Source organism: Listeria sp. Marseille-Q6474 (genome assembly GCF_946902005.1).
Lineage (GTDB): Bacteria > Bacillota > Bacilli > Lactobacillales > Listeriaceae > Listeria > Listeria innocua.
In genome coordinates, this window is sequence record NZ_CAMPPS010000001.1 from 519,044 (window position 1) to 749,729 (window position 230,686).

245 protein-coding genes, 1 tRNA gene, 4 pseudogenes and 3 riboswitches (2 of these 253 cut by a window edge) are annotated in these 230,686 nt (G+C 36.5%); of the genes and pseudogenes, 55 read left to right on the forward strand and 195 right to left on the reverse strand.

Going from position 1 to position 230,686, the window contains the following annotated elements; all coding sequences use genetic code 11:
- The 36 genes from eutH to pduA (OC533_RS02725) all read right to left on the reverse strand — a co-directional run.
- On the reverse strand, positions 1-993 hold the 5' portion of the coding sequence (gene eutH, locus OC533_RS02550) for an ethanolamine utilization protein EutH (RefSeq protein ID WP_003761804.1). Its footprint begins 129 nt before the window's first position; 993 of the gene's 1,122 nt are visible here — the first part of the coding sequence; the start codon lies at positions 991-993; its stop codon lies beyond the left edge, outside the window.
- A 15-nt stretch (positions 994-1,008) separates the two neighbouring features.
- Entirely contained in the window at positions 1,009-1,554 is a 546-nt protein-coding gene (locus OC533_RS02555) for an ethanolamine utilization microcompartment shell protein (RefSeq protein ID WP_003761802.1), read from the reverse strand.
- Positions 1,547-1,816: a EutN/CcmL family microcompartment protein gene (locus OC533_RS02560; RefSeq protein ID WP_003761800.1), complete on the reverse strand. Its 270-nt coding sequence runs from the start codon at positions 1,814-1,816 to the stop codon at positions 1,547-1,549. The genes OC533_RS02555 and OC533_RS02560 overlap by 8 nt, the downstream gene beginning before the upstream one ends.
- A 14-nt stretch (positions 1,817-1,830) precedes the next feature.
- Positions 1,831-2,403 carry a TIGR02536 family ethanolamine utilization protein gene (locus OC533_RS02565; protein ID WP_153648205.1) on the reverse strand — a complete coding sequence of 191 codons (573 nt, stop codon included), beginning with the start codon at positions 2,401-2,403 and terminating at the stop codon, positions 1,831-1,833.
- Positions 2,400-3,041, reverse strand: a complete 642-nt coding sequence (eutD, locus tag OC533_RS02570; RefSeq protein WP_262265220.1) for an ethanolamine utilization phosphate acetyltransferase EutD — start codon at positions 3,039-3,041, stop codon at positions 2,400-2,402. Before eutD ends, OC533_RS02565 begins: the two co-directional genes overlap by 4 nt.
- Before the next feature lie 12 nt (positions 3,042-3,053).
- Complete coding sequence (locus OC533_RS02575; protein ID WP_003761794.1) at positions 3,054-3,809, reverse strand: ethanolamine utilization cobalamin adenosyltransferase; 756 nt, start codon at positions 3,807-3,809, stop codon at positions 3,054-3,056.
- A gap of 165 nt (positions 3,810-3,974) precedes the next feature.
- Entirely contained in the window at positions 3,975-4,259 is a 285-nt protein-coding gene (locus OC533_RS02580) for a BMC domain-containing protein (protein WP_003719393.1), read from the reverse strand.
- Positions 4,260-4,290: 31 nt separating this feature from the next.
- Positions 4,291-5,751, reverse strand: a complete 1,461-nt coding sequence (locus OC533_RS02585; RefSeq protein ID WP_003761793.1) for an acetaldehyde dehydrogenase (acetylating) — start codon at positions 5,749-5,751, stop codon at positions 4,291-4,293.
- Positions 5,751-6,248 (reverse strand): BMC domain-containing protein, encoded by a 498-nt coding sequence (locus OC533_RS02590; protein WP_010990795.1) that lies wholly within the window; start codon positions 6,246-6,248, stop codon positions 5,751-5,753. The genes OC533_RS02585 and OC533_RS02590 overlap by 1 nt, the downstream gene beginning before the upstream one ends.
- A gap of 14 nt (positions 6,249-6,262) precedes the next feature.
- Positions 6,263-6,916 (reverse strand): ethanolamine utilization microcompartment protein EutL, encoded by a 654-nt coding sequence (eutL, locus tag OC533_RS02595; protein ID WP_003761789.1) that lies wholly within the window; start codon positions 6,914-6,916, stop codon positions 6,263-6,265.
- Between the two features lie 22 nt (positions 6,917-6,938).
- Positions 6,939-7,820: an ethanolamine ammonia-lyase subunit EutC gene (gene eutC, locus OC533_RS02600; protein WP_003761788.1), complete on the reverse strand. Its 882-nt coding sequence runs from the start codon at positions 7,818-7,820 to the stop codon at positions 6,939-6,941.
- A gap of 19 nt (positions 7,821-7,839) precedes the next feature.
- A complete protein-coding gene (locus OC533_RS02605) occupies positions 7,840-9,204 on the reverse strand; it encodes an ethanolamine ammonia-lyase subunit EutB (protein WP_003761786.1) in 1,365 nt (454 codons plus the stop codon).
- 41 nt (positions 9,205-9,245) lie between these two features.
- The gene (gene eutA / locus OC533_RS02610) at positions 9,246-10,667 is read right to left on the reverse strand and encodes an ethanolamine ammonia-lyase reactivating factor EutA (RefSeq protein WP_033533129.1); all 1,422 of its coding nucleotides are present in this window, start codon (positions 10,665-10,667) and stop codon (positions 9,246-9,248) included.
- A gap of 90 nt (positions 10,668-10,757) precedes the next feature.
- Complete coding sequence (locus tag OC533_RS02615; protein WP_003761781.1) at positions 10,758-12,215, reverse strand: sensor histidine kinase; 1,458 nt, start codon at positions 12,213-12,215, stop codon at positions 10,758-10,760.
- Positions 12,208-12,789, reverse strand: coding sequence for an ANTAR domain-containing response regulator (locus tag OC533_RS02620; protein WP_003724712.1), 582 nt, complete (start codon positions 12,787-12,789; stop codon positions 12,208-12,210). The genes OC533_RS02615 and OC533_RS02620 overlap by 8 nt, the downstream gene beginning before the upstream one ends.
- A 274-nt stretch (positions 12,790-13,063) precedes the next feature.
- Positions 13,064-14,203, reverse strand: a complete 1,140-nt coding sequence (locus OC533_RS02625; protein ID WP_003761778.1) for a 1-propanol dehydrogenase PduQ — start codon at positions 14,201-14,203, stop codon at positions 13,064-13,066.
- Between the two features lie 384 nt (positions 14,204-14,587).
- Positions 14,588-14,737, reverse strand: a riboswitch (adenosylcobalamin (AdoCbl) riboswitch).
- A 55-nt stretch (positions 14,738-14,792) separates the two neighbouring features.
- Positions 14,793-15,668 carry a propanediol utilization kinase PduX gene (locus OC533_RS02630; RefSeq protein WP_003766533.1) on the reverse strand — a complete coding sequence of 292 codons (876 nt, stop codon included), beginning with the start codon at positions 15,666-15,668 and terminating at the stop codon, positions 14,793-14,795.
- Entirely contained in the window at positions 15,658-16,743 is a 1,086-nt protein-coding gene (gene cobD, locus OC533_RS02635) for a threonine-phosphate decarboxylase CobD (protein ID WP_194323394.1), read from the reverse strand. The genes OC533_RS02630 and cobD overlap by 11 nt, the downstream gene beginning before the upstream one ends.
- 13 nt (positions 16,744-16,756) lie before the next feature.
- Positions 16,757-17,950 carry an acetate/propionate family kinase gene (locus OC533_RS02640; RefSeq protein ID WP_194323393.1) on the reverse strand — a complete coding sequence of 398 codons (1,194 nt, stop codon included), beginning with the start codon at positions 17,948-17,950 and terminating at the stop codon, positions 16,757-16,759.
- Positions 17,951-18,015: 65 nt separating this feature from the next.
- Complete coding sequence (locus OC533_RS02645) at positions 18,016-18,720, reverse strand: MIP/aquaporin family protein (RefSeq protein ID WP_003771449.1); 705 nt, start codon at positions 18,718-18,720, stop codon at positions 18,016-18,018.
- A 27-nt stretch (positions 18,721-18,747) separates the two neighbouring features.
- On the reverse strand, positions 18,748-19,866 hold the full coding sequence (locus OC533_RS02650; RefSeq protein WP_194323392.1) for a 1-propanol dehydrogenase PduQ: 1,119 nt from the start codon (positions 19,864-19,866) through the stop codon (positions 18,748-18,750).
- A gap of 15 nt (positions 19,867-19,881) precedes the next feature.
- Positions 19,882-21,291, reverse strand: a complete 1,410-nt coding sequence (locus OC533_RS02655; RefSeq protein WP_033533133.1) for an aldehyde dehydrogenase family protein — start codon at positions 21,289-21,291, stop codon at positions 19,882-19,884.
- A gap of 6 nt (positions 21,292-21,297) precedes the next feature.
- On the reverse strand, positions 21,298-22,293 hold the full coding sequence (locus tag OC533_RS02660; RefSeq protein ID WP_194323391.1) for a cob(I)yrinic acid a,c-diamide adenosyltransferase: 996 nt from the start codon (positions 22,291-22,293) through the stop codon (positions 21,298-21,300).
- A gap of 14 nt (positions 22,294-22,307) precedes the next feature.
- Positions 22,308-22,571, reverse strand: a complete 264-nt coding sequence (locus OC533_RS02665; RefSeq protein ID WP_010990786.1) for a EutN/CcmL family microcompartment protein — start codon at positions 22,569-22,571, stop codon at positions 22,308-22,310.
- Positions 22,572-22,575: 4 nt separating this feature from the next.
- On the reverse strand, positions 22,576-23,055 hold the full coding sequence (pduM, locus tag OC533_RS02670; protein ID WP_194323390.1) for a PduM family microcompartment protein: 480 nt from the start codon (positions 23,053-23,055) through the stop codon (positions 22,576-22,578).
- On the reverse strand, positions 23,052-23,891 hold the full coding sequence (gene eutJ, locus OC533_RS02675) for an ethanolamine utilization protein EutJ (protein WP_194323389.1): 840 nt from the start codon (positions 23,889-23,891) through the stop codon (positions 23,052-23,054). The genes pduM and eutJ overlap by 4 nt, the downstream gene beginning before the upstream one ends.
- Before the next feature lie 20 nt (positions 23,892-23,911).
- Positions 23,912-24,547: a phosphate propanoyltransferase gene (locus OC533_RS02680; RefSeq protein WP_160463941.1), complete on the reverse strand. Its 636-nt coding sequence runs from the start codon at positions 24,545-24,547 to the stop codon at positions 23,912-23,914.
- 3 nt (positions 24,548-24,550) lie between these two features.
- On the reverse strand, positions 24,551-24,826 hold the full coding sequence (gene pduA / locus OC533_RS02685; RefSeq protein ID WP_003719364.1) for a propanediol utilization microcompartment protein PduA: 276 nt from the start codon (positions 24,824-24,826) through the stop codon (positions 24,551-24,553).
- A 25-nt stretch (positions 24,827-24,851) separates the two neighbouring features.
- Positions 24,852-25,289 carry a BMC domain-containing protein gene (locus OC533_RS02690; RefSeq protein WP_185501593.1) on the reverse strand — a complete coding sequence of 146 codons (438 nt, stop codon included), beginning with the start codon at positions 25,287-25,289 and terminating at the stop codon, positions 24,852-24,854.
- A 12-nt stretch (positions 25,290-25,301) separates the two neighbouring features.
- A complete protein-coding gene (locus tag OC533_RS02695; RefSeq protein ID WP_003761750.1) occupies positions 25,302-25,649 on the reverse strand; it encodes a glycerol dehydratase reactivase beta/small subunit family protein in 348 nt (115 codons plus the stop codon).
- The gene (locus OC533_RS02700) at positions 25,646-27,466 is read right to left on the reverse strand and encodes a diol dehydratase reactivase subunit alpha (protein WP_194323388.1); all 1,821 of its coding nucleotides are present in this window, start codon (positions 27,464-27,466) and stop codon (positions 25,646-25,648) included. Before OC533_RS02700 ends, OC533_RS02695 begins: the two co-directional genes overlap by 4 nt.
- A gap of 44 nt (positions 27,467-27,510) precedes the next feature.
- A complete protein-coding gene (locus tag OC533_RS02705; RefSeq protein WP_194323387.1) occupies positions 27,511-28,023 on the reverse strand; it encodes a diol dehydratase small subunit in 513 nt (170 codons plus the stop codon).
- A 16-nt stretch (positions 28,024-28,039) separates the two neighbouring features.
- The gene (locus tag OC533_RS02710) at positions 28,040-28,699 is read right to left on the reverse strand and encodes a propanediol/glycerol family dehydratase medium subunit (RefSeq protein WP_194323386.1); all 660 of its coding nucleotides are present in this window, start codon (positions 28,697-28,699) and stop codon (positions 28,040-28,042) included.
- Positions 28,700-28,736: 37 nt separating this feature from the next.
- Positions 28,737-30,401, reverse strand: a complete 1,665-nt coding sequence (locus tag OC533_RS02715; RefSeq protein WP_033533138.1) for a propanediol/glycerol family dehydratase large subunit — start codon at positions 30,399-30,401, stop codon at positions 28,737-28,739.
- Positions 30,402-30,419: 18 nt separating this feature from the next.
- Positions 30,420-31,223, reverse strand: coding sequence for a propanediol utilization microcompartment protein PduB (gene pduB, locus OC533_RS02720; protein WP_003736321.1), 804 nt, complete (start codon positions 31,221-31,223; stop codon positions 30,420-30,422).
- Positions 31,216-31,503: a propanediol utilization microcompartment protein PduA gene (pduA, locus tag OC533_RS02725; RefSeq protein ID WP_003761739.1), complete on the reverse strand. Its 288-nt coding sequence runs from the start codon at positions 31,501-31,503 to the stop codon at positions 31,216-31,218. Before pduA (OC533_RS02725) ends, pduB begins: the two co-directional genes overlap by 8 nt.
- 301 nt (positions 31,504-31,804) lie before the next feature.
- Between pduA (OC533_RS02725) and OC533_RS02730 the strand changes: the two genes are divergently transcribed.
- Positions 31,805-32,689 carry a PocR ligand-binding domain-containing protein gene (locus OC533_RS02730; protein ID WP_194323385.1) on the forward strand — a complete coding sequence of 295 codons (885 nt, stop codon included), beginning with the start codon at positions 31,805-31,807 and terminating at the stop codon, positions 32,687-32,689.
- Positions 32,690-32,842: 153 nt separating this feature from the next.
- A riboswitch (cobalamin riboswitch) is annotated at positions 32,843-33,034 on the reverse strand.
- Between the two features lie 65 nt (positions 33,035-33,099).
- Here the strand turns inward: OC533_RS02730 and cobC are convergent.
- The 9 genes from cobC to OC533_RS02775 all read right to left on the reverse strand — a co-directional run bounded on the left by cobC (position 33,100) and on the right by OC533_RS02775 (position 39,190).
- On the reverse strand, positions 33,100-33,675 hold the full coding sequence (cobC, locus tag OC533_RS02735; protein ID WP_194323384.1) for an alpha-ribazole phosphatase: 576 nt from the start codon (positions 33,673-33,675) through the stop codon (positions 33,100-33,102).
- Positions 33,676-34,422, reverse strand: coding sequence for an adenosylcobinamide-GDP ribazoletransferase (gene cobS / locus OC533_RS02740; protein ID WP_194323383.1), 747 nt, complete (start codon positions 34,420-34,422; stop codon positions 33,676-33,678).
- Between the two features lies 1 nt (position 34,423).
- Positions 34,424-34,981, reverse strand: a complete 558-nt coding sequence (cobU, locus tag OC533_RS02745) for a bifunctional adenosylcobinamide kinase/adenosylcobinamide-phosphate guanylyltransferase (RefSeq protein WP_194323382.1) — start codon at positions 34,979-34,981, stop codon at positions 34,424-34,426.
- The gene (locus tag OC533_RS02750; protein ID WP_194321286.1) at positions 34,974-35,717 is read right to left on the reverse strand and encodes an alpha-L-fucosidase; all 744 of its coding nucleotides are present in this window, start codon (positions 35,715-35,717) and stop codon (positions 34,974-34,976) included. The genes cobU and OC533_RS02750 overlap by 8 nt, the downstream gene beginning before the upstream one ends.
- Positions 35,718-35,741: 24 nt before the next feature.
- On the reverse strand, positions 35,742-36,173 hold the full coding sequence (locus OC533_RS02755; protein WP_003721544.1) for a EutP/PduV family microcompartment system protein: 432 nt from the start codon (positions 36,171-36,173) through the stop codon (positions 35,742-35,744).
- 5 nt (positions 36,174-36,178) lie between these two features.
- Positions 36,179-36,529 carry an ethanolamine utilization microcompartment protein EutS gene (eutS, locus tag OC533_RS02760; RefSeq protein WP_003724686.1) on the reverse strand — a complete coding sequence of 117 codons (351 nt, stop codon included), beginning with the start codon at positions 36,527-36,529 and terminating at the stop codon, positions 36,179-36,181.
- 147 nt (positions 36,530-36,676) lie between these two features.
- A complete protein-coding gene (locus tag OC533_RS02765) occupies positions 36,677-37,231 on the reverse strand; it encodes a BMC domain-containing protein (RefSeq protein WP_003719346.1) in 555 nt (184 codons plus the stop codon).
- Complete coding sequence (locus OC533_RS02770; protein ID WP_194323546.1) at positions 37,228-38,592, reverse strand: 4Fe-4S dicluster domain-containing protein; 1,365 nt, start codon at positions 38,590-38,592, stop codon at positions 37,228-37,230. Before OC533_RS02770 ends, OC533_RS02765 begins: the two co-directional genes overlap by 4 nt.
- A gap of 118 nt (positions 38,593-38,710) precedes the next feature.
- Complete coding sequence (locus OC533_RS02775; RefSeq protein ID WP_003761726.1) at positions 38,711-39,190, reverse strand: bifunctional precorrin-2 dehydrogenase/sirohydrochlorin ferrochelatase; 480 nt, start codon at positions 39,188-39,190, stop codon at positions 38,711-38,713.
- A 91-nt stretch (positions 39,191-39,281) separates the two neighbouring features.
- On the opposite strand from OC533_RS02775, the gene OC533_RS02780 reads away from it, so the two are divergent.
- The 3 genes from OC533_RS02780 (at position 39,282) to OC533_RS02790 (ending at position 40,803) form a co-directional block, all read left to right on the forward strand.
- Positions 39,282-39,689, forward strand: coding sequence for a VOC family protein (locus tag OC533_RS02780; RefSeq protein ID WP_045554074.1), 408 nt, complete (start codon positions 39,282-39,284; stop codon positions 39,687-39,689).
- A 127-nt stretch (positions 39,690-39,816) separates the two neighbouring features.
- Positions 39,817-40,389: an ATP-dependent Clp protease proteolytic subunit gene (locus OC533_RS02785; RefSeq protein ID WP_003761722.1), complete on the forward strand. Its 573-nt coding sequence runs from the start codon at positions 39,817-39,819 to the stop codon at positions 40,387-40,389.
- A gap of 66 nt (positions 40,390-40,455) precedes the next feature.
- Positions 40,456-40,803 (forward strand): hypothetical protein, encoded by a 348-nt coding sequence (locus OC533_RS02790; RefSeq protein ID WP_194323381.1) that lies wholly within the window; start codon positions 40,456-40,458, stop codon positions 40,801-40,803.
- A gap of 34 nt (positions 40,804-40,837) precedes the next feature.
- On the opposite strand, the gene OC533_RS02795 is transcribed toward OC533_RS02790, so the two are convergent.
- From OC533_RS02795 to OC533_RS02805, 3 genes are all read right to left on the reverse strand, one after another.
- Entirely contained in the window at positions 40,838-42,337 is a 1,500-nt protein-coding gene (locus OC533_RS02795; RefSeq protein ID WP_194333872.1) for a leucine-rich repeat domain-containing protein, read from the reverse strand.
- A gap of 280 nt (positions 42,338-42,617) precedes the next feature.
- On the reverse strand, positions 42,618-42,908 hold the full coding sequence (locus OC533_RS02800) for a CPCC family cysteine-rich protein (RefSeq protein WP_194323379.1): 291 nt from the start codon (positions 42,906-42,908) through the stop codon (positions 42,618-42,620).
- Positions 42,905-43,375 carry a GNAT family N-acetyltransferase gene (locus OC533_RS02805; RefSeq protein ID WP_185501587.1) on the reverse strand — a complete coding sequence of 157 codons (471 nt, stop codon included), beginning with the start codon at positions 43,373-43,375 and terminating at the stop codon, positions 42,905-42,907. The genes OC533_RS02800 and OC533_RS02805 overlap by 4 nt, the downstream gene beginning before the upstream one ends.
- 112 nt (positions 43,376-43,487) lie before the next feature.
- On the opposite strand from OC533_RS02805, the gene OC533_RS02810 reads away from it, so the two are divergent.
- Entirely contained in the window at positions 43,488-44,072 is a 585-nt protein-coding gene (locus OC533_RS02810; protein ID WP_194323378.1) for a hypothetical protein, read from the forward strand.
- Between the two features lie 210 nt (positions 44,073-44,282).
- On the opposite strand, the gene OC533_RS02815 is transcribed toward OC533_RS02810, so the two are convergent.
- Together OC533_RS02815 and OC533_RS02820 are read right to left on the reverse strand one after the other, a co-directional pair.
- The gene (locus OC533_RS02815) at positions 44,283-45,929 is read right to left on the reverse strand and encodes an amino acid ABC transporter ATP-binding/permease protein (protein WP_194323377.1); all 1,647 of its coding nucleotides are present in this window, start codon (positions 45,927-45,929) and stop codon (positions 44,283-44,285) included.
- A gap of 1 nt (position 45,930) precedes the next feature.
- Positions 45,931-47,646 (reverse strand): ABC transporter ATP-binding protein/permease, encoded by a 1,716-nt coding sequence (locus OC533_RS02820; RefSeq protein WP_194323376.1) that lies wholly within the window; start codon positions 47,644-47,646, stop codon positions 45,931-45,933.
- 249 nt (positions 47,647-47,895) lie between these two features.
- Here OC533_RS02820 and OC533_RS02825 point away from each other — a divergent pair, with 249 nt between their 5' ends.
- From OC533_RS02825 to OC533_RS02835, 3 genes are read left to right on the forward strand one after another with little or no spacing between them, the layout of a single operon-like run.
- A complete protein-coding gene (locus OC533_RS02825) occupies positions 47,896-48,615 on the forward strand; it encodes a MerR family transcriptional regulator (RefSeq protein ID WP_194323375.1) in 720 nt (239 codons plus the stop codon).
- Complete coding sequence (locus OC533_RS02830; RefSeq protein WP_194323374.1) at positions 48,612-49,208, forward strand: GNAT family N-acetyltransferase; 597 nt, start codon at positions 48,612-48,614, stop codon at positions 49,206-49,208. Before OC533_RS02825 ends, OC533_RS02830 begins: the two co-directional genes overlap by 4 nt.
- Positions 49,181-50,203: an alpha/beta hydrolase family protein gene (locus tag OC533_RS02835; protein WP_194323373.1), complete on the forward strand. Its 1,023-nt coding sequence runs from the start codon at positions 49,181-49,183 to the stop codon at positions 50,201-50,203. The genes OC533_RS02830 and OC533_RS02835 overlap by 28 nt, the downstream gene beginning before the upstream one ends.
- 13 nt (positions 50,204-50,216) lie before the next feature.
- Here the strand turns inward: OC533_RS02835 and OC533_RS02840 are convergent, their stop codons facing one another.
- The 32 genes and pseudogenes from OC533_RS02840 to OC533_RS02995 all read right to left on the reverse strand — a co-directional run bounded on the left by OC533_RS02840 (position 50,217) and on the right by OC533_RS02995 (position 76,616).
- Positions 50,217-50,672, reverse strand: coding sequence for a MepB family protein (locus OC533_RS02840; RefSeq protein ID WP_194323372.1), 456 nt, complete (start codon positions 50,670-50,672; stop codon positions 50,217-50,219).
- On the reverse strand, positions 50,662-51,114 hold the full coding sequence (locus OC533_RS02845) for a GNAT family N-acetyltransferase (protein WP_194323371.1): 453 nt from the start codon (positions 51,112-51,114) through the stop codon (positions 50,662-50,664). Before OC533_RS02845 ends, OC533_RS02840 begins: the two co-directional genes overlap by 11 nt.
- A 29-nt stretch (positions 51,115-51,143) precedes the next feature.
- Positions 51,144-51,630 (reverse strand): annotated as a pseudogene (locus OC533_RS02850) (hypothetical protein).
- A 96-nt stretch (positions 51,631-51,726) separates the two neighbouring features.
- On the reverse strand, positions 51,727-52,029 hold the full coding sequence (locus tag OC533_RS02855; RefSeq protein WP_194323370.1) for a hypothetical protein: 303 nt from the start codon (positions 52,027-52,029) through the stop codon (positions 51,727-51,729).
- A 114-nt stretch (positions 52,030-52,143) separates the two neighbouring features.
- Entirely contained in the window at positions 52,144-52,647 is a 504-nt protein-coding gene (locus OC533_RS02860; RefSeq protein WP_070753322.1) for a DUF4274 domain-containing protein, read from the reverse strand.
- A gap of 37 nt (positions 52,648-52,684) precedes the next feature.
- A pseudogene (locus tag OC533_RS02865) lies at positions 52,685-53,019 on the reverse strand (hypothetical protein).
- A gap of 228 nt (positions 53,020-53,247) precedes the next feature.
- Positions 53,248-53,676, reverse strand: coding sequence for a hypothetical protein (locus tag OC533_RS02870; RefSeq protein WP_194323369.1), 429 nt, complete (start codon positions 53,674-53,676; stop codon positions 53,248-53,250).
- Positions 53,677-53,762: 86 nt separating this feature from the next.
- Positions 53,763-54,182, reverse strand: a complete 420-nt coding sequence (locus OC533_RS02875; protein WP_194323368.1) for a hypothetical protein — start codon at positions 54,180-54,182, stop codon at positions 53,763-53,765.
- Between the two features lie 36 nt (positions 54,183-54,218).
- The gene (locus OC533_RS02880) at positions 54,219-54,587 is read right to left on the reverse strand and encodes a hypothetical protein (protein WP_194323367.1); all 369 of its coding nucleotides are present in this window, start codon (positions 54,585-54,587) and stop codon (positions 54,219-54,221) included.
- An 11-nt stretch (positions 54,588-54,598) separates the two neighbouring features.
- A complete protein-coding gene (locus OC533_RS02885; protein ID WP_225365369.1) occupies positions 54,599-54,991 on the reverse strand; it encodes a hypothetical protein in 393 nt (130 codons plus the stop codon).
- 432 nt (positions 54,992-55,423) lie between these two features.
- Positions 55,424-55,987: pseudogene (locus OC533_RS02890) on the reverse strand (T7SS effector LXG polymorphic toxin); the annotation flags it as partial.
- Positions 55,984-56,340, reverse strand: a complete 357-nt coding sequence (locus OC533_RS02895) for a hypothetical protein (protein ID WP_194323365.1) — start codon at positions 56,338-56,340, stop codon at positions 55,984-55,986. The pseudogene OC533_RS02890 and the gene OC533_RS02895, both read right to left, overlap by 4 nt.
- Entirely contained in the window at positions 56,341-56,625 is a 285-nt protein-coding gene (locus OC533_RS02900) for a DUF3130 family protein (protein ID WP_194323364.1), read from the reverse strand.
- 819 nt (positions 56,626-57,444) lie between these two features.
- Positions 57,445-59,601, reverse strand: a complete 2,157-nt coding sequence (locus OC533_RS02905; RefSeq protein ID WP_194323363.1) for a DEAD/DEAH box helicase — start codon at positions 59,599-59,601, stop codon at positions 57,445-57,447.
- A gap of 1 nt (position 59,602) precedes the next feature.
- A complete protein-coding gene (locus tag OC533_RS02910; RefSeq protein WP_070229183.1) occupies positions 59,603-60,568 on the reverse strand; it encodes a DUF1837 domain-containing protein in 966 nt (321 codons plus the stop codon).
- 1,247 nt (positions 60,569-61,815) lie between these two features.
- The gene (locus OC533_RS02915; RefSeq protein WP_194322324.1) at positions 61,816-62,172 is read right to left on the reverse strand and encodes a VOC family protein; all 357 of its coding nucleotides are present in this window, start codon (positions 62,170-62,172) and stop codon (positions 61,816-61,818) included.
- A gap of 64 nt (positions 62,173-62,236) precedes the next feature.
- A complete protein-coding gene (locus OC533_RS02920) occupies positions 62,237-63,010 on the reverse strand; it encodes a helix-turn-helix domain-containing protein (RefSeq protein ID WP_194323362.1) in 774 nt (257 codons plus the stop codon).
- A gap of 177 nt (positions 63,011-63,187) precedes the next feature.
- Positions 63,188-63,505, reverse strand: a complete 318-nt coding sequence (gene llsX, locus OC533_RS02925; RefSeq protein WP_194323361.1) for a protein LlsX — start codon at positions 63,503-63,505, stop codon at positions 63,188-63,190.
- Positions 63,506-63,545: 40 nt separating this feature from the next.
- Complete coding sequence (locus OC533_RS02930; RefSeq protein WP_194323360.1) at positions 63,546-64,289, reverse strand: ABC transporter permease; 744 nt, start codon at positions 64,287-64,289, stop codon at positions 63,546-63,548.
- Complete coding sequence (locus OC533_RS02935; RefSeq protein WP_194323359.1) at positions 64,289-65,176, reverse strand: ATP-binding cassette domain-containing protein; 888 nt, start codon at positions 65,174-65,176, stop codon at positions 64,289-64,291. The genes OC533_RS02930 and OC533_RS02935 overlap by 1 nt, the downstream gene beginning before the upstream one ends.
- A gap of 91 nt (positions 65,177-65,267) precedes the next feature.
- Positions 65,268-65,363 (reverse strand): annotated as a pseudogene (gene llsA, locus OC533_RS02940) (listeriolysin S); the annotation flags it as partial.
- A gap of 311 nt (positions 65,364-65,674) precedes the next feature.
- On the reverse strand, positions 65,675-67,231 hold the full coding sequence (gene guaA, locus OC533_RS02945) for a glutamine-hydrolyzing GMP synthase (protein ID WP_185318478.1): 1,557 nt from the start codon (positions 67,229-67,231) through the stop codon (positions 65,675-65,677).
- Positions 67,232-67,359: 128 nt separating this feature from the next.
- Positions 67,360-67,764, reverse strand: a complete 405-nt coding sequence (locus tag OC533_RS02950; protein ID WP_045553399.1) for a PTS sugar transporter subunit IIB — start codon at positions 67,762-67,764, stop codon at positions 67,360-67,362.
- A gap of 60 nt (positions 67,765-67,824) precedes the next feature.
- Entirely contained in the window at positions 67,825-68,133 is a 309-nt protein-coding gene (locus tag OC533_RS02955) for a putative quinol monooxygenase (protein WP_003771336.1), read from the reverse strand.
- A 12-nt stretch (positions 68,134-68,145) separates the two neighbouring features.
- Positions 68,146-68,970: an ammonia-dependent NAD(+) synthetase gene (gene nadE / locus OC533_RS02960; RefSeq protein WP_185501312.1), complete on the reverse strand. Its 825-nt coding sequence runs from the start codon at positions 68,968-68,970 to the stop codon at positions 68,146-68,148.
- An 11-nt stretch (positions 68,971-68,981) separates the two neighbouring features.
- Positions 68,982-70,472, reverse strand: a complete 1,491-nt coding sequence (locus OC533_RS02965; protein WP_160463969.1) for a nicotinate phosphoribosyltransferase — start codon at positions 70,470-70,472, stop codon at positions 68,982-68,984.
- Positions 70,473-70,589: 117 nt separating this feature from the next.
- Positions 70,590-70,973, reverse strand: a complete 384-nt coding sequence (tagD, locus tag OC533_RS02970; RefSeq protein WP_003724631.1) for a glycerol-3-phosphate cytidylyltransferase — start codon at positions 70,971-70,973, stop codon at positions 70,590-70,592.
- Positions 70,974-71,037: 64 nt separating this feature from the next.
- On the reverse strand, positions 71,038-72,189 hold the full coding sequence (locus tag OC533_RS02975; RefSeq protein WP_194323358.1) for a CDP-glycerol glycerophosphotransferase family protein: 1,152 nt from the start codon (positions 72,187-72,189) through the stop codon (positions 71,038-71,040).
- A gap of 12 nt (positions 72,190-72,201) precedes the next feature.
- The gene (locus OC533_RS02980) at positions 72,202-73,356 is read right to left on the reverse strand and encodes a CDP-glycerol glycerophosphotransferase family protein (RefSeq protein WP_070753331.1); all 1,155 of its coding nucleotides are present in this window, start codon (positions 73,354-73,356) and stop codon (positions 72,202-72,204) included.
- Positions 73,356-74,744 carry a glycosyltransferase family 2 protein gene (locus tag OC533_RS02985; RefSeq protein ID WP_194323357.1) on the reverse strand — a complete coding sequence of 463 codons (1,389 nt, stop codon included), beginning with the start codon at positions 74,742-74,744 and terminating at the stop codon, positions 73,356-73,358. Before OC533_RS02985 ends, OC533_RS02980 begins: the two co-directional genes overlap by 1 nt.
- Positions 74,745-74,884: 140 nt before the next feature.
- On the reverse strand, positions 74,885-75,910 hold the full coding sequence (locus OC533_RS02990; RefSeq protein ID WP_003761653.1) for a ribitol-5-phosphate dehydrogenase: 1,026 nt from the start codon (positions 75,908-75,910) through the stop codon (positions 74,885-74,887).
- Complete coding sequence (locus tag OC533_RS02995) at positions 75,903-76,616, reverse strand: 2-C-methyl-D-erythritol 4-phosphate cytidylyltransferase (protein WP_003766398.1); 714 nt, start codon at positions 76,614-76,616, stop codon at positions 75,903-75,905. The genes OC533_RS02990 and OC533_RS02995 overlap by 8 nt, the downstream gene beginning before the upstream one ends.
- A 225-nt stretch (positions 76,617-76,841) precedes the next feature.
- On the opposite strand from OC533_RS02995, the gene galU reads away from it, so the two are divergent.
- Positions 76,842-77,729 carry a UTP--glucose-1-phosphate uridylyltransferase GalU gene (galU, locus tag OC533_RS03000; RefSeq protein WP_194323356.1) on the forward strand — a complete coding sequence of 296 codons (888 nt, stop codon included), beginning with the start codon at positions 76,842-76,844 and terminating at the stop codon, positions 77,727-77,729.
- A gap of 50 nt (positions 77,730-77,779) precedes the next feature.
- On the opposite strand, the gene OC533_RS03005 is transcribed toward galU, so the two are convergent.
- From OC533_RS03005 to OC533_RS03020, 4 genes are all read right to left on the reverse strand, one after another.
- Positions 77,780-78,790: a hypothetical protein gene (locus OC533_RS03005; protein ID WP_194323355.1), complete on the reverse strand. Its 1,011-nt coding sequence runs from the start codon at positions 78,788-78,790 to the stop codon at positions 77,780-77,782.
- Complete coding sequence (locus OC533_RS03010; RefSeq protein WP_160463972.1) at positions 78,787-81,111, reverse strand: CDP-glycerol:glycerophosphate glycerophosphotransferase; 2,325 nt, start codon at positions 81,109-81,111, stop codon at positions 78,787-78,789. Before OC533_RS03010 ends, OC533_RS03005 begins: the two co-directional genes overlap by 4 nt.
- Positions 81,112-81,198: 87 nt before the next feature.
- Complete coding sequence (locus tag OC533_RS03015; protein WP_153648230.1) at positions 81,199-83,289, reverse strand: glycosyltransferase family 39 protein; 2,091 nt, start codon at positions 83,287-83,289, stop codon at positions 81,199-81,201.
- Between the two features lie 5 nt (positions 83,290-83,294).
- Positions 83,295-84,284 (reverse strand): glycosyltransferase family 2 protein, encoded by a 990-nt coding sequence (locus OC533_RS03020; protein WP_112119756.1) that lies wholly within the window; start codon positions 84,282-84,284, stop codon positions 83,295-83,297.
- A 244-nt stretch (positions 84,285-84,528) separates the two neighbouring features.
- On the opposite strand from OC533_RS03020, the gene OC533_RS03025 reads away from it, so the two are divergent.
- Entirely contained in the window at positions 84,529-86,535 is a 2,007-nt protein-coding gene (locus OC533_RS03025) for a DUF6270 domain-containing protein (RefSeq protein WP_262265221.1), read from the forward strand.
- Between the two features lie 53 nt (positions 86,536-86,588).
- On the opposite strand, the gene OC533_RS03030 is transcribed toward OC533_RS03025, so the two are convergent.
- The 7 genes from OC533_RS03030 to OC533_RS03060 all read right to left on the reverse strand — a co-directional run bounded on the left by OC533_RS03030 (position 86,589) and on the right by OC533_RS03060 (position 97,623).
- Complete coding sequence (locus OC533_RS03030; protein WP_194323353.1) at positions 86,589-88,913, reverse strand: GW domain-containing glycosaminoglycan-binding protein; 2,325 nt, start codon at positions 88,911-88,913, stop codon at positions 86,589-86,591.
- 187 nt (positions 88,914-89,100) lie between these two features.
- Positions 89,101-90,108: a teichoic acids export ABC transporter ATP-binding subunit TagH gene (tagH, locus tag OC533_RS03035; protein ID WP_010990735.1), complete on the reverse strand. Its 1,008-nt coding sequence runs from the start codon at positions 90,106-90,108 to the stop codon at positions 89,101-89,103.
- Positions 90,109-90,120: 12 nt separating this feature from the next.
- Positions 90,121-90,924, reverse strand: coding sequence for an ABC transporter permease (locus OC533_RS03040; RefSeq protein ID WP_003761632.1), 804 nt, complete (start codon positions 90,922-90,924; stop codon positions 90,121-90,123).
- A gap of 281 nt (positions 90,925-91,205) precedes the next feature.
- Positions 91,206-92,099, reverse strand: a complete 894-nt coding sequence (locus tag OC533_RS03045; protein ID WP_070753338.1) for an ABC transporter substrate-binding protein — start codon at positions 92,097-92,099, stop codon at positions 91,206-91,208.
- A gap of 152 nt (positions 92,100-92,251) precedes the next feature.
- A complete protein-coding gene (locus OC533_RS03050; RefSeq protein ID WP_003761630.1) occupies positions 92,252-95,692 on the reverse strand; it encodes a pyruvate carboxylase in 3,441 nt (1,146 codons plus the stop codon).
- Between the two features lie 274 nt (positions 95,693-95,966).
- Positions 95,967-97,169: an FtsW/RodA/SpoVE family cell cycle protein gene (locus OC533_RS03055; protein WP_077957580.1), complete on the reverse strand. Its 1,203-nt coding sequence runs from the start codon at positions 97,167-97,169 to the stop codon at positions 95,967-95,969.
- Positions 97,170-97,341: 172 nt separating this feature from the next.
- Positions 97,342-97,623 (reverse strand): YlaN family protein, encoded by a 282-nt coding sequence (locus OC533_RS03060; RefSeq protein WP_003761623.1) that lies wholly within the window; start codon positions 97,621-97,623, stop codon positions 97,342-97,344.
- Between the two features lie 205 nt (positions 97,624-97,828).
- On the opposite strand from OC533_RS03060, the gene OC533_RS03065 reads away from it, so the two are divergent.
- Positions 97,829-98,059, forward strand: coding sequence for a YlaI family protein (locus OC533_RS03065; RefSeq protein ID WP_003761622.1), 231 nt, complete (start codon positions 97,829-97,831; stop codon positions 98,057-98,059).
- A 32-nt stretch (positions 98,060-98,091) separates the two neighbouring features.
- Here the strand turns inward: OC533_RS03065 and OC533_RS03070 are convergent, their stop codons facing one another.
- The 3 genes from OC533_RS03070 to OC533_RS03080 form a co-directional block, all read right to left on the reverse strand.
- On the reverse strand, positions 98,092-98,961 hold the full coding sequence (locus tag OC533_RS03070) for a DUF5068 domain-containing protein (protein WP_045554631.1): 870 nt from the start codon (positions 98,959-98,961) through the stop codon (positions 98,092-98,094).
- A 180-nt stretch (positions 98,962-99,141) separates the two neighbouring features.
- Positions 99,142-100,980, reverse strand: a complete 1,839-nt coding sequence (gene typA / locus OC533_RS03075; protein WP_003771308.1) for a translational GTPase TypA — start codon at positions 100,978-100,980, stop codon at positions 99,142-99,144.
- A 191-nt stretch (positions 100,981-101,171) separates the two neighbouring features.
- Positions 101,172-101,945 (reverse strand): inositol monophosphatase family protein, encoded by a 774-nt coding sequence (locus OC533_RS03080; protein ID WP_185354124.1) that lies wholly within the window; start codon positions 101,943-101,945, stop codon positions 101,172-101,174.
- A gap of 131 nt (positions 101,946-102,076) precedes the next feature.
- On the opposite strand from OC533_RS03080, the gene OC533_RS03085 reads away from it, so the two are divergent.
- Together OC533_RS03085 and OC533_RS03090 are read left to right on the forward strand one after the other, a co-directional pair.
- On the forward strand, positions 102,077-102,691 hold the full coding sequence (locus OC533_RS03085; RefSeq protein ID WP_194323352.1) for a YktB family protein: 615 nt from the start codon (positions 102,077-102,079) through the stop codon (positions 102,689-102,691).
- Between the two features lie 200 nt (positions 102,692-102,891).
- Complete coding sequence (locus OC533_RS03090; protein WP_003736222.1) at positions 102,892-103,836, forward strand: magnesium transporter CorA family protein; 945 nt, start codon at positions 102,892-102,894, stop codon at positions 103,834-103,836.
- Between the two features lie 50 nt (positions 103,837-103,886).
- Here the strand turns inward: OC533_RS03090 and OC533_RS03095 are convergent, their stop codons facing one another.
- From OC533_RS03095 to pdhA, 8 genes are all read right to left on the reverse strand, one after another.
- Positions 103,887-104,417 (reverse strand): DsbA family protein, encoded by a 531-nt coding sequence (locus OC533_RS03095; RefSeq protein WP_194322336.1) that lies wholly within the window; start codon positions 104,415-104,417, stop codon positions 103,887-103,889.
- A gap of 20 nt (positions 104,418-104,437) precedes the next feature.
- Positions 104,438-104,710 (reverse strand): UPF0223 family protein, encoded by a 273-nt coding sequence (locus tag OC533_RS03100; protein ID WP_003722685.1) that lies wholly within the window; start codon positions 104,708-104,710, stop codon positions 104,438-104,440.
- Positions 104,710-105,660 carry a malate dehydrogenase gene (locus OC533_RS03105; protein ID WP_194322337.1) on the reverse strand — a complete coding sequence of 317 codons (951 nt, stop codon included), beginning with the start codon at positions 105,658-105,660 and terminating at the stop codon, positions 104,710-104,712. The genes OC533_RS03100 and OC533_RS03105 overlap by 1 nt, the downstream gene beginning before the upstream one ends.
- Before the next feature lie 128 nt (positions 105,661-105,788).
- Positions 105,789-106,100 carry a hypothetical protein gene (locus OC533_RS03110; protein WP_003725567.1) on the reverse strand — a complete coding sequence of 104 codons (312 nt, stop codon included), beginning with the start codon at positions 106,098-106,100 and terminating at the stop codon, positions 105,789-105,791.
- A gap of 186 nt (positions 106,101-106,286) precedes the next feature.
- Complete coding sequence (lpdA, locus tag OC533_RS03115) at positions 106,287-107,690, reverse strand: dihydrolipoyl dehydrogenase (protein ID WP_003727021.1); 1,404 nt, start codon at positions 107,688-107,690, stop codon at positions 106,287-106,289.
- Between the two features lie 4 nt (positions 107,691-107,694).
- Positions 107,695-109,329 (reverse strand): dihydrolipoyllysine-residue acetyltransferase, encoded by a 1,635-nt coding sequence (locus OC533_RS03120; protein WP_003730099.1) that lies wholly within the window; start codon positions 109,327-109,329, stop codon positions 107,695-107,697.
- Between the two features lie 110 nt (positions 109,330-109,439).
- Positions 109,440-110,417 (reverse strand): alpha-ketoacid dehydrogenase subunit beta, encoded by a 978-nt coding sequence (locus OC533_RS03125; protein WP_003722680.1) that lies wholly within the window; start codon positions 110,415-110,417, stop codon positions 109,440-109,442.
- Between the two features lie 2 nt (positions 110,418-110,419).
- A complete protein-coding gene (pdhA, locus tag OC533_RS03130; RefSeq protein ID WP_003722679.1) occupies positions 110,420-111,535 on the reverse strand; it encodes a pyruvate dehydrogenase (acetyl-transferring) E1 component subunit alpha in 1,116 nt (371 codons plus the stop codon).
- Positions 111,536-112,368: 833 nt separating this feature from the next.
- On the opposite strand from pdhA, the gene def reads away from it, so the two are divergent.
- The gene (def, locus tag OC533_RS03135) at positions 112,369-112,920 is read left to right on the forward strand and encodes a peptide deformylase (RefSeq protein WP_003761600.1); all 552 of its coding nucleotides are present in this window, start codon (positions 112,369-112,371) and stop codon (positions 112,918-112,920) included.
- Between the two features lie 46 nt (positions 112,921-112,966).
- On the opposite strand, the gene OC533_RS03140 is transcribed toward def, so the two are convergent.
- The gene (locus OC533_RS03140; RefSeq protein WP_003761597.1) at positions 112,967-113,518 is read right to left on the reverse strand and encodes a flavin reductase family protein; all 552 of its coding nucleotides are present in this window, start codon (positions 113,516-113,518) and stop codon (positions 112,967-112,969) included.
- 136 nt (positions 113,519-113,654) lie between these two features.
- On the opposite strand from OC533_RS03140, the gene OC533_RS03145 reads away from it, so the two are divergent.
- Positions 113,655-114,653, forward strand: coding sequence for a ThiF family adenylyltransferase (locus tag OC533_RS03145; RefSeq protein ID WP_185570623.1), 999 nt, complete (start codon positions 113,655-113,657; stop codon positions 114,651-114,653).
- 11 nt (positions 114,654-114,664) lie between these two features.
- A complete protein-coding gene (locus OC533_RS03150) occupies positions 114,665-115,153 on the forward strand; it encodes a molybdenum cofactor biosynthesis protein B (protein WP_010990726.1) in 489 nt (162 codons plus the stop codon).
- A gap of 32 nt (positions 115,154-115,185) precedes the next feature.
- Here the strand turns inward: OC533_RS03150 and moaA are convergent, their stop codons facing one another.
- The 7 genes from moaA to modA form a co-directional block, all read right to left on the reverse strand.
- A complete protein-coding gene (gene moaA / locus OC533_RS03155; RefSeq protein ID WP_010990725.1) occupies positions 115,186-116,187 on the reverse strand; it encodes a GTP 3',8-cyclase MoaA in 1,002 nt (333 codons plus the stop codon).
- 28 nt (positions 116,188-116,215) lie between these two features.
- On the reverse strand, positions 116,216-116,698 hold the full coding sequence (moaC, locus tag OC533_RS03160; RefSeq protein WP_003761589.1) for a cyclic pyranopterin monophosphate synthase MoaC: 483 nt from the start codon (positions 116,696-116,698) through the stop codon (positions 116,216-116,218).
- Positions 116,699-116,710: 12 nt separating this feature from the next.
- A complete protein-coding gene (gene moaD, locus OC533_RS03165; protein WP_003761587.1) occupies positions 116,711-116,959 on the reverse strand; it encodes a molybdopterin converting factor subunit 1 in 249 nt (82 codons plus the stop codon).
- Positions 116,943-117,365, reverse strand: coding sequence for a molybdenum cofactor biosynthesis protein MoaE (locus tag OC533_RS03170; RefSeq protein ID WP_160463986.1), 423 nt, complete (start codon positions 117,363-117,365; stop codon positions 116,943-116,945). The genes moaD and OC533_RS03170 overlap by 17 nt, the downstream gene beginning before the upstream one ends.
- On the reverse strand, positions 117,362-117,847 hold the full coding sequence (gene mobB / locus OC533_RS03175) for a molybdopterin-guanine dinucleotide biosynthesis protein B (RefSeq protein ID WP_194323351.1): 486 nt from the start codon (positions 117,845-117,847) through the stop codon (positions 117,362-117,364). The genes OC533_RS03170 and mobB overlap by 4 nt, the downstream gene beginning before the upstream one ends.
- Positions 117,826-119,049, reverse strand: a complete 1,224-nt coding sequence (locus OC533_RS03180) for a molybdopterin molybdotransferase MoeA (RefSeq protein ID WP_194323350.1) — start codon at positions 119,047-119,049, stop codon at positions 117,826-117,828. The genes mobB and OC533_RS03180 overlap by 22 nt, the downstream gene beginning before the upstream one ends.
- A gap of 94 nt (positions 119,050-119,143) precedes the next feature.
- Positions 119,144-119,914, reverse strand: coding sequence for a molybdate ABC transporter substrate-binding protein (modA, locus tag OC533_RS03185; RefSeq protein WP_194323349.1), 771 nt, complete (start codon positions 119,912-119,914; stop codon positions 119,144-119,146).
- 107 nt (positions 119,915-120,021) lie between these two features.
- On the opposite strand from modA, the gene OC533_RS03190 reads away from it, so the two are divergent.
- The 4 genes from OC533_RS03190 (at position 120,022) to OC533_RS03205 (ending at position 122,790) form a co-directional block, all read left to right on the forward strand.
- Positions 120,022-120,693, forward strand: a complete 672-nt coding sequence (locus OC533_RS03190; protein WP_003761575.1) for a molybdate ABC transporter permease subunit — start codon at positions 120,022-120,024, stop codon at positions 120,691-120,693.
- Positions 120,694-120,695: 2 nt separating this feature from the next.
- A complete protein-coding gene (locus OC533_RS03195) occupies positions 120,696-121,358 on the forward strand; it encodes an ATP-binding cassette domain-containing protein (RefSeq protein WP_003771289.1) in 663 nt (220 codons plus the stop codon).
- Entirely contained in the window at positions 121,339-121,920 is a 582-nt protein-coding gene (locus OC533_RS03200; RefSeq protein ID WP_194323348.1) for a molybdenum cofactor guanylyltransferase, read from the forward strand. Before OC533_RS03195 ends, OC533_RS03200 begins: the two co-directional genes overlap by 20 nt.
- A 66-nt stretch (positions 121,921-121,986) precedes the next feature.
- The gene (locus tag OC533_RS03205; protein WP_194323347.1) at positions 121,987-122,790 is read left to right on the forward strand and encodes a DUF817 domain-containing protein; all 804 of its coding nucleotides are present in this window, start codon (positions 121,987-121,989) and stop codon (positions 122,788-122,790) included.
- 16 nt (positions 122,791-122,806) lie between these two features.
- On the opposite strand, the gene OC533_RS03210 is transcribed toward OC533_RS03205, so the two are convergent.
- Complete coding sequence (locus tag OC533_RS03210) at positions 122,807-123,577, reverse strand: Cof-type HAD-IIB family hydrolase (RefSeq protein WP_185333850.1); 771 nt, start codon at positions 123,575-123,577, stop codon at positions 122,807-122,809.
- A gap of 494 nt (positions 123,578-124,071) precedes the next feature.
- On the opposite strand from OC533_RS03210, the gene OC533_RS03215 reads away from it, so the two are divergent.
- The 3 genes from OC533_RS03215 to OC533_RS03225 all read left to right on the forward strand — a co-directional run bounded on the left by OC533_RS03215 (position 124,072) and on the right by OC533_RS03225 (position 127,029).
- On the forward strand, positions 124,072-124,281 hold the full coding sequence (locus tag OC533_RS03215; protein WP_003722652.1) for a DNA-dependent RNA polymerase subunit epsilon: 210 nt from the start codon (positions 124,072-124,074) through the stop codon (positions 124,279-124,281).
- Positions 124,282-124,287: 6 nt separating this feature from the next.
- A complete protein-coding gene (gene rnjA / locus OC533_RS03220; protein WP_003722651.1) occupies positions 124,288-125,955 on the forward strand; it encodes a ribonuclease J1 in 1,668 nt (555 codons plus the stop codon).
- 108 nt (positions 125,956-126,063) lie between these two features.
- Positions 126,064-127,029: an LCP family protein gene (locus OC533_RS03225; protein WP_033533186.1), complete on the forward strand. Its 966-nt coding sequence runs from the start codon at positions 126,064-126,066 to the stop codon at positions 127,027-127,029.
- A gap of 43 nt (positions 127,030-127,072) precedes the next feature.
- On the opposite strand, the gene OC533_RS03230 is transcribed toward OC533_RS03225, so the two are convergent.
- The 12 genes from OC533_RS03230 to OC533_RS03285 form a co-directional block, all read right to left on the reverse strand.
- A complete protein-coding gene (locus OC533_RS03230) occupies positions 127,073-127,924 on the reverse strand; it encodes an FUSC family protein (RefSeq protein ID WP_185570626.1) in 852 nt (283 codons plus the stop codon).
- On the reverse strand, positions 127,921-128,841 hold the full coding sequence (locus OC533_RS03235; RefSeq protein ID WP_045554619.1) for a hypothetical protein: 921 nt from the start codon (positions 128,839-128,841) through the stop codon (positions 127,921-127,923). Before OC533_RS03235 ends, OC533_RS03230 begins: the two co-directional genes overlap by 4 nt.
- Positions 128,842-128,985: 144 nt before the next feature.
- Entirely contained in the window at positions 128,986-129,645 is a 660-nt protein-coding gene (locus OC533_RS03240) for a potassium channel family protein (protein WP_003719245.1), read from the reverse strand.
- Between the two features lie 18 nt (positions 129,646-129,663).
- The gene (locus OC533_RS03245; protein ID WP_003736192.1) at positions 129,664-130,302 is read right to left on the reverse strand and encodes a response regulator; all 639 of its coding nucleotides are present in this window, start codon (positions 130,300-130,302) and stop codon (positions 129,664-129,666) included.
- On the reverse strand, positions 130,299-131,357 hold the full coding sequence (locus tag OC533_RS03250) for a sensor histidine kinase (RefSeq protein WP_003771280.1): 1,059 nt from the start codon (positions 131,355-131,357) through the stop codon (positions 130,299-130,301). Before OC533_RS03250 ends, OC533_RS03245 begins: the two co-directional genes overlap by 4 nt.
- Positions 131,354-132,067: a cell wall-active antibiotics response protein LiaF gene (gene liaF / locus OC533_RS03255; protein WP_003766328.1), complete on the reverse strand. Its 714-nt coding sequence runs from the start codon at positions 132,065-132,067 to the stop codon at positions 131,354-131,356. Before liaF ends, OC533_RS03250 begins: the two co-directional genes overlap by 4 nt.
- Before the next feature lie 135 nt (positions 132,068-132,202).
- On the reverse strand, positions 132,203-133,075 hold the full coding sequence (locus tag OC533_RS03260; protein WP_003761561.1) for a S1 RNA-binding domain-containing protein: 873 nt from the start codon (positions 133,073-133,075) through the stop codon (positions 132,203-132,205).
- 79 nt (positions 133,076-133,154) lie between these two features.
- Positions 133,155-133,850 (reverse strand): copper homeostasis protein CutC, encoded by a 696-nt coding sequence (locus OC533_RS03265; protein WP_185484285.1) that lies wholly within the window; start codon positions 133,848-133,850, stop codon positions 133,155-133,157.
- A gap of 112 nt (positions 133,851-133,962) precedes the next feature.
- Positions 133,963-134,454, reverse strand: a complete 492-nt coding sequence (locus tag OC533_RS03270) for a PTS glucose transporter subunit IIA (protein WP_033533190.1) — start codon at positions 134,452-134,454, stop codon at positions 133,963-133,965.
- Positions 134,455-134,568: 114 nt separating this feature from the next.
- Positions 134,569-135,471, reverse strand: a complete 903-nt coding sequence (locus OC533_RS03275; RefSeq protein ID WP_003761554.1) for a glycine betaine ABC transporter substrate-binding protein — start codon at positions 135,469-135,471, stop codon at positions 134,569-134,571.
- Positions 135,472-135,484: 13 nt separating this feature from the next.
- Positions 135,485-136,333, reverse strand: coding sequence for an ABC transporter permease (locus tag OC533_RS03280; protein WP_003771275.1), 849 nt, complete (start codon positions 136,331-136,333; stop codon positions 135,485-135,487).
- A complete protein-coding gene (locus OC533_RS03285; protein ID WP_010990716.1) occupies positions 136,326-137,519 on the reverse strand; it encodes a glycine betaine/L-proline ABC transporter ATP-binding protein in 1,194 nt (397 codons plus the stop codon). Before OC533_RS03285 ends, OC533_RS03280 begins: the two co-directional genes overlap by 8 nt.
- A gap of 370 nt (positions 137,520-137,889) precedes the next feature.
- On the opposite strand from OC533_RS03285, the gene OC533_RS03290 reads away from it, so the two are divergent.
- Complete coding sequence (locus OC533_RS03290) at positions 137,890-138,735, forward strand: mechanosensitive ion channel family protein (RefSeq protein WP_003740536.1); 846 nt, start codon at positions 137,890-137,892, stop codon at positions 138,733-138,735.
- Positions 138,736-138,779: 44 nt separating this feature from the next.
- On the opposite strand, the gene OC533_RS03295 is transcribed toward OC533_RS03290, so the two are convergent.
- The 6 genes from OC533_RS03295 to OC533_RS03320 form a co-directional block, all read right to left on the reverse strand.
- A complete protein-coding gene (locus OC533_RS03295; RefSeq protein ID WP_003771273.1) occupies positions 138,780-139,895 on the reverse strand; it encodes an N-acetyldiaminopimelate deacetylase in 1,116 nt (371 codons plus the stop codon).
- A 62-nt stretch (positions 139,896-139,957) separates the two neighbouring features.
- Positions 139,958-140,668, reverse strand: a complete 711-nt coding sequence (gene dapD / locus OC533_RS03300; RefSeq protein ID WP_003729819.1) for a 2,3,4,5-tetrahydropyridine-2,6-dicarboxylate N-acetyltransferase — start codon at positions 140,666-140,668, stop codon at positions 139,958-139,960.
- 47 nt (positions 140,669-140,715) lie between these two features.
- Positions 140,716-141,594 (reverse strand): LysR family transcriptional regulator, encoded by an 879-nt coding sequence (locus OC533_RS03305; protein WP_003761543.1) that lies wholly within the window; start codon positions 141,592-141,594, stop codon positions 140,716-140,718.
- Positions 141,591-142,043, reverse strand: a complete 453-nt coding sequence (cbpB, locus tag OC533_RS03310) for a cyclic-di-AMP-binding protein CbpB (protein ID WP_003761542.1) — start codon at positions 142,041-142,043, stop codon at positions 141,591-141,593. The genes OC533_RS03305 and cbpB overlap by 4 nt, the downstream gene beginning before the upstream one ends.
- A 215-nt stretch (positions 142,044-142,258) precedes the next feature.
- Positions 142,259-142,492 (reverse strand): YkuJ family protein, encoded by a 234-nt coding sequence (locus tag OC533_RS03315; protein ID WP_003719227.1) that lies wholly within the window; start codon positions 142,490-142,492, stop codon positions 142,259-142,261.
- Between the two features lie 312 nt (positions 142,493-142,804).
- Complete coding sequence (locus tag OC533_RS03320; RefSeq protein WP_003726553.1) at positions 142,805-143,026, reverse strand: hypothetical protein; 222 nt, start codon at positions 143,024-143,026, stop codon at positions 142,805-142,807.
- A gap of 219 nt (positions 143,027-143,245) precedes the next feature.
- Here OC533_RS03320 and OC533_RS03325 point away from each other — a divergent pair, with 219 nt between their 5' ends.
- Complete coding sequence (locus tag OC533_RS03325) at positions 143,246-144,391, forward strand: aminotransferase class I/II-fold pyridoxal phosphate-dependent enzyme (protein WP_003771263.1); 1,146 nt, start codon at positions 143,246-143,248, stop codon at positions 144,389-144,391.
- A 38-nt stretch (positions 144,392-144,429) separates the two neighbouring features.
- Here OC533_RS03325 and OC533_RS03330 read toward each other — a convergent pair whose 3' ends face one another.
- From OC533_RS03330 to OC533_RS03345, 4 genes are all read right to left on the reverse strand, one after another.
- Positions 144,430-145,290, reverse strand: a complete 861-nt coding sequence (locus OC533_RS03330; RefSeq protein ID WP_010990714.1) for an NAD(P)-dependent oxidoreductase — start codon at positions 145,288-145,290, stop codon at positions 144,430-144,432.
- A gap of 12 nt (positions 145,291-145,302) precedes the next feature.
- The gene (locus tag OC533_RS03335; protein ID WP_262265222.1) at positions 145,303-146,337 is read right to left on the reverse strand and encodes a YdcF family protein; all 1,035 of its coding nucleotides are present in this window, start codon (positions 146,335-146,337) and stop codon (positions 145,303-145,305) included.
- Between the two features lie 112 nt (positions 146,338-146,449).
- The gene (ptsP, locus tag OC533_RS03340; RefSeq protein ID WP_003761534.1) at positions 146,450-148,168 is read right to left on the reverse strand and encodes a phosphoenolpyruvate--protein phosphotransferase; all 1,719 of its coding nucleotides are present in this window, start codon (positions 148,166-148,168) and stop codon (positions 146,450-146,452) included.
- Positions 148,168-148,434, reverse strand: coding sequence for a phosphocarrier protein HPr (locus OC533_RS03345; protein ID WP_003719221.1), 267 nt, complete (start codon positions 148,432-148,434; stop codon positions 148,168-148,170). Before OC533_RS03345 ends, ptsP begins: the two co-directional genes overlap by 1 nt.
- Before the next feature lie 308 nt (positions 148,435-148,742).
- Between OC533_RS03345 and OC533_RS03350 the strand changes: the two genes are divergently transcribed.
- Positions 148,743-149,012, forward strand: a complete 270-nt coding sequence (locus OC533_RS03350) for a YkvS family protein (RefSeq protein ID WP_003771254.1) — start codon at positions 148,743-148,745, stop codon at positions 149,010-149,012.
- A 103-nt stretch (positions 149,013-149,115) separates the two neighbouring features.
- Complete coding sequence (locus OC533_RS03355) at positions 149,116-150,582, forward strand: phytoene desaturase family protein (protein WP_185562479.1); 1,467 nt, start codon at positions 149,116-149,118, stop codon at positions 150,580-150,582.
- A 12-nt stretch (positions 150,583-150,594) separates the two neighbouring features.
- Here the strand turns inward: OC533_RS03355 and OC533_RS03360 are convergent, their stop codons facing one another.
- Entirely contained in the window at positions 150,595-151,386 is a 792-nt protein-coding gene (locus OC533_RS03360; protein ID WP_003761527.1) for a membrane protein, read from the reverse strand.
- A 144-nt stretch (positions 151,387-151,530) separates the two neighbouring features.
- Here OC533_RS03360 and OC533_RS03365 point away from each other — a divergent pair, with 144 nt between their 5' ends.
- Together OC533_RS03365 and OC533_RS03370 are read left to right on the forward strand one after the other, a co-directional pair.
- On the forward strand, positions 151,531-152,142 hold the full coding sequence (locus OC533_RS03365; protein ID WP_003761525.1) for a CPBP family intramembrane glutamic endopeptidase: 612 nt from the start codon (positions 151,531-151,533) through the stop codon (positions 152,140-152,142).
- A gap of 166 nt (positions 152,143-152,308) precedes the next feature.
- Positions 152,309-154,483, forward strand: coding sequence for an ATP-dependent Clp protease ATP-binding subunit (locus tag OC533_RS03370; RefSeq protein WP_185504757.1), 2,175 nt, complete (start codon positions 152,309-152,311; stop codon positions 154,481-154,483).
- 15 nt (positions 154,484-154,498) lie between these two features.
- On the opposite strand, the gene OC533_RS03375 is transcribed toward OC533_RS03370, so the two are convergent.
- The gene (locus OC533_RS03375) at positions 154,499-154,978 is read right to left on the reverse strand and encodes a methylated-DNA--[protein]-cysteine S-methyltransferase (RefSeq protein ID WP_010990711.1); all 480 of its coding nucleotides are present in this window, start codon (positions 154,976-154,978) and stop codon (positions 154,499-154,501) included.
- Positions 154,979-155,165: 187 nt separating this feature from the next.
- Here OC533_RS03375 and OC533_RS03380 point away from each other — a divergent pair, with 187 nt between their 5' ends.
- Positions 155,166-156,197, forward strand: coding sequence for an acyltransferase family protein (locus OC533_RS03380; protein ID WP_033838059.1), 1,032 nt, complete (start codon positions 155,166-155,168; stop codon positions 156,195-156,197).
- Positions 156,198-156,226: 29 nt separating this feature from the next.
- Positions 156,227-156,595: a DUF4064 domain-containing protein gene (locus OC533_RS03385; RefSeq protein ID WP_003761515.1), complete on the forward strand. Its 369-nt coding sequence runs from the start codon at positions 156,227-156,229 to the stop codon at positions 156,593-156,595.
- An 81-nt stretch (positions 156,596-156,676) separates the two neighbouring features.
- Here OC533_RS03385 and OC533_RS03390 read toward each other — a convergent pair whose 3' ends face one another.
- The 12 genes from OC533_RS03390 to OC533_RS03445 all read right to left on the reverse strand — a co-directional run bounded on the left by OC533_RS03390 (position 156,677) and on the right by OC533_RS03445 (position 167,882).
- Positions 156,677-158,002 (reverse strand): TrkH family potassium uptake protein, encoded by a 1,326-nt coding sequence (locus tag OC533_RS03390; protein ID WP_072218577.1) that lies wholly within the window; start codon positions 158,000-158,002, stop codon positions 156,677-156,679.
- 52 nt (positions 158,003-158,054) lie between these two features.
- The gene (locus OC533_RS03395) at positions 158,055-158,822 is read right to left on the reverse strand and encodes a TerC family protein (RefSeq protein ID WP_003726449.1); all 768 of its coding nucleotides are present in this window, start codon (positions 158,820-158,822) and stop codon (positions 158,055-158,057) included.
- A gap of 101 nt (positions 158,823-158,923) precedes the next feature.
- Positions 158,924-159,691 (reverse strand): TerC family protein, encoded by a 768-nt coding sequence (locus tag OC533_RS03400; protein WP_003761503.1) that lies wholly within the window; start codon positions 159,689-159,691, stop codon positions 158,924-158,926.
- A 98-nt stretch (positions 159,692-159,789) separates the two neighbouring features.
- Positions 159,790-159,892: riboswitch (yybP-ykoY riboswitch) on the reverse strand.
- Between the two features lie 79 nt (positions 159,893-159,971).
- Positions 159,972-161,333 (reverse strand): MATE family efflux transporter, encoded by a 1,362-nt coding sequence (locus OC533_RS03405; protein ID WP_185538394.1) that lies wholly within the window; start codon positions 161,331-161,333, stop codon positions 159,972-159,974.
- Between the two features lie 52 nt (positions 161,334-161,385).
- On the reverse strand, positions 161,386-161,811 hold the full coding sequence (locus OC533_RS03410; protein ID WP_003761496.1) for a MarR family winged helix-turn-helix transcriptional regulator: 426 nt from the start codon (positions 161,809-161,811) through the stop codon (positions 161,386-161,388).
- Positions 161,812-161,918: 107 nt separating this feature from the next.
- Positions 161,919-163,487 (reverse strand): peptide chain release factor 3, encoded by a 1,569-nt coding sequence (locus OC533_RS03415; RefSeq protein ID WP_003727054.1) that lies wholly within the window; start codon positions 163,485-163,487, stop codon positions 161,919-161,921.
- 81 nt (positions 163,488-163,568) lie between these two features.
- On the reverse strand, positions 163,569-164,423 hold the full coding sequence (locus OC533_RS03420) for an ABC transporter permease (RefSeq protein WP_194323345.1): 855 nt from the start codon (positions 164,421-164,423) through the stop codon (positions 163,569-163,571).
- Positions 164,416-165,327, reverse strand: coding sequence for an ABC transporter ATP-binding protein (locus tag OC533_RS03425; protein ID WP_185590098.1), 912 nt, complete (start codon positions 165,325-165,327; stop codon positions 164,416-164,418). The genes OC533_RS03420 and OC533_RS03425 overlap by 8 nt, the downstream gene beginning before the upstream one ends.
- Positions 165,324-165,752 carry a DUF3021 family protein gene (locus OC533_RS03430; RefSeq protein WP_194322353.1) on the reverse strand — a complete coding sequence of 143 codons (429 nt, stop codon included), beginning with the start codon at positions 165,750-165,752 and terminating at the stop codon, positions 165,324-165,326. The genes OC533_RS03425 and OC533_RS03430 overlap by 4 nt, the downstream gene beginning before the upstream one ends.
- Positions 165,749-166,204: a LytTR family DNA-binding domain-containing protein gene (locus OC533_RS03435; RefSeq protein ID WP_185482512.1), complete on the reverse strand. Its 456-nt coding sequence runs from the start codon at positions 166,202-166,204 to the stop codon at positions 165,749-165,751. The genes OC533_RS03430 and OC533_RS03435 overlap by 4 nt, the downstream gene beginning before the upstream one ends.
- 136 nt (positions 166,205-166,340) lie before the next feature.
- Positions 166,341-166,817 carry a glutathione peroxidase gene (locus OC533_RS03440; protein WP_010990703.1) on the reverse strand — a complete coding sequence of 159 codons (477 nt, stop codon included), beginning with the start codon at positions 166,815-166,817 and terminating at the stop codon, positions 166,341-166,343.
- Between the two features lie 12 nt (positions 166,818-166,829).
- The gene (locus tag OC533_RS03445) at positions 166,830-167,882 is read right to left on the reverse strand and encodes a M42 family metallopeptidase (protein WP_010990702.1); all 1,053 of its coding nucleotides are present in this window, start codon (positions 167,880-167,882) and stop codon (positions 166,830-166,832) included.
- Positions 167,883-168,021: 139 nt separating this feature from the next.
- Here OC533_RS03445 and OC533_RS03450 point away from each other — a divergent pair, with 139 nt between their 5' ends.
- The gene (locus OC533_RS03450; protein ID WP_010990701.1) at positions 168,022-169,497 is read left to right on the forward strand and encodes an LM6179_1298 family efflux MFS transporter; all 1,476 of its coding nucleotides are present in this window, start codon (positions 168,022-168,024) and stop codon (positions 169,495-169,497) included.
- A gap of 36 nt (positions 169,498-169,533) precedes the next feature.
- On the opposite strand, the gene OC533_RS03455 is transcribed toward OC533_RS03450, so the two are convergent.
- The 3 genes from OC533_RS03455 to OC533_RS03465 form a co-directional block, all read right to left on the reverse strand.
- Positions 169,534-170,286, reverse strand: coding sequence for an ABC transporter permease (locus OC533_RS03455; protein WP_262265223.1), 753 nt, complete (start codon positions 170,284-170,286; stop codon positions 169,534-169,536).
- Complete coding sequence (locus OC533_RS03460) at positions 170,283-171,047, reverse strand: ABC transporter ATP-binding protein (protein WP_194323344.1); 765 nt, start codon at positions 171,045-171,047, stop codon at positions 170,283-170,285. Before OC533_RS03460 ends, OC533_RS03455 begins: the two co-directional genes overlap by 4 nt.
- Before the next feature lie 193 nt (positions 171,048-171,240).
- Entirely contained in the window at positions 171,241-172,260 is a 1,020-nt protein-coding gene (locus OC533_RS03465) for a branched-chain amino acid aminotransferase (protein WP_003761476.1), read from the reverse strand.
- Between the two features lie 218 nt (positions 172,261-172,478).
- Here OC533_RS03465 and OC533_RS03470 point away from each other — a divergent pair, with 218 nt between their 5' ends.
- Both OC533_RS03470 and OC533_RS03475 read left to right on the forward strand, forming a co-directional pair.
- Positions 172,479-173,228, forward strand: a complete 750-nt coding sequence (locus tag OC533_RS03470; RefSeq protein WP_003761475.1) for an alpha/beta hydrolase — start codon at positions 172,479-172,481, stop codon at positions 173,226-173,228.
- 16 nt (positions 173,229-173,244) lie between these two features.
- A complete protein-coding gene (locus tag OC533_RS03475; protein WP_003761473.1) occupies positions 173,245-173,682 on the forward strand; it encodes a GNAT family N-acetyltransferase in 438 nt (145 codons plus the stop codon).
- A gap of 35 nt (positions 173,683-173,717) precedes the next feature.
- Here the strand turns inward: OC533_RS03475 and rpiA are convergent, their stop codons facing one another.
- Entirely contained in the window at positions 173,718-174,392 is a 675-nt protein-coding gene (gene rpiA / locus OC533_RS03480) for a ribose 5-phosphate isomerase A (protein WP_194323343.1), read from the reverse strand.
- Between the two features lie 207 nt (positions 174,393-174,599).
- On the opposite strand from rpiA, the gene OC533_RS03485 reads away from it, so the two are divergent.
- The 5 genes from OC533_RS03485 to dltD are packed head-to-tail and all read left to right on the forward strand — an operon-like array spanning position 174,600 to position 179,032.
- Positions 174,600-174,746: a teichoic acid D-Ala incorporation-associated protein DltX gene (locus OC533_RS03485; RefSeq protein WP_003761469.1), complete on the forward strand. Its 147-nt coding sequence runs from the start codon at positions 174,600-174,602 to the stop codon at positions 174,744-174,746.
- Positions 174,747-174,783: 37 nt separating this feature from the next.
- The gene (gene dltA / locus OC533_RS03490) at positions 174,784-176,316 is read left to right on the forward strand and encodes a D-alanine--poly(phosphoribitol) ligase subunit DltA (protein WP_070753372.1); all 1,533 of its coding nucleotides are present in this window, start codon (positions 174,784-174,786) and stop codon (positions 176,314-176,316) included.
- A complete protein-coding gene (gene dltB / locus OC533_RS03495) occupies positions 176,313-177,497 on the forward strand; it encodes a D-alanyl-lipoteichoic acid biosynthesis protein DltB (RefSeq protein ID WP_045554605.1) in 1,185 nt (394 codons plus the stop codon). Before dltA ends, dltB begins: the two co-directional genes overlap by 4 nt.
- Positions 177,498-177,521: 24 nt before the next feature.
- Entirely contained in the window at positions 177,522-177,758 is a 237-nt protein-coding gene (dltC, locus tag OC533_RS03500) for a D-alanine--poly(phosphoribitol) ligase subunit DltC (protein ID WP_003761466.1), read from the forward strand.
- Positions 177,758-179,032 carry a D-alanyl-lipoteichoic acid biosynthesis protein DltD gene (gene dltD, locus OC533_RS03505; RefSeq protein ID WP_003771210.1) on the forward strand — a complete coding sequence of 425 codons (1,275 nt, stop codon included), beginning with the start codon at positions 177,758-177,760 and terminating at the stop codon, positions 179,030-179,032. The genes dltC and dltD overlap by 1 nt, the downstream gene beginning before the upstream one ends.
- Positions 179,033-179,063: 31 nt before the next feature.
- Here dltD and fabI read toward each other — a convergent pair whose 3' ends face one another.
- The 4 genes from fabI to OC533_RS03525 all read right to left on the reverse strand — a co-directional run bounded on the left by fabI (position 179,064) and on the right by OC533_RS03525 (position 182,333).
- Entirely contained in the window at positions 179,064-179,852 is a 789-nt protein-coding gene (gene fabI, locus OC533_RS03510) for an enoyl-ACP reductase FabI (protein WP_003761461.1), read from the reverse strand.
- Between the two features lie 77 nt (positions 179,853-179,929).
- Positions 179,930-180,820 carry an RluA family pseudouridine synthase gene (locus OC533_RS03515; protein WP_003761458.1) on the reverse strand — a complete coding sequence of 297 codons (891 nt, stop codon included), beginning with the start codon at positions 180,818-180,820 and terminating at the stop codon, positions 179,930-179,932.
- Between the two features lie 18 nt (positions 180,821-180,838).
- Positions 180,839-181,633 (reverse strand): NAD kinase, encoded by a 795-nt coding sequence (locus OC533_RS03520; RefSeq protein WP_194323342.1) that lies wholly within the window; start codon positions 181,631-181,633, stop codon positions 180,839-180,841.
- A 31-nt stretch (positions 181,634-181,664) separates the two neighbouring features.
- Positions 181,665-182,333, reverse strand: coding sequence for a GTP pyrophosphokinase family protein (locus OC533_RS03525; protein WP_003722788.1), 669 nt, complete (start codon positions 182,331-182,333; stop codon positions 181,665-181,667).
- A 158-nt stretch (positions 182,334-182,491) separates the two neighbouring features.
- Here OC533_RS03525 and OC533_RS03530 point away from each other — a divergent pair, with 158 nt between their 5' ends.
- The 3 genes from OC533_RS03530 (at position 182,492) to yjbH (ending at position 184,624) form a co-directional block, all read left to right on the forward strand.
- Positions 182,492-182,959, forward strand: a complete 468-nt coding sequence (locus OC533_RS03530) for a tetratricopeptide repeat protein (protein ID WP_194323545.1) — start codon at positions 182,492-182,494, stop codon at positions 182,957-182,959.
- Between the two features lie 16 nt (positions 182,960-182,975).
- Positions 182,976-183,560 (forward strand): CYTH domain-containing protein, encoded by a 585-nt coding sequence (locus OC533_RS03535; protein ID WP_112119729.1) that lies wholly within the window; start codon positions 182,976-182,978, stop codon positions 183,558-183,560.
- A 245-nt stretch (positions 183,561-183,805) separates the two neighbouring features.
- Entirely contained in the window at positions 183,806-184,624 is an 819-nt protein-coding gene (gene yjbH, locus OC533_RS03540) for a protease adaptor protein YjbH (protein WP_010990696.1), read from the forward strand.
- A 41-nt stretch (positions 184,625-184,665) separates the two neighbouring features.
- On the opposite strand, the gene htpX is transcribed toward yjbH, so the two are convergent.
- The 12 genes from htpX to OC533_RS03600 all read right to left on the reverse strand — a co-directional run bounded on the left by htpX (position 184,666) and on the right by OC533_RS03600 (position 194,628).
- A complete protein-coding gene (htpX, locus tag OC533_RS03545; RefSeq protein ID WP_003761442.1) occupies positions 184,666-185,580 on the reverse strand; it encodes a zinc metalloprotease HtpX in 915 nt (304 codons plus the stop codon).
- 22 nt (positions 185,581-185,602) lie between these two features.
- On the reverse strand, positions 185,603-186,160 hold the full coding sequence (locus OC533_RS03550) for a LemA family protein (RefSeq protein WP_003766234.1): 558 nt from the start codon (positions 186,158-186,160) through the stop codon (positions 185,603-185,605).
- Between the two features lie 82 nt (positions 186,161-186,242).
- Positions 186,243-187,469: a peptidase U32 family protein gene (locus tag OC533_RS03555; protein ID WP_003771203.1), complete on the reverse strand. Its 1,227-nt coding sequence runs from the start codon at positions 187,467-187,469 to the stop codon at positions 186,243-186,245.
- A gap of 13 nt (positions 187,470-187,482) precedes the next feature.
- Entirely contained in the window at positions 187,483-188,391 is a 909-nt protein-coding gene (locus tag OC533_RS03560) for a peptidase U32 family protein (RefSeq protein ID WP_185510377.1), read from the reverse strand.
- A gap of 113 nt (positions 188,392-188,504) precedes the next feature.
- Entirely contained in the window at positions 188,505-189,560 is a 1,056-nt protein-coding gene (locus OC533_RS03565) for a glycosyltransferase family 4 protein (RefSeq protein WP_262265224.1), read from the reverse strand.
- Positions 189,561-189,694: 134 nt separating this feature from the next.
- Positions 189,695-190,417, reverse strand: a complete 723-nt coding sequence (locus OC533_RS03570) for a GntR family transcriptional regulator (protein ID WP_003771201.1) — start codon at positions 190,415-190,417, stop codon at positions 189,695-189,697.
- Between the two features lie 15 nt (positions 190,418-190,432).
- Entirely contained in the window at positions 190,433-191,137 is a 705-nt protein-coding gene (nagB, locus tag OC533_RS03575; RefSeq protein ID WP_003761431.1) for a glucosamine-6-phosphate deaminase, read from the reverse strand.
- A gap of 15 nt (positions 191,138-191,152) precedes the next feature.
- Positions 191,153-192,286 carry an N-acetylglucosamine-6-phosphate deacetylase gene (gene nagA / locus OC533_RS03580; RefSeq protein ID WP_003761429.1) on the reverse strand — a complete coding sequence of 378 codons (1,134 nt, stop codon included), beginning with the start codon at positions 192,284-192,286 and terminating at the stop codon, positions 191,153-191,155.
- Positions 192,287-192,465: 179 nt separating this feature from the next.
- Positions 192,466-193,302, reverse strand: a complete 837-nt coding sequence (locus OC533_RS03585; RefSeq protein WP_070024630.1) for a PspA/IM30 family protein — start codon at positions 193,300-193,302, stop codon at positions 192,466-192,468.
- Positions 193,303-193,317: 15 nt separating this feature from the next.
- Positions 193,318-193,632, reverse strand: coding sequence for a hypothetical protein (locus tag OC533_RS03590; RefSeq protein ID WP_003761425.1), 315 nt, complete (start codon positions 193,630-193,632; stop codon positions 193,318-193,320).
- Between the two features lie 218 nt (positions 193,633-193,850).
- Positions 193,851-194,075, reverse strand: a complete 225-nt coding sequence (locus OC533_RS03595) for a hypothetical protein (RefSeq protein ID WP_003761424.1) — start codon at positions 194,073-194,075, stop codon at positions 193,851-193,853.
- Positions 194,076-194,169: 94 nt separating this feature from the next.
- Positions 194,170-194,628 (reverse strand): DUF4064 domain-containing protein, encoded by a 459-nt coding sequence (locus OC533_RS03600; protein WP_003761421.1) that lies wholly within the window; start codon positions 194,626-194,628, stop codon positions 194,170-194,172.
- 157 nt (positions 194,629-194,785) lie between these two features.
- Between OC533_RS03600 and OC533_RS03605 the strand changes: the two genes are divergently transcribed.
- Together OC533_RS03605 and OC533_RS03610 are read left to right on the forward strand one after the other, a co-directional pair.
- Complete coding sequence (locus tag OC533_RS03605) at positions 194,786-195,607, forward strand: alpha/beta hydrolase (RefSeq protein WP_185482518.1); 822 nt, start codon at positions 194,786-194,788, stop codon at positions 195,605-195,607.
- A 19-nt stretch (positions 195,608-195,626) separates the two neighbouring features.
- The gene (locus OC533_RS03610) at positions 195,627-196,529 is read left to right on the forward strand and encodes an alpha/beta hydrolase (protein ID WP_194323341.1); all 903 of its coding nucleotides are present in this window, start codon (positions 195,627-195,629) and stop codon (positions 196,527-196,529) included.
- 9 nt (positions 196,530-196,538) lie between these two features.
- On the opposite strand, the gene OC533_RS03615 is transcribed toward OC533_RS03610, so the two are convergent.
- Positions 196,539-197,585 (reverse strand): AI-2E family transporter, encoded by a 1,047-nt coding sequence (locus OC533_RS03615; protein WP_194323340.1) that lies wholly within the window; start codon positions 197,583-197,585, stop codon positions 196,539-196,541.
- A 121-nt stretch (positions 197,586-197,706) separates the two neighbouring features.
- Here OC533_RS03615 and OC533_RS03620 point away from each other — a divergent pair, with 121 nt between their 5' ends.
- Together OC533_RS03620 and OC533_RS03625 are read left to right on the forward strand one after the other, a co-directional pair.
- A complete protein-coding gene (locus OC533_RS03620; protein ID WP_010990690.1) occupies positions 197,707-198,396 on the forward strand; it encodes a FadR/GntR family transcriptional regulator in 690 nt (229 codons plus the stop codon).
- Positions 198,393-199,610 carry a CynX/NimT family MFS transporter gene (locus OC533_RS03625; protein ID WP_003771190.1) on the forward strand — a complete coding sequence of 406 codons (1,218 nt, stop codon included), beginning with the start codon at positions 198,393-198,395 and terminating at the stop codon, positions 199,608-199,610. Before OC533_RS03620 ends, OC533_RS03625 begins: the two co-directional genes overlap by 4 nt.
- A 198-nt stretch (positions 199,611-199,808) precedes the next feature.
- Here OC533_RS03625 and OC533_RS03630 read toward each other — a convergent pair whose 3' ends face one another.
- The 4 genes from OC533_RS03630 to fri all read right to left on the reverse strand — a co-directional run bounded on the left by OC533_RS03630 (position 199,809) and on the right by fri (position 202,298).
- Positions 199,809-200,036, reverse strand: coding sequence for a DUF3006 domain-containing protein (locus tag OC533_RS03630; RefSeq protein ID WP_003761410.1), 228 nt, complete (start codon positions 200,034-200,036; stop codon positions 199,809-199,811).
- A 9-nt stretch (positions 200,037-200,045) separates the two neighbouring features.
- Entirely contained in the window at positions 200,046-201,176 is a 1,131-nt protein-coding gene (locus OC533_RS03635) for an MBL fold metallo-hydrolase (protein ID WP_045554601.1), read from the reverse strand.
- Positions 201,177-201,290: 114 nt separating this feature from the next.
- On the reverse strand, positions 201,291-201,593 hold the full coding sequence (locus OC533_RS03640; RefSeq protein ID WP_003761406.1) for a HesB/YadR/YfhF family protein: 303 nt from the start codon (positions 201,591-201,593) through the stop codon (positions 201,291-201,293).
- 234 nt (positions 201,594-201,827) lie between these two features.
- Entirely contained in the window at positions 201,828-202,298 is a 471-nt protein-coding gene (gene fri / locus OC533_RS03645; protein ID WP_003761404.1) for a non-heme iron-binding ferritin Fri, read from the reverse strand.
- A 201-nt stretch (positions 202,299-202,499) separates the two neighbouring features.
- Between fri and OC533_RS03650 the strand changes: the two genes are divergently transcribed.
- The 5 genes from OC533_RS03650 to OC533_RS03670 all read left to right on the forward strand — a co-directional run bounded on the left by OC533_RS03650 (position 202,500) and on the right by OC533_RS03670 (position 206,832).
- On the forward strand, positions 202,500-204,305 hold the full coding sequence (locus OC533_RS03650; RefSeq protein ID WP_160464016.1) for an HSP90 family protein: 1,806 nt from the start codon (positions 202,500-202,502) through the stop codon (positions 204,303-204,305).
- A 10-nt stretch (positions 204,306-204,315) separates the two neighbouring features.
- A complete protein-coding gene (locus OC533_RS03655) occupies positions 204,316-205,278 on the forward strand; it encodes a hypothetical protein (RefSeq protein ID WP_194323338.1) in 963 nt (320 codons plus the stop codon).
- Between the two features lie 90 nt (positions 205,279-205,368).
- Positions 205,369-206,115: an SMI1/KNR4 family protein gene (locus OC533_RS03660; protein WP_262265225.1), complete on the forward strand. Its 747-nt coding sequence runs from the start codon at positions 205,369-205,371 to the stop codon at positions 206,113-206,115.
- 12 nt (positions 206,116-206,127) lie between these two features.
- The gene (locus tag OC533_RS03665; protein WP_003766197.1) at positions 206,128-206,586 is read left to right on the forward strand and encodes a low molecular weight protein-tyrosine-phosphatase; all 459 of its coding nucleotides are present in this window, start codon (positions 206,128-206,130) and stop codon (positions 206,584-206,586) included.
- Between the two features lie 84 nt (positions 206,587-206,670).
- Positions 206,671-206,832, forward strand: a complete 162-nt coding sequence (locus OC533_RS03670) for a lmo0937 family membrane protein (RefSeq protein WP_003761398.1) — start codon at positions 206,671-206,673, stop codon at positions 206,830-206,832.
- 51 nt (positions 206,833-206,883) lie between these two features.
- Here the strand turns inward: OC533_RS03670 and nfsA are convergent, their stop codons facing one another.
- The 4 genes from nfsA to OC533_RS03690 all read right to left on the reverse strand — a co-directional run bounded on the left by nfsA (position 206,884) and on the right by OC533_RS03690 (position 209,477).
- Positions 206,884-207,624 carry an oxygen-insensitive NADPH nitroreductase gene (gene nfsA, locus OC533_RS03675; protein ID WP_194323336.1) on the reverse strand — a complete coding sequence of 247 codons (741 nt, stop codon included), beginning with the start codon at positions 207,622-207,624 and terminating at the stop codon, positions 206,884-206,886.
- A gap of 12 nt (positions 207,625-207,636) precedes the next feature.
- Positions 207,637-208,146, reverse strand: coding sequence for a tRNA (uridine(34)/cytosine(34)/5-carboxymethylaminomethyluridine(34)-2'-O)-methyltransferase TrmL (gene trmL, locus OC533_RS03680; RefSeq protein ID WP_003766193.1), 510 nt, complete (start codon positions 208,144-208,146; stop codon positions 207,637-207,639).
- Positions 208,147-208,166: 20 nt separating this feature from the next.
- The gene (gene queG / locus OC533_RS03685; protein WP_041918370.1) at positions 208,167-209,306 is read right to left on the reverse strand and encodes a tRNA epoxyqueuosine(34) reductase QueG; all 1,140 of its coding nucleotides are present in this window, start codon (positions 209,304-209,306) and stop codon (positions 208,167-208,169) included.
- A 100-nt stretch (positions 209,307-209,406) separates the two neighbouring features.
- Positions 209,407-209,477 (reverse strand) — tRNA-Gly (locus tag OC533_RS03690).
- A gap of 222 nt (positions 209,478-209,699) precedes the next feature.
- Between OC533_RS03690 and OC533_RS03695 the strand changes: the two genes are divergently transcribed.
- The 3 genes from OC533_RS03695 (at position 209,700) to OC533_RS03705 (ending at position 211,534) form a co-directional block, all read left to right on the forward strand.
- Positions 209,700-209,843, forward strand: a complete 144-nt coding sequence (locus OC533_RS03695) for a hypothetical protein (RefSeq protein WP_171821150.1) — start codon at positions 209,700-209,702, stop codon at positions 209,841-209,843.
- 13 nt (positions 209,844-209,856) lie between these two features.
- Complete coding sequence (locus OC533_RS03700) at positions 209,857-210,804, forward strand: glycosyltransferase family 2 protein (RefSeq protein WP_003727083.1); 948 nt, start codon at positions 209,857-209,859, stop codon at positions 210,802-210,804.
- A gap of 124 nt (positions 210,805-210,928) precedes the next feature.
- Positions 210,929-211,534, forward strand: coding sequence for a TVP38/TMEM64 family protein (locus OC533_RS03705; RefSeq protein ID WP_003761391.1), 606 nt, complete (start codon positions 210,929-210,931; stop codon positions 211,532-211,534).
- 34 nt (positions 211,535-211,568) lie between these two features.
- Here the strand turns inward: OC533_RS03705 and lplA1 are convergent, their stop codons facing one another.
- The 4 genes from lplA1 to OC533_RS03725 form a co-directional block, all read right to left on the reverse strand.
- The gene (gene lplA1 / locus OC533_RS03710) at positions 211,569-212,564 is read right to left on the reverse strand and encodes a lipoate protein ligase LplA1 (RefSeq protein WP_194323335.1); all 996 of its coding nucleotides are present in this window, start codon (positions 212,562-212,564) and stop codon (positions 211,569-211,571) included.
- Positions 212,565-212,588: 24 nt separating this feature from the next.
- A complete protein-coding gene (locus OC533_RS03715; protein ID WP_194323334.1) occupies positions 212,589-213,320 on the reverse strand; it encodes an MBL fold metallo-hydrolase in 732 nt (243 codons plus the stop codon).
- A gap of 119 nt (positions 213,321-213,439) precedes the next feature.
- Positions 213,440-214,108: a class A sortase gene (locus tag OC533_RS03720; protein ID WP_010990684.1), complete on the reverse strand. Its 669-nt coding sequence runs from the start codon at positions 214,106-214,108 to the stop codon at positions 213,440-213,442.
- A 107-nt stretch (positions 214,109-214,215) separates the two neighbouring features.
- Complete coding sequence (locus OC533_RS03725) at positions 214,216-214,839, reverse strand: DNA-3-methyladenine glycosylase (protein ID WP_194323333.1); 624 nt, start codon at positions 214,837-214,839, stop codon at positions 214,216-214,218.
- A gap of 257 nt (positions 214,840-215,096) precedes the next feature.
- On the opposite strand from OC533_RS03725, the gene ltaS reads away from it, so the two are divergent.
- Complete coding sequence (ltaS, locus tag OC533_RS03730) at positions 215,097-217,058, forward strand: lipoteichoic acid synthase LtaS (protein ID WP_003761379.1); 1,962 nt, start codon at positions 215,097-215,099, stop codon at positions 217,056-217,058.
- Between the two features lie 31 nt (positions 217,059-217,089).
- Here ltaS and OC533_RS03735 read toward each other — a convergent pair whose 3' ends face one another.
- The 13 genes from OC533_RS03735 to OC533_RS03795 all read right to left on the reverse strand — a co-directional run.
- Positions 217,090-217,746 (reverse strand): TetR/AcrR family transcriptional regulator, encoded by a 657-nt coding sequence (locus tag OC533_RS03735; RefSeq protein ID WP_003761377.1) that lies wholly within the window; start codon positions 217,744-217,746, stop codon positions 217,090-217,092.
- A 19-nt stretch (positions 217,747-217,765) separates the two neighbouring features.
- Positions 217,766-218,881 (reverse strand): ABC transporter permease, encoded by a 1,116-nt coding sequence (locus OC533_RS03740; protein ID WP_003771171.1) that lies wholly within the window; start codon positions 218,879-218,881, stop codon positions 217,766-217,768.
- The gene (locus OC533_RS03745; protein ID WP_185482529.1) at positions 218,881-219,603 is read right to left on the reverse strand and encodes an ABC transporter ATP-binding protein; all 723 of its coding nucleotides are present in this window, start codon (positions 219,601-219,603) and stop codon (positions 218,881-218,883) included. The genes OC533_RS03740 and OC533_RS03745 overlap by 1 nt, the downstream gene beginning before the upstream one ends.
- Positions 219,604-219,718: 115 nt before the next feature.
- Positions 219,719-220,639: a type I pantothenate kinase gene (gene coaA / locus OC533_RS03750; protein WP_003761370.1), complete on the reverse strand. Its 921-nt coding sequence runs from the start codon at positions 220,637-220,639 to the stop codon at positions 219,719-219,721.
- Between the two features lie 88 nt (positions 220,640-220,727).
- On the reverse strand, positions 220,728-221,567 hold the full coding sequence (locus OC533_RS03755) for a TIGR03943 family putative permease subunit (protein WP_003771168.1): 840 nt from the start codon (positions 221,565-221,567) through the stop codon (positions 220,728-220,730).
- Between the two features lie 18 nt (positions 221,568-221,585).
- A complete protein-coding gene (locus tag OC533_RS03760) occupies positions 221,586-222,626 on the reverse strand; it encodes a permease (RefSeq protein ID WP_194323332.1) in 1,041 nt (346 codons plus the stop codon).
- A gap of 121 nt (positions 222,627-222,747) precedes the next feature.
- Complete coding sequence (locus OC533_RS03765) at positions 222,748-224,319, reverse strand: Vga family ABC-F type ribosomal protection protein (RefSeq protein WP_010990679.1); 1,572 nt, start codon at positions 224,317-224,319, stop codon at positions 222,748-222,750.
- A 290-nt stretch (positions 224,320-224,609) separates the two neighbouring features.
- Positions 224,610-226,508: a BglG family transcription antiterminator gene (locus OC533_RS03770; protein ID WP_185504739.1), complete on the reverse strand. Its 1,899-nt coding sequence runs from the start codon at positions 226,506-226,508 to the stop codon at positions 224,610-224,612.
- 72 nt (positions 226,509-226,580) lie between these two features.
- Positions 226,581-228,032: a glycoside hydrolase family 1 protein gene (locus OC533_RS03775; protein ID WP_003766167.1), complete on the reverse strand. Its 1,452-nt coding sequence runs from the start codon at positions 228,030-228,032 to the stop codon at positions 226,581-226,583.
- Positions 228,033-228,043: 11 nt separating this feature from the next.
- A complete protein-coding gene (locus OC533_RS03780; RefSeq protein ID WP_003761354.1) occupies positions 228,044-228,394 on the reverse strand; it encodes a PTS lactose/cellobiose transporter subunit IIA in 351 nt (116 codons plus the stop codon).
- 14 nt (positions 228,395-228,408) lie between these two features.
- Positions 228,409-229,677 carry a PTS sugar transporter subunit IIC gene (locus OC533_RS03785; protein ID WP_003761352.1) on the reverse strand — a complete coding sequence of 423 codons (1,269 nt, stop codon included), beginning with the start codon at positions 229,675-229,677 and terminating at the stop codon, positions 228,409-228,411.
- Between the two features lie 4 nt (positions 229,678-229,681).
- Complete coding sequence (locus OC533_RS03790) at positions 229,682-229,987, reverse strand: PTS sugar transporter subunit IIB (protein ID WP_003761350.1); 306 nt, start codon at positions 229,985-229,987, stop codon at positions 229,682-229,684.
- 141 nt (positions 229,988-230,128) lie between these two features.
- Positions 230,129-230,686: the end of an NAD-dependent succinate-semialdehyde dehydrogenase gene (locus OC533_RS03795; protein ID WP_194323331.1), read on the reverse strand. Its footprint extends 909 nt past the window's final position; the window shows 558 of its 1,467 coding nt (coding positions 910-1,467); its start codon lies off the right edge, out of view; the stop codon is at positions 230,129-230,131.

A 230,686-nucleotide genomic window follows, 5' to 3' on the forward strand; every position in this document is an offset into this window, starting at 1 on the left:
CATATCTTGGGCAACCCCAGCTGTGAAACCTAGATGATCCCCTAAAACAAAGGCCGCAGATACTGCAAAAGCAACGTTAATAATTTTACCGCGCTCATCCATATCTTTTAGCATTTGGAACATTGGGATACTATTTGCAAGTGTCGCAACCATACCTGCCGCTGCAACTTCATTCATACCAAGTAATTTACCCATTTTCATAAGTGGTTTGTTGAACACTTTCGTAATAACAAAAACTAAACAGAAAGCTCCTGCTAGAACTAGTGCGATACCACCAACGATTTCGATACCTTCGCCAATTGGTGCAATTCCTGGAATAATAGTTAATCCAGTAAGTTGTTGAATAGCTCCAGCCACAAGTCCGATAGTAGCAACAATTACTACCCCTTTTCCGAAAATCGTAAAGCCTTTAATCATGCCTTCTGGTTTGAACCAAAGACCTAACATAATAAGTACAGCTACAAGAAGAATTGGTACTAAGTTTTTGAAAATCATGATTGGTGAAAATCCAGCTACAAGACCACCGATTAAACAACCGATTGGAATCGTAATAATACCAGATAGTACACCAGTCGCTAGGTATTTATGGTCTTCTTTTTTAATAATTCCAAGTGCTACTGGAATCGTGAAAACAATTGTTGGTCCCATCATTGAGCCTAAAATAGCTCCTGCAAAAAGACCAGCGTCAGGCGTTAGCGCAAGTTCTTGAGCTAGCGCAAAACCACCCATATCATTCGCAAGTAAAGTTGTAGCAAACATTGCTGGGTCAGCCCCAAGCGCTGTATAAATTGGTACAACAATCGGGCTTAAAATTTTCGCTAAAACTGGTGCTAAAGTAATAATACCGACCATAGCTAGAGTTAGCGATCCCATTGCCATAATACCTTCTTCAAATTGTGCTCCTAAGCCAAATTTGTTACCGATAATTTTGTCAATGGCTCCTAGAATCATAAAGATTACCATTAAATAAATAATAATTTCATTAATGCTCAAAAGTGTTCCTCCATTCTATAGATAGCGTTTTAAAAGTTCATCAGGAGAAGGAATGACCGTATGATGTATCACCTTTTTTGGTTCTGCGGTTTCGATTAGAATCCGCATCCCTTCTTGAATAGCACTAACTTCCCCTGTAAAAACAGCCACAAATTTCCCACCAATCGAAGCACCGAGCGTCATTCGTTTTAAATGAATAGCTGATTTTTTTAGCGCTTCATTCACTGCGTTTAGCCCAGCACCCAATTGACTGATTTCGATAATTCCTACTGCATCAACATCAACTTTAGGGTGTTTATTGTTTAGAAAAGCAAGTAATTCTTCGTGCGCCATATGCAAAATATAAGAAGAAACATGAAATTTCCCTGCTTCTTCTTTTGCATCTTGCATCGCACTAGTAAGTTCACCGGAAGCACCTTGCAAAATAATCAAAAATTTACCAGGACATGTCGGACGAAAAGTAAATAAAGTTACATTGCCAGCTTTTAAAAAAACATCGGCCATTTCGTAACCTTTACTTATGCTCCTGAGTTCAAGAATACCTAAGGACTGTTCAGCCATAACGTTCTACCGAGTCGATAATGCCGACGATACACGCGTCCACTGGTATTGTATTATCCCCAGTAGATGCTCGTGCTGCGCTACCAGTTGTAACGAGCACGAGATCACCGTTTCCTGCTCCGGCATTATCAGCTGCCACTATGGAATGTCTTTTATCTTCCACTTCATCGGTACAAATCTCTACTAGTAGTAGTTTTAAACCATTCAGTTTTTCATCTTTTCTTGTCGCCCATAAACTCCCGGTAACTTTTCCAATTTGCATGCCGCTCTTCCTTCCTAACTTTCTTTAATGCTAATTCGGTTTTCCTGTAAATAATCTTTTGCAAGTGGTGTTAAGAAACTTCCCTCTGGCAAAATGAATTCGCTTTTATTCTTCGTGAGTTTAATCACATCTTGTTCGCTAATAACTTTGCTAGTTTTCACGGATTTCACCGGATTATCGATAAATTCTACGCCAAAACGAGCGAGTTTTTCTTCATATTCTTGAAGGAGCTGTCTGATACCATATTTAGCAGAACGTTTATAAGCATTTGCTTTAATTCCGCTTTTCATGATCCAAGTAGGACGTCCTTCTAAAAGATGATCTGTGATAAATTGTTCTTTTTTATTCATTGGTGCAAGCAAACTGATTCGAGCTAATTCAGCGATTTCCATTTCTTCTAATAATAAAATGTCACAGGTACGTTCAGAACGATCATAAAGCGAAACTTGATATTCTTTTTGATAACACTGTCTGAGAGTGTGTTCTGAATCTTGCCCCATGATAATCATTTTTTTATCTGGAAGTTGTAATCGTCTCATGACTTCCTCGGTGACGGCTTTTATTAGAGCTTCTATTTCCATACTCATTTTGCCTTTGTTTTCTTAATTATTTGACCTCGAATTCCCTTTTTAAAGCCGCATGCGTTGGCTTCGTCGTAATCAATATGCATATATGTAGCAAAATCAGGGCTAATTCGAACGACCACATCGTCAAAAATCAGTGGTCTGTCGCCATTAATTTTCACTTGAACAATTTCACTTTGTGTTATTTGTTGTTTTGCTGCATCTTCTGGCGTCATATGAATATGGCGTTTTGCAACAATAAGTCCTTCAGTTAATTGAACACTGTTTTTAGCAGATAAAAGTAAAATTCCTGGTGTCCCGGCTATGTCTCCACTTTCGCGGACTGGTGCTTTAATACCAAGTGCGGTACCGTCTGTAGCACTAATTTCTACTTGTGTTTTTTTACGGATTGGTCCAAGAATTACTACGTTATGAATCACGCTTTTTGGTCCAACAATGCTAATTCTTTCTTTACAAACATATTGACCTGGTTGAGATAGGTCACGGAAATGAGTAAGTTCATACCCAGGTCCAAAAAGTGCATCAACTGTCTCACGATCTAAATGGACGTGACGACCGGATGCTTCTACTTCTACGCCAGTTTCAAGTAATGCACGGCGAGTGACTTCTTCAATAAGGCTTGTTATTAACTCATTATTCATGAATAAGCCTCCTTACTTTTTATATTCACCAGTTCTTACGCGGAACATTAGTATCCAAAATAAACTGGATAACCGGTTGAGCGCTTGAATAATATCTGGTCTTTTTACCGAATAATCCGCTTCCTTAAATGCTGTAAAAGCAGTTAATTCCGTTTCACGAACCATCGTTCTTAATTTGTTTAACCGAATAACAGCATTCCCCATCGTATAATCAGGCATAAAATGCGTCATTTGGTAGTATTTTTTTGGATTATGACTACGTTCCCGCAGTTCTTTTTCGTCCATTCCAAGCAAATTAACTGTTTCGATTTGCTCGTTTAAAACTTCCGATCGTACAATATTTCTTACAAAGGTGAGGATTTCTTGTAAATCTTCCGCAAGATCTTTAAATTCACTAGCAACGGAACACTGGGTTTCCAGGATTTCAGCTTCAAGTGTATCTAATTTTCCGCGGAAAGCGATTTGAGGATGGTCTTTAAATACAAGCAAGTTGCCGCGTAAATGCGTCATATGTTCTGGCTTTTCATCTACTGAACCACCATAAATCGTTTGGAATTTTGCTCTAGTAGTTTCTTTTTTCACTGGCTCCACTACTACTTTTGTTTCTGAAATTTCATCAATATAATGAAGGTCGATTTTCTTTTCAGATAAAAAACTCTTAGCTGATGGAGTAATAATCGTTCCTTTTTTTATATCTAATTTTTTCTTTGTTTTTAAATCGGTGTGTAAGTAGGCTTTTCGTAACTCATCTTCTGTCAAAATAGCCAAAGAACCACATCCTTTTGTCCCATTTACAATTGGTGTTAGTAATGATGGGAAGCTTTGTCTTGCTTAAATCTGGTAAAAAGCGAAAGTTTTAGGCATTTTCCGAGTCTGATGGAACCCTTATGCCCTACGCTCACGCTTTTTCCTGATTTATGTTAGAAATTTTTCTTATTCAGCGCTTTTTGGTAGAATTGCGTCTACTTCGCTGTGTGGACGTGGAATTACGTGTACAGATAATAATTCACCAACGCGTTCAGCTGCTGCTGCGCCTGCATCTGTTGCTGCTTTAACTGCGCCAACATCACCGCGAACCATAACTGTTACTAGACCGCCACCAACTTGTTCTTTACCCATAAGTGTTACGTTAGCTGCTTTCACCATTGCGTCTGCTGCTTCTACTGCTCCTACTAAACCTTTTGTTTCGATCATACCTAATGCGTTTGCGTTTGCCATTTTAAAATTCCTCCAATTAGTGTTTTATTTTTTATTTTAATTCTGCTAAAACTTTTTCTACTAAACTTTGGATGAGTGCGTCTGCATCAACCGAAAGTTCAGGTGTTGCTTGGTTTTCTTCTTTACGAATGTCTTCTAACTCTAAAACGCCTGTAGCAATGCGACGAATGTTGAATAGATTTTCAGGTCCGATATTATCAGATGATGAACTTCCTCCAACTGCCCCACAACCAAGTGTTAAAGCAGGTACAAGATTTGTTGTTGCGCCAATTCCGCCAAGTGCTCCTGGTGTATTAACTAAGAGACGAGAAACTGGTTTTTTCAGTGCGAATTCGCGGATGATTTCTTTATCTTCAGAGTGGATGATTAAAGTATGTCCAGCTCCTTCGTGATAAAGAATATCCATGCTAAGTTCACAAGCTTCTTGCCAAGTTTCCGCTGTGTAGAAAGCCAAGATTGGTGCTAATTTTTCTCTTGAATAAGGGATTTTAGCGCCAACTTTTGTTTCTTCAGCGATAAGTACTCTTGCGTCAGCTGGAACAGTTAGGCCAGCAAGGTTAGCGATATGTTGCACGCTTTTACCTACGATTGCTGGGTTCATGGATCCATTTGGACGTAAAATGAATTTACCAAGTTGAACAGCTTCTGCATCTGATAAGAAGTGTGCTCCTTGTTTTCTAAATTCAGCAATGACAGCTTCTTTATTCACACGTTCCACAACGACCGATTGCTCAGATGCGCAAATTGTTCCGTTATCGAATGTTTTTGAATCAAGAATATGTTTTACTGCGCGAGGAATGTTAGCGCTGCGTTCGATAAATGCTGGGCCATTACCTGGTCCAACTCCAATTGCTGGAGTTCCAGATGAATAAGCGGCTTTTACCATAGCAGAACCACCTGTTGCAAGGATAACTGCTGTATCTTTGTGTTTCATCAGTTGATCTGTTCCTTGGATTGTTGGAACAGTCATACAGCTGATAGCGCCTTTTGGACAACCAGCTTTTTCTGCAGCTTCACTAATGATTCTTACTGTTTCAAGAATTGCTTTTAGTGCGTTTGGATGTGGAGAAAATACGATACTATTTCCTGCTTTAATCGAAATTAGTGTTTTGTAAATAACAGTGGATGTTGGGTTTGTTGATGGAATTAATCCTGCAACTACGCCTAGTGGAACTGCAACCTCCATTACTTTCTTTTCGTTATCTTCTTTTAACATACCAATGGTTTTCATATCTTTGATGTAATTGTAGACGTGCTTGGAGGCGAAGACGTTTTTAATTACTTTGTCTTGCCAAATTCCAAAACCAGTTTCTTCATGTGCCATTTTTGCGAGTTTTTCGCGAGCATCATAACCGGCATCAGCAATCGCTTTTACAATTGTATCAATTTGTTGTTGGCTCATTGCAGCAAGTTCTTTTTGTGCTTTGTTAGCTGATTCAATGAGGTTACGAACTTCTTGGATTGAGCGTAAATCTTTATCTTCTAGTGCCACTAGTTTTCACTCCTTCCATAAATATCTTTTAGTGCGTGAACAAGTTTATCCTTGTTCGCATATTTAATCTTGCTTTTTGGGATAGGCACATTATCTAATGTGTAAGCAAGTTTCCTTAAATCAATAACTTTCATTTCGCGAAGTTTCTTTTCCGTTTCATCTGTAGTTGTTTTTACTTCTACGACTTCTTGGATAACTTCTTTTGTTTCTTCTATTTCTTGCTCAGCTTTTACAAAGAGTGATTTCGTTTCTTCACTCATTCTTGCTATCACGTGACTAGAAATGAGGCAACCTAAGCTTTCTGTAGCTGCTTTTCCTGCTTCCACTGCTGCATTTACAGCACCAACATCGCCTGTTAATTCAACTGTTGTTAAGCCACCTTTAATGACTTCACATCTAATTAATTCAACATTTGCTGCTTTTAAACAAGTATCAGCCGCAACCACAGCACCAAGGAAACCAGTGACTTCAATTAAACCAAGTGCTTCATTTGGCATTTTTTAGCACCACCTTAATATTGAAGTGGATTTTCAGCCACATTTTCTACTGCCATTTTGAACGCATCACAAGCAGCTTTACATGCAGATTGACTACCTGTTAAAAGTGCTCCACCGAAGTTAGTTTCGGATGGTGGTCCGTAGAAAGTTCCAATTGTTACGTCTGCTGCTTTAAGAGCTGCATCTAGAGCATACATAGCTTCAAGTGGCGGTGCGATTAAGTAAGCAATCGCTTGTCCTTCTGCTACATTTGCTTCTTTTGAAAGGAAAGAACCTGTTCTTGATACACAATGTGCAAAGTAAGGTACGCTATCATCTTCATTTGCACTAACAAAGCTAGCACCATTTTCGATGAAGTCTACTGCAACTGAAAGGCCACTTTTTACTTCAGCTGGGCTTGGTCCGGCAATAATACCGATTACTTCACCAGCTAGTTTTGTGGATGCATTTCCAGCACCAGCATACATACTTTTCGCATAGACAACATCTACTTCTGCTGCTTTTGTTGCTTCATCAAGTGCTGTGTATGTAACATCATCACAATCAGATGTAATAATACCCAGACTTCTTTGATGCGGTTTTAAGTCAAGTTGTTTAAATAAACCATTGTCTACATTAGATACAACTTTGACGCTTAAAACGGATGCAGGTAATTTATCGTTTTTCATGAAGTTTCCTCCTCTAACAATTTTATTTTAAATCAATACCAGAACATTTTTTCTCAAGCATATTGTGAATTAATTCAGCAATATATGCGCCTGCTTCAACTGGTGGAGTTCCGCCGCTATGAATGTTAGAAATAACAGTACGACGAGCTTCTGGCATACCAACTGTTGGTTTATAAGCAATATAAGCACTCATAGATTCAGCAGTTACAAGACCCGGACGTTCGCCTACAAGTAAGCACACAACGTCAGCGCCAGTGATTTCGCCGATTTGATCCATGGATGGCACACGACAATGTTTTACAAAAATAATATTATCAAAGTCTAAGTTATACATTTTCAAACCTTGTTTAATAGAAGGTAAAATGTCTTTGATGTTTGCTTCAATTGCTGCAGAACTAAGTCCGTCACCGACAACGATTTGTAGTTTCGCGTTTTTCGTAGTATTCGCACGAATCACTTCCACCATTTCATCATCAAATTCACGACCTAAGTCTGGGCGAGTTAAGTATTCGTCTTTATCATGACATTTCGTATTTACTGGGATGAAGTTCATTTCTTTGACTAAATCCTCTGAAACGTAAGAGAACACGGAATCTTGTGCAACAGCATGGTCCGCACGGAAACGAAGAATTGTTTCTGTTTTATAACGCGGACCAGCGCGCCATAAACCAAGTCTTGCTGGGGTCATTTGTTTCATTTTCAAATAGCCTTCGCGGTCAGCTGGTTCTGGTACTAGTAATTGTTTTTTAATGTCAACTTCAGTAATATCCGGGATGCTACCTTCTGTTACAACTGTTTCAACTACAGATTTAGTTGGCGCAGCTGCTACTGTATCGGTTGTTTTACCACCGGACATTTCCGTTAAAATGCCTTCAATCATTTGTTTTAATTCTTGTTCGTTCATCGCTTAGTTCCTCCCTTCCTTATTTTAGGAAAATAGATGCATCTCCAGCACGGCTTGTTAATTTACCATTTTCACTGAAGCCCATTTTTTCCATCCACTGATCAAATTCTTTAATCGGTTTTAGACCAAATAATTCACGTAAAGTAGCTGTTTCATGGTAACCAGTTGTTTGGTAGTTAAGCATTACGTCATCACCATGAGGAATACCCATGATAAAGTTACATCCTGCTGCAGTTAGAAGCACGGATAAGTTTTCTACGTCGTTTTGGTCGGCTTTCATATGGTTGGTATAACAAACGTCACAACCCATAGAGATACCAGTTAATTTACCCATGAAGTGATCTTCTAGGCCGGCGCGAATTACTTGTTTGGAATCGTATAAATACTCAGGTCCGATAAATCCAACTACTGTATTCACTAGGAATGGATCAAATTTCTTCGCAAATCCATAACAACGAGCTTCCATTGTTACTTGGTCTACGCCGAAATGAGCGTCAGAAGAAAGCTCAGAACCTTGTCCTGTTTCAAAATACATAACGTTTGGTCCAGTTGCAGCACCACTTTGAAGAGCTAATTGTCTAGCTTCTTCAATCGTTGCTCCGTCAAAACCGAAAGCTGTATTTCCTTTTTCAGAACCTGCGATAGATTGGAATACAAGACCAGTTGGAGCGCCGCGACGCATTGCTTCCATTTGAGTCTTCACGTGCGCTAGTACACAAGTTTGTGTTGGCACATCCCATTTACTGCGGAATTCTTCAAATTTATTAAGTAAACGAACAACGCTATCAGTAGAATCATCTACTGGGTTAAGTCCGATTACCGCATCCCCAATACCGTAAGTTAATCCTTCCATTAAAGAAGCAAGGATACCATCAGGATCATCAGTTGGATGGTTTGGTTGTAGTCTAGCGGAGAAAGTTCCTGGAAGACCGATTGTTGTGTTCGCATGTGCGATAACACGAATTTTTTTCGCTCCATAAATTAAATCTAGGTTGGACATTAATTTTGTAACAGCAGCAATAATTTCTGATGTTAGGCCGCGTGCAACACGTTTAATGTCAGCATCTGTTGTTTTATGGTCTAAAATCCATTCCCGTAATTCTTCCACTGTCCAGTTTTTAATGGAATCATGGATACGTTCATTTACTTGGTCTTGAATAATACGGGTTACCTCATCTGTTTCATATGGGACAACCGGATTATTACGTAAATCTCCAAGCGTCATTTTAGAAAGCACCACTTTGGCAGCTACACGTTCTTCTGCAGATTCAGCAGCAACTCCGGCTAAACGGTCGCCCGATTTTTCTTCGTTTGCTTTTGCCAACACATCAGTGATGGATTTGAACTGGTATGTATGGCCGAATAAATTCGTTTTTAAAATCATTCGATAAATCCTCCTCTCAAAATTAAAGCTATTTATATGGATCAGTTAAAGACTAAGGTTTTTACTACTACTGGTAGCACTTTCCCGTCAGCAACTGGTTTTCCTATATCAATATAATCACCGTTATCGACTTTGACACTATCCAAACAAATCAGTGGATAGCCGGCTGGTAAATGCCCGAAAATACTTTGTCCGAGCGCTTTTGCCATGTCGTGCCAAGTAATGATAATTAGTGGGTGCCCAAGTGCAATCGGTTCTTTCATCCCCTCGCAAATGGCCTTTGCATATTCTGTTACTTGCTGGAAACTGGGGCTATTCTCCCCTTCAATTGCAAGTGCAATCCGTTCCATATCTTCATCTATTTTGAACCAGTTGAGTTTTTCCTTGATGACTTCTGCCATATTTTCATTTTCTTCTTGTTTGGCAAGTTTCAAAATAGGAATGTTTTTTACTGGGAAAATTTTCTCGGTATAAGTGATTGTGCTACCGCTAATTTCTGCTGTGTGTGAACCGGCTCCTACCACAGTTGCCCGTATGGTTTCGACAGATTCGATATACTTTTTTTCGGTCATCAAGCTAGATTCAGCTATTGACTTTCCGAGTAAAAGACCAATATCTCCGTATCTAAACGGATCACTTAAAGCACCAGTTGAAATACAATCAGCCACACCGCCTGAAAAAGAAATACATTCAATTTCAGCAAGGAATTTTAAGCCTTTATTCGTGATGATTGTTTCGTAAAAATCATTTGGAGCTCCAAGACCGACACTGTTTTTAAGTAACTCTACCATTTCACCTAGAATTGGTTGTAAATTTTCTGGCGAGGTCTTCTCACCTAGCGTGATTGGATAACCACGTTTTTCTATTAAAGCTTGAATTTTTGGGGCAATATAAGTGATTTTTCTAGTTTCACGGTCCACTTTGATTAACCGACCACCAATATCAAGGCATGCTGTATCAATAAGCTCGCCGCGATCAAATAGCGATAAATTTGTTGTCCCGCCACCTATATCCAGATTCACAACACAAGTACTATTTTCTTTAGAATAAGTGTGCGCACCTGCTCCTTTTCCAGCAATAATACTTTCTAAATCAGGTCCAGCTGTAGCAACGACAAAGTCTCCTGCAAAACCGCTCATCGCATCTAGAACGTTACTCGCATTATCTTTACGAGCCGTTTCACCTGTAATAATAACTGCCCCCATGCCGATTTCTTCTTTCTTAATCCCGGCATTCGCATATTCTTTCGTTACAAAATCACGAATTGCATCGACATCAATTAAATTATCAGCAAGAATCGGTGTAAAAAGAATCTCGCTTCTAAAAATGATTCGCTTATCTGAAATAACAATGCGCGGCACTGTGAAGCTTGATGCCATATTTTGAATTTCTAACTCGGATAAAATGAGTTGTGTTGTCGACGTACCAAGGTCAATCCCTACACTTAAAATCGTTTCCGTCAAAACCCTCACTCCTTTCTAGCAAAAAGAAAAAGCTTAAAGACAAATAACAGTATCGTTACTTGGCTTTAAGCTTCATCGCTTTTTTCATAGCTACTTCTTTGTAGCATGGATTGAATTGTATTTAAAATCGAACATTGTTTTAGTTCCATGTTCATTTGATTCAATTGTTACTTTACCTCGAAGTTTATCTTTGATGTAACTTTTGACAATGGAAAGTCCTAGGCTTTTTTCGGATACTTTTCGAACATTAAAGCCATGACCATTATCGCTTACTTCTGCGTGAATAATATTTTTTTCTTCTTTTATTTGTAGTAAAATTTCGCCTGATTCATTTGGATGGAAAGCATGATCATATGAATTTTGTAATAGTTCATTCATAACAAGCGCTAGTGCCACGGTTCGGTCACTATCCAAGTAAATCCGTTTATCAATATCCATTCTAACTGCAACTTGCGGACAATCGTTACAACATCTTTCAATATTATAGGCGACTGCTTCAATTACCATATATAAGTTGATTCCGTCTTCCATCTGCTTGGATAAAAGTTCATGTGTAGCTGCAATTGCAAGGATACGACTGACACTCTCATTCAAAACCTTCTGTGCTTCCACGCTTGTAGAACGTCTGCCTTGAATTCTCAGCAGTGAAACAACTGATTGTAAATTATTCTTCACACGATGATGAATTTCGCGAATTGCCACCGATTTTGAAACGATTTCTGCTTCTTTCACTTTAATATCCGTGACATCATGTAAGATAAGGATAAAACGACATTCTTGTTCATCCTCTTCTTTCACAAAAATTTGCTTCATAATAAAATAATTCCCGGCAATAACCACTTCTTTTTTTAATTGAACTGGCTGTTTTCCTGTTTCGATTTGATACATAATTGCATCAAACATCATCTGGTCGAGAGATAAATTATCATAATGCATTCCTTGGATATTTTCCATGTAGCCTAGTCGTTCATAGTACTGGTCAGCAGCGCAGTTTTTTTGTTGTAAAATACCGTTACGATCAAAAATCAAGATTGCGTCATCTAGTTGATCAGTAATAGAATCGGTTAATTTACTCATCGCGGAAAGTGTTGTAGAAACATCTCTATAAGCCGTTTCTTCGTTGTCAATCTCAAAATGAGCTTTAATTTCTGCACTAATATCATTTTCTAGAATAAGTACGGCAATGACTCGTTGTTTGTTGCGGATAGGATACACTTTTTGACGAATTAATACGTTTTCTTGTGTTTTTGCAAGCAAGTCGTTGGAGTTCATACCAGTTTCAAGAGTTCTGAGTACACCTGGTTCATTACTACGAAGAGCAGTTTCTCCAACTACATTGTTTTTATAAAGTGACTTGGTTGATTTTGGCGGCGTATGATGAATGACAAGTGCTTCACTAGTAAGTTTGTTATAAACATCAATGAAAACATCTACATCTTGATACATCGAAGACTCGCTTAACGATTTTGCAGTATGTATTAATTCATCAATATCATATTCTGCTAAGTCCGTATAGCGTAAACACATTTCTCGAATCGTCTTAGTCATCGCTCATCACAATCGTTTCTGCGATTTCCATCATTGGACAACGTTTATCCATGCTCAGATTACGAATCATGTTGTAGGCTTCTTCCTCTGTGATGTTGTTCTCAATCATAAGCACACCTTTAGCTTTTTCAATCACTTTGCGTTCTTCTAATTTTTTTGTGAGCTTTTCTAATTGCTGCTCTAGTTTTCTTGTTTCTCGCCCTTTGGCAATACTCATTTCAACTGTTGGGATTAAACTTTTTTCATCAAGTGGTTTTACTAGATAACCTAATGCTCCGAATCCTTTTGCTTTTTCAGTGTTTTTTGGATCACTAAATGCGGTTAATAAAATAATACCGCCAGCAAGGCCTTCAGAAATAATCCGTTTCCCTGCTTTTAAACCGTCTAAGAGTGGCATTTGAATGTCCATAATAACAAGATCTGGTTGATGGCTTTTACAAAGTTCGATTGCTTCAAAACCATCTGTCGCTTCCCCTACAACATTGTAGTTCGCTTCTTCCAATATGTCTCGGATATCCATTCTTGTAATAGGTTCATCATCGGCTATTACAATTCTTCCATTCATTCCTGTCACGTCCTCTTCTTCTGCTATTGATTGATTCGTAACAAAGCTCTACGAAATCACTCTATAGAAGCATATACTTGAGCGAAAGAGTTAAAGAGCTAGAGAAAAAATTCTCCCAGAAAATAGAAAGAGCCCCTTAAAAATATTGTGCAATATTTTTGAGGGAGCCCCGTTGCTCTGCTATATTTATTATTCCACACGTCTTTGTGCTCGGTTCTATTATAAAGTAGCATGAAAACGATGTCAATAGGTTATTTGTTTCCAGTTGTGAAATAAATAACTTTTAAGCCAACATTTTTTCGAGAATCGCACTAACATCTGTTTCTGTCGGTGTTCTTGGATTAGTTGCAGTACAACCATCATTCAGCGCACCTTCAGCGATTTGCGCGATATGCTCGTTTAAATCGGTACGACTAACACCACATTCAGATAATGTTGTTGGCATATTAAGTTTCTTTTGAAGTTGTTTAATAGCGTTAATTAAGCTGCGAACGCCAAGTCTTGTATTGGAAGCTGGCATTTTTAGTAATTTGGCAATTGCTGTATAACGTTCTGCAGCACGGTTATCTGGATTGTTACCAAAATCACTTGTTAATCCAGCATTATAACTAATAACATGTGGCAAAAGTAAAGTATTCATACGACCATGTGGAATTTTAAACTTAGCACCGGCTGTGTGAGCGATACCATGGTTTAAACCAAGCGAGGTAATATTAAATGCCATACCTGCTAAACAAGAAGCATTATGCATTTTTTCGCGTGCTTCAAGATCATTTCCGTCTTTATAAGCACGCTCCAAGTATGTGAATACTAATTGAATTACTTTTTCAGCCATTGCGTCCGAATAATCATTTGCTTTTGTGGAAACGTATGCTTCTAGCGCATGTGTGAGTACATCCATACCAGTGTCTGCTGTGATTGCAGGTGGGACAGATTTCACTAAATCCGCATCTAAAATCGCTTCATCCGGCAAAATAGCATCGGTAATAAGTGGATATTTAATTGCTTTTTCTTTATTCGTAATGACAGAAAAACTAGTAACTTCAGAACCAGTTCCACTTGTAGTTGGGATTACGATGAATGGCATTGCGCGCACCGTACCAAGTTTTTGACCAAAGAATTTCATCGCTTTCGCCGCATCAATCGCGGAACCACCACCGATAGCGATCATCAAGTTGGCATCACATTCGTTTAAAACTTCAATTCCAGCTACAACGTTTTCAATTGGCGGGTCAGGAATAATATCGCTAAAAATAGTATATGTATTCGACTTATCAATTTTTTCCGTGATAGCATTAATCATTCCTGAGCTCACCATAAATGGATCTGTTACGATGAAAATTTGTTTGTCTTTAAAATCCAGTAAACGATCTGTTGCTCCTTGGCCAATGTAAAGATCTGTTTTAAAACTAACTTTTTGCATGAGATTACCTCCTAATTTTTTAAAACTAAAAAAAGAAGCCTTGAGTAGAGAAATTTCCCCTTCCAACTCAAAGCTTCTTTGCTAAGTAAACAGTACGCCTTTGTACCGTAAAATATTTTATTTGTCCACTTTATTAAAAACCAAACACGTGGAAATGTCAAATCTTTTTTGTAAATAGGCAATGAAGATACGTTCCTTGTATCACTCTTTTCGTCGTTGAAAAGATCATTGCCCACCATAAAACTAAGCGGTGCACATCTTTGTGCGTATGGTGCTTGATAAAACGTAGCTTCGTCCAGCTTCTCGGCACCAAACCATTTACAGTGGGCTTATTTGTTTTAAAAACAAATAAAAAAGCCCCAGTGAGACAACTACACTGGAACCAAGAATTATACATGCTTTGCCTCGAAGCAGTATAACCAGTTAAAACAATTAGATAAAAGACCTGACTTAGAGTGTCTAACTCCTTACAGTGGCGGGACCGTGCTGGATTTTCACCAGACTTCCAGTATCTAACTGTTTGTATGAACGAATTCGTTTATCAAAGTTATTATAGCATAAATTAATCCGCTTGCAAGAAGAATTTGCTTTAAGAAATTATTTGAACCCCACCGCGCGCGAGCTCCCTAAAGTAATATCTGCTGTAAAAAGTGGTGACATAGCGTCGTTCTAATTCGAATAAAATTTCTAGCGGGTCTATCTTACCTAACTCATACAGTAAACCAACGACCGTCCCACTATGCGACACATTGATCCCTACTAGATTTAAACAACTCACCACTTCTAACAACTCATTCCAAAACGGTTTGGGTAAAATGATTTGATTGCTCGCTGCGCTAAGTGTGGCGGCTTTTCCAAGCAAGTTGATTGATTTTTGGGCTGCTGCTTGGTTGAAAAATTGCACAGCTTTGGCTAATTGTTGTTCATTTTCCAGCAATTGTTCATGGTGGTCTTCTTGCCGATATGTTGCAGTTTCCAAAACAGTAAGTGGTTCTAAGACAACGACGCCCAGTTTCGGCATCCAGTTAGAACTTTCAATCACGGACCCTTTTAAATGATCAAAAAGTGTGAGTGATTTAAAAATCGTGCTATCTGTTGGTTCTAGTTGCAAACAAAGCTTGGCAATTTCGGTTTCTGTTATCGGTTTATTTAACCATTTTGCTGTAGCGCCTATGGTTGCGGCAATATCAGCAGTAGAGCTTGCCATCCCTTTGGCGACCGGAATAGTCGATTTTACTAGTAACGATATAGGTGGACGTTCTTTTTTTGTCACGCCAAAATACTCGCAAGTTACCTCAAATGCGAGCCATGCTTTTGTATGACCTTGGCTGTTTTGTCCTGATTTATCGGATAAAGTTACTTCGGAATACCAGTTGATTGGGTATGAAATCAATTTTTCGCCGCCAGTAATAAACCCTTGCAAAAGTTCGCCACATGAAGCGGGACAAGTTGCTTTAATTTCCACTAAAAATCACCTCGAGCGCTCTTATAAGCTTGGTATTATCACATCTAGCTTTCACCGCAACTCGGTAATAATTTTCAGTGAGTCCACGGTAATTGGCACAACTGCGTATGAAAATCCCTTTTAGCAATAATTCTTTTCGTAAATCAAGCGGTGTTTCAAGATGGAAAAATATGTAGTTTACACTTGGGCGATACACGGTTAGTTCGCTAAACTTAGATAACTCTTGATATAAAAAATCTCGTTCAGCTGAAATCCAGTTGTATGTTTGAGTGATGTATTCTGTATCATTCAGCAATACTTGACCAGCCATATCGGCAAAAGTATTGATAGACCAAGGTTCACGCATTTGTAATAATGCTTCAGCTAGCAAATCATTTTTGGTCAACAAATAACCAAGTCTTAGCCCTGGAATTGCAAAAAATTTTGTAAATGCGCGGATAATTGCTAAATGTGGAAAGCTTTCTAAATAATTAATCATCGAAATTGTTTCATTGTCTTCTAAAAAATCCATAAACGCCTCATCAATGATTAAATATATGTTTCGTTCTTCACATAATTCTGCAATTTGAATCATTTCTTGCTGCGATATTAATTGTCCGGTTGGATTATTCGGGTTGCACAAACAAACCGCTTCAAGATCTGATTCGCGTTTAATCATTTCTAGTACCGTTTCCGCTGCAGCAAAATGAGTTTCTTTCGTTAATTCTGCATAAATAATTTCCGCATCAAAAAAAGCCCGTTCATATTCCGCAAAAGTAGGCGCAAGTAAGAGAACTTTTTGCGCCTTGGTTACTTTTGCGATTCCGAAAATCAGCTCAGTAGCACCGTTTCCAGGAATAACATTTGCTAAGTCAAGTTGATGAAACGAGGCAATACGCGCACGGAGCGCTAAGTAATCTGGTTCTGGATATTCCGCCAGTTTATCCAAATTCGCTGTTATCGTTTGTTTCAAACTAGCTGGAACGCCAAGTGGATTAATATTCGCACTAAAATCCAGAATCATTTCTTTGGTTAATCCATGTTGTTTTGCTAGTTCGTTATAGTTGCCACCGTGCATTGCCGTCGTTATTTTCACATCAAATCGCTCCTTAACTTATCGTTTGTTTTGTATATTTTTCTACATCTCGAGCAATCATTAGTTCTTCGTTTGTTGGAATAATGCATACTTTGACCGCTTCGTCATCATTGCTAATTATCATATCACCTGCATTATTTTTTGTCACATTACAAGTTACACCAAGGTAACTTAGTTGTTCTGTAACCATTTTACGAATTAATGGTGAGTTTTCACCAACTCCAGCTGTAAATAATAAAGCGTCGCAACCATTCATGGCAGAAGCATAAGCCCCAATATAATTACAGATCTGGCCAGTAAACATCCGGAGCGTTAGTAACGCACGCGAATTTCCTTCTTTCGCAGCAATTTCGATGTCTCTAAAATCACTTGAAATTCCGGATACACCAAGAACGCCAGATTCACTCGACATCATATGTGTCACTTCATCCAAGCTATAGCCTAATTCGTCAACTAAATAAGGGATGATTGTCGCGTCAATTGTACCAGAACGTGTTCCCATCATCAAGCCAGCATTTGGTGTAAAGCCCATGGAAGTATTCACTGACTTTCCAGCTTCAATCGCACAAATACTTGCCCCATTCCCTAAATGGCAAGAAATAATTTTTAATTTTTCTAAAGGTTTCTCGAGAACTTCTGCTGCTTTTCCAGCCACATATTTATGACTTGTTCCATGAAAACCGTATTTTCGAATATGATGTTTTTCATAAAGTTCATAAGGGAGCGCATATAAAAAGTTTTCTTCTGGAATCGTTTGATGGAAGGCCGTATCAAACACTGCAACCGAAACGGCATTTGGTAATAGTTCGCGGAATGTTTTAATGCCGATGATATTGGCTGGATTATGAAGCGGCGCAAGACTTGTGACATCTTCAATCCCCTTTACGACATCATCCGTTACAATACATGAAGAAACAAAAGCTTCTCCGCCGTGCGCAACACGATGTCCCACTCCTGTAATTTCATTTAGGTCTTTAATTACTTGGTGCTCCTTCAATTGCTCCAGTAGAATTTCCACTGCTTCTCCGTGATTATTTATCGCGCGAGTTTCCTTGATTTTTTCATTTTGAAAGGACATGTTGAATATGGCATCTGGTAAGCCGATTCTTTCAATTAAGCCCTTAACTAAGACTTCTTCTTCTGGCATCGTAAAAATTTGGAATTTCAGTGAAGAACTCCCTGCGTTTATCGCCATAATTTTGTGCATTTAGCTCAGTCCTTTCTCATTTTTAAAGGAGTAAACAAAGCCATTCTTGTTTACTCCATGCTTTTTTATAATAAAATGTTAAATAGTCCAATGGCTAAGAGACCGCCAATGATTGGTCCGACAATTGGAATCCAAGCGTAACGCCAGTCTGATCCACTTTTATTTGGTACTGGTAGTAAAAAGTAAGCAAGTCTTGGTCCTAAATCACGAGCTGGGTTAATCGCATAACCTGTCGTTGGTCCAAAGCTCATTCCGATAGCAACTACTAGAAAGCCAAGGATTAATGGATTTAAACCATCTGTGAAACTGTTCGCTCCAATCATAAGTAAACCAAAAATGAAAGCAAATGTTGCGATAATTTCACTGATTAAGTTGAAAGGTGTATTTCTAATCGCTGGTCCTGTGGAAAAAATACCATGTGTATCAATTTCTGGGGGAGTCGCTTTAAAATGCGGATAGTAGTGTAAAATAATAATCGATGCTCCGACAAATGCTCCGGCGATTTGGGCGATAATGTACGGAACTACAGCTGCCCAAGAGAATGAACCTCCAACTGCAAGCGCAATAGTTACTGCTGGATTTAAGTGCGCTCCGCTATATGCTCCAGCGACATAAATACCAATCATTACAGCAAAACCCCAACCAAATGTAACAACTACCCAGTTTGCACCTTGTGATAATGATTTATTTAATGTTAAACCTGCTAAAAGGCCATTACCAAACATAATAAGTACCATCGTTCCAATAAATTCCGCCAAATATGCTGACATAGTTTATCCTCCTTTTTAACGTAAAATCTAAATAATTTGTTCTAAAATTTCTTTTAGTTCTTGATGTGTCGGTGTCGTCGGACTTGTTGGCAAGCAAGCGTCTTTCAGTGCATTTGTTGCAATTTCGTCCATTTTTGCATAGACTTTTTCTTTTGCTACGCCAGCGTCAGTTAAGGTTCGTGGCATTTGCATGTGTTCCATCATTTGGACAATTCTTTCACGAAGCAGACGGACAGCGGTTTCATTGGAATCAGATCTAGAAGCCATTCCGCAAATCCTCGCCAATTCAGCATATTTTTGTTCGGTATCACGATTTTTGAAGGCGTTAAAACGAATGACCGCATCAAGTAATATCGCATTAGCTAGACCGTGCGGCACGTGGAACTGTGCACCTAGTTGATGCGCAATACTATGATTTAAACCAAGGTTGGCACAGTTAAAAGCCATCCCTGCCATGGTCGACGCATTATGCATTTTTTCACGGTTAGCTAAATTACGACCATCGTCATAACAGCTCGTTAAAAAGCGTAGCGTTAATTGCACACTTTTTTCACCTAATGCATCCGTATAATCACTCGCAGCTTTAGAAACATAAGCTTCAATCGCGTGTGTTAATACATCCATTCCAGTATTCGCTGTAATCGCTGGCGGCACTGTGACAACGAGTTGCGCGTCAAGAATAGCCATATCCGGAATAAGTTCATCTAGGAAAAGTGGATACTTAATTTTTGTCGTTGGATCAGTAATAACGGTAGCAGCTGTCACTTCAGATCCAGTGCCACTTGTAGTTGGAATCGCTATAAAAGTACTAATATTAATTTTTTCCAAGCGTTTTGCGAAGTAGTAAATTCCTTTTGCCGTATCAATTGCTGAGCCACCGCCAAAAGCGATCATGACTTGAGGCTGAATTTTACCTGCTTCACTAACACCACTAGCTACTTTTGAAATGGGTGGATCTGGAACTACATCGGTGAAAATATGCACATTATTAGATGCATCTAACTTCCCAATTAAACCTTGAAGTCCCTCTCCATCCGCCAAAAAACGATCACAAATAATCCAAACATTTTTATTTTTAATTTCTTTTAAAACTTGTAAACTATTCGTGCCAAAAGCTACTTTTGTTTTGATTTGAAAGCTATTCATTAACTTTGCCTCCTCTTAACGAATCGAAAAACCATCTGTTAAAACACAACGGCGGCGTCTAGCAAAATGACGTGCTGTAGTTGTTCCTTCTCCGGTAGGCGTGGCAATAGTGAAAGTAGTACTACCTTCTCCTCTAAAACCTAATCCAGCAAAGGAAGGACCATTTTTGACAAAGATGGAAGTTTGCATATCTCTTGCAGCTTTGTTTAATCTCGAGATATTTTGTGAATGCATTGTCGCTGTATGATGTAAGCCTTGTTCGAGTTCAATAGCTACTTCAAGGGCTTCGTCAAAATCAGGCACTCTTACAACTGGAACGATTGGCATTAATAGCTCTACTGTTGCAAATGGATGAGATTTCTCCGTTTCCACTATGATTAAACGCGGTGTAAAATCACAAGCTATTCCTGCTTCTTTTAAGATTTCAGTTGCACTTTTTCCGACTAATTTTTTATTAGTTACACCTTTATCGGTAACGGCTACTTTTTCTAATTTTTGAATATCACTTGGATTAGTAACATGAAGAGCACCATTTTTTTCCATTTGGAATAACAAGAAATCAGCAATGCTATCAACAGCTACCACACTTTTTTCAGCAATACATAAAATATTATGATCAAAAGAGGCACCGTCTACGATGTCAGCAGCCGCTTTTTCGATATTAGCTGTTTCGTCAACAATAGAAGGCGGGTTCCCTGCTCCTGCTCCAATCACTTTTTTACCTGATTGCATCGCTTGGAGAACAACGCCCGGACCACCTGTAATAACAAGTAGCGGTACTTTTGGATGATTCATCATTTCTTGAGCTGCTTGAATGGATGGTTTAGCCACCGTTACAATAAGGTTATCAATACCACAACTTTCGCGAACAATTGTGTTTAGCTTTTCAATCAACCACAGTGAAATGTTTTTTGCCCCTGGATGAGGACTATAAAAAACGGCATTTCCAGCTGCGAGCATACCGATTGAATTACAAATCAATGTTTCCGTTGGGTTTGTGCTCGGCGCTACTGCACCAATTACGCCATATGGAGAGAGTTCATACAGTGTCATACCGTTATCACCAGTAGCTACTTCTGTATATAAATCTTCTACCCCTGGTGTTTTTTCAATTGCTAACGTGTTTTTCAAAATTTTATCTGCCACATTACCCATTCCGGTTTCCGCAACTGCTCTTGTCGCAATTGTTTCAATTTCTGGATAAAGTGCTTCACGAATTGCTTTTACAACATTGCGGCGTTCTTCAAGTGATTTTTCTTTATAGCAATTCTGCGCTATAACTGCTGCTTGAACAGCCTCGTCAACTGTATCAAAAACGCCACTTTTCGCGCCTTGTGTAGTTGTTTTTGTTGGTACTTCTTTTTGTTCTGCTAATTTTTCTAAGAGAACTTTTTTTACCAGTTGTTCGAGTTCTAATGATTCCATACAGAATTACCCCTTCTCTATCATTGATAATGCTTTTTTTGCAATGTGGATATCTTCTTCCACTGATCCGCCACTAATTCCCATTCCACCAATAATCGCTCCATCTTTTCCGTAAATTGGAACGCCTCCGCCAAAAGTAACAATGTCACCATTTGTCAGTGTTTCTAATTGATAAAGTGGGGCTCCTGGCTGAACTGCTTCTGTTAAATTTTCTGTACTTGTTTTCATCGCTACGGCGGAATATGCTTTTTTCGTTGCTAGTTCTGCACTTACTAAGAGAGCGTGTTCCATTCGGTAATTAAATCTTGCATTTCCGTGCGCATCAACTATTGCAAGTGTGACTGGAACGCCGACTTCTTCTGAGACAACCTGCACCTGATGCATTAGTTTTTCACAAAATGAAAAAGATAAATCGCTCGTCGTACTAGGCTTTTGTTCTGCTTGCTCTAAGTACTTGGCAACAATTAGCTTAGTCGCTTTATCTAGCATCTGTCTAAAGTCTTCTTCTCGAGCAAGAATATACAAGAAATCAGATAAGCGATTGACGAATTTCAACAGCTCATTTCTAACTGCTGTTTGTTCTGAAAAACGAACTAATAATCGTTCCGCTCGTCTGGCTATCGTCCGCGCACTATGAAGAAACGCGCCGGCTTTACTTGAACCAGGAAGCACAAAACTATCAACTTTTGGCAACTTCAGAGTATAAGCATCAATAACTTTTTCAAGTTCGTTAATGTCATCTTCTGTAATGACAATTTTACTAACAAGCGCAGATTCATCTTCTGTTGCAAGCTCTGCACACACATAAAACAATTGGCGCTCAACGTTTCTAAGCAAAGCCTTGTTTTCATTTGAGGTTACGAATTTTTCTGCTACACTAATTTCGGCATTTAGCTCATCAAACGAACCATATGTTTCGACACGGTCATCATATTTTTTCACACGATTTCCATCAAATAGTGCAGTCGTTCCTTTATCGCCGGTTTTTGTATAAATACTCACGAGTTATTCACTCCTTACTTATCAAAACTATCGACAATTGCTATAATTGCCGAATCAATCGCACTATTTGGTTCTGCAAATACGCTCCTAGCCGCATTTCCACGAGCAACAAGCACATACTCCCCGATTCCAGCGCCAACAGAGTCACATGCCACTTCTTCTGAGCGCACATGTTCTCCGTTCGCATCAATTGGTTGTACAATCATTAATTTCTTGCCTGTAAGCGAATCTTCTTTTTTTGTCGAGACTACGCTTCCAGTAATTTTCGCCATAAACATAACGTCACTGCCTTTCCCGCACTGCAATATTATTTTTAGTTAAATATTCATTTGCAAGCGGTGTAATAAGCTGCTTTTTAAATTTGCAAAGAGTACTTCCGCTTGGGATTAATGCGCTATCACTGTAACAAATCACTTCAGAACTTGGATGAAAAAGCCTCTCACCAGCGCTTGTAAAAACTGGATAGACTAGCTGACTGAGCATTTTATAATCCAGCCAAGGTTCGCCGTTATCATACAGTTCAAGTTCAATTGTTACCCCGTATTCTGCTGCAGTTTCAAGCCAAATAGTAAGTGATTCTGCTTGATTCCCGCCCAGTATCCGCTCAAGAAAATGTTTGTTTACTTGGGTTAACCGAACTGTGCCATTTTCCATAAAAATCGCAACTGGATCGCGAGGCATTTTGCTAACAGCGATGACTGTTTTATTTGCGGCACGAAGTTTCAAGCGTTTAACAATGATTTCAACTAATTTTTCTATCATAAATTTCCGCTCCCTGAACTCATGGCAATACCAAGAGGCGTGACATACTGCGGATAATTAGGTTGAAAAACAGGCATCTTCAAATAGCTTTCAAACGTATCTTTGAACTGACTATAAGCAGAAGCTCCACCAACAATATAAAGCGGTTCTGAGGGAGATTTTTCGAGATGAACACGGGTAATTTCTGCCATTTTTTCAACCACTGGACGCATGACAGAAAAATGCTCGCTAGAATCTTTTTGCGCGCGCTTATTTTGTTCAGCTTCTTCTACAGAGACACCGTAATATCCTGCTAGAACAAGCGTCATATGCGTTCCTCCAGTTGGTTCATCTGCTGTGTAAATCACGGCACCATTTTTAAACACGCTAATTCCTGTTGTGCCACCACCAACATCTACAACTGCACCATCTTTTAAATCTAGTACTGCTGCAGCGGCTGTTGGCTCGTCAATTGTATAAAGTGCTTCCATTCCGGCGCTTTCTATCACGTTAGCAACTACTTTTTTGTTGTTCCCGACTGTACCAGGTGGGATAGCACCAGAAGCATGGGTCAAATTTATTCCAAGGCTTTTTTCTGCTCTATCTTTAAGTCGTTTGACAACTTCTACGGACTCGCGGTAATTAACTACAAGCCCATCGCGAACAGCGTCAGCAAATTCAAACGCTCCAAAAAGCGGAACATTATTTTCATCCAACACAACGAAAACAATCGAGGAAGTCCCTAAATCGACGCCAACTTTTACTTTTTGATTAGCTGAAATTTTTTGTTTGGTATCTTTATTCATTAGTGCTGCAAGCTGTTCCATCCGTTCGTTAGCTGTTTGTAAAATATCCATTTCCACACCTCCTTATCAGGTCACGACTTGATTATTTTTGCAAAGCTATCGCCAGCAATATCTGCCGCGTTTGCTTCATCTGTATCAATATGCATTTCTGGGATAAATTGATTATTCACCCGAATCGTACAATGGTTTAACACGAGACTACGTATTTCTGAACCTACTAGGACAGAAACTTCATCACCTTGTTTTACACCGTATTCATTCGCCACACTTTCTGGTAAATGGATATGACGTTTCGCAACAATTGCTCCTTTTGGTAAGAAGATTTCGCTATGTTTAGAAACGAGTTTGATCCCTGGTGTTCCTTCAATATCACCAGATACACGAATTGGAATATTCATCCCTAACATCCGTGCATCCGTTTTAGAAAGCTCTACTTGCGAAAATTTTCGAAGCGGACCTAAAATCCGAACCCGCTTTAACTCGCCTCTTTCTGAAACTACGGTGAGAGTTTGTTCAGCAGCAAATTCGCCAGGTTGCTTTAACCATTTTTTCACTTCAATAGGTTCATTTGGAAAAAGTTGGTTATAGTCTTTTTCTGTTAAATGAATGTGGCGGTTAGAGACTCCGATTGGAATCTCTGTCTCCGCGCCACCATATTTATCTGTTACGATTTTCTTAATTATTGCTTTTAATTCTTCTCTTTCCACGGCTTATAAACCTTTTGGTAGCAACGTTTCTACATCATTGTGTGGACGTGGGATAACGTGGATAGATTGTACTTCTCCAACATTACGAGCTGCTGCTGCGCCTGCATCTGTTGCTGCTTTTACTGCGCCAACATCACCGCGAACCATAACAGTTACAAGTCCTGAACCGATTTTTTCATAACCTACAAGCGATACATTTGCTGCTTTTACCATTGCGTCAGCTGCTTCAATTGCGCCAACAAGTCCTTTAGTTTCAATCATTCCTAGTGCGTTATTCATTATTATTTCCTCCTCAAAATTAGGTTTACTTTTCTTCTTCAAAATGAATACAATCTTGTCTTGGATCACCTTTTATCCGTGGACAAAGTGGATCATGACATAGATTGCAGGTCGCTTCTACCGGTGTTTCGGGTTCCGCGACTTCTTCTGTTTCAACAATCAATTCTGGTTCTTCTGGCACGATTTCTTCTTTAGGCCAAAATACTGTAAAAATCTCTTCCCCTGGTCGAGGAATGACTTTTTTCGCAATAAAGCTGTCTGAGGCTATTGCGGTTTGTTCTCCTGCTTCAAGAGCAGCATTGACGGCAGCAACATCTCCTTCCACTTTCACAGTAATCCAGCCAAAACCTTTTGCTTTTTCTGTGTCGACGATTTGGATGTTTGCTACTTTAGCCATTGTATCTGCTACAGTAATCGCTGAAGCAAGTCCTTTAATTTCAATAATTCCAATTGCTTGATGCATTCCTTCACCTCCTTATTTAAAAGGTACACCCTTGACAAGTCGCGCCGCATTCATTCCCATATTTCGTTGTTTTTCCAGGGTCGCTGCGCAAAAACGATATTCCGAAAATAGCGGCTGATCTGGCGGCAAATTACGATAATGAATCACTAAATGATCATTTTTGAGCGTAATTCCAACCAAAAGTGGCGAACTCGCTGAAGCTCGAAATGCGGCTTGCACTTCGTCTTTTAAAGGCATAATTTCTAATTCACATGGAATGCCTTCTTCTTCTATTCCAAATAATACTTGTTTAATACAGTCTGGATTCGCGCTTTGATCTGCATGAAAATAAATAGCTGGTTTATTTACAACCGGAATCATACATCAGCACCACCCGACAGAATTAATCCTGTTGCAACTGCATTTCTAGGTCCTTCTTGTCCGCGAATATTTCCCCGTCCCGCAACTAAGGAATAATGAGATAATGCATCTGTGATTAATTGCGGAATCTCAAAATCAAGGGCTGATCCTCCGACAATAACGACAAATGGAATATCACGAATGTTCCCAGTTGGGCTGACATATTTTAATGCACGGATCGTATTCGTTACAAAAACGCGCTCTTTAGCCGAACGACGAATTAATTTAATTTTTTCAATCGAAACGTCACCTGGAATTGGTACAAATCCATCTGGTTTTACAATCACTACTTTCGCAAAAACACTTGGGGAAAGCGGCGTATCGAAAAATTGAACCGTACCATCTTCATGGCGAATATGAAAAATGCTTTCGACTTTAGCAAGTGGATATTTTTTTATATCTTCTGCTAAATACCGATCTTCAAGGCCAATTTCTGACTGGATAATCATCGTTACCATATCACCTGCTCCAGCTAAATGAGTAGCAATGATTTCGCCTTTTCCATTTATGATTGAAGCATCTGTTGAACCTGCTCCTAAGTCTAAAATAGCAAGTGGTGTATTGGTTCCTGGGGTAGTAAGTGCCCCGAGGATCGCTGCCTCAGCTTCTGCCCCACCAATTTTGACCGTTACATTTAGCTCTTGTTCGATTTCTGAGGCAATCGCAGCCATTTGTAAATAATCACTTTTTACCATTGAGGCAATTCCAACAGCTTGCTCCATGGAAAATTCACCCGCCAGACCACCTTGAACATCTACTGGAACAAACGTATCTACAGCCAGCAAATCTTGAATAAAAATATCTGCCGGTAATTTATCAGTAAGTCCAGCCATGGTTTGTCGTACTTTTTCTAGCATGCCGCCGATATTTGTTCCCGGTTCGCCGCTTGCATTATCAAGTTTTGGCAGTGACATAATCGCTTGCATGATTTTCTCGGAACCTTCTGCTACATTTACACGCTGCGTTCTAGTTCCTGATTGAAGTTCAATATGTCCGGCTGGTATTGTTCTAGCTTTTACGTCGCCTTCTGGTGTTTTAATCACAACTGCTGAACGATTACCAATTAATGCTCGAGCTACGGGAATGATGTTCTTCGTTTCATCAGAACTCAAACGGAAGACTGTCGCAATACCATACGGATTAGAAATCGTTTCAATGACTTTACCAGGAGCTGCGACTTCAACAGCCGCTAACATATCAACTGGAACTTTATCAATAAAACCAACTTCATCTACAATCGGAATTTTATGGTTTAATCGATTATGAACGAGCACCCCGTCGTCTGCTTGAAGGATCGCAGCAGTTATTTGATAGCCAAGTTCGGTATAATCATTAATCTGCTGTGCGGCATCTTCAAAGTCAACCGTTTTTGGGATAATCACGATATAATCAGTATCTTTTGATTTAGAAGCCACTTCATCCAAATGTACTGTAATTCCTGAACCCATTCCAAGCCCACCTGGTGTTTTAGGATTATGCCCAATCATGGTAGACTCTGTGATAATTGTTTCAGTAATTGTTTCCATTGCTACATCACCAATCACGGGAGTCGCTTCATTAATACGAATTTCAGCTAAATCCGCAGTTGTTGCATTTACTTTTTCTAAAGCTAGTTTTAACGCTTTAAAAATCCCATGAAGATTTTGTTTTGTTCCTTTGATACCAGTTGTGTCTGTAATAGCGCTAGCAACAAACTCCGCATTATTTACCGAGTCGAGTATGGCAAGCGCCACTTCAGTTGTCGAGTTTCCGATATCAATACCTGCAATATACTTCATTCATTTCACCGCATTTCCTACATAATCATGAGCAAAGGTGAATTTTAATTATCGCCTTTTAATTTCTTACGCTCTTGATAAAGCTGTGCTGCTTCACGAACATAATTAGAACAAATTGTTGCTTGATACACATTTTCTAATTCATCCGCAATCGCAAGCAATTCTTCTCTTGAGGAACGGTAAGGACGCATCGCATTGTAAATTTCTAAAATACGCTCATCTGGAACAACGGTTAATTCTGCTGCACGTTCAAAGTTGTTCGCGAGTGTAGCACGTCCTGCATCTCTTGCTACTTGCGCTTGCATTTTAAGCGTCTCTGCTGTTACACGAACATCTTCAGGTTTAATTGTGCCATCTAGAACACTTTTTAGCGTAATATCATCCAAAGATTTAGATGAAGCTGTTTTTACAAGTTCTGGACGTTTCGTACCAAGTGGGTAGTCGTGTACAGTCAGTGAATCTCCGCTTGCTTTTTGAGAAGTGGTTGTTGTTACTGCACCACTATTTACTTCTTGTAAAATATTTCTAACCATATTTTCTAGTGCTTCTTGATTCATCATTCTCACCTCACTATTAATTTACTTGTAGTTCGACTGCATTTTTACCTTGAACAACATGTTTCGTTTCTTTGATATGAAGTAAAGCTGCTTTTGCTTGGAATTTTGGACGAGCCATTTGATCATTTACCATTGGGACTGGATTTGGTGATTCACCTTTTGCATATTTCGCAGCGTTTTTACCAATTGCCCGGTAAGTTTCTAGTGTGATTAGTGGTGCTTGTGGGAATAACTCTAGATTCGAAAGTGGTTGTAAATCCTTTTGGTGGATTAATGCTGTACCGCGCGACTGAATGCCGATACAAATACCAGAACCACTTAATTTATCGCCTTCTACTGCGACGAAAGCTATGTCAGAAGAACGGAATACACGAACAACGCGTGCTTTTAACCCTTCTTCTTCAATACCTGCAATCACTTCTCGTAAAATCTGTTTATGTGGAACGCCAACAATGTTTTTCGTTTGATATTTACCAAAAGCTGGTGCGACCGCAATGACAACTTCATCTTTTTGTCTTCCTGGTTTCGCATCCTCAACTTCTGTTAAAAAGCTCTCATCTGAAACTGCAACACTTGGCTGTTCTTTTTGGAAAGAAACTTTATCTTCTTTAAGCTGTAATTCATCTAGTACTTCTGAGATAATTCCGCGAAGCACTTTTTCGTTAATTTCAACCATGTCTCTTAATCCTCCTTTATAAAAAATGGGAAGTAGCTTAATCTAATTCGTTTGCATCAACTGCAACAGCAATATCTTTTAATTTTTCCCAGCGTTCGCCTTCTAAGCGATAACCAGTTCCTGGGCCTGCGTAATCATTTAAATCGTTGACGGAACTAATGACATTCCAGTCCTTATCAATGATGGCAGATGTATGAAGGAAGTCTCCAGATACGCGTTGTTTCAGCATGTTTAGTACGCTTTCGGCAACATCGTCAAATCCACCAGCAGATAACGCTTTAACAACATCCAGACCAGTCACACCGCGGTCCATCATTTCTGCTGCTGCTTTAATATCTTCTACCATGTTACGTTCTGGCATATCTTTACTTCCACGTGCATAGGTTGCTGCTTCTACTTCCTCATCCGTTACAGCAGGAAGACCTAATTTATCAAAAACAACTTGGATTACTCGTGCAGCTTTATTTCTAACCGCTACAACTTCTTCCTCCGTCACTGGCGTTAAACCACCATCTACTTTTAAGTCACGTTGTAAAATATTGTAATCATCAAAATCATCTGCATCAAAATTGGAACCCGCAAACATATTGTCATAGTTTGGAGTCGCACTATATCCAGAGGAAATGTAATCTGTTCCTGGTAAAAATTGCATTAGTAAACGAGCTGTACGACGAATATCCGAGTGAGAGAAAGTTTGGTCGTTACCAGAAGCTACTTCTAGATCTAACATAACGGCAATTAAATTCTCTGCAAGAACCGCTCTAATACCACTTGGTACGGCTCCCGGAATTCCGATACAACTAATCGACCCATTTTGTAACCCTTGAACACCAGCTGCTTTTGTAATAAAAATACAGCGCGATTCAAGATAAAGCATGGATTTTCCTTCTGCATAACCCATTTGAACCTCAGAACCAGTTCCAGATGTGAAACGCATTTTTAGACCGCGAGACGCATAAGCACTCGCCAAAATACCTTTGGACCAAGGTGTATCATCTCCGTCTGTAAATACAGGTTCAGTACCATAAACAGAAATCGTTTCCGCGTAACAAGTTAAACCACGCATACCAAGCTCTAATTCTGTTGCTTCTTCAAGAGAACATTGCGTTAATACGCCACCACGGCCAGTTTGCGAACCTACTAATAAGCTAAGCGCGTTAAAAGGTGCATAACGAACTACCGCAACGGTTGTTTCTTGCTCGTCAAAACCACGAATCGCTGCTTCTGCCGCATCTGCTGCAATTTGAACAGGATTATCACGCAAGTTTGTTACGTGGGCCTGGGTTGTTGGTGTTCTGCGAGAGCGCATTTTTTGCATCGACATCATCATTTCGACAACGTTCATTTGTGAAACTACTTCTACTATTTTTGCCGGTGTCATAGCTGTTGTAAGTAAAACGATTTTTTCCCGTGGTACATTTGGGTCGCAAAGCATGTTTGCAAGCTTCACAGAATCCATTTGCATAACTTCTTCTGCACGAGATAAATCGACGCCATATTTAGCGATGAAATGGTCAATTAAGTCAAAATCAGCTAATTTTTTACTATCCATTTCGACTACTTTCCCATTTTCTATTTTAATGCTTGGTTTTGGATCATTCGGGCTTTCCATTGCGATTAAGCCTTCTTCAATCCATTCTTTTACAAAACCATCTTGATTGACCGGGCGTTTTGCTAATTCTTCAAAGCGTTTTGATTTCATCAGTCGTTACCCTCCGTTCTAAATGTAGGATGGACGATCATTTTTCGGTTCATCCCCTAAAGCTCCAAGTAATTTTTTACCAATTTCACGTGCAGAAATAACTGCTTGACGAACTGCGCCAGAATCTCCAGAAATACAAAGAATCACTTCATTGGAGAAACTTGTTCCATCTGCTGGCGAAGAATATGCAACGACATCTACGTTAGCGGATTTCACCGCAGTATCAGCCATAACAACGCCAATCCCAGCCGGTGCACCAACCATAAGTCCGAATGCTTTACCTACTGGCGCGCCAAATGCAGTATTAAGTGCGTGGCTTGCGCGAGCAGTATATTGAAGTTCAATATGTCCTGCTTCATTACCGTATACATCTCCAAAAGTTTTATCTAATTCATTCAGTGCAACTTCCACTGCGCGTTTAACATCAGAAACATCATCACCACCAAAGATAATTAAAGAACCGTGACCTGCACCGCCTTTTGTATCACGTGGTAATTCGATTTTTACTACTTCTGTATTCGTTGCTTTTACAGCTTCATCTGCTGCCATAATATGTGGGCCTGCACCAGTACGGGCTCCTAAAATACCTATAGAACGGTAAGACTTCTCAAGCTTCATTGCTTCTAAAAGTTGTCCGTCTACATTCGCAATCACTAGGCCGATTGTATCTCCAATCGCTGTTCCTACAAACTCTGTTAATTGAACTGCTTTTTCACTCATTTGACGTGATCCTCCATCCTCTACTATTTTTTCCGGGGCATCATTGACCGTTTCCATTACCTGTTTTAGAATTTCGTCAATCAGTTTATTTTGCTCACTCATCTGACTTCACCCTCACTGGTAAAATTTCTTCCACATCAGTATGCGGACGAGGAATAACATGTGTACTCATTACGGTACCTACATTTCTTGCTGCTTCTGCCCCAGCGTCTGTTGCTGCTTTAACTGCACCTACATCCCCTCGAACCATCACAGTAACAAGACCGGATCCAATTTTTTCGTACCCTGTTAATGTTACGTTAGCTGATTTAACCATGGCGTCAGCGGCTTCAATGGCGCCGACTAGCCCTTTAGTTTCAACTAAGCCTAGTGCTTCTTGCATGGGTGTACCTCCTTCTCAAAATAAGTATTTTACTCTCTCAGTATATGCAATCTAATATATAAATAGTTGCCGCTTACAATATAAAAAAAGAAGACGCGAATCGTGTTTTAACACAATTTTGCGCCTTCAAAAAAATAAACGACAAAAAGCCATCCAGTAGAGCATGGTTTGGGCTTTCTACTATGAAATTAGTCTTAGCAATATATTGTTATCTTCATGGCAAGAAAATGTAAGCGCATTATAAATATGCTATACTAAGAACGACAGAAACACGCCAAGTATTGCCGAAAGGGGAATAGCTATGTTACTACAAACCAAAAGCAATGAAATGCTTCTTGAAAAAGTCATGGATGAGTTCTCAGCCGCTACTAGTCTAGCCTCAGTTGTTGTAGATATACACGGTACCGAAGTTTCAAGATTATGTAACTTTACTCCTTTTTGCCAACTCATTCGTTCTAATCCAAAATATCGCTCGCTTTGCCAAAAATGTGATATGTTTGGCGGGTTGGAAGCTTCTAAAACCGGAAAACCTTTAATTTATCGATGTCACGCTGGACTAACCGATTTTTCAGTTCCAATCGTCGTCGAAAATCAACTGAGCGGATTTTTACTCAGTGGCCAGGTTATTTGTGAAGAAAATAGTGAAGTTGGTAATATTCAAACAGAAGAAACTGATTGGAAAAACGATAAAGACCTAATTTCCGCGTTTCGCTCTGTCCCTGTTTTCAGCTCTAAAAAAATCAATTCTTCTGCCGAAATGCTTACAATTATCTCCCAGTATTACTTGAAATCTGAAATGGAAAAAAGCCGCGAAGAACAAAAACAAAAAATCGTCTTCCATCACAATAAACCAACACATCATGAAGATAATAAAGAAATTCGAAAAGCACTTAAGTATATTGAAAAAAATCTCAATCGTCCAATTACACTTGATGAAGTTGCAAGTCATGTATACCTTAGCTCTTATTACTTCAGTAAATTATTCAAAAAAGAAATGAATGTTAATTTTATCAATTATGTAAACCAAAAGAAAATGTCGCTCGCAAAAGATATGCTAAAAAATCCGCGTTGGTCGATTGATAATGTTGCTCGTAACTTAGGCTTCACCCAAACGAGTTATTTCTGCAAAGTCTTCCGAAAAGAGTTTGACATAACTCCAAAAGGCTACCGCGAAACCTTAAAATAAGCACTTTCCAAAGTCATATTCGATGATTATTTCAGAATATGACTTTTTTGCTGCCTAAAAAACAAAAAAACTTTCATCCATTATCGAATGAGAGTTTATGCACAGCAAATAAGCTATACTACCCGCATACGCTTTTTAGGACCCCGAAAAAGAGTTGCTTCCGTCTTATTTGGCGAGTATCCTGACTTGGCTTCATCCAACAATTGAACCTTCCCATACGTCAAAAACGCACAGTGGCTATTTTCAATTCTTGTCCACCTTACAGTTGCGGGGGCAGTTCCGGCTTCACACCGAATTCCTCTTTCAGAAATGCAAACACATTCCACCAACATAAGACCTATTTAACTACCTACATCTTACCACAAACAATTTACAAAAAAAGCGTTTTCACCTGAAACAACAAAAATCTACTATTGATTAGAAATAAGAAAACTTTGAGACTTATTGTCCCAGAGCGAATAGCAACCTTGCTTAAAATCGGCATCCCAAAATTGTGCTATTTTTTGATCTTGTAGAAAAAGTGCAATGGCGCGTAACACACCAAGATGCCCTACAAATAACACCGTATCGAGTTTCTGCCAGTTTTCCCATTCAGCCTTAAATGTAGCTATCACTCGCTCATAAAAAACCGGAAAACTTTCCCCATTTGGAAACGGAGCTGTTTGCCAGTTGCTACAATAGTCATCCCAGGCGACAGGAAACTTAGTACTAATTTCTTGGTATGTATATCCTTCAAAATCGCCAAAATTCATTTCATTAAATCCAGGAAAACGAATTGGCTTTCTGTTACTTAACAATGCTGCAGATTGATTTACTCGCATTAAATCACTGGTAACGACTAAGTCAAACGAGTAATCAATAAGTCTTTCTTGGAGTCGTTTCATTTGTCTTATACCATTTTCATTTAAAGCCACGTCCATTTGACCACAATATTTTTTTAGTGCGTTGCAGTCGGTTTCGCCGTGCCGGACAAAAATAAGTTGCAATTACATCAACCCCCAAATTAACACTAAACAAAATAGACACACAAGTTGTCCCATTTGCCCACCTGCACCAAGCGTATCCCCGTTCATTCCACCAATTCGCTTATATACAAATAACCGGTAAATAATCGTAAATACTAACACGCCAGCATAAGCAATTAGCCCAACATAAGAGAAAAACAACGCTAAAACAATGAGAACAATCCCTTGGGAAGTCATAATCGGCCACCAAGGAACACCTAGAAAAATAGAACCAAGCCCTTCTTTCGATCCTGCATAACTCATTTTTGCAAAAAGTAGCATTGTCACACCTTTTGCAACGATTGGTAAAACGAAAAATAACCCGCTAATCTGCTGTAGATTTGGAACAGAAAGAAATAAAGCGCCATAGAAAAGAAAATAAAAGCAAATCGCAATTACACCATTGGCACCAACACGACTATCTTTCATAATTTCTAGCATCCGCTCTTTTTTACGCGAAGAAAATAATCCGTCCGCTGTATCTGCAAGCGCATCAACATGGAATCCGCCTGTTATGATAACTTCTGCAAACAGTCCCGCGATAATCGCAACCGGCAAAGGCATAACAAGTGCTACTAAAGAAAAAACGAGCCAATTCCAAGCACCTATAACAACCCCAACAAACGGAAGAAGCGCGCTCCCTTTTTTCAAGTTAATCTCGTCCATATTTATTTGGATCGGTAGCGGAATTCGCGTAAAGAATTGAATTAATAAAATCAATGTTTTCATATTACTTCCACCTTTTCGGAATGCCGCTCACGACAAAATAAACTTCCTCTACTTCCATTGCAATTTGCTGATTAATACGACCAATAATATCTCGAAAGACGCGCGTTAACTTGTTTTCAGGTACAACCCCTAAGCCGATTTCGTTCGTAACAAAAATAAGTTTGGCTGAGGATTGCTCTCCTGCTTTTAAAATTGCTCGAACTTCCGATTGAATTCCCGCTTCTACTTCATCAGCAATCTCATTTGTCAACTCGCGCTCACCAAGCAACGAAAAAAATAAATTAGTTACTAACATCGTTACACAATCAAGCATTATTACATCATATTGATTTCCATGTTGCTCCAAATAAGTGGCAATCCCTTTAAACGCTTCAAAAGTATCCCAGTTCTCTGGACGGGTTGCTTGATGTTTTTTTATCCTAGCTTGAAACTCTGTATCATTTTGAAATGCAATTCCGGTCGCCACATATAAAACACGATCATATTTGGCAGCTTCTTTTTCAGCAAAATTACTTTTACCACTTCTAGCGCCACCAGTTACAAGCATCATTTCAGCCATGGTAATTCCTCAACTCTCCTAAACATTTAGCAGCTGGAAAGTTCTGCTCAAATGCCTTTACTTCACTTGCTTTAACCGCTACTAAAATAACCGAAGCCGGCCCAGCAGTTTTATTCATGGTCGCTTCATTAAAAACGCCACTGGCTTCGAAAACACAATCATTGAGCTGTGCTAAAGTATTGGCCTCATAAGCCATTCCTTTCGACCCAACCGGCACAACTTCAAGTACTCTACTATCAGAAACTAACTGTTTGACCAAATGATAATCTGGCATTTCCGTCATCCTCTGCAAAACTTCTGCTCCAACAATCGGTTCGCCAAATGCAAATAAGACCGCAGCTTCATGCACATTTATGAGCTTAAGTGCAGCTTTAGTCGCAAAACCAGTTACAAGAACGCCTACACTAGTTTGTGTTACGTTCATATTTTCTTCAGTACTACCATTTAATTCAATATGACCTAAATCAGCCTTAATAAGTTCATCTTTTAGACCTGCGATAACACGTTTACCGGTCGGCTCCATTTCCGCTCCGATAACATCACTCACAGCCACTACTACAGCACCTGAAGCAAGCATTTCTAATAGAGCAACTCTCAAGGTCAACCGAGCTGTCACTTCCGGCGCAACTCTTAAGCCATCATGCACTTTCTCACCAAACCCAGCACTAATATCACAGCTCGTCAAAATACAGCCACCAGGCACATCAATTACAGATAAATCCCTCACTTGAGGCATAAAATAACCCCCACTTAGTTAAAATTAATCTTCCAAATATGCCCGAAGCTCCTCTATTCCAGTTTCCTCTACCGAAGAAATATAAAAAATATGCTTCGCGCCAGCCATGCGTAATTCCCGCTCTGCTCGCTCGATGTCTTTGTCCGATTCCGCTAAATCCACTTTTGTAACAATCCCAATAACCGGTTTAGCAAAAATACTGGCAAACATCGGTGAAAACGTCTGCTTCTTCTCCGTTACACTTTGTAAAATCGCGATTACTGATGCATCAGCCGCAGTCACAGTGAGCGCACTGTAAAGTTGTCTATGCTGTACAAATTCGCCTGGTGTATCAATCATTTCTTGAAAATACTCCACAGCCTGTGTTTTTTTATATAAAATATCATATCCATGTAATTTCTGGCACAGCGTTGTTTTACCACAACCAACTGAACCCATTACCATCATTTTCTTCAAGTGACTCAGCTCCTAGTGATTTTTGGAATAGAAAAGTCCAAAATCTCATGTAATGAATAAACAACTTGTTGTAAAGCTGATTCAACAGAAGAAACATCACCAGTAAGTACAACGGACCCACTAAAACGATCAATAAAGCCAATTCGAACGTCACCTGATTTAGTTGCAATGTCACTCGCAATAATCGAAGCCTCACTTGGCGTAATCGTTAAAATTCCAATAGCACTTGCGCCTTCTTCTAATCCTAATTTTGTATAAATATCACGGTTTGGATTGGCGATTAAATGCGCCAGCGTCACCTGTTTTCCCGGTACATATTCTTGTATTACGCGTTCTTTATTATCATCAAAACTCATTTTCTTCACTCCTCATCTAGACAAACTATCTCAAAATAATCCTATCATATTTAAGCGCCACTATTTTGTCAGATTGTTCAAAAGGCACGCAACCACAGTCAGTGCGTACCTTTTTCAAAAACTCTATGACAATATATTGTTATCTTTTTAATAGATTAAACTCTCGAAAACTTCTTTACGAGGTCTTGGTATAACTACTTTATTAATTAAAAGTGCTTCCTCTTTAGCAGCTGCAAGTCCCGCTTCCACGGCCGCTTCACATGCTGCTGTATCACCAGTTAAAACAACGAAAGATTTACCAGCAATCCCCGTCGCCAACCGAATATCCATTAACTGAACATCTGCAGCTTTTACCGCGGCATCTGCAGCAATAATTGATCCTGAACAGGAATAATACTCCATAACACCAACTGCATTCATCTCATCTGGAACTTCCGTTTTGTTAATTGCTTTGATTACTTGGTCGGACACGCGAGGAATGACTAAGTTCCCAACGATATTTGCCGCACCAATCTTCGTTCCAGCTTCAATTGATTGGGCTACAGAATCTACTGTACCGGCAATTAAAATATAATACTTTCCAGGACAGCTTGCTTTAGCATAAATCAATTCGGAGTTGGCCGCTTTTAGCATTGTATCAACCGCCTCGATGCCTTTCGAAATACTATTTAATTCGAGAAATCCTAATGTATCCATTTTCATGACATCACCTTCTTAATATGAACTTGTTCTTCGGTTATACGAATAATTTGACCGTCAATACTTGCATGGATATTTGCCCCAAGAGCAGTATCAGGAATTTTCGCAATTAAATCGCCTTTTTTCACGATGTCCCCTTCACTTACTACTGGAATAGACGGCGCACCAATATGCATTTTTGTTGGGATAAAAACTTCATCCACATCTAAATAATGCATTGTTTCTAAATGAACATCAGCGTATTGCTGCAAGCCCATTTTAATTAGAATATTTTTTGGAGCAATCGATTTATAATCGCGCATCGGGTCAGGCGTAAATTCTTTTTTATCAGTTTGATAACGAACACCTTGTTTTAAAAGCTCTTTTTTCACATGAATGTTTACTTGGCGCGGGGAAAGCCCCATCGGACAAGCGATTACCTCACAAATACCACATTCGCAACAAATCATCGCTTCTTCCCAAATCGGATCTGGTTTAATATCTGTTATATCTTCTGCAACCGCGAAATGGCGCATGACTTTATGCGGATGAATATCATGACCTAATTGTTGTCTCGGGCATAAATCCGAACAAAGCGAACACTGAATACAAGCCGATTTTGTTTCATTAAAAATTTGTTCCACAGTTTGGTAATGTAGCTTGTGCAGATAACCCGTATCCTCTGCCACAATCAAACCCGAAGTTGTTTTCGTTACAACTTTTTCAGCAATAGTGGACTGATCATTTAATTTCCCCATCATCGGTCCACCATCTAAAAATAAATACTCATCTAAATTAGTTCCACCAGCTGCTGCTAAACAGACTTCAAATGGCGTTCCAACTGGGACATCTAAAAGTTTTGGCTCTCCAACTGCTCCAGTTACTGTCAACTGTTTACGAATAACTGGCGCGTCATCTTGAATTGCATGAAAAACGTTCCACATTGTCGAGACATTCGATACAATACAGCCAACCATAAGTGGAATACCGCTTGGTGGCACAACGCGTCCAGTCACTTCAAAGACCATCACTTGCTCGTCGCCAGTTGGATAGACATTATCCATCTCATGTATTTTCACGCTTGCATTTAGTTCTGTAATTGCTAACCGTAAAGCCGCAATTTCTTCTGTGTAATACCGTTTTGTTGCAATAACGGCAAATTCTGCACCTACTTGGCTTTTAACCATTTCAATTGCTTTAATCGTTTCTACTGCATGGTTTCTCATGACAAAATGATCTGTTTTTAGGAGCGGTTCACATTCCGCTGCGTTAATAATTAAGTATTCCACTTCACCGCTAAATTTGGCATGGGTCGGAAAGCCCGCTCCACCACAACCAACAACTCCGGCATCTTTAATCTTTTCTAAAATGGACATTTGGCTCAGCACCCTCTTAATAGTTTTTCAGTATACTTCAATGATAGAGCGTTTACATTCCAAAATCTATAGTAAAATTTTGCAACCTAAAAGAGAGCAATATAATAGAATAAAAAACCTACTAAAGTTAGCAGGTTTTATCTTTTTTATTACGATTTCCGATTTCTTCTGTTTCTAAATTTTCTACTAGCTGACTGACTTCACGTTTTACTTTCTTGGCGTATCCAGGATTCCCGCCCCCCGTTGAAATACCGACTAGCAACTCATTTTTTGATACAGTTGCCATATTGAAAAAATCGGAATTCTTTTGTTCTGTCGTATCATTCACTAGTTGCTCTGGCAAATGATCTTTCAGTACCATTTGATTTACTTCTGGGTTATTCGTACAAATAAATATCAGAAAAGCACCAGCTAAATGTTCGGCTCGGTAAGCTTCTTCTTTCACTTGCACTTGAAGCTCTTTTATCTCTGGCAAAACGTCTAACCCGACAATTAAAATATCAGCTCCAGTGTGAAGCAGACCCTTTACTTTACGAAGCGCCACCTTCCCACCGCCAATTATGACAACCCGTTTTCCTGTAATATCAAGCATTATCGGATATTTCATCATCAAGCCCCCGTGCATTTTTCTTCATTTTAACACATAATTGAAACATTTTTCGGGTATAGTTAAAATAATTCAAAAGGAGGTAAAATAAATGTTTAATCAAGCGAAACGAATCTCCACATTTTTCACTTTTAATGGTAATGGCGAGGAAGCATTTCAATTTTATTTAGACACTTTCCCTGATGCAAAAAAAGTTGGACTAACTTACTTCACAAAACCCGAACAAGGTGGCGATATTGGCAAAGTACTGAATGCTACTTTTGAAATTAAGGGAGCATCATTTATGATTATGGACATGACTAACAACGCCTCGCCTGACTTTAGCTGGGCCACAACAACCCTTTATTTTGCAGACACAGAAGATGAATTTGATACCCTTTTTGAAAAACTGGCTAAAGAAGGTACGGTTATGATGGGACCTGAAGAAGTTGAAGCGCTTCGAAAAGTGGCTTGGGTAACTGATAAATTCGGGATTACTTGGCAACTCGCATTCGTATAAAATTAAGAAGAGAACGCTATCCTAAAGCGTTTTCTTTTTGTATTCAAAATGTTTGACCATTTTCGACCATTATGATAAGATACCTGTATTACAAATAAACTAAGGCTTTTTAAGGAGGAATTTTTTCATGGCAGAGAATACAAAGAATGAAAATATCACAAACATCCTTACCCAAAAATTGATTGATACACGCACAGTGTTAATTTACGGGGAAATCAATCAAGAGTTAGCCGAGGACGTTTCTAAGCAACTTTTACTACTTGAATCTATTAGCAATGATCCGATTACCATTTTTATTAATAGCCAAGGTGGTCACGTTGAAGCAGGCGACACAATTCATGATATGATTAAATTCATTAAGCCTACTGTTAAAATCGTTGGAACTGGCTGGGTTGCAAGCGCTGGTATTACTATTTACTTGGCCGCTGAAAAAGAAAATCGTTATAGCCTACCTAACACGCGCTATATGATTCATCAACCAGCTGGCGGTGTTCAAGGCCAAAGCACAGAAATTGAAATCGAAGCAAAAGAAATTATCCGGATGCGCGAAAGAATTAATCGTCTCATCGCCGAAGCAACAGGTCAATCGTACGAAAAAATCTCCAAAGATACAGACCGCAACTTCTGGCTTTCTGTAAATGAAGCAAAAGATTACGGCATCGTAAATGAAATCATTCAAAATCGTGACGGCATAAAATAACACAAAAAGGTTCACTTACAATTTTGAAGTGAACCTTTTTTATTCCTTTAAAACGGAGGACTTATAATGGAATTAACGAAAGAAAATTTTCAAAAACTTGACCAAATACATTTATCGCTCGAAAACCGTCACTCCATGTCCGAAATTATCGATATTTTAAGCGAATCTTATATTGAAATCACGCAAAGCGGTGTTGTTAAAGACTTTTCCTATTACAAATCGCTAACAACACTTGGCGATAGCGCTTTAGAAATCATGAATTACGATATAAAAATTTTAGACGAAACGAAGGTTTTATCATACTATAAACTTAAAAATCTAAGTGAAAACAGCTATACAATGCGAAGTAACATCTGGATTTTCGAAAATGGCTCGTGGAAACTCACCTTTCACCAAGGTACAAAAATCGTATAGAAAAGGAATTTGACTAAAAGCCAAATTCCTTTTTTTATTTTCGTTTACGCAATAATATCACGCTAGAAACTGCTAGGATTAAACCGCTAAATAAACTAGAAGGCATTCCACTATCTCCTGTTTTCGGTAAATTTCTATTATCTTTAGCTACTATCGGATTAACAGCAGTAGTCTGTTTCATTAAAGTTTCGGCAGCTTGAAAAACTGACTTCACTGGATCAGCAGAATTTAATTGATTTGACGGGTCTACTGGAGTGATTGGATCTACCGGGTTTACTGGATCTATTGGGTCTACCGGGTCTACTGGGTCTACTGGGTCTACTGGGTCTACTGGGTCTACTGGGTCTACTGGAGTAATCGGATCAACAGGCTTCTCCAACAGTGGCTGCGTAATTTTACCAGAATACGTTGTTGTTAACGAACCAATTGTTACGGGCAAATTATACTCGTAATTTAGAATATAATTACTTTGCAACCCTTCCCATGTAATCTCGCCATTCGAATAAATACCCGAATGACTTACTTTTGTCGGCTGTACTCTGTTGCCATTTTCATCAATTACTGGAGCGGGCAAAATTAATGGATTATCTACCTCAACTGCATCTAATACATGTGTTTGATTCTCAAGTTCTAACCTAGTTAAATTGCTCAAATTTTTCAGGGGTGAAATATCAATTATTTGGTTGAAACTAAGAGTTAATGTCTCGAGCGTAGTTGATGTTGCTAAACTACTAATATCGCTCACCTGATTCGCTTTTATATCGAAATCTTCAAGGCTAGTAAGATTTTTAACCACACTCACATCCTTGATTTGATTCCCAAATAAACTTAAACCAAGCAGTTTGGGCATATTTTTGAGCGGCGTAATATCACTAATATTATTTCTACCTGCCCAAAACATCAGCATATTAGACAGATTTTCAACTGACGATAAATCACTTACCTCACAGTCTCTTATGGTCAAAAATTCCAGTTGTGTCATGTTTTTAACGGCACTAATATCCGAAATAGGATTTGCGCTAACATTCAGTTCTAACATGTTCGTTAAATTTTTTATCGGTTCAATCATTTGTAAGTTATTAAATTCAAAATCAAGTGACATTAATGCTGTCAAATTCGAAATGGGTGTTAAATCACTTATTTGGTTTCTTGGCATCTGGATGATTTCGAGTTGCGTTAAATTACTTAATGGTCCTAGATCACTCACTTGATTACCATAGCCAAATACTTGCGTGAGATTTTTTAAATACTCCACTCCTTCAAGACTTTGAACACCTTTTGAATCAAAGTGCAAAGATTTAATTGTATTCAATTGGCTTTGCGTAACCATGCTAGTCGCAGATGGAAGCTTTAACCAATCCGCCACAACTTGTGCGAGCTTTGGATCAGGAAAGATTTCATTAATTGGACTTGGATTTGTAAGCGAATAGACTGTTTCAGCTTCGACTGTGTGCGGCTTAGTAAAATCCCCCATGCTAAATACACAAGCAAAGCTCAAAAGTAAACTGGTTGTAATCTTGATAGTTTTTTTCATAGTATCCTCCTTGATTGTCAATCAACATAATACTCTGCTTATATAATCAAATCAACAGAATAAGGAGGCAATTTTTCTTGTTTCAGGAAATTATTTTCCTTGCTTTTATTTTTGAAGCTAATTCCCTTTTAACCTTGCTATTATTGCTTTCACTGCACTTATCACACCCATTTATTTTTTATTAAAATGTGTCTAAAAAATGAACCGACATAAGAAATCAGCTTTTTTAACTACTAAAAAAGTAAGTTAGACTTTTAAATCTAACTTACCTGCTAATTTTTTATAATTCATCTGCAGTTGGCACTCTTACATATTTTTTCATTGCCAGCTCACAAGCACCAAACTGTTTGAAATTTTGTCGTGCTTCTAATAACGTTAAACCATTGTTAGCACTAGAGCGAATTTTTAACAAATCTTCTATCGATGAAAGATCTTGATAATGTGAATAAATCTCCTCTTCATCAAAGACAAAATAAGCGTCATCTTCCCAAAAACATATCGGGCAAATCTCAAACTCGCCTCTAACATCAATTGTTAAACAGTTACAACATGCACATCTTTGTTTACTCATTCAAAACTCCCCTCTGCTTGAGCACTCCATTTGAGCACCACCGTCCATTCTTTTTCTTCTATAATTTCGAAACCAGCTTTCATAAGAAACTCAATGCCAGCTACATTTTTCCGTCTAACTTCATCCAACAAAACTATCCCGCCGCAATCAGTTTGGAAAAAATCTAAGAATAATTGCAAAGCTTTTTGAGCGATTCGCTGGCCCCTGTAGCATGCAGCCACTTTAATATTTAAATGAGCTGTTCCTTTTTCAAAATCGCGAAAACTAACTTCACCAACGGATTCTGTACCTTTTTTTATAATAAAATAAGCATTGCTCGCTTGTGATTTTGATTTTAGCCAGTCCATTCGAGTTTCTTCTGGAAAAGAAAATGGTCCACCGAGCACTTCTGTCGTCGCCAAATCTCCCCACAACCATTCAATGAAAGGAAAGTCAGCTGTTGTAGGTTGTTGTAATGTGATTTCCATGAAGTTCCTCCTTGTTAATTAGGTAGTTAAAAGTTCACTAATGAACTTGATGATTGTATTTTACAATGTTATCATTAAATTCAACATAAATTCAACCAAGCAGGTGTGCATCATGATATATTACAAAGACAAACTTAAAACAATCGGAACAGCTTTAACTTTTTTATCTTTTATTTTCATGTTTGGCTTACTAACTTTATTGTCAATAGAAAAACCAGAATCATTTTACTATGGTCTTATTACTATATTTTTTATAGGATATTTAATTGTTAAACTTCTACTCCCGCCAAAAGAATGGATCCAGGTTACAAAGACTGCTTTTATTCTTCACACACGCAACAAAACAAAAACGATTCATCTTGCAAATGTGAAAAGAATAAGTTATAACTTCCAACCTATTCGTAGGTTCTTGAAGTATCAAGTTCCAGAAACGATGGAACTATTCTTTCAAACAGAAGACAAAATGGAGAAAATCGAGTGCGCCTTTATTGGCCGAAATAATTTCGTTGAATTAATTAACCAATTTGATGCCAAATTAGCCTCATTAAGCGAAGATATTATGGAACATGATCATCGCTATCCCCTTGACCTTGTATATGGAGTATTTATTTTTGGTATTGTCATGCTCTTCTTGATTTTCATTCTTTTGTTTGGTCGAGAATTTCTATTTGAGCAAATTGGGAAAGTTTTTGTATAGTACGTCAAATATAATGGAAAACTAGCGTCTATTTACTTTGGACGTTATTTCCTATCAAATCGATAAAATATTTTGAGCTGTTCTGTAAAACGCGAATTATTTATATTGCACAGCAGATGAGCGGAACTTGACAAGGTTGAATTTTTCGAAAGCTCAGAGAAAGTAACTTTATAAATAAAAACAGCTTGTAATCTATACAAGCTGTTTTTATTATTTTACTGCACGTTTCAATGCACCATTTTCTATAAATAATTGTTCTTCTGCCAAGTCTAATGTTGTTGCTCGGTGAGAAATTACGAGGACCGTTTTATCTTGAATTTCTGAACGGAGCGTGTTTAAAATCGCTTGTTCATTAATATAATCCAAATTGCTTGTTGGTTCATCTAATAATAATAACGGGGCATCATGGAGAAATAGTCTAGCTAAACCAATTCGCTGGCGCTCGCCGTCCGATAAATTTCGTGATTGCCCGCCAATAATCGTGTCATAACCTTCTGGCAAAGTCTCAATCCATGTATCGATAGCAGCTTTTCGGGCAGCCTCTTTAACTTCGTCCAAAGTAGCATCTTTTTTTCCTAAACGAATATTATTACCAAGTGTGTCTTCAAATAAAAACGTACTTTGCTCCATTACACCTTCGAGCCTATGAAGCGAAGACTCTGTAATTTCAGGGAGTGGGTTATCATTTAGTTTAATCTGACCATCTGGATCCCAGTAACGCATCAGTAGTTTTACTAAGGTACTTTTCCCGCTGCCACTTTCCCCACCGATGCCGAGCCATTTCCCCTTAGGAAGCGCTAGCGAAATTTCGTTTAAAAGTGGTTGTTTTCCATCATGACTAAAACTCACTTTATCTAACTCCGCACTTTCAAAATCCGATAGTTCAAGCTGACCGTTAAATAATACAACAGGTTTTTCTTCAGTTAATGTATATAATCGCTTACCACTAGCAAAAGTAGTTAACAGCGCTGTTCCTAAAGCGTTTAATGCCAATACCGATCCAAAAGAACTCAGACTAAGCACGGTTCCAATTAATACTGTTTCAAGCGGTAATTGCCAAAGACTGCCTAACACTAAAATTAAAGTCGCCGTACCAATTAGTACCCATTCACCAAATATTTGGAGCTCGCTTCCTTGTCGTATTCTTTTTTTATACTGCTTATTGAGCTTTTCACCTTGTTCTTCTAGTTTTCCTAAACGCTCTTCGCCCAATTTAAACTGGAATATATCTTGTAAACTTGCAATATTTTCCATTACCATCTGATTGAGCCCAACGAATTCTTTTTGATAAGCCGTTCCGATTTTTTTATTTCGTTTATAACTAATCATCGGCAAAACGACACCAACCAAGATTTGTCCTAGCAAAAGTATGAGCGCTAAACCAACATCATAGGTCGCCAAAAAGCCAACAGTTGCAATCGTCGTACCAACTGCAATAAAAACTGGTGAGATTGTATGCGCGAAAAACACTTCCAAAGCTTCGACATCCGTTGTAATCGCGGCAACTAAATCGCCACTTTTCTTCCCAGATAAACGAGCTGGTCCCAGTTTTCGTAAAGTCGCAAAAATACGTTCACGAATAATCGCAAGCAAACGAAAGGCAATATCATGATTTAAATATTGTTCCGAATATCGTGCCAAACCGCGAACCACACCACAAGCAACCATTACAAAGAGCCATTTATACGGATTCAGAGGTTGCTTTAAAATCACCGCGATAATGCCATACGTACCGATCAAAGAAATCATGATAACCGATAAATTACTTATAATACCAAGTAAAATTGCCAAAATCATCTTTCCTCGTAACGGCTTAACAAACTTTAATAACCAACCAATAATCGTCCATTCTGACATATCATGCTCCCCCTTTCAGCAACGCTTCTTCTTCTAAAAAGTAATTTTTGAAGTAATTGGATTCTTGTTGCAATCGTTCTGGGCTCGCCACTTCCACCAATTTCCCCGCGTCAAAAACGAGTACCTGATTCGCATCCAAAACATTATATAAACGATGCGAAATAAAGAGCACGATTTTTTCTTTAGCTAATTTCTGCAACACCAAAAGAATAATTTTTTCACTTTCCAAATCCACACCAGACGTAATTTCATCAAAAACAAAGACTTCAGCTTGACGCAGCAATGCTCTCGCTAGTAACAATCGCTGCCTTTGTCCACCAGATAAATTACTTCCGTTCTCTTCTAAATTCTCACTTAATTGCCCCGGTAACTTCCGAACAAAATCAGCCAAACTAACTTGCTCCAAAACATTCCACAAATCGCTATCATTAGCGGCTGAATTACCAATTAATAAATTTTCCCGAATACTATTTGCATAAAGATAACCATGATTATCTACTAACACAGCTTGTTTACGAATAGCTTCCCCGCTCAAACTAGCTAACGGTACATCATTCCAAACAATTTCGCCTTGATAACCAGGCAATTGATTTAATAACACTCGAACAAAAGTACTTTTTCCTGAACCAGACTTTCCAACAAGTGCTGAAAAACTTCCTTTATTGAAATGAGCTGATATATCTTGAAGTGCTTTAGCTTTACCTTCTTCATATGTATACGTCAAATGACGAACTTCCATTTTTTCTAACGGTTTAGCTAATTCTCCTGAGCCATAAACTTGCTCTTTTAACTCTAAATAAGCGAACAATTTACTACATGCACTAATTCCATTCATCGCCACATGGAATAAAGATCCAAGTTGACGCATTGGAATAAAGAATTCGGCGCTTAGTAGTAAGAACATCAACATGCCAGTCATACTTATATTGCCATTTGTGAACATAATTAAAGACATACCAATACCAAGTGCCGCCCCACTATACGAAATAATATCCATAATCGTAATCGAATTCAGCTGCATCGATAACAAACTCATCGTAGCTTTACGGAAACGTTCCGCATCAGAAACAATTTCCTCTTGCTTATATTTATCTTGGTCATAAGCCTTCAAAATACTCAAACCACTTAAATTTTCATGAAATTTGGTTCCTAAATTCGTATAATCCGACCAATAACCACTCAAAATCCGTTTAGCAATTTTCATCACTGCCATAATAACTATCGGAATCATCGGCATACAAATTAATAACACAATCGCCGGCTGCCACGCAAATCCAACTAAACTTCCAAAAATCATCAAAGAAGCGATTAAACAATAAAATAATTGCGGTAAAAAACGCGAATAATAAATTTCTAATTGTTCAATCCCATCTACCGCGAGCTGCGTTAAAGTTGATGCCGGTAGCTGCCCTTCGTTGTTGCCTAACCGAAAAGCTTTTTCCATCACCGCGCGCCGCATTGATAAACGCAATTCCGCCGATGCTTGGTAAATTTGTTTCTCGGCTAATTTGGTAAGTATCGCTTTACCAACTAAAACGACTAAAACCATCCCAATAAGCCATAACCAATCGACACTTTGGCCCTCTAAATAATGCGTTAATTGTTGAGCAAAAACAAGCCAAAGACCAATCATAAGCCCCAAACTAAGCACACGAAAAAGAATTAATAACACTAAAGATTTCTTTTCAACCAATTGAAACAAACGCTTATCAATCATTGTACTTCCCCCGAGTTACATTAAGGTTCGTTTCAAGATACCTTAATACTTTTTTTGATTTTTTGGCAGTATGAGCCATTTTCAATACTACTTTTCCCATTTGATCGCTAACCCCCATTAATAAATCTTTGTTTATTATATCACAAAAATCAGCGTTTGATAATGATTCTCATTGTCATTTGTTTTTTTATTTGACTGCGTGGTAACCACATAGTTTATACTAAAACTAAATCACAAGGAGGTTTTCAGATGCTTACCCTTTCCACTGGCGAAATCGCGCAACTTTTTCAAATATCTAAATATAAAATCCGTCATTATATCGATGAAGGTATTCTAGTTCCTAAACGAAATCTCGAAAATGGCTATTATTATTTTGAAGAAGCCGACATTTACCGTTTATATCAAATTATCCTTTTTAGAAAAATTGGCTTTTCTATTCAAGAAATCAAAGAAAGTTTGCTTAGTGAAAAAGTGACTCCTATGTTAGAGCAGGCTGAACAAGATTTGCAACAAAAAATAGAAGAGTTAGTAGAAATTCAGGAAACGATTCAGAAAATCATTCATTCCCAAAAAGAAATGACTTTAAATGAAATCACATTTGTAGCTAAAGACGATCGTTATTTTAAAAAAGTTCCTAACCAAATAATTGATAATAACACTATCAACTACGCCCAAGCCGCAAAACACAATCTACCGGATTTAGAGGAACCTTTTTACATTTTCTCCAAGCAAGACGCTGGTGTAATATGCCTTAAGAGCGTGAAAAAAAGGAGTGATTATACTTTTCCAGCCGGCGAATATGCTTGTAAATCTTTTATTGCCAAAGATGAAGCAACCATTGAAACGCAAATCCAACTGTTTTTAGAAGAATTAAAACGCCCTACAACAAGCATGATATTATACGAAAACATCTACCCTTCACTCGCCTATCCGGACGCAATGGTTTACACAATGGAAGTGCCGTTATGACCCTTTCCATTAAAAACATCGATTCATTTGAAAAAGATAGCATCGTTGAAGAAGTAACATCTTTAGTTTTCGCAGGGTTCAAATCAAAGTTCACAAAAACGTTATTCAAAGAAACAGAAGCACTTGACATTATATACGCTTTTTGCCATTACATTTATACAGAACAAGGCGAAAACCTACTAATTGCAATACAAGATGAGCTAGTTTGCGGTTGCATGTTTGTAACGAACAAGAATGACTCTCATCAAAAGCTATATCAAAACCTAAGAAAATTTTTATCATTTTCACAGTGCCTCAAATTGATTTTCTTCCTCAGTCTTCTATCACACAAACCTGTTCAAAATGAACGATATATTGACTTTATAACCGTTTCGCCAAATTTTCGTGATCAAGGCATTGGAAAAACGCTAATTTCTCATTGCCTAGAAACTTTTCATGATGAACAGATAACTTTATACGTTGCCAAGAACAATAATGGCGCTTGCAAGCTGTATAGAACTTTAGGTTTCCAAGTGATTCAAAAAGAAAACAGCACTTTGATGGGAGTACTCACCGGTATCAAAGAATGGCGAAAAATGGAGTGGATACAATGAAACGTTGGAAAAAAATAACTATCATAATAAGCGCAATCATCGTCATATTAGTAGCGATTCTTTTCATCGGAAACGATTTCGAAATGAATGAAACAAGAGTCGCAATCCCAACTACTGGTGGAAAACTTTCTGCGGTCGTGACAACCCCAAAACACGACAAACCAAAAGGCATTATCGTATTTGTTCACGGTGACGGGGCACAAGAAGCAACTCAAAACGGTGGCTATAAACCGCTGATGGAACGATTTGCCAAACAAGGATATATATCTGTTTCATGGGATAAATTAGGCGTTGGTAAATCCTCAGGCAATTGGCTAAATCAGTCCATGGATGATCGCGCAAACGAAGTCAACCAAGTGATCGAATGGATGAAAATAAAATACCCAGACAGCACCACCAAAATCGGCTTATGGGGAGCTAGTCAAGCCGGTTGGGTGATCCCAAAAGCAATGAATGCAAATAAGGAGATTGACTTCTCAATCCTCGCCGCCCCTGCTATCAACTGGATGCGTCAAGGAGAATACAACACCGGCTGGCAAGCGAAAGAAGCTGGTAAAGCAACTAAAGAAATCAATCAAGCAAAACAAAATTTTCGCACCGACAGCGCCCTTATTTCTAAAAACAAAACCTACGAAAGCTACAAACAAAATGGCGGTAAAGAAAAAATGAGCCCGGATCGCTACAACTTTATTCGCAAAAACATGAACCAAGATGCCACCCTAGACCTTTCAAAAGTAAAAGCAAAAATCTATCTCGTCTTAGCTGAAAAAGATAAAAATGTCGATTCAGCAGAAACAAAAGATGTTTACACCAAACAAATCAAAAAAGAAAACCTAGAAACCAAAACCATCCCAGACGTCACTCACCAAATGATTAATCCTGCCATCGCTAATTCAGAACTACTCACCACTATTGTTGGCTTAATGGTTCCAAAATATTTTCTAGTAGACGATGCTTACCTAGATTACTGCGAGCAAGTAGTCTCTAAACAATAAAAAGAAGACCAAATTAATGGTCTTCTTTTCTTATAGAATAATTTTTAAAATACACCTGTTGCCAAGCTTGTGTTTTTTCCGCTGTTTTATTTAAATCCTGACACCACGATGGATAAAATCTAGCAGCCATTTTTCCAATACCAGCTTCACTAGTTAAAATTCCCTTTTCAATTAAACACTGCCTTGGAAAAACAAATAAACCGTTCAAATCACCATCAATAACAACAATACATAAAAAATCAGCGCTATCATTCTCATCAAAAGGACAATTCTTACCAAGTTCATCTTTCTCCCAAAAAGCAACAAAGTACCCTATTTTTTTATCCGTTTTCTTCGCCAAACGCGTACGAATCATTGTGCCATCTTTAGCTATTTTTACAATCATTCCTCGATATTCTTTGTTTTGTAGTTCTTCCCGAATTATTTCAAGTTCACCAAGTTCGCTTTGTAACAACTGTTCATATTCCATTAACGCTCTCCTTCAGTTGTAAATGAAGAATTGGATAAGGCTTCCCAAAACCGTCCAAGTCACTTCTGGAAGAAACCATAAATCCACGCTTCAAATAAAATCTCTTGACATTTTCATTTTGTTCATTCACATCCACCAGGTTTATCCGCTTATTTTCTATTAGCCAACCCAGAATCTGACTCCCATAACCATTACCCGTGGCTACCGGATCCAGAAACAACATATCTAGTTCCCGCTCGCTCGTCCCACTAAAACTAACGACCTCCTCACCAGCGAACCATAAGAACAGTTCCACATTATCTAGAAACAAAGGAATTTGTTCTTTGTAAAATTGCCTATCTTCCGCAGTTAAAAAATCATGCGTTGCAATAACTGACTTTTCCCAAATCGCTAAAATTGTCTGGTAATCTTGTTTTTCCGCTCGTTTATTTATAAGTATCATTTTTTTCAACTTCCTATTTATTTTTTTATTTACGCAAGTTCTTCGGTCAAGATTAATAAAGACTCTCCATTTTCATCTGTTGCCGTTATTTCTAAAAAATCAAAACCGTCCGTTTTTACTTGTTCCCATGGTATATGCCTATCATCAATTAAAACCACATGACCATTTTCATCAAATTCATAATCTTCTTTTTCCGTTTCATAATCAATGCCAATACCTATAGATAAACGAATGTTAGATAAATTATTTATAGGATATTTTGTTAATTCTCTATTTTGCGTAACTTCTGCCTCAAACTCATCACAAAACATACTATCATACCCATAATATGCACCATCATAAAGCAAAATTTCTTTCCCAGATAAAGTGCTTTTCGCTATAATTTTTAATGGGATTTCGTATGCTTCTCCAGTAATTAAAAGTTTCCTCGTTGCTTGTTGTTACAATTTCTACATTAAGAAAATCATTAATACTTACCTCTTTAGCTGTGTTTTTCAAATATGATGGAATCAACATTTTCCCTCCTCAGTAATGGTGTATGCTGGTTATAAAAAGCCTCTTCTTATAGTTTAATTATACTGTGTAAAACGCATAAATCAATTTAACTCTCATTTACAAATTAAACGACACTATCTTCCCTCTCCCAACAACACTCGCGCCCTCCATAACCTTAAAAGAATTATTCGGCTGAATCTTACTATAACCAACGCCCTCTTGCTCATACAAAAAAGAACACATTGCGTACCCCACCGAATCCAGCGTATCCACCTCTATATCATAAATTTCAACACCTAAATATTCCCGCTCCTGATCCAACTCCATCACAAAATGCGGCCGATACCCCGCTTCCGGAACCGTTTTTCTTGCATTAGAATAAAAGGTAACCTCTATCATAAAGGTCTGCTGCGACTTCATGCTATTCCTCCTAATCTGCTTTAATATTTTCAAAGCACCAATAATAAAAAAGTCGAAAACCTATCTAAAAGATTTTCGACTTTGAATTCCTTTTTGAATAATACCGAATCAAGATTACTCTTCCACTGATTCAGCTAATTCATTATACCGTTCTTGCAATTCAGGAGGAAAACCATCTGCCCAATCCGCCGACACAGAAACTTCTAGGCCTTTCAAAGGAACAAACATTTCGCTCGGAATTGCTCTTTTCATTTCCTCCTCTTGAAACTCGGCTGGAGGTGCGTAACCATAGACTTGATTTTGATAGAACCCAGCTAAGTACTTTTCTTCCAAACTAGCAACAATATCAAAATCTTCCGCATACCAACTGCTTTTTTCAACCATCGCTTCTCTCGTTTCAAATTGATAAGCAAAATCCGGCTCCATTAACCAAAACAACATTAACGCCGTTCCTTTATCTGTTTTCGGCGAATTAGCAATCCAATAAATCGGTTTCTTAGGATTATCAAAATTCCATTCTACAACCACTTGATGAATCTCTTCAGGCGTACATTTTTCTAAATAATTAATAAACAACTCCGAAACCTGTTCTTCAAATTCTTCTTCTGTAATACTCATTTGATGATCTCCTTTTCATGCTGTTATTTAAGCAAGTTTATTTTTTTAGTTTGGGTACATGTGGCGGTTTCTTTTCCCCACCGAGCAAGATTGCAAGTATTAAGAAAATATATGGATGTGTGAAAAGCACTACTTCCCAAACACCGATTGTATGAAATAACAAATCAGCTGTATCCGAAAGATATGCTAACTCTAAAACATATATAAATAACACCGCTAGAGAAATAAAACAATCCCAATCAACGCTTTTCCCGCTAAAGTGAACTTATATTTTTCAAGCGATAAAGCCAATGTTGTAGAAAAGACACCGATGATAACAAGTAAATAAATTGTCATATACTCTGGTTCATATACAACTGGAAATTCGTTCATAAAGTTACGCTCCTTTAAAATTATTGTGCTGGATTACACTATTGTTTATACGTTGTTGTCCTAAATACAAAAATCCCATGATGTTTTTTTAATTGTTAAAGGTTAAAAGCATAAACACAAAGAAAGTGAAATCAATTTTACCCTTTTGTGTATGATTGATTTTCTTTTCTCCTTTCGCATTTGAATCTCCCATGTTTTCATAGTACATTATTATTTGTGAATAATCTATTATAACTCTTTATGATATTCCGCATGCTCATCGGTGTTAATAGCTCTCGGCTCATTATAAAACTTACTCTCTTTAAACTTCTTTACCCAGTCATTTTGACCAGATAATAATTCAGGGAAATATTTACTTAAACCTTTTGCATGAATAAGTAAGCTATTAGAAATTTTGTCGGTCAAATTATTTGCAGGAGTTATATTGGCTAACAAATCTTTTTCATAATTTGAAAATAAGAAATTGGTTATTTTCACTTTTTCTAAGCTATGAAGAAACAGATAATAAACATCAATACCTTCTCTACTTTTCCATATAGTTAAAGCATAACTAGGGTGTAACAACATTATTTCGTCTTCATTTACTTTAATTAAGTTAAATTGATATTCTTGAATTATATCCGCAAAGTTATTTTCTACTTCGTGCTTAAACTCCATTAATTCCACCAACTTTGATAATTTTTGTAATAAGATATTATGCAATCAAATTCATGAAAATAATGCATTTCTCTTTATAAGTAGTATTAACGGGGCAACAGTTCACGTTCAATAATACTCTTCTCCAAATTCGAAACAAATTCTTTATTATCATAATCACTTAATGTTTCACCCATTAGTAATTCTTGAAAATGATTATTAAATCCTCTTTCGCAAATTATCAATTCATTAATTATTTTCTCGTAAATTGTTGTACTGGGAAGTATCCCTTCTCGTTCGATTTTAGTTAGCTTTCTATTCAATAAATTATCTAAACTAAATTTACAGAGCGTCGAATTATCTAGTTTGAAATAATGCAAATCAATCCCGTCCGTGCTCCATCCTATACCTAAAGCATACTTTTCTCCGATGAAAGCAACTTCATTATTATCTATTTTAGTTAGCTTTAATTGATATTTTTGCTCATATCCTTTGAACATTTTTTCAACTTCTTTATAAAAATTCAATCGATCACAGTCCTTTTTTTACTATAATTCTAGTTATTATTCTTTCAAGAAGTCTTCTACCATTTCTCTACTTTCTTGGCAAAATTGTAAGTTAGTAACTTTAGCATAATTTTTTTCAGCATAATCAAGTAACTCTAATATATTATCTAATTTATTCTGAGGAAGCGGCGTCTGATTTCTTCTTACAAAAGCAATCCATCCAAGATTAAACATTTCATTTTCTTCCAAAAACTTTATATTAATATTACTTACATTATCATATCTTTCATAACCGATTACAAAAGCGATTTTCTTGTTTGAAAATGTGATAGTAGCATCCGTTATTTCTATTAATTTAAAATTATTATGGAGTAGAAATTCACTTTTTTTAAGGATTATTTCTTTTGCATTATCGTCTAATTTCATGCTTGAATTCCTCATTTCTTCAACTTCATTGTACTTGTTTTTACATCATAAGTATAACCATGTTGTAGTAAGTATTCATATTCACGCCCAAAACCCGTAAGTTGTTTAGTCCCAGCGATGTATAAGTTTTCTACAGTCGGCTTTGTAGCCATAGCTACGTCATCTCCTCGCTGAATCGCTTTATCTAGGAAAGGCTGATTAAACTCATCCCAAAATTGTTTTGGATTAATATATAATTCATCCGGTGCATTTAAAAGATTGAATCTATTTTTTTTCATTCCAAAATCTAATGATTTTATATTGCCTAATTCTGTTAGTACATTTTGAGTATCCGAAACATAAGTCCCTAAAACCGTCGTGGTCTCCCATGGACTCGTTTTTAACTTTATGCCAGAGGTAGGCAAATAATCAAGTTTTCGTACTTGCCCAAACTCAGCATAAAAGCCACTCACTCCAAAAGCTCCTGCATATTGTAAAAACACAGTTGAGCCATCTACTAGCCTCTGTCCGCCACCGATTCTTTCAGCAGTAACTGCATCTAAACCATAAACCGCGCGATAAAAAGTTCCAACGCCAAACAACTCGCGCATACCGGTTTCATTTTGCCAATAAATCATCTGTTGATTAACTAAATCTAACGTCGCTTCCGTATTTAGTTTGCCGTTAGTCGTAACATATCCGGCACGATTTCCCTCTGGAATATAAGGGAGCATTCCAATATCTTCCATAGCTTTTACTTTGTCATCTATTGCTTTTTGAGAAGCGTATAAATCCACAAGTCGTTCAAAGTTTGAAGCATTTAATTTATCTACTTTGTACATCCCAGTTTGACTATTAAAAGAAATGTTCGCCTGAATATCACGCACACCTCGATGGATTGCTTGAGCTAAGTCACTTAATTCTTGAAAAAAATGGCTATGTCTACGTTCAAAATCAAGAAATTTTTCTAAAAGTTGTTCTTTTTTATAATTGGCAAATATTTGCGTTTGAAGCGCATTAATTTCGCCCTGCCTAGAAACTGCTGTCATCGAACTTAATTCTAATTGAATGTGTTCTAATTTGTTTTCTAAACGATTTATTTTCTGATCTAATTCATACAGACCTTCTGCATCAATTTTTGCACTTGGAGAACTATCTACTTGACTGTGAAAGTCGGTAATATATTTCCTTAAAGATTCCTCGCTGACATGTAGTGCTTGTTTGATAGAAGCACAAAGCGGTAAATAAGTCGCTGCATAATATCCTTTAGACGCACTAATTGCTTCTCCGGAGAGCGAATCATCTTGTAAATAAGCAATGATAGCATTTTGGATTGCCGTAATTTGTGTTTTAGCCTGTTGATTGGCTATTTTTAATTCATGTAAAAAATGGTTTACTTCAGCAATATCTATTCGAGTCATAAACGCATCTCCTTTGTGATATCCTGTTGTTTAGTTTCGAGCGCGTGGAGATTTTGTCGATGGTTTTTTTGCTCATTATTTAGTTCGGTTTGAATAACGTTAGTCATGCAAGCAGTATTCCGGTTGTAATGATTTACCTCGTCTTCTATTTGCCAAAAAGTATGCTCTGCATGTTCTCCTCGCCAAACTTCTTTCATATGATTAAGGATGTCATCCATTTCACGTCTAGATTGTTGAATATCTTCTTCCACATCCTCTAAATGTCTAATTTTATTTTTAATAGCGTAAAGAGCGTCATCTTCTCGCTCCATTTCTTTTTTTATTTCACCTAATTCTTGGGTACGTTTATCCACTTAACGCACCTCCAAGTTCATCTTCTGGCTGATGGATTTATCTTGTTTTGCAAAAGCTTCCCCCATTTGCTTGATTCGAGTAGCATCATCTTGCGCAACAGATCCTAAATTTTCGATGCCTTCAAGCAGTTCAAGTAATGATTCTCGAAAAAGGTTGATAGAATTAGTTTGCGTATAACTCATGTTTCCATTTTTTAGAGGATAGTAATCTAACTTTCCCGCACTATCACCTAGGGTTGTGGCATGATTATTCATTTTTTCTTTATTAATATGAATTTTTGTCATGGTTGTTTTCCCTTTCTGTATGTGAAATTTGTATCATGTTTCTATTATAATGATATTTACACGAGCTGTCATTTAGTAATATTAAAAAATAATGATTAATTTATTCCTTAGAAAATTCGATATTTTATCATAAAAAACACTTTCGTTAGTTTCAGTTCAAATGAATCTAACGAAAGTGTTTTTCTAATATTGTCTTTTAATGAAATCTAGTCCAACTAATATCATTTCTAAACGAAGAAAAGGATATGCCTTCCCAAAGCCAACAATTTATTCGCCTGAAAACGGAAAAAACAACTCTATATGATTTTAAAAACCCAAAATCCACTTTTTATAAAGCTGCCTATCTCAAGCATAAAAAAATGATGCATTGAGATAACTTATCTTTTCCAAATTGCGAAAATTATTTAATAACAATCTTTTTCAGAATTTTTATTTATAAACTGCATTTTCAAATGTTTTTGTATAACGAATCCATTTAATAATTTAGTGTAGTTTGTGATAATTCTTCTAAATACTAGTACCTTCACCAATTAACTTTATTCTTATAGAAATCCAATCACTCACTTATAATTTATTTTTCACTGTATTGAAAGTAAAGCGTGGTACATCAATATTTAGGTTTTTTAAATCTTATTTTAGATTGTAGCTTAGATATAATTTAATAACCAGTAGGATGCCCTTAAAAGTATTAATATAATTATATTTAGTTTAGTGTCTTCCTAAGTCCAATATCTTTTGGTTGCAAAAATATATTAAAATGCATCATATTCTAAATTTCAACTAACAAAAAGTAAATTTTAATCCATTGTACAGGAGCTTTTAAAGATCATATATCTTATTTTTTTCATATTCAATTAACTTATTTTGATTGGAATGAGCAATTAGTTTTACCTTTTTTACTAACTCATTAAAATCTGTAATTCCATCCACTGAAGATTTTAACTTATTTATAGCACTAGAAGGTATTCCCATGTCTAATAAAATAGATAGAGTACTGTCTATTCCTTCATTTTCTAGTTGTGAAGCAACATATGTATAATCACCTACATTATTTAGCCCCATTTGTTTGCATACCTCCTTTTGTAAGCTATCAATTACCCCTATCCATTTCGGAATTTTATAAGAAATCCAATGTCTTTGTTCACGGAAATAGTTAGTAATAGCTTGATCAAGGAGTCTTTGATTAGTCCATTTTGGATTTTTAGCTTTTAAATACGTATATTCTCTATTCAAGGATTCTGCAGTAGATTTGCTCATTAGGCTATTATAAGCTACTACAGGAAGTTTATTTCTAGTCATAGGTTTTTTTGTTTCAGAATCTTTTAGCAAGTTGTCCCAGCAAATATTTAGAATATAAGATAGTGCCTCATATTTTGGAATTCCGTTCCATATTACTAATTCTGGTTCCTGCCTCAATGTTATTTTAATATTTTCAATTATTTTTTTTTGACCAATTACAGACACTGCATTCTTCTTTATCACCTTAAGTAAATCATAATCATAATCATATAATTCCTCAAATCTAGAAATATTTTCGCTCTTAACTTCTTTTTTTTCAAAATTAATTAATACTTCATCAGAAATTTTTTCTTGGTCAAAAAAAGGGATGTCAAGTTCTATTTTCTCTTTTTCAGGAATTTGATGAAAGACATATACATAGCCTGTATAGTGCTCTAATAATCTACCTGCTCTCCCTCGAATATTCGAAAAATCAAAGTAATCTATTTTGTTAGGACCTTTCGTTTCATCAAAAATGAAAACGTTTTTTGCACTCGTATTTACACCTTCAATAATTGTAGATGTACAAAATAATACTTTTAACATACCTTTATTAAAATAATCTATTATCGAATGCGTCAAATGTTTCGGTATAGTACCAGAATGGACACCAATTTTCTGTTGAATTAACTTATTAAAACTCCAATTAGAGTTTATATTTTCTTGTATCCACTCATTAATAGATAATTGCTGTTCTTGTGCTAAAAGATTATTTGTTCTTAAATATTCTAAGTATTCTTTAGCCACTTTTAGTGCCCTGTCTGGAGAGGAAAGATATACTATAGATTGTTCATTTTTCTTCTCAGAAAGCATTTCAAAAAGCCTGATTTTTCTTTCTTTATCCATTGACCTAGGTTTATCGCTTTGGAAATCTATGTTTATCCTTTCTATTTTAGTATCAACTAAAGTATAGTCTGTTTTGATAAATTTAGCATTATATTGTTCCTCGAATCCTTTAGATATTTCATCAATATTTGGCCCTAAGAAGTAGAAAATAGTTCTATTATTATCTAGCACTTTCTTTAATGCTATATTTAAAATATCTGATCTTTCATCATCACGTGAGGAGCTAACTTTATAAAATTCATCTAAAATGCAGTAATCAACTATAGGAAAATTAGGGTATTCTAAAACACGTTCAGCAGTTAAAATAAAAATGTTTCTTTGTTCCATTTTTTGCGAAGTATTAACAATAATATTGTATTCCTGGTAGTGTTTCAATTTTAATCTTGTTTCATTAATTAAGGCTAGAGTAGGCTGGATAATGAGAATGTTTCGAAATTTTTTACTAGCAACAATTTCTTGGATTAATAAACTTTTCCCGAAACTAGTAGGGGCACTTACTACAATATTTTCTTTTTTTTCAATTAAATTAGAAAGATACTTTTGTTCTTTATGAAACACTACATTCTCTAAATAATTGGAAGAATGGAATGCTCTTCTAATTTCAGATGTAGTGTCCATATTTGCGTTACTTGCCAGATATGGATAGAATCCTGCTGATTCTATAATGTCTATCCATATTTCTTTAGTAGAAGAATCAATGTTTTCCCAAATTTCTAATATATGAATTATAATTTTTTTAGCTCTTCCTTCTTCATTACTTAAAGACATATTAGAAGTGAATTTAGCTAAAGAAAAACTATCTTCAAAATTCAACTCATTTATAGAGTATATATCTACTGTTTCCCAATTCATATTAGCAATTCCTTCCTACACCTAAGCTTTGTATGATTTTAAGTTTTTGATGAAGCATTGAAACAAGCTTTTTTTTGCTCTTTAATGGCATTAATATTACAATAATATTCATCTTACTAATCCAATTGTGATTATCACTCTTACTTGAAAAACGTTCATGTAACGTGTTAATTTCTTCTAGATACCTTGTTTCAAAAGTATCTGAATCCGAGTCAAAATCATCAAAAAAATCTGTTTCATACGCGCAAAATAACGGTATTACTATATTATCTAGCTTCTCTGATACACTTGTATACTGATTTAATAATGATATCCAATATTCGGTGTCATGACCATAATTATCTATAATATCTTTCGAATCATTCAATCTTTTGGAGATAATATTAAATTCACTGCGAAAATAGTCTATATTAAAATGCTCATATAAATCTTCAACTAAAGCGTCTACACCTTTTTTTCCATCTGTGTATAATTTTGACTCTCCTAACCAAAGTGTATTAGTTTTTGGTTGAATATGAATAGAATCAAAACCATGCACTGCATGTCCATATGAATCTTTAAAATAAATTTTTGCTATTAAAGGGAATGTTTCAAAATAATATTTTAATAGTAAATGTAAAATTAATTCTCCAAATTCTCCTCGTCTAAGATATTTATCAGATACATCATCATCTAAAAATCCACCAGCTCCATAAATATCTGCAGTTTTTTTATAACAATCTATTTTATATATTGAATTTGCAGCATCAATTAAAGTATCTAGGAGTATGTCTTGAGGGACAGCATCCCCTTGATGAAAACCTAATGCAAAGTTTGGTATTTCTTGAGCAAGTAAATGAACAAAGTCATCAAGTCTTTGACTAAGGTTTCCTTCTGAATCTAAATCAAAGTCTATAAAATAAGAAGATAAATTAGTTTTAGATATTTGACACTTTAATATTTTTCTCACTTCAATTTCCCTAGACATTATCTAACCTCACTATGTATGTATATTTTCAGTTTTAACTTTTTTGATTAGTATTTCAGATTTACTTTATTACATAAATTACATATCATTATTCTAACAGAAAAACAATATAAAGTGTTAATTTTTAATTAACAGATTAAAAATCATTATAAATGCCACTTTTGAATACAGAAGTGTGATTTTTTCTTGATGATGAAATTATTGGTTAAACAAGAAGAGTAAAGAATTATGGCAAAAATAGTGAAGATAATATAAATTGTTTTTTCATTTATTTAACAAAATCCGAATTATAATTAGTTAAGTCTACAGTAAAAATCAGAAATTATTAATCATTTGATTTAAAAGTTTGATAGTAAAATCAACTGCTCCAAAAATTTATTATGCTAATTCGTTCTATTACTTTACGATTTAATAATTTGAGAACAAGTCATATTTTAATTTATAACAAACTATAAACTAAGGTTTGTCGCTTTATTTAAAGGTCACTATAATTGGTTATCTTGTACATATTATAAAATATTTTACTATTTGTACGATTTATATAATCAGCTTTCTTAAGTGCATAAAAAGTTATTATAAATCCCTAAAGGATAGGTAGCATGTAAAAATTAAATGAATAATTGTGCAATAAAAAATCCTCTACTAAGTTAATTCTTAGTAGAGAATTTTTTGTCGAAAATGAATAAACATATAACTTCCAATGAAATTAAATATCTCATAAGTTGAATACTTTGTTTTAGATATATTACTTTCTAATTCTTTATTCCCACTTCATAACTTACGTACAAGATATAGATGAATATGGTTGATAATACAATGTTTTTAAGAACTATTAAAAATTTTAAAACGAAGACAAAAATATAAAAAGTGCAATTATAGCGCAATGAAGTTTTAACCACATTCAGGCTTAAGAAAGTACTCACTCTGATATTCAATGTAGTTATTAGAAGACCGAATAGAAACGGTCTTCTTTTTATTTGATTTGTAAATTAATATTGCTTGAATAAATCGTATCCTGGATTACTTAGCCCTGGAATCTTAGTTTAAATAAAGAGTTCATCTTCTTAAAATTTTCATATTTTAAGTTCACATTATTTTTTGTGATTTTAAATTCAATAAAAATATACCTTTGCGGCAATAGAGAGAATCATGCCAATGTTAACTTTTACTCCACTTAAGCATCAAAAAACGACGAATCATTCATCCGTCGTTTTAACATTACATCCATCCTATAATCCTGTTCAAATCTATTCCTGATCATACAACCAATAGAATGACAACTTATTACCATCTGGATCAGAAAAGACAAAATATCGAATGATACCTGGTACATCTTCTATCACCTCGTCAGTTATTACTCCAAGTGTTTTTAAACGTTCAAATTCCACATCTAAATCTTCTACCCCTAAGCGTAAAACGTTTTCTGAAACATTTATTTTTTCTTCAAAAAGTTGAATCCAAACCGAACCAATTTGATATTCAATAACCCCTTCAACTGGTGTTAATTTTTCATCACTCATAAGTATTTTTTCGTACCAACTAGCAGATTTCTCCAAATCACTTACTGGTAGCCCTACAGTGATACTCTTTGCATTTAAAGCCATAACTATTCCCTCCATTTCACTAAACTACAATTATTTTAACATTTCATAATCAAACAATATTGTTCTAGATTGTGTTCTTCAAACAGGAGATTAAAAGTTTTCCCACATTAGCTAATATTGGTGGATCTTCTGGTATTGGTTCTCTCAGCTTAATCGTGTAATGATGGCCAGAACATTTTGGAAAAGATAGCCTTTTATCTTCTTTCCCCCTCAAACTATTGCTTAAGTTAAAGTAAGATAGAATGTTATTAGAATGGCTTATCGCACAAGCCAATAAATAATAGTCTCCGCTTGGAATATTTTTCAATTGATTTCCTATTAAATTTTTAGTAGCTAATCCAGATATAGGCATATGATTCGGTATAAGAGTATGGAAAACCCCAATAAATATAATACCCTTTTCAAATTCATCAGGTACTTCAATAGTTACAGTACAAAAAGAATCATTCTTTTCTTGAAAATGCGCTATCGACTTATCCTTATCATCATTTTCAAAACGTTTCATATCATAAAAAATATCACTCATTTCCGTTTTGTATTTTCTAGGAGAACTACCTGTATATTTTTTAAAAGTATTCGTGAAACTACCACTACTTTCAAAACCTGAATGTTCTTGTAAGTCGAGTATGCGTATTTCTTCATCAAGTCCAATAATCGCCTTTTCCACTTTTAAACTAGAGAGGAATTCAACCACACTGAATCCATTAATTTCTTTAAATTTTCGACTAAAGTGATGTTTATCATAACCAAAGTGAGCAGCAATTTCCTCACTTGTCATCTTTCTATTAACAGCTTCTTCTGAAATGAAAGAAAGCATTTCAGGCATCTTCGTTTTCATTGTTCCCCCTCCTTTTTAGAGCAGCATTTTCTAAAAATCATATAAATAAATTATATTACAATTTAGTATTAAAATGTAAGCCCACAAAAAAATCCCTGCCAAGCATCATCTTGATAGGGACCATACAAAATAATTAATTTATTTTTTTATAAATGGTAAGAAAAAATACATAGTCGATCATTTTGCTGTTTCCTTTCTATGTTTGTTTTTTAACGAAACAATAATTTCTACAACAATAGCTAGTATCATAGAAATAATAACTCCTATAAACATCATGCTAGTGTTATTAGGTGTTCCCAACATCTCACTACCAACTCTTTTAATATCAAAAATAGTTAGTCCGAAAATTTTCACACTATACTCTTTTAATGCGCCATCATTCATGTGAATATAACCTAAACCAATAGCCACAAAGCAAATAAGAACACCTATTGAAATCCCTAGAACAATTGATGCAATAATTCTAAACGTGGGATTGCTAAATTTTGTTTTCATAGATTGCAACCAAACCTTTCTATATCTTGAGTATAATAAATTATGATTTAATTTTTATGCGTCTCAACAAAAAAGCAACTAGTGCGAAGGATAAGATAATTCCATATAACGTGTTTAAAGCTAGAAACTTAGAGATGAACAACTTATTTTGTGTCCAAACATTAAATAAATCATTCATTATATATTTCATTGGTAAAAAATTCCCAATTGCTTGAAATGATTTAGGAAGTTCCGAAAAAGATGAAAATGTTCCTGTAAAAATATAAAACATAAATAATAAACACATTCCTACTGGCATCAATATCCGGGGATTTTTAATAATTAAAGCAAGCAAGGCACCAAAAATCAAAAGCACTAGATTACAATACAGACATTGCAAAACATAAGCAATAAAATATTGCCCTTCTGGGATATGTAGTCCATATACCAAGTAGCCAAACAGTATATTAACAAAAATACTTAAGGCTGTTAGCAAAATATAAGAACATACATCTGAAACAATTATTTTCTGTGCACTCAATCCAAAATATTCTAATCTTTTATAGCTTTTATTTTGAACACTTTCACCAAGCCAAATTGGAAAACTGATTAATGCTATTGGTAACATTCCCATCCCTGTACTAATCAAAAAATATTTATCTACAAAATGATAACCTTCACCAATATCAAAATTCCCATAAGAAGTAACCATAGCGAACATCATGATTAGTGGAAATAATAATGAGAAAAATACAGATACTGGAATTCTAAATTGCATTTTAATACTTGTCCATAAATAACTCATTATATAAGTACCTCCAGTTCACTGCTTGGTGCTCCGCGCAAATATGCAACTAAATAAGTTGTATATATATTTTGTTTTATTGTGTTGTATGTGACGTTTTTTTTATCCAAAATTTTCTTTATCTCTTCCTGAATTTGCAAATCCGAACAAATAACTGCTATTCCGTCACCAGTATCTGTGCTTTTCATAAAAGCCATATCTGTATCATCTATCTTTGTTAGTTCGGTTTGATCTACTTTAATAACAGAATAATGAGGAAAACTAGAGAAAAATTCTGATATTGTTCCCCAAAAAAGTAATTTTCCTTTTTGAAGAATCAAAACTTTCGTTGCCCAGTTTTCAACTTCCTCAAAGTAATGCGTTATATTTATCACCGTCGCGTCCTTAGTTTTTTCTTTCATCAAAGCAAGTAAACCTAGTCTCTTCTTATAATCTAATCCTGAAGTTAACTCATCAAAGATATATAATTTCTTATGACTTTCTAGTACTAAACATAGTGTTAGCCGTTGTTTTTCTCCACCAGATAAGTCTTTAATGTACTTTTTTCTCAAGCTTTCAAGTTCATATTTGTGTAAAAACTGTGCTATCTCTTTTTTCTTTAGATGTGGAAGAACTAAAGTAATCAATTCATAAACCTTCATCAAATCATTATATGCATTTTCTTGAAATACTACACCACAGTCATTTTTTTTAAACTTTTTGGTAATTTCTCCAGAAGAGTTCTTTTCACCAAGAATACTATTTACTAACGTGGTTTTCCCAGCTCCATTGTCTCCTAGAATCGCAACTTTGTCTTTTTCTGAAATACAAACTTCTTTATCTAAATATAGAATTACTTTATTATTTATTGTAACTTTCAAATCTTTCGTTTCCAAAATATTGTTCATATGCATATGCACCTCATAACTTATTGAAAAGGGACACAAATGCATCCCTTTTTCATTCTAAAATTTATATTTTGGTCGTAGCAGATAATGCTCATATACATGTGCAAGTTGAACAAGAACATGAGTAACATCCAGCTGCATAGTTCATCACTTCAGAGCCTACAGCATTATTACTGTACCCACTTTGTTGCTTATGATTTAAGTTTCATTCAAATGGTTCCTTTTTTATTTTTTGGAATAAATTATCCTTTAGTTCATCCTACCACATTGTGAAAACGTTATCAATATAATTATCGAAATAAAAAAACTGTTTGTTTATTTCAGAAAATTTAACAGCTTTATAATTATTTTGTAAAAAATATATCCCCATCTTTGATAATGTGCAAACTGTGAGAAAATATTATCCGTAAAAATACTACGATAATAAAAAACTGTTATCACTCGTCATAGAAAAAGCCCTAACACCTCAGCATTACTGAGATTTTAGGGCTTTGCTTTTTATTCCCACTCAACCGTAGCTGGTGGTTTACTCGTAATATCATAAACAACACGATTCACGTGATCCACTTCATTCACAATCCGTACCGAAATTTTCTCCAGTACATCCCACGGAATACGTGCCCAATCGGCTGTCATACCATCAATACTCGTCACCGCACGGACAACCACAGTATGGTCATACGTTCTACCATCACCCATAACACCAACGCTACGGATATTTGGAAGTGCTGTGAAATATTGCCAGATTTCGCGTTCTAGACCTGCGTTTTTGATTTCTTCGCGCAAGATGTAATCAGAATCACGAACAATTTCTAGTTTTTCTTCCGTGATTTCGCCAAGCACACGGATTCCTAGGCCTGGGCCTGGGAATGGTTGGCGCCAAACGATTGCGTCAGGCATGCCAAGTTCTGTTCCTAGTGCGCGAACTTCATCTTTGAAAAGTGTATTTAATGGTTCGATTAGTTTAAATTGCATATCTTCTGGTAAGCCGCCAACGTTGTGGTGAGACTTGATTGTTTGGGCAGTTGCTGTACCACTTTCGATGATGTCTGTGTAAAGTGTTCCTTGTGCAAGGAATTCTACGCCGTCTAGTTTGTTGGCTTCGTCGTCGAATACGTAAATGAATTCGTTACCGATGATTTTACGTTTTTGTTCTGGATCGGAAACGCCAGCAAGTTTGTCCATGAAGCGTTTTTTCGCATCTACTTTGATGATGTTCATGTTGAATTCGCCTTGTAATGTTGCCATTACTTGGTCAGCTTCCCCTTTACGAAGAAGTCCGTGGTCAACGAAAATACATGTTAATTGGTCGCCAATTGCTTTATGAATTAACACACCAACAACGGAGGAATCAACGCCGCCAGAAAGTGCAAGCAGGACTTTCTTGTCGCCTACGATTTCTTGGATTTTAGCGATTTCTACTTCACTAAAGTTTTCCATTGTCCAGTCGCCTTTACAGCCACAAACGTTTAATGCAAAATTCTTCAGTAATTCGTTGCCGTAAGCTGAGTGACGTACTTCTGGGTGGAATTGCACGCCGTAAAGCAAACGATCTTCGTCCGCAATACCTGCAATTGGGCAAGACTTACTAGTAGCTGTTACTTCAAATCCAGCTGGTTCCTCGACAACTAAATCGCCATGACTCATCCAAACAACTTGATCTGTTGGTAGGCTAGCAAATAAACGGCTTGGGTTTTCAACGTGAATGTCCGCTTTCCCGTATTCGCGGTCTTTCGCACGTTCTACTTTGCCACCGAAGTGCGTTGTCATTAATTGCATGCCGTAACAAATTCCTAAAATCGGAATTCCCATGTCAAAGATTCTTTCGTCTGCGCGGAAGGCATCTTCGTCATACACACTGTTAGGTCCTCCTGAAAAAATAATCCCCGTTGGATTTAGTGCTTTCATTTCTTCAACTGTAATAGTATGCGGATGTAATTCACTATACACACCGAATTCACGAATGCGGCGCGTAATTAGTTGATTGTACTGACTACCAAAATCTAGAACGATAATTTTCTCTTGCTCGGTAAAGTCTTTCATAATTTTAAACAAAACCACCCTTATCTATAAAATGAAACCGCAAAATCGCGGTTACTTCACAATAATATAAGAAAAGGACAAATCACTTGTCCTTTTCATCTTCTTTCATTTTAACGTTTCCCCTCTAAAGTTGCAACACCTTATTTGGAATTTTTCGCGTTCATTAAGGCTAGACCTTGCGTGAGAATCTTATCCCCGCGCATCCGACCGAAATCGAGTGAATCAATATTAGCGCAAGGAATATTTAGTTCGCCTAATACTTCCTCCACTGTTTTGTACATATATTTCACTTGTGGTGCTACTAAAACGGCATCGACTTGCTCTTTGTAATCACGGAATTTCCCGGCTGTAATCGCGCCGACCGGTCCCATGACAACAACCAAATCTCGCTCGCTGTATTTTTCGCGAAAACTATCTTTATATTTCACATCATCTGGAAATAGTAGAACAGCGTCCATTCCTTCTGATGTTGCGCTTTTCACGACATTTTGTGCCATTAAACTCGACGTCGCACCTCCAGCACAAACAATCATCAACGTTTGCATTTGTCATCCCTCCAAAAAAATGATTCCAGGAGAGTCCTAGAATCATTCATGTTTTATCATCTATATGCCTTTTCCACCGAGTATGTCTAATTCTTGTATTTGTTTTATATCTTTTATTAAAGGTTTGGCGCGTTTAATTGTTTCTTGTACAGCTGGGTTATCAAGAGATGCTTTATGGTGCCCTTTGTCAACCCAAATTTCAGAAACAAACACCGTGTCTGGCTCGGTTTCAGATTCGCTGACAATATACTGAATACACGTGTTGTAATCATCCAATCCTTCAGCCGCTTCAAGCAAAATTTTCACTAAATTATCTTTTTCTCCTGGATGTGTATAAAATGCAGTTAATAAACCATAACCAACTTTCATTTAAACAGCCTCCTATTTCCAGAAATCGTCAAATATAGTAATTGCCATATGGCGTTTATGTTCGGTTTTAATAAACCAATTCTCAATTTTTGCTGCGGCATCTGCTGGAACTTCTTTGCCTTCTAAGTAATCGTCAATTTGGTCATAAGTCACACCAAGCGCGACCTCATCAGGAAGAGCCGGTTTATTATCTTCTAAATCTGCTGTCGGTTTTTTCAAATATAAATGTTCTGGGCAGCCAAGCTCTTTAAGGAGCGCCTTGCCTTGTCTTTTATTCAAGCGGAACAGTGGATTTATATCCGTTCCCCCGTCGCCGTATTTCGTATAAAAGCCAGTAACAGCTTCTGCAGAGTGATCGGTTCCAACCACTACGCCTTTATGCATCGCTGCAATTGCGTATTGTACTTTCATCCGTTCGCGCGCTTTTTCATTACCTTTCGCAAAATCAGATAGTTCAACTCCCGCTTCCGCAAGCGCCGCAACACTCGCATCAACCGAAGCTTTAATATTTACGGTTAAGCGATTATCTGGTGCCATAAAATCAAGTGCATCTTGACGGTCCGATTCATCTAGTTGTGTTCCGTATGGCAAGCTCACAGCGAAGAATTGGTACTCATCATCACCTGTTTCCGCTCGCAATTCGCTTATCGCCATCTGTGCTAGTTTTCCTGTTAAAGTCGAATCTTGTCCCCCAGAAATCCCAAGAACAAAGCTTTTTAAGAACGTATTCTTTTTTAAATATGCTTTTAAAAACTCGACACTTTTCCGGATTTCTTCGTGTGCATCAATCTTTTCTGCTACTTGCATATCTGCTAAAATTCTTTCTCTGATTTCCATTATAATTCCTCCTAAAACGGCATATCTAGTTCAACTGGTGAATGAAGTTGGACACTTTTACGTACTTTTTCGATATTGCGCATCTTGTTTTTCCAACATTTAACGCTTAAATCAACTGGGTATTGCTCCGGACGAACTGTTCGTTTGTACTCGTCCCAAAGTAGCGCCAAGTTTTCTTCTTTATAAGCTTTAATTTCATCTAGTGAAGGCATATCATACACAAGTTCCCCGTTTTGGAAAATCGGTACAAGTAGTTCACGCGCTGTGAAATTCTCGACTGTTTTCATAATATACGTATGAACTGGGTGGAACATCGTTAATTTATCGACATTTTCGAGTGATTCATCCGCTAAAGCAATATAATCGCCTTCCGCTTTCAAGCCATCTTCATTCGTAATAATCCGGTAAACTTTCTTTTTACCAGGTGTCGACACTTTTTCGGTGTTACTTGAAAGTTTAATCGAATCTTGTAAAATATCATTTTCATCAGCAATTGCCGCCATTTTGTAAACGGCACCTAATGCTGGTTGGTCGTAAGCGGTGATTAGTTTTGTACCAACGCCCCAAGAATCGATTTTTGCTTTTTGCGCTTTTAGGGATAAAATAGTATGTTCGTCTAGGTCACTTGAAGCAAAGATTTTCGCTTCTGTAAAACCAGCCTCATCCAGCATTTGGCGCGCTTTTTTAGATAGGAAAGCCATATCGCCGCTATCTAGGCGGATGCCGATAAAGTTAATTTTATCGCCCATTTCTTTCGCTACTTTAATCGCATTTGGTACGCCGGATTTTAGCGTATCGTATGTATCTACTAAGAAAATCGAATCAAAATGCGTTTTTGCGTAACTTCTAAATGCTTCTAGTTCGTCGCGGTAGGCTTGAACCATCGCATGTGCCATCGTACCAGACACAGGAATACCGAAAATCTTTCCAGCGCGAACATTACTTGTGGAATCACAACCGCCGATATAAGCCGCTCGTGTGCCCCAAATAGCCGCATCCATTTCTTGGGCGCGCCTTGTTCCGAATTCAGCAAACGTTTCGTCGTCAATAACAGAACGAATTCGCGCAGCTTTTGTAGCGATTAGCGTTTGGAAATTCACAATATTAAGCAAAGCCGTTTCAATCAATTGTGCTTCTGCCAAGCTTGCTTCTACTTGAAGGATTGGCTCGGTTTTAAACACGAATTCCCCTTCTTTTGCAGCAAGAATATTTCCTTTAAATTTAAAATTACGTAGATATTCGAGGAAAGGTCCGTCAAACCCAAGTTCATCATGTAAATAAGCAATATCCGTTTCTGTAAAACGTAAATTTTGCATATAATTAATAATTCGTTCCAGTCCAGCAAATACAACAAAACCTGAATCAAATGGCATGTCTCGGAAAAAAACTTCAAATACCGATCTACGCTCATGAAGTCCATCGTCAAAATACGCTTTCATCATATTTAGTTGATATAAGTCTGTATGCAGCGTTAGACTATCATCTTGAAATAAATTTGTCATTTCTTCTGCTCCTATCATAACTAGTTCTTTGCGTTATTATTTATACATAATAATAGCACAAAACAAGCCTACCACCTAATAATTGAACATTACCGGTCTGCCTGTTTTGTGCTACGACTATTTTAAATCATCTTTAATCTTGGAAGTAGAAATACCGTCTGTTCGTGGTAAATAAACGACTTCACAATAAGGTTTTAAGAAGTCAAATTCGCCTTCCCAATCATCACCCATCACAAAAATATCAATATCACGATTTTTAACATCTTCTAATTTTTGTTCCCAGTTACTTTCTGGAATCACTTCATCGACATATCTGATTGCCTCTAAAATTAATTTGCGATGTTCAAAGTTATGGTATGCTTCTTTGTGTTTGATTCGATTAAATTCATCGGTTGAAATGGCTACAATAAGGTAATCACCTAAAGCTTTTGCTCGTTCTAATAAACGAATATGCCCCCAGTGAATTAAATCAAATGTGCCATATGTAATTACTTTCTTCATCAGCCCACCTACTTTCTTTAGTAGTATATCAAGAAAACAAAAATTTCTCTACTTGTTAGCAGTGCTACTTTTCAAGCTGTTCTTTTAAAAAGGATACAAAACGCTCACTTGAAAATCCATCCGAATATTTATTCCATTTCTCAGCAAATAACCGAACTTTTTCCAAATCAAACGTATTATTTTGTATTACTTCAATTAGCTCAGTCGTTGTAAAAACATGAGGGCCAGGAATGGTTTCTAAAAAGCCATCTGAAAGTCCTCTAGCATTATCATATTCCTTTAAATCATACGTAAAGAAAATCATTGGTTTTTGAAGTAAAGCAAACTCAAACGGAATGGAAGAATAATCAGTAATTAAAATATCCACAACTGGTAGTAACGTTTCAATCGGCGTTTCTTTATCCACATAAATGACAAAATCATCATCTAGTTTCTCTAAATCATTACTAATAGAAGGATGTAATTTTAAAATCAATTGATATTCATTTCCTAAGGCTTGTTTCATTTCCGCAATATCTAAATGTAACTTTGCCATTCCCAACTCATTATCCCGAAAAGTCGGCGCATATAGTAATTTTATTCTGTTTGTTAAATGTAAATGCTCGTATGACCACTGATAATTTTCTTGTAACTGCGCTTCTTTGAAGAAATAATCAGTCCGTGGAACACCAAGTTTCAACATGTTCGATTCATCTAGTAAAAATGATTTTTGGAAAATTGATGCCATTTCATCAGAACCAACAAGTACTTTTGTAAAACGCTTATATACTTCTTGAAATCTTTTCTTATCCCGATCCGATCTTTTTTGCGCTGCTTTATCTTCCCAGCCAAATTTCTTAAGCGCACCATTTGCGTGCCAAACTTGGATACAATTTACGCCATTTCGTAATTTCAAGCCAGCTAATTCCACAAAATAATTATCTGTGACAACCACTTTTGCCGTATTGAGGTGAAACATTAATGGAATAAATTGTTGCAGTGTCTTCGGTTTAACTTTTATAAAGTCTAAAGATAACTTTGATACGTCTACTCTAGGATCATAGAAGACAATTGTTTTCGGGGTGACATTGGACAGTTTCATTTGCTTAATAATCGCAGTGGGATTTTCTTCAAAACTTATAAGAAAAACAACTTTTTGCTGAACTGGTAAAAGGCTCGCCAAGAATCCAGTTATTTTAACAGCAAGCATATACATATAAATTGCTATTTTTTTCAATATTCCCACCGCCTATTTTTCAGCAAAAACTTTTTTCACTGTTTTCTCTGCTGCGTGCCCGTCTTCCCAAGTACAGAATTGTTCTAAAAAGCTATCTGCAATTTGAGGCGGATTTTCAAGCATGATTTCTATTTCTGTCATTAAAGCGTCATTCGTTTCAACAAGTGGTCCTGGGGCATTTTGTTCAAAATCAAAGTAAAAGCCTCTAAGTGTATCGCGATATTCAGCCAAATCATACGTATAGAACAACATTGGTCTTTTTAAATTAGCATAATCAAAAAATACGGAAGAATAATCGGTAATTAATAAATCGCTCACTAAATACAAATCTCTAATATCTTCGTGTTTTGAAGCATCTCGTACAAAATCACCATACTGCGTGAAATCAAAATGTTCTGCTACGAGATAATGCATGCGAACTAACAAAACAACTTCATCGCCAAATTTTTCTTGCATTTTGGCAATATCAATCTTTAAATCAAACTTATATTTTCCGATTTCGTAAAAATCATTATCACGCCAAGTTGGCGCATATAAAATAACTTTCTTATCTTCTGGAATATTTAAGGCCATTTTGATATTAGCGATTTTCAACTCTTTATCCGCACTAAATAAAATATCATTTCGCGGATAGCCAGACTCAATCATTTCCCCAGTGAAACCAAATGCACGTCTGAAAATCGTACTAGAATACGCATTAGGTGAAATTAAATAATCCCACTTCTGCGCCTCTTTCACAAAATCAGCCTTGTATTGTTCGGTTGTTTGGCCAGGCATATGTACTTCATCGATGTCGACACCTAGTTTTTTCAAAGGCGTTCCATGCCACGTTTGTACATAAATAGTTTTTTTCGGTTTTGGTAGCTCAAGCGGCAGTCTACTATTAGAAATCCAATATTTAGCTAAGCCCATTTTAAACAACCAATTAACAGAAAAACGCTTAACATACGGTACCCCGTGCGCTTCAAACAAATCAACATACTTCGGATTTACACTCCACAATAACTCGTATTCTGGATTATGCTCTTCCATATATTCAAAAATAGCACGTGGATTACAACTATATTGCTTCCCAGAAAAGCTTTCAAACATCACTAATTCTTTTCTTCGAGGTAAAAATCCTACTAGCTTAAATAGGAAATAATATATCTTTTGTACAAACTTCATCAGGATACTCCCCCCTGTTTAAACTTTCGCTTTAAAGCTTTATTTCTTTTTAATTTTCCTAACACGCTACTGATGACATTTAAATCTGTCATTGTTATTTTTTGATTTTTATCTTGGTAAAACACTTGGACTTTCAATTGATATGGTTTTAACCGTGTCACCACTTTTTCGAGTGTACCCTCTTCACGAACAACAATATCCCAAATTGTTTGGGCTGTTTTTCGTTTTACCACTTTTGTTTGCGCCGTACCTACAGATGTACTAGCAAAGAATTCTGCGCCCTCTGGTAAAGTTTCCCGCGCCTCTTCTAGTAAGAGCTCCACTGTTACAGCTTTTCCAGGACGGTAATTTTCTTTTACTGTGACAAGCGGAACTTCTTCTAATTCTGCCGTCTTAAACTGTACTGGCCAGCCGTTTCGCAAAATAGAGAGCATCATTTCTTTTACAACAAGCGGTGTATCCAGAGCTACAATCATCTCCGGACCAACTTCTTGTAATATTTTCTGTAGTTCACGCACAAAAATTTCTTGTTCTTGCTCATTTAATACTTCTTTAAAATAAATGTTTTCTTTATAAAAAAACAACTTGGCATGGTACGCGATTAAATACTGCACATATGGAATCACTTCGCCAAAAACTTCTTTAGAATTTGTTAAATAAGTTTGGTACACCTTTTGTAAAAATGGCGTATATCTTTCCGGTTGCTTCCAAGCTGAACTTACTAAAGAACCTTTTTGCTTTAAATCACGATAGTAATAGTAACCAGCATCGGCAATCAATCCGTAACTTCGATTTTTAAGCAAAAATTTCGTAATTAAAAGCTGATCTTCCGCAAATTTAAGCGTTTCATCAAAGGCAAATTCCTTCAAACTTTCGAAACGAAAAAAAGTACCGCCAATATAAAAATGAATTGCTTGCGGTTCTTTTTCAATCGCTACAACTCGATTTCCATTTGTGAAACGGTCATTTAATTTATGTGGAGAAATTTTTTGTTTTTTTCCAAAATCATCTAAATAATAAAAAGCTGGGACAAGCATATTAACAGCTGATTTTTCTAGGAAGTTCACCATACTAAAAAGCATATTTGGTGATAACAGATCATCTGCATCTAAAAATCCTACAAAGTCAGTGTCTTCTTGTACATTATGTATTCCAATATTTCTCGCCTTAGAAGGACCACCATTCGGGACATCAAAAACGCGAATATTACTCGGATATTTTTCGGCATAGCTATGAGCAATCGCACTACTACGGTCCGTGCTCCCATCATTAATAAGCAGAACTTCCACATGCTTCAAAAAGCTGTAAGTCTGCTTAATTATACTATCTATCGATAAAGCCAACCTTTTTTCCGCATTGTAAAAAGGAATTATAATCGCAAATTTCATTCTTTTTTCCCTCTCCATATAAAACTGGGAAGTTAAGGTCTCGCATATGAACGCCGAATTTCCTCTCGACTGCCTTGCTTCCTAAATATACTTTAGCAAACAAATTCATAAGCGTATAGCCTAAACTCCCCAATGTTTTATTATATCTTCCACTCCATAACGCTTTTGCCCCATGGACTACGTAAATCAGCTTCAAAGGCTTCGATTACATCTTGAATCGAATGCACCGTATGCACTTCACCAACTAGGTTTTGTAAATATTCTACCCCGCGTTTGTTCGTGGATAGAAATTCTACTGTTTTTTCAAAGTCAACCCGGCCGCTACGACTACTTCCGTAAACTGTAAGCCCTTTTTCGAGTACCATACGTGAGTTAAATTCAATTGGATACTCAGAAACTCCTAGTAACGAAATAGTTCCTTCAGGTTTAATTACATCAATAATCTGACTGACTGCATACTGACTACCCATTCCTCCAGCACATTCAAAAGCTTGATCAATGACTAAATCAGCTGGCACATCATCAATCGAATATGCGCCATCTACAAAAGAAAAGAAGTCTAATTTATATGGTGTTTTTCCAAAAATGTAAACTTTACTTTCTGGATACCAATTTTTTAATAATAAGGAAGTGATAAATCCTAAGTTTCCATCACCCCATACGCCAAAACTATCACGGTTAGCGTTACTTTTTCCTTCAAAACGTAAAATCGCATGTACAGCAACAGAAATAAGCTCAGAAAATGCCGCTACTTTCATATTGATGTCATCAGGTAACGCAACAACCCGGTCACGACGCATAAAAACATAATCTTGCATTAAACCATCATAACCACTAGAACGGAATTTACTCGAACGCAAATAGTTCTCAGCAATGACTGGATCATTCTCAAATGGTGTGTTCGGAATCATGACAACTTTTGTTCCAGGTTTAAACTCTTTTGTTGCGTCATAAACGACTTCGCCAACGCCTTCATGAATAAGCGCCATTGGAAGTTTTTTAGAAAGCATTTCTTTTCCTCTAGAACCTGTATAGTAGCGTTGGTCTGCCGCACAAATAGATAAATGAGTAGGTCTAACAACGACCACATCACCAGCTAAAGATTCGTCCACATTGGCAACTTCAAACTGTCTCTCTGACACAAGTCTATATACTTGATTAATCATTGGCTATCCGCTCCTGAATAATCGCATTCGCTACTTTCAAATCATATGGAGTTGTAATTTTTATATTGAATATCTCGCCTTTAACAAGCTTCACCTGATCGCCAGCAAGCAAACAAATTTTACATGCGTCTGTTAAAATTTGTTTTTTCTCTGCGCTTAAGTTTTGATAATGATTATATACTTTTTTCATATTGAAACTTTGTGGTGTTTGCCCTTGATACATTTGATCTCTGACAGGAATATCTGTAATAAATTCATGATTACTTGATTCAACGATTGTATCAAGTGCTTCAATAACAGTATCTACAGCGCCTGTTTCAATCGCAGCATCAATGTTTTCTTCAATAATTCGGTGCGTTAAAAATGGGCGCACAGCATCATGTGTTACGATAATATCTTCATCGTTTAGACCAAATGTTTTTTCGACATAACGAATTCCGTTCATAATTGTTTCATTACGGTCTTCTCCGCCTTCAATTACGACAATTCGATCATCAGAAATATATTTTTTAATATTATCTTCAGCATGATTCATCCATTCTTTAGGTGAAGAAATAAGAATTTTATCAAATCGTGTATTTAAAATAAATTTTTCTACTGTATGAACAATGATTGGTTTACCATTTAGAGGTAGAAATTGTTTCGGCATGCTAACGTTACCCATTCGCGTACCTTTTCCTCCAGCTAAAATTTGAGCGTATATCATCCTCTAATCTCCTTTAACTGTTTTTTATATTAACCTGTTATATTATAACACAAAACTTGTCTAACAAACTAGCATCTATCTAAGCGAATATCTATTTTCAATATCATTTTAACAAAACTTTTGAAATTTATCTCCTTTGCCGATAAAAACTTGTAAATTCAAAGAAGCTTAGCGTATAATTAGGTGAGTCTACTTGAATTATAGATTAGAAGGAGATTATTAAATATGAGAGTAAAAAAAGCTGTAATCCCAGCTGCTGGATTAGGAACACGCTTTCTACCAGCAACTAAAGCAATGCCTAAAGAAATTTTACCTATCGTGGATAAACCAACTATTCAATACATAGTGGAAGAGGCTGTTGCCTCGGGTATAGAGGATATCTTAATCGTAACTGGTAAAGGAAAACGCGCTATCGAAGACCATTTCGATTCCGTGCCTGAACTTGAGAATAATTTGCGTGAAAAAAACAAATTAGAGTTATTACATCTTGTAGAGCAAACAACTAACATTAACTTGCACTTTATCCGTCAAGCAAAACCAAAAGGACTTGGTGATGCCATCCTTCAAGCCAAAGGTTTTGTTGGGAATGAGCCATTTATCGTTATGTTAGGTGATGATATTGTAGAATCCAAAATCCCTTGTTCCAAACAATTGATGAATCAATACGAAAAAACACATAGTTCTGTAATTGGCGTACAAACTGTGCCACATGAGGAAACATATCGTTACGGTATTATTGATCCAATTAATGAATACGATAAGAATTTATACAATGTAAAAGGTTTTGTTGAGAAACCAGATCCTGCCAAAGCACCATCCGATTTAGCAATTCTCGGTCGTTACCTACTAACACCACAAATTTTTGACTTCTTAGAAACCCAAAAACCAGGTGCAGGTGGCGAAATCCAATTAACTGATGCAATCAATAGTTTGAATGAAGTACAACGCGTATTTGCTTATGACTTTGAAGGCGAACGTTTTGACGTTGGCGATAAATTCGGTTTTATTCAAACTACAATGCAATTCGCGCTTAAACATCCAGAAATCAAAGAGGATGTCAAAGCATTAATTGACGATTTATACCGACAAGTGCATAAAAACGATAAAAAATAAAAAAAGAGAGCTGACATTTTTTCATTTGTCAGCTCTCTTTTTGCATCAACTTAAAAATAAAGTTTGTAACACTTAGCAATCGGTTTTAAAGAATTTAAACCAACTGCTTTATAGACAGCGTTTGTCGCGCGTCGATAAAATCTTAAATTATATTGTTTTGTTTGATAATGCATTTTTTCAAAAAGTACCTTTAAGAATTTTAAATACGCATTACTAAACGCTTTATTATTACTCCACTCAGGATATTCTTTCACTGGTACTTGTAGATAGAAATATCCTAAGGAAACAAGTTCACTTACAAGATGCTTATCATTATCTTCTAGAAAAACAGTAAGGGCCTCAATTGCCTCGGTTGCCTCGGTAAGATTTCCAGACATTAATTGCTTTTGGAAAGTTGGACCTAATTTAGTACGAATCAAATAATTAAACAAGTTCTTATCAAAATCAAGAAGTTCCAGTCTTAAACTTGTGTAGTTATTTTCTAACTTTCGATAAAATTCCCAGCAATCAACCATATCTGTTATTCTATAATTATTTGCAACTTGATTTTTAGCCTCGTTTATTTTTGTTTCTTCTAAAACACTGTGCTTCCAAACCATTTTTGCCTGATGAAAAATATCAATCAAAGTTGTTTCGTTTATCCTCTCCTCAAAATAATTTTTCAAAAAGGATACATTATATAATTGGTATTGTCCCATTTCTTCTAGGAGCATATGAGGATCACGTTCTAAATACGTACTAGTTGGCTTTGGTGTTAATTCAGCTAAGAATTGAAGTGTGTCAGTCATTTCGTAACTATCTTCATTTGGTAATTTACGAAGATGTTGTAAAAATACAGGATTTTGACTAAATAAATGAATATCTGCTCCAACCATGTTTTCGGGGAAGCGAGCAATATAGTCTTGAATTTGTGAAAGGATGTTTTCTTCAGGTTTTGAACAAATAATTAAAAAATCAGCGTTTGACATAGAAATATTATTTTTTATTTGTTCTAAAAGATGAGGACTTCCCCATTTACCACTAGATTCCTTTACAACGAGTTGTTCTATTACTATACTCATATATCCTTCACTTCCTCATTCGCTTTTCCAATATAAGTCTCAACAAAACGTTTCGTTGAATTCCCATCCAAACTACCAACAAATTTCTTTTTAAAGATTTCCAACTCGTCGTAATTATATAGACCACTTTTAACCGCTTCAATAAGCGATGGTGTATCTCTAAACACTTCACCAGGAATGGTCGCTTTATAATCAAAGTAGAAACCACGTTCATCAAGATAATCATCAATATCGTAGGCAAAGAAATAAATCGGTTTGTTCATCAAACTAAATTCGAAAATGACAGAAGAATAATCAGTAATAAGCGCATCACTGAATAACATTAAGTCATTAATATCATTATTTAGCGTTAAATTCAAAATAAACGGATCATCTTCTTCTACATTGAATGAAACGTTTTTAATAACCGGATGGAATTTCAAAATTAAGATATGAGTATCGCCAAGTTCTTTTTTCAACGCTGCAATATCAAGAACTACACTATAATTAAAACGCTCATTCGGTCCACCACGGAAAGTAGGTGCATATAACAATATTTTTTTATCGCGCAATTGCGGATACATTTTCATATATTTTTCTTTTGTATAATTCACATATTCATCATCAAAAAACACATCAGTTCGAGGTACACCAATTGGTTTAATTTGATTAGCTTGTTTTCTAAAAGCTTCCATATATTCCGGAATAATTCCTTCTGAGCTTACAAGCACATCAGTATAAGGGGAATGCGCACGAGTTTCAAATTCTTCTGTATTTGCATCTGTACCTTCCAGCGCACTAAATCCAAATTTCTTAAATGCGCCTGTTGCATGCCATGACTGCACAACATGTGTATTTTTGTTAAATTTCAAACCGTAAATTTTATTGTAATAATCATCTAAAACAATTGTTTTCGTCCGCCCCAGCGTATAATATAGCTGAAACATTTCAAACCAATTCCGATTTTTTCGTAAAAACACATATACTTTTTGAGGCATATTGTTATAAAACATATAATCATAAATTGCTAATAAATTACCTTCCAAAGTGGTGCTACGTTCTGTAGCTAATATCACTTGGTTCTTCTTCCGTGGCATTAATGTAGCAATTCTAAAAATAATCCCTCTACTTATTTTACGAATTAAAATTGGAGCTTTAAACTTGCGTCGAACAATAAATTTAAATGAAATTTTACGAGCATCACGCCAATTATTATTTTCAATTATTTGTAGAGCAGCCTTCATGGGAATTGGGTAAGTTTTTCTAAATGCAATTTTAGCTTCTTCCCCTTGTCGGCTCCATAAATAACCAATTAAATTACGATAGTTTTCTTTATTGTCTTTCGTTATATAACGTACACGCTCAATACTACTAAATAACAAGAAGTATCTAAATGAAGGGATAATATTTAAAAAGTCATCTGATTTTGTTTTCAACCAGTCTAAAGTCATTGTAAAAGCAATTTTTTGGTTCTCACTTTTTTTACTTTCTATTGCTGCTCGCAACGCTCCCCAAAGTTCCACACTAGAAACTCGTTGATAATATTTTAAAGCAACCTCGTAATCAGTGTTGTTTTTTTTCAGTTCTTCTTCACCATAGTCAAAAATCTGGAAAACAGACTTTAAAATACGGATTGGATCTTTATCTACTGATTGAGTTAATGATTGCGATTCACCATCGCGTAAACGATAATAATAAACTACTTTTTCTACTGTATAAATATCCTTAGCTTGCAATAAAGCATGTAAAACAAATGGTTGATCTTCCCCGTAACGAATATTCTCTGGGAAAAATACGCCATCAATTAGTGAATGGTGATACAATTTCGCACAAGGTCCAATTGAATAAAACAACTCAGGATTTTTTAACAAGGTTTTCATTCCCGGTTTAGCAATATTGTATTGAATATGCATTGGTATAAACCATTCACCCTCCGAATTAAAACGCTTAGTTGCTCCAGTAATTAGTTTTGCCCCTGTAGAAATAGCACCATCATACATTAGTTGTAAGGAATAGTTAGGCAGTATATCATCACTATCAACAAAACAAATATACATACCTACTGCAAGTCGTAAACCATGGTTCCTTGCAGAAGCTGGTCCTCCGTTTGGTTGGGTGTATAATTTAAACCGTGGCTTATCTTTTATATATTCGGTTACAATTTCTATTGTTTTATCTGTTGAACCATCGTCAATTAATAACACTTCATAACTATCAAAAGTTTGCTCATGAATACTTTCGAGAGTTTCAAGTATTACTTCTTCCACATTATAAAGTGGCATAATTATGCTTATTCCTATTTCTCGGCTTTGTTCAATTATTTTATTTGAATCTTTACTCATTTATAGACTCTCCCTAATTCAAAATATATGTCACATGTTAATTAGATGTTCTCCATGTTTATATACATAACCTAATATTGGATAGTATTAACGTCTTCTTTTAAAAACATAATACGTTCCTGCAAAAACAAGCATGATACATAAATCAAACATAATATATGCATATTTTGGCATTAATGGTTTTGAGGTTGTATTTGTAACAAAAAAGCCTATGTCTTGGTATTCTTTTTTGTCATCATTAACGTACAAATCGCCATATGGGTAAAGGTCTAAATCATTATCAAAATAGGTTCCTAAAACTAAAGGTTGATTTGGATGGCTATTTTCTACTTCTGAGATTACGATGCGATACCTATTATTTCCTTTAGGATTATCGTTAACGCTCAATTTAAGGTAAGCCTCATTTGGAAAATCTGTACCTTTTTTCTCTTGATTATAAATTATAGTGTCATTAGTTTCATTGATAACTTTTATTCGATATGAACTACTAGCTTCCGGTTTTTTCATCACATATATGTCAATTGAGTTAAAAGGACTATCAGATGTAAATTCTTGTGAAATAGTTTGTTTATTATTAACTGGTAACGCTATATGAGCATAACTTTGCTTAACAATATAATGATTAATTTCTTGTTTATCAGTCGCAATCATTTTTCCACCAAACGCAAGAAATACACTACTTAACAAAAAGATAAGGAAACTCGTAATTAAGAAAGATTTTTTTAACTTGTCTTTTAAAACTACTTTTTCTGTAAATAAACTTTCTATAATAAACTTAAATCCATAAATAGAAGACACAATCATTAATGGAGTTACAAATAATATATAACGCTGATTTGCTTCCCAGATTAAATGAAATAACCAGACACCAACTAAGGTGATATTTATAAAGAAAGATATATCAAGTTCTCTTTTTTTATAAAAACGTAACGCACCTAAACATATTAACAGTAAATTAATGATATGGAACATTTGGGCAGCGAACTCTGTAAAAAAGCGCTTATCTCCAAAGAAATAATCAAATGAAGCTGGATAATCTAATGCAGAATTCGTGTACCACGTATAAGCGCGTGTACCATCTGTCCATGTGTTTATCATTTTATTATTGTATAATTTTAAAAGTCCAATTGGCCCATGCTCTTTTATTCGTTCTTTTATTTTCTGTATGTTCGCTTCTTGTTTCTCTTCTTTTGTTTTGTATTGATTTGTAAAAGCGACATCTTCACTATTATAACGACCTGCTGGATCACCAAGTCCCATCATCACCCAGTGCGTTTGTGGGAATTCTATAGCTAAATTTTTCTTAAAGCCATAATGATTGGATAATGGTGTGAAAACAGCATTTAAACTTACAAAGAAAATTGCTAACACCAGCGTATTTAGCAAGACCTTGCGCCAATTTCTTATGAAACATTGATGAATAATCATCGCTGGTAGTAAAATTATGATATTAGGCTTAATATGATACCCTACAGCAAATAATAACCCGATAATAATAAAATACCACCATTTATTATTTTTCGTATATAAATAATAAAATAAAGTAATAAGTGAAGCAAAAGGTAAGACTAGAGTATCTGTATAAAAATACCAAATATAACCTAGTAATGGCACACAAAATAGTATAATGATAAGATAAATATTCGCATATTTGCTACCATTTTCTTTACGAATAATCCAAAACAATACAAAAATAGTAATATTCATACATAAAAATAGAAATACACTTTCAAGTAAGAATACATTGGAAACCCCAAGCATTCCCCCAAAAGCATATAACCAGTATCGAATAATGGTTATAAAGATATTATTTGGATACATCATAAAGTATTCTTGGCCAGTAGCATGTCCTCCATTTGCCAACATTTTTAAAGTCTCGCCTTTAATTACATAAGCATCAGCATATGAATTCATTTGCAGCGAAACTAATAGATATACTTGGACTGCTAATATCAAAATCACTAAAGAGATGGTTAAAAAACCATCTCCTTTTTTATTTAATCTAGTACTAAACTGGAAAATCCCAATAAGAACTAATAACGCAGCAGCGCTAAGAACTATTAAGACAAAAGGATGTTCAAAAGTAAAAGTTTGTGGTTTGAAAATGCTTAGGCAAAGCAAGTAGCCAAATAGGAGGATAAATAAAGCATTAAAAGTGTAAACTAACTTATTCTTCACTTTACTTACACCAAACTCTCGTTGTTTTTATTTTTCTCGCATTTCATTTCAAAGACATTATCTTCAATTGTAAAACGAGGACGTTCTTTTACTTGTCGGAAAATTTTTCCAATATATTCGCCCAAAACGCCCATACCAATTAATTGTACCCCGCCGAGTAACCAAATAGAAACAATTAATGAGGTCCAACCAGGAACTACGCCCCCGATTATTTTTTGAACAATTGCATAAATACCTAAAACTACACCTACTAAGAAAGTAATAGAACCAATCACTAGCAATAAGCGAATTGGCGCCACACTAAAAGAAGTAATACCATCAACAGCAAATAATAACATTTTCTTTAATGGATATTTCGATTCTCCAGCAAAGCGTTCATTTCTATTATAATAAACTTTGGTAGATTTAAATCCAAGTAATGGTACAATACCTCTAATAAACATATTTTCTTCTTTATAGCGTAAAAATTCTGTTAATGCGCGTTTGCTAAGTAATCTATAGTCCGCATGATTAGGAACCATATTAACACCTAACTTACTCATAATCTTATAAAAAGTTAGAGCAGAATTTCTTTTGAAAAAAGTATCTGTATCACGTTTGTCTCTCACACCATAAACCACATCGAAACCTTCATGATATTTTTCCATAAATTCAATAATTGCATTGACATCGTCTTGTAAATCAGCGTCGATAGATACAACACAGTCTGAATATTCATGTGCAGCTGTTAATCCTGCTAATAAAGCACCTTGATGCCCATAATTACGGCTCAACTTTAGCCCTGATACATGCTCATGTGATTCAGAATATTGTTTTATAAGTTCCCAAGTTCGATCCTTACTTCCATCATCAACAAACATGATTTGACTATTGTTACTAATAGAATCATTCATCACTAATTTTTTTATAATATTCGTTAGTTGTGTTACGCTCTCGCTTAATACCTCTTCTTCATTATAACAAGGCACCACAACGGTTAAAAATGGTTTTTCCACTCTCACTACAACCCCTTACTGATATGCTATTGTATAAAATTCAGTATCTACAGCATATCTTATTTACAGCAGTTTATCAACCATCTGTGCAAAATTTATCAGTGTTTAGCTTCACTTAATAAAAAAAGGCTTTTCATTATCTGCAATTATTCTGAAAACTTTCAACTTTTATCAATTTTGTAGGGAATTTTATTGAAATATGATAAAATAAAAAGTATCATAATTAAATTTTAAGGAGCTAGCGATGAAATTTTATATAAAGGAAATTGAGTTAATAGAATCTAAAACATGGAAGATACATGGTTTTTCAGAAGGAAAAATCAGTAGCATTCAAGCATATTACAACGAAATCCGAGAATATAAACACCCTGAACAAAAGTTAAACATTCCTTTTACTCAAGAAAAAAATTCATTCACTGCAGTTATTTCGATTGACGAACTTGCTGAGTATTCTCTCCCAAATAATGAGACTGCTTGGAAATTTAAAGTGAATGGCGATTATCCATATAATCATTTGATGTCAGATGGACCTATTATTAATCAACCTTTCCAACCATCTAATTCACTTTACCAATATCATTTTGATTTTCCAGAAGGTGTATTAACGCTTATTAGTAGACCAGTGGAACTTTTAGCTTCATTAGAAAGTTTTTCATTAAGCGAAAAATTGATGACAGGTACTATCAAAATTAATTCTTCGCTTCCAGATGGACCGTTTAAAGCAAAGCTACTACTAAAACGTAGACCAACACCTAGCTTTTATTTATTCCATGAGCAAGAACAATCATTTGACTTAGGACTGGTTACAGATAAAGTCGTTAGCTTTTCGATTCCTGTTAAAGACTTAGCAACTAACTTCTTAGTAGATAATACAAATATTTTAGATGCCATGATTGAAATATCGCCTAAAGAAGTAGAGCAAGGATTAACTACATTCCTATCTATTGACGCCGAAAGAAAACCATCCATTCCGAAAGAAGTGGAATTGGCTTCCCCGCACTTTGCTACACTGCGCTCTTATGTCACTGGCTCAAGCAGATTATCCTTCTATTTCAAAAAGAATATTCAAGGATTAGTAAGTGTCAGTCAACTAAAAGAATCAGGTAGCGATATAACTTTACAATTTAAATTAGAAGGAAACTTCCATGAAGGACAAGTTGTAGCAAAACGACTAGATAAAAAAGCAGATGTATTTGAATATCATGTGGAACAAGCTTGGCCACTAAAAAAAGGAATAGGGAAACACTCTGTACGCATTAGTAAAAGTGAATTCTTAGCTGGCCCTAATAACAAAGCATATGCGACATGGGATTTTTTCCTCCGTTCCAAAGATATGCCTGACTTACCTATTCTAGTTCCAAATACAATTGACCTTAGTAATACCAAATTTTTTGATATTGCTAACAAGAAATTCCTAGCAAAACTAACTAAAAATGACTTCAATAATTTGTCATGCTTAACGGCTCCCGCTCCAAAAATTAAAGAAGATATAACTAAAATTGCTGTTATGGGCACTTGTTTTAGTCGCAATGCTTTTAACTCATCTCCTTTTTTCAATCCTGATTATAAAGCATTTTTCGAATGTAGCTTTACGCAGTTTCACTCTTCTATTATTAGTGTAATGACTGAACCTGCTGAGAGTTTTAATTTGGACAAGTACAATGATATGAAACCAGCAGAGAAAACAATCGTGGAAGAAGATTGGAAGAAAGACTTTTTCGTTAACCTAAAAGAGTCTAATTCTGATTATTTCATTATTGATCTTTATCCTGATGTTATTCGTCCAGTCATTTGGTTAAATAAAAAAACGGCAATCACTTTATCATATATTATAGAGGATAGTCAATTACTTAATGACCTTCCTTATGAAAGAATCCTAGATCATATTGATAATGAAGCATTCTTTAATGAGTGGAAAGGTTATGCTGATCAATTTATTGCAAAATTAACAGAAACATTCCCTGCTGATCGAGTGATTTTAAACTTAGGTGGCTTTACAACCTCATATTACGATGAAAATGGAAAAGTAGTAGTCTATAAAAATAAAATGGCAATTGAGAAAAATAATTACTTCTGGGATAGAATAAACAACTACTTCTTGTCGAAACTGCCTGAAGCAAAAGTCATCGATTTTTCAAAGAAATCATATATTGGTGATTTCAACTATCCATTTGGTCATTCGTTTTCCCATTTTGAATCAGCTTATTACAAAGACTTTTTGAAAGAGCTTATTTATATAACTAAATCGTAAGCGAAAAAAAACAGAGTGATTAAAATCACTCTGTTTTTTTATTTAACGTTCAATTATCTAATATTCGTAAATGCTCTTTGGTCAATCCAACCAATTAGTTTACCATCTACGCTCATTTGATAGTAAGTTGCTCGAGTTGTCTTCGCTTCTCGAACTAATTGCACGGTTTTATTAGCATATGAGGTAGATTGTCCTACATTTTTAACACCGATAACTCTATAAGGTGCTGACCATATACCGTTTCCTGTTGGGTTGCTCAATAATGCAGTTTTATTAATTACATTATTGTATTCTAACGTATCATAGACATCAAAAGCTCTTTCATCCAACCAACCTACATTTTTACCATCAATGCTGAATTGGTAATAAATGCCTCGATCTGTTTTAGCACGTCTTGTAATTTTAGCTTGTTTATTGTTGTAGTTTGATGCTGATCCAACTGATTTCACACCGTAAACTTGATATGGCAATGTCCAAACAGTATGGCCACTAACATTCGTTACAACTGCATCACGTACATAAGATTCATCATATTCTATAGTACTATAAGTTTTAAATGCTTTCTTATCTAACCAGCCTACAGTTTTACCGTTAGAGCTAAATTCATAATATGTTCCTCTACTTGTTTGAGCTTCACGAGTTATTTTGACAGTTTTATCTTTATAATTACTTGCTGGACCAATCAGTTTTACACCTACACTCTTATAAGGTGCAGTCCAAACAGCATTTCCCTCGACATTTTCAATAACTGCTTCCATATTTACAGCTTTGTTCGAAGTTATTTCATCATACATATCAAAAGCTTTTACATCTAACCAACCAATTACATTCCCACCTGATTTAAATTGGTAGTAAGTTCCTTTTGGTGTTTTCGCCTCACGGACAATTTGAACATCTTTGTTGGCATATTTTTCAGCTTGAGCGACTAATTTTGTACCAGCAGTCCGGTAAGGTTCTGTCCAAATAGCATTACCTTTTACGTTTTTAATAGTTCCGTCTAATGTAACAGCTTTATTGTACTCAGCTTGGTCATAAAGAGTAATCGCATTTTTATCTAACCAACCGATTGCTCTTCCGCCGATACTAATATTGTAATAAGTACCATGTTGAGTTTCAACAACTTCACTAATTTTAACATCTTTATTCGCATATTGAGTAGCCTGCGCTACAGAGGTTGTGCCTTCTAATTTATATGCTTTAGTCCAAATACCATTTCCTGTTGGGTTAGTAATTTGTCCATCAAGGTTAACAGCTTTGCTAGAAATAACAGAATCATATGGATAGATAGTCAAAGCACGTTTATCAATCCAACCAATTGTTTTATTGTTAATACTAAACTGGTAATAAGTTCCTTTTGCGGTTTGCGCTTCACGTAAGAGTTTTATTTCTTGTTGGGCATAAGTAGTTGCATTGGTTACAAATTCTCGTCCATATACATTATATGGTTTAGACCAAATACCATTACCAGGTGCGCTCGTAATCTTAGCTCGTCCAACGTTTACTTTATCATAATTGACGCTATCGTATATGGTCAGTGCTTTTCCATCTACCCAACCAATTACTTTACCATTATATTTAAATTGATAGTACGTACCTCTTTTAGTTGTAGCAACAGATACTAAATCAATATCTTTGTTAGCGTATGTGCTAGCTGGACTAACAGATTGTACACCTTTAACTTTATAAGGTAGAGTCCAAACACCATTCCCTGTTGGACTTGTTACAGTCGCTTTACCGGAAGTGGATTTTTGAGTAAGAATTTTGTCGTATAAAACATCATATTTTGCTAAATCATAAGTTTCAATTACTCGGATTAAACTAGCAGCATAAGTTGGAGATGTTGCATATCCAGCTTTTTGTAGCTCATTAGCAGCTACTTTATAGTCTGTTGCATCAACTACTTTTTTGTATAAGTTTTTATTCCAAGAAGTTCCATTCACTAATAAAAGTGTATGATCAGTTACAGATTCGTTCCAACTAGGATATTTACGGAACTCAGCATCAATCTTAATCCACTCACCATTCACATATTCAGAGGTTGACATGATAACTGATTGTCCATTGTACTTTCCTTTAATACCAAATAAATTATATCCTTGTGTAGCAAGTCCACTTTTCCCCCAACCGGATTCTAAAATTGCTTGAGCTAAAGTTATACTAGACAACAGATGATATTTTTCTTGAGATGCCTGGGCAGCAGGTGCTATTTTGTCTATAAACGCTTGTTGTGATGCTGTCGTTGCAGCTTGGGCGTCTTTAACAAAGGAATTTTCTCCAGTTAATGAATTCTGTAATTGTCCACTGACAGTTGTCAAACCGTACATTGGGACAACTAGCATTGGAATCATTACAATTTTCATCCACTTTTTATTTATCATTATTCTCCAACCACTCCTTAATTTGTTTACTGTCCTATATTTTACCAAACTTTAAGCCATCGTAAGTTACAGATACATTACAAAATAAAAGAAAGTAGTTTTAAATATATTTTTGTTAAAATTTTAGACAAATTCAGCTTACTTTTTCATAAAAAAACATCCCTCCAATAGAGAGATGTTTTTCTTTTTAGCGTATCGTTATTTCATTGTTGTCTACATATGCAATTTGCTCGACTTGGTTAGTTGAGGTTTCGCTAATTAAACCTTTGAAAGATTTACCAGTTGCTACTAAAGTTCCAAATAATATGGTTAAAACAATTAAAGCTGTTAAAAGAAATTTATCAAACAGAGTTAATCGATACTTGTTAGCATTTGGATTAGGATAAACCTTTTTCTGTGGAGCTTTTTGATGTTCTTTGTGTTCTTTTTGATATTTTTTCTTGTAGTCATTTGGTTGTTTGTTAAACCATTTTACAAATTCATCATATTTTTGAGCAACTTCTTTCGCCTCGCCCATTTCACGTATTTCGCCGTGATGCATCCAAATGATTCTGTCACATAAACTTTTAACTTGCCCAAGTGAGTGACTGACAAATACGATAGTTTTTCCACGTGCTTTAAATTCATTTATTTTATTAACACATTTTTCATAAAAAGTTTGGTCCCCTACAGATAAAGCTTCATCAATAACCAGAATATCAGGATTAGTATGCACGGAAATTGCAAAACCAAGACGTGAACGCATACCACTCGAATAGTTTTTAATTGGTTGGTTAATGAAATCACCAATATCAGCAAATTCAATAATACTAGGCATTAGTTTGTTAATTTGAGAACTTTTCATACCATGCATAAGTAATTTTAAGCGGATATTCTCATAACCGGTCAGCGGGCCTTTTAACCCTACTGCAATGGCAATTAATGAAGTTTCCCCGTTAATAACAACTTCTCCTTGTGTTGGCGGGATAACACCTGACATAATACTAGAAATAGTCGACTTACCGGAACCATTAATCCCAATCAGACCAACTGTTTCACCATCATGAATATCAAAAGAAACGTCTCGTAAAGCCCAAAAGGATTGCATTTTTTGACTTTTCGGCATGAACAAGCCTTTAATCTTATCTGATTTATTTTGATAGAGGTCATATTCTTTCGACACATGTTTAAATGCTATTTTAATATTTTTACCCATCTGTCTAACCTCCTATAAATAATCCACGAAGCGTTCGCGGAATTTCATGTGCAGTGTCGCTCCAACAAATAATAGTGTTAGTGTAATCAACCAGAAATACATCGTGTAAGACGGAGATTCCCAAAAACCTCTATTCATTAAGAATGTTTCCCTAAAACCATTAACCACATAGTATATTGGATTTAATTTTAATAAATGAACTAACCATTGTGGCAACATAGTTTCTAAATTCCAAACAATCCCCGTTACATAGAAAAGTACACGCATAACGGATTGCAACATAATATAATAATCTCTAACTAAAACACTAATAGTTGCATTAAATAATGTAACACTAAATAAAAAAGCAATCATTGCTACAAAATAATACAAATATTGGCCCCAATAAATCGTAACAGGAGTTCCATTTAAGGCAAGTAATCCAAGCAAAATTACCATCATCGTAAAGTAGCTAGTTAAATTAGAAACAATCGTTATATTCGGTAAAATACTCATTGGGAAATTCATTTTTGAAACCATACCTATTTTATTATAAATACTATTCGCACCTTGTAAAATAACCGCACTAATAAAGAACCAAGGAATAATCCCAGCCAGCATCCATTCAATATAACTTGCATCGGAACCAGATTTTGCATTCATACCGAATCCAAACACGAAATAATAAATAGCTATTTGGATTAATGGGTTTAAAATCTGCCAAGCTAGCCCTAGATAATGACTTTGATATGTAGCCTTATCTTCATAGCGCGCAATGCGAAATATCATTGGTAAATTTTTAATTTGTTCTTTAATAACTTCCATAACTTGTTTCACAAAAACACTTCTTCCCGAAAAATAATATGGTTTTAACAACCAGATTCAGCTCACTATTTACTTATAGGCAACTCCTCCACTTAAAACCAAGTACACCTTGTTTGTATTATTTGTCGTCTAAGTTGCCGTATTCTTGCTGTTTATGCATGATCTTCTAAGTGTAAATTGCTTTCTTTATTAGGTGAATCACTTTACTAATAAGCTTTAGCAAAAAATCCACCCTATGTTAAATTACCTTAAAAGTCGTTTTTTGTAAAGCTTCATCTGTCATTATCAAAGAATTAGTTTTCAAAAACTGCTTGAATATCTGCTGCACCTTCTAATAATCTTGGACCTGGACGACTTAATTTATTCGCATCCATTTCATAAATCTGCTCATTTTTCACTGCTGGAAGGTCTTTCCATGCAGCACGTTTTAAAATAGTTGCTTTTGCATCTGGATAAACGGACAAAATAATATCCGGTTTTAATTCTACAACTTTCTCTTCATTGTATGGAATAAAACCAGTTTCGGTAACGATATTTGTACCACCTGCAAGTTCAAGCATTTCATTCATAAACGTTCCTTTACCTGCTGTATATAAGTCTGGGCTAATTTCAATCCACACTTTTGGAGATGTTTTTAGCTCTTTGGCTTTCTTTTCAACAGCGGATTTTTGTTTTTCCATCGAGGCAGTTACGTCTTTTGCTTTTTGCTCTTTTCCAGTTAACTTACCAATAGTTTCAATGGAATTTTCGACTTCTTTTAAATTAGTTGCATCTGGCACGACAAATACATTAATTCCTGCATCTTTGAGTAATTGATAAGCGTCTTTTTCAGTGGCAAGCATAGACTCATGACCAAGTACTAAATCTGGTTTAAGTGCGATAATTTTTTCAGTGTCTACAGTAGTTGAAGTGACTTTTTCGATTTTTTGAGCTTCTTTAGGATAGTCATCGTAAGCCGAAACACCTTTTACTTTATCTCCCAAATCGAGCGCAAATAAAATTTCAGTGTTACTCGGTATTAATGAAACAATTTTTGTTGGTGATTCTTTTAAAGTAATTTTTTGCTCTGTTGCATCTTTCACTTCAATTTTCTTTGTTTTTTCTGTTGGCGCTTTTGTTTCAGTATTCCCGCATGCAGTTAAAATCACAAGTAATAATACTACGGCAATTCCTTTAAACCATTTCATATGTAAGTTCTCCTTTTTCAGAAAAAACGGGTGCGAAATATAGCGCTATTGATTCGAAAAAACGTCTGTTTACTACGTTTAAAATATCGATATTTAAAGTTTGCTACTTTAAATTAGCGTTATATTCCCACCCGTTAATCGTTTATGTTTTTTTATTTTCTGTTTACTTCAATTAATAGATCACCAGATTCGATAGTGTCGCCGTCAGAAACATAAATGCTGCTAACTTCTCCATCGAATGGCGCTTGAATGGTTGTTTCCATTTTCATTGCTTCTGTGATTAATAATGGATCACCTTTTTTCACAGAGTCGCCTTTTTTCACAACAACTTGAATAACGGAACCTGTCATTGTAGCTCCAACATGTTCTGGGTTTGTTGTATCAATTTTACGACGGGCAATAACTGTTGATTGAACATTCATATCTTGGATGTTGATTTCACGTGGTTGACCATTTAGTTCGAAATAAATGACACGTGTTCCATCCGCAATTGGTTCACCGATCGAATTAAGCTTGATTAGGAGGATTTTTCCTTTTTCAAGTTCTACTTCAATCGTTTCACCTAAGCGCATACCTTTGTAAAATGTTGGTGTATCAAGGACTGTTACATCACCATATTTACTAATCATCTCTTGATAATCTAGGAATACTTTTGGATATAAGATATAGGAAATGACATCTTTTTCAGATGGTTCATAGCCCATTTTCTCTTTTAGTTCAGCTTTGACATCTGCAAAGTTAACTGGCTCCATAAGAGCTCCTGGACGATCTGCAAGTGGCGTGCGTCCTTTGAGTACTAATTTTTGAAGTTTTTCTGGGAAACCGCCATATGGTTGGCCAATTTCGCCCATAAAGAATTCGATAACGGAATCTGGGAAGTCGATAGTATCGCCTTTTTCGTAGACATCTTCTTCTGTAAGTTCGTTTTGAACCATAAATAGTGCCAAGTCTCCAACAACTTTAGAAGATGGTGTAACTTTAACGATGTCTCCAAACATTTGGTTTACAACAGTGTACATTTCTTTTACTTCATCCCAACGATCGCCAAGTCCAACAGCAATTGCTTGTTGTTGAAGGTTGGTATATTGACCACCTGGCATTTCATGGATATATACTTCTGTTTGAGGCGAGTTAAGTGCGTTGTCAAAGTCTTTATAATAATGACGAACATCTTCCCAGTAATGATTAATAATTTGGGAATTTTGTGCGTCTAGGTTGGTTTGACGATTACCATTAACTAAGCCGTAATAAAGACCAGTCATACTTGGTTGGCTTGTCGCTCCACTCATCGCACTTGATGCTACGTCAACAATGTCAACGCCTGCACTAACTGCCGCTGCATACGTATAAATACCGTTACCGCTTGTGTCATGCGTATGAAGGTGGATTGGAACATCTACTGTATCTTTTAATTCACCAATTAAACGGTAAGCCGCTTGTGGTTTTAAAAGCCCAGCCATATCTTTAATTCCTAAAATATGCGTACCTTGAGCAACGAGCTCTTTCGCCATATCTTTATAGTAGTCAATCGTGTATTTCGTTCTTGTGTCATCATCAATGTCTCCTGTATAGCAGATAGTAGCCTCTACGACCTTCCCTGCTTCACGAACAGCATCAATTGACACTTCCATACCTTTGATCCAGTTTAAGCTATCAAACACCCGGAATACATCGACACCGGATTGCGCTGATTGCTTAACGAATTCGCGAATAACATTGTCTGGATAGTTTTTGTATCCAACAGCATTGGCTCCGCGAAGTAGCATTTGGAACATTACATTTGGAATTTGTTTTCTAAGTGTTTCCAGGCGCACCCAAGGATCTTCATTTAGGAAGCGATAAGCTACATCAAAAGTTGCCCCGCCCCACATTTCAAATGAGAACATATTTGGTAATAAATGAGCCATCGCATCTGCTATTTGGAAAATGTCTTTCGAGCGAACTCGTGTCGCAAGTAAAGATTGGTGCGCATCCCGAAGTGTAGTGTCTGTTAAAAGCACTTCTTCTTGTTTTTTCACCCAGTCTACAACGCCTTCTGGTCCTTTTGCATCCAAAATTTGTTTAGTTCCCGGTGCGATTTGCGAACCATAAGGAATTTTAGGCAAACGTGGCTCTGCGTATACAGGTTTGTCACGGTGCTTAATTCCTGGGAAGCCATTTACTGTTACATTACCAATATAGCGCAACGTTTTCGTACCACGGTCGCGAATATGTGGGAATTTAAATAGTTCAGGCGTAGTATCGATAAAGCTTGTATTATAATTACCACTTGCAAAATCCGGATGACGAACAACATTTAATAAGAAAGGAATGTTTGTTTTCACACCGCGGATACGGAATTCAATTAAGTTCCGACGCATTTTGCGCGTTGCTTGCTCAAATGTCATGCCCCAAGTACATAATTTTACAAGTAAAGAATCATAAAACGGTGTTACTACTGTTCCTTGGAAACCATTACCAGCATCTAAACGAACACCAAATCCACCTGTAGAACGGTATGTGTCTACTCGACCAGTATCTGGCATAAAGTTATTAAGTGGATCTTCAGTAGTAATACGGCTTTGAATTGCAGAGCCGTGAATATGGATGTCTTCTTGTTTGGGAATAGCCACTAGCTGATCGTGAAGCGCATAACCATCTGCAATGAATAGTTGAGATTGAACAATATCAATCCCTGTAATCATTTCCGTAATTGTATGCTCTACTTGCACACGAGGATTTACTTCAATAAAGTAAAAATTATCGCCTTCAACTAAAAATTCTACTGTTCCCGCATTGATATAATCAACGTTTTTCATTAATTTAACTGCTGCATCACAAATACGGTTACGAAGTTCAGAAGTAATCGCATTACACGGAGCAACTTCCACTACTTTTTGGTGACGGCGTTGAATAGAACAATCACGCTCAAATAAATGAACGATATTACCGTGAGTGTCACCAAGAATTTGTACTTCAATATGTTTTGGATTCATAACACATTTTTCTACGTATACTTCATCGTTTCCGAAAGCGGCTTTTGCTTCAGAAGACGCACGTTCAAAACTTTCTTTCACATGTTCTTTTGATTCTACGACACGCATACCACGACCGCCGCCTCCAAGGGAAGCTTTAATCATTAAAGGATAGCCGTTCTTTTCACCGAATTCTTCTACTTCTTTAATACCAGCTACCGGACCATCACTGCCTGGAATTACTGGAATATCAGCTAATAGAGCTTGTTCTTTTGCTTTAATTTTGTCACCAAACATATCTAGGTGTTTTGATTTAGGACCAACGAAAATAATGCCTTCTTGCTCACAACGACGAGCAAATTCAATGTTTTCGGACAAGAAACCATATCCCGGATGAATCGCGTCTGCACCAGATTCTTTAGCAATTTCAATGATGTTTTCGATATCTAGATACGCATCAATGGGCTTTTTCCCTGCTCCAACCAGATAGGCTTCATCTGATTTATACCGGTGAAAACTACCAGTATCTTCTTGTGAATAAATAGCCACTGTTTTGATTTTGAGTTCAGTACATGCACGCATAACGCGGATAGCAATTTCTCCACGGTTTGCTACTAATACTTTTTTTATTCGATTCATTTTTTTCCTCCTAACCAACACTGATCTGTTCTATACTTGATACGATGCCTAAATGGACGAAATGATTATGTATACTTTTAAGCTCTCCCTTTTTTAGGCTGTAAAACGGTATATAACTTCAATTATAGTATTAAATGCCATCAGATGTAAATTATTTTCTTTCTAAATATTTAAAACAATATCGAAAACACGAATAAACTGGCTATAAACCGCCAATAACATGCGGTAAAACGAAAAAAAAAAAAGCCAATTAAATGACTTTTTCTTTTGAAATCTATCGTCTTTTTTGCTTTTTGGGAACTTCTTTTTTAGAACCATCTGCACTATACAGACGGTGATATTTATTAAACATCGAAATATTTGCTACAATTCCAAGCATCATGGAAAGAACCATTAATGAAGAACCACCGTAACTGATAAATGGAAGTGTTACCCCAGTTAGCGGGATAAGTCCACTTGCACCGCCTAAATTAATAAATGCTTGAATAGCAATCAAACTTGCAATCCCGTAGCACATTAATGAAGCAAAAGGATCTTTCGCCCTGAGTCCGGTAGAAATCGTTTTAAAAATAATGAAAAACAGCGCTAAAATAATGAACATTACGCCAAACACACCTAATTCTTCTGCAACTACAGCGATAATAAAATCGGTATGCGCTTCAGGTAAGTAGCCTAGCTTCTGAACACTTTCGCCGAGACCTTGCCCAGAAACACCACCTGAACCTATTGCATAAAAGGAATTAATTAGTTGATGTCCTTCTTTATCTGCGTATTCAAACGGATTCATAAAGGTCGTAATCCGCGCTACTTTTGTTGGTGATACGATTTCCGTTCTGACTTTATCTGGTAAAGCGAACAAAATTAGTGTAAGGGCGACAATGACCCCGACTCCAATTCCAATTAGTTTCATAATTGTTCGGAGTCTCATTCCAGAAGCAATAATAATACAACAACCAACAAGGAAAATAATAAACGCAGTACCTGTATCCGGTTGAATCGCAATCAAGAAACAAACAAAAGCAAGGAAGAATATTGGTGGCAAAACACCGCGGTTAAAGTCATCAATGTAACTTTGCTTTTTCGCATAAATTGCAGACATATAAATAATGACAGCTAATTTTGCAAATTCCCCGGGTTGAAGTGAACGCGGTCCAACTACTAGCCAACTATTCGCATTATTCACCGTCTTCCCAACTAAGAAAATCAGTAACAAAACGCCAATTGACCCAAATACAATTAACATAAGAACTTTATTGTTTTGATAAAACTTAAAAGGGATAAGCGCAAAAAGAGCAAAGAAAATAAAGCTAATTATGAAGTTTTTTACTTGGCGTGCATAAAAGTAGTCAGCAGGTAAATCTTTACCAATAGCTAGAGACCAGCTTGCACTATAAATCATTATAATTCCAAATAAACAAAGCACTATAAAAACAGCAATAAATGCATAATCATATGATTTTAAAATTCGTTTTAACATTGGCATCTTCCAATCCCTGAGAAGTTACTATCCCATCTTGTATTCTATTCTTTCTATTATAAAGGAAAAAGCCTTCAAATGAAAAGAAGAATTGCCTCCTTCTTTTGGCTCATTTTTCCTGCCAAACAAAAAAAGATGTCAGAAAGAATCAGACATCTTTTCAATTAAATCATTATTTTTTGCTCATGGAAAGTTCATGTAGCGCGGATAATTCTTTCTCCAGTGTGGAAATTAATTTTTTTCCTTCTTCCGGTTCAATTAGTCCTAGGCGGGTTGCAAAATTAATTTCACGGGATAAGCCATACATCTGTGTATCAAGAACTTCTTCATATGCTGGACATTGCGGTAATGTTAAATTATCCATTTGAACTTTAATCAACTGTAAGATTCGTTTTGCGTCTTGTTTTAAAAGCTCAATTGCCTCTTCTCTGTGATCTATCTTTTTATTTGCCATCACAGAACCCCCTATCATCCGCTATAATAAGCGCTTTATTTTCATCTTAAGAGAACCCTTAAGTAAAATTTAATACTAGATAAGTCTAGTATATCACAAATTAAAAGCCACGCAAGCATGAATAGGCTAAAATTTTTTGAAAAATCCGCTTTTACTCGCCTTTTTCGATAATCGTGCTATAATACTTGTGTGAGGTGAAGATAAATTGAATGCAAAATGTATCTTATGCGAGCGTGTAGACGAACTAGACAATCGTGAATTTAAAACAAAGCAATTACGTAATAAACCAATTAGAATGTATTTATGTCCTGAATGTGAACATCGTGTAGCTATTAAAACTATCAGTCGCGTTAATTCTGGTCATTTTAATTTCCATAAACCAGTTGTAATGTCGAATAGTGAGTTAAAGAATTTAATAGAAAGTACGGAGAAATAAAAAAACCGCCCAATTAACTGGGCGGTTTTTTTCTATTTTACTGGAAAGGAAACAACAACGTCGTCGCCAGCTTTTGCTTCTGAAACAGTTGAATCAAATTTATCAGGGTTTGGTACACCGAGTTTCGAGTCAGCTGCTAGGTCATTATACACAGCTTCAGTCATGGTGAAAGTTAATAGACCACGCGCTGTTTTACCGGCTGCGAAGTTATTGGGATCAGATTTACTTCCGATAAGATGGAAATTAGAAGGTACAAAGTTATCTAAACTACCTCCTACAAATTCATTCGCTCCTACAAGGGTAATTTGATCGGCTTTATACATTTTATCTTTTGAAGATGTGTTTTTGATAGAAATATCTAATGTAATAACATAACCATTTTTATTTGCTAAATAACTTTCTGGATTGCTCGCACTTACTGATTTGTTTGCTCCAACAACATGTTCTACTTTGTACTGGTTAACATCAATGGTTAAATTTTGAAAGATTTTTTGAAATGACGGACTGCTTGACAAATAAGTTGTTGTCACTGTTCCACCAAGTACAGAAGCTACATTAGATGTTTTAAATCCACTGGTAGATAGAGAAAATGCTGGTGTTGAGGGAGTGTTTGTATTTGACTCTGTTGAATTACCGCCGCTTTTTGCAGGTGCATTTTTTTCAATATCCGAGCTACCTTTAGTTACTACACCTTTGTCATCTGTTACAGAGTCTTTTACTGTATCTTTTTTCTCAGTATCAACTTTTTTGTTTGTATCTTTTGGTGTAGATGTGGCTTTTTTTGCTGTTGTTTTTTTATCTTCATTATCTTTTGCGGTGTTTCCATTTGCATAAACTCCAATTACAACCCCACCGATAAGAAGTACCACTAATACTGCAAGAATAATTATCCGTTTTTTCATAATACTAACCACCTTTTCTACTTACTTATAATATACCAAATAGCTATTCATATTACAATAGTGTTACAAAGACATTATTTTATTCCCTGTTTTCCTCCTATTAATGCATAAAAAAGCCAAATAAATTTTTAAAAGATACTAATATCTCTAAAAAAACTATTTGGCTTATTTTTAAATTAATTATTCAGCAGTTTTTGAACGTTTTGCTGCTTTTTCACGTTCGTTTTTGTTTAGAATTTTTTTACGTAAACGGATGGATTCTGGTGTAACTTCACAGTATTCATCTTCGTTTAGGAATTCTAATGATTCTTCTAATGATAAGTGACGAGGTTTTTTGATAACGTTGGTTTGGTCTTTGTTAGCAGAACGAATGTTAGTCATTTGTTTTGCTTTTACAATGTTTACAGCGATATCGCCTTCACGGTTGTTTTCTCCAACGATCATACCTTCGTAAATATCAGTTCCTGGTTCTACAAAAATAGTACCACGATCTTCTACTTGCATTGTTCCGTAAGTAGTAGATTTACCTGTTTCCATGGATACAAGAACACCACGGCTACGTCCACCTACGCGGCCTTTTTGGATTGGTTGGTAGCTATCGAATGTATGGTTGATAATACCATAACCACGAGTCATTGAAAGGAAATCAGTAGTATAACCGATTAATCCACGAGCTGGAACCATGAATTGTAAACGAACTTGGCCGTTACCGTCGTTAATCATGTTTTTCATTTCGCCTTTACGTTGGCTAATAGATTCAATAACAGAACCCATGAATTCTTCTGGAGTATCAATTTGAACGTCTTCTACTGGTTCACATTTCACGCCATCGATTTCACGGATGATTACTTCTGGTTTAGAAACTTGTAGCTCATAACCTTCACGACGCATCGTTTCAATTAAGATAGACAAGTGAAGCTCACCACGACCAGATACTACCCATGCGTCTGGAGAAGCTGTTGGTTCAACGCGTAAAGATACATCCGTTTGAAGTTCTGCAAGTAAGCGTTCTTCAATTTTACGGCTTGTTACGTGTTTACCTTCACGGCCTGCGAAAGGACTGTTATTTGTTACAAAAGTCATTTGCAAGGTTGGCTCATCAATACGTAAAAGTGGAAGTGCTTCTTGGTGATCAAATGGTGTTACCGTTTCACCAACGAAGATGTCTTCCATACCAGCAAGTGCTACTAAATCACCAGCTTTTGCTTCTTTAATTTCGTCACGTTTTAGTCCGAAGAAACCGAACATTTTCGTTACACGGAATTGTTTTACTGTGCCATCAAGTTTAATTAAGGCAACTGTTTGTCCTACGTGCATTGTTCCACGGAAAACGCGGCCAATACCAATACGACCTACATAGTCATTATAATCAAGTAAAGATACTTGGAATTGTAATGGTTCGTCGCTATTATCAACAGGAGCTGGAATATGTTCAATAATAGTATCTAAAAGTGGTTTCATTGTTTCTTTTTGTTCTGCTGGGTCGGATTCAAAGCTTGAAGTTCCGTTAATTGCAGAAGCATAAACAACTGGGAATTCTAATTGATCGTCGTTCGCACCTAGTTCGATGAATAATTCTAGTACTTCATCAACAACTTCTTCTGGGCGAGCAAAGTCACGGTCAATTTTATTTACTACTACGATTGGAGTTAGGTTTTGTTCTAGTGCTTTTTTTAGTACAAAACGTGTTTGAGGCATAGTACCTTCATACGCGTCCACTACTAAAAGAACACCATCAACCATTTTCATGATACGTTCTACTTCTCCACCGAAATCGGCGTGTCCAGGTGTATCCATGATGTTTACGCGTGTATCTTCATACTTAATTGCTGTATTTTTCGCTAAAATTGTAATACCGCGTTCTCTTTCTAAATCATTGTTGTCCATTGCACGTTCTGCAACTGTTTCATTGTCGCGGAAAGTACCTGATTGGCGTAGTAATTGGTCTACTAGTGTAGTTTTACCATGGTCAACGTGGGCAATAATTGCTACATTACGAATATCGTTTCTTAAATTCAATCTTGTTTCCTCCTAAATTAAAAATCCAAACATTTATCGTGAAGATTAGCCAAAAGAAAGAGGAAAATAGATTTATTTTCCTCCGTCGCTATCGTCTCGTTTAAATCAACTTACCTATTATAGCATAGCTAAGCGGATTTAGCACTATTTTTATTTTCTGAAAATGAGTTTTTTTATGTTGAGCGCTTTCTTTAAGGCAGGTAGTTGTCTAATAAGGTTTGATGAATTTTTGGTGTTGCAACGATGGAACTTCCTTTTTCCAGCATATTGATTTTTGAGCCGTCAATTCGGGTGACAATTCCCCCTAATTCTTCCACGATAATTTTTCCAGCAGCAATATCCCACGGAGCTAAATTAGCCGAAAGATATGCCCCTGCTCGCCCGGTTGCAACGTCCATATATTCAAGTGAAGCTGCTCCGTGAAGTCGTAGTCCTCTTGAGGCTTTTACGGCTTCCCACATAGTTGGAAATTTTCTAGTCACACTTAGATTGGCAATTAGTAGTGCATCTTGCAAATCCATGTCTTTATCGATTTTAGGAATTTGTTTGCCATTTACTGTTGCGCCTTTTCCTTTTTCCGCGAAGTATAGTTCATCCCGAGCTACGTCATAAATATAAGCCAAGTGCCCTACTCCATCTTGATAAATTGCAAGTGAAATGGCAAAATCTCGTTGTTGCTCAACAAAATTAAGTGTGCCGTCGATTGGATCAAGAATCCAAACAATTCCATTTAAATCGGTCACATCATCTGACATACCTTCTTCGCCAAATAAGCGATGGTTTGGAAAATGGTCTTTGATTTGTTTGACAAAAAAAGCTTCTGTTTCTTTATCCATGTTTGTCACTAAATCATTTCGGCCAGACTTTATATCAATGTCTAATGTTTCTTTAAAAGATTGTTTGATTTTTGCTGCTGCTTCCATAATCCATAATCTTGCTAAATAATCTATTTTTTCGCTGTCCATGCTAACACCTCTTTTAGACTCGTTTTGTTTATTTTATCACAAAAATGAATTATCTGAATAGAACAAGATTCTTTCACTTAGAACTTAACTTCCGTATAATGAAAATATATGCAAAATTAGGAGGAAAACAGATGACTTTTAAAGGATTTAGTAAGAAAGATTTTAAAACAATGCAAATTCCTGGTCTGGACGCACGTATGGCTGGAATTCAAAATGATATTCAGCCGAAATTTAAAGCAGTTGGGGAAGAATTAACTACTTATTTAAGTGCCAAACTTGGCGATGAAATGTTTTTACATATTGCTCGTCACCAAAGACGTTCGGTTAACCCACCTGAAAGCACATGGCTTGCGATTTGCCACGATAAACGCGGTTATAAAAAGCACCCTCATTTTCAAGTAGGACTTTTTGATAATTATTTATTCATCTGGCTCGCTTTTATTTATGAAAATGAAGAAAGTGCAAAAATCGCCAATCGCTTTTTGAAAGAAAAGGAACTACTTGCTGAATTACCTGATACATTTGCGATTTCGCCAGACCATACGGAAGAGAAAACATACCCGGTGCACGGCGGTCAACTTGACTCGGCGCTTAAACGGTTCCGTGATGTAAAAAAAGGTGAATTTTTGGTAGGAAAAATTTATCTACCTGATGATAACCATTTGTCCCCTGGAAAAGACTTCATCAAAGAGGCTGAAATGGTACTTGATGAGCTTATTCCGCTTTATAAGGCTGCTCTTCAATAAAAGATGTACAAATGACTATAATCTAGGTATAATGGTAGAGTTGTGAATTACTATGGTTTGAAGGAGTTGAGGAACGTGAAAAAGGAGCAGCAAACAGCAAGTGACCCTGGTCCACATCGAAGTATTCATACAGGTGATTTTTCACGGGAACGATACTCTAACCGCGTGAAATTTACCTGTTAAAAAAGGAGGTAAAAAGCATGCATCAAATTTTCAAATCAGATGAAAACGGCAAATTAATTGAATTAGAAGAAGTGACACGCAACTGTTGGATTAATATCGTTGCCCCTACTTCAGAAGAAATTAATAAAATTGCCGATAACTATGAAATCCCTTTGGAGTTCTTAGAAGATCCACTAGATAAAGATGAAAGTGCCCGGATTGAACGCGATGATGATTCTGATTCCGTTTTAATTGTCTGTGACTTTCCAGTAGTTGATGAAGATGATATTCATTACGCTTCATTTGAAACGATTCCGATGGGGATTATTATTACAAAGGACTACTTTATTACGATTTGTACGATTGATTCTTCTATTGTACAATCATTTATTAGAAACCGTATTAAAGGCTTTTATACGCACATGAAAACACGATTTGCCTTACAAATTCTATATATGATTTCAACTACGTTCCTGCGTCACTTAAAACGCTTGAACCGCCAAACAGATGAAATCGAAAAAGAACTACATGAATCCATGAAAAATAAACAGCTTTATGATTTAATGGGAATTGAAAAAAGTTTAGTTTACTTTGTAACAGCCCTTAAATCGAATAAAGTCGTACTCGATAAAATGATGCGTCAAAATATCGTTAAAATGTACGAGGAAGATCAAGACTTACTAGAAGATGTTATTATTGAAAATCGTCAGGGTATCGAAATGGCGGAAGTTCATTCGAATATTTTAAGTGGGATGATGGATGCTTATGCTTCAATTATCTCCAACAATATGAATATCGTGATGAAATTCCTCACTTCTTTTACTATCATTTTGACGATTCCAACGATGGTTTTTAGTTTTTATGGAATGAACGTGAAATTACCGTTTATGGAAACACCTTTAGCTTGGATATTAACGCTTGGTTTTGCTTTTGGGATTGCCGGAGCGCTTGCGATTGTATTCTGGCGGAGGAAATTCTTTTAAAATAAAAAACGAATGTATCGCCTATCAATTTAGGCAATACATTCGTTTTTTTATTTAGCTAATTCGCCGTCAAGTAAGTCGCGTAACTCTTCAGGGCTAATGTGTTCATCAAAAATATGTTCACCAACAATTACAGTCGGTACAAAAACAACATTTGCCGCGTTTGCTTCAGCGATTATTTTTTCAGATGCAGCTTTGTTGTCTTGCTCTGTTAGGCCTAGTGTAGACTCCATATAATCAGCTACTTCTGAAAGACTTAGGCTACCCCATTCATCTTGGGTGCTATAGATTTTATTGATAGTTTCACGCGTTTCTTTTGGTTTAGAATAATCTAAGTAACGATGCGCTACATTTCCGCGTTGTAAAGATTCTTTTTCTTTATCAAATGGTTTAATGATTAATTCGATTTTTCCTGCTTGAATATATTCAGTTAAGACGTCTTTAGATTTTTCATTCCACTCACGACAAAATGGGCAACGTAGGTTAATGAATGTCATTACTTTAACTGGGGCTCCCTTTTCCCCTACGTGTATTCCTGTTTCTGGTGTTACTACTTCTGCTTTAATTTGACTAATATCCATGAAAAATTTCCTCCTCTTAATTATGGTTGCATTTTTATTTTGCTGGTTGTTGCGTTTTTTACGAGTTGCATGACTTTATAGGCCGAATAACCACTTGCTTTTTCAAAGTCTATGCCAATCCGTTTTTCTTCTCCTTTTGCAGGTACTACTTGTTTAAATGCTCGGTATTTTTCTTTGAGTTCAAGTGTATCAATACCTTTTTCATATGCTCGTTCGATAGCTTCTAAAAATTGTACAACAATCGTCATTTCTTCGGTTGTCCAGTCTGGATTTAGTGGATAACTATATTCCATTAACTAATTCCTCCCTTATTATGCAGTAACCCCAATTTCTCGGTAGTTTTTGTTGTAATTCGCTTTAATTCTTTTTGTTCGTCATCGGATAGATTTAACTCCAGTAATTCTCTGACTCCCTCAGCGCCCACAACAGCTGGTACGCTAACGAAAACTGGACTTTCTAAGCCATATGCTTCCTTCACTTCTACGCCTACTGTAAGCACCCTTGCTTCATCTCGTAAAATGACTTCTGTTAATTCAGCGAGCACAGTTACAGTACTAAAGCGGAAACTACAGCTATCTTTAGTTTCAACAGGAAAATCAGGAATTTTTGTAATCATGTTTGTTAAATTTTGTAAATCATCCGATGTAATTCTTTTTTGTTCTTCGGCTAAATAACTTAAAATCGGTTTGCCACCAAGGAAGGCTCGACTCCAAACGGGAATGACATCCTGAGTACTCTCTCCAATAATATATCCATGCACATTTTTAGGACTGATTTTAAATAGTTTAGCAATTTCTACTTGAAAATAAGAAGTTGCTAGCATGGTGCCAAGTGTGATAATTTGATTTGCCGGCAAGCCAGAAAAACGTTTAATTAAGGAAGCAACAATATTACTTTCGGCAGTCGCCACTAACACTATTCCTTGAAAACCAGTCGCCATCATCTTCTTCACTTTTTCTTTGATTAATGCTAAATTATCTTCATTTGAGAAAGACTCATTTGACATTTCTTCTTGAAAAAAAAGGACGAGATCCGCACTTCGACATTCATTAAAGGTTCCTGTGTTAACCGTTGCTGAAGAATGATAGTAGCTCGCATATTCAAAGTCTTGCACACTTGTTTTAGCTTGTTCATCTATTAAGTAAATCTCGGCGGGTAGTTTTTTTAAAAGAATTGTATGAATGTAGAGATTTTGTAGTTTACTTCTGCCGATAACGACAATCTTTTTCTTCTTAGATGGCATATGGGTCTCCTCCTCATCAAGTCTCTTATTGTTATTTTAGCATGCTTCTACGGCAAAAATAAAATAACTTGACCGCATAAATAAAAAGCAATGCTCATTCGCTTTGCTTTTTACAAAATAATCTTATTTTAAGCCATTTCACGTCGTTTTACTTTTAAATAATGCGTTGCAAAACAGAAGAAGATTGGTAATACATAGCTAACGATAATAAGAATAATTACTTCTAAGATTCCTTTACCGATGTAGCCACCAGTCATTTTTACAAAGCCCGTGATTGGGGTTTCGAGAATTTGAATAACGGAACGCCATCCACCTGTATCATGCATGTGATGAATAAATCCTACAATAAAGGCCACAATCGTTAATAAAAAACAAATTCCTGCTACTACATACGCAAACCAAAATAGAGCTTTCTTCCAAGTTGCTGTTTGTTTCTCCATTTTTTCACCTGATTCAATTAGATTTGACTTGTTACGTTCACTTGTTACATTATACTCCTTTTTTTCTAAAACGGATACTTTAAATATTTCAAAAAATGAACTAAAAGAGTTTTTGTGAAATTACGCACTTATTTATATAGATAAAAAGCGGAAATACCCGTAAAGGATACTTCCGCTTTAAGTTGATTACATGTGAATTGGACGACCTAAAGCAAGTTCAGCTGCTTCCATTGTAAGCTCTCCAAGGGATGGGTGAGCGTGGATAGTAAGCGCGATGTCTTCAGCTGTAATACCTGATTCGATTGCTAAGCCGATTTCTGAAATAATATCAGAAGCGTTCATTCCGGCAACTTGTGCACCGATAACTAGGCCATCTTCTTTACGAGTAACTAGACGAACAAATCCTTCAGGTGCATCTAAAGAAAGCGCACGACCGTTACCGCCGAATGGGAATTTAGCAGCTTTTACATCAAAGCCTTTTTCTTTTGCTTCTTTTTCTGTTAAACCAACTGTTGCAAGTTCTGGGTCACTGAAAACAACAGCTGGAAGTGCTGTATAATCGTTTTCTGCTTTTTCGCCAGCGATTGCTTCAGCAGCGATTTTTGCTTCATAGCTAGCTTTGTGAGCTAGAGGAACACCAGGAACGATGTCACCAATGGCGAAAATGTTAGAAACGTTAGAGCGACCTTGTTTGTCAACTTCTACTAAACCGCGTTCTGTTACTTTAACGCCAGCTTGTTCTAAACCGATTTCGTCTGTATTTGGACGACGACCTACTGTTACTAAAACATAATCAGCTTCGATAGTTTTTGTTTCACCGTTAGCTTCATAAGTTACTTTAACGCCGTTTTCAGTTTCTTCAGCAGATTTTGCAAGTGCTTTAGTAACCATTTCAACGTTTTTGCTTTTCAGATTACGTTTAACTAGGGAAACCATGTCTTTTTCGTATGTTGGTAAGATTTCTGGACCACCTTCAAGGATAGTTAGTTCTGTACCAAGGTTAGCGAATGCTCCACCTAGTTCTGTTCCGATATATCCGCCGCCAATTACGACTAATTTTTTCGGAACTTCTGTTAGTGCAAGCGCACCAGTTGAGCTTAATACACGTTTACCATATTTGAAACCTGGGATTTCGATTGGACGAGATCCTGTTGCAATAATAACGTTGTTGAATGTATAAGTTTGAGCGGAGTCAGGGTGAATCACACGCAGGGAATGATCATCCACGAAGAACGCTTCTCCTTCTAACATTTCAACTTTATTTTTCTTAAGAAGGCCTTTAACACCTGATGTAAGCTTGTTAACTACGCCGCCTTTCCATTCTTGTGCTTTTGTGAAATCTAAGTTCACGTTGTCCGCTGTAATACCCATGTTATCAGAGTGTCCAGCTTCTTTAAAACGGTGACCGATTGTGATAAGTGCTTTAGAAGGAATACATCCAACGTTTAAGCACACACCGCCGTAATATTCTTTTTCAATAATGGTAACTTTTTGTCCGAGTTGTGCAGCTCGGATTGCGGCTACATACCCACCTGGGCCTGCACCGATGACTATGGTGTCTCTTTCTTCTGGAAAATCGCCTACTACCATTTTGTTACACCTCCATTAGTAATAATTCTGGGTCGTTTAATAAACGTTTAATATTGTTCATTGCTTTTTGAGCAGTCGCGCCGTCAATTACACGGTGGTCAAAGCTCAAGGAAAGCGCTAGTACTGGTGCTGCTACAATTTCGCCATCTTTTACGATAGGTTTTTGAGCAATACGACCAACACCAAGGATAGCAACTTCTGGGTAATTAATTACTGGAGTGAACCATTGTCCGCCGGCAGAACCAATATTAGAAATAGTTGCAGAACCGTGGCGCATTTCGTCAGCAGTTAATTTACCATCACGTGCTTTTCCAGCTAGTTCGTTGATTTCATCAGAAATTTGGAATACGGATTTTTTGTCAGCATTTTTAATTACTGGCACGTATAAACCGTGATCTGTATCTGCTGCGATACCAACGTTGAAGTAATGTTTGTAAACAAGTTCTTCTGTCGCATCATCTAAAGTTGTGTTAAGCACTGGGAAGTCACGAAGCGTTGCAACAAGAGCTTTCACCATATAAGGTAAGAAAGTAAGTTTGATACCTTTTTCGGCAGCTACTTCTTTGAAACGTTTGCGGTGAGCCATAAGTGCAGTTACTTCGATTTCGTCCATTAAAGTAACGTGTGGAGCTGTATGTTTTGAGTTTACCATTGCTTTTGCAATCGCACGACGAGTTGGTGTTAATTTTTCGCGTGTTTCTGGGTAAGCATCGGAGCTTGCAACTGGTTGTTTTGCAGCTGCTTTTTCTGCTTTTGGTGCTGCTGCTTTTTCTTCTGTTTGAGCAGTAGTTGTTGCTGCAGCTGGTTGTTCGCCGTTTAGGAAAGCATCAATATCAGCTTTAACTACGCGGTTATTTTTTCCAGAGCCTGCTACTTCAGCGATATTAACGCCTTTTTCACGAGCATATTTACGTACAGAAGGCATTGCAATTACAAGGCCATTAGGATCTTTTTTAGATGATGGAGTTCCGTTTCCACCTGTAGCTGGAGCGGAAGTTGCATCGTTGTTTGTAAGTTCAGCTTCTTCTGCTGGGGATTCTGGAGTAGATTCATGACTAGCTTCTCCTTCAAAATCGCCTTCAAATGTTACTAATACTTGACCAACTGTTGCTACTGTACCTTCACTAACTAAAATATCTTTAACAGTTCCATCTACTGGAGAAGTAATTTCTTCGACAGATTTGTCGTTTTGTACTTCAAAAATGGACTGATCTTCTTCTACTTTATCGCCCGGTTGAATAAACCATTTAACAATTTCGCCTTCATGAATTCCTTCACCAATATCTGGTAATTTGAATTCAAAAATTCCTTTTCCGCTAGCTTGTGCGGGTGCTGGAGTTGATTCTGTGGATTCTGCTTTTGGTGCTGCGCTTTCTTCTTCGGCGTCGTCTTCGTGACCTTCTACGCCATCAAATGTTACTAGTACTTGTCCAACTGTAGCAACTGTACCTTCAGCAACTTTGATTTCTTTAATTGTTCCTGAAACTGGAGAAGTGATTTCTTCCACTGATTTGTCGTTTTGTACTTCAAATAGGGATTCATCTTCTTCAATCTTATCGCCTGGTTGTACAAACCATTTAACGATTTCACCTTCATGGATACCTTCACCGATATCCGGTAATTTAAATGAATATGCCATTTTATTAAGCCTCCTGTAATTTCTAAGGTTCAGATAAACTGAACCTTAGTATAAAAATATTTCTTTCCCCTTCTAAAACTCCCCATAAGTTTTAAAACGGTCATTATGAATTAAAATGCAATAACTTCTTTTACTCGTTCAATGATATCGTTATGATTTGGTAACCAAACTGTTTCTGCTTGAGAGAACGGGAATACGCTATCTGGAGCAGCAACACGCATAACTGGTGCTTCTAGAGAAAGGATTGCATGGTCGTTAATTTCTGCAACGATATTAGCTGCAATACCTGCTTGTTTTTGTGCTTCTTGAACTACTACAGCACGGTTTGTTTTCTTAACGGAAGCAATGATTGTTTCCACATCAATTGGGCTAATTGTACGTAAATCGATAACTTCTACAGATACGCCATCTTTTTCAAGAGCTTCTGCTGCTTTCATGGATTCTTGTACCATTGCACCGTAAGTGATGATAGAAACATCAGTACCTTCACGACGAACAGCTGCTTTACCAATTTCTACTGTGTATTCGCCTTCTGGAACTTCTTCACGGAAAGAACGATATAATTTCATATGCTCTAAGAAAATAACAGGATCGTTATCACGAATTGCAGAGATTAAAAGACCTTTTGCATCGTATGGAGTGGAAGGAATTACCACTTTTAAACCAGGAGATTGAGCCATTAATCCTTCTAAATTATCAGCGTGCATTTCTGGTGTATGAACTCCACCACCAAAAGGTGCGCGAATTGTAATTGGAGCAGTACGAGTTCCGCCTGTACGGTAACGCATACGAGCCATTTGACCAGCAACGGAATCCATTACTTCAAATACGAAACCGAAGAATTGAATTTCTGGAACTGGACGGAAACCTTCAAGTGCAAGACCGATAGCAAGACCGCCGATACCAGATTCTGCTAGAGGAGTATCGAATACACGATCTTCGCCAAATTTTTCTTGTAATCCTTCTGTTGCACGGAATACGCCGCCGTTTTTACCAACGTCTTCCCCAAAAACTAATACGTTTTCGTCTTTTTCAAGTTCTACTGCAAGCGCATCTGTAATCGCTTGAATCATTGTTTTTTGCGCCATGATTATTTCGACTCCTTCGCTTCATAGATTGCCAGTTGCTCTTTGATAGGAGCAGTTGGTGTTTCGTACATATTTTTAAGAAGATCAGTTACAGTTTGTTTTGGTGTAGCGTCTGCTTCTTTAATTGCTACTTTGATTTCTTCTTTAGCTTGATCGATAACAGCATTTTCTTTTTCTTCGTTCCAAAGGCCTTTACCTTCTAAGAAAGTACGGAAGCGAACGATTGGATCTTTAAGTTCCCATTCTCCGTCAAGTTCTTTTGTACGGTAACGAGTTGGATCATCACCAGAAAGTGTATGTGGACCATAACGGTAAGTCATCGTTTCGATTAAAGTTGGGCCTTCACCAGCAACTGCACGTTCACGAGCGAATTTAGTTACAGCATATACTGCAAGTGGATCCATTCCGTCTACTTGTACGCCTGGGATTCCGGCTGCAACTGCTTTTTGAGCTAATGTTTCAGCAGCTGATTGTTTTTCACGAGGTGTAGAAATCGCGAATTTATTGTTTTGTACTACGAAGATTGCTGGAGCATGGTAAGCACCCGCAAAGTTCATTCCTTCATAGAAGTCACCTTGGGAAGAACCGCCATCACCAGTATAAGTGATTACAACAGCGTCTTTTTTACGTTTTTTAAGACCTAGAGCAACACCGGCAGCTTGCACGATTTGTGCACCGATGATGATTTGTGGTGATAATACATTTAAATCTTCTGGGAATTGGTTACCTACAAAGTGTCCACGAGAGAAAAGGAACGCTTTTGTAAGTGGAAGTCCGTGCCAGATAAGTTGAGGCACATCACGGTAACCTGGAAGAATATAGTCATGTTTTTCAAGTGCATAGTGACTTGCAAGTTGGGAAGCTTCTTGTCCAGCAGTTGGAGCATAGAAACCTAGACGTCCTTGACGGTTAAGTGAAATAGAACGTTGGTCAAGTACACGAGTCCAAACCATGCGAGTCATTAATTCTACTAATTGATCATCAGTTAAATCCGGCATTAAATCTGGATTTACGATTTCTCCTTTTTCATTTAGAATTTGAACTAATTCAAATTGTTTATGAACAGCCTCAAATTGTTTCTTTACGTCGATAATAGCCTTCTTTGTTTTAGAAGCCATTTCGTATCCACCCTTTCGTCATTCACATTGTACAGTTTCAAATTCTTCATTAGTTAGGTATGCGTTTCATGTAACGCTCGTCCGGTCATTTACCCATCTAAATGGATTCTTTTAAAACTGCCATCCTGATTGTGTATTAATTATAATAGCGTAGTAAAAAGAAAAGTTATTCTATAGAAAGAAGCAGATTCCGGAAGCTTTTTTCTAAATTCCTATCAACTAATTACGCAGCCTCTCCAGTTATTACCACAAAATCCTCATTGAAAACATGGGTTTTAAGAGAGTTTGTGAAAAAACATTCATTCCTTCACAATGTTTCATAAAAAAACAGGAACTTTCCTTTTATTTAAAATGTTAATTCTGTTTTACTCAAAAACAAGAATTTTATTAATACACTAATCTTCTCTCTTAATTTACACTACCAAGATTATGAAGTCAATAAGTTAATCTCTAATTATTTTATCGCTTACAATGGCATTATAACTTAAATCATTCGCTTTCCAGTTCTGTATTAAAAAAAGATAAAACAGATGCAAACTGTTATATAATATTGCAACTCTCGCATTATCACACCTATTCCGACGTTTTATTTATAAAATATTGTTAGTTTGTGAATTCACAAACTTATAAATTTTTTCACCGTTTCATTTATACGAACAATATATCTATTTTATTTACAAATGTTCGTTATTTAAACTTTGCTATTTTTAACAAATATGCCTTTAGTCCTATGAAAACACGGTTTTTTCTTGGAAAGTAATATTTCATTCCTTTTTTTTCGTTCTTTTGTTAAAATAAGGTTATGTTATTAAAGAACAGGAGAGAATCAAATCATGCTTACAATGGACGATATTGTACGAGAAGGTCATCCAGCGCTTCGAGAAGTTGCAACAGAAGTGACTTTCCCGCTTTCAGATGAAGAAAAAAAATTAGGGCACGATATGCTCGAGTTTCTAATTAATAGTCAGGATGAAGAGTTAGCAGAAAAATACGGTTTGCGTGGTGGTGTTGGAATTGCGGCTCCACAACTAGCTGTAACAAAACGTTTCCTAGCTATCCATGTACACGATGAAAAAGATCGTCTTTATAGTTATGTGCTTTATAATCCAAAAATTCGTAGCCATTCTGTACAACAAGCTTGTCTTTCTGGTGGAGAAGGTTGCCTTTCCGTTGACCGTGAAGTTCCTGGTTATGTTGTACGTAGTGAACGAGTGACAATTGATGCCTTTGATGAAAATGGTACGCCACTTAAGCTCCGTTTTAAAGGCTATCCAGCAATTGTTGTGCAACATGAAATTGATCATTTGAATGGCGTTATGTTTTATGACCATATTAATAAAGAAAATCCATCTTACTTGCCACCTGATGTGGATGTATTTGGATGAAATGAATAAAACCCCGCAGGAATCTATATCCTGTGGGGTTTTTATTTTATAAATGTCCGCCAACTTTTTCTATTTTTATATCTAACTTGCGAAATTTACGTTCATAAGCATCGCCTGAAAAAAGAACTAAGTCTAGTTCATCATGTACGAAATTACCAGCTGTATCAATTAAAGTTTCCTCCATTAAACGCGTGTCAATTTTAGCAAAAACAGTATGATAGTCAGCATCTCTAATCGTTTGACCTACCGTACATTCAAAAATAATCGGGCATGAATCTATGTATAGTGCTCCGCTTTCACTTTTGGTTAGCTCAATCTGGTATTCTTTTACTTTATCGATACGCTTTCCGGATGAAAAGCCACCTTGTTCAATTAAATCGAACTGTTTAGTGGTCGGAAAATTCACGGCGAATTTCTCTCCCGGTTTTAAATAGTTGCTCGCGTTACTTTCGGCAGATATACCAATGACTAAAGTATCTCCAAGTGTATACGATGAGGATCCCGTTGACATTTGTGCTTCTCCTAGTTCATTTAAGTAAGTTAATAGAAAAACTGGATAAGCAGGGTAAAATTTGGTTGTGTCTAGTTTCTTTTTCATAGTTAGCACCTCTAGGTTTTAATTTTCTTTCTATTATAAAGTTCGTGAAGAGGAATTACAAGAATAAACCGGAACCTCGTAGATAGCTTCTTAGAGTGATTTTCTGGTAAAATAAATAGGAAAGCAGGTGGAAAACTTGGAACGTTATGATAGACAAATGCGAGTCGCAAATATAGGTAAAATCGGTCAAGAGAAATTGCTTTCGAAAACGATTCTGATTGTTGGTGTTGGGGCAATTGGTTCCTACGCGGCGGAAATTTGTGCGCGCATGGGTTTTGGGAAATTGATTTTAATTGACCGCGATTATGTGGAATTAAGTAATTTACAACGACAATCACTTTATACAGAACTAGATGCGCTCGAGAAACAAGCAAAAGCGTATGCGGCGCAGAAAGCACTATTGTTAATTAATAGCGAGATTGAAGTGGAATATATTGTTGACGATGCGAATATGACAAGTTTAACCCCTTTTGCTAAGAAAATTGATTACATACTTGATTGTACGGATAATTTTATGACTCGCGATTTTTTAAACCAATTTTGTTTTATCCATCAAATTCCTTGGATTTTTACTTCTTGTGCGGGAAATTATGCTAATCTTATGCCGATTATCCCTCCTGACTCTGCTTGTTTACACTGTTTGCTTGGTGATATTCCCCAAACAAATGCTGCAAGTTGCGATATTGTTGGAGTTGATGGCGCGCTCATTCCGATGGTCGCGGGAATGCAAGTTTCGTTACTTACACAAATGATTTTAAACCCTGATTTCACCGCAAATACATACTATCAAATAGATAATTGGCAGTTGAATTTCCAATCTCTAGTTGTCAAAAAACGCCCTCACTGCACAGGCTGCTCACCTGAAAAAGTACGTTCGGAAGTACCCTTTTCTAAGCAAACTATCGCACTTTGTGGACGAGATACCGTACAGTTTCACCTCCAAAATAAAAGTAACTACCGCGAAATAAAACAACGATTAGCGGAACAAAAAATGCTTTATACGGAAAATCCAGCTTTACTAAGTTTTAATTATGAAAAATATCAATTTGTTATTTTTAAAAATGGTCGTGTTTTACTGCATGGAACTGAAAATTTAGCGGAAGCAAAGAAAATATACCAACTATTTTTTAATTAAGGGAGGAAGTTATGGAGCAAAAAACGTTTATTAAGGTAACTTGTAGTATTTTGACGATTAGTGATACAAGGAATTTAGAAACCGATACGAGCGGCAAACTGATTCAATCTTTGTTAGAAGCTGCGGGGCATCAAGTGATTACACGGGTTATTGTTCCTGACGACGCCCCTCGTATAAAACAGGAAATGGACAAATTAGCGGCTAACGGTTCCTTTTGTTTAATTACAAATGGCGGTACGGGAATTGCTAAGCGCGATGTTACTTATGAAGCTTTATTCGCAACTATTCAGCAAGAAATTCCTGGTTTTGGAGAAATTTTTCGAATGCTTAGTTACGAGGAAGTTGGTAGCCGCGCGATGGTATCTCGTGCTTTTGCCGGTTTTTCGAAGAGCGGTTTGCTGATTTTTGCCTTACCGGGGTCAAGTAATGCTTCGAGACTCGCTACGGAAAAATTAATTATACCTGAATTACCGCATTTAATAGCGGAACGACAAAAATAAAACCATCCGGCCCGCGGGCCGGATGGTTTTATTTAACCACCAATTTGGCTCATACGTCGCCAAGTTGGTTTATTAGATTGAACTTCATCTTGTAATTTCAATGCCATTTCATGATTTTCTGGTTTATTATCAATTGCTTTTTGAACAAGTTGCATTAATTTTACTGGTTCATGTATAAATGGACGAATATTCATTTCCTCATCCCAGTATAAACATGCTTTAATATAGCCATCAGCTGTTAGTCGCAATCGGTTACAGCTATCACAAAAATGCGCGCTAACTGGGTGTATTACGCCAAATGTCCCTTTTGCTCCTTTAATCCGGAAGTTTTCAGAAGGACCATTTCCGCGAATCGAATCAACTGGTTCATATTCGAAACTAGCATCATCACACGCTTTAAAAATAGTATCTAGTGGTAAGTACTTTTCTTTCCAACTCGTACCCGCATGACCAATCGGCATATATTCAATAAAGCGAATATTAATGTCTTTATCTTTCGTAAATTGAAGGAAATCCGTTATTTCGTCATCGTTTTGCCCTTTGATTAAAACAACATTTAGTTTAATTGGGAATAGCCCAACTTCTTCCGCTTTTTGAATACCATCAAGCACTTTTTGCAAGCGGCCTCCACGTGTAATTGCTTGGAAACGGTCTGCATGCAAGGAATCCAAACTAATATTCACACGTGTTAATCCTGCTTCTTTCAAGGCCTCCGCTTTTTTCGCCAAATACATCGCATTCGTTGTAATCGAAATATCTTCTATCTCAGGAATTGCTCCAAGCCCGCGAACAATTTCCACAATATCGGTTCTAAGTAATGGTTCTCCACCCGTGATGCGAACTTTTTTGATGCCAAATTTCACCATTAACTCCATAAAACTGACAATTTCATCTTTGGATAGTACTTTTTCATGAGGCAAAAATGTCAGGCCTTCTTCGGGCATACAATACACACACCTTAAATTGCATCGATCTGTTACTGAAATCCTAATGTAATCGTGTACCCGCCCAAATTTATCCTTTAATAATTGCATAAAACAAAACTCCTATCCTACAAAATAGTTACGCTTCTGCTTTAAATGTCCCGCTTTTTCCACCTGTTTTTTCGACTAAATATGTTTTTTCTATTTGCATTCCTTTATCCATTGCTTTACACATATCATAAATTGTTAATGCCGCAACGGTAACAGCTGTCAGTGCTTCCATCTCTACCCCTGTTTTTCCAACAGTCACTACTTCTGATGTGATCGTTAATGCCGTCTTTCCATCATCATCAAAAGAAATATCGGCTTTGGTTGTCATGATTGGATGACACATCGGGATAAGTTCGCTCGTTTTTTTCGCGGCCATGATGCCAGCCACTTGTGCAACAGCCAAAACGTCTCCTTTAGCAATTTTACCAGCATGAATACGCGCTAAGGTTTCTTCGTTCATATGTATGGTAGCTCTAGCGATTGCACGTCGTTTCGTTTCTGATTTGCTCGTGACATCGACCATTTTCGCACGTTTTTCATCATTAAAATGGGTTAAATCGTCTTTATCCATCTAGTATCCTCCTTATCCACCGCTAACTGGTGGAATTACCGCGATTTCTGTTATTTCATTTGGCAAAATATCTTGATCGTGTTGAAATTCCATATTAACTGCCAACATACACGTTGCCAAATCCACAGCGATTTCAGGAAATTCACTACTAATGACTTCCCGAACTTCACCAACTGTTTCGCATTGCTGTAAATTTAACTTTACTTCTGTTTGCTTTGTTTTCTCAGCTAAAAAAGCGAAAAACTTAACCGTTGTGAGCATCTATGCCACCCCACCTTATTTGATCGACATCTTTTTCTTCTTTCCATATTGGTACTCGTTCTTTTAAACGTTCAATAATATATCTGGATCCTTCATAACAAGCAGCCCGGTGTGGTGTTGATACGCCAATAAACACTGCTATATCAGTTATTTCTAAAAGTCCTAATCGGTGGACGATGACTACATCTGCCCCCCACTTAGATTCTACTTCTGTAGCTAATTTGTTTAACTCTTTTAACGCCATTGCTTCATAAGCAGTGTAGCGAATTTCTTCCGTTTGAATATCGCCAGTCCATTCGCGAATTGTGCCGACAAACAGATTAATTCCGCCGTGATTTTTATTGATTAGTTTTTCAGAAAGTGGTCCGATTTCAATTTTTTCGTGTTGTAAAGCTACATATTTCATTGTAAAAACTCCTTGATTAACGTTTCAGCAAACATGTTTAAAGCTTCTTCTTCTCCGATAAAAATTGCCTCTTCTTTTAAAGCTAGATTGTGCGTAGCGATTTTATGAACGGCTTTGCTATTTTTTAAAAGCTCGATTTCTGCTTTTTCTCGAATTAAAATGATTTTTGGAAAAGGTCCTTCTTTATAGCCTTCTATGAGAACAATATCTGAGTCCGGTAGTTTTTGGATGGCAGTTTTTAAATCGATGCCAGTTTGTTCCATGACAGCATATTGTCTAGAATTCGCAATCACAACAGCTTCCGCACCACTTTCTTGAAAAGAATACGAATCTGTTCCAGCGTGATCAACAGAAAAGTCATGCGCATCGTGTTTAATGGCAGAAACCGTATAGTTTTCTTTGCGGCTAGCCCGTATTAGCGCATTAAGCAAGGTTGTTTTTCCACTATTTTTAAAACCAATTATTTGGAGGATAGTAGCCATGCTTCGACCTCTTCTCCTTGATATTTTCCAACCTTACCGCGTGGAATTTTAAATAAACAGGTTGTTAAATGAAGGTTTCCTAGCGCACTCGACATATCACTTCCTACCAATTCAACCAAATACTCTCCTTCTTCTGATAGATGATAGGTTCCTCGTAAAAATCGGTCAAAGCCATTATTCTTCGTGTAATCGCTCGCCATTTTTGCGCAGACTTTAGTAGTTGCCGTATTATCTTTTCCCATAAAGGTTGTGAGTACGGGTTCTACCAATAAATAAAAACCTGTGAAACATGCACCAGGGTTACCCGAAAGCGCGATAACGAGTGTCTTATTCAACCACATTCCAGTTGTCGGACTACCAGGTCTCATTTGAATTTTATTAAAAAGTAATTCGGCCTCATGTTTTGCAATATCCGCCATAAAATCATAATCTCCAACAGAAACACCACCAGTAGTGACAATTAAGTCCGCAATTTCCGTCAGCTCATATAAACGGGCTTTTGTATCTTCATAGTTATCTGGTAGTTGTTCAGCCGCGCAGATTTCTGCATGGTGCACTGTTAGAAGATTTTCAAGTAGTGGTTGATTACTATTATAAATTTTGCCATCCGGAAGCGAATTTCCAGCAGGAACAAGTTCACTTCCTGTAGATAAAATAGCAACTTTTGGCTTTCTAATTACTTGGACTTCCGAAATACCAAATGATGATAGTAAACTTATCGAGCCTGCATTTAAAGTGTGTCCGCGGTCTAAGAGCAAATCACCTTTCGCAAATTCGGCGCCGATTTCCGTAATATTACTAGATTTTTGCGTATTTATAAGTACAATGTCATTTTTATTTTCAGCTTCTCTTGATTGTTCGAGCATAATAATTTTTGAGGCGTTATCAGGTACTTTTGCTCCTGTCATGATCCTCACTGTTTCGCCGGGTTTTAGTGGTTTATCATATGTTTTACCACAAGGAACCTCTGCTACGACATGTAAAGTAATCGGATAATTGCCGTCATCTTCTTCTGTAATTGCAAACCCATCATAACCAGAACGTCTAAAATACGGCGCGGGAAACGGCGCAAAAATCGGTTCTTGTAAAACTTGATTTAACGCTTCCGTGACATTTTTTCGTTCGACAGGAAGATGCGTTATTTGGTTACATAATACTTCTCTCGCTTGTTCCATTCTAATGGTGTTTCTTTTTTCAATCATCTGGGCGCACTTCCCTTCTATAAATCATGTATGCGTTTTCTTTAGTACCAATATACAGGAGTTTTGCCGTTTTAAAAAGTAAAGCGACTTCTAATTAATCCGCTGCTTTAAATCCGTATTTTTCAAGTATTTTTTGTGCTTCTGATTTATTCATAAAGTCGAGGAATGTTGTGGTAGGTTCTTTTTTCTCTGAATCAGTTACTTGTGCGCTATAGTAGGCAATTGGGGCATGAAGTTTTGCATCAATTTTCGCTTTCACTTGTACTTTTTTACTTAAAATCGCATCCGTTTGGTAAACGAAGCCTGCATCTGCGTTCCCCGCTTCGACATACGATAAAACTTGGCGAACATCTGTCGCAAGAACGAGTTTTGCTTTTTCTGTATTATAAAGATTTAAATTTTCAAGTGTTTGCTTAGCATAAGCGCCTGCTGGGACAGATTCCGGATCTCCAATGGCAATTTTATCGGCATTATCCAGTAATTGTTCTAAACTTAATCCTTCCTTCTGTTCAGCATTTTTCGGTTCAATTAACACAAGGTCATTCCCGGCAAATTCTTTCGTGTTTTCGGCTAATTTTTGTTTACTTAATGTATCTGCATCTTTTTTACTTGCTAAAAGGACACCATCAATTGGCGCACCACTTTCCACGCGTTCACGAATTTGCCCAGAACCACCAAAGTCAAAAGATAATTTAATAGATGGATATGCTTTTTCGAAAAGCGGTTTTACGTCATCCATCGTATCTTTTAAGCTTGCCGCTGCTGAAATATGTATAGTTGTTGTTTTTGCTTTCTCTGAAGTATTCGCGCATGCACCTACAAGTAGTACTAATAAGCAGCTTATAAGTATCGCTATTTTTTTCATCGTTCATCCCCCTTTTTTATTTAGTTACATTGTACTTAAGTTTGACATTTTATACCAGAGAGAACGATAATAATAGAAGTACTAGAGGGTTATTCAGGAGGAGTTTTATGTTTACATCTGTTTGGCATACACTACTTGTTGCCACAATTTCTACGTTTCTCGCATTTATGACGATGTTACCACTGAGTTATTATTTTGCTGGTCGAAAATCACGCTTTCAGTTACTTGTGGAGATTTTAATTTTACTTCCGCTTGTTTTACCGCCAACTGTGGTCGGTTTAGTATTACTGAATGTGCTTGGCCGCAATGATTTTATTGGTGGTGTGCTTTGGGATACTTTTGATTTTAGTTTTATCTTTTCCCTTAGTGGTGCTATCGTTGCGACGACGATTATTATTTTACCAATTATGTATCAAGGGCTTAAATCAGCCTTTTTATCGATTGATCACGAACTTGTATGGGCAGCAGAGACTCTTTCAGCGAATAAAAAACAGATTTTCACAAAAATTATTTTACCGAACTGCTGGCAACCAATTTTAGCAGGAGTTTTGCTTAGTTTTTGCCGGGCGATGGGTGAATTTGGCGCAAGTTTGATGGTAGCCGGATACATAGAAGGAAAAACCGATACAATAGCTTCAAGCATCTATTTTATGGTTCAACAAGGCGACATGCGTACTGCGATTTACCTGGGACTAATTAACGTTATTATCGGCGTATTTGCGCTACTTGTCATTCATGTTTTGACCGTACGCCAAAGTAATTTAACGAGGGGGATGTAATTATGCTGAGATTACAATTTCATAAAAAACTTCCTTTTCATGATTTAAATATTGATTATACGTTTGAAAAACCAGTAACTGCGATGATGGGCGCAAGTGGTTCTGGAAAATCAACGTTATTCCAATGCGTGAGTGGATTAAAGAGCATCGACGGCGGGATTATCGAATTTGATGGAACACCGTGGGACGATTCGAATATTTCCTTACACCTTCCAGTAACGGAACGAAAAGTCGGTTACTTATTCCAAAATCTAGCTTTATTTCCAAATATGAATGTTTATGAAAATATCGCGTTTGGCTTAAAAGTGAAAAAAAAGAAGAAAAAAGAACAAGCAGAAATCCAACAACAAGTAAGAAAAATGAGTGATTATCTGCAAATTTCGCACCTACTATATTCTTCTGTTCAAAAACTTTCTGGCGGTGAGAAACAACGTGTTGCGATGGCACGAGCGATGATTACTGAGCCGAAATTACTGTTACTTGATGAACCTTTCAACGGGCTAGATGAAGAAACACGTTTAATTTGTATGAAATTAGTTGGTCAGATGGCCAAAGATTTCCATATACCAGTTATTTTTGTAACGCATTATGCCTCGGAAGCAGAAATGATGACGGAAGAAATTTTAGTTATGAGAGATGGTCGACTTGAAAAACGCAAAAGTTAATGTGGGTATTGTATTAGCTGGTGGAAAGTCTAGCCGTTTTGGCAAGTCAAAAGCCCTTTTCCAGAATGAGGCGACTGGGAAAACATGGGTGGAGCTCACTGTTAATAAGTTGAAGCCATTTTGCGAAATGGTTTTCGTATCCGCAAATCAAGAAAATTATCAAAAACTAGTTGCGCTTTTTCATGAGGACTCAGCTATTCAAATTATTCCCGATCAACCAGCATATAAAGATTTCGGGCCGCTTGGTGGAATTTACGCTGTCATGGCTCAAAAAAATGCCTACCACGAAGCTAACTACCTGATACTTCCTGTCGATATGCCTTTTTTAACTTCCAGCGAAATTAGTCGATTAGCTGCATTTCCAAATCACTTTGCAAAAACAGCAGAGGAAAATCACTATTTGGTTTTGAACATTCCCTACTCGCGTGAAATCTTACATAATTTATTGCAAAAAGAACAACATCGTGTTCGCGGCTTACTTGAAAAACTACAAACTAAGCCGTTAGAATTTGAAAATGAAGCACCATTTAGGAATATCAACCGCCAAAATGAACTTTTTTAACCTTTTCTTATGCTTTTCTTTAGTTATGTTTGGTAAACTAGAGAAAAGCATGAGAGAGGTTTTTTTATGAAATTTTTTCGCTTACTGTGGGTATTTACTTGGAAACAAGCACTTTGTTGTCTTTTTCCGGGCATTATTTTCATTTCACTCGCCCTTACAAAACTAATTGAAATTCCTTTTATTGCGCGTTATGACTTACTTTTAATCATTTGCCTCGTCACACAAATTGTCCTGATAAAGTTTGGGTTAGAAACTTGGGATGAACTTAAAGTTATCATGATTTTTCACTTGATTGGTCTGGGGCTTGAAATTTATAAAGTACATATGGGATCTTGGAGTTATCCAGAACCTGGTTTAATGAAACTCTTCGGCGTACCACTGTATAGCGGATTTATGTATTCAAGCGTGGCAAGTTATATTTGTCAGGCCTGGAAGAGATTTGATCTTAAAATGACAAATTGGCCAAATATTTGGTTAGTAAGTAGTCTTTGCATAGCGATTTACGCGAATTTTTTCACGCACCATTTTATTATGGATTTTCGGTGGATTTTGATTATTTTAGTTCTCCTACTATTCCGAAAAACATATGTTTATTTTAAAGTTAGCGCTACTCAGCTCAAAATGCCTTTATCTTTTTCATTTTTATGTATTGCATTTTTTATCTATCTCGCGGAAAATATTGCTAGTTTTTATGGTGCTTGGGCGTATCCTGATCAGCTTGTTGCTTGGCGGCCAGTGCATGTCTCAAAAATAACGAGTTGGTACTTACTTGTGATTATTAGTATTATTATCGTCGCGCAACTTAAATTCATTAAACAGAAATGGGAACAGGACCAAATAACAACAAAAAGCGAGGCTACACTGAAATAGTGGCCTCGCTTTTGATTTAAATTAGTTTTAGATGCTGAAGCGCTTTATAAACGCCATCTTCATCCACATGGTCAGTAACATAATCCGCAACTGCTTTCACTTCGTCGCGACCATTTCCCATTGCAACACCGGTGCCAACAGCTTGTAGCATCGCGATGTCGTTAAGTCCGTCGCCAAATGCATAAGTATCTTCCATCGAAAAGCCAAGTTTTTTGATCATCTGCTTAATACCTTCCGCCTTGGAACCGTCTGCTGGACAAACATCTACTGAAACATCATGCCAGCGCAAGAAACTATATTGTTTAAATTCTTTTCGGTAATAAGCATCATACGACTCATCACAAAACAGTAAACACTGATAAATATCTCGACCTTGATAATAATTAGCATCTACTTTAGGGTAATCCCTTTTAATAGAATTCATTCCAATCGTAATTCGGTCATGATCTGGTAAATTCGCACGCATGGAATCTTTTCCTGAAAAAACAATTGGGTGCTCATGCTCCGATGCCACAGTAATTAGTCGTTCTAATGACTCGGTTGGCAATGGTTTAGCATAGATTTCTTTCCCTTCAAAGATAACATATTGTCCGTTATAACAAATGTAGGAATTAATATCTAGTTCTTTTCTTATTTCATCTAACATAAATGGGCCGCGACCCGTTGCAATAGCAACATAAATACCATTTTCTTTCAATTTAGCAATCGCTTGTTTTGCTGAAGCTGGAATTTCTTTTGTTTCACCTACAAGCGTACCATCTACATCGAAAAATACAATTTTACTCATCAATTAAACGCCTCAATCCTCTATCCATTTTAAAATCACTTAGCTTAAATTATAGCAGAAAGCGACCAAAAAATCACAAACTGTCGGGCTTTGGCAAAATTAATTATACTTTCTAGTAGCAATTATCTGGATTTATGGTATATTAGAAAGAAGGATATAGATCGGATGAACATTTATAGAACAACAATGGAACGTGAAAAAAAGTTTATAATTACATCTTTTACTCGGAAATTTGTTTCAAATTCCCAAAATAAAGGTATGCAATTATAACGGATAAGAAAATTGTTATACGTGCACAGCTATTTTTATACATTAGTCTGTGGTAATTTTTCTTTGTCTTTTTTATGCCTAATTGTTAGTATCTCGTGCACCCATATCCGCTTGCTACTAAGTCCACAACTGAAAGCAAGCCAATTATTACTGAATAATTATTAGATTTTCGACCAGAGAATCTATTTTTAAAAACTAAACTTAAAATTTAAGGAGAGAAAAACATGATTTTTAAAGTATTTTATCAAGAAACACTTACAGAAACACCCGTACGCGAAAAAACACAATCTTTGTACGTAGAAGCGGAAAGCGAAGTAAAAGTACGCCAACTTTTAAAAGATGAGCCTTTCCACATCGAATTTGTCGAAAAAATTAGTGACGCGCACTTAGCTTACGAAAAGGAAAACCCAGACTTCGCGCTCTGGGAAAAATAAGCCTATATGAAATTTGTAAAAAATAATGAGACAGCTGTTTTCGCCCTCGGTGGACTAGGCGAAATCGGTAAAAACACATATGGCGTACAATTTCAAGACGAAATTATTCTAATTGATGCAGGAATCAAGTTCCCAGAAGACGAACTTCTTGGGATTGACTATGTTATTCCTGACTACAGTTATCTAGTAAAAAATAAAGATAAGATTAAAGGACTTTTTATCACCCATGGTCATGAAGATCACATCGGTGGCGTTCCTTACTTACTTCGCGATCTTAATATCCCAATTTATGCTGGGAAGCTTGCGAGTGCTCTTATTCGCAACAAATTAGAAGAACATGGTTTGCTTCGTCAAACTAAAATTTATGAATATGAAGAAGATGACGTTTTTAAATTCAGAAAAACTAGCATCTCATTCTTCCGTACAACACATAGTATTCCTGATACGTATGGTATTGTTGTCAAAACTCCATCAGGTAATATTGTTCACACTGGTGACTTCAAATTTGATTTCACACCAGTTGGTGAACCTGCTAACCTGACAAAAATGGCTGAAATTGGTAAAGAAGGCGTCCTTTGTTTACTATCAGATAGTACAAACGCTGAGGTGCCAAATTTCACAATGAGTGAACGCGTTGTTGGTGAAAGTATTAAAAACATTTTCCGCGACGTTGAAGGACGAATTATCTTCGCTACCTTCGCATCCAATATTTACCGTTTACAACAAGTAGTTGAATCCTCTATCGAAACTGGCCGTAAAATTGCTGTTTTCGGTCGTAGTATGGAATCAGCCATGGAAATCGGTAAGCAATTAGGTTATATTCAAGCTCCAAAAGATACATTTATTGATGTGCATCAACTTAATAAAACACCAGCAGGAAATGTGACGATCCTTTGTACAGGAAGTCAAGGTGAACCAATGGCTGCTCTTTCAAGAATTGCTAATGGTACTCACCGTCAAATCCAAATTCAACCAGGTGATACGGTAGTCTTCTCGTCTTCCCCTATTCCTGGTAATACGACAAGTGTTAACCGCACAATTAACTTACTTTATCAAGCTGGTGCAGAAGTTATCCATGGTAAAGTAAATAATATCCATACTTCTGGTCACGGTGGTCAACAAGAGCAAAAACTTATGCTACGTCTTATGAAACCTAAATTCTTTATGCCAATTCACGGTGAATTCAGAATGCAAAAAATTCATGCTGAATCTGCCGAAGAGTGTGGCGTACCAGAAGAAAATAGTTTCATTATGGCAAACGGTGATGTCCTTGCGTTAACAAGTGAGACAGCTCATGTTGCTGGTAAAATCCATGCTGCTAGCGTCTATATTGATGGTAGCGGAATTGGAGATATTGGTAATATTGTTCTGCGCGACCGTCGCATTCTTTCTGAAGAAGGACTTGTTATTGTCGTCGTTTCAATTGATATGAAAAACTCACGTGTCATGGCTGGTCCTGACATCATCTCTCGCGGATTTATTTATATGCGTGAATCCGGTAATTTAATCGGAGAAGCTCAAGGTCTTCTTACACGTCACTTAAATAAAGTAATGGAGCAAAAAACAACGCAATGGTCTGAAATCAAGAACGAAATTACAGATACTTTGCAACCTTTCTTGTACGAAAAAACAAAACGACGTCCAATGATTTTACCTATAATCATGGAAGTATAGTTTTAAAGACGATAAATGGTTTCAAAATCATTTATCGTTTTTTGTTGATTTCTCAGAAAGACGATGGTATGTTTAAACAAACTAAATAAGAAAGACGAGGAAAATTTTATGACAGAAACTAGGACAGAAACGAAGCAAAAAAAACCGTCCACTTTTACTAAAGTTATGAAAATTGCTAGCGTTACACTTTTAGGAATTCTCTTTTTCTCCATTACAGGTTTGGCAGCGAAGTATTACATCACCGTTCAAAATACTTTTACAAAAATAAATGTCCCTTTAGAAACAAGTAATAAAACAACAAGTGATTTAGAAAAGAAAAAACCTTTTTCCGTATTACTTATGGGTTCTGATGCTCGCCCCGGTGAAACGAATGGTCGAGCAGATACAATTATCCTTGCAACAGCTAATAAACAACAAAACGAGGTCGAAATGGTCAGCATCCCTCGTGATACAAAAGTAGATTATGGAAATGGCGATATTGGAAAAATCAATGCTTCCTATTCGAACGGAGGCCCTTCAGGAACCGTTTCAGCAGTTGAAAAACTAATGCCAGGTGTTCCGGTAGATTATTTTATTTCTATCAATATGGAAGGCTTTAAAGACCTTGTTGACGCAGTTGGTGGTATTACAGTTTATAATGACATTGATTTAACAGAAGTAAATAGCAAATTTGTAAAAGGAAATATTACTTTAAATGGGACGGACGCTTTACAATATGTCCGCATTCGTCACGAAGATCCTCGCGGTGACTTTGGTCGTCAAGATAGACAACGCGACGTTATTATCGGTATCGCGAATAAAGTTATAAGTTCATCAGGCGTATCCAATTTCGAAAGCATCATGAAAGCTGTTGGAGATAATTTCCAAACTAATATGACGCTTACAGATATTACTTCTATGGCTACCAATTATTCTTCCGTTCTTAAAAACGTTGATTCGCAAGAGCTTAAAGGTGAAGGAGAAATGATTTATAGCGAGTCATACGGATTCGATTTATATTATTTTGCACCAGATGAAACTGACTTAGAACGTGTAATTAACATGTTTAAGAAGAGTTTAGATATAACTGAATAAAAATAAAAGATGACTGAGGCCCATTAAGCTTCAGTCATCTTTTTTATTGATGCTTCGTAATCAACGTTTCCATTTCATTAATTACCTTTTTGCACGCTTGTTGATGATAATCAAAGACAATTTCATAATCAGGTTCTACTTCTTTATCTAAAGTCACATGATAAAGGATTTCAATATTATTAATCGCCCGTTCTACTAATATGGTAAATTGGAGCATTGGTTCTTCTGAATTTACATCTCCAACAAAACTACTATCAGTAATAATTTGTTCTCGCGTTTTTCGTAGATCAATTAATTGCTTCCATAAGTCTTTAATCTTCGGTGCGAGCGCTTTAGCATCTTCAGAATTAATCTCTAGCGCTTTAATGTTTGCCAGTAAATCTTTTTCTTTAGAGATGAAAACTTGATTTAATTTTTTAGCTTTTTTCCGTGGATAAAGCGCATAAACAAGAAAACCAATCGCTAGGCCGATCATCGTATCAAATAAGCGATCTCTTAAAAAGACAATCGGCTCCCCGTCTCCTTTACCAACTAATACCATCACCGTAATAACAACAATAACCATCGTGAATTTTTTAGTGAAAAGATAGCTCAGTGCAACAGCAAGCGCCGCGCCAATTGGAATCATAATATAGTGATGGTTTGGTACTAAAAGATATACAAATGCTGCAAGTAACCCACCAACTATCGTCCCAACAATACGTTCAATACTAGATTTATAGGTTGCCCCTTTTGTCATTTGAGCAGTGATATAAATGGCATTAAAGACATATGTCGGATAAACAATCCAATCACCCATTACCGGGAAAAGCAAAATAGCTATTGTAATACTAATTAAGACTTTAGCAACACGGGGATCAAGAGCAAGGCGCTCTTTCATTGAAATTTTTTTCATTTCTTGTCCCCTCCTTCAGCTAATTCAGCCATTCCTTTTTTAATAGCTAGAAAGTTGTCAACGAATTTTTTCACGTGAAAAGAAGCAACTGGGTTTGTTTCTTTGGCGTTAATCTCAGTTGAAACTTCGACATTTATTGTGGCTAGCGCTTTTTTTGCTTCTTCCGACAAACCTACCCTACCAATATCCTCAAGCGTTTGCATATGAAAAAAGAGCTGTAAATAATTCGGCAGTAACGCTTGATAAATTTCCACATGACGCGGATTCATATTTTTACTAGTGCCATATTCTTTAATAAACATTTGCGATTGTACAAAAATACTATACAATGGTTTCGATACAAATTTCCCGTTATTTTTAAAAACGCTTTCCATTTCTTTATCAAATAGTCCCATTAATTGCTTCATAATCGTCTGGACAGTTTTTTCAAGCGGCAAATGGACGTACCTTACAACGAGTCTTACTAAAATAAAAAATACAAATACATCAACGAGTGCTACTATCACCATTACATATAGCGGCATTGGCAAATCTTCTGTCCCAAGAAAATAAAGCGCTGTCCCAATTGCTAGCGTCATCACCATGTATTTTTGCGGCATCGTAAAATTCACTATTAAAATAACAATTAACATTACAAAATAATAAATATATACATTGATTGGAAAAAAGTAAGTACTGATAATAACGAATGCGCACGCTAACGTAAAAGCTATCGCAATTTGAGGAATGACTTTTCGAGTAATCCCATATGTAGGTTGCATGGAAATAATCCCTATTAAAACAACAATAGGTAAAACTCCAGCCAAATCAGGAAAAATAACAGTATGAACAATAACACAAATACTTGCATAAATAAATGCTTGCAACATTTGAATTAATCCTCGCGCCCCAATTTTATCTAGCAAAAATTTTTTCATCAGTTCCCCTCTCTTCTATCACGTTTACTTAAGCTCTGTAACTATAATAGAAAATAAATGATTAGATAGCAAGTAAACAATAAAAAAACCTAGGCATATAATAGATATTGTTGCACATCTTCATATATTGCATAGGTTTTATGTTTATTGAATTTTTTCTTGTAATCGCTCAATGTCGTCATCTGAACCAATAACGATTAAAATATCTCCTTCATGAAGTACATCATTTGCTTCAGGAGTAATAATCATTTGCTTGTCTTTTTTTATGCCGACGATGTTAACGCCAAATGAGTTACGAAAATCTAAGTCAACAAGACTTTTGCCGAGGAAACGCGGGTCAGATACCGAAATCTCCACTAAGCTATATTCATCAGAAAGTTCTAGATAATCAAGCATGTTTTTCGATACGATATAATGCGCAATTCGTCGTCCCATATCCCGCTCTGGATGGACAACTCGGTCAGCTCCGATTTTATCTAGTAATTTAGCATGCTTATCATTCGTTGCTTTTGCAGTAACATATTTTACGCCCATTTCTTTTAAAATCAATGTCGTTAAAATACTTGACTGAATATCTTCACCAATTGCGACAATAACATGCTCGAAATTTCGAATACCTAATTGACGAAGCGCGTTTTCATCGGTTGAATTCGCGATAACTGCATGAGTAGCAATTGACATATATTCATTTACCCGTTCTTCATCAGAATCGATGGCAAGCACTTCCATTCCTTGTTCGACAAGTGAACGACAAATACTTCCGCCAAAGCGCCCAAGACCGATGACTGCAAATCCCTCTTTCATGTGTAGCTTACCTCCCTGTTACTTTTTTTCTACTAAATCATGTTTAAATGCATAGATTGCAGCTTGTGTGCGGTCTTGTACATCTAATTTGGATAAAATATTACTTACATGTGTTTTTACTGTTTTTAAAGTGATGAATAGTTCATCCGCGATTTCTTGATTCGATTTACCTTCTGCAATAAGAAGTAAGATTTCATTTTCGCGATTCGTTAAATCATCATGTAGGTTTTTTTCTGGTTTAGCGGTTAGTCTTTGCATCATTTTACCAGTTACTTCTGGTTCAAGGACAGAGTCACCGCCGTATGTAGCTCGAATCGCATCGGCAATTTCACTCGCTGTCGAGGTTTTTAACATATAACTGCTCGCTCCAGCTTCGAGTGCCGGATATACTTTTTCATCGTCAATAAAACTGGTGACGATAATAATTTTTGCTTCTTTCCAATTCTTCATAATTTCTTTCGTTGCTTCAATGCCATCCATCTCATCCATAACTAAATCCATTAAGATAATATCTGGGCGCAACTCTAAAGCCATATCAGCGCCTTCTCGGCCGTTTTCTGCCTCGCCGACTACTTCCATATCATCTTGAACAGAAAGATAAGCTGACACGCCTATACGTACCATTTCATGATCATCTACTAGTAAAACTTTTATCATTCGTTTTCCACGTCCTTTTTCGCAACAAGTGGGATTTTTATTTCTACGCTAGTTCCTCGTCCTTTAAAGCTAATTATTTTAATGGTACCACCAAATTCAGCGACTCGTTCACGCATATTTTGTAAACCGTAAGAACCTTGACGAACATTATCCATATCGAATCCTACACCGTCATCAACTACTTTCATTACGGCTAAATTATCCATTGTCACTAACCGTACTTCTAATAATTTTGCTTTGGAGTGACGCAAGGTATTCGATAGTAATTCTTGCACTATCCGGAATAAATGATCTTCAATACCTTTTTGCAAATTAATATCTTCAATTTGCCATTCGACTTCGATTGGTAATTTCGTTGTTAATTCTTTTAATAATTGTTCTATACCCGTTTTTAATGATTTTCCTTCGAGCTGCGTTGGTCGCAAATGAAGTAATAGCGCACGCATCTCAGATTGGGATTCATTGACAATAGACTCTACCATTTTTAGTTGCTTTTGCATAGCGGGAGTTGCGCTTTTTTCGCTTTGCTCATTTAAGGCAGATAATAGCATCATCGCTGCGAATAATTGTTGACTCACAGAATCATGTAACTCGCGCGCAATCCGGTGACGCTCTTCTGACAAAATAGCTTCTTTCGTTTGACCACTTGATTCAGCGCGATCACTTGCTAGCTTTTGAGTCAGAATCGTTTGTGCTTTCATCTTATCACGCAAACGGTCGATTTGCTTATAGACTTGCTGTACTTCTAAAAAAGTTTCATCTTCTTCACTAGTAATCTTTTTTTCTAAATCACCTTGTCCTAGCAGCCGAATCGAAAAGTCAATCGACTCAAACTTTTGCTTAACAAAATAGCCAAGTAAGCCGCCAATAATTAAACCTATCGAAATAGCTGTCAGCGGAACAAAGACGATAAAAGGAATGTAAAATATTTTTTGTTCAATTAAGATTTTATACCAAGAACCTTCACTGAAAAAATAGTATCCTACAGTTCCAATGGCTGTTGCAACAAGGAGTAATCCTGAGCAAACTACCATCATTAGTTTCGAAAAACTCATAACCTGATCACCTCTAAATCTCCGAAGATTACAGAAGTCATGATTTTCACTTTTCGTGCGGAACTTTCGTAATTATCTGAGTAGACCTTGATGCTATTATTTTGGATAGAGGTGCTTTCTTTATCATATTGGATATTTCCGAAAATCGCGGAGTGTTCGATACAAATGCCAATATCAAATGGAACGAGGATGCGAATTTTCCCGGATACACTGCGAATCATAATAATACTTTCGCCAGTCGGAAGCACCGTATTTCCTAGATCAAGAATCGTATCTCCTATTCCTGTTTGAATATTGATGTCATCCCATTCGTACACGACGTCTAATATCCGCTGATTACCAAACCACTGATTACGAATAAATTTACCCGTGCGATCAATTTTACTGTCTGGCTCTCTCGTTTTAAGCATTAATAATTGGGGTGCCCGCTTCCGGCTTATATAATGAATAATCGCATAAATACCTGCAACAACAAGTCCAACTTTAAAAGTAGTTGTTAACAGCACTGCAATAATGATAAATACGATACCAATAAATAGTGAGTTTTTTGCGCTCTTTTTCGTGGCACTTGCTTTCCTTGATGTAAAAATGAAGAATATTCCGAGTGCAAATAAAATGAGTAGTTCCCACTGGAATAACATCTCAAGACCAACACCAACAATAATCGCAATTAAAAATATAAAAACAACCGAGCTTTCCATTTTTTTCAAGCTGACACACCTCCTTAAGCCATTCTTTAGACAAAGTTATTTCTCGATTTTTCGCTACTTTGTACAGCTGTGTTTATTATAGCGATGATTTGCTAGTGGAAACAAACCGCGCTAGTTGGAACAATCTCTACTACTTTAGTCGGATGCCTCTTCTGTTAACTTAGTAATTACTCCATTTTCTTGTGTAATCCGTCTTGCTTTTAAAAGTGTACCAATTGCGCGTTTAAATTGTGCCTTACTAATTCCGAATTTAGCACGGATTGCATCTGGATCTGATTTATCTCCAAATGGCATTTCCCCGCCAACACTTCGTAAGTAAGTTAATATCATTTCCGCATCGTCATTTAATACTTCATGGGCTCTACCACGTAATGATAAATTAAGTGAGCCATCTGGTTTCACTGCAATAACACGGGCTTTTACACGTTCTCCCATTCTCGGTTCTGCAGTCCGTTCACTTTCATGAATAAAGCCAATATGGAAATCATCTGTAAAGACAAAGGAGCCAACTTTAAGTAATCGATAAATGGTTCCTTCCACATTTTGATTAAAAAGATCTTGATCTGCACGAACCGCAATTGCGCGGAATTGTTCTTCTTCAGCGAGAACTCCCCACACGCGATTTTCTTCGTCTACTCGAAGTGCAATCATCACTCGGTCTTCTTTTTTCGGCCATAAATGTGGTAGTGCAGGCAAATCATCTAATGATACAACGACGTCTTTTTCGATACCAATATCCACAAATACGCCTAAATGTTTGCGTACTTCGGTTACTGTGCCCCAGCCGTAATGTCCAACTTGAATTTTTGGAATAATTGTTGTTGCGCGGATTTCTCGGTCGTAGTCAACAAAAATAAATGCTGTTACTTCATCTCCAACAGCAAGTTCTGTTTCATGTGTATTCGATTTAGATAAAAAAACAGTCACTTCATCTTTCTCTAGGAGCCAACCTGTTTCTTTAATTTCTTTTACTGTCATTACTTGGCTTTTGCCAATATAGTTATTCATTTTTTTCCACCTTTATTTTAAGAATAGTCTTGTTTCATTATAGCGTATCTAGACTCGTAAGGCTACCTGCTACGTAGAATCAATCTTGGTTAATATGCTGCTTTAAAATATTGATTTTTTCTTTTAAAATGTCTTTTGCAAAATCATTCGTTTCTCTAGCTGCACTTCCGACGTGATAATCTGTATGATTTAGCGTTTCTTGAAAGATAGCAATATTTTCAGGTTTAACGCCACTTCCAACTAGAATTTTAAATGAACTTGGATTTTCTTTACTGTCATTTATCCACCGTTTAAGGCGTGGCAAAGAATCAAGTGCACTAGCTGTTCCACCTGAAGTTAATAATTGATTAATGTCTTGGCCGTATGTACGTAAAACTTGGTAGCTTGCTTCAATATCTTTTGTTGCTTCTAGCGCACGATGGAAAGTAAGATCTATGTCACCTTTCCACTCAATCACTTTTTCTAGAAGCTCTTGATCAATGTTTCCGTCTTCCGTTATTCCACCATAAACGATACCTTTGACCCCAACTTCTTTTGCAAGTTCAATATCTCGTTCCATCACAATTCTAGCAGGCTCATCGTATACAAATGAAAAACTATGAGGGCGAATCATCATCATCGCCGGAAGTTTTGAAGCACGAACGATTTCTTTAATAGCACCGTAGCTAGGCGTTAGGCCACCTTCACTTATAGCAGAAACTACTTCCATTCTATTTGCGCCATATTTTTCTGCTAAGTACGCATCTCTTGGGTTTTGAACTATCACTTCTAACATTTATTTTCGCTCCTTTTTATTACTAATTACCTTCATTCTACCCTTTTAACACGCAAATGAATACTAAAAAATCCATGAAAAGAAAATTGGCTTCTCATGGATTTTGTGCTTATTATTTTAAATTTGTAGTAAATACTTCTGTTTTCCCAGCAACCGTATTTGGAGTTCCAGCGAATTGAAAATCGTATTTGCCTTCTGAGCTATTAGTTACGACCATTGGAACCACTGTACTTGCGGCATTTTTCTTGATAAAATCAAAGTCCGCTTCAACGATTGGATCGCCTACTTTTACTTTATCGCCAACGTTTACTAACACGTTAAAACCTTCTCCGTTTAATGATACCGTTTCTAAACCGATATGAACGAGAATTTCCTGCCCCATATCCGTGCGAATACCAAAAGCATGTTTCGTTTCTGCAAGTTGAATAATTTTCCCATCAACTGGCGCTACGATTGTGCCGCTTTCTGGTTTAATTGCAATACCTTCGCCCATCATCTTTTGATTAAAAACTGGATCTGGAACATCTTCTAACGCAATCAGTTGTCCAGTCACATGAGCAAATACGGTTTCATTTTTACTTTTTTTCAAGAATTTTTTAAACATCCATCTTCCTCCTAGCAAATTCATCAATTAACTATTATTTTACCTTTTTAGTGAAGAAAAGGCACGGAGAAAGTATCAAGTATAGCTTGAACTTCTTCATGCCTTTTCCAAAGTTTATTTACTTATTTTTAAATCTTCAATGGAGTTAATGTTTGTCATGTATTTTGGAACTGCTAAGCCGATTTTCGCACCTTTTAAGTTCGGTCCTAAATCTTCAAACTTTCCTTTGTAATCTTTGTAGTAGATTCCGGAAGTGTTTGGTAGCCATGCAGCGACCATTCCATCTGCTGCATCTGTTGCGACAGACGCCCACATTGGTTGAATTTCCATTGCTTGAATGGTTGGTTTATAGCCAACTTGTTTCAAAGCTTCTGCAACAACATTCGTTGAGGCAATTTCTGAATCCCAAGCTACATAAGTAAGCTTGATTTCATCGCCATCTACTTTTTCCACGCCATCGGTCCATTTTGCTACTTTTTCTGGATTGTTTTTAATCCACTTTTTAGCAGCTTCTTCTGGGTCTACTCCGTCATTAACTTCTAGCATTACTTCAGACATATCTTCAGCAGTCCAGAAGAAATTATCTAGCACTTTGTAGGCAGAAGGTTTTTCTTCTTTCAAACCTTTGCGGACAATTGTGTGGATATTTTCAGCGTTTCCAAAAACATTTTTAGGATCATCTAAAAATTTCAAGTCGAATTTTGTAAACATCCAGTGAGGTGTCCAACCAGTCACAACAATCGGGCGCTTATCTTTCATCGCTTTTTGTAGTGTACTAGTCATAGCCGCAGTCGAACTTGTTTGTAACTGCCAATTGTCATCATCTAAATGATAATCTTTAATCGCATTTTGTGTTGCAAGCATAATTCCTGCTCCAGCATCAATTCCTGTGATTGTATAATTGATTTGTTCGCCTAAATCTTTTTTCGCGTCATAAGGAGCAAGGGTTGTCCCGCAGGCTGCTAAAGTGAAAATAAGCATAGCCAAAACTGCGGTGGTGATTAATTTTTTTAGCAATCTACTCTCCTCCTTATTCTGATTTCGCTTTTTTATTGAAAGCTTGTGTTAGACGGTCTAGGATAATTGCTACGATAACAATCGCAATCCCAGCTACAAATCCGCCACCAGCGTCATTACGTCCTACTGCAAAGTAAACACGTGTTCCAAGTCCCATTGCACCAATCATCGAAGCAATTACAACCATGGAAAGTGCTAACATGATACTTTGGTTAATCCCAGCCATCATGGTCGATTTCGCCATTGGTAGCTGTACTTTCCATAGTTTTTGCCAAGGTGTTGAACCAAATGAATCTGCTGCTTCAACAAGCTCAGTCGAAACTTGGCGAATACCTAGGTTAGTCATACGAACAGTTGGAGGCATTGCGAAAATAACAGAAGCAACTACCCCTGGAACCATCCCAATTCCGAAAAATGCTACGGCTGGAATTAAATATACAAAGGCAGGCATTGTTTGCATAAAGTCAAGCACCGGTTTAAAGATGCTTTCAACGATACCGCTTTTCGCCATCCAAATACCAAGTGGAACACCTATAACAAGTGCAATTAAACTACTCGTAAGAACAAGAGTCAGCGTTTGAGTCATATCACGCCAGAAATCTAAGTTCCAAATTAATAGTAAACCGACAACTTCAAAAATAATTAATCCCCATTTTTTTCCTTTGCGGTTAACCCAGAAAGTCCCAAATACTAGTAAAATAATAAATAACCATGGTGGAACTAAGTCGAATACCCATTGGAATGCATCAACAATTCCGCCAATGATATTTGTAATTACATTAAAAAATCCTTCAAATTGCGTTAAGCCATCAACTAATTTATCAATCCAACTAGCTAATGGAATCGTTGGAATATTAGGCATTAACGTTCACCTCGTTTCCAGAAAGTGCGGCCAGAACGGATCCGCGAATAATAATTCCTTTTAATTTTCCATCTTCAGTTACAGCAATTGGAATCGTTGTAGTCGAGATAGTATCCATTATTTCTGCAAGTGGCGTATCTGGACCAGTTGTCGGTACGTCACTGTGTAAAGCAGTTTCAAGCGAAGTAATATTTTCTTTTACAAGTTTAGATACTTCTGCTGCATGGACAATTCCCACTAACTCACGGTTACGCTTAACAACGAATACACTAGATGTTCCAGCTTCACGCATCCGTTTTAAAGCGACACGAGGGCCATCTTTTTCAAAATTAACGATTTCTGGGCGTATCATTACGTTGCTCGCTGTATAAACTTTGGAACGGTCTACATCTTCAATGAATTTTTCTACGTATTCATTTGCTGGATGTGCCAGAATTTCTTCCGGGGAACCAGTTTGAACAACAGAACCATCACGCATAATCATAATGTGGTCGCCAATACGAAGCGCCTCATCCAAATCATGGGTAATAAAGATGATTGTTTTCTTCATTTTATCTTGTAAATCTAGTAGTTGATCTTGCATGTCTTTTCTGTTAAGTGGGTCAAGTGCTGAGAAAGCCTCATCCATTAATAAAATATCTGGATTGTTAGCAAGTGCTCTCGCTAGCCCTACACGTTGCTGCATCCCACCAGAAAGTTGGGAAGGATATTGTTCGCCGTAACCAGCTAAACCAACAAGTGCAAGCGATTCTGCTGCATTTTTCTCACGTTCTTCTTTGTTCATTCCTTGAATTTCAAGCCCGTATTCAACATTACGGTTAATCGTTCTATTTGGAAATAAACCAAAATTTTGGAAGACCATACTCATGCTTTTTCTTCTAACTTCCAAAAGTTCTTTTTTATTTAAACTAGAGAGTTCTTTTCCGTCAAGCCAAATTTTTCCGCTCGTAGGCTCAATTAGACGGTTTAAAAGTCGTACCAAAGTTGACTTCCCACTACCAGAAAGCCCCATTATAACGAAAATTTCTCCTTCTTCTACGCTAAAAGATGCTTTATTAACACCAATAGTCGCCCCTGTTTCTTTCAAAATCTCTGTTTTCGATTTCCCTTGAGAAAGTAAAGAAGATGCTTTAGAAGCCTTTTTTCCAAAAATCTTCGTTAGTTCTTCCACTTTAATCTTGCTCAAAATAAAATCCCCTTTCTTTTTTAAATTGAATTATTTACTAGGCAAAAATTCGGCCCATATCACTTTTAAAAAAAGCAATAACATTTATCATTGTACACAAGTTTCACATTAGTTTCACATCATACAGTTTGATTTGCGCTATTTCGCACATTTTAGAAAGCGCCTCCATCTTACTACAAGAATGGCTAGCGCTTTTTTAAATTTTTTTTAATAAAATTAACTTTTTTTGTTGAAAACGAATCTTTTTCAGTGAAAAATTATTTCTTATAACAGCATTTTTGTGAAATTTTTGTTAGAATAGAAAAGGACATTTCATTAGGAAGGGGGAGATGAAATGGATGGAGAACTTTCAAAGGATGTGGACCAGAAGATGAATTTACTCAAAAAGTGGTTCAGTTCTATTGACTGGGACCAATTTTGGAATCATATTATTTCAGTTGGAATAAAAATTGCCATTTTAATTGCTCTTTATTTTATTTTCCGCGTGGTTGGTAATAAAATTATCCGTAGTTTCTTCCGCAAATATCGGCAACAACAAGCAGTTTCTGTTGGGCGCGCGGATACGTTAGAAAGCTTAATTTCTAATTTTTACGGCTATGTTTTATTCTTCACTTTTGCGATTTTATTATTACAGAACTTTATGGATGTTACAGCGATTATTGCAAGTGCTGGGGTGGCGAGTTTGGCCATTGCCTTTGGTGCTCAAGGGCTTGTTAGTGACGTTGTGACTGGATTTTTTATTCTACTTGAACGTCAACTTGATGTTGGTGATACGATTACCATTGGACTAGTTAATGGGACAGTAGAAGCACTTGGACTTAGAACAACACAGGTACGTGATTTTGATGGCACGCTTCATTTCATTCCTAACAGACAAATTATGGTCGTTAGTAATCATTCGCGCGGTAATATGCGTGTGATGGTGGACATTCAAATTAGTCCACATGAAGATCCGGAAAAAGCAATTAAAATTATTGGTGAGGTTTGTGACGTAGCTGCAAAAGAAAATAAAAATATCGTTGAGCCCCCTGTTGTCTTAGGCGTGCAAAACATTGACGCAACAAATATGATTATCCGCGTAGTCGGTAAAGCAGTGAACGGCGAGCAGTATTCTGTTCAACGTGACTTACTCAAAGATATTCGCGAAGCACTCGCAGAAAACGAAATTGAATTACCACTTAATTTTGTTAGCACATTCGGACCAAATAATAATTAAAAAGACGCCAATTCGCTCCTTTTGAGAACGAATTGACGTCTTTTTTATTTGCTTTCCAAAAAGTTCACTAATACATCAATTGCAAATGGAATAGCTTCTTCTTTTGGACTTAGTTTCGCGTGATGCAAACTGTACTCGGAATCCACGCCTAACCAAAACATAAACCCTTTAATTTCAGATAAAAAATAACCAAAATCTTCTCCAGTCATCGCTGAACGAGCTGGCACATAGCTTTCTGGATATTGTTCTTCCAAAAAGTGGATGAATTCTTCTGTTTCAACTGGATCATTGTCCACTTGATAGTAATCGGATCCAGGATGGAATTCTACTTCACATTGGTAGGCTTCTTCCCATCCTTTTGCTAATTGTTTCAAACGAGTCCAAACGATTTCCATTGTTTCTGGAGAAAGCGTCCTAATCGTTCCATCCAAAAAGGCAGTTTCTGCAATAACATTTTGGATTTCTCCGCCGTGAATGCGTCCGATTGTTATAACCGCGCTATCCATCGGGTCAATGTTCCGACTAATAATAGTTTGCATTTGCCCGACAAAAGCACTTGCCGCCACAACCATGTCATTTGCCAAATGTGGATAAGCCGCATGTCCACCTTTTCCTTTAAATGAAATAAAGAGTTCGGAAGTGTTTGCGAATAGTAAGCCTGGTTTAATTGCGATTTGGCCGACTTTATATTCTGGTGCAATATGAAGACCATAAATCGTATCGGGGCGCCACTCGGAAAATTCAGCACTTTCCATAATCGGTTTTGCTCCGCCTGGGCCTTCTTCAGCTGGTTGAAATACAAATAATAAGTTATCTTTTGCCGGTTTACTTGCAAAATGTGTTAACACTCCAAGCGCTATACTCATATGTAAATCATGTCCACAAGCATGCATATTCCCAGCATGTTTCGATTCAAATGGCAACCCAGTCTCTTCCGTAATAGGTAGCGCATCAATATCCGTACGATAACCGATTGTTTTTTCAGGATTAGTACCTTTTACTAAAACTAAAATTCCTGTGCGCCATTTCTTTATTTCTAAAAACTCGTTTGGTAATTTGCTAATATAATCGAGTAAATAAGCTTGGGTTTTTAGCTCTTTATATCCTGTTTCAGGAATTTGGTGCAAATCACGTCGAATGGCAATAAATTCATTTAACATGGTGCTCTCTCCTTCTAAAAAAGGACTGCTCCGCCAACAGACGAAACAGTTCCCTTTGATTTTTAAAGTTGGCGAAGTTCTTGCATAATTTCTGTTTTAGAAGCTGTTTTCGCATCTAATTTTTTAAGTTCACGTGCAGGAATTCCCGCTACGACTGTTCCAGGAGCTACATCTTTAGTAACAATCGCGCCCGCTGCTACAACTGCGCCTTCTCCAATACGTACGCCTTCTAAAACAACAACATTTGCGCCCACTACAACATTGTCTTCAACAATAACTGGTTGAGCGGATGGTGGTTCTACAACGCCTGCAAGGACAGAACCAGCACCAATGTGGCAGTTTTTACCAACAGTTGCGCGGCCTCCAAGAACAACATTCATATCAATCATAGTACCATCACCGATAACAGAACCGATATTAATGCTTGCTCCCATCATAATTACAGCATTATCGCCAATTGTAACTTGGTCGCGAATAACTGCGCCAGGCTCAATACGAGCGTTAATATTTTTCATATCTAACAAAGGAATAGCAGAGTTACGACGATCATTTTCGATAACGTAATCTTCAATATTCGCTTTATTTGCTTCTAACAATGGCTCAACAACAGCCCATTCCCCAAAAATAGTTCCCGCATTTCCAGTGATAAATGTTTTTACATCACTAGGAAAATCGATTTTTTCTAGGTCCCCTTTTAGGTAAACCTTTACTGGTGTTGCTTTCTTGCTATTTTGAATAAAAGAAATAATTTGGTGCGCATCCATTTGTTCCATGAATTTTTGTCTCCTTCCGATATGTTCTGCTTTCTATTTTGCCATAGCTATTTAACTTGTTCAAGGAATTTATCTGTTATTTCTAAAAACGCCTTCACTTGCGGTAGACCAAGTGACTGTTCATAGGTCAATAAGTTGGTTTCTCGGCTTAAAATCGAGCCATCTTTTTCTCTTAGTGGTATTTTATTGATTTTGTCCGTATAGCCTAACATCGTCACTTCTGGCAAAATGGCAAAACCAATACCGTTTAAAGCCATTTGTCTAGAGGTTTCCATTTGATCCATCAACATAGCTTGGCGCGGCATCTTCCCGAAATTTCTTTGCCAGTAATCTTGAATCACTTGATAGTAATTCGAATCACTACGGAATTGGATAAACGGACGATTTGTCTGGAAAACTTCTTCAATTTTAGTGATTTCTGTATCAACTAAAACGAGTTTATCGTTAAATAAGGGCTTTTGAACACTTTTCCATGTCGAGTTTCCGCGTACAATACCTATATGGACATTACCAGCCGCTAATTGCTGGGTTACTTCACTGCTCCAACCAGTAACAAGGGAAATCTGGACATTAGGATAAGCACTTGCAAATGCCTTTAATACACGTGGCAACCACATTTGAGCCACAACGCTCGCACAAGCAATGCGCAGTGTCCCGCGAACGACGCCTTCCATTGCTTCTAGTTTTTCTTGAATGGTATGCTCCCGCTCAATCACACTGGATGCATGACGGACAATGGCTTCTCCTTCAGGTGTTAGAAGCAAACCTTTTTGCGTTCGAATGAAAATTTTTGTATTCCATCTGCTTTCAATCGTTTGCAGACGCTGGGACAACGCAGGCTGACTTAAAAATAATTTCTCCGCACTTTTACGCATATTTAGTTCTTCTGCCAAACAAACAAGAAGTTCATATTCCGTTACAATCATCTATTTTCCTCCACCTGTAAATGAATATAACGATTGACTTGTTTTAAAACAACGCGTCTTGTCACAATTCCTTCAAAATGGTGGTCCTCATCTACAACACAAACAAAAGGATGATCAACAAGTAAGCGTACAATTCGCTCGTTATTATTAAAATCTTTAATCACCGGGAAATCCGTTTGCATAACATCTTCCACTTTTAAATCTTCTAGTCGTTCAAATTCAATCCGTTCGAGTCCGAGAATGGCATCTGTTATCATTGCTGCGCTAATTAATCCATGGAGTTTAAATTCAAAGTCTAGTACTGGAATAACAGAATAACCGCATTTCGTTAATACAAGTAGCGCATGTTCGAGATTATTACCCAGTTGCACGTGAGCTACTTTTTCAGCGGAAATCATTGAATCAGCTAGTTCATTGTCAATAAATTGTCCAAATCTATTAGAGATCATTTAGAATCTTCCTCTTCCTTGTATTTTCAAGCTCTGCGAAGTTCCTTTCAACTTTAAAAAAATAAAACGAAACTTTTCCATCTCCTATTCTACCATACTATTTAGTCTGATTTCTTTCATTTAGTGCTTGAAAGTGAATTTTTACATAAAAAAAACCGTGAATAAATATTCACGGCTTCTAAGTAAATAACCAGATTGACTGATTATTTACCTTGTTATTCGTTTTCTTGTAACGTTTCAAAAATTTCGATTGCAGTCATATCAATATCATCAAATTGATATTTGCTATTGTCGCCATAGATTTCTACTTCAAATGAGTTAGAAGCTTGGAAAAACTTCACTTCGCACACAGGCGTACCATTTTTTTCAAAACGTCTTGCTTGTGTTTCAGCTGACTCATCTTCTTGCATTGCATGTAAACGTTGAATAATTCCCAGTAACTGAGACATCTTATACTCTCCTCTCAAATCCACCATCTGACGTGCAAAAAATTTGCTACCTTGCTGTAATTGTAATACGCGCGTGGCAATGCTTTTTTACATATTTCCTCATATCTGGTTTTTTCGCCATATCTTATTTCTTTCACTATACTACCAAATTTTATCGCAAACCGCACGTATAACGCAAGGGTTCTGGAAATATTCAGAAAAAGAAATTATTTTAAATTAACCAGAATGACACGATTTGTTCTATTTTCATGCTTATTTTATCTCAAAAAAAGACTATAAAAAAGTATTTATCTTTTTTACAGTCTTTGATAATTAAAATTCATTTTTTCGGTTTGCCGTAGCACTTATAATCATTTTTGTTGCTCGAACAATTGTTTTATGGCGATTAAATCCTTTGACACAAATCGTTTGGTCGCCAATTGTAGCAAATACTTCACCCCATGAACCACAGGGATTAAAGCCGTAAGCATGTATTTTTAGCAAGCCGTCTTTTGTTGGAAAAAAGAGAGCTTCGTATTTACCTGGTTTAGTCATATCCGGTGGCCCCTTCCACATTCAACCAATCATTTCTAACTGAAAATGATTATCATTATTAAAACTATCTTATAGTATTCTAAATAAAAGTGCAAGGCTTTTTAGTAATATTTTCAGATATTTTGCTTTTCTCCCTTTTTAAGCTATAATGGAATGAAATTATGAAGCTTACTCCCACCTGATTTTCACGGGATTTTCTTATAAAGAAAGGTGACAAAAATGACCAAATCCATTCGACCAGAATTGCGCGACATTGAAGTTAGTGGTATCAGAACATTTAACACAAGAGTTACTGGTATTCCTGATATGATTCGTCTAACACTTGGGGAACCTGATTTTCCAACACCAGAGCATGTAAAACAAGCAGCCATCACCGCCATTCAAGAGAATTTCACCAATTACACACCGAATGCAGGTATGCCAGAACTACTCGAAGCGGCTTCTTCGTACTTTGAGGAGAAATATGACCTAACTTATAGTAATAAAGAAATCATCGTTACAGTAGGTGCTACAGAGGCTATTTCAGTCGCGCTACAAACTATCTTAGAGCCGGGTGATGAAGTTATCTTACCTGACCCAATTTATCCTGGGTATGAACCACTTATAACACTAAATAAAGCCCGCCCGGTCAAAGTAGATACAACGGAATCCAATTTCAAATTAACGCCAGAACAATTACGAGCACATATTACACCAAAAACGAAAGCACTTATTATTCCTTATCCGTCTAACCCAACTGGTGTCTCACTTTCTAAACAAGAACTAAGAGATCTAGCCGAAGTTTTAAAAGAAACAGGTATTTTCGTTATTGCAGATGAAATTTATAGTGAATTAACGTACCATGAAGAGCACGTAAGTATTGCACCAATGCTCCGTGATCAAACAATTGTAATCAATGGTCTATCTAAATCGCATGCAATGATTGGGTGGCGAATCGGCTTCCTACTAGCCCCAGAAAAAATCACTACCGAAATGCTAAAAATTCATCAATACTCGGTGACATGCGCCAGCTCAATTTCTCAAAAAGCAGCCTTAGAAGCCATTACAAACGGAAAAGACGATGCGTTCCAAATGCGCACGGAATATAAAACACGAGCAAACTTCACACAAGATCGCTTAGAAAAAATGGGCTTTACAGTCATCCCACCTGATGGAGCTTTCTATTTCTTTGTAAAACTCCCAGATGACATAACTGAAAACTCCTTTGATTGGGCTGTTAGACTCGCAGAAGAAGCCAAAGTAGCTGTCGTACCAGGAAATGCTTTTTCAGAAAAAGGTGACCGTTACTTCCGACTTTCTTATGCCACTTCCGTTAATAACCTTGCAGAAGCGTTAGATCGGATGGCTCAATTTTTAGCAAAATAAAAAAACACCCGCTAACTAACTTAGCGGGTGTTTCTTATTTACCGATAATATTTAATGAGCGCCTGTGTGCCTTCCTCGCTCAAACCTTGTTCTGCCAAAGTCTGATACATTTGCTCAGCCAAGGTAAGTCCGGGAAGCTCTAACCCCATTTGTTTTGCTTCAGATAAAGCAATTCCCATGTCTTTAATAAAATGTTTAATAAAGAATCCTGGTGAAAAATCATCTTGTAGTACGCGTGGAATCAAGTTTGTAAGTGACCAACTACCCGCTGCTCCACCTGAAATAGAATCAAGAACGCGCGAAGGATTAAGTCCTGCTCTTTCTGCATAAATAATCGCTTCTGTCACACCAATCATGTTAGAAGCAATTGCGATTTGATTTACCATTTTTGTATGTTGGCCAGAGCCAGCATCTCCTTGTAATATCACACTGCTACCAAGAATTTCAAAAATCGGTTTCACTTTTAAGAATACATCTTCGGCTCCACCAACCATAATCGCAAGTGTTCCATTTTTTGCTCCAATATCACCACCTGAAACTGGCGCATCAAGTACACCTATTCCTTTTTCGTGGCCCGCTTCAGCAATTTTTTTAGCTAATGCAGGTGAGGAGGTCGTCATATCAATCGCAACAGAACCTGCTTTCAAATTATCTAAGAAACCATTTTCACCTAAGTATAGTTGTTCTACATCTTTTGGATAGCCAACCATTGAAATTAAGATATCCACTTTAGCTCCTAGTGAGCCCGGATCAGATTCCCATAGCGCCCCTTGACTAAGAAGTGCTTCTGCTTTTTCTTTCGTACGCGTATAAATATGCACCTCATAGCCAGCCTCAAGCAGATGTTTAGCCATGCTTGAGCCCATCACACCAGTACCAACAAAACCTATTTTTTCCACCTAAAAAACCTCCTACCTAAATGTAATACCAACTATCGCTAAAAATACAAAGAACAATACAACTAAGCCAAGTAGTATCAAATGAACTTTTTTATACATTACGGTAATCGCAATAAATTCTCGAATCAAGGCATTTGGCATATAATAAAGTGCTGTTTTTGCACCAATCCCCTGACTTTTCAGACCAGCTTTTCTTGCGTATAAACCTGCTCGGAATAAGTGAAAGTTATTAGTCGAAAATAAACTGTTATATGTCGGCATAATTGCATCCATTTTTGCTTTTGAAAATTGCATATTTTGAAGTGTATTAACCGATTTGTCTTCCATAATAATGAAGTTTTCATCAATACCTTTACTAATTAAATAGTCGCGCATCGCTCTTGCTTCTGAGACCGTCTCATTTGCGCCCTGTCCACCCGAAACGATGAAAGTAGCGCGTTTCCCTTTTTTGTCATATTGTTTCTCATAGAACGAGATAGCACGATTTAATCTGCTCGCGAGTAACGGTGGCACCCTATCCCCATCAATCAAGCCACTACCAAGCACAATAAGAAAATCTTGATTATATCTTGGGAAATTGAATTGATATAGGAACGTTGATAGAAGAAATGATAAAAATAAAAACGAAAAATATCCTACAAAGGCCATTACAAATACTACAACCATTCCAAGTATCGGGCTGCCGTTTTTCAAAATACTACCGAACCAAAAAATAAATAAAATGACGATAACTAAGCCAATAAATAACGGTAGCATATTAGCGAGTTTTCGTCCTTCCCGTTTTAACATTAAACGCCCATTCATGATTAGTGTTGTTGCAAGTCCAATTATAAAAAATGGAATAAGTAAGAACAGTAAAATCAACACCGTACTCATAATTGAAACAAACAACTCGTTCCCGTTTGAAAGAGTAACGTAAATAAGGGAAAGTAAAGAGAAAAATAGTGCAAGTGTTAAAACAATCCCGTTACTTATTCTTCGTCTATCTATAAAAGATAAAACAATGAAAAGCAGAAGAAAAAATCCTGCTAATGAATAGATAACCAATCTTGTTGCCTCCTTTTTAAGCTAACTGTATTTTTAATTATACTTTGCACACCCTTTTTTCACAATATAAAAAGACCTAGACAAAGAAATTTGTCTAGGTCTTCATCAGAGCTTACTCTGCAGTATATTTCTCAACTAATTCTACAACTTCTTCTGCTGTAGATTTATTTAAAGCTTCTTCCGCTAATTTAACCATTTCAGATTGATCTAAACGTTTGATTAACGAACGAGATTTAAGAATGCTTGAAGCACTCATTGAAAATTCATCTAAGCCTAAGCCTAAAAGAAGTGGTACAGCCGTTTGATCTCCAGCCATTTCCCCACACATACCAGTCCATTTGCCCTCTTTATGAGAAGCATCAATCACCATTTTTACTAAGCGTAAAATAGATGGATTGTATGGTTGGTAAAGGTAAGAAACGCGTTCATTCATACGGTCAGCAGCCATTGTATACTGAATCAAGTCATTTGTTCCGATTGAGAAGAAATCAACTTCTTTTGCAAATTGATCAGCTAAAACTGCAGCAGCAGGAATTTCAATCATAATTCCAAGTTCGATGGAATCAGATACTTCTGTTCCAGCAGCTTTTAGTTTCGCTTTTTCATCTAGTAAAATATCGCGCGCTTGGCGGAATTCATTTACTGTTGCAATCATCGGGAACATAATTTTTAAGTTACCATATACACTTGCGCGAAGTAGAGCGCGAAGTTGTGTACGGAATAATTCTTCATTCGCAAAACAAAGACGAATCGCACGGAATCCTAGGAATGGGTTCATTTCTTCTGGAAGTTCTAAATAAGGTAACGTTTTATCGCCGCCAATATCTAATGTACGAACTACCACAGATTTTCCGTCCATACCAGAAACTACTGCTTTATACGCTTCGAATTGTTCTTCTTCTGTTGGGAAATTGTCGCGACCCATGTACAAGAATTCTGTACGATAAAGTCCAACTGCTTCCCCGCCATTAGAAATGACACCTTCTAAATCATTCGGAGTTCCGATGTTTGCTGCAAGCTCCACGTGAACGCCGTCTTTAGAAACTGTTTTTTCATTTTTAAGTTTTTCCCATTCTGCTTGTTGTAAAGCAAAATCAGATTTAATTTTTTCATAGTGAGCGATTTGTTCTTCTGTTGGGTGGATGATAACATTACCTTCCAAACCATCAATAATAACAATATCGTTTTTCGCTACGCTAGCAGTTACTTCTTTTGTTCCAACTACTGCTGGAATTTCAAGAGAGCGTGCCATAATAGCAGAATGCGAAGTACGACCACCAATATCCGTCACAAAACCTTTAACAAATTTACGGTTAAGTTGTGCGGTATCAGAAGGCGTTAAATCAGCTGCGACAACAACTACTTCCTCATCAATTAAAGCTGGATTTGGAATAGTCACACCTAGTAAGTGAGAAAGAACACGTTTGCGTACATCTTTAATATCAGCTGCACGTTCACGCATGTATTCGTTGTCCATAGATTCAAACATACCAATAAACATGTCTGTCGTTTCTTGTAAAGCTGTTTCTGCATTCGTTTTAGCATTTTTGATGCTTTCTTCAATTGGTCCTGTTAATTCAGGATCGTTTAAAACTAGAAGATGCGCGTCAAAAATTTGTGCCTTATCTTCGCCTAAGTCTTTAGCTGCTTTTTCACGAATCGTTGAAAGTTCTGTTCTAGAAACTTCTAACGCGCTTTCAAAACGTTTTACTTCACTTTCAACATCCGTAACTTCAGTTTTTTCATAGGAAAGATCAGGTTCAACGAGCAGATAAGCTTTCGCAATGGCAATCCCATCAGATGCTGCGATACCTTTCAACTCTTTAGCCATTATTCAGCCAATCCTTCTTTCTTAAGAACTTCAGTTAGTCCTTCAATTGCTTCTTTTTCGTCGCTACCTTCAGTATAGATAGTGATGTCAGCGCCTTTACCAATACCAAGGGACATAACACCCATGATTGATTTAAGATTTACTTTTTTGCCAGTGTATTCAATTTGAACGTCAGAGCTGTATTTACTTGCAGCCTGCACCAATAGAGTTGCTGGGCGTGCGTGAATTCCTGTTTCATCGATTACTACAAAACTTGCTTGTTCCATAATTTACATTCTCCTTTGTAAAGAAATTTGTTGTAACCTTTTAAGCCGAAAAATTTTCAGCAAAAAAGACTATCCCTCAATTAAAAAGAGTACCATGTTTTACCTATTGTTACAACTATTTGATTAAAAATTTTTTAGAATGTTTTTTTCTATTACGGCTTCTTTCGTTCTTTTACAACTGGAAGAAAGGGAGCGTTTTCTATAATTTTGTCACTAAATTGTTGCATTTTTGATTTAAAATGCACTTTTTAAAGGCTTATAGTTGATTTTAATAGGTTTTTAGTGCAGAATTTAAGGAAGGTTCAAAAATGCATACATTCTTTTTCATCAAGATAAACGCAACACCGAAAATTGAAGGAGTGATAACAATGGCAAAGGCACATGTTGGAGACATTATTGAATTTAAGGATGGCTTAACAGGAATTGTTGAAAAGCTCAACGAAAATTCTGTTATTGTCGACTTAACTTATATGGAAAATTTTAAAGATTTAGGTATTGAAGAAAAAACAGTGGTAAATCACAAAAATTATCAAATTATTCATTCTGTAGAAGAAGACGAGGAAGAGACAGAAGAATAAAAAATTATTTCTAACTGCGCAAAAGTAAAGCATTTTCGTTTAACAATGCTTTATGTTTTTGCGTTTTTTATATGTTTAAAAACGGGCAAAGGAGCGTTTTAATGTGGAAAGTAAAAAGAAAATTGCCATTATTGGAGCAGGTCCCGGTGGTTTAGCTACTGGTATGCTTTTAAGTCAACTCGGCTATCAAGTAAGCATCTATGAAAAAAATGACCGTATTGGTGGTAGAACTGCGCTGCATAAAATGGGTAAATATTCATTTGATGTAGGGCCTTCCGCTTTAACAATGACGCATGTGTTAACTTCTCTTTTTATGGATTGTAACCGTAATATTTTAGATTATGTCTCCCTTTTACCGATCAATCCAATACACACGCTTTATTTTAAAGATATTACTTTTCCACTTTATAGCGATTATTCTGAAACAAAAACAGTTATTAAAACTTACTTTCCTGGTGAAGAAGATGGATTTGATCGTTTTATGAGAGAAAATACGAAAAAAATGCTTTATATTTCGCCGCTTAATCAATTTAACTACAGTTCCTTATTTGATTTCTTTCGACCAACTACAATACGTGCACTTCCAAGTCTCACACTTGGGCGCTCTTTAATGGATGATTTGGCCAGATATTTTAATAGCAAATATCTTCGTATCGCTTTTTCCTTACAAATGCGTTATTTAGGAATGTCACCATGGGATATTCCAGCAGCATATAGTATTATTCCTTTTTCTGAGTATTATTTCGGCACTTTTCATCCAATCGGTGGTCAAAATAAAATTGTCGAAGCGATGCAACAAGTCGTTATGGAAAATAAAGGAAAATTCTATTTTAATTCTGAAGTAACCTCCTTTGAAACGAATGGAAAAGAAATTACTAGCGCAACACTTGCTAACGGTCAATCGATTGAAGCTGATTATTATTTTACTAACTTAGATTTTATTTATTCGTTAACAAGTAACACGAAAGTAAAGGAGAAAGAAAAAGAATACTCCTCTTCTGCTTTTATGTTGTACCTTGGTTTGAAAACAGTGCTTCCTTTTTCACATCAATCCATTATTTTTCCAGATAATTACCGAGAATTTGCGAATAATACCATCCATAAAAAAATCCTTTCTAAAGACTTAGCGGTTCATATCACTAATCCTTCAGCCACGGATAACACAATGGCGCCAATGAATCATTCAAGCGTTCGGATTATGGTTTCTGCTCCAAATACTACTAGTGGCATTGATTGGAAAGAACAAACACCTGCATTTCGTCAATTAATATTAGATACGGTAAAAGCGAGATTAGAAATTCCTGATTTAGAGGATTATATTGAAGAAGAATATATTATTACTCCAACTGATTGGGAAGAAAAATATCATGTAAAATACGGGGCAATATTCGGTTTACAACATTTATGGCATCAACAAGGTTTCTTACATCCTGCGAAAAAGTCACCTGCGTTTAAGAACTTATTTGTTGTCGGAGCTGGGGCCATGTCTAGTAGCTCCCTCCCTTTCATTATTGAAAATGCGCAAATTGCTACCAAGAAATTTTTGCAAAAAGAAAAGAAATCCGAGTAATCGATTAGCTGATTACTCGGATTTCTTTGTAGTCTTCGTTTCTTTTTCAAGGCTAAAGAAATAACAAGCTGTAAAAATAATATTTGAAACAATAATAATAGCAATCGAGGTCCATAAATCAAGATAAAACGATAAAAAGACAAAGAAAGCGATAATAATCCAATAAACGATGACAATTTCTGATTTTAAATCTGGATATTTAAGTCGTTCCCAACTATCCGTTAAACTTAAAATAAAATAAATCATTAAATGTAAAATCAGGCCTAAGAGCCACCAATTTATAAAATCAGATAGCTGTAAGATCGTAAAACCATTTTGCGTAATATATAGTTGTTTAGATTGCATTGTGATTGGTTCAATTAAGACTTCAAAAATCATCACCATCGTAGCTGCGATAAAAGAATAAATCCCTCCACGAATCCAATCAACATTGATTTTAAGTGTGATTTCACGTGCGATAATGTGTGTCCCGGCAATCATTCCGACCCAAATGAATCCCATCGTAATAGGAATACCATACAAACTCCCGCCTAGCGTAGAGCCAATATATTCATCCGTATAACTTAATTGCATCCATTCGATACAAGTACTGACAACAAAAATAAGTAGAGTAATAGCAGATCCAAGCCATTTGCCATATTGCATAATAAAGAAAACTGCTGCAAAAATACCAGTAAATACTAAAAATAGTGACTGGATTGTTGTTAAACGCGGCGGAATAATGTGTAAAGAAACTAGCAATACACTACCTAAAAACCAGAATATATATACCCAAAGTAAAAATTTGTAGTTTTTTTCTAACATCTATGAACCACTCCTATTTTTTCATTATATAGGATTTATTAAATTGCACAACTTTTATCTTATCTTTTGTTTAATTGTTGCCAAACGATTTCATTTGTTTTAAAGTAGTATGAGAAGTATTTGTTAAGAAGAGGTGTAAAGTATTTGAAGAGCATCAAGATTGATTATAAACTTGTACTGGGACTCATTTTATGTGCCCTACTTGTTATATTAACATATCAGTTCCCACGTGTTTTTTGGTATTTATATGGAGCTGGGATGTTATTTTTACTTAGTTTTGTGATATTTAATGATGATTTAAAAAAGGAATTTTCGTTCGTTAAAGGCATTTTACCTGGAATTTTTTCCGGAATTGTCCTTTATATTATTTTTTACATAGGCGCCTTTATTATTAAAGTAATGCCAGGTGGTCTAGAACATTCTGTAGAAGCTGCATTTAATAAGTATTCCACCCACTCTTTAGTAATATGGTTGCTTTTGATTGTCGCGATTATCCCCGGTGAAGAAATTTTCTGGCGCGGATTTGTATTAAAACGTTTGAACCATTATTTTAATCATTGGTTCTCTAATATTTTTGCCGCTTTACTATGTATGGTCATGATGTTGCCTAGTGGTAATTTTGCCGCTATCATCGGTATTTTTGTCGCATCTCTTGTATGGAATGTGATGTACTCTTACCGTCCGAGCCTTCTCATGGTTTATCTGTCGCATTTGACCTTTGCCTTTTTACTACTCGCGGCATTGCCAATTTATTAAAAAACTTAGAAACATTCCTTTTTTATAGGAATGTTTTTTTTTTTTGAAAAATTTGAAGCAAAATACTTGAAAGTCAAAATAGGTCAGTATATAATAAATTCATAAGGTCAAAGATAGTCAAAGTCAAGACCTTTCATTTCTCATTTTTAAAAGGAGGAAATTAACTATGAACTGTGAAAAATGTAATCAAAATCAAGCAACAATCCAACTATATATGAATATTAACGGCAAGCGTGTAGAAATGCCGCTTTGTGCCTCTTGTTACGCAGAAGTTAGAAATCAAGCAAACTTTGGGGCAAATGAATTTCCAGGTGCTGGCGGTTCCCCGTTCGATGATATTTTCCGTCAACTAAGTGGCGCTGCAAACCAAGCAAGCCGTGAACAACAAAGTCAAAGAAACACACAAGTACAAACACAAACTGGTGGCGCTGGAAACGGCTTACTAGATGAATTTGGAACAAACTTAACAGATATGGCGAAAAACGATCAACTCGATCCAGTAATTGGTCGTGACAAAGAAATTAAACGTGTCATCGAAATCTTGAATCGTCGTAATAAAAACAATCCTGTCCTTATCGGTGAACCAGGTGTTGGTAAAACTGCGGTTGTCGAAGGACTTGCAAATGCAATTGTCGCAGGTGAAGTTCCAAGTAAGTTAATGAACAAAGAAGTTATCTTACTAGATGTTGCTTCTCTCGTTTCTGGAACAGGAATCCGCGGACAGTTTGAAGAACGAATGAAACAATTAATTAAAGAATTACAAGAACGCAAAAACACGATCTTGTTTATTGATGAAGTGCACACAATTGTCGGCGCTGGATCCGCAGAAGGTTCAATGGACGCAGGAAATATTTTAAAACCAGCCTTAGCTCGCGGTGACTTACAAATGATTGGTGCAACAACGCTAAAAGAATATCGTACTATCGAAAAAGATGCTGCACTTGAGCGTCGTTTCCAACCAGTAACGGTGAATGAACCTTCTACCGAAGAAACACTTACTATTTTAAATGGCTTGAAATCCAAATATGAAGATTTCCATGAAGTTGTCTATTCTCCTGAAGCTTTAAAAGCAGCGGTTGAATTAAGCTCTCGCTACATTCAAGACCGTCATTTGCCAGATAAAGCGATTGATTTAATGGATGAAGTTGGTTCAAAATACAATCTATCTATTGAAAAATTGGATGAAAACACCGTTAGTGAACGTGTTGCTCGTTTAGAAGAAGAAAAAAATCAAGCTCTCCAAATGGAAGACTACGAAAAAGCAGCCAAAGTTCGGGACGAAATTACTCGACTTGAAGAAAATAAAACTAGTAACTCCTTTTCAGAACGGCCAGTTATTCAATCTTCTGATATTCAAGCGATTATTGAAGAAAAAACTGGTATTCCAGTAGGACGTTTACAAGAAGACGAACAATCCAAAATGAAAAACCTAGAAAGCAACTTAACCGGAAAAGTAATCGGTCAAGATGATGCCGTGAAAAAAGTAGCGAAAGCAATTCGTCGTAGCCGTGTTGGGTTAAAAGCTAAAAATCGTCCAATTGGTTCGTTCTTATTCGTCGGACCTACTGGTGTCGGAAAAACAGAACTTGGTCGCACACTTGCTCGTGAATTATTTGGTACAAGTGAAGCGATGATTCGTTTAGATATGAGTGAATTCATGGAAAAACACAGCGTCTCTAAATTAATCGGTTCTCCTCCAGGCTATGTTGGTCACGAAGAAGCTGGTCAATTAACTGAAAAAGTTCGTCGTAATCCTTATAGCATCATCCTTTTAGACGAAATTGAAAAAGCACACCCGGATGTACAACATATGTTTTTACAAATTCTAGAGGATGGACGTTTAACTGATTCTCAAGGACGCACAGTAAGCTTTAAAGATACAGTAATAATCATGACAAGTAATGCTGGTACGACTGATACAGAAGCTTCTGTTGGCTTTAATACAGCAACTGACAATAAACTTGAAAAAGGCTCAGATATCCTTGCAAAACTAGGCGCATACTTTAAACCAGAATTCTTAAACCGTCTAGATAGCGTTATTGAATTTAAATCTCTTGAAAAAGATGATTTAGTACAGATTATCGACTTAATGCTCGTTGACTTAAATTCAATGCTCGCACAAGAAGGCGTAACTATAGACGTTTCTAAAGAAGTTAAAGAACATTTAATTGAGCTTGGATATGACCCTAAATTTGGTGCTAGACCACTTCGCCGCACAATCCAAGAACATTTAGAAGATGCGATTGCCGATAGTTTAATTGATCAACCAGAAGCGAAGAAATTAAATGCCACACTAAATGACGATAAAAATATCGTTATAACTGAACAAGTAACAGTTTAATAAAAAAGGCTTGCGTTAACTTAAACGCAAGCCTTTTTCTAATGCAAGTAAATATTGCTTTTTATCAATGTCCGCTCCGTTATACCCACCAAGCGCCCCATCACTTTTCACGCACCTATGACATGGAATAAGTATAGGAATAGGATTAGCGCGATTAGCTTGTCCCACCGCTTGCACTGCTTTTGGACTCCCAGCAGCTATTGCTATATCTTTATAACTAACAACTACACCATATGGAATTTCACTAAGTGCTTGCCAAACACGCTGTTGAAAAGGAGTTCCTTGCAAGAAAATTGGTAAATCAAATACTTCCCGCTCTCCTTCAAAATAACCTGCTAATTGTTCTAGAAGCTGCTGATATATTGCAATCTCACCCTTCTCTCCCGCTAAAATCTCCCAATTAGTCGGCTCATCGTATGAAATCTTTGTAATATGCGCATCCTCTATAATGATAAACAACGTACCCACCGGTGAATCGCTTGTTTGTTTCAACATCTTCCATACTTCCTTCCGAATATGATATTGCTCTAAAGATAGCACTTCTTTTAATAATGCGCAAACGTATGTCATCGCCTATTAATATTTGATACCTTTTGTTATCGAACTGTTGGATATTCGTTACAGATTCTAGGGTAAAATAAAACAAGATACTTCCAACTTAGAATAGAAAGGAATGTTTTTTATGGAGCAAACCGAGGTTAAACGGGAAAGTTACTTTGATAATGCGAAGTTTATCTTAATTTTCTTAGTTGTATTCGGACATTTTCTTCAAACATTTATTGCAGAATATGCTGGAGTTCGCGTCCTTTACATTTATATCTACACTTTCCATATGCCTGCCTTTATACTAATCTCTGGTTTTTTTGCTAAAAGTTTTGGTAAACCCGGATATTTAAAAAAGACAATGAAAAAGTTAATTTTACCATATGTTTTTTTCCAACTAATCTACAGTATTTTTTACTATTTTCTTTTAAATAAGGAGAATCTTTCTATTAAATTTTTAGATCCAGAATGGTCGCTTTGGTTTTTACTCAGCTTATTTTTCTGGAATTTAATGTTGCTTGTTTTTTCAAAAATCAAACCTTGGAAGTCTGTGAGTATTGCGCTTTTACTAGGACTGGTTGCTGGATACTTTGATATTATTGGTGGTTATTTAAGTTTATCTAGAACCCTTGTCTTCTTCCCATTCTTCTTAGTAGGCTACTTTTTAAAAAAGGAACATTTTTACTTTCTTAAAACGCATATAGCTTCTATCGTTGGGGGAATTTTCGTTGTATTATTACTGATTTTTATTACCATGCATCCGAATCTAAACGATAAATGGTTTTTAGGATCAAAACCATATGCTAACTTTGTCGAAGTGAAGTCGCTTGGTCTTTTCATTCGCGCGCTCGTCTACATGATTAGTTTTTGCTCTATCGCTGCTTTTTTCAGTTTTATTCCACAAAAAAGGTTATTTTTTACTAAATGGGGTAAAAATACGTTATATGTTTATTTGTTACATGGCTTCTTTATTAAGTTCTTTCGTGAAGGTGGCCAAACTGACTTTCAATATAGCCCGTCTACGTTTTTACTATTATTTGGAATTACTTTTGGTTTGACGGTGTTATTATCCAGTCGATTGGTAAAAACAGTTGTTCAGCCAGTGATTGAGCTGCGTGCTTCAATGCTCTATAACGTGTTTAGCCGATTAACAAAGCGGGAAAGTTATTAAACGTATAGATAGAAAAAGGAGGTTTTATTATGGGCTCAAGAAAGCCAGAAGTTATTATCGGATTAATTGGCTCCATCATTGGGATTGTAGTTGGTTTTTGGATTATTAATTATGGAGATTCAGTCACAGATTATATACAGACATTTACTTATTTACCAGGTGAACTAGGAAATGAGTTGGCAAATCTAGGGTGGATTACATTAATTGCCTCAGTAGTTGCATTAATTGCTTCTCTCTTAATTAAATCAGCTCCTCGTGGTTGGGGTGTTATCTTAGTAGTTATTGGTATCGTTTTATTCTTCGTTATTGGTACTGCTTGGATTGTATCAGGTATCTTAATTACACTAACTGGTTTAATGGGAATTTTCAGAAGACCAATTCCAAAATCAAAATATTAATTATTATCCCCTAATCAAATTGGTTAGGGGTTTTTAATGCTAAAAAAATCCTTTCCGCGTTTTGCAGAAAGGATTTTTATTTTAACCAGTAATAATTTTTTCTTTTGGTAAACGGATGGCATTTTTAGGTTGATTTTTATTTCTTAAACTAAGCATCGAATACATGATGCCAACCCGGCCTATAAACATCAAGACGATAATAATTAATTTACCTGGCGTGGACAAATCAGGCGTCAAACCAACTGATAAACCTGACGTTCCAAACGCCGAGAACACTTCAAAAATAACTGAAATGAGCGAGGCCGTTTCTGTCTGCATAAGTATGACTATCGCAGAAATACTGAGAAATCCTGCAACAAGCGTGACTGCAAGCGACTTGCGAACATCTTCTTGATGCAATTCTCGCCCAAAAATATAAACATGTTTCCGACCGCGAATAACCGAATAAATAAATAAAATGGTAATCGCAAAAGTAGTCGTTCGTATCCCACCACCAACTGAACTTGGCGAAGCTCCGATAAACATCAAGAACGACACAAGTAAAAGGGTAGAAACTGAAAGCGCCCCGCTGTCCATTGTTTGGAGTCCAGCACTTCTGGATGTCGCCGATAAGAACATCGAGTTAAAGAAACCAAAGTCCCAACTTTTGCCACTAAAGAAGTGATTGTATTCAAACAACCAAATTAGTAAGCCGCCGACAATCAAAAGTACAAAATAAGTAAGTGTAGTCACTTTTACAAACAACGAAAAACGAAACGGTATTAGCGTATTTTTCTCAAATAAAAATCTCCTTGTTTCCAGTAAAACCGGAAACCCAATCGCACCAGCAATAATTAGTAATATCGAAATAAATTGGACAAAATAATCATTTGCAAATGGTATTAGCGATTTACCAGTAATATCCACGCCAGCATTGGTAACAAGCGAAACTGAGTTATATAAACCTTGGAACATCGCTTCCCAAAAATTAGGATACAGCGGGATAAAATAAATTCCTAAAATCAACGCGCCCACTAATTCAATTCCAAAAATCAAGACAAGAATTTCGCGCAACATCCGAACCATTCCACTCATCGTAAATTGATTCGTATCTGTCATAATAAGTTGGCGCTGTTTCAGTCCAATCCGTCTCTTCAAAATCAAATAGAAGAACGTGCTAATCATCATAACGCCCAGTCCACCAATTTGGAAAATCGCCATTAAGACCCAAATTCCAGCAGTACTATACGTCTGGCTAACATCTACTGTCGCAAGTCCGGTAACACTAACAGAACTCGCCGCTGTGAATAGAGTATCAATAAACGACACCTTAACCCCTTTTTGTAAAGTGAACGGCAAACTTAAGACGATAGTAGAAATCGTAACCGCAATAAAATAATACGCGATAATTACTTGAACGGGTGTCATACGCGCTAACACCAGTTTTAATCTTCTGCGCAATTTTACTTCTTGATCATATTCAAACTCTTTTGGTTTTCTTCTCTTTTTTTCTCGCAATGATATAACCACCCAAACCTATAATTATCATAACCGACCAGAATGTCAGCTTCCAAACCGCTGAATCCGGAAAATCTTCTGGAATAATTGCAACAGATGGATGTGCTAGCGTTAGAACCGCCATTTTCACACCTACCCAACCGACAATTAAAAACGCTGCTGTTTCAAGTGTAGGGTAACGCTCTAATAATTTAACAACTTGTGTGGCTGCAAAACGAATTACGACAAGTCCTGCAATACCACCAAGGAACATCACGATAAATTGTCCACCGTTCATTCCCCCAATATCAAAATTCCCTAAATCTGGTAAAGTAACAACAAGTGCTGCTGCAGCTAACATGGAATCCAGTGCAAAAGCAATGTCAGTCAATTCCACACGAGCAACTACACCCCAAAAGGAAGTTGATTTGGCTTCTGATGCTTCTTTGACTTCTTCTTGCTTACCTTTTTTAAGGCGCCACATATGCTTAATTGCTAGGTACAATAAATAAACCGCGCCGATAGCTTGTATTTCCCAAATTTTTACTAAAAATGAAATTAAAAATAGTGCAATAAAGCGGAAAACAAATGCACCAACTAACCCATAAAATAAGGCTTTTCGTTGTTTATCGTGCGGTAAACCTTTAACAATTACTGCCATAACTACGGCATTATCTGCGGAAAGAATTCCCTCGAGTACTACTAAAACAAGGAAAACTAACGCATATTCTCCCCAAATAGAAACATCCATTCCTCATTCACCATCCTTCTACTCTATCATAAAATTGTGTTTTCAGCATCTGGTTGTATGTAAAACCAGAAGTACACATTTGCACTTCTGGTCAGTTAAAATTATTTAGTTGTTTCTGTTTTTTTCTTACTACGGTAGGAAACGAACCATCCCCATAGAATAATCAGAATCATCACGCCCCAGAAAATCAATTTCCAAAGTGTTGATTCAGGGAAGCTGTGTGGAATTACGCCAAGACTAGGGTGTGCTAATGTGTAAATAACTAGCTTCACGCCTACCCAACCAACAATTAAAAATGCGGCTGTTTCGAGACTTGGATAGCTTTTTAGTAATTTAACAAATTGAGTTGCTGCGAAACGGATAATAATTAGGCCAACAAGTCCACCTAAGAACATAATCGCAAATTGCCCAGTATCAATTCCACCAATGTGTCCCCATCCTGTTTCTGGAAGAGTAATGGCAAGGGCTACTGCCGCAAGCATGGAATCAATCGCAAAAGCAATATCTGCAATCTCTACTTTTAGAACTGTCATCCAAAAACCAGAGCCAGCTTTTTCCTTCTTCTCTTTTTCTCCGTCTTTTCCTTTTGCATGTTTCCAAATGTGACTAATCGCGATATATAGTAAATATGCGGCACCAAGCGCTTGAACTTGCCAAACGTTTGCCAAAAAGGAAATTAAGAATAATGCGCCAAAACGGAAAACAAAGGCACCCATCAATCCATAAAATAACGCTTTTTTCTGTTGTTTATCTGGGAGATGTTTTACCATAACAGCCATAACTACTGCATTATCCGCTGCTAAAATCCCCTCAAGACCGATTAGGACAAGTAATACCCATCCGTACTCTAAAATCATTGCTGTATCCACTAATTCTTTTCCTCCTTTGTTCTATTAAAATGTCAAAGATCTCCTATTTTGAAGAAACAAAAAAGCGAGACCTGCCCATAAAGGCAAAGGTCTCGCTAACATTTAAAGTTAAATGTGATAAAACCGATGATATCTCTATCATGTAATGACGACTTTATCCTGATTAAAAGCTAATCAGCGCTACTCCCCTCTGACATTTGTCAAAGAACGATATATGATTACCTAGAGAATAATACCATAATTTAGAAGTTCTCGTCAACTAATTTTTCTCACAAACTTTTTAAACAGCCAAGTCTTTAGTTTTTGCGCTACTGGCTATTTTAATATTATGGATTGTGAATAGAATCACACCGATTAAACAAGTAAGAATTTCTGTTGTTGTTAAAGACCAAATCACTCCCATCAGGCCAAAATAATGTTGCCCCAAAATAATTACTGGGATAAAAATAATTCCTTGTGAAACAGACATAATCGTAGCCGGAATAGCTTTCCCAATCGCTTGAAAAGTACTCGTAAAGAGACCAGTAAAGCCACTGAATAGAGAAGAAATCAGCATCGCAACCATAATATGCACCCCAAGTGATATAACACTTTGATTTTCACTAAATAAATGCATCACTTGGAAACGGAAGATAAATACAAAACTAGAAATCACAAGCACAATCAAGCCAATACTAACAGCTGTAAACCGAATCGCTTTTTCAAACCGTGCAATATTTCCCGCACTAAAGTTATATGCTAAGAGTGGAATAATTCCCATATAAAGCCCCATACAAATAAATTCTGGTAACTGAACTACTCGTAGTGCCACGCCAAAACCTGCAACAACGCCTTCCCCGTAAATCATCGAATAATGATTTAAAACAAGTGTAGTAACAATCAAGAATAATGATAAAAGTAGTTCTGAAACGCCAATTTTAAAAACATTTTGAACGATTTCTTTCGTTGCTTTAAACCATTTAAACCGAATGGATAAATAGTCACTTTTTTTCTCCAAATACCAGGCATAATAAATAAGTGAAACCGTACTTGCGAGTCCAATTGAAACTGCAGCACCTACAACGTTAAAATTAAAATACAAAATAAGCAGTGGATCAAACACTAAATTTACAAGCGTACCAATAAGCATTCCATTCATAGAAATACGAGAAGCTCCCTCCGCCCGAACGACTTGCTCTAAAGCAAAGTTAGCAATAATAAAAGGACTACAAATGAGAAGCGCCAATGTATAATTTTTCGTGTGTAAAAAGCTCGTTGCATCTGCTCCTAGAAAGTGAGTAACTGGATTAATTAAAAAACCTAATATAATCGCGCATATAATACCTAAAACCAAACTTCCATATAAAACAAAAGCCGATACTTGCTTTGCCTTAATCCCGTCTTCTTTCCCGAGTAAACGAGAAATGTACGTCCCGCCGCCAACACCAAACATATTCCCAATAGCCATTAAAATCGTAAACATTGGTAAACCGAGTGTCACAGCTGTTAACATCGACGTATCATGCAACAACCCTATAAAAAACGCATTGACGATATTATAAATAACCCCCACCGACATTCCAAGCATCATTGGAATAGATAAGTGAGCAATCGCTTTAGGAATGCTCGCTTTTGTTAAATAATAGTTATCTGAGTGTTTCATTTTAATTCCCCCTAAAAATTAGTTAGAACTCTAACTATATAGTTAAATTTTTTTAATCTGTCTGATCGTCAATTTTACTAAGTAGTTCAATAAAGGTTTTATACTCGTCAGCGGAAAGGATTTTCTTCGCTTTATCATCTTCTCGCGGAAAAGAGGCATTAAATTCATCCACAATATCTTTGCCTTCTTTTGTTAACGTAACGACTTTTTCTCGGCCATCACGAAGGCTTGGCTTGCGTGAAATTAATTGTTTTTTCTCGAGTCCTTGAATGAGGCTAGTGATACTTGCGCCACGTGTTTGGAAGATTCGCTGAAGATCTTTTTGGATTATTTCATTTGCAGCATTATCATTTAAAAATCCCAGAACTCTTGCTTGTTGTGTTGTCAGCCCAAACTGAGCTACTTTTGCGTCCATTTTTCGCTTGGATTTAATCATAATAGAACGAATTAATGTATCCATCGTCTTCTCTCTTCTCACGAGTATTCCTCCTTATTAATTAGAATTCTAACTAATTATAGCACGTTTCAAAAAATTGTCAAGCAAAAAAACAACCTATTTGCGAAAGTACAAATAGGTTGGATATTTTATAATAATGAAGTTAACTCAATATCTGGATTTTTATCATTAAACCAATTAATTGCGAATTCATTTTCGAATAAGAATAGCGGTTGGTCAAAACGGTCTTTCACTAGCATACTTCTAGCGGTAGATAGTTTTTCATCCGCATCTTCTTCTTTGACCCAACGAGCGATTTTTTTGCCGATTGGTTCCATCCGAATTTCTGAATTATATTCGCCGCGCATTCTGTGTTCGAATACTTCAAATTGCAACTGACCAACAGCCCCAATAATGTATTCTTCCGTACGCCACGTTTTAAATAATTGAATCGCACCTTCTTGAACAAGTTGCTCTACGCCTTTATGAAAGTGTTTTTGCTTCATTACATTTTTTGCATAAACACGCATAAATAATTCGGGTGTAAACTGAGGAAGTTTTTCAAATTCGAGTTTTTTACTGCCATTCGTTATCGTATCGCCAATTTGGTAGTTACCAGTATCATACAAACCGATAATATCACCAGCAACAGCACGATTTACGGTTTCCCGGTCATCCGCCATAAACTGCGTTGAGTTCGCAAGCTTCATACTTTTCCCAGTTCGCGTTAATGTAACGTTCATGCCGCGTTCAAATTCGCCTGAACAAATTCGAATAAAAGCAATCCGGTCCCGGTGAGCAGGATTCATGTTCGCTTGGATTTTAAAAATAAAGCCAGAGAACTTCGGATTATCAGCTTCAATCACGCCTTCATTCGATTCATGGCTTGAAGGAGATGGCGCAAAATCAACAAATGTACGCAAGAAAGTTTCTACCCCAAAGTTAGTTAAGGCACTTCCGAAAAATACTGGTGTTTGCTCGCCTGCAATAATGCGTTCCCGACTAAAGTCATTTCCCGCTTCGTCTAACAGCATGATTTCTTCTAAAGCTTGATCGTAATAAAGTGATTTTTGAATAGCGTGTGCTTCCTTCAAATCCCCATCTTCCCCAAGTGGTAAGAAACGTTCATCTTCTTCAGAGCGATATTGCTCAATAACGCGATGATAGCGGTCATAAAGTCCAGCTAATTCTTTCCCCATACCAATTGGCCAGTTCATTGGATAAGATTCAATACCCAAAACTTCTTCTAATTCAGCAAGTAGTTCTAGTGGCATTTTTCCTTGACGGTCCATTTTATTAATAAAAGTAAAAATTGGAATTCCGCGCATCCGACAAACTTTAAACAGTTTTAGCGTTTGGGCTTCGATACCTTTCGCAGCATCAATAACCATGACAGCACTATCAACCGCCATTAAGGTCCGGTACGTATCTTCACTGAAGTCAGAGTGCCCCGGTGTATCCAAAATATTAATTCTTGAACCATTATAATCAAACTGCATCACAGAACTCGTTACCGAGATTCCACGTTGTTTTTCAATTTCCATCCAGTCACTTGTCGCAAACTTGCCAGATTTCTTTCCCTTTACAGTCCCAGCTGAACGGATAACGCCACCGAATAATAATAATTGCTCAGTAATCGTCGTTTTCCCAGCATCCGGGTGAGAAATAATCGCAAACGTTTTGCGTGAAGCAACTTCTTTTTGCAAATCTTGACTCATTGTTATTTTCCTCCTAGATTCATTCACATTCCATTAGTATAGCATAACTAGGAGAATTTCGGCTGTTTTTTTATTCAAAAATTATTTTGTTTGTCGTTTCATTAAGATGACAGATAAAATGCCAAAAAGCACTGCAAAGACGCTTAAAATCAGCAAACTTACTCCTGTCGTTACTGTTTTATCACCCCAATAAATAGTAATCCCAATCATTTCTTTTGTCGCATCCATCGCCTCAGTATTATCTGCGAAAACTTGTTGTAAAGGCTCTTTTGTCATGATTTCACGAATAGTAGACGCCCCGTATGTGAAAGGAAAACATTTCATCGCCGTTTGAACCGCAGCAGGAAGCGAACCAATCGGCAAATAAATTCCAGCAATAAATCCGATAACAGTTCCAACAATAGTCGAAACCGAACTAAAGGCACTCGCTTTTTTCACTAGGCTCGCGATAAAAAACATAATGCTACTACAACATAGAACATTAATTAAAATAATGCCGATTAAACTAACCCAACTTTCAAGCGGTAAAAACACTCCTCCTGTCAACCAGATGTACATTTCACCAACAAAAAGGGTGATAACAGACAGAACAAATGAAGCAACTAAACCACTAACGATGTAGCTTGCGACAATTCGCCATCTGGAAGCTGGAGTTATTGCAAAACTTCTGGCAATGCTCTCCTCTTCATCGTGCACTTTTAATGAGAAAACGGCTAAAGAAACAGTGACCGGCGTAATAGACAAAATCCCCGCAATTACCCACGTATTCACTAATTCTTGTATTCCTATCGTTTTTCCAGAAGCCTGTTTAAACATTTCTTCCATATTATTTCCTAAAAAAATGGCATAGAGTCCGATAATAATTAAAATCGTGAGTAACGACATAAATACCGCAGTTCTATCACGAAAATAGATTTTTAAATTACGACTAATCATTTGAATCCTCCTTAATCATCGAGATAAATGCATCATCAAGATTTCCTTTTATTACTTCAAAAGAACTGTAAAGTCCTGCTGTTTGATTCAAAATAGCCAAAATTCCGATATTTTCATCTGTTACGTCAACACGCATCGTTCCTTTTGACACTTTATAAGGTAAATTTGCTTTTTCAATAATTACCTGAAGTTCTTCCACATTTGCATCGTAAAAAAAGATTTTATCTACTGAAAAACGACTTCTAATATTAGCGGGGGTGCCTTGAGCGATAATATTCCCCTTATGAATAACTGCCAGCTGATCCGCATCCTTCGCTTCTTCTAAATAATGCGTCGTTAAAAACACCGTCATGCCGAATTCTTCTCGCAAATAATCAATAATCTTCCAAACGCTCACTCGAGTTTTCGGATCCAGCCCAGTAGTCGGTTCATCGAGTAGTAAAATTTCTGGATCATGCATAATAGCCCTAGCAATTTCAGCTCGGCGTTTTTGTCCCCCTGATAGTTTTTCAAAACGGCGATTTAAGATATCCGCAATTCCCATAATAGAAGAAACAAGCTCTAAACGTTCGGTAATTTCCGCTTTTGTTTTTCCATATAAACTGGCACGATTATACAAGTTCTCGCGTACGGTAAGTAAATCATCCAATACATTTTCTTGAAAAACAACGCCCAACTTTTGTCTGAAATTTTTCCTATTTTTAAAGGTCAATTTTTCATCGTCAATAAAAATTTCTCCAGATGTTGGCTCGCTTTCTGTGCAAATCATGCTAAGAGTAGTCGATTTCCCCGCCCCGTTCTCACCTAAGAAAGCAAACAATGAACCTTTTTCAACTTCTAAATTAATGCCTTTAACTGCTTCTACTTTTCCAAACGTTTTAACTACATTCGTTAATTTTATCATTTTGTCTCCCTTTCTCGCATTTCTGCTAGTTTTTGGTTAATTTCATTACTAAATTTCGCATCTCTAAAACTGAAAAACAGATGCATTACAAGAAAAGTCACGCAAATAAAGCCAAAAATAATCATAAATCCAGTTAATGAATGATACCAATCAAACAACCAACCAAGACCTAAAATTGCTGCGCTAATAAAAAAGAAAAAAACAAGTAAACGGACATAAAAAGCAAATTTCGTTTTTATCGAATTATTGAAAAGTAATTGCTGAACAAAAGTAGTAATAACACTAAAACCTAGCATAGTAAAAATGTCGCGAATAGCTATCGTTTCAGATTCTCCAGTTGAGATATAGGAACAAATCATCGTGATAATTGCAGCTGTGAAAATAATACACGCTGATTGAATAAATTGAATTAATTTTGTGCTCATTTGCCCTTCCCTCCCAAGTTTAATTTTTGCTTTAAGACTTTGGCGTATTGCCTAGAAATAATCACTTTTTCTCTATTAAAAAGGCTAGCTTCAAATTTCCCGTGGAAGCCAGGCGCAATCTTTTCAATCCATTCGATATTTAAAATCATGGATTTCGAACACCTGAAAAAGGAGCTATCTTTGAATTTTTCTTCCAACTCATATAATTTCCAAGTAGTTTCATATACGTCTTTTTCTGTATACACAAAAATTTTACTTTCTACAGCCTCAAAATATAAAATCTTTCTTTTAGCGAGTAAATATGTCACTCCGTCTTTTTTGACAGAGATTTTCTCGGTTTGCTCTTCTAGCCCCATCACTATTTTAGTTACTTCTTCCAGATTATTTGGGTGGCAATATATGTCTACTTCGCCAATCGCTAAATTATTATTTTGCTTTACATGGAAATTCATCTGGTTGCCTCCCTTTTTTCTTTTTATTATAAACGCTACACTAAAAACTACAAGTTGATTTCTGTAACTTGCAAATTAACCTCCCTAAGATGCAAAAAAACTCGGTAGCGGATTATTCACTACCGAGTTTTACTATTTATTTTACTGCTGCAACAAGCGCTTCTACTTTGTCCTCAAAATCTTCTGGTTTCATTTTTGATGGGAAACGTTCAACAACTTCGCCATTTTCATCAATGAGGAATTTGGCAAAGTTCCATTCAACTTTTTTGCCTCCAGTTTGTTCAGTTAAATATTTATAAAGTGGGGCAGCATCTTTGCCTTTCACTTTAATTTTAGAGAACATTTGGAAAGTCACGCCGTAATTCATTTGACAAAATTCTAAAATCTCTTCGTCACTACCAGGATCTTGACGTAAAAACTGATTGCACGGGAAACCAAGAATTTCAAAGTTATCTCCGCCAAGTTTTTTATACATTTTTTCAAGACCTTCCAGTTGAGGTGTTAAACCACATTTGCTCGCAGTGTTGACAATGAGTAAAACTTTGCCTTTATAGTCACTTAATGCTATTTCTTTACCATTCATTGCTTTTTCAGAAAAATCATGGACATTCATGTAGAATTCCTCCTATTTCAATATATTCGAAAATAAATAAGCATAAACTAATTTTTCTGTATGATAGAGTGAATCGCGGTGTGTTCGTTCGTATGCATGGCTAGCATCAATTCCCGGGCCAATTAAACCATGAACGATGTCATTACCAGAGTTAATCGCCGCACTCGCATCTGATGCATAAAACGGATAAATGTCTACTTTATAATCAATATTATTCTTTTTAGCTAGTTCAACTAAATGTTTGCGCAAACCTAAATGATAAGGGCCACTGCCATCTTTAGCACAAATAGAAACAGTGTATTCATCAGAAGTTTGACCATCACCAAGCGCTCCCATGTCGACAGCTAAATATTCCACTGTTTCAGCTGGGATATTGGAATTACCACCATAACCAATTTCTTCATTATTAGAGATAAGGAAATGAGTTGTATGTGGAAGCTCTAATTTATTTTCATGAATATGGTTAATGAGTTGTAATAAAATCGCGACACTTGCTTTATCATCCAAATGGCGAGATTTAATATATTCATCATTAATAATTTGGACACGCGGATCAAAGGAAACAAAATCACCAACTTCTATTCCAAGTGCGCGAACTTTGTCAGCATCTAGCGCTTTTACGTCTAAACGAACTTCCATATTTTTATCATTGCGTTCAGCCGTACCAGCGTCTTTATATACGTGAACGGAGGTTTGATGCATAAGAATTGTTCCGCTATATAAATCGCCTTCGCTTGTTTCGATCGTACAATATTCGCCTTCAATCGCATTAAAACGATAGCCACCAATTAAAGTTAATAGTAATCTGCCATCTGCTTTGATTTCTTTTACCATCGCGCCTAACGTATCAACATGTGCCGTTAGCATACGATGTTTGGAGTCATCTTTTCCTGGGAGAGTTACAATTAATCCGCCTTTATTGTTTAATTTATATGGGATGTTAGAAGCTTCTAAATCCCTCACTAGTTTTTCAATGATTTGTCCTGTGTTCCCTGTCGGACTAGGGATAGAAGTTAACTCTTTAATTTTTTGCATCGTTTGTGTTGTATTTGGTTCGTAACTCAAAAATATTCCTCCTTTAGTTCGCTTTATTCTATTATATTATAGCGCTTATCTTCACCTAACGCATTTCTTAAGATTAATTTTTTTCCAAATCAGTCCTTTTATATGCTATAATTCGGTAGACGAAAAGGGAGGGAATTTTTTGGAACAAACAAAAGTAAAAGCCGTTACCATCGCCGTATTTGTCGCAACATTTATGGCAGCTATTGAAGGTACCATCGTGAGTACTGCGATGCCAACGATTGTAAGTCAGTTGGACGGCATAGAGTTAATGAACTGGATTTTTTCTGTTTATTTACTAACATCAGCAGTGACGGTTCCTATTTACGGAAAACTGTCTGATTTGTATGGGCGAAAAAATATCTTTGTAATTGCGACAATTATTTTTATCATTGGTTCATCACTTTGTGGATTTGCACAAAATATGGAGCAATTAATTATTTTTCGCGCAATTCAAGGTATTGGAGCAGGCGGGATTTTACCATCTACTATGACGATTATCGCAGACGTCTACCCATTTGAAAAACGAGCAAAAGTACTTGGCTTCATGGGTTCTGCTTGGGGTATTGCAGGTGTTTTCGGGCCGCTCGTTGGTGGGTTTTTAGTAGACCAACTTTCTTGGCATTGGATTTTCTTTATTAATGTGCCAATCGGACTTCTAACTATCTTACTTATTTTGCTTTATTTACGTGAAGAGGTCGAACGAGTAAAATTACCAATTGATTATCTTGGTGCCTCATTATTTACCGTAGCACTTTTAGGATTATTATTTGCATTACAGCGAGCTGGAGAATCACTCAACTGGACAGAACCGCTCGTAGTCATTCTTTTTGCCGTTTCGATATTATTATTTGTTGCTTTTTATTTTGTCGAAAAACGTGCCAAAGATCCAATTATGCCATTTGTTTTATTTAAAAATCCAGTTGTTTTAATTGGAAACTTAATTGGTTTTCTAATTAGTGCCTTTTTAATTGGTATTAATGTTTATATTCCAATGTGGGCGCAAGGAATGCTTGGCCACGGAGCTACTATTGCTGGATTTATGCTTGCACCACTTTCCGTCACATGGATTATCGGTTCATTTATAGGCGGAAAGCTTTTAATGACACTAGGAAATCGCCATACAGTCGGAATTGGCGTATTAATAACAGCTGCAAGTGGACTTATTTTAGCTTTATTCCCAGCTTCCACAAATGACATCTTCTTCTATTTAAATAGTGCCTTTATGGGATTTGGATTTGGGATTATTTTTACTACTACAACTGTAACCGTCCAAGATGCTGTACCGAGATTCCAAACTGGTATTGCTACTGCTTCCAACACACTATTTAGAACTGTTGGTCAAACGATTGGTGTCGCTGTCTTTGGAACTATTTTCAACTCCGTATTAACCACACAATTTCGTGCAGCAGCTGGTAGCGAAGTAAATCGTAGTAATTTAAATCAGCTAATCAGCCCACAAACTTCAGGTAATGTTAATCCAGATCTAGTCGAACCGCTTAGAGATATTTTATATAGCGGACTCCACATGGTTTTCTGGGTAATGTTTGCTTGTTGTATCGTTAGTTATTTTATCCATTTCATTTTACCGAAAAAACATATTTCTGGTGAAAATTAAAAAAAGGATTGGCTCAAAGGAGCCAATCCTTTTTTGTTAGATTGTTTTTTTATATTTTAGTACTGCAAAGATATAAGCTACGACTGTAATACCAACACACCAAGCAAGTGCAATCCAGATTTCATTACCAACGGACCCTGAATATAACAATGCTCGAATTGTATTTACAATAGATGTTACTGGTTGATTTTCCGCAAATACCCGAACCGCAGTTGGCATCGTATCAGTTGGAACGAAAGCAGAACTTATAAAAGGCAAGAAAATCAGTGGGTAAGAAAAAGCGCTCGCCCCGTCAACCGATTTTGCAGTCAAACCAGGAATAACAGCCACCCAAGTTAAAGCTAACGTGAAAAGTAGCAGTATCCCAGCTACAGCAAGCCATTCTAAAAGCCCAGCAGATGACCTAAATCCAATTAATAAAGCAACTAGAATAATCAAAACAACTGAAATTGCATTAGAAACTAAAGAAGTTAAAACATGTCCCCATAATACAGAAGAACGACTAATCGGCATAGAATGAAATCGTTGGAATAGCCCTTTTTGCACATCTGTAAATAATCGTACTGCCGTATAAGCTATCCCACTTGCAATTGCCATTAAAATAATCCCCGGTAACAAGTAATCAACATAGTTATCTGTTCCTGTTTGAATCGCTCCACCTAGTACATAGACGAACATCAACATAATCATAATGGGTATAATTGCTACTGTAATAATTGTATCTGGACTACGCAAAATGTGACGCATCGAGCGACCAAACAAGATTCTTGTATCGCGAATTGCTTTCATTTTACTCCCTCCTTACCATTAATAATTGTTAAGAAAATTTCTTCCAGTGACGGTTGTTTCTCGACATATTCAATTTCAGCAGGTGGGAACAATTTTTTAAGTTCCTCTAAAGTACCATTTGCAATAATCGTTCCGCCGTGAAGGATTGCAATTCTATCAGCAAGTTGCTCCGCTTCATCTAAATACTGTGTCGTCAGTAAAATAGTAGTTCCTCCATCAGAAAGAGCTTTAATCGTTTTCCATACCTCAATCCGTCCTTCTGGATCAAGACCTGTCGTCGGTTCATCAAGAAAAATCACATCCGGAGATCCCACTAAACTCATTGCAATATCAAGACGTCTCATCATCCCGCCTGAATATGTGTCTGCTCTTCGGTCTGAAGCTTTTTCTAAACCAAAACGTGCTAGTAAATCTTTGGCTGTTTGATCAGGATTTTTTTCTCCTCGTAATTTTGCAATGAGTAAAATATTCTCACGACCAGTTAGTAAACCATCTACTGCAGCAAATTGTCCTGTAAGACTAATATGCTCTCTCACTTTCTCTGGTTCTTTCGTAACATCTAAACCAGCAACACTCGCTTTTCCATTATCTGCTTTCAAAAGTGTAGTTAAAATTTGAATAGTCGTTGTTTTCCCAGCGCCGTTAGAGCCAAGTAAAGCAAAAATCTCACCGCGCCTTACTCCAAAATCAATGCCCTTTAAGACTTCGGTTTTTTTGAAAGACTTTCTTAACCCACTAGCTTCAATCATCCATTCGTTCATTTGAACTCACCCTTCCTTCCAATTTCCTATTTTATTTCACTACTTAGTATCACGGGTATTCTGTATCACTTATTACCACTATATAGTAACACTTAGTTGATATGCTGTCAACAAAAAACTTATATTCTTTTTTTAAAATAAAACACCTATATTTAAGCATAAAAAAACCGCCCGATAAACGGACGGTTTGTCATTATTTCACTTTATAAATCCAACCTTCTGGAGCTTCTACATCTCCAAATTGAATTCCACATAGTTCATCAAATAGGCGTTTTGTTACTGGCCCTACTTCTGTTTCACTGTAAAATACATGGAAGTCATCTTTTGTTTGAATACCGCCAATTGGTGTGATAACTGCGGCGGTTCCACATGCGCCTGCTTCCTTAAATTCATCTAACTTATCAATAAATACATCGCCTTCTTCTGCTTTTAAACCTAAACGGTGTTCTGCCAAATAAAGTAATGAATACTTCGTGATACTTGGCAAAATAGAAGGAGAATACGGCGTAATAAATTTATCGTCTTTTGTAATACCAAAGAAATTAGCAGAGCCAACTTCTTCAATTTTTGTATGAGTAGCTGGATCCAAGTAAATGCAATCCCCAAAATTACGATCTTTTGCGTTTTGCCCTGGAAGTAAACTTGCTGCATAGTTACCGCCTACTTTTGCTGCACCTGTTCCATTTGGAGCGGCACGGTCAAAGTCAGAAACGATAAAGTTAGTTGGTGCCATTCCGCCTTTGAAATAAGGACCAACTGGTGAACAGAAAACAGAGAAAATATACTCTGGAGCTGCATGAACGCCAATATTATCACCTACACCAATTACAAACGGTCGTAAATAAAGAGTTGCTCCAGTACCATAAGGTGGAACAAATTCTTCATTTGCACGAACAACTTGCATACAAGCATCAATAAATTTTTCTGTTGGAATATGAGGCATTAATAAACGTTCACAACTTTTTTGAATACGAGCAGCATTACGATCTGGACGAAAAAGGTTAATGGAACCATCCTTACAACGATATGCTTTCAAACCTTCAAAACATTGTTGGCCATAATGAAGTGCAGTAGAACCTTCACTAATATGAAGTGTATTATCTTCCGTCAAAGTACCTTCATCCCACGCTCCGTCTTTCCAATGTGAAATATAACGCTTGTCCGTTTTAATATAACTAAACCCTAAATTACTCCAGTCAATATCTTTACTCATTCAAAATCCCCACTTTCTATCGATAAATCAGAATTATTGTATGTTTCAGTATAGCACAATAAACGCTATTATTGCAGTGAAGTCCTATGAAAAAGAAAATTTTTTCTAATAAATAGGCAAAATGTTCTTTCTTTTAACGTAATTCATGCTAAAATAGAGTAACTTTTCAAAAAACAATCATCTTAGAAGGAAGGATTTCAAGAAAGGAGAGAATGAAAATGACAGCTCATAAAATGTTAGATGAGAAATTTTACAGTAAATTGCTAGGAGAGGAACTCGATTTAATTATTTGCTTACCACCTGATTTTTCGCCACTTTACAAATATCCTTTATTTATTGTACAAGATGGAAAAGATTATTTTCAGTTTGGTAAACTTGCGCGTCACTCTGAAGAATTAGCAGTAAACGAGCAGATTCAAAAAGCCATTTTCATTGGTATTCCTTACAAAACTGTCATGGATCGCCGAGAAAAATATCATCCAGATGGTGAACAAAATGAAGCATACATCCGGTTCTTAGCATTCGAACTTGTTCCTTATCTTGAAGAACGCTTCCCTTCTTTCCAAATGCCAACGAGTAGATTTCTTATGGGTGACTCCCTTGGTGCATCTGTTTCATTAAAAGCCGCACTACTATTTCCGTTTACGTTCGGTAATGTTATCTTACATTCTCCTTATGTCGACGATGCAATCCTTACATTAGCAGAAAAAGCTGACCCTGCCAAAGTAAAAATCTACCATATTATTGGCGACCAAGAAACTGCAGTTGAAACTACTGGGGATGAAATACTCGATTTTCTATCACCAAACAAATCTTTAGAACAAATTTTAACCTCTCGTGGGTTTGATTATTATTTCCGCGTATTTAACGGCGATCATCGCTGGAAATACTGGCAGCCATTTATTAAAGAATCCTTACAATTTATGCTTCCAGTAAATACGTTTGATTTAGAAAGCATGCGCGCATAGGAAGGGACGGAACAACTTGACGGTAAAAAAAGTAACAGATGAACTAGGTAAACAAGCAGCACTAAAAATTCGAAATGACGTTTTCGTTGTCGAACAAAATGTAGATCCTGCATTAGAATGGGATGAATTTGATGAAATGGCTTCGGTGGATATGTTTGTTGATTACGCTGAAGACGGCACAGCGCTCGCGACAGGCAGATTTCGCGTAAAGGATGGTTACGGTAAAGTCGAACGCATTTGCACCCAAAAAATAGCCCGTGGCTCCGGCAGTGGACGTAGAATCATGGAAGCTATTGAACTGGAAGCTAAAACACGTGGATTAACAACACTAAAATTAGGCGCCCAGTTAACAGCAATCCCCTTTTATGAAAAACTTGGCTATGAAACGTGCTCTGATGTATTCTTAGATGCAGGAATTAAACATAAAGAAATGAAAAAAACATTAACTTATTAATAAAAATAGTTATTTCTTTCTAATAGAAGAAATAACTATTTTTTTATTATCTCTATTTCTCCTGATGCTTTGCCGCAAATAATTATATCTACATAATGAAGAAATAAGCCGTGCTCAAGTACCCCAGGAATGCCCGCTAACTTTTCATGCCAAGCTTCTGGATTAGTTAAGCTCTGATTTATAATATCTAAAATATAATTGCCGTTATTTGTTTCATATATTTCTCCTGACGACTGTTTGCGTAAAGTAGTTTCAACCCCGTCATTTTCTAGCATTCGTTTAATTTGCTTCCATCCAAAAGGAATCACTTCAAGTGGCAAAGGAAATTTTCCAAGCTCTGTCACAAGCTTCTCTTCCCCAACAACCCAAATATTCTTTGAACTAGCTTGAGCAACCATCTTTTCTCGTAAAAGTGCTCCTCCGCCCCCTTTTATTCCTTGAAAAGCTTGATTAATTTCATCAGCGCCATCAATTGTGACATCAATTTTCGTTACATCATTTAAAGATTTTAGCGGAATCCCTAATGTCCGAGCTTGTTGTTCTGTTTCTATAGAAGTAGCCACCCCAGTAATGTTTAAGCCTTTTTGCACCATTTCCCCTAATTTTTCAATCGTATAATAAACGGTACTTCCCGTTCCAAGACCGACAACCATTCCATCTTCAATCCATTCACACGCTTTTTCACCTGCGATTTTCTTTTGATTAATCATTTATTTTCCTCCCAACTTAGCATTAAAGCATTGCGATATCGATATTTTCATTATACGCCACCTACTTTTAAGTTCAAAGTAAGTTTATTTTTCTAACCTTACAAAAATGTAATTAGACATTTAAAGACAGATGTATTACAGTAAGTAAGTATTAAGAGTTTAATTTTAATATTTGTAACATAACTGAAATAATAAAGAGGTGGATTTATGAATAAAGTAAAACTATTTTTGCATCATCCAGCAACAATTTTTACAATGAAGACTATTTTTTACTTGACTGTTTTGCTTGGGTTGCTATGGTTTTATGGTTTCAAAAACCCTGAAGGCGCCAAATTTATTTACAATGAATTTTAAAAAAAGAAAGGACTGTTAAAAAATGGGAATATCAATTATGACAACGAGTATCATTGAAAGAATTGATGCATGGGCAGAAAAGACACCGGATTTCCCTTGCTATGAATATGCTGGAACACGTCTTTCCTACAAAGAACTTAAACGGCAATCGGATGCATTCGGCTCTTTTCTACTAAATACTTTAAACTCTGACAAAGAAAAACCTATTATCGTGTACGGACACATGTCCCCACTAATGCTTATTGCGTTTTTAGGTACTATTAAATCAGGACGTGCTTATGTTCCTGTAGATGTTTCTATGCCAGTTGAACGTATAGAACAAATCAAAAAAGCAGCAGATCCTGCACTATTCATTTGCACAGAAGAGCTTCCAAACAACCTTACAATTACAGGTTGTCCCGTTCTAACACAAGACCAATTGATGGATGCTTTGGAAAAACATTTTGAAGAAGTGCCAGACCCTGCTGAATGTGTTAAAAATGATGATAATTATTATATTATATACACATCAGGAAGCACAGGAAATCCAAAAGGCGTTCAAATTAGCCAAAACAATTTAGTTAGTTTTAGCAATTGGATTTTACAAGATTTCTCGTTAAGACAAGGATTGCGCTTCTTAAACCAAGCACCATTTTCCTTTGACTTGTCGGTTATGGACTTATATCCAAGCTTACTTTCAGGCGGAACTCTTGTACCACTAGATAAAACAATCACTGCTAACATGAAAGATTTATATCGCGAAATACCTGCTCAAAATTTTGATGTATGGGTTTCTACTCCATCATTTGCAGACTTGTGTTTACTAGATGATAATTTCAACCAAGAAAACAACCCTAATTTAACACGTTTCTTATTCTGTGGTGAAGTACTTGCTAAGAAAACAGCAAGTGAACTACTTGACCGTTTCCCAGATGCAGTCATTTATAACACATACGGGCCGACAGAAGCTACAGTTGCTGTTACACAAGTAAAAGTAACACGCGAGTTGATTGATGCTTATCCGAGCCTACCACTTGGAGTTATTAAACCAGATATGCGACTTCATATTGTCGATCAAGAAACTGGTGAAATACTTCCTGAAGGCGAAAAAGGCGAAATCATCCTAATCGGTGCAAGTGTTTCAAAAGGATATTTAAACGAACCAGAAAAAACAGACCAAGTATTCTTTGATTACAAAGGTTACCAAGCCTACCATACTGGTGACTCTGGTGTTATAAAAGATGGTTATCTCTTCTTCCAAGGTCGTCTTGACTTCCAAATTAAGCTTCATGGTTACAGAATCGAGCTTGAAGATATTGAAAACAATCTAAAAAAAGTAAGTTACATCCAAAACTGCGCTATTATTCCTAAAATGAAAGATGAAAAGGTTGATATGTTGGTCGCTCAGGTCATCCCGTCTTCCCACGATTTTGAAAAAGAATACCAGCTAAGTGCAGCAATCAAAAACGAATTAAAAGAATTTATGCCAGCATATATGATCCCAAGAAAATGGATTTATAAAACGGAATTCCCGTTGACAATGAATGGCAAAATTGATCGAAAAGCACTTAACAGCGAGGTTAACAAGTGAGCACACCATACGGTACAATACTTTACTTTGGAGTACTTCTTCTGTTTTTCATTCCTATCATAGTAGCTGGTTTGTTAGGAAAAAGATTACCGATATATAACGCTTTTGTCACATTAGTATTTTTATACTTTTTATTCTCTGCAAATCCAGTCCAAGGAGTTACTTTTATCTTCTTTGTTTTCTGGCAACTTGCACTCGTACGACTTTACTTCCATTACAGGCAGGAGAAAAAACAGAATCATGGCGGCGTATTCGTCATAGCAGTGATTCTCTCCATTCTCCCGCTTGTAATTTCTAAAGTAGTTCCAATTTTAGGAGACCAAGTAACAATGGTTGGTTTCCTAGGGATTTCGTACTTAACTTTTAAAGCGACACAAATGATTATTGAAATACGCGATAACTTAATTAAACAGTACAACGCATGGGATTTTGTTAATTTCTTACTATTTTTCCCAACTATTTCATCAGGACCGATTGACCGGTTCCGTCGCTTTAAAAAAGACGTTGATAATCCGCCTAGTAAAGAAGCTTATGTTGCTTTACTGAATCGAGGAATTTTCCTTATCTTCCTTGGTTTTCTCTATAAATTCATTATCGCATACTTAGTAAACAAACATTTTGTTGTTCCACTAGACATCGCGATTACACACAATGTTGATACAACAACAAGTTTGATTGGTTATATGTACGCATACAGTATGTACTTATTCTTTGACTTTGCTGGCTACAGTGCCTTCGCAGTCGGAGTGAGTTATCTACTCGGCGTTCAAACACCAATGAACTTCAATAAGCCTTTTGCAGCACGAAACATTAAAGAATTCTGGAATCGCTGGCATATGACTCTTTCCTTCTGGTTCCGTGATTATGTATTTATGCGTTTTGTCTTATGGCTTACAAAAAAGAAATGGTTCAAGAGTAAGTTCACCATCGCCTATATCGCATATTTTGTTAACTTTTTCATTATGGGTGTATGGCACGGACTTCACTGGTATTACATCGTTTATGGTCTTTATCAAGCCACTTTAATTGTTGGTTTCGACCTAATCGAACGCTTTAACAAAAAGCACAAGTTCTATCCAAAAAACAAAATAACTTATGTAATCGGCGTTATCATTACATTCCAATTTGTTTGTTTCGGATTCCTGATTTTCTCAGGTATTTTAGATAAAATTAATTTTTAAAACTAACTAAAGGTGGTAATTTAAATGGCTTTTCGTGAAAATGTATTAGAAATCTTAGAAGAAATTACAGAAACTGATGAAGTAGTACAAAATACAAATATCAAATTATTTGATGAAGGTTTACTAGACTCAATGGCAACTGTTCAACTTTTAATTGAAATTGAATCAAGACTAGATATTACTGTACCCGTTTCAGAATTTGACCGCGACGAATGGGCTACTCCTGAAATGATTATTACACAACTTGAGGCGCTAAAATAATGAAAAAAAAGCTGTGGATGACATTTGGGCCTTTACTGGTCGCATTCGCGGTTTTCCTTTTCGTTCTATTTGGACCTAGCAGCTTATTTTCTTATGTGTCTTCGGAGACTGTAGAAAAGAGCGCTACGTCTATGAACGAATACGTCATCCAAGGCTTAGACATCCAGAAAGAAGCTTTAAAAGAAGGAAACTATTTACCAATTTATGGTTCTTCAGAGCTTTCTCGTGTCGACCCATTTCATCCTAGCGTAGTCTCAAAAAAATATGATCAAGGTTATACACCATTCCTATTAGGTCGTCCGGGTACACAATCATTAAGCCATTTTCTTGATGTAAATGCACTTGGTGATGACTTAAGAGGTAAAAAAGTGGCTGTAGTTTTATCTCCACAATGGTTCCAACCTAAAGGCGTTTCTGATCCATCGTTTGGTGCTAACTTCTCCCCTCTTCATGCTTATAAATTTGCACTTGAAGACGCGAAAAACACACCTGAACGCAGATATGCAGCAAAAAGATTATTATCGTTCCAAGTGGTTCAAAGCGACTCTACTTTAAAGAAATTACTTGAAAATATCGTCGCAAAAGGTCCTAAAAAACCTCATGATCCAAAACTTGTAAAACTTGCTGGTAATGTCGAACTGAAAATTTTAGAACGTAAAGACGATTTAGAATCGAAAACAGTTTCAGGTTCTAAACAAGATCGTATAGAAAAAGGTCTAAAAGATCTCCCAGAAAAATTAGATTATAAACAACTAGATGACCTAGCAAAAGAAACTGGTGAGAAAAGTATCGGTGACAATCCTTTCCAAGTGAAAGAAAAATATTACCAGAAAAAAATCAAACCAATTGAAGGTAAGCTAAAAGACAGCCGTAAAGATTTGCGTTACGATGAATCTCCAGAATTTGGTGATTTACAACTTCTAATGGACGCTTTCAAAAAAGCTGGCGCTGATGTTATTTTCATCAATCCTCCTATTAATGGTAAATGGATTGACTACATTGGTATGAACAAACAAGGCTTAGATGGTTACTATGCTAAAACAAAACAACAAATCGAGAGTCAAGGCTTCCGTTATTACTCTCTAGAACAATATCAAAATGATTCTTTCTTTTTAGAAGATCCTATTCATTTAAGCTGGCGCGGTTGGGTAAAAATCGACCAAGTCCTTGCTGATTTTGTCAAAGCACCGGTTCAAACAAACTATACACCAACAGTAGATGATTATTATATTAAAAGTCATCCAGATAATGGACCAAAAAAAATCCAGAAGTAGTATTTAAACTACTCCTGGATTTTTTTCATTGTTAGAATCCAATAATATGATAACCGCTATCCACATGAATTACTTCACCTGTTACGCCTCGTGATAAATTACTGAATAAGTAATAAGCTGTATCTCCTACTTCTTCTGCTTGTGTTGCACGTTTTAAAGGTGCTCTTTCTTCTACAAGTGAAATCGAGTCAGAGAAGCCGCTAACGCCACGTGCAGAGACTGTTCTAATTGGTCCAGCAGAAATAGCATTCACACGCACTCCAATAGCTCCTAGGTCCATTGCAAGGTATCTCACGCTAGCATCAAGAGAAGCTTTAGCAACACCCATGATATTGTAGTTTTCTACAACACGCTCACCGCCAAGATAAGTTAAAGTAAGCAAGCTAGCATCTTCAGTTAACATATCTAAGTGTTTTAACGCACGCGCCACCGCTGTAAACGAGTAAGCGCTGATTTCATGCGCTTGTAAGAAGCTTTTACGATCTACCTCTAGATAGTCACCAGTTAAGTAATCTTTATTAGCAAATGCAATACAATGTGCTAAACCACTAAGTTTGCCTGCTTTATCTTTAATTGTTTCAAATGTCGCTGTAATAGCGTCCTCACTTGTTACATCACATGCTAAAATAAGTGGATCTTGATTTATTTCGTTTAATGAAGGTACTAGTTCAGTAATGCTTTTTTTCGCACGATCATCCGCATATGTAAATACTAGTTTTGCTCCTGCTTCATTTAATGAACGAGCAATCGCCCAAGCAATACTGCGTTTATTAGCTACTCCCATTACAACATATGTTTTTCCCTCTAATGATAAATTCATGTTCTTTCCTCCTAATTTTGATGCGATTTGTTCGCTTCTTCCATTTTACATGACCAAATAACTTTTTAAAACACTTATTACTTCGATTTTTGAATTATCTGCTCCATATCTTCTGGTAAAGGCAAATCAAACGCCATATATTCTTCTGTGACTGGGTGGACTAAATGTAGATGACAAGAGTGAAGTGCTTGTCTTTTAAGCAGCACCTGATCCCCGCCGTACATGTCATCACCAATAAGCGGATGACCGATATAAGAAAAATGCACACGAATTTGATGTGTTCGCCCTGTCTCAAGTTGGATCGCTAAATGATCAAACCCGTTATAACGCATGAGAACCTCATAATTTGTTTTCGCATATTTTCCTTCTGGAGTAACAAAACGCTCCATTATACTTACATCCTTGCGTCCTATTGGCGCTTCAATAGATCCTGCTTCTTCTTCAAGGGTACCTGAAGTGAAAGCTTGGTATCGTCTTTTGAGTAATCCTTGTTGCAAAAAGCTACTGAGCCTTGCGTGTGCATATCTATTTTTAGCGATTAACATTAATCCTGACGTTTCTCGGTCGAGCCTTGTTACGATATGGATAGCACTTGTAAGCCCTTGATTTTCATAGTGTCCTTTTACAAAATTTGCTACTGAACCGGTCGGATGATATTGAGACGGAATTGAAGCCATTCCGGCCGGTTTATTAATAATTAATAAAAAGTCATCTTCAAAAACTACTTCTAAATCTGTATGCTCGGCCAATAATCGTTCATTTTGTTGCTCAGTTGGAAAAGTAAGCCGAACTTTATCGTCAGTTTTAACGTGATATAAAACATTTTGTTCTTCGTTATTAACTTCAATTTTACCATCCGCGCCAAATTTTACTGCGGTTAATAATTGTTTAGATATATGCTTGCTTTTCAGAAAAGTTCTAAGCAGCAGCCCATCTTCTTCATTTTTTACTTGCCATTCTAAAAACACATGCTTCCTCCTGCTAGCTTAATCTTCAATAAATGAATCGTGTACTCGACGCCAAAATGGAAATGATCTGAATCTCGCAAAATGAACTTTTTTCGCTGATACTTCATAACGAATTTCCTGAACATCACGATGCAAAATACTTAAATGGTCCACAGAAATTTGAAAATCCTTGTCATTTACCGGTTGTAAACTAACTACATGATGCTTCGGAAAAACGAGTGGACTACCGATTGTCCGGTAAACTCGATTATTAATCGACGCCATTTCAGTTAATTGCATTGCTTCAATGGACGGATGCATTAGCGCTCCCCCGAGTGATTTATTATATGCAGTCGTTCCGCTTGGTGTTGACATACATAACCCGTCCCCGCGGAATCGTTCAAAATGGAGCTCATTAATAACTACATCCACAACAAACGGTCCACCTGAACTTTTTACGGTTGACTCATTTAGCGCTAAATACTCAGCTTCTTTTTTGCCAATGCCGTATTTTACTGTAGTTTTAAGCAGTGGATAAGAAACTTTTTGATATTCTCCTTTTGCTAATAACTTAACTAATTTATCTGCTTCAGCTGGGCGCCAATCAGCATAAAAGCCAAGATGACCAGTATGAATTCCGATAAAAGCAATTTCATCTAAGCGCTCTTCATATTGATGAAACGCAGACAAAAAAGTTCCATCTCCGCCAATAGAAATAACGATTTCAGGTTCTATCTCATCATATTCCATGTCATATTCCCCAAAACCAGCGATCATATTCAATCGCAGCAAATCTGACTTCTCGTCCCCTTTTGAAGTAATCATATATTTCATTATTTCTATTCGCCCCTATTCCTACGCTTAATTACTTATTTTTCTTTGGCATTACTTGATGTACCGCTTTTTTATCCTTTGATACATCTTTGTTTTGAGAAAAATAGACTTGCGCTTCTTGTATTTCTTCACGAATTTGCGACATTTCCTCATCTAATTGAAAAGCCGCCTCGGCAGCGCGTTTTAGTCGCTTATTAATCGCTTCTGGAAATTCGCCTTGATATTTATAGTTTACCGAATGCTCAATAGTCGCCCAAAAATTCATTGCTAATGTCCTAATTTGGATTTCAGCTAAAATCTTCTTCTCACCTTGAATTGTTTCCACTGGGTATTCAATAACGACGTGATACGAACGGTAGCCACTGGGTTTCTTATTTGTAATATAATCGCGCTCTTCCACAATCCGAAAATCATTGCGTTGTCTTAAAAGACGAACAACAACCTCAATATCATCTACAAATTGACACATCATTCGCAGTCCCGCAATATCTTGCATTTCTTCCACTAAATGGTCAAGTGCAATATGTTTTTGATTAGCTTTGTCTAATATGCTCGCAACTGGCTTCACTCGTCCTGTAACAAATTCAATTGGCGAATGATTATTTTCAAGCTCAAATTGTGAACGCATTCCTTTAAGTTTAATTTTAAGTTCTTCTACTGCCTGTTTATAAGGCGCTAAAAAGTCTTCCCAATGATTCAAATCGCTCACCTCAAGTATATTCATGATTAAATTTATGCAACATCAGTTATATTTTAACACAAAAGTGATTAATCCACCTTGCTAAAAGTAACCTTTTTTTCAATCACATGTTAAAATAAAACTGAAGCGCTAACGATACAATGAAAAGGATGATGGAAATGATTCTTACTTTACTTCAAAATGGCGATTACGAAACTGCTCGACTAAAAGCTCTTGCAGAATTAAAAAACGCCCCAGAAAATGCGGAACTAAATTATTTTGCAGCATGGGCACACGATGCGCTCGGTAAAGAAGATGCCGCTATCCCTTTTTATGAGAAAGCACTGGATCTTGGTCTTCCTGATGCTGATAAAAAAGAAGCGTATATTGGCCTTGGTAGCACCTACCGGATAACAGGTTCTCCCGAAAAAGCCGTCCTTCTTTTCCAAAAAGCGATAGAAGAGTTCCCAGAAAATAATGCTTTACGTACTTTTTTCATCATGGCTAAGTATAATCAAGGTCAGGAAAAAGAAGCCTTACAAGAAGCACTTCTGTTACTAACAAATACAACTAATGACAAAGATATTTTAAGTTACAAAAAAGCGATTCAATTTTATGCACAAGATTTAGATGCGTTATTTCATTAAGAGGAGATGAATTTTCATGGTAAAAGAACTAGAAATAGAATTCCGCAATCTTTTGACAAAAGAGGAATATGATCGACTTATAGAGGATTTTCGAATTAAAGAGGATGATTTTTTTGAACAAACTAATTTTTATTTAGATACGGCAGATTTCGGCTTAAAAGAACGTAACTCTGCTCTTCGAATTCGTCAGTTAGAAACGCAGTACCAATTAACGCTAAAAACTCCTGAAGCACGTGGTTTAATGGAAACAACTCAAATTTTAGCCGCAGATCAAGCAACAGCCATTACAGACGGAGCAAATATTCCAGTTGGTCCAGTGCGCGATACTTTAAAAGAAATAGGTATTAATCATGAAGATTTACAAGTCTTTGGTTCCCTTAAAACAATCCGTGCCGAAAAAGATTATAAAAAAGGACTACTCGTATTCGACAAAAATTTCTATGGTTCTATTTCAGATTTTGATTTAGAATATGAAGTTTCTGATTACGATAAAGGGAAAGAAATTTTTGATAAACTACTCAAAGAATATCAAATAACGAATCATCCAGCAGAAAATAAAGTAGCTCGTTTTTATAATCACGTCTATAAAAATAATGACTAACTAACGAAAAACGTACTAATTTATAGCGAAATGACACAAATTCTTAAAAAATAACGAATAAATATATTAAGCCAATGACAATTATTTGTTAAATTTACATTACGCTGATAAAATAGATATGTAAGTTACAAAACCAAATTTTGTATCAGCTTTTACTTAGCAGTGAATTATTTCTTTTCACACTGGTACATTGAAATGAATATCTGCTTGAAGGTATTTAGAATTTGAAAATCAGGTGATAGCAAATGATTAACCAAAATTTATATTATCAGTCAGTAGCTAATTCCAAGCCTATCGAAATTTATCTATTTTTTGATCCTGCTTGTGATGACTGTTGGAATATTGAAGCGAACATGCTCCGGTTACAAATGGAGTACGGGAACTATTTTAAATTGCGCTATGTGTTGCATAATAATTTGCAGACATTTGTATGTAAACAAAAACGCGCTGGAAATAGTAACCTAAGCTTAAAAGAACAACAAATAGGGGCGCACCTTTCCTATATTTCTTGTCTTGCAGTTAAAGCCGCTGAACTCCAAGGAAAAAAACAAGGTATTACATTCCTGCGTAAGATTCAAGAAGCTTATTTTCTTGAGAATAAAGACATCGCTAGTGAAGAAGTACTCTATGAAATCGCTATTTCCACCGGTCTAGATCTTACTGAATTCAAAAAAGATTTAGCATCTACTGCTGCTAAACGCGCCTATATTGGCGACCAAAAAGTAGCACAAGAAATGGAAATACGCGAAAATCCGACAGTAGTTTTCTTCAATAAAAATATAGAAGACGCTGGGTTAAAATTAAGTGGCCTACATCGTTACGAGGTCTACGTACATGTTTTATCCGAGCTTTTAAATGATTTCCCAGAACCAGAAGAACGCCCACAAATGGAAGAATATTTAGCTAAAGTAAAAGTTACTTCTTCTGCTTCCATGGCAGCCTTTTACGGGGTTTCTGAACAACAAATTGACCGCCAAATGAAGAAATGGCGTCTTCAACAAAAAGTAGAATTAATCGATGCTCCAGATGGCAAGCCTCACTGGAAATATATCGGTAGCTTATAATAAAAAAAGTAGCAGCCTAATCTTGGCTGCTACTTTTTTTATTACATATTTTCCAACCGCTCAATTCGCGAACTAATCGGCGGATGGGAATCGAAAAGACCTGGTTTATCTTTTTTAGACTTCAATGGCGACGAAAAGTAAATGGACTCACTAGAAGCGCTAACTTCTTCCATTTTTTTCGTATCACCGCTAATTTTTTGTAATGCTTGGATAAGCCCATCTGGATTCCGAGTTAATTCCACTGCACTCGCATCAGCCAAGTACTCCCTATTTCTAGATAAAGCGAACTGAATCGCCGTAGCTATAATCGGAGCTAAAATAACAAAAATTAGTGCTACTACATAGATAATTATCTGTGCCCCGCCACCATTATTATTGTCACTTTTACGGCTATTTCTTCCACCTGTTAAGCTACCCCAGAAAATCAAACGCATAGCTAAATCACTTAGGATAGCAATAACCGCAACTAAGGCAATCGCAATAGTCGACAAGCGAATATCATAGTTACGAATATGAGAAATCTCATGCGCAATAACGCCCTCTAACTCATATCGTTCTAATTTATTTAACAATCCTCTAGTGACAGCTACGGCGCCTTTTTCAGGAGAAATACCGGTTGCAAATGCATTCGGACTTGGATCTTCTACAATATAAACTTTTGGCATTGGGATACCAGCAACCATTGCCATGCTTTCAACAGTATCCCATAAAACTGGTGCTTGCTCTTTTGAGGTGACTTCTTTCGCATGATTCATCGCCATGACAACCGACGAACTGCTCATAACCATTATCAAAATATAAACCGCACCAATAGCCGCCGCAAGTATGAGTCCATTTAGATAGTTATTCCAAACAATTATACCTATAGCAGCCCCAACCATAAGAACGAAAATAAAAAAGCCAAGAATGATAAAAACAGTTTTTCGCTTATTTGCTGCAATTTGTTCAAATAGCATAATTTTCGCTCTCCTTCATGGCTTAAAACTCTACTTTTGGTGCAACACGCTCTACTTCTGGAATCGAAAGCATATCGCGTTCTTTAAAGTTATGCAGTTTTGCTACGATGTTTGTTGGTACTGATTGTACTTTTGTGTTATAAGTCATAACAGTTGTGTTATAAAGTTGGCGAGAATATGCCACTTTGTTTTCCGTAGTAGTTAGTTCATGTTGTAATTCGATGAAGGAAGTATTTGCTTTTAAGTCTGGATAAGCTTCACCTAATGCAAAAATAGATTTAAGCGCCCCACTTAGCATATTATCTGCTTCGATTTGCCCTTGACGGTTGTCAGCAGGAACTTCCATCATTTTGTTACGAGCTTCAATTACTTGTGTTAGTGTTTCTTTTTCATGTGTTGCATACCCTTTAACTGTTTCAACTAAATTAGGAATCAAGTCAAAGCGACGTTTTAATTGTACGTCAATTTGCGCCCAAGTTTCGTCAACACGGTTACGGTATTTTACAAGGCTGTTGTATAGACCGAAATAAATCAATACTAGAATTACAACAACAGCGATAGCAATAATCCATCCTATCATAATTAATCTCCTCCTTCATATGTACTAATCCCATTATACCTTACTTGGGGAGTACACGACAATCCTACTGCAGCATGAGATTCTATTTTTTCTTTCGCATAAAGTAAAATGGCTTAACAGGTCTATCTACCGGCATTTTTATCGTCATCATCGCATTTGGAGCACGGTCAATTTCTTCCCCGTCTTCATTCCAAAGAACTTCGACAACTTGTTTAAAACCAGTATCTCCCGGTCCATAAAATTCAATTTCTTCCCCGACACCAAAATTATTTCGTTGTTGTAAGGTAGCAATTTTAGTTTCTGCGTCGTATTCAAGTACTTGAGCCGCAAAAGCATATTGAGGGATTTTCCGAGTTTTTCCGAATAATTGCTCGTCCTCGGTTGGTTCTTTATAGAAAAATCCTGTTGATAACTCGCGCTGTGCAACTTTCCATAATTCTTCTTCCCAGGCTGGATCAAATTCGTAATTCTCAGGGTCCGCGCAGTATGCATCTACCGCACGGCGATACACACTTGCTACCGTGGAGACATAATGAATTGATTTCATTCTTCCTTCGATTTTTAAGCTATCTACGCCAGCATCAACCATATCTGGAATATATTTAATCATAGATAAATCTACCGCACTCATCGAAAACGGTTCTTCGTCTGTATCAACTAAATTTTTAGAAACGCCATTATCTATCTCAAATAAATCATATTTCCAGCGACAACTTTGCGCACAACCGCCTCGATTCGCATCCCGGTTCGCCATATGATTGGATAGAGTACAACGACCGGAATAAGAAATACACATCGCACCATGAATAAATGCTTCCATTTCGACATCCGTTTTTTCGCCGATTTCTTGGATTTCTTGCATACTTACTTCTCTGGCAAGCACCACGCGTTCTAATCCTTGTTTTTTCCAAAATTCTAGCGTTTTATAATTGGTTGCAGATGCTTGTGTTGATAAATGGACTGGTAAGCCTGGCGCATCCTGAAAACAAATGCTAATTAGTGCAGGATCAGAAACGATGACTGCATCAATGCCAATATCCCGGAGTGTCCGGAAAAATTCACCAGCGCCTTCTGTATCCCCTGCGTGCGCAACCATATTGGCAGCTACATACACTTTTGCATTTCGCTCATGCGCAAATGCGATACCTTCTTTCATTTCATCAAAACTAAAATTCCCTGCTCGTGACCGAAGCCCAAACGCCTGGCCACCAATATATACAGCATCCGCTCCGTAACGAATGGCAATTTTTAATTTTTCTAAGTTACCAGCCGGAGCTAGCACTTCTGGTTTTTTTAATACTTTACTCATTATGCTATTCCCCCTACTTCACATCATCCGGATTTTTCAAATAAAATCCTGCATCTAGTTTTCTTGTTTTAGGTTGTAGTTCCGTTAATTTATTCACAAAATATTCCGCAACAAATTGTCCATTAATAACGGCTTCTTTTGCCTCGACAAATAGAGTGGCAATTTGTACAAAATTATCCGAATCTGCAAGAACCCCGTCCAGTTTCCAAGTTTTCAAGCCTGCTTCATATAAATCAGCTAAGTATGGTACCAGTGATACATCTTCTGAAGCAAAAATGTGCGTTCCAGATTCGTCCTCATAGATTGGTAATTGGCTCGTTTCATCATTAGGTTCGCGTAAATAAAGTCCACGTTCCTTCGAGGTATCATCTTCCATTTCAACAATTCGTTGGTAGTTAGTAACTAGTTTGCGTTTTGATTGATGGATGCATGTTGGGCCATAAACCAGTACTTCTACTGGTATAGTAAGGCTTTTAGCAATTGCTTTTATTTCGTCTTCAGTAAGTTCTCTTGCAAGTACCGCTCCGACTGCTCCTTGTTTTTCCCAAAATGAGATTTGTTCTGCGCTAGTGACAAATGTTTGGGCATCGTAAATAAAAGGTATCGGTCGAGCCATTTCGCCAAGAAGCATAATCGCTCCTGGGTCGCCGCATGCAACTGCATCTACTTCCATTTCAGCAAGTTGGTCTAAAAATGTTGGTAGCTCTTCCATATGTTCGTTGTGCATTAACGAATTTACAGCTACGGTTACTTTTTTCTTTTCTTGATGCGCTAAATGAACTATTTCACGTAATTCTTCGACAGAAAAGGAATGAGGTAATCTTAAACCAAATTGGCTGTTACCTATATATAATCTGTCTACCCCCGCGCGAAGCAATTGTTCAGCTTGACTAATTGAATCTGCTGTCGCTATGATTTCCATGTTTTTCTCCTCATTTCTACTAAAAACGTTACTTGATAAATGTATCACAAGAAGACTTGTTACTCAATAAGAATTTTGGCATAAAAAAAGAGACTAACTAAAGTAGCTAATCTCTAATCTATTTTGTCTTCTTTCGTAATCTTAAATAAGTTTAATAACGGTCGATAAGTGCTTCCTACTAATCCAAGCGTTTCAATTAGCACTTCGATTAAAATTAAAAGTACTCCAATTAATATCATCGAACCCCACAAGGTTGACATCGTGAAAATGAATGCAAATAAGGAAAATAATGCTGCAATCGCGTAAATTAATATCACTGTTTGTCGATGCGTAAAACCTAACCGGAGTAAACAATGATGCAAGTGCGATTTATCTGCCATAGCAATAGGTTGTTTCGTAACCATACGGCGCACAATAGCAAAAACTGTATCAGAAATTGGTACTCCTAAAATTAAAATCGGTACAATTAAAGAGATAAAAGTGACGTTCTTGAAGCCCATAATAGAAAGTACCGCAATAATGAAACCTAAGAAAAGCGCTCCTGTATCACCCATAAATATTTTAGCAGGATTGAAATTATATGGTAAGAAGCCAAGAGTCCCAGCAATTAAAACGCTAGCAATCATAATAACAAGCGCATCCCCCATAATAAATGCCATTCCTAAAATTGTCAGTAAAGCAATAGTGGAAACACCCGCTGCCAGTCCGTCAAGCCCATCAATGAGATTAATCGCATTCGTAATTGCTACAATCCAAATAATCGTGAGCGGAATACTCAAAATGCCAAAATGAATTTCTCCACCAAAAGGTAAGTTTATAAAATCAATACTAATATCGCCCCAAAATACTATGATAAAAGCAGCGGTAATTTGACCAATTAATTTATATCTTGCCTTAAATTCTATAATATCATCTAACAGGCCAGTTATGACCATTACAAATGCAGCAATCAATAAAGCCCATAAGAATTCGTTTTCAATTGGAAGTAAAAATAAACCAATGGCAAAACTAATAAAAATCGCTAAGCCACCTAAACTAGGAATCGGCTTCACATTAATGCGTCGCTGATCGGGTTTATCAGTAATATCAAAATAAAGAGCTATCTTTCGAATTAGCGGTGTAAGTAACACGGACGCACCAAAACATATAAAAATTATCATCCAGCTCATGGTTAGTCCTCCCCGCAAATTTTTTACTCATCTCATTATACTTTTTTATTATCAAAAAGACAACGAAAATCATTATCCGAACATTTTTAATAAAAAAAGCTTGAAGCGCACGGAGCATGCTTCAAGCTTTCTATCTATTGTTTAATCCTAGCTACAAATTGAAATCTACTACCTACATATTGAGAACGTGTAAATTCAAATGGTCGACCATCTTCTAAAGTTGTAATCTGCCGAAGTTTCATAACCGGTGATCCGAGTTTCACATCAAGATATGGCGCAATTTTTTCTGATACTAAAGAAGCTTCCATCGTTTGTTCTGCTTCTCCGATTTTTTGACCAAGTTTTAATTCAATCGCTTTATAAAGGGAATCCATAATGTCTTCCTTTGTAAGCAGTGAAGCAATTTTTTCTGGAATGGCGGCAACTTCATAAAGAATTGGTACACGGTCGCCGTAACGAATCCGCTCAATTTTCATTACATTGCTGTTTTCTGGTAGTTGTAACGCTTCTTGTTCTTGCGTGCTTGCCGGACGAATGCCATACGATACGATACGCGTTGAAGGAACTTTCCCTTCTTGCAACATCAAATTCGTAAAACTTGTAACAGCTTCTAGTCGTTCGGTTAATTTCTTTTCCGCAATAAAAGTCCCAGCGCCAACACGTCTTTGCAAAATATTATCATCGACTAGTCCTTGAATGGCTTGTCTTACTGTCATTCGGCTAACGTGAAACATTTCAGCAAGTTGACGTTCAGCTGGAATAGAAGTGCCAACTTTCCAGACACCATCTTCCATTTTCTTTTTAATTTCACTTTGAATCTGAATGTAAATCGGTATTCCTGATTGTTTATCGATCATTTCCCCGCCCTCTTCTTATAGAAGTGACGCCGCCTCGTTGTCAAGAATCACAGTAACATCTGGATGATTTTGAAGAACAGAAGCAGGACAATTCACATCTACAGGTCCTTTAATAGTTTCTTTGATTGCTTGTGCTTTGTTTTCACCAAAAGCAAGTAGGATAATTTTCTTCGCATTCATGATTGATTTAATTCCCATAGAATAAGCATGTGTTGGAACGTCTTCTTCTCTTTCAAAAAAGCGTTTGTTAGCTTCACGAGTAGAATCTGTTAAAACAACTTTATGTGTTAATGAATCAAAAGAAGTTCCTGGTTCATTAAAACCGATGTGGCCGTTTGTTCCAATTCCAAGCACTTGAATATCGATTGGGTGCTCAGATAAAATCCCTTCATAACGTGCGCATTCTGCTTCTGCGTCAGTCGCTTCCCCGTTTGGTAAGAAACTTTCTTTAAATGCTTTTTTAGAGAATAATAAGTCATTCATATAGTAATGATAACTGTTTGGGTCGTCTGCTGCAAGACCTACATATTCATCTAGGTTAGTTGTTGTTACATTTTTTGTGTCAACGTCGCTTTTTACAAGCTCAGCGTAAAGTGTTTCTGGAGTGCTTCCTGTTGCTAGACCAAGTGTATTTACTTCACCTGATGTAATGCCTTTTTCAATAATTTCTAGTGCTTTTTTAGAACCTGCTAATTTATTTTCTGTTGTGATAAGTTGCATAATAATATCTTCCTCTCAAGAATGTTTTTTTCCGAATGAATATGTTGCTGTAATGTTTAAATCTTCATCTAGTAAGTTGAAATCTGCATCCTTACCAGCTTGGATTGCACCTTTTTGTGTTAAATTAAATTCGCGTGCTTGGTTACCAGAAGACATTAGAACTGCTTCTTCCACCGTGCATCCAGTAAATTTAATCATATTGCGGAAACCGTCGTCGTAAGTAAGTACACTTCCGGCTAATGTTCCATCTTCTAAACGAGCTTGTTTATCTTTCACGATAACTGTTTGGCCGCCAAGTTCGGATTTTCCTTCTGGCATACCTTTTGCTCGCATCGAGTCAGTAATAATGCATAAATGTTCTGGGCCTTTCATTTGGTATGCTAATTTCACCATATCAGGGTGAACGTGAATACCATCAACAATTAATTCTGCATTAATACCTTTTTCGAGTAAAACATGACCTGGAACACCTGGTTCACGGTGAGTCATACGGTGACAGGCATTATATAAATGTGTCGCATGTGTCGCTTTACTTGTTTTTAAGTGTTCGCGCACATCGTTGGAGTGACCAATACTTGGAACAACTCCAAGTTCAAAACACAAGTTTTCAAAATCAGCTGAAGTATCGTGTTCTGGCGCGTAGGTAACTAATTTAATTAAGCCACCAGAAATATCAAACCACTTCTTGAAAAGTTCCAAGTCAGGTGCTTGAATGTATTCTTCTGGTTGCGCTCCTTTGAAGACTTTAGATACAAATGGACCTTCAAGATGAATCCCGCCAATTACAGGTTCAGTTTGAGCGACTTCATTAATAACTTTTAAAGCTTTTTCAATATTTTCATGTGATTGAGTCATTGTTGTTGGGAAGTAAGTAGTGATACCTTCGTTTAACATACCATTCACTTGTTTTTTAAGTGCTTCAGGATCTGCATCCATTGCGTCAAAACTATAACCACCATGAGAATGGACATCAATGAAACCAGGAACTAACTTTTGTCCTTTTGCATCGATTACTTCTTCTGCTTTTTCCGCTTGAAAGTCAGTCATTGAGCCAACTTCTAAAATCTGTTTATCAAATCGTACAAAAGCATTTTCTAGAACACCTTTACCAGTATAAATTGTAGCGTTAGTAATTACTTTATTAGTCATTACGTATTGCCTCCTCGTTAAATCGGTCTATACCAATTATTATAGCATGTATCCATTAAAATGCAACTTATCTTTTCCTATTTACCCGAAAAAAAGTAAAGTAACCAAAAAACTACTTCGCTTGCAGAAAGCTTTATAGCACAAAAAAACGCGGAACATAAGTTCCGCGTTTTTTTGTTTTATTTGTCTTCTTCTTCTTTTTTCTCTAATTCTGGAATAAGCACTTCTTTTTCTTCTTTTGGTTGTTCTTTAGCAGCCTCTTTTTCAAGTTCATTTAACTGATCTTCCATAGAAGCTTTTTCTGGTTTCTTGAAATTTTGTTTTTCGCGTTCAATAATTTCATCTACCATTGTTGTGAAATTTTGGGCTTTGTCTTTAATAATCTCTTTGCTTTTCTTGGTTTTCTTTTCTAGTTCATCCATTAGATCATCAAAAGATTGGGAAAGTTCTTTGCTCATATCAGCTTTCTTTTCAGCTTCTTCAGCTAAGTCGCGTTGTTTTTGTGCTTCGTGATAGTCACTTACGCTACCCCAGCTCATATCATGGATAACTTTGTCCATTTTTTCGGAAGTTTCTGTCGCATTTTTTTCAGCCATTTCAGCTAGATGTTGTGTTTTAAGATTTTTCCATTTTAAGCGCATTTCGTGCATGCGTAGTTCTAATTTTTCAAGTTGTTCAGAAGCTTGGTCATAATGAGATTTAGTTGCTTTTAATTGTTCTTCATATTGAGCTACTTCTTCTAATGCAAAGTCAGCTAATTTAGTTTCACCAGCTTCTTTTGCAATTTCAGCTTGATGACGGCGTTTCTCTACATAAACTTCCATTTCTTTGTATTCTTTATAGAAAAGAGATTTCAGTTCGCGTTGTTTTTCTACCATGCGTTCTGCGTCTTTCATTTCTTGTTTTGTTTTATCCATATAGTAACTTACCGAATTACGACGTTTTTCTTCACGTTTTTCGATTTTTTCACTTACTTCTTTATTCCATTGTTTCATTTTTTCAAAAAGGTTTGCCATTTTTTTCTCCTCCAATTATTTATTGTATGGGTAGTCGAATACATCATCATTTTTTCTAGGTTTATTTTTATTTCTAGTTAGGAAGTAAATGATTGCTCCAATGATTGCAACAACCAGGATTCCTTTTAAGTTAGCTAGAATGATTAAGGCACCTACGCCGATTAATACACCATAAACGATTTTTTCACCTACAGACCTTGCTTCGAGTAGTTTCTTAAGTGACCAAAAGCCGAGCACTGCGCCAATAGTTGCCATAATTGCTGGCCATAAGACGATAAGTATCATTGCTAAGAGTAAAACTATTAATACGCCAATCAAAATCGCTCTCATCTGTCTACCTCCTTATTTCCAAGTGTAGCTGAAATATTTTTCTTTTATTACTGTACCTATCATAACGCTATGTATCAAGTATAAGAACCCACTGTAGAAGGAAATTCACCTACAACTTGAGTCCTATTATCTAACTACAGGATAACATATTAAGAAATGTTTAACGAACAAAAAACAGCTTGCTTCTCGTGTAACACAAGATACAAACTGCTTTTTGGCTATTTTATTTTTTCTTCATATTGAAGAGATGAAACTCCGCCTTCAGAAATCATATTGTTTTCCTCTAGCTCTGTTTCTGAAATTTCTTTGTCCGCATAGCGTGTTCTAATATCATTTACTTCATCAAAAGGCGTGGGTGGCTGTTGCTTTTTCACCACATAAATCGCGGCACAAGCTACTACACCCGCAACAGCTCCAGCAATAATTCCTACTTTATTTTTCACACTATCAACCTCCTCTTGAAATCCACTATTTTATTCCCTAAAAAAAGCGAGATAAAACAAAAACGAGTTTGCATGATGCAAACTCGTTTCGATATTAGAATCCAGAAAAAGTGCTTTTGGGTTTACGAATAAAACATAGCATTGCCGCAATAACGAAAAGTAAAGCGGGAATGAAACCAATAAGTGCAGTGGATAAAAGTGACACAATACCGGCTGCTAAGAATAAAAATCCAGCAAGTATTGGGTTTTTATTCTTCATAATATAGTAAATGCCTGCTGCTCCAACAATTAAAGTGATTATCCCGCCAGAAAGTGCAGTCCAAGATAATGTATGTACAAAATCAAAGATACGATCCGGGTCCGGTATCTCATCTTTAGGAATTTCCCATTCGGTAACAGTTTGGTAGTAGTTATTGTAATAAGTTGTTAAGCCTTCTTTTCCTTTTGAGCCATTTACAAGTAATAGACCAATAACAGCAATAGCTGCTTGCATAAGTACACTAAAAATAAGTCCAATAATAGCGAGAACTATCTCACCAGTTCGTTTAATCATGAAAATATGCCTCCGTTTCTTCGCTTATTTTTCCAGTATACTATATGTTTTAGTGAGAATAAACTATTTAAATATTAGAAAAAGAAGACTAGTCGTGCGTTTTGCTTTAAAAAAATGTATAATTTGTTCATAACGAAATTTAAAGGGGCGTAAAATAATGCTAAAGCGCGTGTTCTTCTCGATTGTCTTACCTTTAGGGTGTTTAGTTGGAGCAATTTTTATTTTACTTACGATTAACACGACATATCCAAAAGCAGCTAATGATGCTATTCCAACTATATTTATACATGGTTACCGAGGAACTGATCGCTCACTTCATGGAATGATACGACGCTTCGACCAAAAATATAATTGGGGCACAGAGTCATTAACAGTAAATGTAAGTCCAGACGGAAGCATTTCTACTACTGGTACTTATAGTAAAAATGAAAAAAATCCGTTAATTAATATTGTTTTTGAAGATAACCGAGCAACCCTCCCTCAGCAATCGATGTGGACAAAAAAAGTAATGTCCTATTTACAAAAAAATTATGACATCAAAAAATTCAATGCAATTGGTCACTCAATGGGTGGCGGTGCTTGGGTTTCCTATTTAGCATCTTATGAAAAAAACAAATCTTATCCACAAGTAAATAAAATTGTTTTTCTCGCAGTACCTTTTTACCCAGAAGAATATGTAAATGGAGATCAGCAAGTGGACATTAAAAATGCCAATAACGTTCATGCTAAGTTTGCTCAAAAAATGGCCAAAGTATTACCTAATAATACGGAAATTATGATTATCGGTGGCGACTTAGAAGACGGCTCAAACAGTGATGGCGAAGTCAAATTAAATAGCGTCTTATATGGTCAAAAGTTATTTGCACATCAGAAAGTCATTACTCACGTTATTAAAGGTCCCAAAGCAACCCATAGTAGCATGCATGAATCCACTGTCGTTGATAAGTATGTCGGTCAATTTTTATGGGGGCAGAAATAAAAGTTAAAGGATGTTTCGAATGAAAAAAGTTATACTCACGATTATCATCTTAGCCATTATAATTACAGGCTTTGGGATAATTTTCCTTCAGTTTGAACCTACTAAAAAAGCTGCTAAAGAACCTACGAATGCTACTGCACAAAAATCTTCCAAAAAAGCTAAAAATCCAGTTTCAGAAATTGCTGTACCAACACTTTTTGTTCATGGCTATTCAGGGACAGCTAATTCATTTAAAGGCATGATTAATCGCCTTGCTGAAGATGGTATCGTAACAGAATCACTTGTTATGACTGTTGCTGCTGATGGAAGTGTGAGCACAACAGGAAGTTACGATAAATTTAGTCATAATCCAACTATCCAAGTCATTTTTGAGGATAATAAAAGTTCGATGGTTAATCAAACTCAGTGGATACAAAATGTGATGAAAGAGTTAAAAAATAACTATCATATTGAAAAAGTAGATGCGGTTGGGCATTCAATGGGCGGAGTTAGCCTAACGAGTTATATTGAGAAAGTTGGTAGTGATAAAGCCTATCCAGTTCTTGAAAATCTAGTTTTAATTGGCGCACCACTTAATGGGCTAGTCGTTGGTGATAATGGTGTAACTGCCTATGATTTAACGGATGAAGGGCCAAAACAGTCCTCTGAGCGTTATAGTGAATTTATGAAAAACAAACAAAAAATCCCTACTAATTTACAAGTATTAAATATTGCCGGTGATATGCTAGACGGAACCAAAAGCGATGGTAGTGTATCGGTCGCAAGCGCGCTCTCTGGTAAATTTATTTTTGAAGGACAAGCTAAAAGTTACGAAGAAAAAATCTTTACTGGGAAAAAAGCGGCTCACAGTAAACTACATGAAAATACAGATGTAGATGCAAAAGTAGCTAATTTTTTATGGGGAACTGAAAAAGTAGATTAAGCATTAAGCTTAATTTACTTTTTTCTTACGTCCAAATATAGTTCTTTTTTGAATATCTTCAGAATTTCGTACGTCTAGAATATCCAGTAAGAATACAAATACTGGGATACCAACAATTAAGCCCCATACGCCAAAGAAAGTTTCTGAAAAAATTAAAATGATAAAGGTATAAAATACAGGTAAATTCGTTTTGGAAGACATTAGTTTTGGATTTAAAATATATGTTTCAATCGCATGAACGATAACTACCGTAATTAAAATATAAACGACATCTTGAAAACCACCAACAGAGTATGCAATAAGAACAAGTGGAACACATGAGATAATTACACCAGCCACGGGAATTAACCCTAATACAAACACCATTATGGATAGACTAAGAAGTTGTGGGAAATTCATTAAATATAGTGCTATCGTTGTAATAATTGTGTTAACAAGCGCAATCATCAATTGTGCCTCTAACACCACCCCGAAAGTCGCAACAAATTTTTTCCCAAAAAACGCTGCTTCTTTAAAAATAAAGCCTACTTTACTTGTTAAAAATTGCCCAGTAAAAGAAGTTACCCGTTCTTTTTCTAAAGAGAAAAACAAACTAAGGATTAAAGCTAAGAAAAACGATAATCCAACCGAGCCGATTCCAGAAAGTGAAGCAATAATAAAGTCAACACCAGTTTGGAGGTATTTTTGAATATTCGATTCCTTCAAAAATCCGACAATCCACTGCACAATCTTATTATCACTCGGGTTATTATAAATTTTTACAAGAGAGTCTACAAGTTGCGATATTTGGTCAATTAAAATTGGTAAGAAATGAACAATTGCAACATATAAAAACATTGCTACTAAACAATATAAAACAATAACGATTAATTTTCGTGGTATTCGTATTCTTTTTAAAATTACATTTTCTAATCGCGTAACTAAAAATGCAAAGATAAATGTTAATAATATTAAATCTATCATGCTTCTAAGTAAATATAATACAATCCCTAGAAGAACAAACACTAGCACCCGTCTTGCCGTGTCATTTTCTTTTAGCTTCTCCAACCAATTCATTTCCTCACCAGCCCTTTTCTTTCTTCATTTTATCATAAATTAGTCAAATAGGGTTTACAAAAAAATTTTTCTTCTGTAGAATAGAACCAATCATCCTACCTTTAGAAAGGGGCGTTTTTTTGTGGTAGAAAAAATTGAGCGGAAATCTTTAGCTGAGCAAGTCTATGATCAGATAAAAGCTGAAATTACTAGTGGCGCTTGGAAAATCGGCGAACGAATTCCTAAAGAAGCTGATTTAATGACTCAGTTTGGCATCAGTCGAAATACGTTACGTGAAGCAATTCGTGCGTTGGCCCATATTGGTTTACTTGAAACAAAGCAAGGAGACGGAACTTTTGTACGCAATAATAGTGAACTTCATGCTATTATGCAAAAACGAGTGCGAGAATCCTCTGTGCAAGAAATTCTAGAAATGAGGCATGCGCTAGACCGAGAAGCAGTTATTTTAGCTTGCGAACGGCGCACGGATGAAGATTTAAAAATGTTAAAAAAATATAAGCAACTTTGCTATTTAGCTAATAAAGATAATGATGTAACTGCCTTTGTAAAAGCTGACTCAGCTCTTCATCTAACAATTGTAAAGGCAGCGCACAATGATTTATTGTTAGATATGTATGTAAATATTTTAGAGGAAATACAGTTTTCGATTACGAGTACAACAGAAATGAATCCAGCTGTTAATAAGCATAATGGCCATGCAACTCTTGTATCAGCGATCGAAAAACGAGATAAAGAAGGAGCAGCACATGAAGTAACTGAGTATATCACGCTCTTCAAACAAATTGCTGCTAAGAATGGAGATAACAAATGAATTCAGATTTAACAAATAAAAAAATCCTGACGCGTTCAAGTCGGGTGATGCTTATTGTCGGCATTATTTTAATTGCAGCAAACTTGCGTGCACCAATTACGTCAGTTGGACCTTTACTCGGAATGATTCAATCAGATTTACATTTAACAAATACGATGGCAGGATTACTAACGACGATACCACTACTTGCTTTTGCTGGTTTATCCCCTTTTGTTTCGAAATTAAGTCGCTCACTAGGGATAGAAGTACTTATTTTTATCGCACTTTTAACGCTTGTTATTGGTAGTTTACTTCGACCTTTTGGAGGAGAATTCTATTTATTTGCTGGAACATTTATGATTGGACTTGCTATTGCAGTGGGAAATGTGATTTTACCTAGTTTGATTAAGAAGGAGTTTCCTTTTAAATTAGGATTAATGACTGGAGTATATTCGATTTCAATGAATTTATGTGCGGCACTTGCTGCTGGTTTGACGGTTCCGATAGCTATGAATAATAAATTCAGCTGGCATGGAAGCATGGTTTTTTGGGCAATGCTGGGTGTTTTAGCGTTAGTTATCTGGCTACCACAGTTAAGATATAACCAACGCAGCTCAGAAAAAATTGCCACACATTTAGTTACTACTTCGGTGTGGAAGTCCCCTCTTGCTTGGAAAATTTCATTATATATGGGTTCACAGTCCGCGATTTTTTATATTTCGATTGCTTGGTTACCGAACATTTTAGCAGATCAAGGATTATCAAGTACTTCTAGCGGTCTTATGCTCTCACTAATGCAGTTTGCTGTTATGCCGATTACATTTATTATTCCTATTATAGCTGGGCGAATGAAAAATCAGCAATTGCTCGTTGGGATTTCTGTTTTATTATTTATGATTGGGATTTTTGGGATTATGTTCGCTTCTGGTAATCTATTTATTTTAGCTACTGCGATTATTTTATATGGGATTGGTTCGGGGATGTCATTTAGTCTTTCGATGATGTTCTTTAATTTGCGAACAACAAGCGCTACCGAATCGGCGGATTTATCAGGAATGGCGCAATCAATAGGTTATTTGTTTGCTGCTTCCGGTCCAATATTATTTGGTACACTCCATGATGCTCTTGGCAGTTGGCAACCAACGTTATATGTTCTGATCGGCATTACCCTAATTATGCTATATTGCGGCCTAGATGCTGGACGCAATAAATTTCTCTTTCCACAGAAAAAGTGATTTTTGCGCATGAAAAAACTAGTGCGGAAAAAGGGAGTAAACCGCACTAGCTAAAAGGGAGTTTGGGATTTTCATTCTAAAAAGGGAAAGAAATGAAAATGTTTTGCTTGTTGTTAGCTTATACATATAATAACTTTCCTAAAAAAGAATGTGCTGAAAGAAAGATGAAAATTTCATGAGAGTTTAAAAAAGTTTTTCTCAGTTTTTTCCTCTTAGTCTTTCTAGCTTTTCCGCAATACGTTTTTTCATTTCATCAGTTTCTTGGGGGTGTTTCATTATTTCATTTGTTTCTGAAATAGTGACGACATCCCCTTCTTTTATAGAGGAATCAAGTTCTTCTTGATTTACTAACCATTCTGTATGGTTCGGTTCGATTAGAAAAACGGCTTTTCCATCCTCTATACGATCTAATATTGCTTTTTTCACCCTATTCACCTACTTTGTTACGGCAAGGCCTTGTTCTTTAATTTGGCGCACAATTCCATCACCAATGCCGTTAATTTTTTTCAATTCATCTATGGACTGATACGGGCGCTCGGCAATGATTTTTTCTGCCAGCGCTGGGCCAATAAGTGGTAATAGTTGTAATTCTTCACTAGATGCTGAATTCAGATTAATACTTTCAGGCAATTCTTCTGATGTGGCATCTTCTGTTTTTTGTGTATTATTTTCTTTGTTATAGCTGCTACCGGGTTTAGGGGTGCCTTCTTTTTCGGTTTGGACATGGATTTTTTCGCCGTCAGTTTCGATTGTAACTGTTCCGTTCACATCTGTCCCGTAAGTTTTAATATCTCGTTCTTTTAACCATTCCAATACTTCTACATGGGGATGTCCATAACTGTTGGCCATTTCAGCGGAGTAGACAGCCACTTGAGGTTTCACTTTATCTAAGAAAAATGGTTGATTGGAAGTGGATGAACCGTGGTGTCCTAAGTCTAAAATATCTGCTTCTAAATTGGCGCCACTATCTGCCATTTCTCGTTCCCGCCCTTTTTCCGCATCACCAGTGAAAATGGCAGAAATATCTTTGTATGTCATTTTGACTGCAATGGAGTCATTATTGGCATCGTTTTGAAGTTTATCTGGGCTTAGGACTTCTATATCAAATGGACCAAAAGTCGCTTTATCACCGCGTCTTGGTTCTTTATATTTCGCATTTGACGCCAGTGCTGCATCAATTACTTTCTCATAAATACTGCTTGAAAAAGTTAAGCCATCCATCCAAATTTCTTTCGGTTTATATGTAGCAATGACTTTGTCGGCATTACCAATATGGTCGGCATGTGGATGTGTCAGTAATAGCAAATCTAGCTTTTTTATATTTGCTTCTTTTAAATAAGTTAAAATCCGGTCATCATCTTGTCGACCAGTATCAATCAAAATAGTCGTACCGTCTTCTGCTTGAATAAGTGTGCTGTCCCCTTGACCAACATCAAAAAAAGTAAAGCTTGCACCATTTAAGGTTTTTTCTGTGATGTTAGATGGTTTAGTGGATGGTTCTGAAAAACTACAACCGCTTAAAAATATCGCGATTAAACTAATACAAATTACTAATTTCTTTGTCATCGTTCTCCTCCTGCTCTCTTAGTAGAATAGCAAAGGAAGAGAGAACAGTAAAGCTTTTAAAACAAAAACCGCATGAAATTAAAATCGATTTACACGCGGCAATTTATGTTGTATTCATTTCACTTTTTCTTTAAAGGAAAAGGATACTTCTTCCGTTTTTGGTTCATAGTCAATTTTCCAGTCGTGGTCTTTGAAATACCAATAATCATGATCTTCAATAAAGAAAGTTAAGTCTTCTTTCTTTTCAGCGACTGCTGCTTCTTGCGGTTTTTCGGCAGCTAAACCGATAGAGAAACCAGGATGCAAGGAACTATTAGAACCACCATATTTGGCAAAAAGTCGAATTCCATTACCATCAGCTACATCAAATTCATCATGAAACCATTTATTTGCTTGGTCCGTTACCTCGATATTCATACTTTTCACTCCTCGTTTCCATTTTTTGTACGTATTGATTATTACTCAAGAATAGCAGATTTTACATCGAATTTCACTTTTTCTGCTTTTTGTTATGCAGTTAGTATACCTCTTTCTAATAAAATTCAAACCACTATGTATTAAAACAACCTTAAAATAAGGATATTGTACTATAACAGATTTGAGATAAAAAAACTGTGTGAGAAATAAATCCCACACAGTTTTGATTGCATCTTATTCTAATGGAGCTTTTCCAAGGAATGCTTTGAACATCCAGATATGTTTGTCAATGCTAGCTTTAAATGCAATTAGCATATCGTTTGTTACATCGTCGCCTTCTTTGTCAGTTAGCTCAATGCCTTGTTTATATTCGTCTCTAAGTAATTCTAATGTACCAACTAGGTCTTCCATTAATTGATCCATAGTTTTAGGTTTTGTATAAGGAGCTTCTTCTACACTCGCATTTTCTAAAAACTCTTTTAAAGTCGAGAATGGGCTTCCACCAATGGCAAGTAAACGTTCTGCTACTTCATCCATTTGTTCACCGAATTCGCTATATAAATCATCCATTTTTTCATGTAAAGTGAAGAAGTTGTGGCCTCGCATATACCAATGAATTTGATGAATTTTTACTGTGAATACGTTTAAATTCGCTACTTGATGATTCAAAAATTCCTTTGTGTCTACTGAGTTGATTGTTTTCATAATTATCTTCCTCCTATTTTGTAATGATTATCACTTAATAATAAGTATAATCTATTTCCACTACAATGTCCAGTGTGGAAACCATCACAAAGTATTTACCACTGATATGATTTTTTAAACATCTATTAATGTTTTTCCAATATTTATCTCTTCTTTTATGATAGAATAAAAATGAGATTTACACAACTAGGAGGATAGACAATGGAAAATTATTCTCACCGCTTTCAGGTGAACTTGGCTGGTATGATTGACATTCTCTCTAATCATCTTTATGACGAAAAAGATGTTTATATTCGAGAATTATTACAGAATGCTACAGATGCAATTAGAGCTAGGAAGAAAATAGAGCCTACTTTAAATGGAAAAATCCATGTTTCATTATCTGGTGAAAAAAACAACAAAACTTTAATTTTAGAGGATAATGGGATTGGTTTAACGGAAGATGAAGTCCATGCCTTCCTTGCAACTATTGCTAATTCATCTAAAGGTGAAAAAAACTTTGATGGTCAAGATACCAATGATTTTATTGGTCGCTTTGGGATCGGTTTACTTTCTTGTTTTATTGTTAGCGATGAGATTGTAATGATTTCTACCTCACAAAAAAACGGAGAAACGACTGAATGGCATGGAAAAGCTGATGGTACTTATTCTGTCCGTAAAATTAAAACCGAAAAACGCGAACCTGGTACTCAAGTTTATTTACGGTTGCGTCCTCATATGGATGAACACCCTGAATGCGAAGAAACGGAATACTTGATTAATACATTAAAAAAATACGGCTCTTCTTTAGAAAGCGCCATTTTAATAGAAGCAGATGGTTATGAACAAGAGATTAACTCGTGGACCAAGCAATTTGCTGATAAAGAAATACTGTTTAGTCTTCCGAGGGAGCAAATTCTTCGCTACGGGGAACATTTACTCGGCACTCGCTTTCAAGATTATTTCCTAATTGAAAATGAGTCTGGACGTACTTTTGGAATCGCTTTTATGATTCCTTATACGGTACAAATGAATGCGGTGCGCAAACAAACGGTATTTTTAAACAATATGTATGTGACGAGCGAAGCGAATAACGTTCTTCCTAACTGGGCTTTTTTTGCTGAATGTATACTTTGGACAGATGAGCTTCAGCCAGTCGCTTCACGGGAATCTTTTTATAAAAATGAGCGCCTTGAAATCGTATCTAAGGAGCTAGGTGTGGCGCTAAAAAAAGGAATTGAAACGTTACCCGAGAGCGCACTAACAAAATTATTATCGACGCATTATCTTGGTTTTAAAGCATTGGCTAGTGAAGATGCGCCATTTTTAAAATTAATTTATTCTTATCTGCCGTTTAAAACTTTGAATGGTGAAGAAAAATTAGCAGATATAATGAAAGAAACGACGACAATCTACTATACTTTTTCGGTGGACGATTTTAGACAGATAACTGATATTGCTCGCTCTAGTGGTATGACATTGATTAATGGCGGTTACTCCTACGATACACCAATTTTAACGATGCTAAATCATTTAGTGGATGAAGCTGAGTTTATTTTAATTCAACCAGAAGAAATCACCAATAAATTGTTACCGATGTCTGCTGAAGAAGAAGTAACTTATCAACCAATCCTAGCTGAAATGAATAAAATGATGGCGGAATTTGATGCCGATATAACAATTAAGCATTTTGAACCTAAAACGCTCCCTATTATTTTTATTCATTCTGCCGCTACACAGGCAAGCAGAGAACTGGAACGCTCTTTAGAAGAAACGAGTTCTGTTTTCAGTGATATTTTAGAGAGTATTCAGCAAGAACAAGCCCCTGCTCCACTTGCCCATTTGTATTTAAATTTAGATAATGAGCTTATAAAAAAACTGTTCACATCTGGTAAATCTATTAATGAGTTATCGGTGATTGTTAATGTTCTTTATATTCAGGCCTTACTGTTAGGACATTATCCGCTCAAACGGAAAGAAATGGAATTAATGAATCAAAATATGTTACGAATCTTAGAAATGCTATAGGAGGAAAAAAATGGATTATTTGAATGATATTGAAGAAGCTTGGGGTATGGACGACAATGCTGAAAAAGTGAAAATTCTTGAACGCGCCATTGCAAGTGCAGATATGTATAACGATGTAGAAAATGGTATTGAGGCACGCGATATGCTGATTGATACTTGCTTAACTGCCGGATTTCCAAAAAAACAATTACAAGCCTTTAGTTGGTTAGTAAAAAAATGGGAAGATGATGCGGCATATATTGACGCTTACGATCTACTTTGGAAATATAAATGGATTAGCGAACATGTCCCAACTTTTGATGAAGTATCCAAAGCGCAAATAGACGGGCTTTTGAATGATATGAAAGTAAAATTCGAACAGCAAAATTATTCCTTACGCCCTTACTATAAAGTTTGTACCCTTGCTGCCATTCGAATGGGCGAAAAAGACAAAGCAGAAGAACTCTTTGAAAAATGGAATAACACCAAAGCAGATTATTTAAATGACTGCCCTGCTTGCGAAACAAATGATAAAGTTCATTATTACTGTTTTATCAAAGATTTTGAAAAAGCGAAGAAAGCTGCTGCTCCAATTATTAAAGGGAAACAGAGCTGCGCAGAAGTTCCTCATTTAACTTATGGAAATATGGCTTTAGCGTATTTAGAACTTGGTGATGAAAAAATGGCGCAAGAATGTTTTGATAAAGGCTACCCTCTTGTGGAGAAAGAAAGTTCATTAATTCCACCACTTAGCCATTTGCTTAAGTATCTAGTGCTTACAAACCAAACTGAAAAGGCTAGAGAAGTCATTGATACGAATAAAGAAATCGTCCTTAAATCAGAAAGCGGACTAGATCGATTATTATTTTTACAAGCTGCTTATCCTCTTTTGGATCGTGAAACAGAAACAGACTTGGTGGAAATAGCCGAAACTTTAACCGCAAAATTTGATGCACGAAATGAAAATTGTTATTATCAAGATCGTTTGAAGTAACATTTGGAACATAGCTAGTTTTTCTAGTTATGTTCTTTTATTTGCGCTATTTAGTATTTTTTAGGATAATACAGGAAGGAGTTGAAAATGATGACGATTTGGGTTAAAAACGGGAATAAAGCTGCAACGGAGCAAGAGATTTCTGCAAAAGAAACGGAACTTGGTTTATTCTTACCAGCTGAATATAAAGAGCTGCTTTTGAAGCAAAACGGTGGATTGATTCGAAAAAACCATTTTCCAACGAACGAGCCAACGTCTTACGGTCTTGATGTCGCGGAAATTTATTATTTAGCTAGTTTAAATGAATTATTAACGGACATTCCGGAACAAAATGATGTTGATCTTGCAGGCAAACAAGTTTATTTTCACCGAGATGAATCGCGCTATATCGGTTTTTCTTATGCTGATAATAAGTCTCTGCCTAGCATTATATATGTTGATTTTGAAACGCTACAGACCTTAGTTGTTGCAGAAAACATGGCTGAGTTTTTGGAGGCACTATATTTCAGCCCGTTTCCAGTAGATTTCGCGGAACAATTTCCAGTAAAAAAACTAGACCAAATTCTTGCTTCAAGTAATGTCAAAAAAACCAAGCAATTACTAGAGTTATTAGAGGATTATCCTGATAAAAAGTGGTATTTAGAAACACTCATTCGTTTACTTCAAAAGAACGAAATCCCCTATAATATAGTCGTCTATCAATCCTTTGAAAATCAATTGCTCTATTTCCGGAGAAAACTTGTTCCTGAACTTGTGGAAAAGATTTTCGCGAGGCTTAAGGACTGTGATGGAATAGATCAAAGTGCTACTACTGAATTATATAAAGAGTGGGAATAAGGAGGAATTCAATTGGTAAAAGTAGTATTTGTATGTTTAGGGAATATTTGCCGTTCTCCAATGGCAGAAGGACTTTTTCGAAAAGAAGTTGCTAATGCAGGGTTAACGGATGAAATAGAAATTGATTCTGCGGCAACGGGAACATGGAACTTAGGAAAACCGCCGCACCGTGGTACAAGAGAAGTTTTGAAAAAGCACGGTATTAATTATGAAGCAATGCGCGCTCGGAAAGTAACGGATGCCGATTTTGAACAAGCTGATTATATTATTGGGATGGATCAAAATAATATAGCTGATTTAAATGCACTTAATAAAAACAAAGACGTAACTATTCGTTCACTGATGTCCTTTGTTTCAGGTAAGGAAGAGGAGGAAATTCCTGACCCTTATTACACAGGTGATTTTGATGAAACAGAGCGAATGGTAACGGAAGGAGTCAAAGCCCTTTTAGCTTTTATCACAAAAAAATAGCCTTTTTTATCCCTAACATGTTTAGAGACTGGTCACTCGGGAATATATAAGAGTACAATCAAAAGATCAGAAGGAGTTTTTTATATGTTAGGAATCATTTGGGGAATTATAGTTGTTTTATTAGCAGTTTGGTTACTTGGAATTATTTTCCATGTAGCGGGCGGATTAATTAATATCTTGCTAGTAGTAGTGTTAATACTCGTTATTTGGAACTTAATTCAAATGGCTAGGAATAAACGTAAATAACTGAAAAAAGAGCGGTTTGGCGCATTACGATAATGCGCCAAACCACTCTTTTTATTTTTGATTTAAATGTTGCTTTTGTAAAAAATCTTTTAAGTCTAACCGGCTTTTTCTTCCAAGCCCCCGTGCAATTTGCTCGGACCAGCCTTCTACTCGTTTTCCTGCTGTTCGTTCATCGTAGTAAGTTTTTATTTGTTCATCGTATTCTGCTAAAATTGCTGGATTCATTTTTTGATAAGTATTTTCGTGATAAACCAAGTCTTGCGGTAATCTAGGTTTGGCTTTTTCTTTGCCTTTAATCGGGTGACCTATTGTTAGACCAAATAACGGCATCGTATATGGTGGTAAATCAAGAATTTCGGCAATTTGCCCTACGTCATTACGAATTCCTCCGATAAAGCAAATACCAAATCCTAACGACTCTGCGGCAACAGCCATATTTTGCGCGGCAAGTGCGGCATCAATGATGGAAACAAGCCATTTTTCTGAAGTTTCTAGTGCGGCTGTGTCTACTTGATGTTCTTCTAGGATGGCTTGGTGTCTCGCTAGATCAGCAACAAAGATAAATAATTGTCCTGTTTGTACAGTGTATGGTTGATTTCCCGCAATAACAGAAATTTGTTCTCGAATTTTTTTATCTGTTATTCCGATTATAGAGTATGCTTGAACAAAACTAGATGTAGATGCGGCCTGCGCACTTTTAATAAGTAAAGCTAATTCTTCTTCTGTTAAAGCTTTATCTTCAAAGTTCCGTACTGAATAATGACCTAAAATGGCATCTATCGCCTGATTCATCCTAACTCCCCCTTAGTCTTTAAAGATTTTCCGATCGTAATTTGGTTCTTGTAAAAGCGCGCCAAAACTCTGTTGACGTAACGCTTCATATGCTAAAACTGCTGCGGTGTTAGATAAATTTAAAGACCGAATATGATCTGTCATTGGAATCCGTAAACAATTTTCCTCATTTGCTTGTAAAAGTTCATCAGGCAAACCAGTAGTTTCTTTTCCAAAAACAAAGAAATAATTTTTATTTGGATCACTATAGTCAACGTCACTATAAACATGCCGTCCGAATTTAGTAATATAGTAGAATTCTCCACCAGCATTTTTTTCGAAAAACTCATCTAGGGAATCGTAATAGGAAAGTTTCACATTATCCCAGTAGTCCAGTCCGGCGCGTTTTAACATTTTATCATCTGTGGAAAAACCAAGTGGACGAATTAAATGTAAATAAGTATCTGTTCCAGCACATGTTCTTGAGATATTTCCTGTGTTTGCAGGGATTTCTGGTTGATATAGTACGATATGGTTTGGCATTTCTTTTCACCTGGTTTCTATTAATTTGGTATTGCTGTTAATTCTTGGAGTACTTGTTCATCTTGTTCGTTTTGGAGCGCTTTTTGGACAGCTTCTTCAGCTTGTTCCCCGCCGATTTTACGTAAGGCCCATCCAGCGGTTCCTCGAATGACTGGTCTCGGATCATTTTCCAAGCAATCAATTAAGTCTGGTACTGCGGTTTTATCTTTATAACGAGCTAAAATAATTATCGCATTTCGTTGGATTGGCTTTTTCCCACGCCATGAACCAGCCATATCACCAAACTGCTCTTTGAAAGCGCGATTTGAAATATGTAGCAGTGGCTTTAACTCGGGACGAACAAGTTCCGGGTCCGGCTCCATTTCCTCATGAAAATGAAAATCATGACCGCGATTATATGGACAAACTACCTGACAAGTATCACAGCCATACAAACGATTATGCAATACTTCGCGATATTTTTCATCTAGAAAGTCTTTTGTTTGGGTGAGGTAGCTTAAACATATTTTCGGATTCATTTTCCCTTCACCTAACAAGGAACCTGTTGGACAAGCTTTAACACATTGGTTGCAGCTGCCACACAAGTCGCTAGCAGGCGTATCTGGTTCAAAAGGAATATTGGTTATCATTTCCCCTAAATAAACCCAAGAGCCGAATTCTGGCGTTATAAGCAGCGTGTTTTTCCCGCGCCAACCAATGCCAGCTCGTTCTGCCACAGCCACATCCGATAATTCACCAGTATCTACCATAGATTTCATTCGTACATCAGGCAAACGCTCACTTAAAAATTGTTCCAGTAGAGCTAATTTCTCTCGTAAAACAGTATGATAATCGATGCCCCACGAAGCTCTAGCAAAAACGCCACGTCTTGCTTCTTTTTTGCTGGTAGGCGCTTCTTTTAATTTAGATGGGTAAGCAAGTGCAATAGCAATAATCGACTGGGGTTCTTTGAAAATAAGCTCTGGATAAACACGCTCATCAATAACCGGATGCTCAAACCCTGTAAAAAGATCTAACGCTTCAGCTTCTAGTAACCGTTCCTTTAAAAATAAAAAAGGGTCTGCTGTCGTAAAACCAATTTTTTGAATTCCAATTTCATGTGCATAAGCAATTAGCTCTTCTTTTAGCGCTGCGTAATTTGATTCTGGCTTCACTATCATCATTCCCCCTTTCCTTATTTTCAGGCAATAAAATAAACGCAATGCTTCGCTTAGAAAGGTCGAAACACTGCGTTGATAACAGGATTTATAAAAAATATAAAGCGGGTGATGGGAATCGAACCCACGACAACAGCTTGGAAGGCTGTAGTTTTACCACTAAACTACACCCGCACAGTAAGTAGTTCTTAGTGTTTTAACAACTTTTATATAATACCATTCTATGTTAGTTTTGACAAGACTTTTTCTGGAATTTCTTTGTAAAAAATAAAATCCTACTATATTTATGATTTTCAAGGCTTTTTACTAACTTGCTTATATGCTGTGAAATAAATATTGATTCTCTCCCTTAAGTAGTAAAGCTTCTGAACCAAATGTGGTAAAATGGATGAAGAAATGGTAAAGAGATCGCTTGCTTTAAGTGGCATTGTCCCACTTTTTTCAAACGACGATACTACTTCTAGTGCATCACAAACTATAGAAGTAAGAACAACAGGGATAAATGGTACTAGTGGCGGGACGCTTTATCAACTTAATTAAGGATGTGTGAAATATGGAAAAAAATATTGAATACTCCTGTATAGTCCCTGTTTTTAACGAAGAAGAAGTTCTACTAAAAACTTACGGGAGACTTACAGAGGTCATGCAGACACTTGACGGTCCCTACGAAATTATTTTTGTAAATGATGGTAGTCGTGATTTAACGAAGAGTATGTTGCAAAAATTAAGTGCGGAAGATAGTTGTGTAAAAGCAATCCATTTTTCGAGAAATTTTGGGCATCAGATTGCTATTACTGCTGGCGCCAATTATGCGCATGGTAAAGCAGTTATTGTTATCGACGCAGATTTACAAGATCCCCCTGAGTTAATTATTGAAATGGTAGAGAAATGGAAAGAAGGCTACCAAGTTGTTTACGCCCAACGTCTGAAACGAAAAGGGGAGACTTTCTTTAAAAAACAAAGTGCTTCTCTCTTTTATCGTATTTTAACTAAATTAACGGATATTAATATTCCGGTTGATACTGGTGACTTCCGACTCATGGATGCGCAAGTTTGTCGAGAGCTAGCTGGCTTACATGAAAAAAATCCTTTTGTTCGCGGGCAAGTTAGTTGGCTTGGATTTAAACAAACAGCTCTTCACTATGAACGCGATGAACGCGCGGCTGGAGAAACAAAATATCCACTCAAAAAAATGATTAAATTATCTATAGACGGAATTACATCATTTTCTTATCGTCCATTAAAACTCGCAAGTTACCTTGGGGTTTTAACAGCTTTCATTGGTTTTATTTACTTAATTATTGTGCTTTTCCAACGATTCTTTACTGATACAACATTAACTGGCTGGACTTCTATTATTATTTTACAACTTGTTTTTGGCGGGACGATTCTTTTCATTCTTGGCTTAATTGGTGAATACATTGGTCGAATTTATGATGAAGTAAAAGACCGCCCGCTTTACATTATTGAAGAAGAAAATGGTTTTTCTGACCAAAAATAATATATAATTAAAATCCTGGTTGATTTGCTAGGATTTTAACTATATTCAAGCTGTTTTATTAGCGCTTTATCATTTTTATGTGAGAAAATAAAGTATGTTTTTAAAGACTACTGGAGGCTTGCTTATGACATTTTGGCAGGATATGATGAATTTCTTTTCTTATGATAATTTAATGTACTGGCTAAGTGAGTATCGGAATTTAGGTCCACTTTTAGCTTTTTTCTTACCTTTTATTGAAGCGTTTTTACCTTTTTTACCATTTATTGTTTTTGTTGTAGTTAACGTTAATGCATACGGACTGTTTGGCGGCTTTTTAATATCCGTTACAGCTGCAATTGCAGGTAGTTTATGTGTTTTCTTGTTAGCTCGAAAATTTGGGCAGACTCGATTTTTGCGATTTATTTCCGGACATAAACAAATTAAACGAGTAATGGAATGGATTGATAGACATGGTTTTAGTCCGATTTTCATTTTACTTGTAATGCCTTTTACACCATCTTCTGCTGTAAATATCGTTGCAGGTCTCTCTAAAATAAAAGTTTACCAATTTATCTTAGCGCTTGTAGGTGGGAAATTAATCAAAGTCTTTGCGATTAGCTATATTGGTTATGATTTCGTAGACTTAATTCACCAACCACTTAAACTGGCTATTTTAGCTGTTTCTGTCGTTATTTTATGGTTTGTCGGAAAACGGCTGGAACATTGGATGTCAGGAAAAAATCTTAAATAAAAAAGAAAGCACGCGGAATGCGTGCTTTCTTTTTTTAATAAAGTAAATCTAAAAATTCATCTTTTGTAATGTTACCAAAGTATTCTTTTACTTCTATATCTGCTAAAGCTTCAGCCAATGCTTCACGCTTATAAGTTGTGTTGACTAATTTCTCCTCAATATCTGCCACATTTTTTACGCCAAAGAAGTCACCAAAAATCTTAATATCTGTAATAACTCCTTTTTGTACGTTTAAGCGAACATCGACTGCTCCAACTGGAAAACGTTTTGTCCGTGTTAAATCGAATTTTGGAGATTTTCCGTAGTTCCAGTCCCAATTGCCATAACGCTTAGCAGAAATTTCATGGATTTTTTCCCAATCTGCAGCGGTTAATTTGTATTCTTTCACATCTTCTACTTTTTCCACGTTAAAAATGTAAAGCAATAATAAATCGCGGAATTCTTCGGTAGTCATTTCTTGATCCATAAAATCAGAAATATTCGCTACACGACTACGAACTGACTTAATTCCTTTTGATTCAATTTTATCTTTACGTGGTTTTAGTGATGCAGCGACATTATCTAAGTTCAAATCATACATTAAAGTACCGTGCGAGAACATTTTTCCTTTTGTTGCAAATTGCGCATTTCCTGATACTTTAAAACCATCGATTAATAAATCATTACGTCCTTTTAATTCCGCATTTACGTCTAAACGTTTAAGAGCTTCCACAATCGGTTGTGTAAACTTCGCAAAATTATGGAACGATTCGCCGTCGTCATCTGTAATAAAACTAAAATTCAAGTTACCTTCATCATGATAAACAGCGCCACCACCTGAAAGTCTACGCACCACAATTACGTCATTTTTCTCGACATATTCTGTATCGATTTCTTCTACCGTATTTTGATTCCGACCAATAATTATCGATGGCTTATTAATGTAGAAAAGTAAAACCGGTTCATCTAACTTCAATTCGGTTAAAATAAATTCCTCAACTGCTAAATTAATACGCGGATCTTTTTCATTATTATTATCTATAAAATACATACCCCAAACCCCTTTTCTTCTATATTAAAATGTTTTCGTAAATCCTTTTGATGCGAGTGCAATTTCTCCGGTGTAAATAGCTGCTGCTTCTTGTTTCAATACTTCTAAATCACCAACTTCTGGTAAATGGCTGAGGAGTAACGATTTCACATTTGCTTCTTTAGCAATTTTTGCGACTTCGGTACTTGCCATATGAACTTTTGTTTTTCCAGCTAAATCATGGAAAAAGTTCGTATCTGTTACGAGTAAATCTGCGTTTTCTGCAAAAGGAATAAAACTATCTTGATAAGCGCTGTCTGCGGTGTATACAAAGATTTTTCCAGCTGCTTCAATTCGCATGGCATAACAAGGTACTGGATGAACTGTTTTTAAGAAGGTTACTTTAAACGGTCCGATTTCAAGCGTGTCATTTGCTTTATACTCCACTGCTTTTGTTACATTCGCCATTTCTAAATAAGAATAGCCACGTTCATCTTCTTTGTGCCCATAAATAGGTAAGACAGGTGGTTTTTCTTTTTTTTGCGACAACAAACGAATGTGCTGCAAAATCCCTACGTCTGCTACATGATCTGGATGGTAATGAGAAATTATTGCGGCATCAATGTCATCAGGATCAATGAAGTTTTGCATGATGGAAACGGCACTTGCCCCCACATCAATTAATAACTTAAATCCAGCTTCTTCTAGCAAATAACTCGATGTGCCTTCGTTCGCTACCGGATATCCGCCCCAATGTCCAAAAACGGTTAGTTTCATTACTGCACTTCCTTTCTCAAAATAAACCTCATTTATATGATACAACATTTATAATAAAAGGAGAAATTATCCAGATAAAAAGACAGCTAAGAAAATCTGCTGCCTTTTTAAAATTTTACTTATTTACTAGGGAAATATTTATTCTCTAGTTCTTTTGTTAGTTTTTCTGTTTTATCTAGCTCACCAACTGCAACAAATCGTTTCGTCGTTTCCGTTGGCTTATCACATGTGATTAATGTGATTCTAGCGTCTTTCGTATTATCTATCACGCTTACTTCTGTTTCATCAATTGTTTTTGTTTCAGTAACTGTATATTCATATAAATTTACGAGGTCAGTCAGGTAAATCTTGTCGCCTTCTTTTACCTTCATAATTGGACCAAATAGCATTGATTCATTACGCATATGGTGCCCCGCTAATGGATAGTTACCTTTACCCATTACTTGGTCAGAACGCATTGTTGTTGCTCCTGCAAGTAAATTAGCAGTGTTGGTTCCTTTAAATACTAGTAAGTTAACGTCTACAGAAGGAACAGCTATCGAGCCAATAACGGCATCTTTGTCATAGTCTGCTGCACCTTTGATGACAGAGGTCATAGATGGAAGTTGTACACTTTCAAAATCAAATGTAGCGTCTTTGTCATTGTTTTTCTTTAAATCGGATGCATTGTATTGATCGATTGTTTCATGGCCACTCATATATTTTACAATGCCGTTTTTAATGAATGGGGAAAAAATTAATAGTAAACCGATGATTAAAATAACGATTGCGATTGTTTTCTTTAACATATTATTCCTCCTTGTAACTATTTCATTATATAGTAGCTACTCTGATGAAGCAAAGGAAATCAGCCGCCTTATTGAAGTATTTTTGCACCTGTGACAAATTTGTAAAGTTATTCCCAAATATAGTCTGAAATTTGTCTTTTACGTTGCGCTGAAATATACGGGCTTCCTTTAGCTGTGAACCTTAGAGGATAATGGGTCGCGATACCTTTATTTGGAACACCAATTCGATTAGTTGCTTCTATTATATGTGGCACTTTTGCCCTTTCTAACCAAATATTGCTATCAAAAAGAGTTTTCCCATAATCTTGCATACTTAATCCTAAAGCTTGCGTTAATTTACCCGGGCCGTTCGTTAATTCAAAGCCAGTTTTCAAAAAACGATTTTGTTCCATTTGTTCGATGGACTCTTTCGTTGGTTCTAATGCTCTAATTAAAACAGCTTCCGGAATGCCTTCTCGCATCGTAATAAAGTTTAATAATACTTGCTGGTGCATTTGATACGTATAAATCGTTCCTGGAGTGCCGAACATTACTTCAGTCCGCTTGGTTCGTAAGTTTTTAAAACTATGGGCTGCCATATCTGTTGCCCCGAGATAGGCTTCCGTTTCAACAATGTAACCAGAAAGAGTATAATTACCTATTTCATGCACGAGTCTCATCCCTATTATATCTCTAGCTAATTCAATGGTAGTTTTATTTTCAAAAAAAGTTGGAGTGATTTTAGCGTTCATTTTATACCTCCTATTTCACTTTTTATTCTAGCAGAATTCTAGTCAAAATGGTTCTTTTTTGACTAGTTATATCAGCCTATTTCCCCTAAAATCCTACTTCAGACGTATGTGTTATAACTTGCCTTTTATTAATCTTGTGTTAGAATTATGTTAAAGTGGGTGCTGTATGAAATTGTTTTTTTACATATTACAGCTTCTTTTTTTCATTTCAAAAACAACAATTAAAACGAGTAAATAGTGTGTAGGAGAGGTGTTTCATGAAGGATTGGAAAATAAAAATCCAAACGTTTTTAAGCAAAAATTATGGGTTTTTTGTTCTAGCCGTCATTCTTTATTGGCTAAAAACGTATATTGCATATCAACTTGAATTTAAACTTGGTATTGAGAACCTTATGCAGCAAATTTTGCTGTTCATAAATCCATTGAGTGGGGCTGTGTTCTTCTTAGGTCTCGCACTTTTTGCTAAAGGACGTCGTTCATTTATCTGGATCGTTGTCATTGACTTTTTAATGAGCTTTATTCTTTACGCAAATATTGTCTATTATCGATTCTTTAGTGATTTCATTACGCTTCCGAATCTAAACGCAAAACAAATGCAAAACATGGGCGACATGGGTAGTAGTATCACAGCGTTACTCAGCTGGCACGATATTATTTACTTCGCGGATATTATTATTTTAATTGCACTACTTGCTTTCCGCTTTGTAAAACCTGATAAAACTGCTCGAATCCGTGCTAGAAAAGTTGTTGGTGTTTTAACGCTTGGTATCGCGATGTTCTTTGCTAACTTAGGACTTGCTGAAATCGATCGTCCGCAACTTTTAACAAGAACTTTTGATAGAAATTATATTGTAAAATATCTTGGTATGACTAACTACCAAATCTATGATGCAGTGAAAAGTACTGAGTCATCTACACAGCGTGCACTTGCTGATAGTAGTGATGTTACGGAAGTACTTAACTACACTAAATCAAAATACGCCGCGCCAAATCCGGAATATTTCGGTAAAGCAAAAGGCAAAAACGTTATTTATATTCATTTAGAAAGTTTCCAACAATTCTTAGTGAATTATAAACTTAACGGAGAAGAAGTAACGCCGTATATTAACTCTTTCTTTAAAGATAAAAATACACTGAGCTTTACAAACTTCTTCCACCAAACAGGTCAAGGTAAAACAGCTGACTCCGAAATGTTACTTGAGAACTCGCTTTATGGCTTGCCTCAAGGTTCTGCCTTTACTACAAAAGGACAAAACACTTATGAATCAGCATCAGCTATTTTAGGTCAACAAGGATATACTAGTGCTGTCTTCCACGGTAACTATAAGAGCTTCTGGAATCGTGATGAAATTTATAAACAATTTGGTTACGATAATTTCTTTGATGCTAGTTACTATGATATGAATGACGCGGATGTTTCTAACTATGGACTAAAAGATAAACCTTTCTTCCAAGAATCTGAAAAATATCTTTCATCCTTAAAACAACCATTCTATACGAAATTCATCACGCTAACCAATCACTTCCCTTATCCAATTGATGAGAAGGATGCTTCGATTGCTCCAGCGACAACTGGTGATTCTTCGGTAGATACGTACTTCCAAACAGCTCGTTATTTAGACGAATCTGTGAAGAGCTTTGTTGATTACTTGAAGAAAACTGGTCTTTACGATAACTCTGTAATTATTATGTATGGTGACCATTATGGTATTTCCGATAACCACGAAGAAGCAATGACAAAAATTCTTGGCAAAGACTATAACACTTTCGAAAATGCCCAAGCGCAACGTGTACCTTTAATGATTCATGTTCCAGGTGTTGAAGGTGGAGTTCAAGAACAATATGGTGGTCAAGTTGACTTACTACCTACCCTGCTTCACTTACTTGGTGTGGATAACAAAGAATACTTGCAATTTGGTACTGACTTACTTTCAAAAGATCACAAACAACTGGTTCCATTTAGAAATGGTGATTATATAACACCAACTTACTCTATGATTGGTGGGAACATGTATAACCAACAAACTGGTGAACCAATTGCGACAGAAACAAAAGAAATGAAAGAAACAAAAGAGAAGGTATCCAAAGAATTAGAGCTTTCTGATTCTGTGTTACAAGGAGATTTATTACGATTCTATGCTCCTGATGGCTTCAAAAAAGTAGATCCAAGTAAATACAACTATAATAAGAAGAAATCAACTGATTCTTCTACTAAATAAAAAAAGAGTCCAGCTAATGCTGGACTCTTTTTTATTTACCTAAGCCTCTCATAATATAAGAAACTGTATCATCTATTTCTTTTGCGTCGTTCCAGTTAGCATCTGGCATCACAACAAACCTTGTCAACATAAAGCCGACTATATTTGTAATAAGCGCCCTCATAATCGTGCTATTTGGCATGTCGACAATTTCTCCGCGTGCCTTATAAAAATCAATCATTTGGTCAAACTGCCCTTTTACATGCGTCATAAAAATTTGAGAAAACTGCGCTCTAAGTTCATCATGATAAAATAATTCCATAAAGTATATTTTGATGACTTTACCATTCTCTTTTGCAAATTCAAAACGGTTAACAATAATTTCGCGAATAAATGACTGGAAATCTGGATACTCACTTTCAAAAACTTCTTTAACAAAGCTTTGAGCTAAAAATGGGATAACTCCCCCAATCAATGTTGGCATCGTGATTGCCATCAATAAATCTTTTTTTGTTTTATAATGTCTGAAAATGGTTCCTTCAGCTACGCCCGCTTTTTTTGCTATTTCATTTGTCGATGTTCCAGCATAACCTTTTTCCGCAAACAGTTCAATGGAAGCTGCTACAATTCGGCGTTGTTTATCGCTCATTTTAGTTTCTTTTTCCGTCAAATCAAGCATTTGACGCAAGATATCTCCTTCTGCATCCACTTTTTTTCTTCCTTTCTAATTAAACTTTCCGGTATTTTTTTAATGCAAAAATGTTTAGTACGACGAAGATGATTACAAATCCTAGTAAAATATAAAAATCATTTGCAAATGAGGCAAATCCTTCTCCTTTTACCATAATGGATGTTAGTGCATTTGCTCCGTAGTATAGCGGCATAATATGTGCAATCCATACGAGCCAATCTGCCATGCCATCGAGCGGGAAAATCCCACAGAATAACACTTGGGGCACGATAACGATGGGGATAAATTGCACGATTTGAAATTCATTATTAGCAAACGTTGAAAGTAAGATACCTAGTGCGAGTGACACCATTCCGAGTGTTAGCGTAATGAGTAAAACATAAAATAAGGATCCGTTTTGCATCATGCCGAGCACTTGGATGGAAAAAACTGCGACTAAGATAGACTGTAGTAAGGCAAATATGCCAAAGCCTATCAAATATCCTAGTTCTAGTTCGATACGTTTAATTGGGGTTGCCATGAGTCGTTCAAGCGTACCTGTTGTTCGTTCTCTTAAAAATGAAATCCCAGCGATTAGAAAAACGAAGAAGAATACGAAAAAGCCAATGAAAATCGGGCTAATTGTATCAAAAAAGCTAGTATCTTTATCGCCATAAACGTAATCGGTTGAAATGGTTAGCTTTTCAGGGCTGTTTGTAAGTGCGGGAAGCGAGTTTGGATCAATTCCAGCTTTGGCAAGTGCTTCTCCTGTTGTTTTGGCTTGTTTCTTTACTTGAACTTGTTGCTCGGCCATCAATGCTTTTTGTAGTTTTAAACCGATTTCTTTACTTAAGCTTGGTTCACTGTTTTCGTATGTCACTTTGATTTTCTCGCCATCTTGTTGAAAAAACGCGTCAAGATCAGCGTCTTTAATTTTCGCAGTTGCGTTCGTGTTGTCTGGGTAAGTCTTAATTGTTAAATCATTTTCTTTTAGTTCTTTTACCATGGAACTCGAAAGTCCGTTCACTCCGACAACTGGCTTCACTGTATCGCCTTCAAATAAGTAAGTTAGTAATGTAATAAGTAAAAGTGGCGCAAGAAACATTAAAGCAAGCGTCCGTTTATCACGCCTGAATTGGTTAACGATCCGTTTAACGATAGCTAAAATTCGCATTAGTCCTTCCCTCCAAACTCTAAAAAGGCATCTTCTAGTTTGCCAGATGAAGTTTTACTTGAGAGCTCTTGTGGGGTCCCTATGGCGATTATTTTTCCATTTCTTATCATTGCAAGCCTATCGCATTTTTCGGCTTCATCCATCACGTGCGTCGTCACAAGGATACATTTGCCGTTTGCTTTAAGATCGTCCAGTTCTTCCCAAATGGTTTTTCTTAGTTCTGGATCAATTCCGACTGTTGGCTCATCTAATATTAAAACATCAGGATCTGCAAGGACAGAAATAGCGAGAGACAACCTGCGTTTCATTCCACCTGAAAAATTATTCACCTTTTTTGTTAAATCGTTTTGTAAATTAACCAGGTTCGTCGCATAGTTGATTCGGTCTTTTTTAGCAGTACCCTTAATAGAATAAAGTGAAGCAAAAAAATCTAGGTTCTCTTTGGCCGTTAAATCAGTATACAGTGCATCTGATTGAGCCATATAACCGATTTTGCTAATTACCGGCAAGTTCGGCATTACATTTCCTAGTACTTTGGTTTGGCCACTTGTTGCTTTTTCCATGCCGATGATGGTTTTAACAAGAGTTGTTTTACCAGCGCCAGACGGACCGATTAAGCCGAATATTTCGCCCTTCTCTATTTCGAGAGACATATCTGATAAAATTGGTTTCTTGCCGATTTTTACATCTAAATTCGAAACATCAATTGCTATTTCTGCCATTAGTTTCCCTCCTTTTTAAAAATGAGTGATTACTCACTTTCCATTGTACTCGGATTTTTTTAAATGTAAAGGAAAAACCGAACGCATCAAGAAGTTTCCCTCTATCTGCACTCGGTTATTTTCGTAAATAAATATCTGAAATAAGGTGATCTGTTCCTTTATGAAGAACTAAATCCGCTCGGTACTTTGTTTTCTCGATGTTTTCTTTTAAATTGACGCCATTGATTGTATCCCAAACACCTAACGCAAATGTTTCTGCTTCTTTTTTACTGATTTTCGTATATGGGTGGAAATACGAGCTTTCGTCTTGGAAAGCTGTTTCGCGAAGCATGAAGAAACGTTCTAAATACCAGTTCTTAATATCAGCTTCATTAGCATCCATATAGACAGAGAAATCAAAGAAATCACTCGGATATAGGCTCTCATGTTGGTCAGCTTGAAGTACATTAATCCCTTCAATGATGACAATATCTGGATTATGCATCATGCGAGTTTCGTCTAAAACATCATAGGTGAAATGCGAATAAAGTGGTACTTCAACGTCTTCTTTATTTGCTTTTAAGTCGGTTAGAAACTTAGCAAAGCGGTCGCGGTCGTAGCTTTCGGGGAAACCTTTTTTGTCCATGATACCGCGTTCTTCTAAAACCTTATTAGGATAGAGAAATCCGTCTGTTGTTACAAGCTCGACTTGCCTTGTTTTAGAAAACCAACGATCTAGCATTAATTTAAAAACACGCGCGGTTGTACTTTTCCCCACTGCCACACTACCTGCTAAGGCGATAATGAAAGGGGCACGTGATTCTTTTTTCTTTAAGTATTCCATTTTTTCACCATGAATAAAAATTGCTTCATGGTATTGGATTGCAATTAGTTTTATAAGTGGTAAATAGATTTCAGAGATGTCTTGTAAAGAAATTCGGTCATTTAAACCACGTATTTCTTCCAGTTCCTCTGCAGTTAAAATTTGGTCCTTACTCACTTCCAGCTTGCGCCATTCTTCTCGTGGGAAATGAAAGTAGTGGTTGTAATCATTCATTCAATGTTCCATCCTTTTATTCATTCGTGAAAACGTAAACAGCTTTATTTAAGGATAACTCAAGCCGCATAAATCCGCAAGTAGCGATTTAATATTTACGATAGACATAAACTGATTTTGGTTTTGCTACTTCTTTATAGCTATCTACTTGTACAGACGGGATATTCATTTTAAAAGGCGAATAGTACTCTTGAGTGATTGTTCCTTTTACTGTAAGCCAGGTGTCGTTTTTGAAATTGGTCTTTTCGGGCATTTGGACGAGCATGCCGAATACACCAGAGTCCGCTACACAATGAATAATTCCAAATCGAAATAAGAATAAATTATTATCTTTTGTCACTTCATCGTTATAGACAAAACCGGTAAATTCGATTTCTTTACCAGTAAACTCACCAGGATAGTTATAGAGAATTTCCATTGTCATTAAATAGTTGCTATCGGTTACTTTGATTGGATTTTGATCAATGATTTCGGCTTTTTCTTTCGCCATCATTTTTTCATAATCTGTTTCTCCAAAATAACCACTTGTATCAGGTCTTAAAAACTGATTTTGGGCATAAGGGTCATCGCCCGCAGCATTATTTTTTGGAAAATGAAAGCCTTTTGCGGAAACGATGGTTGAATCAAGTGTTGCGACTGGAAATAAAAATCCCGCAATTAATGCGTAAGAAAGTAAACCGTAAACCATGATTTTTTTCAAAATAGTATTTTCGCCGTCATGGGTATGTCCCATATGCTCTGTTTTTGCGCCAATATCTTCATCACGAAAAACCATAATAAGCTGAATAATTGCAAGCAAAAATGCCGCAATCATTGCTGAAAAAGATAAATAAGCGTATTTCATATTAATATATTTACTGATGTCACCAGAAATATGTAGCTGCATCAAATAAAAGCCAAATCCAAATAAAATAAAAACTCGAAACATGTGTTCACCTGCTTTCTGTTAAATAACCAAGGCGTATAAAAAGACGACAATCGTTACACTTGTAACAATTAATAAGACAAATTTTGCTTTAAATGCTCCTAACATCATCATTAAATTTTTAATATCGAGCATCGGACCAAACACTAAAAATGCAACGATTGATTGCGTGGAAAATACACTACGGAATGAAGCGCCAATAAATGCATCTGCTTCAGAACATAATGATAAAACAAATGCTAGAACCATCATTAATAAAATAGATAAGATCGGGCCATGTCCAATGGATACAAGCGTCGAAGTTTTAATATATGTTTGCATCGCTGCGGCAATTAAAGCACCAAAAACTAGATACTTGCCGACAGAAAAGAATTCGTCAACTGCATGCTGTACAGTATGCCAAACTTTTTGACTAAAAGACATTTTTTCATGTGTATGCTCTTCACCGTGATGATGGTGCGCATGGTCGTGCTCTGGTTCAGCCTGAGCTCCTTCTGTTGTTAGTACTTGAAATTTCGTTGTTGTTACATCCCCACTCAGACCTCCTGCAAGGGCTAAGTTTCCAGCTGGGACAGCAACTTTTTCACTGGCAGCTTCATATTTTAAAAACCTTTCTTTCAAACCAGTTCCTTTATAAAAATAAGCGATAATATTCCCGACAACGAGTGCTACTACAAGACTTCCCGCAACACGCAAAAGCGGAACTTCCCAAGTACTTCCAAATGCAACATAGGTGGAAAATAAGACAACGGGGTTAATAATTGGAGCTGTGAGCATGAAGGCAATTCCAGCATGAAGCGGTACCCCTTTTGCAAGCAGATTACGAACGATTGGCACAATGCCACATTCACAGGATGGGAAAAATACACCAATTAGCGAGCCAACAATGACTGCTAGGAATTTATTTTTTGGAATAACGCAAGCAATAAATTTTTCAGAAATGAACATTTGAATAAAACCAGCAATAAATACGCCAATTAATACAAACGGCAGCGCCTCTATCAAAATAGAAATAAAAATGGTATTCATTTGTAGGAATGAATCCGGCAAGTGACTAAACATAGGATTCCTTCTTTCTTTACTCTTTTTAATAACTATTTGATTCTAAGCCTATCTTTTGAAGAAATCAAGTAAAAGATAAATGACTATATTTTTTATTTTGCACGAATAAAAAGACAACAATCTAACTAAATTGTTGTCTTTTTGTGATAATTTCTTGATAATCTTGTTCGAGAATTGCCTTTTCTGCTGGTTTTAAATTCGGTTGCATGAGTTTCGCAGCAATTTCTGACATTCGCATTTCTAAAATCAATTTATCTTCTTCTGTTACACGACTTGGGGCTTTACTTTCTTCGTATTCTGAGAAGGTCATTCTGTGGAAAGTCATTTGGTTGTTTTCAATCACGAGTAATTCTTCTGCAACTTGATTTACAAACGTTCTATCATGAGAAACAAATAACACTGTTCCGGTAAATTGTTTTATGAGCATTTCCAGAGCTTCCATTGCGTAGATGTCTAGATAGTTGGTTGGTTCATCGAGTATCAGGAAGTTCGCATCACTGACAAGAAGCATACTAAGAAGTAATTTCACTCGTTCTCCACCAGAAAGCATCCCGACTTCTTTATGCAAATCACTTTCTTTAAAATGCATACTTCCAAGCACATCTCTGTTTACTTGTTGTGTTTGAACGCTCCTATCTGTGATGTTTTCTATGAGCGTCTTCGCTAAATCTAACCCTTTTAATTCTTGATCAAAATAAGCGATTTTAGCTTGATTGTTACAAGTAATAGTTGGATTTTCTTGGATAATTTCTCTTAAAAAAGTGGTTTTACCGCTAGCATTTTCACCGATAAGTGCTACTTTATCTCCTGCTTTTATCGAGAACGCTTTTGCTTCAAACAGTGTTTTTCCTGCAATTTCGAAGGTTGCTTCTTTTGCGCTTAAGATCGTACTGCCTTTTTTTATTAATCGGTTATCGGGTGTGACGATTTTAATTGGCTTTGTAGTGCGTGGTTTTTCGACATTGCCAAGACGTTCAATCCGTTTTTCTAGCGCTTTAATTGTACTATGTTGTTTCTTTTGTTGTGTGCCTTTTCCAGCTTTAAAGGCGCTTGCTTCTTTGTTATTTAGTCGTTTCCCTGGTTTTACAATTCGTCCTGCTTCAATTTCGTGATAGTTTTGTGATGCTTGTAGTTGTTTCTTTTTGTTTTTAAATTCTTTGTAGGCAAGTTCTGCTTGATTTTCTTGTAGTTTTTTTTGTTCTAAATAAGCGTGATAGTTTCCTTTGTAGACGTGGATTTCTTGATTTTTAATTTCCCATATTTCTGTGCAAAGTGCATCTAAAAAGGCGCGATCATGGGAAATAATCATTAGGGCACCGTGAAAATCGCTCCACTGCCGTTCTAAATGTTTGACGCTTTCGACATCTAGGTTGCTCGTCGGTTCGTCTGCTAAAAGTATGCTTGGATTTTGGCGCATAGCATGTTGAATTGCTTTTCTTGTTTTTTCCCCGCCGCTTTGTGTGCTTTTATCAGTGTGAAGTTGTTTGATATAGGCGAGTTTCCCGTATGAAGTAATGTTTCCTGATGTGGCTTCTTTAACGCCAGCGATTACTTCCATGAGCGTTGTTTTTCCTAAACCGTTTTGACCGATGATGCCGATTCTTGCTTTTTTATCTACTAACAGGTGAGGGATTTCTACTAAAGTTCTGTCCCCTATTTCTATTTTTAATTGGTTTATTTCGATTATTGACATAAAAAATAACCTCCTGAATATTTTCAGAGAGGAATCCGCGAAACTACGCCAAAAAAGGCTATAGCTAGAGTTATCATGCGAAATGAACATACGAATCCCGTCCGAAAAAATAGTTTCTACCCAAGAATTGGATAGCTTTCTTCATTTTTTCATATAATACAGGATTAGAATTTCATTGGCTTAAGATAACACTCCTTTTCGTTTGATGTTTACATTATAGCTCAATTTAGTAAATCCTTCAAGCTAAAAAAGCCGTGCAGCTTAAATTACACGGCTTAATTTGTGACCAATTATTCACTTTCTTCCACCATCATTTTTAGTTTTTGGATAAACTCTGTGAAACTTTCTGTCATCGATAAGCGTTTGGCGTTAATTGGTTCAGAAACAATTTCCACAAATTTTTCAAAGAAATCGTTAAATTCGTTGGCATCTTTTTTGCTGATGGCGACGAGGGCAATCATTTTTACTTTGACGTCGTTCCAATAAATCGGTTCTTGGAGTGTCATCATCGAAACACCACTGCGAATGGCATCGTTTTTGATTGAATGGGGTATCGCAATGCCTGACGGGAAACTGGTTGGTGCCATTTGTTCTCTTTTTTCAACTTTTTCTTTAAAATCTGGTTTTACAAAAGCCGCCTTTTCCATTTTAGACACCATTTGTTCTCTTATTTTTTGAGGGGTGAGTTCTGAGGGGTCGATTTGATTAGAATAGAGTGACGGGACGATATAGCGGTCAATTTGTTGTCCAAGTAGGTTGTTTTCAAGCATTTTTTTCTTGGTATGGATTCTGCTTGTAATTTTTTTAATGTCTTTCGCTGTGAGTAATGGGTGAATAAAAATCGAACCTGCTTTTTCGAGAGCGGTATCTCGGTTTGTCGTTAAAATAATATCGTATTGTTCATCGCATCTCTCATTTTCAATGACTTCTATTGTCGCATCGTTTTCAAATAAGGAGCGTAGTTTTTTTAGCATATTGGTTTTTAAATCATGGTAGTCGTCAACAAGAATACCGATTTCTAGTTTGATATAATCACGATTTTCGCTTTCTAAAAAAGAACCGATATGTAGCGCGATAAAAGATATTTCGTCTTCGTTAAAGTCAATTGCTAGTTTTTCTTGTAGTAAAGAGGAAATGTAAACTGCGATGTCAAAGGTTACTGGATAAGAGGTTTTAATATCAAGTAAACTTAAATTTCTTGTATAAGCTTTGTAACGCGAACGGTAATATAAGCTTTGTACATGGATGGCAAGTTTAATAAAAAGTTGCTCGTTTTGAAGATCAATGAGGTACATTTCTTCCACATTGGTGAGTACTATTTTAAGTGCTTCAATGATTTTTTTATCGACAAATTGTTCTAATTCAGCTTGGTTAGCATTGGCTGCTTGCTCGTTTTGAAGGCCAACATACAGAAGGCCAAGTTGTTTTGTTTCTGCTTCTGAAAAATGTATTTGGTATTCTTCTGAGAGGATTCCGGCTATTTTTTTTGAGATTTCATATTCTTTAGAGTGTTTTCTAATAAGCGTTTTTTGCGTTTCGATAAGCGTATTGCCTTGTTGGATGCGGACGATACTGATGGCGTAATGCAACACAATATTCATCATCGAATATTGATTAGTTGTAATAGCTTCTTCTGCTAGAACTTCTTTTACGATACTTTGGAGTTTATCAATCGAAACTATTTCTAGCATTTCTTGGATGTGGCCTTTGATGCTTTCACGGTAGCCGCCTTCTTCATATAATAAAGAAATCATATACTTTCTTTTGGCGCGCTCTTTTCCGACGAGTTTAATTTGATTTTTATCAATGACAATCTGTACGTTTGCTTCTTTTAGTTCGTTTTTTAATTGTTGAATATCTTTTTTTAAAGTGACTTCTGAAATAAATAGAATATCTGCGAGATCAAATAAATCAACGCCTTTGGTGGAGTTTTTAATTAATTCTAGTAATAATTTAGATTTCCGTTCTGAAACGTCGCTTTCTGCTTGAAAATCGAAGTGAATCGCTCGGTTAATTTGATAGCCTTGTTTGGTTGAATTAATTAAATTTGGCGTTGCTTCATTTATTTTGTAGATATTATTGCGAATGGTTCTTGTTGTACACTCGCAAAAATCTGCTAACTCATTTGAGGTAACCCACTTGTCTTCTTGTTTATACAAATAAGCTAGTATTTCTTTTTGAGTATCCATTCCTGTTACCCCCTATATATCGAAAGCCAGTTGTTTTAGCTATCAACTACCACAACTGGCGCTTCTGTTACATTAAACTTCTAGGTCTTCCCCATTAGACTCTATTACTTTTTTATACCATGAAAAGCTGTCTTTTTTAATTCTTTTGCCTGTACCGTTCCCTTCGTTGTCTAAATCAACGTAGATGAAACCGTATCTTTTTTCCATTTGCGCGGAAGAACAACTAACGATGTCTATTGGGCCCCATGCACAATATGCGATCACTTCTACTCCGTCATACATCGCGCGTTTCATTTCTTTTAAATGGGCAGATAAATAATCAATACGGTAATCATCATGGATTTCGCCATTGTCTAATTCGTCGTACATTCCGAAGCCGTTTTCTGCAATAATGATTGGTTTATGGTATCTATCCCAGTATTGTGACAGAGCATTATATAGCCCTTTCGGATCTACAGCCCAGCCCCACGGATTTGCTTTTAAGTGCGGATTTGGGGTGATTGAAGCAGGATCCAAATCATTTTTCTTGGAATCGACCATTTGCGAATAATAATAAGAAAGTGCTAGATAGTCCATCGTGTTTTTTTGTAAAATAGCTTTGTCTTCTTCTGTGATTTCAATTGTAATATTATTTTCAGCAAAATAATTAAGCGCATATTGTGGATATTCTCCTTGGAACTGCACGTCTGCGAAGAAATATTCCATCCGATTACGTTTCATTGCAAGCACAATATCGTCTGGGTCACATGAGTATGGGTAGGCTGTGCAATCTGCCAGCATCGTACCAATCATTAAATCTGGATTCAATGCTTTGCCGTATTCATAAATTTTCGCACTAGCGACAAATTGATTATGAACTGCTTGATACGTTGCTGATAAATAATCATCGACAGCATCATATGGAATGGCAGTGGAGTTGAATGGTTCAAATTGGATTAAATTAATTTGGTTAATAACAATCCAATATTTCACTTTTTTATTGTAACGATCAAGGACAGTTTTGCCGTATTTTTCAAACAGATCGATGACTTTCCGATTATGCCATCCACCATGGTTTAAGACAATCTCAACTGGAGTTTCATAATGCAAAATGGTAATAATTGGTTCCATACCAAGTTCGATTATTTTGTCGATTAATTGATCGTAATATTTTAAACCTGCTTCATTTGGTTCCTCTTCTTCTCCAGTTGGGAAAATTCGCGTCCAGTCAATCGAAGTTCGAAATGTTTTAAAACCCATTTCAGCAAGAAGAGCTAAATCTTCTGGATAAGTATGGTAAAAATCAATACCGTGGCGTTTCGGATAATAGTTCACTTTATCTTCTATGCTTGCTTTAATATCTGCTAAACTTACGCCTTTATGTTGTTCTTCGCTAATTTCATCGTTTGTTTTACCTTTATGATATTTGTGTAAATCTGCTAAACTAATTCCTTTTCCATCTACTTTAAATGCACCTTCTGCTTGGTTGGCTGCGATAGCTCCACCCCATAAGAAGTCTTTTGGAAACTGATAATTTTCAAACATACTTTTACCTCCTATTTTTTCGTAAGTTCGGTCATTTTTTTGAATAAACGTAGCATATGTTCGCCGATTAGTATTTCACTTTTTGCTGTCATTAGAGTATCTTGGGCATGACAGAATAGAGTTGAATAGCGGATTTGGTTGCCTGAAGCTTCTAGTTGTAGTGTATCTGTTTGCAGACTATGCGCAATGACAATTTCTTTTTTTGCAGAGGCGATTAATTCCTCGGCTTCGTTAAATTCTAATTCTTCTAAGTGATTGAGACCTTTTACTAAATCATTTCTTGCGTTTCCTGCATGGATTAAAATATTCATGGATAGTTCATTTAAACTATCTGTTTCTTCAACATAGTCTTGCTCTGACATTTTAGTTCCTCCAATCAATTTGTTACCATTTCTTTCTCTGCTTCTACTGCATCTAGTTTTTCTTGTTTTAGTAAAGAGTTATCGTATGCTTTAAAGAATGGCAGATAGACGAGCCATGTGATGACGATAATCGCTAGACAAGCAATAACCGCGCGGAAGTCTTGTGTTGCGAGATAAGATGTTACTGGGTAAGGCATGTACCATAGCAAGAATGATTGCGCGGGGATACTCACTAAGTTCATCGACATAACGAAATAGGCGATGCTTGGAACTAGAAAAGCATTAATCCACGTTGGAATCATTAAGTATGGATTGAAGGCAATTGGGGCTCCGAAGAATAATGGTTCGTTGATGTTAAAAATTGACGGAACAATAACTGCTTTTCCGATTGCTTTTAGCTGTAAAGATTTACTTAAAATTAGCATCATAATCGAAAGTGATAAGGTTGTACCCACCCCGCCGATTGAAATTAAAGCGTACACTGTTTCTTGTGTTGCGATATTTGATGCACTTGCGCCATTTGCTACGGCTTGTGAGTTTTCTGCGAGTCCTGCCATATAAACTGGATAAATCGCTGGCATCATTACCCATCCAGAAATCCCGAATGTATAAAGAAAAGCGGGAATGAAAACCGAAAGCACAAAGCCCGGATAAGATTGTACAATCGATGCGAGTGGGCTAAACACAGCTACAATAACTTCAAAGAAATCGATATTAAATTGAACTGTAATTAACCAACCAACGATTAAAATAAAAGTAATTGGTAGTAAACTGTTAAACCAGCCGACAACGAAATCAGGGATTGGTGTATCTTCACTGAAGAGCGAACGTTTCGCTGCAAAATTCATTACACAACCAACAAATAGTCCCGTTGTAATCGACAAGAACATTCCAGTTGCCCCAAATCTAGATAAAATGAAAACCGCGTCTCCATCTGCTGAAATAGTCGGAAATAGTAACATTAAAAATAATACAAGTCCAGTAGCTCCGGAAATTAATTTTTGACTGCTATTCCCTTTTTTCTCCATCAGATAATACGGGATTAAAAATGCTACAACTAAACCGAACATCCCAAACGAAAAATTACTTATCATCGAAAAATCTGGCATACCTGGAAATAAATTTTTAAGAAGTGAAACGATGGTTACTAAAGAACCGACAAAAACGAGTGGAAGCGCAGACATAATTGCATCTTGAATTGCTGATACCCAAGGATTTTTAACAACTTTATTTACTTTTGGAGCAAATTTATTTGTCATAAAATCCATCACTTTGTTGTTCATCGTTTTATCCCTCCATATTTAAAATGAGATCAAGTGCTTTTTCGCCATTAAGTGTGCCGTATGTTGCTTGTGGAATGACTGATACTAAAACATCTTTATCAGCTACTTTTTGCTTTAAATCGTCTAACATATAAGCTAAATGTGGTCCGATGAGTAAATAGTCGATTTCGTTTATTCTTTCATCAATTTGAGACTCACTAGCTGCTTTCACAGTTACTTTTTCTCCGCGTTTTTTTGCGGCTTTTCTAATTGCTGCTGCCATAAATCCACTTGAAGCTCCTGACCCACAAATGAGTAAAATGTTTTTCATTTGTATCCTCCCTTTCCTTAACTTACTTTTATTATATAAATGACTGAATCCGCTTACAAATATACTTTTTTCCTACTGGTAGGAAAGTACGCAAAAAAGAACCCCTTCGCTTGATGCGAAGGAGTTCCATGCTCGTTTGATTTAATCACGATATTTTAAGTTAATGAATTTCACTTGGATGTATTCTTCCATTCCGTAATGACCATTTTCGCGGCCAAATCCTGAATGTTTTACACCACCAAATGGAGTTTCCGGATTGGATATAGCGATTTCGTTTGCACCAACCATACCATACTCTAGAGCTGCACCGACTTTTTCAACGCGTGCCAAATCTTTTGTATAGAAATAAGATGCTAGACCGAATTCGCTATCATTCGCCATTTCAATTGCTTCATCTTCATTTTCAAAAACGATAAGCGGAATTACGGGGCCGAATGTTTCTTCATAAAAGATGTCCATTTCACGAGTGACGTTATCTAAAACAGTTGGTTTATAGAAATTACCTTTGTTGTAATCAGAGCCAGTTAAACGTTCGCCACCAGTTAGGACTTTGGCGCCTTTATCTGTCGCGTTTTTAAGTTGTTTGTCGATTTTGTCGATGGCATCTTCGCGAATAAGCGGACCAACATTTACGTCGTCTAAACCGTTACCGACTTTTAGTTTTTCTACTTTAGCGACTAATGCTTTAGTGAATTTTTC

Bases quoted from the DNA above. Each gene is read 5' to 3' on its own strand.
- OC533_RS02555 (WP_003761802.1), bottom strand. From the start codon at position 1,554: ATGGCTGAACAGTCCTTAGGTATTCTTGAACTCAGGAGCATAAGTAAA.
- OC533_RS02560 (WP_003761800.1), bottom strand. From the start codon at position 1,816: ATGCAAATTGGAAAAGTTACCGGGAGTTTATGGGCGACAAGAAAAGAT.
- OC533_RS02565 (WP_153648205.1), bottom strand. From the start codon at position 2,403: ATGAGTATGGAAATAGAAGCTCTAATAAAAGCCGTCACCGAGGAAGTC.
- eutD (WP_262265220.1), bottom strand. From the start codon at position 3,041: ATGAATAATGAGTTAATAACAAGCCTTATTGAAGAAGTCACTCGCCGT.
- OC533_RS02580 (WP_003719393.1), bottom strand. From the start codon at position 4,259: ATGGCAAACGCAAACGCATTAGGTATGATCGAAACAAAAGGTTTAGTA.
- OC533_RS02590 (WP_010990795.1), bottom strand. From the start codon at position 6,248: ATGCCAAATGAAGCACTTGGTTTAATTGAAGTCACTGGTTTCCTTGGT.
- eutL (WP_003761789.1), bottom strand. From the start codon at position 6,916: ATGAAAAACGATAAATTACCTGCATCCGTTTTAAGCGTCAAAGTTGTA.
- eutC (WP_003761788.1), bottom strand. From the start codon at position 7,820: ATGAACGAACAAGAATTAAAACAAATGATTGAAGGCATTTTAACGGAA.
- OC533_RS02605 (WP_003761786.1), bottom strand. From the start codon at position 9,204: ATGATTTTAAAAACGAATTTATTCGGCCATACATACCAGTTCAAATCC.
- OC533_RS02615 (WP_003761781.1), bottom strand. From the start codon at position 12,215: ATGACTAAGACGATTCGAGAAATGTGTTTACGCTATACGGACTTAGCA.
- OC533_RS02625 (WP_003761778.1), bottom strand. From the start codon at position 14,203: ATGCAAAAAGTTAGTTTTAAAACAGATCTTTACATTGGCCAAGGAGCA.
- OC533_RS02640 (WP_194323393.1), bottom strand. From the start codon at position 17,950: ATGCACAAAATTATGGCGATAAACGCAGGGAGTTCTTCACTGAAATTC.
- OC533_RS02645 (WP_003771449.1), bottom strand. From the start codon at position 18,720: ATGTCAGCATATTTGGCGGAATTTATTGGAACGATGGTACTTATTATG.
- OC533_RS02650 (WP_194323392.1), bottom strand. From the start codon at position 19,866: ATGAATAGCTTTCAAATCAAAACAAAAGTAGCTTTTGGCACGAATAGT.
- OC533_RS02655 (WP_033533133.1), bottom strand. From the start codon at position 21,291: ATGGAATCATTAGAACTCGAACAACTGGTAAAAAAAGTTCTCTTAGAA.
- OC533_RS02665 (WP_010990786.1), bottom strand. From the start codon at position 22,571: ATGTTTATGGCGAAAATTACTGGAAGCGTAGTCTCGACAAAAAAAGAA.
- pduM (WP_194323390.1), bottom strand. From the start codon at position 23,055: ATGATAGAAAAATTAGTTGAAATCATTGTTAAACGCTTGAAACTTCGT.
- eutJ (WP_194323389.1), bottom strand. From the start codon at position 23,891: ATGGATATTTTACAAACAGCTAACGAACGGATGGAACAGCTTGCAGCA.
- pduA (WP_003719364.1), bottom strand. From the start codon at position 24,826: ATGAATAACGCACTAGGAATGATTGAAACTAAAGGACTTGTTGGCGCA.
- OC533_RS02690 (WP_185501593.1), bottom strand. From the start codon at position 25,289: ATGCATCAAGCAATTGGAATTATTGAAATTAAAGGACTTGCTTCAGCG.
- OC533_RS02695 (WP_003761750.1), bottom strand. From the start codon at position 25,649: ATGATTCCGGTTGTAAATAAACCAGCTATTTATTTTCATGCAGATCAA.
- OC533_RS02700 (WP_194323388.1), bottom strand. From the start codon at position 27,466: ATGAAGTATATTGCAGGTATTGATATCGGAAACTCGACAACTGAAGTG.
- OC533_RS02705 (WP_194323387.1), bottom strand. From the start codon at position 28,023: ATGAATCAAGAAGCACTAGAAAATATGGTTAGAAATATTTTACAAGAA.
- OC533_RS02710 (WP_194323386.1), bottom strand. From the start codon at position 28,699: ATGGTTGAAATTAACGAAAAAGTGCTTCGCGGAATTATCTCAGAAGTA.
- OC533_RS02715 (WP_033533138.1), bottom strand. From the start codon at position 30,401: ATGAAATCAAAACGCTTTGAAGAATTAGCAAAACGCCCGGTCAATCAA.
- pduB (WP_003736321.1), bottom strand. From the start codon at position 31,223: ATGAGTGAGCAAAATAAACTGATTGACGAAATTCTAAAACAGGTAATG.
- pduA (WP_003761739.1), bottom strand. From the start codon at position 31,503: ATGCAAGAAGCACTAGGCTTAGTTGAAACTAAAGGGCTAGTCGGCGCC.
- OC533_RS02730 (WP_194323385.1), top strand. From the start codon at position 31,805: ATGTTACTACAAACCAAAAGCAATGAAATGCTTCTTGAAAAAGTCATG.
- cobS (WP_194323383.1), bottom strand. From the start codon at position 34,422: ATGAAAACATTGATTTTATTAATTCAATTCTTTACGCGAATTCCGCTA.
- cobU (WP_194323382.1), bottom strand. From the start codon at position 34,981: ATGGCTGAAATGATGCTTGTAACTGGTGGCGCTAGAAGTGGTAAAAGT.
- OC533_RS02750 (WP_194321286.1), bottom strand. From the start codon at position 35,717: ATGCCTCAAGTGAGGGATTTATCTGTAATTGATGTGCCTGGTGGCTGT.
- eutS (WP_003724686.1), bottom strand. From the start codon at position 36,529: ATGAGTTTTGATGATAATAAAGAACGCGTAATACAAGAATATGTACCG.
- OC533_RS02765 (WP_003719346.1), bottom strand. From the start codon at position 37,231: ATGAAAATGGATACATTAGGATTTCTCGAATTAAATAGTATTTCGAAA.
- OC533_RS02775 (WP_003761726.1), bottom strand. From the start codon at position 39,190: ATGAAATATCCGATAATGCTTGATATTACAGGAAAACGGGTTGTCATA.
- OC533_RS02780 (WP_045554074.1), top strand. From the start codon at position 39,282: ATGTTTAATCAAGCGAAACGAATCTCCACATTTTTCACTTTTAATGGT.
- OC533_RS02785 (WP_003761722.1), top strand. From the start codon at position 39,817: ATGGCAGAGAATACAAAGAATGAAAATATCACAAACATCCTTACCCAA.
- OC533_RS02790 (WP_194323381.1), top strand. From the start codon at position 40,456: ATGGAATTAACGAAAGAAAATTTTCAAAAACTTGACCAAATACATTTA.
- OC533_RS02795 (WP_194333872.1), bottom strand. From the start codon at position 42,337: ATGAAAAAAACTATCAAGATTACAACCAGTTTACTTTTGAGCTTTGCT.
- OC533_RS02800 (WP_194323379.1), bottom strand. From the start codon at position 42,908: ATGAGTAAACAAAGATGTGCATGTTGTAACTGTTTAACAATTGATGTT.
- OC533_RS02805 (WP_185501587.1), bottom strand. From the start codon at position 43,375: ATGGAAATCACATTACAACAACCTACAACAGCTGACTTTCCTTTCATT.
- OC533_RS02810 (WP_194323378.1), top strand. From the start codon at position 43,488: ATGATATATTACAAAGACAAACTTAAAACAATCGGAACAGCTTTAACT.
- OC533_RS02815 (WP_194323377.1), bottom strand. From the start codon at position 45,929: ATGTCAGAATGGACGATTATTGGTTGGTTATTAAAGTTTGTTAAGCCG.
- OC533_RS02820 (WP_194323376.1), bottom strand. From the start codon at position 47,646: ATGATTGATAAGCGTTTGTTTCAATTGGTTGAAAAGAAATCTTTAGTG.
- OC533_RS02825 (WP_194323375.1), top strand. From the start codon at position 47,896: ATGCTTACCCTTTCCACTGGCGAAATCGCGCAACTTTTTCAAATATCT.
- OC533_RS02830 (WP_194323374.1), top strand. From the start codon at position 48,612: ATGACCCTTTCCATTAAAAACATCGATTCATTTGAAAAAGATAGCATC.
- OC533_RS02835 (WP_194323373.1), top strand. From the start codon at position 49,181: ATGGCGAAAAATGGAGTGGATACAATGAAACGTTGGAAAAAAATAACT.
- OC533_RS02840 (WP_194323372.1), bottom strand. From the start codon at position 50,672: ATGGAATATGAACAGTTGTTACAAAGCGAACTTGGTGAACTTGAAATA.
- OC533_RS02845 (WP_194323371.1), bottom strand. From the start codon at position 51,114: ATGATACTTATAAATAAACGAGCGGAAAAACAAGATTACCAGACAATT.
- OC533_RS02855 (WP_194323370.1), bottom strand. From the start codon at position 52,029: ATGAAGTCGCAGCAGACCTTTATGATAGAGGTTACCTTTTATTCTAAT.
- OC533_RS02860 (WP_070753322.1), bottom strand. From the start codon at position 52,647: ATGAGTATTACAGAAGAAGAATTTGAAGAACAGGTTTCGGAGTTGTTT.
- OC533_RS02870 (WP_194323369.1), bottom strand. From the start codon at position 53,676: ATGGAGTTTAAGCACGAAGTAGAAAATAACTTTGCGGATATAATTCAA.
- OC533_RS02880 (WP_194323367.1), bottom strand. From the start codon at position 54,587: ATGAAATTAGACGATAATGCAAAAGAAATAATCCTTAAAAAAAGTGAA.
- OC533_RS02900 (WP_194323364.1), bottom strand. From the start codon at position 56,625: ATGACAAAAATTCATATTAATAAAGAAAAAATGAATAATCATGCCACA.
- OC533_RS02905 (WP_194323363.1), bottom strand. From the start codon at position 59,601: ATGAATTGGGAAACAGTAGATATATACTCTATAAATGAGTTGAATTTT.
- OC533_RS02910 (WP_070229183.1), bottom strand. From the start codon at position 60,568: ATGTCTAGGGAAATTGAAGTGAGAAAAATATTAAAGTGTCAAATATCT.
- OC533_RS02915 (WP_194322324.1), bottom strand. From the start codon at position 62,172: ATGGCTTTAAATGCAAAGAGTATCACTGTAGGGCTACCAGTAAGTGAT.
- OC533_RS02920 (WP_194323362.1), bottom strand. From the start codon at position 63,010: ATGAAAACGAAGATGCCTGAAATGCTTTCTTTCATTTCAGAAGAAGCT.
- llsX (WP_194323361.1), bottom strand. From the start codon at position 63,505: ATGAAAACAAAATTTAGCAATCCCACGTTTAGAATTATTGCATCAATT.
- OC533_RS02930 (WP_194323360.1), bottom strand. From the start codon at position 64,289: ATGAGTTATTTATGGACAAGTATTAAAATGCAATTTAGAATTCCAGTA.
- OC533_RS02935 (WP_194323359.1), bottom strand. From the start codon at position 65,176: ATGAACAATATTTTGGAAACGAAAGATTTGAAAGTTACAATAAATAAT.
- OC533_RS02950 (WP_045553399.1), bottom strand. From the start codon at position 67,764: ATGCAAACGTTGATGATTGTTTGTGCTGGAGGTGCGACGTCGAGTTTA.
- OC533_RS02955 (WP_003771336.1), bottom strand. From the start codon at position 68,133: ATGAAAGTTGGTTATGGTTTATTAACTGCATTTTATACACATCCAGGA.
- nadE (WP_185501312.1), bottom strand. From the start codon at position 68,970: ATGGAAATCAGAGAAAGAATTTTAGCAGATATGCAAGTAGCAGAAAAG.
- OC533_RS02965 (WP_160463969.1), bottom strand. From the start codon at position 70,472: ATGACAAATTTATTTCAAGATGATAGTCTAACGCTGCATACAGACTTA.
- tagD (WP_003724631.1), bottom strand. From the start codon at position 70,973: ATGAAGAAAGTAATTACATATGGCACATTTGATTTAATTCACTGGGGG.
- OC533_RS02980 (WP_070753331.1), bottom strand. From the start codon at position 73,356: ATGAAGTTTGTACAAAAGATATATTATTTCCTATTTAAGCTAGTAGGA.
- OC533_RS02985 (WP_194323357.1), bottom strand. From the start codon at position 74,744: ATGAAATTTGCGATTATAATTCCTTTTTACAATGCGGAAAAAAGGTTG.
- OC533_RS02990 (WP_003761653.1), bottom strand. From the start codon at position 75,910: ATGATTAATCAAGTATATAGACTTGTGTCAGAGAGACAGTTTGAAGTT.
- OC533_RS02995 (WP_003766398.1), bottom strand. From the start codon at position 76,616: ATGATATACGCTCAAATTTTAGCTGGAGGAAAAGGTACGCGAATGGGT.
- galU (WP_194323356.1), top strand. From the start codon at position 76,842: ATGAGAGTAAAAAAAGCTGTAATCCCAGCTGCTGGATTAGGAACACGC.
- OC533_RS03005 (WP_194323355.1), bottom strand. From the start codon at position 78,790: ATGAGTATAGTAATAGAACAACTCGTTGTAAAGGAATCTAGTGGTAAA.
- OC533_RS03010 (WP_160463972.1), bottom strand. From the start codon at position 81,111: ATGAGTAAAGATTCAAATAAAATAATTGAACAAAGCCGAGAAATAGGA.
- OC533_RS03025 (WP_262265221.1), top strand. From the start codon at position 84,529: ATGAAATTTTATATAAAGGAAATTGAGTTAATAGAATCTAAAACATGG.
- OC533_RS03030 (WP_194323353.1), bottom strand. From the start codon at position 88,913: ATGATAAATAAAAAGTGGATGAAAATTGTAATGATTCCAATGCTAGTT.
- tagH (WP_010990735.1), bottom strand. From the start codon at position 90,108: ATGGGTAAAAATATTAAAATAGCATTTAAACATGTGTCGAAAGAATAT.
- OC533_RS03045 (WP_070753338.1), bottom strand. From the start codon at position 92,099: ATGAAATGGTTTAAAGGAATTGCCGTAGTATTATTACTTGTGATTTTA.
- OC533_RS03050 (WP_003761630.1), bottom strand. From the start codon at position 95,692: ATGAATCGAATAAAAAAAGTATTAGTAGCAAACCGTGGAGAAATTGCT.
- OC533_RS03055 (WP_077957580.1), bottom strand. From the start codon at position 97,169: ATGTTAAAACGAATTTTAAAATCATATGATTATGCATTTATTGCTGTT.
- OC533_RS03060 (WP_003761623.1), bottom strand. From the start codon at position 97,623: ATGGCAAATAAAAAGATAGATCACAGAGAAGAGGCAATTGAGCTTTTA.
- OC533_RS03070 (WP_045554631.1), bottom strand. From the start codon at position 98,961: ATGAAAAAACGGATAATTATTCTTGCAGTATTAGTGGTACTTCTTATC.
- OC533_RS03080 (WP_185354124.1), bottom strand. From the start codon at position 101,945: ATGGACAGCGAAAAAATAGATTATTTAGCAAGATTATGGATTATGGAA.
- OC533_RS03085 (WP_194323352.1), top strand. From the start codon at position 102,077: ATGACTTTTAAAGGATTTAGTAAGAAAGATTTTAAAACAATGCAAATT.
- OC533_RS03090 (WP_003736222.1), top strand. From the start codon at position 102,892: ATGCATCAAATTTTCAAATCAGATGAAAACGGCAAATTAATTGAATTA.
- OC533_RS03095 (WP_194322336.1), bottom strand. From the start codon at position 104,417: ATGGATATTAGTCAAATTAAAGCAGAAGTAGTAACACCAGAAACAGGA.
- OC533_RS03100 (WP_003722685.1), bottom strand. From the start codon at position 104,710: ATGGAATATAGTTATCCACTAAATCCAGACTGGACAACCGAAGAAATG.
- OC533_RS03105 (WP_194322337.1), bottom strand. From the start codon at position 105,660: ATGCCATCTAAGAAGAAAAAGATTGTCGTTATCGGCAGAAGTAAACTA.
- OC533_RS03110 (WP_003725567.1), bottom strand. From the start codon at position 106,100: ATGGAGAAACAAACAGCAACTTGGAAGAAAGCTCTATTTTGGTTTGCG.
- lpdA (WP_003727021.1), bottom strand. From the start codon at position 107,690: ATGGTAGTAGGCGATTTTCCAGAAGAAAGAGACACCATAGTCATCGGT.
- OC533_RS03120 (WP_003730099.1), bottom strand. From the start codon at position 109,329: ATGGCATATTCATTTAAATTACCGGATATCGGTGAAGGTATCCATGAA.
- OC533_RS03125 (WP_003722680.1), bottom strand. From the start codon at position 110,417: ATGGCGCAAAAAACAATGATTCAAGCGATTACAGATGCGCTTGCAGTA.
- pdhA (WP_003722679.1), bottom strand. From the start codon at position 111,535: ATGGCTTCTAAAACAAAGAAGGCTATTATCGACGTAAAGAAACAATTT.
- def (WP_003761600.1), top strand. From the start codon at position 112,369: ATGCTTACAATGGACGATATTGTACGAGAAGGTCATCCAGCGCTTCGA.
- OC533_RS03140 (WP_003761597.1), bottom strand. From the start codon at position 113,518: ATGAAAAAGAAACTAGACACAACCAAATTTTACCCTGCTTATCCAGTT.
- OC533_RS03150 (WP_010990726.1), top strand. From the start codon at position 114,665: ATGGAGCAAAAAACGTTTATTAAGGTAACTTGTAGTATTTTGACGATT.
- moaA (WP_010990725.1), bottom strand. From the start codon at position 116,187: ATGCAATTATTAAAGGATAAATTTGGGCGGGTACACGATTACATTAGG.
- moaC (WP_003761589.1), bottom strand. From the start codon at position 116,698: ATGGATAAAGACGATTTAACCCATTTTAATGATGAAAAACGTGCGAAA.
- moaD (WP_003761587.1), bottom strand. From the start codon at position 116,959: ATGCTCACAACGGTTAAGTTTTTCGCTTTTTTAGCTGAGAAAACAAAG.
- OC533_RS03170 (WP_160463986.1), bottom strand. From the start codon at position 117,365: ATGAAATATGTAGCTTTACAACACGAAAAAATTGAAATCGGACCACTT.
- mobB (WP_194323351.1), bottom strand. From the start codon at position 117,847: ATGGCTACTATCCTCCAAATAATTGGTTTTAAAAATAGTGGAAAAACA.
- OC533_RS03180 (WP_194323350.1), bottom strand. From the start codon at position 119,049: ATGATTGAAAAAAGAAACACCATTAGAATGGAACAAGCGAGAGAAGTA.
- modA (WP_194323349.1), bottom strand. From the start codon at position 119,914: ATGAAAAAAATAGCGATACTTATAAGCTGCTTATTAGTACTACTTGTA.
- OC533_RS03190 (WP_003761575.1), top strand. From the start codon at position 120,022: ATGTTTACATCTGTTTGGCATACACTACTTGTTGCCACAATTTCTACG.
- OC533_RS03195 (WP_003771289.1), top strand. From the start codon at position 120,696: ATGCTGAGATTACAATTTCATAAAAAACTTCCTTTTCATGATTTAAAT.
- OC533_RS03205 (WP_194323347.1), top strand. From the start codon at position 121,987: ATGAAATTTTTTCGCTTACTGTGGGTATTTACTTGGAAACAAGCACTT.
- OC533_RS03210 (WP_185333850.1), bottom strand. From the start codon at position 123,577: ATGAGTAAAATTGTATTTTTCGATGTAGATGGTACGCTTGTAGGTGAA.
- OC533_RS03215 (WP_003722652.1), top strand. From the start codon at position 124,072: ATGATTTTTAAAGTATTTTATCAAGAAACACTTACAGAAACACCCGTA.
- rnjA (WP_003722651.1), top strand. From the start codon at position 124,288: ATGAAATTTGTAAAAAATAATGAGACAGCTGTTTTCGCCCTCGGTGGA.
- OC533_RS03225 (WP_033533186.1), top strand. From the start codon at position 126,064: ATGACAGAAACTAGGACAGAAACGAAGCAAAAAAAACCGTCCACTTTT.
- OC533_RS03230 (WP_185570626.1), bottom strand. From the start codon at position 127,924: ATGAAAAAAATTTCAATGAAAGAGCGCCTTGCTCTTGATCCCCGTGTT.
- OC533_RS03235 (WP_045554619.1), bottom strand. From the start codon at position 128,841: ATGAAAAAATTTTTGCTAGATAAAATTGGGGCGCGAGGATTAATTCAA.
- OC533_RS03240 (WP_003719245.1), bottom strand. From the start codon at position 129,645: ATGAAAGAGGGATTTGCAGTCATCGGTCTTGGGCGCTTTGGCGGAAGT.
- OC533_RS03245 (WP_003736192.1), bottom strand. From the start codon at position 130,302: ATGATAAAAGTTTTACTAGTAGATGATCATGAAATGGTACGTATAGGC.
- OC533_RS03250 (WP_003771280.1), bottom strand. From the start codon at position 131,357: ATGAGTTTTTCGAAACTAATGATGGTAGTTTGCTCAGGATTACTCCTT.
- OC533_RS03260 (WP_003761561.1), bottom strand. From the start codon at position 133,075: ATGAATAACTATATTGGCAAAAGCCAAGTAATGACAGTAAAAGAAATT.
- OC533_RS03265 (WP_185484285.1), bottom strand. From the start codon at position 133,850: ATGTTAGAAGTGATAGTTCAAAACCCAAGAGATGCGTACTTAGCAGAA.
- OC533_RS03270 (WP_033533190.1), bottom strand. From the start codon at position 134,454: ATGTTTAAAAAATTCTTGAAAAAAAGTAAAAATGAAACCGTATTTGCT.
- OC533_RS03280 (WP_003771275.1), bottom strand. From the start codon at position 136,333: ATGCCTAATATTCCAACGATTCCATTAGCTAGTTGGATTGATAAATTA.
- OC533_RS03290 (WP_003740536.1), top strand. From the start codon at position 137,890: ATGAATTTACTCAAAAAGTGGTTCAGTTCTATTGACTGGGACCAATTT.
- OC533_RS03295 (WP_003771273.1), bottom strand. From the start codon at position 139,895: ATGTTAAATGAATTTATTGCCATTCGACGTGATTTGCACCAAATTCCT.
- dapD (WP_003729819.1), bottom strand. From the start codon at position 140,668: ATGGAACAAATGGATGCGCACCAAATTATTTCTTTTATTCAAAATAGC.
- OC533_RS03305 (WP_003761543.1), bottom strand. From the start codon at position 141,594: ATGATTGTAACGGAATATGAACTTCTTGTTTGTTTGGCAGAAGAACTA.
- cbpB (WP_003761542.1), bottom strand. From the start codon at position 142,043: ATGATCTCTAATAGATTTGGACAATTTATTGACAATGAACTAGCTGAT.
- OC533_RS03315 (WP_003719227.1), bottom strand. From the start codon at position 142,492: ATGTCTCAGTTACTGGGAATTATTCAACGTTTACATGCAATGCAAGAA.
- OC533_RS03320 (WP_003726553.1), bottom strand. From the start codon at position 143,026: ATGACTAAACCAGGTAAATACGAAGCTCTCTTTTTTCCAACAAAAGAC.
- OC533_RS03325 (WP_003771263.1), top strand. From the start codon at position 143,246: ATGACCAAATCCATTCGACCAGAATTGCGCGACATTGAAGTTAGTGGT.
- ptsP (WP_003761534.1), bottom strand. From the start codon at position 148,168: ATGGCTAAAGAGTTGAAAGGTATCGCAGCATCTGATGGGATTGCCATT.
- OC533_RS03345 (WP_003719221.1), bottom strand. From the start codon at position 148,434: ATGGAACAAGCAAGTTTTGTAGTAATCGATGAAACAGGAATTCACGCA.
- OC533_RS03350 (WP_003771254.1), top strand. From the start codon at position 148,743: ATGCATACATTCTTTTTCATCAAGATAAACGCAACACCGAAAATTGAA.
- OC533_RS03360 (WP_003761527.1), bottom strand. From the start codon at position 151,386: ATGTTAGAAAAAAACTACAAATTTTTACTTTGGGTATATATATTCTGG.
- OC533_RS03370 (WP_185504757.1), top strand. From the start codon at position 152,309: ATGAACTGTGAAAAATGTAATCAAAATCAAGCAACAATCCAACTATAT.
- OC533_RS03375 (WP_010990711.1), bottom strand. From the start codon at position 154,978: ATGTTGAAACAAACAAGCGATTCACCGGTGGGTACGTTGTTTATCATT.
- OC533_RS03380 (WP_033838059.1), top strand. From the start codon at position 155,166: ATGGAGCAAACCGAGGTTAAACGGGAAAGTTACTTTGATAATGCGAAG.
- OC533_RS03385 (WP_003761515.1), top strand. From the start codon at position 156,227: ATGGGCTCAAGAAAGCCAGAAGTTATTATCGGATTAATTGGCTCCATC.
- OC533_RS03390 (WP_072218577.1), bottom strand. From the start codon at position 158,002: ATGACACCCGTTCAAGTAATTATCGCGTATTATTTTATTGCGGTTACG.
- OC533_RS03395 (WP_003726449.1), bottom strand. From the start codon at position 158,822: ATGGATGTTTCTATTTGGGGAGAATATGCGTTAGTTTTCCTTGTTTTA.
- OC533_RS03405 (WP_185538394.1), bottom strand. From the start codon at position 161,333: ATGAAACACTCAGATAACTATTATTTAACAAAAGCGAGCATTCCTAAA.
- OC533_RS03415 (WP_003727054.1), bottom strand. From the start codon at position 163,487: ATGAGTCAAGATTTGCAAAAAGAAGTTGCTTCACGCAAAACGTTTGCG.
- OC533_RS03420 (WP_194323345.1), bottom strand. From the start codon at position 164,423: ATGATTAGTCGTAATTTAAAAATCTATTTTCGTGATAGAACTGCGGTA.
- OC533_RS03425 (WP_185590098.1), bottom strand. From the start codon at position 165,327: ATGATAAAATTAACGAATGTAGTTAAAACGTTTGGAAAAGTAGAAGCA.
- OC533_RS03430 (WP_194322353.1), bottom strand. From the start codon at position 165,752: ATGAGCACAAAATTAATTCAATTTATTCAATCAGCGTGTATTATTTTC.
- OC533_RS03435 (WP_185482512.1), bottom strand. From the start codon at position 166,204: ATGAATTTCCATGTAAAGCAAAATAATAATTTAGCGATTGGCGAAGTA.
- OC533_RS03440 (WP_010990703.1), bottom strand. From the start codon at position 166,817: ATGAATGTCCATGATTTTTCTGAAAAAGCAATGAATGGTAAAGAAATA.
- OC533_RS03455 (WP_262265223.1), bottom strand. From the start codon at position 170,286: ATGAAAGCAATTCGCGATACAAGAATCTTGTTTGGTCGCTCGATGCGT.
- OC533_RS03460 (WP_194323344.1), bottom strand. From the start codon at position 171,047: ATGAACGAATGGATGATTGAAGCTAGTGGGTTAAGAAAGTCTTTCAAA.
- OC533_RS03465 (WP_003761476.1), bottom strand. From the start codon at position 172,260: ATGAGTAAAGATATTGACTGGAGTAATTTAGGGTTTAGTTATATTAAA.
- OC533_RS03470 (WP_003761475.1), top strand. From the start codon at position 172,479: ATGACAGCTCATAAAATGTTAGATGAGAAATTTTACAGTAAATTGCTA.
- rpiA (WP_194323343.1), bottom strand. From the start codon at position 174,392: ATGATTAATCAAAAGAAAATCGCAGGTGAAAAAGCGTGTGAATGGATT.
- OC533_RS03485 (WP_003761469.1), top strand. From the start codon at position 174,600: ATGAATAAAGTAAAACTATTTTTGCATCATCCAGCAACAATTTTTACA.
- dltA (WP_070753372.1), top strand. From the start codon at position 174,784: ATGACAACGAGTATCATTGAAAGAATTGATGCATGGGCAGAAAAGACA.
- dltC (WP_003761466.1), top strand. From the start codon at position 177,522: ATGGCTTTTCGTGAAAATGTATTAGAAATCTTAGAAGAAATTACAGAA.
- dltD (WP_003771210.1), top strand. From the start codon at position 177,758: ATGAAAAAAAAGCTGTGGATGACATTTGGGCCTTTACTGGTCGCATTC.
- fabI (WP_003761461.1), bottom strand. From the start codon at position 179,852: ATGAATTTATCATTAGAGGGAAAAACATATGTTGTAATGGGAGTAGCT.
- OC533_RS03520 (WP_194323342.1), bottom strand. From the start codon at position 181,633: ATGAAATATATGATTACTTCAAAAGGGGACGAGAAGTCAGATTTGCTG.
- OC533_RS03530 (WP_194323545.1), top strand. From the start codon at position 182,492: ATGATTCTTACTTTACTTCAAAATGGCGATTACGAAACTGCTCGACTA.
- OC533_RS03535 (WP_112119729.1), top strand. From the start codon at position 182,976: ATGGTAAAAGAACTAGAAATAGAATTCCGCAATCTTTTGACAAAAGAG.
- yjbH (WP_010990696.1), top strand. From the start codon at position 183,806: ATGATTAACCAAAATTTATATTATCAGTCAGTAGCTAATTCCAAGCCT.
- htpX (WP_003761442.1), bottom strand. From the start codon at position 185,580: ATGCTATTTGAACAAATTGCAGCAAATAAGCGAAAAACTGTTTTTATC.
- OC533_RS03550 (WP_003766234.1), bottom strand. From the start codon at position 186,160: ATGATAGGATGGATTATTGCTATCGCTGTTGTTGTAATTCTAGTATTG.
- OC533_RS03555 (WP_003771203.1), bottom strand. From the start codon at position 187,469: ATGAGTAAAGTATTAAAAAAACCAGAAGTGCTAGCTCCGGCTGGTAAC.
- OC533_RS03560 (WP_185510377.1), bottom strand. From the start codon at position 188,391: ATGGAAATCATAGCGACAGCAGATTCAATTAGTCAAGCTGAACAATTG.
- OC533_RS03565 (WP_262265224.1), bottom strand. From the start codon at position 189,560: ATGAGCTGGATGATAATTTTTATATGTTTTGGTGCGTCCGTGTTACTT.
- OC533_RS03570 (WP_003771201.1), bottom strand. From the start codon at position 190,417: ATGATCGATAAACAATCAGGAATACCGATTTACATTCAGATTCAAAGT.
- nagB (WP_003761431.1), bottom strand. From the start codon at position 191,137: ATGCAACTTATCACAACAGAAAATAAATTAGCAGGTTCTAAAAAAGCA.
- nagA (WP_003761429.1), bottom strand. From the start codon at position 192,286: ATGACTAATAAAGTAATTACTAACGCTACAATTTATACTGGTAAAGGT.
- OC533_RS03585 (WP_070024630.1), bottom strand. From the start codon at position 193,302: ATGGCAAACCTTTTTGAAAAAATGAAACAATGGAATAAAGAAGTAAGT.
- OC533_RS03590 (WP_003761425.1), bottom strand. From the start codon at position 193,632: ATGAGAGCGATTTTGATTGGCGTATTAATAGTTTTACTCTTAGCAATG.
- OC533_RS03600 (WP_003761421.1), bottom strand. From the start codon at position 194,628: ATGATTAAACGAACTGGTGAGATAGTTCTCGCTATTATTGGACTTATT.
- OC533_RS03605 (WP_185482518.1), top strand. From the start codon at position 194,786: ATGCTAAAGCGCGTGTTCTTCTCGATTGTCTTACCTTTAGGGTGTTTA.
- OC533_RS03610 (WP_194323341.1), top strand. From the start codon at position 195,627: ATGAAAAAAGTTATACTCACGATTATCATCTTAGCCATTATAATTACA.
- OC533_RS03615 (WP_194323340.1), bottom strand. From the start codon at position 197,585: ATGAATTGGTTGGAGAAGCTAAAAGAAAATGACACGGCAAGACGGGTG.
- OC533_RS03625 (WP_003771190.1), top strand. From the start codon at position 198,393: ATGAATTCAGATTTAACAAATAAAAAAATCCTGACGCGTTCAAGTCGG.
- OC533_RS03635 (WP_045554601.1), bottom strand. From the start codon at position 201,176: ATGACAAAGAAATTAGTAATTTGTATTAGTTTAATCGCGATATTTTTA.
- OC533_RS03640 (WP_003761406.1), bottom strand. From the start codon at position 201,593: ATGAATATCGAGGTAACGGACCAAGCAAATAAATGGTTTCATGATGAA.
- fri (WP_003761404.1), bottom strand. From the start codon at position 202,298: ATGAAAACAATCAACTCAGTAGACACAAAGGAATTTTTGAATCATCAA.
- OC533_RS03650 (WP_160464016.1), top strand. From the start codon at position 202,500: ATGGAAAATTATTCTCACCGCTTTCAGGTGAACTTGGCTGGTATGATT.
- OC533_RS03655 (WP_194323338.1), top strand. From the start codon at position 204,316: ATGGATTATTTGAATGATATTGAAGAAGCTTGGGGTATGGACGACAAT.
- OC533_RS03660 (WP_262265225.1), top strand. From the start codon at position 205,369: ATGACGATTTGGGTTAAAAACGGGAATAAAGCTGCAACGGAGCAAGAG.
- OC533_RS03670 (WP_003761398.1), top strand. From the start codon at position 206,671: ATGTTAGGAATCATTTGGGGAATTATAGTTGTTTTATTAGCAGTTTGG.
- nfsA (WP_194323336.1), bottom strand. From the start codon at position 207,624: ATGAATCAGGCGATAGATGCCATTTTAGGTCATTATTCAGTACGGAAC.
- trmL (WP_003766193.1), bottom strand. From the start codon at position 208,146: ATGCCAAACCATATCGTACTATATCAACCAGAAATCCCTGCAAACACA.
- queG (WP_041918370.1), bottom strand. From the start codon at position 209,306: ATGATAGTGAAGCCAGAATCAAATTACGCAGCGCTAAAAGAAGAGCTA.
- OC533_RS03695 (WP_171821150.1), top strand. From the start codon at position 209,700: ATGGTAAAGAGATCGCTTGCTTTAAGTGGCATTGTCCCACTTTTTTCA.
- OC533_RS03700 (WP_003727083.1), top strand. From the start codon at position 209,857: ATGGAAAAAAATATTGAATACTCCTGTATAGTCCCTGTTTTTAACGAA.
- OC533_RS03705 (WP_003761391.1), top strand. From the start codon at position 210,929: ATGACATTTTGGCAGGATATGATGAATTTCTTTTCTTATGATAATTTA.
- lplA1 (WP_194323335.1), bottom strand. From the start codon at position 212,564: ATGTATTTTATAGATAATAATAATGAAAAAGATCCGCGTATTAATTTA.
- OC533_RS03715 (WP_194323334.1), bottom strand. From the start codon at position 213,320: ATGAAACTAACCGTTTTTGGACATTGGGGCGGATATCCGGTAGCGAAC.
- OC533_RS03720 (WP_010990684.1), bottom strand. From the start codon at position 214,108: ATGTTAAAGAAAACAATCGCAATCGTTATTTTAATCATCGGTTTACTA.
- OC533_RS03725 (WP_194323333.1), bottom strand. From the start codon at position 214,839: ATGAACGCTAAAATCACTCCAACTTTTTTTGAAAATAAAACTACCATT.
- ltaS (WP_003761379.1), top strand. From the start codon at position 215,097: ATGAAGGATTGGAAAATAAAAATCCAAACGTTTTTAAGCAAAAATTAT.
- OC533_RS03740 (WP_003771171.1), bottom strand. From the start codon at position 218,881: ATGCGAATTTTAGCTATCGTTAAACGGATCGTTAACCAATTCAGGCGT.
- OC533_RS03745 (WP_185482529.1), bottom strand. From the start codon at position 219,603: ATGGCAGAAATAGCAATTGATGTTTCGAATTTAGATGTAAAAATCGGC.
- coaA (WP_003761370.1), bottom strand. From the start codon at position 220,639: ATGAATGATTACAACCACTACTTTCATTTCCCACGAGAAGAATGGCGC.
- OC533_RS03755 (WP_003771168.1), bottom strand. From the start codon at position 221,567: ATGTTTCGAGTTTTTATTTTATTTGGATTTGGCTTTTATTTGATGCAG.
- OC533_RS03760 (WP_194323332.1), bottom strand. From the start codon at position 222,626: ATGTTTAGTCACTTGCCGGATTCATTCCTACAAATGAATACCATTTTT.
- OC533_RS03765 (WP_010990679.1), bottom strand. From the start codon at position 224,319: ATGTCAATAATCGAAATAAACCAATTAAAAATAGAAATAGGGGACAGA.
- OC533_RS03770 (WP_185504739.1), bottom strand. From the start codon at position 226,508: ATGGATACTCAAAAAGAAATACTAGCTTATTTGTATAAACAAGAAGAC.
- OC533_RS03775 (WP_003766167.1), bottom strand. From the start codon at position 228,032: ATGTTTGAAAATTATCAGTTTCCAAAAGACTTCTTATGGGGTGGAGCT.
- OC533_RS03780 (WP_003761354.1), bottom strand. From the start codon at position 228,394: ATGTCAGAGCAAGACTATGTTGAAGAAACAGATAGTTTAAATGAACTA.
- OC533_RS03785 (WP_003761352.1), bottom strand. From the start codon at position 229,677: ATGAACAACAAAGTGATGGATTTTATGACAAATAAATTTGCTCCAAAA.
- OC533_RS03790 (WP_003761350.1), bottom strand. From the start codon at position 229,987: ATGAAAAACATTTTACTCATTTGTGGGTCAGGAGCTTCAAGTGGATTT.